202 protein-coding genes, 19 tRNA genes, 12 rRNA genes, 1 other RNA gene, 4 pseudogenes, 1 CRISPR repeat array, 1 riboswitch and 3 other annotated features (1 of these 243 running past the window's edge) are annotated in these 230686 nt (G+C 47.3%); of the genes and pseudogenes, 196 read left to right on the plus strand and 42 right to left on the minus strand.

The window, feature by feature from the left end; genetic code table 11:
- The 21 genes from ftsH to rrf (NST20_RS00385) form a co-directional block, all read left to right on the plus strand.
- Positions 1 to 1398, plus strand: the 3' portion of a protein-coding gene (ftsH, locus tag NST20_RS00285) for an ATP-dependent zinc metalloprotease FtsH (RefSeq protein WP_029141883.1). The gene continues 615 nt to the left of window position 1, outside the view; the window shows 1398 of its 2013 coding nt (coding positions 616–2013); its start codon lies off the left edge, out of view; it ends in the stop codon at positions 1396 to 1398.
- A gap of 404 nt (positions 1399 to 1802) precedes the next feature.
- Complete coding sequence (locus NST20_RS00290; RefSeq protein ID WP_019722070.1) at positions 1803 to 2573, plus strand: type III pantothenate kinase; 771 nt, start codon at positions 1803 to 1805, stop codon at positions 2571 to 2573.
- Between the two features lie 15 nt (positions 2574 to 2588).
- On the plus strand, positions 2589 to 3470 hold the full coding sequence (gene hslO / locus NST20_RS00295; RefSeq protein ID WP_260832204.1) for an Hsp33 family molecular chaperone HslO: 882 nt from the start codon (positions 2589 to 2591) through the stop codon (positions 3468 to 3470).
- Between the two features lie 336 nt (positions 3471 to 3806).
- Positions 3807 to 4733 carry a cysteine synthase A gene (gene cysK, locus NST20_RS00300; RefSeq protein WP_014096549.1) on the plus strand — a complete coding sequence of 309 codons (927 nt, stop codon included), beginning with the start codon at positions 3807 to 3809 and terminating at the stop codon, positions 4731 to 4733.
- A 228-nt stretch (positions 4734 to 4961) separates the two neighbouring features.
- The gene (gene folP / locus NST20_RS00305; protein ID WP_017554387.1) at positions 4962 to 5798 is read left to right on the plus strand and encodes a dihydropteroate synthase; all 837 of its coding nucleotides are present in this window, start codon (positions 4962 to 4964) and stop codon (positions 5796 to 5798) included.
- Complete coding sequence (gene folB, locus NST20_RS00310) at positions 5776 to 6144, plus strand: dihydroneopterin aldolase (protein WP_013858027.1); 369 nt, start codon at positions 5776 to 5778, stop codon at positions 6142 to 6144. The genes folP and folB overlap by 23 nt, the downstream gene beginning before the upstream one ends.
- On the plus strand, positions 6137 to 6655 hold the full coding sequence (gene folK, locus NST20_RS00315) for a 2-amino-4-hydroxy-6-hydroxymethyldihydropteridine diphosphokinase (protein ID WP_013858028.1): 519 nt from the start codon (positions 6137 to 6139) through the stop codon (positions 6653 to 6655). The genes folB and folK overlap by 8 nt, the downstream gene beginning before the upstream one ends.
- A 330-nt stretch (positions 6656 to 6985) precedes the next feature.
- Positions 6986 to 8473, plus strand: a complete 1488-nt coding sequence (lysS, locus tag NST20_RS00320) for a lysine--tRNA ligase (RefSeq protein WP_013858029.1) — start codon at positions 6986 to 6988, stop codon at positions 8471 to 8473.
- Positions 8474 to 8868: 395 nt separating this feature from the next.
- A 16S ribosomal RNA gene (locus NST20_RS00325) occupies positions 8869 to 10422 on the plus strand.
- A 319-nt stretch (positions 10423 to 10741) separates the two neighbouring features.
- Positions 10742 to 13673 (plus strand): 23S ribosomal RNA (locus tag NST20_RS00330).
- Positions 13674 to 14044: 371 nt separating this feature from the next.
- Positions 14045 to 14160: ribosomal RNA gene (gene rrf / locus NST20_RS00335) — 5S ribosomal RNA — on the plus strand.
- An 8-nt stretch (positions 14161 to 14168) separates the two neighbouring features.
- Positions 14169 to 14244: transfer RNA gene (locus tag NST20_RS00340), tRNA-Val, on the plus strand.
- Between the two features lie 7 nt (positions 14245 to 14251).
- Positions 14252 to 14324, plus strand: a tRNA-Lys gene (locus tag NST20_RS00345).
- A gap of 73 nt (positions 14325 to 14397) precedes the next feature.
- Positions 14398 to 14472, plus strand: a tRNA-Gly gene (locus NST20_RS00350).
- Between the two features lie 12 nt (positions 14473 to 14484).
- Positions 14485 to 14573 (plus strand) — tRNA-Leu (locus NST20_RS00355).
- A 10-nt stretch (positions 14574 to 14583) separates the two neighbouring features.
- A tRNA-Arg gene (locus NST20_RS00360) sits at positions 14584 to 14660 on the plus strand.
- A 4-nt stretch (positions 14661 to 14664) separates the two neighbouring features.
- Positions 14665 to 14741, plus strand: a tRNA-Pro gene (locus tag NST20_RS00365).
- Between the two features lie 9 nt (positions 14742 to 14750).
- A tRNA-Ala gene (locus NST20_RS00370) sits at positions 14751 to 14826 on the plus strand.
- A gap of 119 nt (positions 14827 to 14945) precedes the next feature.
- A 16S ribosomal RNA gene (locus tag NST20_RS00375) occupies positions 14946 to 16499 on the plus strand.
- A gap of 319 nt (positions 16500 to 16818) precedes the next feature.
- Positions 16819 to 19750, plus strand: a 23S ribosomal RNA gene (locus NST20_RS00380).
- A 199-nt stretch (positions 19751 to 19949) separates the two neighbouring features.
- A 5S ribosomal RNA gene (rrf, locus tag NST20_RS00385) occupies positions 19950 to 20065 on the plus strand.
- Together the 16S, 23S and 5S rRNA genes with 7 tRNA genes alongside form the textbook arrangement of a ribosomal RNA operon.
- Positions 20066 to 20322: 257 nt before the next feature.
- Here the strand turns inward: rrf (NST20_RS00385) and NST20_RS00390 are convergent.
- Positions 20323 to 21249 carry a YaaC family protein gene (locus NST20_RS00390; RefSeq protein WP_342400389.1) on the minus strand — a complete coding sequence of 309 codons (927 nt, stop codon included), beginning with the start codon at positions 21247 to 21249 and terminating at the stop codon, positions 20323 to 20325.
- 122 nt (positions 21250 to 21371) lie between these two features.
- Between NST20_RS00390 and guaB the strand changes: the two genes are divergently transcribed.
- The 6 genes from guaB (at position 21372) to NST20_RS00420 (ending at position 27897) form a co-directional block, all read left to right on the plus strand.
- A complete protein-coding gene (gene guaB, locus NST20_RS00395; protein ID WP_342399840.1) occupies positions 21372 to 22838 on the plus strand; it encodes an IMP dehydrogenase in 1467 nt (488 codons plus the stop codon).
- A 203-nt stretch (positions 22839 to 23041) separates the two neighbouring features.
- The gene (locus NST20_RS00400) at positions 23042 to 24361 is read left to right on the plus strand and encodes a serine hydrolase (protein WP_017554805.1); all 1320 of its coding nucleotides are present in this window, start codon (positions 23042 to 23044) and stop codon (positions 24359 to 24361) included.
- A 144-nt stretch (positions 24362 to 24505) separates the two neighbouring features.
- Positions 24506 to 25387: a pyridoxal 5'-phosphate synthase lyase subunit PdxS gene (gene pdxS / locus NST20_RS00405; protein ID WP_013858035.1), complete on the plus strand. Its 882-nt coding sequence runs from the start codon at positions 24506 to 24508 to the stop codon at positions 25385 to 25387.
- 11 nt (positions 25388 to 25398) lie between these two features.
- Positions 25399 to 25971, plus strand: coding sequence for a pyridoxal 5'-phosphate synthase glutaminase subunit PdxT (pdxT, locus tag NST20_RS00410; RefSeq protein WP_013858036.1), 573 nt, complete (start codon positions 25399 to 25401; stop codon positions 25969 to 25971).
- 51 nt (positions 25972 to 26022) lie between these two features.
- Positions 26023 to 26238 (plus strand) — a binding site (T-box leader).
- Positions 26239 to 26288: 50 nt separating this feature from the next.
- Positions 26289 to 27569, plus strand: coding sequence for a serine--tRNA ligase (gene serS, locus NST20_RS00415; protein WP_342399841.1), 1281 nt, complete (start codon positions 26289 to 26291; stop codon positions 27567 to 27569).
- 238 nt (positions 27570 to 27807) lie between these two features.
- Positions 27808 to 27897 (plus strand) — tRNA-Ser (locus NST20_RS00420).
- Between the two features lie 172 nt (positions 27898 to 28069).
- Here NST20_RS00420 and NST20_RS00425 read toward each other — a convergent pair.
- The 3 genes from NST20_RS00425 to NST20_RS00435 form a co-directional block, all read right to left on the minus strand.
- A complete protein-coding gene (locus NST20_RS00425; protein WP_133537564.1) occupies positions 28070 to 28738 on the minus strand; it encodes a deoxynucleoside kinase in 669 nt (222 codons plus the stop codon).
- Complete coding sequence (locus NST20_RS00430; RefSeq protein WP_061575902.1) at positions 28725 to 29363, minus strand: deoxynucleoside kinase; 639 nt, start codon at positions 29361 to 29363, stop codon at positions 28725 to 28727. The genes NST20_RS00425 and NST20_RS00430 overlap by 14 nt, the downstream gene beginning before the upstream one ends.
- A 322-nt stretch (positions 29364 to 29685) precedes the next feature.
- Positions 29686 to 30975: a glycoside hydrolase family 18 protein gene (locus tag NST20_RS00435; RefSeq protein ID WP_340702162.1), complete on the minus strand. Its 1290-nt coding sequence runs from the start codon at positions 30973 to 30975 to the stop codon at positions 29686 to 29688.
- Between the two features lie 1169 nt (positions 30976 to 32144).
- Here NST20_RS00435 and tadA point away from each other — a divergent pair.
- The 84 genes from tadA to NST20_RS00855 all read left to right on the plus strand — a co-directional run bounded on the left by tadA (position 32145) and on the right by NST20_RS00855 (position 101068).
- A complete protein-coding gene (gene tadA, locus NST20_RS00440) occupies positions 32145 to 32654 on the plus strand; it encodes a tRNA adenosine(34) deaminase TadA (protein WP_133537570.1) in 510 nt (169 codons plus the stop codon).
- An 87-nt stretch (positions 32655 to 32741) separates the two neighbouring features.
- Positions 32742 to 33006: signal recognition particle sRNA large type (gene ffs, locus NST20_RS00445), an RNA gene on the plus strand.
- Positions 33007 to 33161: 155 nt separating this feature from the next.
- Complete coding sequence (dnaX, locus tag NST20_RS00450; RefSeq protein WP_061565185.1) at positions 33162 to 34853, plus strand: DNA polymerase III subunit gamma/tau; 1692 nt, start codon at positions 33162 to 33164, stop codon at positions 34851 to 34853.
- Positions 34854 to 34869: 16 nt separating this feature from the next.
- On the plus strand, positions 34870 to 35196 hold the full coding sequence (locus NST20_RS00455; protein WP_013858044.1) for a YbaB/EbfC family nucleoid-associated protein: 327 nt from the start codon (positions 34870 to 34872) through the stop codon (positions 35194 to 35196).
- Positions 35197 to 35210: 14 nt separating this feature from the next.
- On the plus strand, positions 35211 to 35807 hold the full coding sequence (gene recR / locus NST20_RS00460; protein WP_013858045.1) for a recombination mediator RecR: 597 nt from the start codon (positions 35211 to 35213) through the stop codon (positions 35805 to 35807).
- Positions 35808 to 35827: 20 nt separating this feature from the next.
- Entirely contained in the window at positions 35828 to 36040 is a 213-nt protein-coding gene (locus tag NST20_RS00465) for a YaaL family protein (protein ID WP_342399842.1), read from the plus strand.
- Positions 36041 to 36116: 76 nt separating this feature from the next.
- Positions 36117 to 36383: a pro-sigmaK processing inhibitor BofA family protein gene (locus tag NST20_RS00470; protein WP_014096533.1), complete on the plus strand. Its 267-nt coding sequence runs from the start codon at positions 36117 to 36119 to the stop codon at positions 36381 to 36383.
- Positions 36384 to 36730: 347 nt separating this feature from the next.
- Positions 36731 to 38284 (plus strand): 16S ribosomal RNA (locus tag NST20_RS00475).
- A gap of 102 nt (positions 38285 to 38386) precedes the next feature.
- Positions 38387 to 38463 (plus strand) — tRNA-Ile (locus NST20_RS00480).
- 13 nt (positions 38464 to 38476) lie between these two features.
- Positions 38477 to 38549, plus strand: a tRNA-Ala gene (locus NST20_RS00485).
- Between the two features lie 88 nt (positions 38550 to 38637).
- Positions 38638 to 41569, plus strand: a 23S ribosomal RNA gene (locus NST20_RS00490).
- 370 nt (positions 41570 to 41939) lie between these two features.
- Positions 41940 to 42055 (plus strand): 5S ribosomal RNA (gene rrf, locus NST20_RS00495).
- 295 nt (positions 42056 to 42350) lie between these two features.
- The gene (locus tag NST20_RS00500; protein ID WP_013858048.1) at positions 42351 to 42812 is read left to right on the plus strand and encodes a CtsR family transcriptional regulator; all 462 of its coding nucleotides are present in this window, start codon (positions 42351 to 42353) and stop codon (positions 42810 to 42812) included.
- Positions 42813 to 42831: 19 nt separating this feature from the next.
- Positions 42832 to 43377, plus strand: a complete 546-nt coding sequence (locus NST20_RS00505) for a UvrB/UvrC motif-containing protein (protein WP_061574727.1) — start codon at positions 42832 to 42834, stop codon at positions 43375 to 43377.
- Positions 43377 to 44444, plus strand: coding sequence for a protein arginine kinase (locus NST20_RS00510; protein ID WP_019722062.1), 1068 nt, complete (start codon positions 43377 to 43379; stop codon positions 44442 to 44444). The genes NST20_RS00505 and NST20_RS00510 overlap by 1 nt, the downstream gene beginning before the upstream one ends.
- Positions 44445 to 44460: 16 nt before the next feature.
- Positions 44461 to 46911 (plus strand): ATP-dependent protease ATP-binding subunit ClpC, encoded by a 2451-nt coding sequence (gene clpC, locus NST20_RS00515; protein WP_013858051.1) that lies wholly within the window; start codon positions 44461 to 44463, stop codon positions 46909 to 46911.
- 139 nt (positions 46912 to 47050) lie between these two features.
- On the plus strand, positions 47051 to 48421 hold the full coding sequence (gene radA, locus NST20_RS00520) for a DNA repair protein RadA (protein ID WP_017551240.1): 1371 nt from the start codon (positions 47051 to 47053) through the stop codon (positions 48419 to 48421).
- A gap of 329 nt (positions 48422 to 48750) precedes the next feature.
- Positions 48751 to 49836 carry a PIN/TRAM domain-containing protein gene (locus NST20_RS00525; RefSeq protein WP_104851066.1) on the plus strand — a complete coding sequence of 362 codons (1086 nt, stop codon included), beginning with the start codon at positions 48751 to 48753 and terminating at the stop codon, positions 49834 to 49836.
- A 65-nt stretch (positions 49837 to 49901) separates the two neighbouring features.
- Entirely contained in the window at positions 49902 to 50582 is a 681-nt protein-coding gene (gene ispD / locus NST20_RS00530; protein WP_017551237.1) for a 2-C-methyl-D-erythritol 4-phosphate cytidylyltransferase, read from the plus strand.
- A gap of 2 nt (positions 50583 to 50584) precedes the next feature.
- Complete coding sequence (ispF, locus tag NST20_RS00535) at positions 50585 to 51061, plus strand: 2-C-methyl-D-erythritol 2,4-cyclodiphosphate synthase (RefSeq protein WP_019722060.1); 477 nt, start codon at positions 50585 to 50587, stop codon at positions 51059 to 51061.
- A gap of 402 nt (positions 51062 to 51463) precedes the next feature.
- Positions 51464 to 52924, plus strand: a complete 1461-nt coding sequence (gene gltX / locus NST20_RS00540; RefSeq protein ID WP_195850285.1) for a glutamate--tRNA ligase — start codon at positions 51464 to 51466, stop codon at positions 52922 to 52924.
- 44 nt (positions 52925 to 52968) lie between these two features.
- Positions 52969 to 53197: a binding site (T-box leader), on the plus strand.
- A gap of 143 nt (positions 53198 to 53340) precedes the next feature.
- Positions 53341 to 54009, plus strand: a complete 669-nt coding sequence (gene cysE / locus NST20_RS00545; RefSeq protein WP_342399843.1) for a serine O-acetyltransferase — start codon at positions 53341 to 53343, stop codon at positions 54007 to 54009.
- Complete coding sequence (cysS, locus tag NST20_RS00550) at positions 53990 to 55387, plus strand: cysteine--tRNA ligase (RefSeq protein WP_019722058.1); 1398 nt, start codon at positions 53990 to 53992, stop codon at positions 55385 to 55387. Before cysE ends, cysS begins: the two co-directional genes overlap by 20 nt.
- The gene (locus tag NST20_RS00555; protein WP_342400390.1) at positions 55384 to 55797 is read left to right on the plus strand and encodes a Mini-ribonuclease 3; all 414 of its coding nucleotides are present in this window, start codon (positions 55384 to 55386) and stop codon (positions 55795 to 55797) included. The genes cysS and NST20_RS00555 overlap by 4 nt, the downstream gene beginning before the upstream one ends.
- Positions 55797 to 56540, plus strand: coding sequence for a 23S rRNA (guanosine(2251)-2'-O)-methyltransferase RlmB (gene rlmB / locus NST20_RS00560; protein WP_029142780.1), 744 nt, complete (start codon positions 55797 to 55799; stop codon positions 56538 to 56540). Before NST20_RS00555 ends, rlmB begins: the two co-directional genes overlap by 1 nt.
- Position 56541: 1 nt before the next feature.
- On the plus strand, positions 56542 to 57051 hold the full coding sequence (locus NST20_RS00565) for an NYN domain-containing protein (protein WP_026104597.1): 510 nt from the start codon (positions 56542 to 56544) through the stop codon (positions 57049 to 57051).
- Between the two features lie 111 nt (positions 57052 to 57162).
- Positions 57163 to 57768 (plus strand): RNA polymerase sporulation sigma factor SigH, encoded by a 606-nt coding sequence (gene sigH / locus NST20_RS00570; protein WP_071452439.1) that lies wholly within the window; start codon positions 57163 to 57165, stop codon positions 57766 to 57768.
- Positions 57769 to 58080: 312 nt separating this feature from the next.
- The gene (gene rpmG, locus NST20_RS00575; protein WP_017551231.1) at positions 58081 to 58227 is read left to right on the plus strand and encodes a 50S ribosomal protein L33; all 147 of its coding nucleotides are present in this window, start codon (positions 58081 to 58083) and stop codon (positions 58225 to 58227) included.
- Between the two features lie 35 nt (positions 58228 to 58262).
- Positions 58263 to 58448 carry a preprotein translocase subunit SecE gene (gene secE, locus NST20_RS00580; RefSeq protein WP_017551230.1) on the plus strand — a complete coding sequence of 62 codons (186 nt, stop codon included), beginning with the start codon at positions 58263 to 58265 and terminating at the stop codon, positions 58446 to 58448.
- Between the two features lie 149 nt (positions 58449 to 58597).
- Positions 58598 to 59131: a transcription termination/antitermination protein NusG gene (nusG, locus tag NST20_RS00585; protein WP_019722057.1), complete on the plus strand. Its 534-nt coding sequence runs from the start codon at positions 58598 to 58600 to the stop codon at positions 59129 to 59131.
- A 361-nt stretch (positions 59132 to 59492) separates the two neighbouring features.
- A complete protein-coding gene (gene rplK / locus NST20_RS00590; protein WP_014096513.1) occupies positions 59493 to 59918 on the plus strand; it encodes a 50S ribosomal protein L11 in 426 nt (141 codons plus the stop codon).
- A 107-nt stretch (positions 59919 to 60025) separates the two neighbouring features.
- Positions 60026 to 60727, plus strand: coding sequence for a 50S ribosomal protein L1 (rplA, locus tag NST20_RS00595; protein WP_017551228.1), 702 nt, complete (start codon positions 60026 to 60028; stop codon positions 60725 to 60727).
- A 46-nt stretch (positions 60728 to 60773) separates the two neighbouring features.
- Positions 60774 to 60920 (plus strand) — a sequence feature (ribosomal protein L10 leader region).
- Between the two features lie 35 nt (positions 60921 to 60955).
- Complete coding sequence (gene rplJ / locus NST20_RS00600; RefSeq protein ID WP_013858067.1) at positions 60956 to 61456, plus strand: 50S ribosomal protein L10; 501 nt, start codon at positions 60956 to 60958, stop codon at positions 61454 to 61456.
- 47 nt (positions 61457 to 61503) lie between these two features.
- A complete protein-coding gene (gene rplL, locus NST20_RS00605; protein WP_017551227.1) occupies positions 61504 to 61869 on the plus strand; it encodes a 50S ribosomal protein L7/L12 in 366 nt (121 codons plus the stop codon).
- A gap of 88 nt (positions 61870 to 61957) precedes the next feature.
- The gene (locus tag NST20_RS00610) at positions 61958 to 62560 is read left to right on the plus strand and encodes a class I SAM-dependent methyltransferase (protein WP_013858069.1); all 603 of its coding nucleotides are present in this window, start codon (positions 61958 to 61960) and stop codon (positions 62558 to 62560) included.
- Positions 62561 to 62796: 236 nt separating this feature from the next.
- Positions 62797 to 66357: a DNA-directed RNA polymerase subunit beta gene (gene rpoB / locus NST20_RS00615; RefSeq protein WP_327076938.1), complete on the plus strand. Its 3561-nt coding sequence runs from the start codon at positions 62797 to 62799 to the stop codon at positions 66355 to 66357.
- Positions 66358 to 66483: 126 nt separating this feature from the next.
- Entirely contained in the window at positions 66484 to 70077 is a 3594-nt protein-coding gene (gene rpoC / locus NST20_RS00620) for a DNA-directed RNA polymerase subunit beta' (protein ID WP_071452224.1), read from the plus strand.
- 160 nt (positions 70078 to 70237) lie between these two features.
- Complete coding sequence (locus tag NST20_RS00625) at positions 70238 to 70486, plus strand: 50S ribosomal protein L7ae-like protein (protein WP_013858072.1); 249 nt, start codon at positions 70238 to 70240, stop codon at positions 70484 to 70486.
- Positions 70487 to 70582: 96 nt separating this feature from the next.
- Entirely contained in the window at positions 70583 to 71002 is a 420-nt protein-coding gene (gene rpsL, locus NST20_RS00630; RefSeq protein ID WP_014096504.1) for a 30S ribosomal protein S12, read from the plus strand.
- A gap of 36 nt (positions 71003 to 71038) precedes the next feature.
- Positions 71039 to 71509, plus strand: coding sequence for a 30S ribosomal protein S7 (gene rpsG, locus NST20_RS00635; RefSeq protein ID WP_017554003.1), 471 nt, complete (start codon positions 71039 to 71041; stop codon positions 71507 to 71509).
- Between the two features lie 49 nt (positions 71510 to 71558).
- The gene (gene fusA, locus NST20_RS00640) at positions 71559 to 73637 is read left to right on the plus strand and encodes an elongation factor G (RefSeq protein WP_017554004.1); all 2079 of its coding nucleotides are present in this window, start codon (positions 71559 to 71561) and stop codon (positions 73635 to 73637) included.
- A gap of 124 nt (positions 73638 to 73761) precedes the next feature.
- Positions 73762 to 74949: an elongation factor Tu gene (gene tuf, locus NST20_RS00645; protein WP_342399844.1), complete on the plus strand. Its 1188-nt coding sequence runs from the start codon at positions 73762 to 73764 to the stop codon at positions 74947 to 74949.
- Positions 74950 to 75269: 320 nt separating this feature from the next.
- A complete protein-coding gene (rpsJ, locus tag NST20_RS00650; RefSeq protein ID WP_013858078.1) occupies positions 75270 to 75578 on the plus strand; it encodes a 30S ribosomal protein S10 in 309 nt (102 codons plus the stop codon).
- Positions 75579 to 75620: 42 nt separating this feature from the next.
- Positions 75621 to 76250: a 50S ribosomal protein L3 gene (gene rplC / locus NST20_RS00655; RefSeq protein ID WP_013858079.1), complete on the plus strand. Its 630-nt coding sequence runs from the start codon at positions 75621 to 75623 to the stop codon at positions 76248 to 76250.
- Positions 76251 to 76274: 24 nt separating this feature from the next.
- On the plus strand, positions 76275 to 76898 hold the full coding sequence (gene rplD, locus NST20_RS00660) for a 50S ribosomal protein L4 (RefSeq protein ID WP_013858080.1): 624 nt from the start codon (positions 76275 to 76277) through the stop codon (positions 76896 to 76898).
- Complete coding sequence (gene rplW / locus NST20_RS00665) at positions 76898 to 77182, plus strand: 50S ribosomal protein L23 (RefSeq protein ID WP_017554006.1); 285 nt, start codon at positions 76898 to 76900, stop codon at positions 77180 to 77182. Before rplD ends, rplW begins: the two co-directional genes overlap by 1 nt.
- 35 nt (positions 77183 to 77217) lie before the next feature.
- Positions 77218 to 78048 carry a 50S ribosomal protein L2 gene (rplB, locus tag NST20_RS00670; RefSeq protein WP_118500452.1) on the plus strand — a complete coding sequence of 277 codons (831 nt, stop codon included), beginning with the start codon at positions 77218 to 77220 and terminating at the stop codon, positions 78046 to 78048.
- A gap of 60 nt (positions 78049 to 78108) precedes the next feature.
- Positions 78109 to 78387, plus strand: coding sequence for a 30S ribosomal protein S19 (rpsS, locus tag NST20_RS00675; protein WP_013858083.1), 279 nt, complete (start codon positions 78109 to 78111; stop codon positions 78385 to 78387).
- A 17-nt stretch (positions 78388 to 78404) separates the two neighbouring features.
- Complete coding sequence (rplV, locus tag NST20_RS00680; RefSeq protein ID WP_265114546.1) at positions 78405 to 78746, plus strand: 50S ribosomal protein L22; 342 nt, start codon at positions 78405 to 78407, stop codon at positions 78744 to 78746.
- A 3-nt stretch (positions 78747 to 78749) separates the two neighbouring features.
- On the plus strand, positions 78750 to 79406 hold the full coding sequence (gene rpsC / locus NST20_RS00685) for a 30S ribosomal protein S3 (protein ID WP_026104594.1): 657 nt from the start codon (positions 78750 to 78752) through the stop codon (positions 79404 to 79406).
- A gap of 2 nt (positions 79407 to 79408) precedes the next feature.
- On the plus strand, positions 79409 to 79843 hold the full coding sequence (rplP, locus tag NST20_RS00690; RefSeq protein ID WP_013858086.1) for a 50S ribosomal protein L16: 435 nt from the start codon (positions 79409 to 79411) through the stop codon (positions 79841 to 79843).
- Entirely contained in the window at positions 79833 to 80036 is a 204-nt protein-coding gene (gene rpmC / locus NST20_RS00695; protein ID WP_013858087.1) for a 50S ribosomal protein L29, read from the plus strand. Before rplP ends, rpmC begins: the two co-directional genes overlap by 11 nt.
- 20 nt (positions 80037 to 80056) lie before the next feature.
- Complete coding sequence (gene rpsQ, locus NST20_RS00700; RefSeq protein ID WP_017554009.1) at positions 80057 to 80320, plus strand: 30S ribosomal protein S17; 264 nt, start codon at positions 80057 to 80059, stop codon at positions 80318 to 80320.
- Between the two features lie 47 nt (positions 80321 to 80367).
- The gene (gene rplN, locus NST20_RS00705; protein ID WP_013858089.1) at positions 80368 to 80736 is read left to right on the plus strand and encodes a 50S ribosomal protein L14; all 369 of its coding nucleotides are present in this window, start codon (positions 80368 to 80370) and stop codon (positions 80734 to 80736) included.
- 38 nt (positions 80737 to 80774) lie between these two features.
- Entirely contained in the window at positions 80775 to 81086 is a 312-nt protein-coding gene (gene rplX, locus NST20_RS00710) for a 50S ribosomal protein L24 (protein WP_013858090.1), read from the plus strand.
- Positions 81087 to 81111: 25 nt separating this feature from the next.
- Positions 81112 to 81651 (plus strand): 50S ribosomal protein L5, encoded by a 540-nt coding sequence (gene rplE / locus NST20_RS00715; protein WP_013858091.1) that lies wholly within the window; start codon positions 81112 to 81114, stop codon positions 81649 to 81651.
- A gap of 28 nt (positions 81652 to 81679) precedes the next feature.
- Complete coding sequence (locus NST20_RS00720) at positions 81680 to 81865, plus strand: type Z 30S ribosomal protein S14 (RefSeq protein ID WP_014096494.1); 186 nt, start codon at positions 81680 to 81682, stop codon at positions 81863 to 81865.
- Between the two features lie 29 nt (positions 81866 to 81894).
- On the plus strand, positions 81895 to 82293 hold the full coding sequence (rpsH, locus tag NST20_RS00725) for a 30S ribosomal protein S8 (protein WP_013858092.1): 399 nt from the start codon (positions 81895 to 81897) through the stop codon (positions 82291 to 82293).
- Positions 82294 to 82322: 29 nt separating this feature from the next.
- A complete protein-coding gene (rplF, locus tag NST20_RS00730) occupies positions 82323 to 82859 on the plus strand; it encodes a 50S ribosomal protein L6 (RefSeq protein WP_017554010.1) in 537 nt (178 codons plus the stop codon).
- Positions 82860 to 82890: 31 nt separating this feature from the next.
- Complete coding sequence (gene rplR / locus NST20_RS00735; RefSeq protein WP_342400391.1) at positions 82891 to 83253, plus strand: 50S ribosomal protein L18; 363 nt, start codon at positions 82891 to 82893, stop codon at positions 83251 to 83253.
- Positions 83254 to 83276: 23 nt separating this feature from the next.
- Positions 83277 to 83777 carry a 30S ribosomal protein S5 gene (gene rpsE, locus NST20_RS00740; RefSeq protein WP_013858095.1) on the plus strand — a complete coding sequence of 167 codons (501 nt, stop codon included), beginning with the start codon at positions 83277 to 83279 and terminating at the stop codon, positions 83775 to 83777.
- Positions 83778 to 83790: 13 nt separating this feature from the next.
- A complete protein-coding gene (gene rpmD / locus NST20_RS00745; protein WP_013858096.1) occupies positions 83791 to 83970 on the plus strand; it encodes a 50S ribosomal protein L30 in 180 nt (59 codons plus the stop codon).
- A 30-nt stretch (positions 83971 to 84000) separates the two neighbouring features.
- Complete coding sequence (gene rplO, locus NST20_RS00750; protein ID WP_013858097.1) at positions 84001 to 84441, plus strand: 50S ribosomal protein L15; 441 nt, start codon at positions 84001 to 84003, stop codon at positions 84439 to 84441.
- Positions 84441 to 85733, plus strand: coding sequence for a preprotein translocase subunit SecY (gene secY, locus NST20_RS00755; RefSeq protein WP_342399845.1), 1293 nt, complete (start codon positions 84441 to 84443; stop codon positions 85731 to 85733). The genes rplO and secY overlap by 1 nt, the downstream gene beginning before the upstream one ends.
- A gap of 47 nt (positions 85734 to 85780) precedes the next feature.
- A complete protein-coding gene (locus NST20_RS00760) occupies positions 85781 to 86431 on the plus strand; it encodes an adenylate kinase (RefSeq protein ID WP_013858099.1) in 651 nt (216 codons plus the stop codon).
- A gap of 567 nt (positions 86432 to 86998) precedes the next feature.
- On the plus strand, positions 86999 to 87217 hold the full coding sequence (gene infA / locus NST20_RS00765; protein ID WP_013858101.1) for a translation initiation factor IF-1: 219 nt from the start codon (positions 86999 to 87001) through the stop codon (positions 87215 to 87217).
- Positions 87218 to 87319: 102 nt separating this feature from the next.
- Positions 87320 to 87433: a 50S ribosomal protein L36 gene (gene rpmJ / locus NST20_RS00770; protein ID WP_003156543.1), complete on the plus strand. Its 114-nt coding sequence runs from the start codon at positions 87320 to 87322 to the stop codon at positions 87431 to 87433.
- Between the two features lie 21 nt (positions 87434 to 87454).
- Positions 87455 to 87820, plus strand: coding sequence for a 30S ribosomal protein S13 (gene rpsM / locus NST20_RS00775; RefSeq protein ID WP_013858102.1), 366 nt, complete (start codon positions 87455 to 87457; stop codon positions 87818 to 87820).
- 21 nt (positions 87821 to 87841) lie between these two features.
- Positions 87842 to 88231, plus strand: a complete 390-nt coding sequence (rpsK, locus tag NST20_RS00780; RefSeq protein ID WP_017554013.1) for a 30S ribosomal protein S11 — start codon at positions 87842 to 87844, stop codon at positions 88229 to 88231.
- A gap of 180 nt (positions 88232 to 88411) precedes the next feature.
- A complete protein-coding gene (locus NST20_RS00785) occupies positions 88412 to 89356 on the plus strand; it encodes a DNA-directed RNA polymerase subunit alpha (protein WP_017554014.1) in 945 nt (314 codons plus the stop codon).
- A 48-nt stretch (positions 89357 to 89404) separates the two neighbouring features.
- A complete protein-coding gene (rplQ, locus tag NST20_RS00790; RefSeq protein WP_029141994.1) occupies positions 89405 to 89815 on the plus strand; it encodes a 50S ribosomal protein L17 in 411 nt (136 codons plus the stop codon).
- A gap of 526 nt (positions 89816 to 90341) precedes the next feature.
- Positions 90342 to 91190 carry an energy-coupling factor ABC transporter ATP-binding protein gene (locus tag NST20_RS00795; protein WP_013858106.1) on the plus strand — a complete coding sequence of 283 codons (849 nt, stop codon included), beginning with the start codon at positions 90342 to 90344 and terminating at the stop codon, positions 91188 to 91190.
- Positions 91166 to 92035 carry an energy-coupling factor ABC transporter ATP-binding protein gene (locus tag NST20_RS00800; RefSeq protein ID WP_342399846.1) on the plus strand — a complete coding sequence of 290 codons (870 nt, stop codon included), beginning with the start codon at positions 91166 to 91168 and terminating at the stop codon, positions 92033 to 92035. The genes NST20_RS00795 and NST20_RS00800 overlap by 25 nt, the downstream gene beginning before the upstream one ends.
- Positions 92032 to 92841 carry an energy-coupling factor transporter transmembrane protein EcfT gene (locus NST20_RS00805; protein ID WP_342399847.1) on the plus strand — a complete coding sequence of 270 codons (810 nt, stop codon included), beginning with the start codon at positions 92032 to 92034 and terminating at the stop codon, positions 92839 to 92841. Before NST20_RS00800 ends, NST20_RS00805 begins: the two co-directional genes overlap by 4 nt.
- Positions 92838 to 93575 carry a tRNA pseudouridine(38-40) synthase TruA gene (gene truA, locus NST20_RS00810; protein ID WP_013858109.1) on the plus strand — a complete coding sequence of 246 codons (738 nt, stop codon included), beginning with the start codon at positions 92838 to 92840 and terminating at the stop codon, positions 93573 to 93575. The genes NST20_RS00805 and truA overlap by 4 nt, the downstream gene beginning before the upstream one ends.
- Before the next feature lie 200 nt (positions 93576 to 93775).
- Entirely contained in the window at positions 93776 to 94213 is a 438-nt protein-coding gene (gene rplM / locus NST20_RS00815) for a 50S ribosomal protein L13 (protein WP_118498358.1), read from the plus strand.
- 21 nt (positions 94214 to 94234) lie between these two features.
- Complete coding sequence (rpsI, locus tag NST20_RS00820) at positions 94235 to 94627, plus strand: 30S ribosomal protein S9 (protein WP_013858111.1); 393 nt, start codon at positions 94235 to 94237, stop codon at positions 94625 to 94627.
- Between the two features lie 82 nt (positions 94628 to 94709).
- Positions 94710 to 94958, plus strand: a complete 249-nt coding sequence (locus tag NST20_RS00825) for a hypothetical protein (RefSeq protein WP_342399848.1) — start codon at positions 94710 to 94712, stop codon at positions 94956 to 94958.
- A gap of 120 nt (positions 94959 to 95078) precedes the next feature.
- Entirely contained in the window at positions 95079 to 96233 is a 1155-nt protein-coding gene (gene sat / locus NST20_RS00830) for a sulfate adenylyltransferase (protein WP_342399849.1), read from the plus strand.
- 33 nt (positions 96234 to 96266) lie between these two features.
- Positions 96267 to 96884, plus strand: coding sequence for an adenylyl-sulfate kinase (cysC, locus tag NST20_RS00835; protein WP_342399850.1), 618 nt, complete (start codon positions 96267 to 96269; stop codon positions 96882 to 96884).
- Between the two features lie 187 nt (positions 96885 to 97071).
- Complete coding sequence (locus NST20_RS00840; protein ID WP_342399851.1) at positions 97072 to 98553, plus strand: amino acid permease; 1482 nt, start codon at positions 97072 to 97074, stop codon at positions 98551 to 98553.
- 118 nt (positions 98554 to 98671) lie between these two features.
- The gene (locus NST20_RS00845; RefSeq protein WP_014096473.1) at positions 98672 to 99115 is read left to right on the plus strand and encodes a YbaK family protein; all 444 of its coding nucleotides are present in this window, start codon (positions 98672 to 98674) and stop codon (positions 99113 to 99115) included.
- Between the two features lie 91 nt (positions 99116 to 99206).
- Complete coding sequence (gene cwlD / locus NST20_RS00850) at positions 99207 to 99920, plus strand: N-acetylmuramoyl-L-alanine amidase CwlD (protein WP_017554024.1); 714 nt, start codon at positions 99207 to 99209, stop codon at positions 99918 to 99920.
- Positions 99921 to 100015: 95 nt separating this feature from the next.
- On the plus strand, positions 100016 to 101068 hold the full coding sequence (locus NST20_RS00855; RefSeq protein ID WP_013858116.1) for an Mrp/NBP35 family ATP-binding protein: 1053 nt from the start codon (positions 100016 to 100018) through the stop codon (positions 101066 to 101068).
- Between the two features lie 670 nt (positions 101069 to 101738).
- Here NST20_RS00855 and gerD read toward each other — a convergent pair.
- Complete coding sequence (gene gerD, locus NST20_RS00860; protein ID WP_061566922.1) at positions 101739 to 102293, minus strand: spore germination lipoprotein GerD; 555 nt, start codon at positions 102291 to 102293, stop codon at positions 101739 to 101741.
- 247 nt (positions 102294 to 102540) lie between these two features.
- On the opposite strand from gerD, the gene NST20_RS00865 reads away from it, so the two are divergent.
- Positions 102541 to 103179: a KinB-signaling pathway activation protein gene (locus NST20_RS00865; protein WP_342399852.1), complete on the plus strand. Its 639-nt coding sequence runs from the start codon at positions 102541 to 102543 to the stop codon at positions 103177 to 103179.
- 121 nt (positions 103180 to 103300) lie between these two features.
- Here the strand turns inward: NST20_RS00865 and NST20_RS00870 are convergent, their stop codons facing one another.
- The 4 genes from NST20_RS00870 to NST20_RS00885 all read right to left on the minus strand — a co-directional run bounded on the left by NST20_RS00870 (position 103301) and on the right by NST20_RS00885 (position 107600).
- Positions 103301 to 104689: an RNA-guided endonuclease TnpB family protein gene (locus NST20_RS00870; RefSeq protein ID WP_342399853.1), complete on the minus strand. Its 1389-nt coding sequence runs from the start codon at positions 104687 to 104689 to the stop codon at positions 103301 to 103303.
- Positions 104690 to 104700: 11 nt separating this feature from the next.
- Entirely contained in the window at positions 104701 to 105099 is a 399-nt protein-coding gene (tnpA, locus tag NST20_RS00875) for an IS200/IS605 family transposase (RefSeq protein WP_041818598.1), read from the minus strand.
- Positions 105100 to 105508: 409 nt separating this feature from the next.
- On the minus strand, positions 105509 to 106573 hold the full coding sequence (locus tag NST20_RS00880; protein ID WP_013858120.1) for a C45 family peptidase: 1065 nt from the start codon (positions 106571 to 106573) through the stop codon (positions 105509 to 105511).
- A 112-nt stretch (positions 106574 to 106685) separates the two neighbouring features.
- Positions 106686 to 107600 carry an AraC family transcriptional regulator gene (locus NST20_RS00885; protein ID WP_019722038.1) on the minus strand — a complete coding sequence of 305 codons (915 nt, stop codon included), beginning with the start codon at positions 107598 to 107600 and terminating at the stop codon, positions 106686 to 106688.
- Between the two features lie 230 nt (positions 107601 to 107830).
- Between NST20_RS00885 and NST20_RS00890 the strand changes: the two genes are divergently transcribed.
- Together NST20_RS00890 and NST20_RS00895 are read left to right on the plus strand one after the other, a co-directional pair.
- Positions 107831 to 108358, plus strand: a complete 528-nt coding sequence (locus NST20_RS00890) for a cupin domain-containing protein (RefSeq protein ID WP_230090533.1) — start codon at positions 107831 to 107833, stop codon at positions 108356 to 108358.
- A 637-nt stretch (positions 108359 to 108995) separates the two neighbouring features.
- A complete protein-coding gene (locus NST20_RS00895; RefSeq protein ID WP_029142968.1) occupies positions 108996 to 109460 on the plus strand; it encodes a hypothetical protein in 465 nt (154 codons plus the stop codon).
- Between the two features lie 416 nt (positions 109461 to 109876).
- Here NST20_RS00895 and NST20_RS00900 read toward each other — a convergent pair whose 3' ends face one another.
- Positions 109877 to 110617, minus strand: coding sequence for a polysaccharide deacetylase family protein (locus NST20_RS00900; protein WP_071452231.1), 741 nt, complete (start codon positions 110615 to 110617; stop codon positions 109877 to 109879).
- Between the two features lie 138 nt (positions 110618 to 110755).
- Here NST20_RS00900 and NST20_RS00905 point away from each other — a divergent pair, with 138 nt between their 5' ends.
- The 18 genes from NST20_RS00905 (at position 110756) to rocF (ending at position 125202) form a co-directional block, all read left to right on the plus strand.
- Positions 110756 to 110983, plus strand: a complete 228-nt coding sequence (locus NST20_RS00905; RefSeq protein WP_019722035.1) for a hypothetical protein — start codon at positions 110756 to 110758, stop codon at positions 110981 to 110983.
- A gap of 331 nt (positions 110984 to 111314) precedes the next feature.
- Positions 111315 to 112706: a cytochrome ubiquinol oxidase subunit I gene (locus NST20_RS00910; RefSeq protein WP_029142969.1), complete on the plus strand. Its 1392-nt coding sequence runs from the start codon at positions 111315 to 111317 to the stop codon at positions 112704 to 112706.
- Positions 112706 to 113716 carry a cytochrome d ubiquinol oxidase subunit II gene (gene cydB / locus NST20_RS00915; RefSeq protein ID WP_013858125.1) on the plus strand — a complete coding sequence of 337 codons (1011 nt, stop codon included), beginning with the start codon at positions 112706 to 112708 and terminating at the stop codon, positions 113714 to 113716. Before NST20_RS00910 ends, cydB begins: the two co-directional genes overlap by 1 nt.
- 242 nt (positions 113717 to 113958) lie before the next feature.
- The gene (gene cydD, locus NST20_RS00920; RefSeq protein ID WP_342399854.1) at positions 113959 to 115707 is read left to right on the plus strand and encodes a thiol reductant ABC exporter subunit CydD; all 1749 of its coding nucleotides are present in this window, start codon (positions 113959 to 113961) and stop codon (positions 115705 to 115707) included.
- Positions 115682 to 117415: a thiol reductant ABC exporter subunit CydC gene (gene cydC / locus NST20_RS00925; RefSeq protein ID WP_342399855.1), complete on the plus strand. Its 1734-nt coding sequence runs from the start codon at positions 115682 to 115684 to the stop codon at positions 117413 to 117415. Before cydD ends, cydC begins: the two co-directional genes overlap by 26 nt.
- A 549-nt stretch (positions 117416 to 117964) precedes the next feature.
- A 16S ribosomal RNA gene (locus NST20_RS00930) occupies positions 117965 to 119518 on the plus strand.
- A 319-nt stretch (positions 119519 to 119837) separates the two neighbouring features.
- Positions 119838 to 122769, plus strand: a 23S ribosomal RNA gene (locus NST20_RS00935).
- A gap of 287 nt (positions 122770 to 123056) precedes the next feature.
- A 5S ribosomal RNA gene (gene rrf, locus NST20_RS00940) occupies positions 123057 to 123172 on the plus strand.
- 7 nt (positions 123173 to 123179) lie between these two features.
- A tRNA-Asn gene (locus tag NST20_RS00945) sits at positions 123180 to 123251 on the plus strand.
- A gap of 6 nt (positions 123252 to 123257) precedes the next feature.
- Positions 123258 to 123330: transfer RNA gene (locus NST20_RS00950), tRNA-Thr, on the plus strand.
- 11 nt (positions 123331 to 123341) lie between these two features.
- Positions 123342 to 123416: transfer RNA gene (locus NST20_RS00955), tRNA-Glu, on the plus strand.
- Positions 123417 to 123427: 11 nt separating this feature from the next.
- Positions 123428 to 123500, plus strand: a tRNA-Val gene (locus NST20_RS00960).
- 7 nt (positions 123501 to 123507) lie between these two features.
- Positions 123508 to 123583: transfer RNA gene (locus NST20_RS00965), tRNA-Thr, on the plus strand.
- Positions 123584 to 123588: 5 nt separating this feature from the next.
- Positions 123589 to 123673: transfer RNA gene (locus NST20_RS00970), tRNA-Tyr, on the plus strand.
- A 64-nt stretch (positions 123674 to 123737) separates the two neighbouring features.
- Positions 123738 to 123809 (plus strand) — tRNA-Gln (locus NST20_RS00975).
- A 46-nt stretch (positions 123810 to 123855) separates the two neighbouring features.
- Positions 123856 to 123928 (plus strand) — tRNA-Lys (locus NST20_RS00980).
- Between the two features lie 40 nt (positions 123929 to 123968).
- A tRNA-Gly gene (locus NST20_RS00985) sits at positions 123969 to 124040 on the plus strand.
- 262 nt (positions 124041 to 124302) lie between these two features.
- Positions 124303 to 125202, plus strand: coding sequence for an arginase (rocF, locus tag NST20_RS00990; protein ID WP_017553450.1), 900 nt, complete (start codon positions 124303 to 124305; stop codon positions 125200 to 125202).
- Between the two features lie 106 nt (positions 125203 to 125308).
- Here rocF and NST20_RS00995 read toward each other — a convergent pair whose 3' ends face one another.
- Entirely contained in the window at positions 125309 to 125482 is a 174-nt protein-coding gene (locus NST20_RS00995) for an aspartyl-phosphate phosphatase Spo0E family protein (RefSeq protein ID WP_013858130.1), read from the minus strand.
- Between the two features lie 175 nt (positions 125483 to 125657).
- On the opposite strand from NST20_RS00995, the gene sigW reads away from it, so the two are divergent.
- From sigW to glmS, 6 genes are all read left to right on the plus strand, one after another.
- Positions 125658 to 126221: an RNA polymerase sigma factor SigW gene (sigW, locus tag NST20_RS01000; RefSeq protein WP_013858131.1), complete on the plus strand. Its 564-nt coding sequence runs from the start codon at positions 125658 to 125660 to the stop codon at positions 126219 to 126221.
- A 12-nt stretch (positions 126222 to 126233) separates the two neighbouring features.
- Positions 126234 to 126848, plus strand: a complete 615-nt coding sequence (locus tag NST20_RS01005) for a zf-HC2 domain-containing protein (RefSeq protein WP_061086858.1) — start codon at positions 126234 to 126236, stop codon at positions 126846 to 126848.
- Positions 126849 to 126994: 146 nt separating this feature from the next.
- On the plus strand, positions 126995 to 127822 hold the full coding sequence (gene cdaA, locus NST20_RS01010; protein ID WP_017553452.1) for a diadenylate cyclase CdaA: 828 nt from the start codon (positions 126995 to 126997) through the stop codon (positions 127820 to 127822).
- Positions 127815 to 129065 (plus strand): CdaR family protein, encoded by a 1251-nt coding sequence (locus NST20_RS01015; RefSeq protein WP_237348780.1) that lies wholly within the window; start codon positions 127815 to 127817, stop codon positions 129063 to 129065. Before cdaA ends, NST20_RS01015 begins: the two co-directional genes overlap by 8 nt.
- A 36-nt stretch (positions 129066 to 129101) precedes the next feature.
- The gene (glmM, locus tag NST20_RS01020; protein ID WP_013858135.1) at positions 129102 to 130454 is read left to right on the plus strand and encodes a phosphoglucosamine mutase; all 1353 of its coding nucleotides are present in this window, start codon (positions 129102 to 129104) and stop codon (positions 130452 to 130454) included.
- Between the two features lie 426 nt (positions 130455 to 130880).
- On the plus strand, positions 130881 to 132683 hold the full coding sequence (gene glmS / locus NST20_RS01025; protein ID WP_342399856.1) for a glutamine--fructose-6-phosphate transaminase (isomerizing): 1803 nt from the start codon (positions 130881 to 130883) through the stop codon (positions 132681 to 132683).
- A 1109-nt stretch (positions 132684 to 133792) separates the two neighbouring features.
- On the opposite strand, the gene NST20_RS01030 is transcribed toward glmS, so the two are convergent.
- On the minus strand, positions 133793 to 135097 hold the full coding sequence (locus NST20_RS01030) for an IS1380 family transposase (RefSeq protein WP_342399525.1): 1305 nt from the start codon (positions 135095 to 135097) through the stop codon (positions 133793 to 133795).
- A 399-nt stretch (positions 135098 to 135496) separates the two neighbouring features.
- Between NST20_RS01030 and NST20_RS01035 the strand changes: the two genes are divergently transcribed.
- From NST20_RS01035 to NST20_RS01050, 4 genes are all read left to right on the plus strand, one after another.
- The gene (locus tag NST20_RS01035; protein ID WP_014096452.1) at positions 135497 to 135922 is read left to right on the plus strand and encodes a hypothetical protein; all 426 of its coding nucleotides are present in this window, start codon (positions 135497 to 135499) and stop codon (positions 135920 to 135922) included.
- Positions 135923 to 136014: 92 nt separating this feature from the next.
- Positions 136015 to 136200: a ClbS/DfsB family four-helix bundle protein gene (locus NST20_RS01040; protein ID WP_237348782.1), complete on the plus strand. Its 186-nt coding sequence runs from the start codon at positions 136015 to 136017 to the stop codon at positions 136198 to 136200.
- A 112-nt stretch (positions 136201 to 136312) separates the two neighbouring features.
- Positions 136313 to 136738, plus strand: coding sequence for a ClbS/DfsB family four-helix bundle protein (locus NST20_RS01045; RefSeq protein ID WP_342399857.1), 426 nt, complete (start codon positions 136313 to 136315; stop codon positions 136736 to 136738).
- A 184-nt stretch (positions 136739 to 136922) separates the two neighbouring features.
- Positions 136923 to 137675, plus strand: a complete 753-nt coding sequence (locus NST20_RS01050) for an acyl-ACP thioesterase domain-containing protein (protein WP_013858139.1) — start codon at positions 136923 to 136925, stop codon at positions 137673 to 137675.
- A 262-nt stretch (positions 137676 to 137937) separates the two neighbouring features.
- Here NST20_RS01050 and NST20_RS01055 read toward each other — a convergent pair whose 3' ends face one another.
- Positions 137938 to 138606, minus strand: coding sequence for a hypothetical protein (locus tag NST20_RS01055; protein ID WP_342399858.1), 669 nt, complete (start codon positions 138604 to 138606; stop codon positions 137938 to 137940).
- Positions 138607 to 138649: 43 nt separating this feature from the next.
- Here NST20_RS01055 and NST20_RS01060 point away from each other — a divergent pair, with 43 nt between their 5' ends.
- Positions 138650 to 138955: a hypothetical protein gene (locus NST20_RS01060; protein ID WP_342399859.1), complete on the plus strand. Its 306-nt coding sequence runs from the start codon at positions 138650 to 138652 to the stop codon at positions 138953 to 138955.
- Positions 138956 to 139135: 180 nt separating this feature from the next.
- On the opposite strand, the gene NST20_RS01065 is transcribed toward NST20_RS01060, so the two are convergent.
- The 3 genes from NST20_RS01065 to NST20_RS01075 form a co-directional block, all read right to left on the minus strand.
- Complete coding sequence (locus NST20_RS01065) at positions 139136 to 140446, minus strand: transposase family protein (RefSeq protein ID WP_013858128.1); 1311 nt, start codon at positions 140444 to 140446, stop codon at positions 139136 to 139138.
- Between the two features lie 891 nt (positions 140447 to 141337).
- Positions 141338 to 142210: an MFS transporter gene (locus NST20_RS01070; protein ID WP_342399860.1), complete on the minus strand. Its 873-nt coding sequence runs from the start codon at positions 142208 to 142210 to the stop codon at positions 141338 to 141340.
- Between the two features lie 273 nt (positions 142211 to 142483).
- Positions 142484 to 143215 carry an NAD-dependent protein deacylase gene (locus NST20_RS01075; RefSeq protein ID WP_342399861.1) on the minus strand — a complete coding sequence of 244 codons (732 nt, stop codon included), beginning with the start codon at positions 143213 to 143215 and terminating at the stop codon, positions 142484 to 142486.
- A 349-nt stretch (positions 143216 to 143564) separates the two neighbouring features.
- Here NST20_RS01075 and NST20_RS01080 point away from each other — a divergent pair, with 349 nt between their 5' ends.
- The gene (locus NST20_RS01080) at positions 143565 to 145298 is read left to right on the plus strand and encodes a methyl-accepting chemotaxis protein (RefSeq protein ID WP_041818607.1); all 1734 of its coding nucleotides are present in this window, start codon (positions 143565 to 143567) and stop codon (positions 145296 to 145298) included.
- 78 nt (positions 145299 to 145376) lie between these two features.
- On the opposite strand, the gene NST20_RS01085 is transcribed toward NST20_RS01080, so the two are convergent.
- From NST20_RS01085 to NST20_RS01100, 4 genes are read right to left on the minus strand one after another with little or no spacing between them, the layout of a single operon-like run.
- Positions 145377 to 145988, minus strand: coding sequence for a DUF4097 family beta strand repeat-containing protein (locus tag NST20_RS01085; RefSeq protein WP_342399862.1), 612 nt, complete (start codon positions 145986 to 145988; stop codon positions 145377 to 145379).
- Positions 145973 to 146233: a hypothetical protein gene (locus NST20_RS01090; RefSeq protein WP_342399863.1), complete on the minus strand. Its 261-nt coding sequence runs from the start codon at positions 146231 to 146233 to the stop codon at positions 145973 to 145975. The genes NST20_RS01085 and NST20_RS01090 overlap by 16 nt, the downstream gene beginning before the upstream one ends.
- Positions 146226 to 146786, minus strand: coding sequence for a DUF1700 domain-containing protein (locus tag NST20_RS01095; RefSeq protein ID WP_340703231.1), 561 nt, complete (start codon positions 146784 to 146786; stop codon positions 146226 to 146228). Before NST20_RS01095 ends, NST20_RS01090 begins: the two co-directional genes overlap by 8 nt.
- Positions 146779 to 147102 (minus strand): PadR family transcriptional regulator, encoded by a 324-nt coding sequence (locus tag NST20_RS01100; RefSeq protein WP_133537463.1) that lies wholly within the window; start codon positions 147100 to 147102, stop codon positions 146779 to 146781. The genes NST20_RS01095 and NST20_RS01100 overlap by 8 nt, the downstream gene beginning before the upstream one ends.
- Before the next feature lie 314 nt (positions 147103 to 147416).
- Here NST20_RS01100 and NST20_RS01105 point away from each other — a divergent pair, with 314 nt between their 5' ends.
- On the plus strand, positions 147417 to 149171 hold the full coding sequence (locus NST20_RS01105) for a methyl-accepting chemotaxis protein (RefSeq protein WP_342399864.1): 1755 nt from the start codon (positions 147417 to 147419) through the stop codon (positions 149169 to 149171).
- 173 nt (positions 149172 to 149344) lie between these two features.
- Here the strand turns inward: NST20_RS01105 and NST20_RS01110 are convergent, their stop codons facing one another.
- On the minus strand, positions 149345 to 150751 hold the full coding sequence (locus NST20_RS01110; RefSeq protein WP_342399865.1) for an MFS transporter: 1407 nt from the start codon (positions 150749 to 150751) through the stop codon (positions 149345 to 149347).
- Between the two features lie 66 nt (positions 150752 to 150817).
- Positions 150818 to 151387: a cysteine hydrolase gene (locus NST20_RS01115; RefSeq protein WP_342399866.1), complete on the minus strand. Its 570-nt coding sequence runs from the start codon at positions 151385 to 151387 to the stop codon at positions 150818 to 150820.
- A gap of 102 nt (positions 151388 to 151489) precedes the next feature.
- Between NST20_RS01115 and NST20_RS01120 the strand changes: the two genes are divergently transcribed.
- Entirely contained in the window at positions 151490 to 152101 is a 612-nt protein-coding gene (locus tag NST20_RS01120) for a TetR/AcrR family transcriptional regulator (protein ID WP_342399867.1), read from the plus strand.
- Positions 152102 to 152252: 151 nt separating this feature from the next.
- Here the strand turns inward: NST20_RS01120 and NST20_RS01125 are convergent, their stop codons facing one another.
- Both NST20_RS01125 and NST20_RS01130 read right to left on the minus strand, forming a co-directional pair.
- Positions 152253 to 152711, minus strand: a complete 459-nt coding sequence (locus NST20_RS01125) for a hypothetical protein (protein WP_342399868.1) — start codon at positions 152709 to 152711, stop codon at positions 152253 to 152255.
- Positions 152712 to 152716: 5 nt separating this feature from the next.
- Positions 152717 to 153505, minus strand: coding sequence for a hypothetical protein (locus NST20_RS01130; protein WP_342400392.1), 789 nt, complete (start codon positions 153503 to 153505; stop codon positions 152717 to 152719).
- A gap of 312 nt (positions 153506 to 153817) precedes the next feature.
- On the opposite strand from NST20_RS01130, the gene NST20_RS01135 reads away from it, so the two are divergent.
- The 8 genes and pseudogenes from NST20_RS01135 to NST20_RS01170 form a co-directional block, all read left to right on the plus strand.
- Positions 153818 to 154876, plus strand: a complete 1059-nt coding sequence (locus NST20_RS01135; protein ID WP_342399869.1) for a GntG family PLP-dependent aldolase — start codon at positions 153818 to 153820, stop codon at positions 154874 to 154876.
- Positions 154869 to 156053, plus strand: a complete 1185-nt coding sequence (locus NST20_RS01140) for an MFS transporter (protein ID WP_342399870.1) — start codon at positions 154869 to 154871, stop codon at positions 156051 to 156053. The genes NST20_RS01135 and NST20_RS01140 overlap by 8 nt, the downstream gene beginning before the upstream one ends.
- Positions 156053 to 157303: an ATP-grasp domain-containing protein gene (locus NST20_RS01145; RefSeq protein ID WP_342399871.1), complete on the plus strand. Its 1251-nt coding sequence runs from the start codon at positions 156053 to 156055 to the stop codon at positions 157301 to 157303. Before NST20_RS01140 ends, NST20_RS01145 begins: the two co-directional genes overlap by 1 nt.
- Positions 157272 to 158459 carry an ATP-grasp domain-containing protein gene (locus NST20_RS01150; RefSeq protein WP_342399872.1) on the plus strand — a complete coding sequence of 396 codons (1188 nt, stop codon included), beginning with the start codon at positions 157272 to 157274 and terminating at the stop codon, positions 158457 to 158459. The genes NST20_RS01145 and NST20_RS01150 overlap by 32 nt, the downstream gene beginning before the upstream one ends.
- A 15-nt stretch (positions 158460 to 158474) precedes the next feature.
- Complete coding sequence (locus tag NST20_RS01155) at positions 158475 to 159563, plus strand: metalloregulator ArsR/SmtB family transcription factor (protein WP_342399873.1); 1089 nt, start codon at positions 158475 to 158477, stop codon at positions 159561 to 159563.
- Positions 159564 to 159742: 179 nt separating this feature from the next.
- The gene (locus tag NST20_RS01160) at positions 159743 to 160042 is read left to right on the plus strand and encodes a YkvR family protein (RefSeq protein WP_326242884.1); all 300 of its coding nucleotides are present in this window, start codon (positions 159743 to 159745) and stop codon (positions 160040 to 160042) included.
- A complete protein-coding gene (locus tag NST20_RS01165; RefSeq protein WP_342399874.1) occupies positions 160039 to 161034 on the plus strand; it encodes an LLM class flavin-dependent oxidoreductase in 996 nt (331 codons plus the stop codon). Before NST20_RS01160 ends, NST20_RS01165 begins: the two co-directional genes overlap by 4 nt.
- 836 nt (positions 161035 to 161870) lie before the next feature.
- A pseudogene (locus NST20_RS01170) lies at positions 161871 to 162056 on the plus strand (transposase); the annotation flags it as partial.
- Between the two features lie 158 nt (positions 162057 to 162214).
- Here NST20_RS01170 and NST20_RS01175 read toward each other — a convergent pair.
- Complete coding sequence (locus tag NST20_RS01175; RefSeq protein ID WP_342399875.1) at positions 162215 to 163519, minus strand: IS1380-like element ISBco2 family transposase; 1305 nt, start codon at positions 163517 to 163519, stop codon at positions 162215 to 162217.
- Between the two features lie 803 nt (positions 163520 to 164322).
- Between NST20_RS01175 and NST20_RS01180 the strand changes: the two genes are divergently transcribed.
- Complete coding sequence (locus tag NST20_RS01180; RefSeq protein WP_342399876.1) at positions 164323 to 165612, plus strand: hydroxymethylglutaryl-CoA reductase, degradative; 1290 nt, start codon at positions 164323 to 164325, stop codon at positions 165610 to 165612.
- Positions 165613 to 165914: 302 nt separating this feature from the next.
- Here the strand turns inward: NST20_RS01180 and NST20_RS01185 are convergent, their stop codons facing one another.
- A complete protein-coding gene (locus NST20_RS01185) occupies positions 165915 to 167087 on the minus strand; it encodes a hydroxymethylglutaryl-CoA synthase (protein WP_340702186.1) in 1173 nt (390 codons plus the stop codon).
- A gap of 174 nt (positions 167088 to 167261) precedes the next feature.
- On the opposite strand from NST20_RS01185, the gene NST20_RS01190 reads away from it, so the two are divergent.
- On the plus strand, positions 167262 to 168440 hold the full coding sequence (locus NST20_RS01190; protein ID WP_342399877.1) for an acetyl-CoA C-acetyltransferase: 1179 nt from the start codon (positions 167262 to 167264) through the stop codon (positions 168438 to 168440).
- A 109-nt stretch (positions 168441 to 168549) separates the two neighbouring features.
- Here NST20_RS01190 and NST20_RS01195 read toward each other — a convergent pair whose 3' ends face one another.
- Both NST20_RS01195 and NST20_RS01200 read right to left on the minus strand, forming a co-directional pair.
- The gene (locus tag NST20_RS01195; protein ID WP_013858157.1) at positions 168550 to 168888 is read right to left on the minus strand and encodes a DsrE family protein; all 339 of its coding nucleotides are present in this window, start codon (positions 168886 to 168888) and stop codon (positions 168550 to 168552) included.
- Between the two features lie 260 nt (positions 168889 to 169148).
- A complete protein-coding gene (locus NST20_RS01200) occupies positions 169149 to 169475 on the minus strand; it encodes a hypothetical protein (RefSeq protein ID WP_235601602.1) in 327 nt (108 codons plus the stop codon).
- 171 nt (positions 169476 to 169646) lie between these two features.
- On the opposite strand from NST20_RS01200, the gene NST20_RS01205 reads away from it, so the two are divergent.
- The 7 genes from NST20_RS01205 (at position 169647) to treR (ending at position 178699) form a co-directional block, all read left to right on the plus strand.
- Positions 169647 to 170624, plus strand: a complete 978-nt coding sequence (locus NST20_RS01205) for a D-glycerate dehydrogenase (RefSeq protein WP_342399878.1) — start codon at positions 169647 to 169649, stop codon at positions 170622 to 170624.
- Between the two features lie 567 nt (positions 170625 to 171191).
- Positions 171192 to 172148, plus strand: a complete 957-nt coding sequence (gene opuFA / locus NST20_RS01210; RefSeq protein WP_342399879.1) for an osmoprotectant update ABC transporter ATP-binding subunit OpuFA — start codon at positions 171192 to 171194, stop codon at positions 172146 to 172148.
- A complete protein-coding gene (gene opuFB / locus NST20_RS01215) occupies positions 172141 to 173670 on the plus strand; it encodes an osmoprotectant update ABC transporter permease/substrate-binding subunit OpuFB (RefSeq protein ID WP_342399880.1) in 1530 nt (509 codons plus the stop codon). The genes opuFA and opuFB overlap by 8 nt, the downstream gene beginning before the upstream one ends.
- A gap of 532 nt (positions 173671 to 174202) precedes the next feature.
- Positions 174203 to 174685, plus strand: coding sequence for a PTS glucose transporter subunit IIA (locus NST20_RS01220; protein ID WP_014096407.1), 483 nt, complete (start codon positions 174203 to 174205; stop codon positions 174683 to 174685).
- A 30-nt stretch (positions 174686 to 174715) separates the two neighbouring features.
- Positions 174716 to 176134 carry a PTS system trehalose-specific EIIBC component gene (gene treP / locus NST20_RS01225; protein WP_014096406.1) on the plus strand — a complete coding sequence of 473 codons (1419 nt, stop codon included), beginning with the start codon at positions 174716 to 174718 and terminating at the stop codon, positions 176132 to 176134.
- A gap of 128 nt (positions 176135 to 176262) precedes the next feature.
- The gene (treC, locus tag NST20_RS01230) at positions 176263 to 177939 is read left to right on the plus strand and encodes an alpha,alpha-phosphotrehalase (RefSeq protein ID WP_014096405.1); all 1677 of its coding nucleotides are present in this window, start codon (positions 176263 to 176265) and stop codon (positions 177937 to 177939) included.
- A gap of 40 nt (positions 177940 to 177979) precedes the next feature.
- Complete coding sequence (gene treR, locus NST20_RS01235) at positions 177980 to 178699, plus strand: trehalose operon repressor (RefSeq protein ID WP_014096404.1); 720 nt, start codon at positions 177980 to 177982, stop codon at positions 178697 to 178699.
- Between the two features lie 93 nt (positions 178700 to 178792).
- On the opposite strand, the gene NST20_RS01240 is transcribed toward treR, so the two are convergent.
- From NST20_RS01240 to gnd, 4 genes are all read right to left on the minus strand, one after another.
- Entirely contained in the window at positions 178793 to 180121 is a 1329-nt protein-coding gene (locus NST20_RS01240) for a gluconate:H+ symporter (RefSeq protein ID WP_342399881.1), read from the minus strand.
- A 324-nt stretch (positions 180122 to 180445) separates the two neighbouring features.
- Positions 180446 to 182002 (minus strand): gluconokinase, encoded by a 1557-nt coding sequence (gene gntK / locus NST20_RS01245; RefSeq protein ID WP_342399882.1) that lies wholly within the window; start codon positions 182000 to 182002, stop codon positions 180446 to 180448.
- Between the two features lie 150 nt (positions 182003 to 182152).
- Positions 182153 to 182845 carry a GntR family transcriptional regulator gene (locus tag NST20_RS01250; protein WP_026683779.1) on the minus strand — a complete coding sequence of 231 codons (693 nt, stop codon included), beginning with the start codon at positions 182843 to 182845 and terminating at the stop codon, positions 182153 to 182155.
- A 60-nt stretch (positions 182846 to 182905) separates the two neighbouring features.
- On the minus strand, positions 182906 to 183814 hold the full coding sequence (gene gnd, locus NST20_RS01255; protein WP_342399883.1) for a phosphogluconate dehydrogenase (NAD(+)-dependent, decarboxylating): 909 nt from the start codon (positions 183812 to 183814) through the stop codon (positions 182906 to 182908).
- A 743-nt stretch (positions 183815 to 184557) separates the two neighbouring features.
- On the opposite strand from gnd, the gene NST20_RS01260 reads away from it, so the two are divergent.
- The 5 genes from NST20_RS01260 to NST20_RS01280 all read left to right on the plus strand — a co-directional run bounded on the left by NST20_RS01260 (position 184558) and on the right by NST20_RS01280 (position 189500).
- Entirely contained in the window at positions 184558 to 185019 is a 462-nt protein-coding gene (locus NST20_RS01260; RefSeq protein ID WP_013858171.1) for a flavodoxin, read from the plus strand.
- On the plus strand, positions 185016 to 186101 hold the full coding sequence (gene uvrC / locus NST20_RS01265) for an excinuclease ABC subunit UvrC (protein ID WP_328192339.1): 1086 nt from the start codon (positions 185016 to 185018) through the stop codon (positions 186099 to 186101). The genes NST20_RS01260 and uvrC overlap by 4 nt, the downstream gene beginning before the upstream one ends.
- A gap of 256 nt (positions 186102 to 186357) precedes the next feature.
- Entirely contained in the window at positions 186358 to 187110 is a 753-nt protein-coding gene (locus tag NST20_RS01270) for a Crp/Fnr family transcriptional regulator (RefSeq protein WP_019721065.1), read from the plus strand.
- Between the two features lie 203 nt (positions 187111 to 187313).
- A complete protein-coding gene (locus NST20_RS01275; protein WP_342399884.1) occupies positions 187314 to 189257 on the plus strand; it encodes a cation-translocating P-type ATPase in 1944 nt (647 codons plus the stop codon).
- A 21-nt stretch (positions 189258 to 189278) separates the two neighbouring features.
- A complete protein-coding gene (locus NST20_RS01280) occupies positions 189279 to 189500 on the plus strand; it encodes a heavy-metal-associated domain-containing protein (protein ID WP_017553182.1) in 222 nt (73 codons plus the stop codon).
- Between the two features lie 416 nt (positions 189501 to 189916).
- Here NST20_RS01280 and NST20_RS01285 read toward each other — a convergent pair whose 3' ends face one another.
- Complete coding sequence (locus NST20_RS01285; protein ID WP_104851116.1) at positions 189917 to 191092, minus strand: IS256 family transposase; 1176 nt, start codon at positions 191090 to 191092, stop codon at positions 189917 to 189919.
- Between the two features lie 953 nt (positions 191093 to 192045).
- Positions 192046 to 192242, plus strand: a riboswitch (cobalamin riboswitch).
- Between the two features lie 125 nt (positions 192243 to 192367).
- Between NST20_RS01285 and NST20_RS01290 the strand changes: the two genes are divergently transcribed.
- Genes NST20_RS01290 through NST20_RS01300 form a run of 3 tightly spaced genes read left to right on the plus strand, consistent with a single transcriptional unit; the run spans position 192368 to position 196057 of the window.
- Positions 192368 to 194602 carry a ribonucleoside-diphosphate reductase subunit alpha gene (locus NST20_RS01290; RefSeq protein WP_342399885.1) on the plus strand — a complete coding sequence of 745 codons (2235 nt, stop codon included), beginning with the start codon at positions 192368 to 192370 and terminating at the stop codon, positions 194600 to 194602.
- The gene (locus NST20_RS01295; protein ID WP_342399886.1) at positions 194587 to 195069 is read left to right on the plus strand and encodes a flavodoxin; all 483 of its coding nucleotides are present in this window, start codon (positions 194587 to 194589) and stop codon (positions 195067 to 195069) included. Before NST20_RS01290 ends, NST20_RS01295 begins: the two co-directional genes overlap by 16 nt.
- Entirely contained in the window at positions 195014 to 196057 is a 1044-nt protein-coding gene (locus NST20_RS01300; RefSeq protein ID WP_342399887.1) for a ribonucleotide-diphosphate reductase subunit beta, read from the plus strand. Before NST20_RS01295 ends, NST20_RS01300 begins: the two co-directional genes overlap by 56 nt.
- 173 nt (positions 196058 to 196230) lie before the next feature.
- Here the strand turns inward: NST20_RS01300 and NST20_RS01305 are convergent, their stop codons facing one another.
- On the minus strand, positions 196231 to 196845 hold the full coding sequence (locus NST20_RS01305) for a glycerol-3-phosphate acyltransferase (RefSeq protein WP_019721073.1): 615 nt from the start codon (positions 196843 to 196845) through the stop codon (positions 196231 to 196233).
- Entirely contained in the window at positions 196842 to 197927 is a 1086-nt protein-coding gene (locus NST20_RS01310; RefSeq protein WP_342399888.1) for a glycosyltransferase family 2 protein, read from the minus strand. The genes NST20_RS01305 and NST20_RS01310 overlap by 4 nt, the downstream gene beginning before the upstream one ends.
- 268 nt (positions 197928 to 198195) lie before the next feature.
- On the opposite strand from NST20_RS01310, the gene NST20_RS01315 reads away from it, so the two are divergent.
- The 3 genes from NST20_RS01315 (at position 198196) to NST20_RS01325 (ending at position 200827) form a co-directional block, all read left to right on the plus strand.
- Complete coding sequence (locus tag NST20_RS01315) at positions 198196 to 199125, plus strand: DUF4351 domain-containing protein (protein WP_342399889.1); 930 nt, start codon at positions 198196 to 198198, stop codon at positions 199123 to 199125.
- Between the two features lie 131 nt (positions 199126 to 199256).
- Positions 199257 to 199754, plus strand: coding sequence for a PaaI family thioesterase (locus NST20_RS01320; RefSeq protein ID WP_342399890.1), 498 nt, complete (start codon positions 199257 to 199259; stop codon positions 199752 to 199754).
- 131 nt (positions 199755 to 199885) lie between these two features.
- Entirely contained in the window at positions 199886 to 200827 is a 942-nt protein-coding gene (locus tag NST20_RS01325; protein ID WP_342399891.1) for an EamA family transporter, read from the plus strand.
- Between the two features lie 13 nt (positions 200828 to 200840).
- Here NST20_RS01325 and NST20_RS01330 read toward each other — a convergent pair whose 3' ends face one another.
- From NST20_RS01330 to NST20_RS01350, 5 genes are all read right to left on the minus strand, one after another.
- Positions 200841 to 201155 carry a multidrug efflux SMR transporter gene (locus NST20_RS01330; RefSeq protein WP_342400393.1) on the minus strand — a complete coding sequence of 105 codons (315 nt, stop codon included), beginning with the start codon at positions 201153 to 201155 and terminating at the stop codon, positions 200841 to 200843.
- A complete protein-coding gene (locus NST20_RS01335) occupies positions 201155 to 201496 on the minus strand; it encodes a multidrug efflux SMR transporter (RefSeq protein ID WP_029141274.1) in 342 nt (113 codons plus the stop codon). Before NST20_RS01335 ends, NST20_RS01330 begins: the two co-directional genes overlap by 1 nt.
- Before the next feature lie 101 nt (positions 201497 to 201597).
- Positions 201598 to 202380 (minus strand): TSUP family transporter, encoded by a 783-nt coding sequence (locus tag NST20_RS01340; RefSeq protein WP_017554321.1) that lies wholly within the window; start codon positions 202378 to 202380, stop codon positions 201598 to 201600.
- A 133-nt stretch (positions 202381 to 202513) separates the two neighbouring features.
- Positions 202514 to 203536 (minus strand): iron ABC transporter permease, encoded by a 1023-nt coding sequence (locus NST20_RS01345; protein WP_340703257.1) that lies wholly within the window; start codon positions 203534 to 203536, stop codon positions 202514 to 202516.
- Positions 203536 to 204582 carry an iron ABC transporter permease gene (locus NST20_RS01350; RefSeq protein ID WP_061574565.1) on the minus strand — a complete coding sequence of 349 codons (1047 nt, stop codon included), beginning with the start codon at positions 204580 to 204582 and terminating at the stop codon, positions 203536 to 203538. The genes NST20_RS01345 and NST20_RS01350 overlap by 1 nt, the downstream gene beginning before the upstream one ends.
- A gap of 156 nt (positions 204583 to 204738) precedes the next feature.
- Here NST20_RS01350 and NST20_RS01355 point away from each other — a divergent pair, with 156 nt between their 5' ends.
- The 16 genes and pseudogenes from NST20_RS01355 to NST20_RS01430 all read left to right on the plus strand — a co-directional run.
- Entirely contained in the window at positions 204739 to 205701 is a 963-nt protein-coding gene (locus NST20_RS01355; protein ID WP_342399892.1) for an ABC transporter substrate-binding protein, read from the plus strand.
- A gap of 313 nt (positions 205702 to 206014) precedes the next feature.
- Positions 206015 to 206830 (plus strand): ABC transporter ATP-binding protein, encoded by an 816-nt coding sequence (locus tag NST20_RS01360; RefSeq protein ID WP_046721514.1) that lies wholly within the window; start codon positions 206015 to 206017, stop codon positions 206828 to 206830.
- A gap of 31 nt (positions 206831 to 206861) precedes the next feature.
- On the plus strand, positions 206862 to 207899 hold the full coding sequence (locus NST20_RS01365; protein ID WP_342399893.1) for an NAD(P)/FAD-dependent oxidoreductase: 1038 nt from the start codon (positions 206862 to 206864) through the stop codon (positions 207897 to 207899).
- A 493-nt stretch (positions 207900 to 208392) separates the two neighbouring features.
- Positions 208393 to 208959, plus strand: coding sequence for a membrane-spanning protein (locus NST20_RS01370; RefSeq protein ID WP_342399894.1), 567 nt, complete (start codon positions 208393 to 208395; stop codon positions 208957 to 208959).
- Positions 208952 to 209542 carry a hypothetical protein gene (locus tag NST20_RS01375; protein ID WP_342399895.1) on the plus strand — a complete coding sequence of 197 codons (591 nt, stop codon included), beginning with the start codon at positions 208952 to 208954 and terminating at the stop codon, positions 209540 to 209542. Before NST20_RS01370 ends, NST20_RS01375 begins: the two co-directional genes overlap by 8 nt.
- A 107-nt stretch (positions 209543 to 209649) precedes the next feature.
- Complete coding sequence (locus NST20_RS01380; RefSeq protein ID WP_041818638.1) at positions 209650 to 210369, plus strand: YebC/PmpR family DNA-binding transcriptional regulator; 720 nt, start codon at positions 209650 to 209652, stop codon at positions 210367 to 210369.
- Between the two features lie 182 nt (positions 210370 to 210551).
- Positions 210552 to 211571 carry an STAS domain-containing protein gene (locus NST20_RS01385; protein WP_041818641.1) on the plus strand — a complete coding sequence of 340 codons (1020 nt, stop codon included), beginning with the start codon at positions 210552 to 210554 and terminating at the stop codon, positions 211569 to 211571.
- Between the two features lie 313 nt (positions 211572 to 211884).
- Positions 211885 to 213129, plus strand: coding sequence for an acyl-CoA dehydrogenase (locus NST20_RS01390; RefSeq protein WP_328192348.1), 1245 nt, complete (start codon positions 211885 to 211887; stop codon positions 213127 to 213129).
- Positions 213107 to 213880 (plus strand): SDR family oxidoreductase, encoded by a 774-nt coding sequence (locus NST20_RS01395; protein ID WP_029142576.1) that lies wholly within the window; start codon positions 213107 to 213109, stop codon positions 213878 to 213880. Before NST20_RS01390 ends, NST20_RS01395 begins: the two co-directional genes overlap by 23 nt.
- 70 nt (positions 213881 to 213950) lie before the next feature.
- Complete coding sequence (locus NST20_RS01400) at positions 213951 to 215564, plus strand: long-chain fatty acid--CoA ligase (RefSeq protein ID WP_328192349.1); 1614 nt, start codon at positions 213951 to 213953, stop codon at positions 215562 to 215564.
- A gap of 68 nt (positions 215565 to 215632) precedes the next feature.
- Positions 215633 to 216196 (plus strand): TetR/AcrR family transcriptional regulator, encoded by a 564-nt coding sequence (locus tag NST20_RS01405; RefSeq protein ID WP_061577361.1) that lies wholly within the window; start codon positions 215633 to 215635, stop codon positions 216194 to 216196.
- A 215-nt stretch (positions 216197 to 216411) separates the two neighbouring features.
- The gene (locus tag NST20_RS01410; protein ID WP_029142578.1) at positions 216412 to 216816 is read left to right on the plus strand and encodes a thioesterase family protein; all 405 of its coding nucleotides are present in this window, start codon (positions 216412 to 216414) and stop codon (positions 216814 to 216816) included.
- A 42-nt stretch (positions 216817 to 216858) separates the two neighbouring features.
- A complete protein-coding gene (locus NST20_RS01415; RefSeq protein ID WP_014096364.1) occupies positions 216859 to 217917 on the plus strand; it encodes a phosphotransferase family protein in 1059 nt (352 codons plus the stop codon).
- 181 nt (positions 217918 to 218098) lie between these two features.
- Positions 218099 to 219436 (plus strand): IS1380 family transposase, encoded by a 1338-nt coding sequence (locus NST20_RS01420; RefSeq protein ID WP_081355869.1) that lies wholly within the window; start codon positions 218099 to 218101, stop codon positions 219434 to 219436.
- A 498-nt stretch (positions 219437 to 219934) separates the two neighbouring features.
- A CRISPR array of direct repeats spans positions 219935 to 221691; the repeat unit is 29 nt; unit sequence GTTAGTATTTTACCTATGAGGAATTGAAA.
- A 424-nt stretch (positions 221692 to 222115) separates the two neighbouring features.
- Positions 222116 to 222994, plus strand: a complete 879-nt coding sequence (locus tag NST20_RS01425) for an IS982 family transposase (RefSeq protein ID WP_035190233.1) — start codon at positions 222116 to 222118, stop codon at positions 222992 to 222994.
- Positions 222995 to 223039: 45 nt separating this feature from the next.
- Positions 223040 to 223123, plus strand: a pseudogene (locus tag NST20_RS01430) (transposase); the annotation flags it as partial.
- A 46-nt stretch (positions 223124 to 223169) separates the two neighbouring features.
- On the opposite strand, the pseudogene NST20_RS01435 reads toward NST20_RS01430, so the two are convergent.
- Together NST20_RS01435 and NST20_RS01440 are read right to left on the minus strand one after the other, a co-directional pair.
- A pseudogene (locus NST20_RS01435) lies at positions 223170 to 224044 on the minus strand (transposase); the annotation flags it as partial.
- A 296-nt stretch (positions 224045 to 224340) separates the two neighbouring features.
- On the minus strand, positions 224341 to 224889 hold the full coding sequence (locus tag NST20_RS01440; RefSeq protein WP_108897309.1) for a hypothetical protein: 549 nt from the start codon (positions 224887 to 224889) through the stop codon (positions 224341 to 224343).
- Positions 224890 to 225064: 175 nt separating this feature from the next.
- Here NST20_RS01440 and NST20_RS01445 point away from each other — a divergent pair, with 175 nt between their 5' ends.
- The 6 genes and pseudogenes from NST20_RS01445 (at position 225065) to NST20_RS01470 (ending at position 230619) form a co-directional block, all read left to right on the plus strand.
- Positions 225065 to 225649: a TetR/AcrR family transcriptional regulator gene (locus NST20_RS01445; protein WP_342399896.1), complete on the plus strand. Its 585-nt coding sequence runs from the start codon at positions 225065 to 225067 to the stop codon at positions 225647 to 225649.
- Positions 225650 to 226101: 452 nt separating this feature from the next.
- Entirely contained in the window at positions 226102 to 227565 is a 1464-nt protein-coding gene (locus tag NST20_RS01450) for a transposase (RefSeq protein ID WP_342399897.1), read from the plus strand.
- Between the two features lie 249 nt (positions 227566 to 227814).
- Positions 227815 to 228162 (plus strand): annotated as a pseudogene (locus tag NST20_RS01455) (transposase); the annotation flags it as partial.
- A 231-nt stretch (positions 228163 to 228393) separates the two neighbouring features.
- The gene (locus NST20_RS01460; protein ID WP_061574576.1) at positions 228394 to 229812 is read left to right on the plus strand and encodes an NAD-dependent succinate-semialdehyde dehydrogenase; all 1419 of its coding nucleotides are present in this window, start codon (positions 228394 to 228396) and stop codon (positions 229810 to 229812) included.
- Positions 229813 to 229851: 39 nt separating this feature from the next.
- Positions 229852 to 230163: a hypothetical protein gene (locus NST20_RS01465; protein ID WP_342399898.1), complete on the plus strand. Its 312-nt coding sequence runs from the start codon at positions 229852 to 229854 to the stop codon at positions 230161 to 230163.
- 147 nt (positions 230164 to 230310) lie between these two features.
- Positions 230311 to 230619 (plus strand): hypothetical protein, encoded by a 309-nt coding sequence (locus tag NST20_RS01470; protein WP_342399899.1) that lies wholly within the window; start codon positions 230311 to 230313, stop codon positions 230617 to 230619.
- Positions 230620 to 230686: the final 67 nt, after the last annotated feature.

Consider the following 230686-nt stretch of genomic DNA (forward strand, 5'->3'; position numbering starts at 1 on the left):
ACCGGTAAAACATTGCTGGCAAGGGCAGTTGCAGGTGAAGCAGGGGTTCCTTTCTTCTCCATCAGCGGTTCTGATTTTGTCGAAATGTTTGTCGGTGTCGGTGCAAGCCGGGTACGTGATTTGTTTGAAAATGCGAAGAAGAACGCGCCTTGTATTATCTTTATTGATGAAATTGACGCAGTCGGGCGCCAGCGTGGTGCAGGGCTCGGCGGCGGTCATGATGAACGCGAACAGACGTTGAACCAGCTGCTTGTTGAAATGGACGGATTCAGCGCCAATGAAGGGATCATCATTATTGCGGCAACAAACCGCCCGGATATTCTTGATCCTGCACTTCTGCGGCCGGGGCGTTTTGACCGCCAGATTACGGTTGACCGGCCGGATGTCCACGGGCGTGAAGCTGTACTGCGTGTCCATGCGCGCAATAAACCGCTTGACCCGTCCGTCGATTTAAAAGCGATTGCCCAGCGGACACCGGGTTTTTCCGGAGCCGATTTGGAAAACCTGCTCAATGAAGCAGCGTTGATTGCGGCGAGGGCTTCCAAGAAAAAAATTGACATGCAGGACATTGATGAAGCGACAGACCGCGTCATTGCCGGACCGGCGAAAAAGAGCCGGGTCATTTCAGAAAAAGAACGCAATATTGTGGCCTTCCATGAATCTGGGCATACCGTTATCGGGCTCGTGCTCGATGAAGCGGAAATTGTCCAGAAAGTGACCATTGTGCCGCGCGGACAGGCCGGCGGGTATGCGATGATGGTGCCGAAGGAAGACCGTTACTTCATGACAAAACCGGAATTGCTCGATAAGATTACGGGGCTTCTTGGCGGCCGTGTATCCGAAGAGATTACGTTCGGTGAAGTGTCAACGGGCGCATCCAACGACTTTGAACGCGCAACCGGCATTGCGAGAAGGATGGTAACTGAATTCGGGATGAGCGATAAGCTCGGTCCTCTCCAGTTCGGTTCTTCGCAAGGCCAGGTATTTTTGGGCAGAGACATTAACAATGACCAAAATTATTCCGATAAAATTGCTTACGAAATTGATACGGAAATTCAAAATATCATCAAAACCTGTTATGAACGGGCACGGCAGATCTTGCTCGAACACCGCGATAAACTGGAACTGATCGCAAAAACGCTGCTTGAAGTGGAAACATTGGATGCAAAACAAATCAAGCATCTGTTTGAACACGGCACGTTGCCAGAACCGTCTGCGAAGCCACAGGATCCGGCTGAAATCGGCGGGACCGAGCCGCGCGTGAACCTGCAGCCGAAGCAGGGCGGCATAAAAGAAGTGGATCCAGGTGCCGGAAATAATTCGGATAACGGGATGCCGGAAGAAAAGCGCCCGGGGAAACTGGGGCCGTCAAGACCGGCAGATGATGACCAGCTTTAACGTCTTTCCGAAAGAAGTCTCCCATCCTCAAGGAATGTGAAGGTGCGAATCGCACCAATGAGTAGGCGGGAGATGAATTTCGGTTGACTTTAGCCAAAGGTTTTGATATTATTAGCGTTATCATAAGTAACAAAACTTTCGGAACGAGAGGGTTAGCTCGGTCAGTTTTCGTTGGCTAGGAAAAGCAACGATAAGTCGAGAAGCCCCCACTTCAATCAAACCGTAAGGTTGATAAGTGGAGGGTAGTTCACTATTGTGTAAAACCACTTTAAAAAGCACCGTCTGAAAAAAAGGCGGTGTTTTTTTATGGCAGCGGGAACCAAATGAAAGCATTCTCTAAATCACGGAGATTATGGTATGATGGTTGCATAAAAACTAAACAGAAAAACAAAGTGGTGAGCATAATGTTATTGGTGATCGATGTTGGGAATACAAACATTGTATTAGGTGTATACGATAAAGATGAATTAAAATACCATTGGCGCATTCAAACAGTAAGGGATAAAACAGAAGACGAATACGGCATGTCCATGAAAGCCTTGTTCCGCCATGTCGGCATTCACTTTAAAGATATTACCGGCATTATTATTTCTTCTGTGGTGCCCCCGATCATGTACGCACTGGAGCGGATGTGCAGCAAATATTTCCACGTTTCGCCGCTGATCGTCGGCCCGGGGGTTAAAACAGGGCTCGACATTAAATATGATAATCCGCGTGAGGTCGGGGCAGACCGGATTGTCAATGCAGTCGCCGGCATCCACGAATACGGCAGCCCGTTAATTATTGTCGACTTCGGGACAGCAACTACTTATTGTTATATTAACGAGGAAAAGCAGTATATGGGGGGAGCCATTGCGCCGGGCATCAGCATCTCGGCGGAAGCCCTGTACTCGAGAGCGGCAAAACTGCCCCGGATAGAAATCGCGAGCCCGGATGATATTGTTGGCCGGAACACCGTCAGCGCCATGCAGGCAGGCATTGTTTTCGGCTATGTCGGGCAGGTTGAAGGTATCGTGTCCCGAATGAAAGCAAAAAGTAAAAAAGACCCGGTCGTCATTGCAACAGGCGGGCATGCGCCCCTCATTGCAAAAGAATCAAAAAGCATTGATATTGTCGACCAATTTTTGACTTTAAAAGGGTTGCACTTGATTTATAACCGAAACTTACAGCATTAAAGGAGGATTTTTCTTTTGGCGGATTATTTAATTAAAGCATTAGCGTATGACGGACAGGTCCGGGCATACGCTGCGGAAACAACGGAAACCGTTGGAGAAGCGCAACGGAGGCACTACACCTGGCCGACGGCTTCCGCCGCGCTGGGCAGAACGTTAACAGCAGGGGCGATGATGGGGGCCATGCTGAAGGGGGATGAAAAAATTACGATCAAAGTGGAAGGCGGCGGCCCGATCGGTGTCATTCTGGTAGATGCGAATGCACACGGGGAAGTCCGGGGCTATGTTACCAATCCGCAAACCCATTTTGATTTAAACAAAAAAGGAAAGCTGGATGTCCGGCGTGCAGTCGGGACAGACGGGACGCTTACCGTTGTGAAAGACCTCGGACTGCGCGAGCATTTTTCAGGCCAGGTTCCGCTTGTATCCGGCGAGCTTGGCGAAGATTTTACGTATTATTTTGCCGCTTCCGAACAAGTGCCATCTGCAGTCGGTGTCGGGGTGCTGGTCAATCCTGACAACACGATTCTGGCTGCCGGCGGGTTTATCATCCAGTTGATGCCGGGAACAGACGAGAAAGTCATCTCGGAAATTGAAAATAAAATTTCCGATACCGCGCCGATTTCCGAACTCATCCGCGAGGGGCTTTCGCCGGAAGAAATATTGGCAAATCTGCTCGGCAAAGAAAATGTGCAGATATTGGAGAAAATGGCAGTACGGTTTGAATGCACCTGCTCCAAAGAAAAATTTGCTTCTGCCATGATCGGCCTCGGCAAACAGGAGCTCCGGGACATGATCGAGGAAGACGGACAAGCTGAAGCCGTCTGCCATTTTTGCCGCCAAAAATACCATTTCAGTCGTGAAGATCTGGAACAAATGCTGGAAGAAGCAAAAGGGTAAGGTAAAAGCCGTGAGGGCAGGAGATTTTCAGCAAAACGGCCTTCCTTTTCAGATGAATGCGGGTCCCTCGAGCGCGAATAGGCAGCTTTTAACCAAGTTGGCTAACCGGGGCCGGCCTGTTCGATTGCCGGAAGCTTGCCCCGCCGTTGCAATTAAGCCGCCGTTTGATCAAGAAGACCCGGCGCCAGTGGCTAAAAAAGCGACTCTTTGCCGTTTCCGTTTTCTTAGGCACTTTGTCATAGAATAGCAAGGCGTTTTGGTTGACAATTGCGTAAAAAGATGTTAATTTTTAGATATTAAACCAATAAAAATACTCGGAATATGGGGTGGATGATTTTGGCAAAGTATGTGAACTCTGTTGCTGAATTGGTCGGCAACACACCGGTTGTAAAAGTAAACCGTCTGACAAATGAAAATGACGCAGAAGTTTATTTGAAGCTGGAATATTTCAATCCGGCCAGCAGTGTCAAAGACCGGATTGCCCTTGCAATGATTGAAGACGCTGAACAAAAAGGGCGCTTAAAACCGGGCGACACCATTGTTGAACCGACAAGCGGCAACACGGGAATCGGGCTTGCAATGATTGCGGCTGCAAAAGGATACAAAGCTGTCATTGTCATGCCGGAAACAATGAGCATGGAACGCCGCAGCCTGCTGCGTGCATACGGGGCAAAGCTCGTTTTAACCCCGGGCTCTGAAGGCATTAAAGGTGCAGTAAACAAAGCGGAACAACTTGTAAAAGAAAACGGCTATTTTATGCCGCAGCAATTCAAAAACCCGGCCAACCCGGAAATCCACCGTTTGACAACCGGTAAAGAAATTATTGAACAAATGGGAGACCAGCTCGATGCATTCGTTGCCGGTGTCGGCACCGGCGGAACGATTACAGGGGCTGGCCAGGCGCTGCGCGAAGCTTATCCGGGCATCAAAATTTATGCGGTTGAACCGGATGACTCCCCGCTGTTGTCTGAAGGCAAACCGGGCCCGCACAAAATCCAGGGGATCGGCACCAACTTTGTCCCTGAAACACTCGATAAAGAAATTTACGATGAAATTATCCGTGTCACAACGGACCAGGCTTTCAAAGCGGCAAAAGATACAGCTGCAAAAGAAGGCATTCTCGGCGGGATTTCTTCCGGTGCTGCTGTTTATGCCGCGCTTGAAGTGGCGAAAAAACTCGGCAAAGGCAAAAAAGTGCTTGCCATCATTCCGGATACCGGCGAACGCTATTTGAGTACCCCGCTTTACCAGTTTGAAGACTAAGAACGGCAAAACCCGCGGAGGAACGGCCCCCGCGGGTTTTTCTTTTCGCAAACCTATGTATGCGGGTTGAAACGCAACCCCCTTCCTGCCTGAACAGTAAAGATTGGGATTTTCAGTGCAGGACCCGGGCCCGCTGCGGGAAGCCGGCATCTTTGCATATCGTATTAATCCCCGGCTGCGGATGTGGTAGACTATAATTATTGAACTGAGGAAAGGGGAGAACAGAAGTTGAAGTGTGGTCCGTTTACGTTCGACTTTACCCGAAAAACCTATGTGATGGGCATATTAAATGTAACGCCCGACTCTTTTTCGGACGGAGGGAATTTTTTTCAGCCTGAAAAAGCGGTGGAACATGCGTATCAGATGGTACAGGACGGTGCCGATCTGCTCGATATTGGCGGAGAGTCGACAAGGCCGGGGCATCAGCCGATATCAGCGGAGGAAGAACTGGACAGAATCCTGCCGGTCATTCATTCTGTGGCAGGAAAAGTCCAGGCGCCGCTTTCTGTTGATACGTATAAAGCGAGAACTGCGGAAGAAGCAATAAAAGCGGGCGCACATATCATCAATGATGTATGGGGGGCAAAACGGGATCCGGAAATCGCCGATGTAGCCGCACAGTACGATGTTCCGATTATTTTAATGCATAACCGCGAAAACCCGCAATATGAACATTTTATGCGGGACTGTTTGAACGATCTGTATGAAAGCATTACGATTGCAAAAAAAGCAGGTGTCGAAGACCGGCAAATCATCCTCGATCCGGGTATCGGGTTTGCGAAAGGTTTTCAGGAAAACATGGAAATGATGCGGAACCTCGACAAACTTGTTGGACTCGGCTATCCCGTCCTGCTTGCTGCTTCAAGAAAGCGCATAATCGGAAGCGTGCTCGGGCTGCCGACTGGCGAAAGAATGGAAGGCACCGGGGCGGTATGCTGCTTTGGCATCATGAAAGGCTGCCATATGGTCCGTGTCCACGATGTAAAACCCGTAAGCAGAATGGTGAAAATGATGGACGCCCTCGTCGGAAAAGGGGAACAGGATGGACAAAATTTATATTCATGATATGGAATTTTACGGTTACCACGGCGTATTGCCCGAGGAAAACAAACTGGGCCAGCGCTTCCGTGTATCCATCGTGCTTGGTCTGGATTTAAAGCGGGCGGGCGAAACCGACCGGCTGGAAGAAACCGTCAGTTATGCGGATGTCTATGCATGCGTGAAAAAAATTGTTGAAGGGCAGCCTTTCAAGCTCCTTGAAGCTGTTGCAGAAAAACTGGCTGCTTCCATTCTCGCTTTATATGAAAAAGTTGCGGAAGTCACAGTCAAAGTAACCAAACCGGACCCGCCCATTCCCGGCCATTACAAGTCCGTTGCGGTAGAAATTACAAGGAGAAGAAAGAATGGATAATCTCGCTTATTTGGCACTCGGATCCAATATTGAACCGCGATTTGATTATCTTCAGCACGCCGTCCGGTTGCTTGGAAACAACCCGGGCATAAAGGTTTGCAAAGCTTCATCCATTTATGAAACCGAACCTGTCGGGTACACAGACCAGGGACAGTTTTTAAACATGGCTGTCAAAATTGAAACGGGGTTATCCCCTTTTGGCCTGCTCGCTGCCTGCCTTGAGATTGAAAAAAAGTTACGGAGAAAAAGGAAAATTCATTGGGGGCCGCGGACAATAGACCTTGACATTTTGTTGTATAATCAGGAAAATATGAAAACAGAGAATCTTACCATTCCGCACCCGCGCATGCATGAACGGGCATTTGTTTTGGTTCCCCTCACGGAATTGGACAATGCACTTTGCGACCCTGTAACCAAAATCCCGTATGCGGAGCTGCTGAAAAAATGCGCAGACAAAGAAGGTGTCCGGCTGTGGAAACAGATCACAGGGGATACTGCTTTCTTGCCATAAAGGGTACCCCCGGGCATTTTAAACAACCCGGCGGCGGCTTTATACTGAAATACGGATTGGTGTATAACCGGTACGGAAACAACGACAGGCCATGTAACGGAGTACTGCCGGAGGAATCCTGGCAGTACTTGCTTGTATACATACAAAGAAAAAACCTGGTGAAAGGATGTCTGAACGCGAAAGATTGTGTACAATAATAGAGGTATACGTCTATAATGGCTAATGTTGGGCGGCAGAACCTTTCATACTTGAAGAGGGCGGAAAATAAGGAAAGGCGTCTTTCCTTTTCTATCATATTGGCCGGCATTTTTAACGATTGGAGGAAAAAAGATGAGTGGCGAAAATATAAATGAACAGTATCTGGTCCGGAAAGAAAAAATGGAGGCGCTCCGCGAAAAAGGGGTGGACCCGTTCGGCAAGCGTTTTGAACGGACAACCGACACGGAAGAATTAAAACAAAAATACGGCGAATGCACGGAAGAACAACTGGAAGAAAAAGAGATTCCAGTTGCCATTGCCGGGCGGATCATGACAAAACGGCGGAAAGGAAGGGCCGGGTTTGCCCATATCCAGGACTTGAAAGGGCAAATCCAGTTTTATATTCGCCAGGACGCAGTCGGTGAAGAACAGTACGAGTTATTCAAAAGCACGGACCTTGGCGACATTGTCGGGCTTAAAGGCACGGTTTTCCGGACAAAAGTGGGCGAATTGTCCGTCAAAGTCAAAGAATTTATTCTGTTAACAAAAGCGCTGCGCCCGTTGCCGGATAAATTCCACGGCCTGCGGGACATCGAGCAGCGGTACCGTCAGCGTTATCTCGACCTGATTATGAGTGAAGAAAGTAAAAACACGTTCATTACAAGAAGCCGCATTATCCAGTCCATCCGCAATTATTTGGACAAGAACGGCTATTTGGAAGTCGAAACGCCAATGATGCATGCCATTGCAGGTGGGGCGGCTGCACGGCCGTTTATCACCCATCACAATGCGCTCGATATCGACCTTTATATGCGGATTGCGATTGAACTCCACCTGAAACGGTTGATTGTCGGCGGGTTGGAAAAAGTCTATGAAATCGGCCGCGTTTTCCGCAATGAAGGAATCGATACCCGCCATAACCCGGAATTCACGATGCTTGAGCTGTACGAAGCATATGCGGATTTTAACGATATTATGCAGCTGACTGAAAACATGATTGTGCACACAGCAAAAGAAGTACTCGGCACCACCGCCATCCGGTACGGTGAACATGAAGTAAATCTTGAACCGGAATGGCGCCGCCTGCATATGGTCGATGCAATTAAAGAATATACGGGCGTCGACTTCTGGAATGTGACAAGCACCGAAGAAGCAAGGGCACTTGCAAAAGAACACCATATTGAAATCACGGAACATATGGAATACGGGCATATCGTCAATGAATTTTTCGAGCAAAGGGTAGAAGAAAAACTGATCCAGCCGACTTTCGTTTACGGGCACCCGGTCGAAATCTCGCCGCTTGCTAGAAAAAATGAAAAAGACCCGCGGTTTACAGACCGGTTTGAACTGTTCATTGTCGGCCGTGAACATGCCAATGCCTTCACCGAACTGAATGACCCGATCGATCAGCGCGAACGTTTCGTGAACCAGCTGAAAGAGCGCGAGCAGGGGAATGACGAAGCGCACCAAATGGATGAAGACTTTATTGAAGCATTGGAATACGGCATGCCGCCAACAGGAGGACTCGGCATCGGCGTTGACCGGCTTGTCATGTTGCTGACCAATGCCCCGTCTATTCGGGACGTGCTGCTCTTCCCATTAATGAAAAGCAGGGATTAAGCAAAGCAAAACTTACAAAAAGCAGCGGGGCAGGAACCGCTGCTTTTTGTAAACATCATTTTAAATAATATTAACGTTCAAGCGGCTGGTTTTTTGTGAATTGTATTGGCTACGGCCAGCGGTAAGCCTTTTTCTTGTTTTGCTGAAAGAGAGCAGGCTTCAGCTTGTTTGAAAAATAAATGGCGAAAAGCTGTTGCATTCGTACCAAATACATGGTATAGTATTATTCGTTGGCTAATTAAATGCCTGCTTAAAAATACAGATTTAAAAAAGTTGTTGACAATAGTATTTGTTTGCAGTAGAATATTAAAGTCGCTTAGAAAACAACTTAGATTGTTCCTTGAAAACTGGACAAAACGAAACGTCAAATTCTTTTTGAGCTTTTATCAAACATCTTTACTGAGAGTTTGATCCTGGCTCAGGACGAACGCTGGCGGCGTGCCTAATACATGCAAGTCGTGCGGACCTTTTAAAAGCTTGCTTTTAAAAGGTTAGCGGCGGACGGGTGAGTAACACGTGGGCAACCTGCCTGTAAGACTGGGATAACGCCGGGAAACCGGGGCTAATACCGGATAGTTTTTTCCTCCGCATGGAGGAAAAAGGAAAGGCGGCTTCGGCTGCCACTTACAGATGGGCCCGCGGCGCATTAGCTAGTTGGCGGGGTAATGGCCCACCAAGGCAACGATGCGTAGCCGACCTGAGAGGGTGATCGGCCACATTGGGACTGAGACACGGCCCAAACTCCTACGGGAGGCAGCAGTAGGGAATCTTCCGCAATGGACGAAAGTCTGACGGAGCAACGCCGCGTGAGTGAAGAAGGCCTTCGGGTCGTAAAACTCTGTTGCCGGGGAAGAACAAGTGCCGTTCGAACAGGGCGGCGCCTTGACGGTACCCGGCCAGAAAGCCACGGCTAACTACGTGCCAGCAGCCGCGGTAATACGTAGGTGGCAAGCGTTGTCCGGAATTATTGGGCGTAAAGCGCGCGCAGGCGGCTTCTTAAGTCTGATGTGAAATCTTGCGGCTCAACCGCAAGCGGTCATTGGAAACTGGGAGGCTTGAGTGCAGAAGAGGAGAGTGGAATTCCACGTGTAGCGGTGAAATGCGTAGAGATGTGGAGGAACACCAGTGGCGAAGGCGGCTCTCTGGTCTGTAACTGACGCTGAGGCGCGAAAGCGTGGGGAGCAAACAGGATTAGATACCCTGGTAGTCCACGCCGTAAACGATGAGTGCTAAGTGTTAGAGGGTTTCCGCCCTTTAGTGCTGCAGCTAACGCATTAAGCACTCCGCCTGGGGAGTACGGCCGCAAGGCTGAAACTCAAAGGAATTGACGGGGGCCCGCACAAGCGGTGGAGCATGTGGTTTAATTCGAAGCAACGCGAAGAACCTTACCAGGTCTTGACATCCTCTGACCTCCCTGGAGACAGGGCCTTCCCCTTCGGGGGACAGAGTGACAGGTGGTGCATGGTTGTCGTCAGCTCGTGTCGTGAGATGTTGGGTTAAGTCCCGCAACGAGCGCAACCCTTGACCTTAGTTGCCAGCATTGAGTTGGGCACTCTAAGGTGACTGCCGGTGACAAACCGGAGGAAGGTGGGGATGACGTCAAATCATCATGCCCCTTATGACCTGGGCTACACACGTGCTACAATGGATGGTACAAAGGGCTGCGAGACCGCGAGGTTAAGCCAATCCCAGAAAACCATTCCCAGTTCGGATTGCAGGCTGCAACCCGCCTGCATGAAGCCGGAATCGCTAGTAATCGCGGATCAGCATGCCGCGGTGAATACGTTCCCGGGCCTTGTACACACCGCCCGTCACACCACGAGAGTTTGTAACACCCGAAGTCGGTGAGGTAACCTTTACGGAGCCAGCCGCCGAAGGTGGGACAGATGATTGGGGTGAAGTCGTAACAAGGTAGCCGTATCGGAAGGTGCGGCTGGATCACCTCCTTTCTAAGGGGAAAAGCGTAGGGCGCTCGTTCATCGGCGTACGGATTTCGAAGTCTTCGACTGAGATAAAGGAAACACGATGAGCCTTAAAGGCGAATCGATGCCCGCTTATCGTAGGGAGAAGACGTAGAAATACGCTAGCCGATAGCGCCCGGAGCTAGACATAAAAGGAAAACCTTCGGTTTTCCGAAATTAAGTTTGGCGTTTTCGTTTTGTTCAGTTTTGAAGGTCCAATCCTTCAGTATGTGTTCTTTGAAAACCGGATAGGAGAAATAAACCAAGTAAACCGAGAATCGCTTATTTTTGGATTTAAACCTTTTATGGTTAAGTTAGAAAGGGCGCACGGCGGATGCCTTGGCACTAGGAGCCGATGAAGGACGGTACAAACACCGATATGCTCCGGGGAGCTGTACGTAAGCTTTGATCCGGAGATTTCCGAATGGGGAAACCCCCTGTCTTTAATCGGACAGGATTCCTGCCTGAATCCATAGGGCAGGAAGGGCACACCCGGGGAACTGAAACATCTCAGTACCCGGAGGAAGAGAAAGCAATTGCGATTTCCCAAGTAGCGGCGAGCGAACAGGAAACAGCCCAAACCGGAAGGCTTGCCTTCCGGGGTTGTAGGACACTCATATGGGAGTTACAAAAGAACGGGGTAAGTGAAGCGGCCTGGAAAGGCCTGCCGGAGAAGGTAAAAGCCCTGTAACTGAAACTTCGTTCTCTCCCGAGTGGATCCTGAGTACGGCGGGACACGAGGAATCCCGCCGGAATCCGGGAGGACCATCTCCCAAGGCTAAATACTCCCTAGTGACCGATAGTGAACCAGTACCGTGAGGGAAAGGTGAAAAGCACCCCGGGAGGGGAGTGAAAGAGATCCTGAAACCGTGTGCCTACAAGTAGTCAGAGCCCGTTAACGGGTGATGGCGTGCCTTTTGTAGAATGAACCGGCGAGTTACGGTCTCATGCAAGGTTAAGCTGAAGAAGCGGAGCCGCAGCGAAAGCGAGTCTGAACAGGGCGAAAGAGTATGAGGCCGCAGACCCGAAACCAGGTGATCTACCCATGTCCAGGGTGAAGGCAAGGTAACACTTGCTGGAGGCCCGAACCCACGCACGTTGAAAAGTGCGGGGATGAGGTGTGGGTAGCGGAGAAATTCCAATCGAACTTGGAGATAGCTGGTTCTCTCCGAAATAGCTTTAGGGCTAGCCTCAAGCGGAGAGTTTTGGAGGTAGAGCACTGTTTGGACGAGGGGCCCTCATCGGGTTACCGAATTCAGACAAACTCCGAATGCCAAAAACTTATGCTTGGGAGTCAGACTGTGAGTGATAAGATCCATGGTCGAAAGGGAAACAGCCCAGACCGCCAGCTAAGGTCCCAAAGTATACGTTAAGTGGAAAAGGATGTGGCGTTGCTTAGACAACCAGGATGTTGGCTTAGAAGCAGCCATCATTCAAAGAGTGCGTAATAGCTCACTGGTCGAGTGACGCTGCGCCGAAAATGTACCGGGGCTAAACGTATCACCGAAGCTGCGGATGGACACCGTTTGGTGTCCGTGGTAGGAGAGCGTTCTAAGGGCGTTGAAGCCGGACCGGAAGGACCGGTGGAGCGCTTAGAAGTGAGAATGCCGGTATGAGTAGCGAAAGAAGGGTGAGAATCCCTTCCACCGAATGCCTAAGGTTTCCTGAGGAAGGCTCGTCCGCTCAGGGTTAGTCGGGGCCTAAGCCGAGGCCGAAAGGCGTAGGCGATGGACAACAGGTTGATATTCCTGTACCGCCTCTTCACCGTTTGAACGATGGGGGGACGCAGGAGGATAGGGCAAGCGCGACACTGGTTGATCGCGTCCAAGCAGTTAGGCCGGTGCGGAGGCAAATCCTTCGCGCCAAGGCGGAGCTGTGATGGCGAGGGAAATTAAAGTACCGAAGTTCCTGATTCCACACTGCCAAGAAAAGCCTCTAGTGAGGTGAAAGGCGCCCGTACCGCAAACCGACACAGGTAGGCGAGGAGAGAATCCTAAGGTGAGCGAGAGAACTCTCGTTAAGGAACTCGGCAAAATGACCCCGTAACTTCGGGAGAAGGGGTGCTTTTTGGGGTGTATGCCCCGGGAAGCCGCAGTGAATAGGCCCAGGCGACTGTTTAGCAAAAACACAGGTCTCTGCGAAGCCGCAAGGCGAAGTATAGGGGCTGACACCTGCCCGGTGCTGGAAGGTTAAGGAGAGGGGTTAGCCGCAAGGCGAAGCTCTGAACTGAAGCCCCAGTAAACGGCGGCCGTAACTATAACGGTCCTAAGGTAGCGAAATTCCTTGTCAGGTAAGTTCTGACCCGCACGAAAGGTGTAACGATCTGGGCACTGTCTCAACGAGAGACTCGGTGAAATTATAGTACCTGTGAAGATGCAGGTTACCCGCGACAGGACGGAAAGACCCCATGGAGCTTTACTGCAGCCTGATATTGAATTTTGGTACAGCTTGTACAGGATAGGTAGGAGCCTTGGAAACCGGAGCGCCAGCTTCGGCGGAGGCATCGGTGGGATACTACCCTGGCTGTATTGAAATTCTAACCCGCACCCCTTACCGGGGTGGGAGACAGTGTCAGGCAGGCAGTTTGACTGGGGCGGTCGCCTCCTAAAAGGTAACGGAGGCGCCCAAAGGTTCCCTCAGAATGGTTGGAAATCATTCGCAGAGTGTAAAGGCATAAGGGAGCTTGACTGCGAGACTTACAAGTCGGGCAGGGACGAAAGTCGGGCTTAGTGATCCGGTGGTTCCGCATGGAAGGGCCATCGCTCAACGGATAAAAGCTACCCTGGGGATAACAGGCTGATCTCCCCCAAGAGTCCACATCGACGGGGAGGTTTGGCACCTCGATGTCGGCTCATCGCATCCTGGGGCTGTAGTCGGTCCCAAGGGTTGGGCTGTTCGCCCATTAAAGCGGTACGCGAGCTGGGTTCAGAACGTCGTGAGACAGTTCGGTCCCTATCCGTCGCGGGCGCAGGAAATTTGAGAGGAGCTGTCCTTAGTACGAGAGGACCGGGATGGACGCACCGCTGGTGTACCAGTTGTCTTGCCAAAGGCATCGCTGGGTAGCTATGTGCGGAAGGGATAAGTGCTGAAAGCATCTAAGCATGAAGCCCCCCTCAAGATGAGATTTCCCACAGTTTAACTGGTAAGATCCCTGAAAGATGATCAGGTTGATAGGTCCGGGGTGGAAGCGCGGTGACGCGTGCAGCTGACGGATACTAATCGATCGAGGACTTAACCACGAAAAGCGGAGGTGCCTTGTTTAGCCCCGACAAGCGAATGTTCTGACCGGCATGGAGCCGTCTTTTGGCTCCGTGGCGGGCAGGTGATTCGACCTCGAGGGGCTAGGCACCGAAGCTGGACAATAGAAAAGCGGAAGCGCCTTGCCCATCGGCGTACGGATTTCGGAGCTTTCGACTGAGATAAAGGAAACACGACGAGCCCTTAAAGGCGAGTCGATGCCCGCTTATCATAGGGAGAAAGCGCAGAAATACGCTAGCCGATAGGCGCTGGAGCTAGACAATTTTCAAAGTTAGAAACCAAAGCTATTCTCCGTTTACAGTTTTTTCTCCCATCCGGTTTTCAGGGAACACATCCCAAAATAAAATACAGGTCCGGTGATGATGGCGGAAAGGTCACACCCGAACACATCCCGAACTCGGAAGTTAAGCTTTCCAGCGCCGATGGTAGTTGGGGGTTTCCCCCTGCGAGAGTAGGACGTTGCCGGGCCATAATACGGAGGATTAGCTCAGCTGGGAGAGCGTCTGCCTTACAAGCAGAGGGTCGGCGGTTCGATCCCGTCATCCTCCACCATAAATATGAGCCATTAGCTCAGTTGGTAGAGCATCTGACTTTTAATCAGAGGGTCGCAGGTTCGAATCCTGCATGGCTCATCATATTTAGCAGGAGATAAGAGTTTCAGCCTGTTCAAAGCCGCCCTGAAATTCTTTGTTATCTGCATCTTTTGCGGAAGTAGTTCAGTGGTAGAACATCACCTTGCCAAGGTGGGGGTCGCGGGTTCGAATCCCGTCTTCCGCTCCATTTTTTTCTCTTGCCGGGGTGGCGGAATTGGCAGACGCACAGGACTTAAAATCCTGCGGTAGGTGACTACCGTACCGGTTCGACTCCGGTCCTCGGCACCATTCAATGTATGCGCCCATAGCTCAATTGGATAGAGCGTTTGACTACGGATCAAAAGGTTAGGGGTTCGACTCCTCTTGGGCGCGCCATATACGGGAAGTAGCTCAGCTTGGTAGAGCACATGGTTTGGGACCATGGGGTCGCAGGTTCGAATCCTGTCTTCCCGACCATTCAAATTCGGGGCCTTAGCTCAGCTGGGAGAGCGCCTGCTTTGCACGCAGGAGGTCAGCGGTTCGATCCCGCTAGGCTCCACCAAAGAAGCATTGACTTTTAAATAAATAGGTGCTATAATTTAAAAGTTGCTGTTTGAGATTGTTCCTTGAAAACTGGACAAAACGAAACGTCAAATTCTTTTTGAGCTTTTATCAAACATCTTTACTGAGAGTTTGATCCTGGCTCAGGACGAACGCTGGCGGCGTGCCTAATACATGCAAGTCGTGCGGACCTTTTAAAAGCTTGCTTTTAAAAGGTTAGCGGCGGACGGGTGAGTAACACGTGGGCAACCTGCCTGTAAGACTGGGATAACGCCGGGAAACCGGGGCTAATACCGGATAGTTTTTTCCTCCGCATGGAGGAAAAAGGAAAGGCGGCTTCGGCTGCCACTTACAGATGGGCCCGCGGCGCATTAGCTAGTTGGCGGGGTAACAGCCCACCAAGGCAACGATGCGTAGCCGACCTGAGAGGGTGATCGGCCACATTGGGACTGAGACACGGCCCAAACTCCTACGGGAGGCAGCAGTAGGGAATCTTCCGCAATGGACGAAAGTCTGACGGAGCAACGCCGCGTGAGTGAAGAAGGCCTTCGGGTCGTAAAACTCTGTTGCCGGGGAAGAACAAGTGCCGTTCGAACAGGGCGGCGCCTTGACGGTACCCGGCCAGAAAGCCACGGCTAACTACGTGCCAGCAGCCGCGGTAATACGTAGGTGGCAAGCGTTGTCCGGAATTATTGGGCGTAAAGCGCGCGCAGGCGGCTTCTTAAGTCTGATGTGAAATCTTGCGGCTCAACCGCAAGCGGTCATTGGAAACTGGGAGGCTTGAGTGCAGAAGAGGAGAGTGGAATTCCACGTGTAGCGGTGAAATGCGTAGAGATGTGGAGGAACACCAGTGGCGAAGGCGGCTCTCTGGTCTGTAACTGACGCTGAGGCGCGAAAGCGTGGGGAGCAAACAGGATTAGATACCCTGGTAGTCCACGCCGTAAACGATGAGTGCTAAGTGTTAGAGGGTTTCCGCCCTTTAGTGCTGCAGCTAACGCATTAAGCACTCCGCCTGGGGAGTACGGCCGCAAGGCTGAAACTCAAAGGAATTGACGGGGGCCCGCACAAGCGGTGGAGCATGTGGTTTAATTCGAAGCAACGCGAAGAACCTTACCAGGTCTTGACATCCTCTGACCTCCCTGGAGACAGGGCCTTCCCCTTCGGGGGACAGAGTGACAGGTGGTGCATGGTTGTCGTCAGCTCGTGTCGTGAGATGTTGGGTTAAGTCCCGCAACGAGCGCAACCCTTGACCTTAGTTGCCAGCATTGAGTTGGGCACTCTAAGGTGACTGCCGGTGACAAACCGGAGGAAGGTGGGGATGACGTCAAATCATCATGCCCCTTATGACCTGGGCTACACACGTGCTACAATGGATGGTACAAAGGGCTGCGAGACCGCGAGGTTAAGCCAATCCCAGAAAACCATTCCCAGTTCGGATTGCAGGCTGCAACCCGCCTGCATGAAGCCGGAATCGCTAGTAATCGCGGATCAGCATGCCGCGGTGAATACGTTCCCGGGCCTTGTACACACCGCCCGTCACACCACGAGAGTTTGTAACACCCGAAGTCGGTGAGGTAACCTTTACGGAGCCAGCCGCCGAAGGTGGGACAGATGATTGGGGTGAAGTCGTAACAAGGTAGCCGTATCGGAAGGTGCGGCTGGATCACCTCCTTTCTAAGGGGAAAAGCGTAGGGCGCTCGTTCATCGGCGTACGGATTTCGAAGTCTTCGACTGAGATAAAGGAAACACGATGAGCCTTAAAGGCGAATCGATGCCCGCTTATCGTAGGGAGAAGACGTAGAAATACGCTAGCCGATAGCGCCCGGAGCTAGACATAAAAGGAAAACCTTCGGTTTTCCGAAATTAAGTTTGGCGTTTTCGTTTTGTTCAGTTTTGAAGGTCCAATCCTTCAGTATGTGTTCTTTGAAAACCGGATAGGAGAAATAAACCAAGTAAACCGAGAATCGCTTATTTTTGGATTTAAACCTTTTATGGTTAAGTTAGAAAGGGCGCACGGCGGATGCCTTGGCACTAGGAGCCGATGAAGGACGGTACAAACACCGATATGCTCCGGGGAGCTGTACGTAAGCTTTGATCCGGAGATTTCCGAATGGGGAAACCCCCTGTCTTTAATCGGACAGGATTCCTGCCTGAATCCATAGGGCAGGAAGGGCACACCCGGGGAACTGAAACATCTCAGTACCCGGAGGAAGAGAAAGCAATTGCGATTTCCCAAGTAGCGGCGAGCGAACAGGAAACAGCCCAAACCGGAAGGCTTGCCTTCCGGGGTTGTAGGACACTCATATGGGAGTTACAAAAGAACGGGGTAAGTGAAGCGGCCTGGAAAGGCCTGCCGGAGAAGGTAAAAGCCCTGTAACTGAAACTTCGTTCTCTCCCGAGTGGATCCTGAGTACGGCGGGACACGAGGAATCCCGCCGGAATCCGGGAGGACCATCTCCCAAGGCTAAATACTCCCTAGTGACCGATAGTGAACCAGTACCGTGAGGGAAAGGTGAAAAGCACCCCGGGAGGGGAGTGAAAGAGATCCTGAAACCGTGTGCCTACAAGTAGTCAGAGCCCGTTAACGGGTGATGGCGTGCCTTTTGTAGAATGAACCGGCGAGTTACGGTCTCATGCAAGGTTAAGCTGAAGAAGCGGAGCCGCAGCGAAAGCGAGTCTGAACAGGGCGAAAGAGTATGAGGCCGCAGACCCGAAACCAGGTGATCTACCCATGTCCAGGGTGAAGGCAAGGTAACACTTGCTGGAGGCCCGAACCCACGCACGTTGAAAAGTGCGGGGATGAGGTGTGGGTAGCGGAGAAATTCCAATCGAACTTGGAGATAGCTGGTTCTCTCCGAAATAGCTTTAGGGCTAGCCTCAAGCGGAGAGTTTTGGAGGTAGAGCACTGTTTGGACGAGGGGCCCTCATCGGGTTACCGAATTCAGACAAACTCCGAATGCCAAAAACTTATGCTTGGGAGTCAGACTGTGAGTGATAAGATCCATGGTCGAAAGGGAAACAGCCCAGACCGCCAGCTAAGGTCCCAAAGTATACGTTAAGTGGAAAAGGATGTGGCGTTGCTTAGACAACCAGGATGTTGGCTTAGAAGCAGCCATCATTCAAAGAGTGCGTAATAGCTCACTGGTCGAGTGACGCTGCGCCGAAAATGTACCGGGGCTAAACGTATCACCGAAGCTGCGGATGGACACCGTTTGGTGTCCGTGGTAGGAGAGCGTTCTAAGGGCGTTGAAGCCGGACCGGAAGGACCGGTGGAGCGCTTAGAAGTGAGAATGCCGGTATGAGTAGCGAAAGAAGGGTGAGAATCCCTTCCACCGAATGCCTAAGGTTTCCTGAGGAAGGCTCGTCCGCTCAGGGTTAGTCGGGGCCTAAGCCGAGGCCGAAAGGCGTAGGCGATGGACAACAGGTTGATATTCCTGTACCGCCTCTTCACCGTTTGAACGATGGGGGGACGCAGGAGGATAGGGCAAGCGCGACACTGGTTGATCGCGTCCAAGCAGTTAGGCCGGTGCGGAGGCAAATCCTTCGCGCCAAGGCGGAGCTGTGATGGCGAGGGAAATTAAAGTACCGAAGTTCCTGATTCCACACTGCCAAGAAAAGCCTCTAGTGAGGTGAAAGGCGCCCGTACCGCAAACCGACACAGGTAGGCGAGGAGAGAATCCTAAGGTGAGCGAGAGAACTCTCGTTAAGGAACTCGGCAAAATGACCCCGTAACTTCGGGAGAAGGGGTGCTTTTTGGGGTGTATGCCCCGGGAAGCCGCAGTGAATAGGCCCAGGCGACTGTTTAGCAAAAACACAGGTCTCTGCGAAGCCGCAAGGCGAAGTATAGGGGCTGACACCTGCCCGGTGCTGGAAGGTTAAGGAGAGGGGTTAGCCGCAAGGCGAAGCTCTGAACTGAAGCCCCAGTAAACGGCGGCCGTAACTATAACGGTCCTAAGGTAGCGAAATTCCTTGTCAGGTAAGTTCTGACCCGCACGAAAGGTGTAACGATCTGGGCACTGTCTCAACGAGAGACTCGGTGAAATTATAGTACCTGTGAAGATGCAGGTTACCCGCGACAGGACGGAAAGACCCCATGGAGCTTTACTGCAGCCTGATATTGAATTTTGGTACAGCTTGTACAGGATAGGTAGGAGCCTTGGAAACCGGAGCGCCAGCTTCGGCGGAGGCATCGGTGGGATACTACCCTGGCTGTATTGAAATTCTAACCCGCACCCCTTACCGGGGTGGGAGACAGTGTCAGGCAGGCAGTTTGACTGGGGCGGTCGCCTCCTAAAAGGTAACGGAGGCGCCCAAAGGTTCCCTCAGAATGGTTGGAAATCATTCGCAGAGTGTAAAGGCATAAGGGAGCTTGACTGCGAGACTTACAAGTCGGGCAGGGACGAAAGTCGGGCTTAGTGATCCGGTGGTTCCGCATGGAAGGGCCATCGCTCAACGGATAAAAGCTACCCTGGGGATAACAGGCTGATCTCCCCCAAGAGTCCACATCGACGGGGAGGTTTGGCACCTCGATGTCGGCTCATCGCATCCTGGGGCTGTAGTCGGTCCCAAGGGTTGGGCTGTTCGCCCATTAAAGCGGTACGCGAGCTGGGTTCAGAACGTCGTGAGACAGTTCGGTCCCTATCCGTCGCGGGCGCAGGAAATTTGAGAGGAGCTGTCCTTAGTACGAGAGGACCGGGATGGACGCACCGCTGGTGTACCAGTTGTCTTGCCAAAGGCATCGCTGGGTAGCTATGTGCGGAAGGGATAAGTGCTGAAAGCATCTAAGCATGAAGCCCCCCTCAAGATGAGATTTCCCACAGTTTAACTGGTAAGATCCCTGAAAGATGATCAGGTTGATAGGTCCGGGGTGGAAGCGCGGTGACGCGTGCAGCTGACGGATACTAATCGATCGAGGACTTAACCACGAAAAGCGGAGGTGCCTTGTTTAGCCCCGACAAGCGAATGTTCTGACCGGCATGGAGCCGTCTTTTGGCTCCGTGGCGGGCAGGTGATTCGACCTCGAGGGGCTAGGCACCGGAGCTGGACAATTTTCAAAGCTATTCTCCGTTTACAGTTTTTCTCCCATCCGGTTTTCAGGGAACACATCCCAAAATAAAATACAGGTCCGGTGATGATGGCGGAAAGGTCACACCCGAATACATCCCGAACTCGGAAGTTAAGCTTTCCAGCGCCGATGGTAGTTGGGGGTTTCCCCCTGCGAGAGTAGGACGTTGCCGGGCCAAATCAAAACCGCAGGCGATTTGTCTGCGGTTTTTGCATATTTTTATTGGGAAATGTACTCGGCTCCTGCTTTTTTCGGAATGCACCCCGTTTTGCTCAAAGTTATCAAATGAGGAGCCGGAAAGGGATTTTTCAACTTGCAAGGTCTTCTTGATGGTAGAAATCGGCCGAAAAGCACACACAGATAGCCGGTGAATCGTTCCATTTTGCGCTTGTCCGTAAGAATCGGTTTCCCCTTTAAGTTTGGCGAAATTGTTTAACGTATACCCTTTAGAAACTGCAGGCAGAGGAACGGGCCTTTTTCGATTGCCGTCTGGAGAAAAAGGCGGATGGCCGGAAAGTCAATCGTTTCCCGGTTCTTAAGCAGTTCTGCCCACCATTCTGTTTCGTAGCGGGAAATCATGCTCAAATTATATAAAAGCAGGTAATGGACCAATATATCGGGAAGGTCGTTCTCCGGTTGTAATTTACACGGAAAGCAAATTTGATTTGTAAAGAAATGATAACGGAATGGCGGAGGGAGACAGCCACGGGCGGAAAAGGAGAAGGCGCCATCTTCCGCTTCCATTTCCAAAAGCCTGCCCTGAAGTTTTTCGGACAAATATTGTGAAAACCTGTCCGCTGTCATATGGTAGCCATCAAGGACCGCAAAAGGAAGCTGGTACTTCCCGTTCTTTTCTTTTACCGGCACAAAATATTTCCGGCGGGGGAGGGCCGTTTCAAGTTCCGGGATTTGCCGGAGCAGGCTCTGCATGGAATATTTATTGCCTTCGAGCGGGCCGAGCCCGAACATTTTTTGGGCAAAATGGCCGCATAAACCGGTTTTTTGAATTTTAACCTCGTCTTCGCCAAACCGGTAGTTTTGTTTTTTCTTTTTTCGCGATGTCACCCCGTGGGCAAGGACGGAGGTGGTTTCAGGATACAGCGGGTCGCATGACAGCAGGCAGGCTTTTAATAAATGAATGAAGCCGTAAAAAATCAGAACAGGCTGAATTGAAACGGGCGCCTGCATAGCCTGGCGGTAATAAGCTTCACCGTGTTCGAGATAATACATAAAAGCATAGCAGTTCTCATAGCTTTTGGCGGCGCTTTGGCTAAAATCCGAAGCCTCATAGCGGGCTTTCAAATAGCGCTGCGTATATTCCGCGGATTGAAATAAAATCAAGTGATCCCATTGGTCCATAAAAGACAATATTTCGCCCTCCGAATTAACTGAATAGTATTATATGTTTTGGAGACCTTGACAGTATTATGTCCAATTGATAACCTACAAATAATATTTTTATCAATCCAGGAGGGGTTTGCATGTGGGAAACGAAGTTCGTAAAAGAAGGTCTTACGTTTGATGATGTATTACTGATTCCGGCAGAATCGGAAGTGCTGCCGAAAGATGTCGATACAAGTGTCGCGCTGACGGAAACCTTGAAGTTGAACATTCCGATCATCAGCGCCGGCATGGATACGGTAACCGAAGCGGAAATGGCGATCGCCATGGCAAGGCAGGGCGGCCTAGGGATTATCCACAAAAACATGAGCATTGAACAACAGGCGGAGCAGGTGGACCGTGTCAAACGGTCAGAAAACGGCGTGATCACCAATCCGTTTTTCTTAACTCCTGATGAGCAGGTGTTTGCGGCGGAACATTTAATGGGCAAATACCGGATTTCAGGCGTGCCGATCGTAAATAACCGTGACGAGCAGAAACTGGTCGGGATTTTGACCAACCGCGACATGCGTTTTATTGAAGATTACTCCACCCGGATTTCAGATGTGATGACGAAAGAGAATCTTGTGACTGCGCCTGTAGGCACGACGCTGAAAGAGGCGGAGCAGCTTTTGCACCGGCATAAAATTGAAAAGCTGCCGCTTGTCGATGAGAACGGCGTATTAAAAGGGCTTATTACGATTAAAGATATCGAAAAGGTTATTGAGTTCCCAAATGCAGCCAAAGATAACCAGGGCCGCCTTCTTGTTGGCGCGGCAGTCGGCGTGACAAGTGACGTAATGAAACGGGTGGAATTGCTCGTTGAAGCGGGAGTGGATGCGGTTGTCATCGATACGGCGCACGGCCACTCAAAAGGGGTGCTGGAAACCGTCGCAAACATCCGCAAATCTTACCCTTCCTTAAATATCATCGCCGGAAACGTTGCGACGGCGGAAGGTACGAAAGCGCTGATAGACGCTGGCGCGGATATTGTAAAAGTCGGCATCGGGCCGGGCTCCATCTGTACGACAAGAGTGGTTGCCGGCGTTGGTGTGCCACAAATTACGGCGGTTTATGATTGTGCGACGGAAGCAAGAAAGTACGGGAAAGCGATTATTGCGGACGGCGGCATTAAATTCTCAGGCGATATTGTAAAGGCGCTGGCTGCCGGCGGACATGCCGTAATGCTCGGCAGCCTGCTTGCAGGGACATCGGAAAGCCCGGGCGAAATGGAAATTTACCAAGGACGGCAATATAAAGTCTACCGCGGCATGGGGTCAATCAGCGCAATGGAAAGCGGATCGAGGGACCGTTACTTCCAGGAAGGCGCGAAAAAACTGGTGCCGGAAGGGATCGAGGGACGCGTGCCGTTTAAAGGGAGCCTGCAGGATGTCATCTACCAATTAATTGGCGGGCTCCGGTCCGGCATGGGTTATTGCGGCGCGAAAGATGTGATTTCCTTGCGTGAAGAAGCGCAGTTTATCCGCATGACAGGGGCAGGCCTGCGGGAGAGCCATCCGCATGATATCCAGATTACAAAAGAAGCACCGAATTATTCTTTGTCTTAACATGGATTTTGAATGGGAAACAAAATGGCAGGCAATTTTCCTGCCATTTTTTTCTACCATTTAATAGAGTTGCAGCCCTGTACCGGCTGCCCTGCATTTTCGGAAAAAGCTGACAAATACGGCAAACTCTATGCATCTACTTTTTCAACCGGAACTATGTTAAAATAGGCAAAGTGTATACATATCTTGATGGAGGGTTGAAAGTGAAAAAAAGCTTGCAAAAAATGGCATTTGCGTTTCTGGTGCTGCTGTTATCGGCAGGGGTTGTGCAGCAGGTGCCGAAAAAAGCCCATGCGCAGGACCAGTTGGATATTCATGCAAAAGCGGCTATCATTGTGGATGCGGATAACGGGCAGATTTTGTATGAAAAAAATGCCGAACAGGCGCTGGGCATTGCTTCCATGAGCAAAATGATGACGGAGTACTTGCTGCTTAAAGCCATTCATGAGAAAAAGGTTTCGTGGAACCAGAAAGTGACAATCAGCGATTATGCGTATCGCATTTCCCAAAACAGGGCACTTTCAAATGTGCCGTTAAGAAAAGGCGAAAAGTACACGGTTAAAGAGCTTTTCCAAGCGATGGCGATTTATTCGGCAAACGGCGCAACGATTGCGATTGCAGAAACGCTCGGCGGAACGGAAAAAAACTATCTGAACATGATGAACAAACAAGCGAAAGCATTCGGCCTCACCCATTATAAGTTTGTGAACGCAACCGGGCTGAACAATAAGGATTTGCAAGGCATGCAGCCGGCCGGGACAGGCAGGACGGAAGAAAACCTTGTCTCAGCAAAATCCGTTGCAAAAATCGCCTACCATTTGATCCACGACTACCCGGAGATTTTACAAACAACAAGCACGGCCAAAATGAAATTCCGGGCCGGGACAGATGATGAAATTGCGATGCAGAACTGGAACTGGATGCTTCCGTCCCTTGTTTACGGGCGGCAGGGCGTTGACGGGTTGAAAACCGGGAACACCGACAAAGCGGGATACTGCTTTACAGGCACGGCCAAGCAAAACGGCATGCGCATCATTACCGTCGTTCTTCATGCAGAGGATGCGAACGGGAACAGCACCATCAAGTCCCGATTTGATGTCACAAACAAATTAATGGATTATGCTTTTAATAATTTCACAGAAAAAACCCTTTACCCGAAAGGCTATCAGGTGAAAAAGACGGTAACGGTGAAGTCCGGCAAAGAAAAACAGGCTTCCATTGTCACGAAGGCGCCGCTTAAAGTGGCTGTGAAAAACGGGGAAGGCAAAATGTACACCCCTGTTGTGAAATTTGATTCAAAACAAATCACAGCGCCGGTGAAAAAGGGAACAAAGGTCGGTACATTGTATGCCCGGCATAAAGACGGGCAGGAACTTGGCTATTTGTACGGCCCGGGTACAGCACACACCGCTTTGGTCACCAAAACCGATATTGAAAAAGCCAACTGGTTTGTGCGTATGATGCGCGGAATTGGCGGATTTTTCGGGGGACTTTGGGATCATACAGCCGGCAAATTATTTTAAATGAAAACAGGACAAGGGCCCTTGTCCTGTTTTTCACTTTAACGTGGAAAAATTAGTGCCTTGACAAGCATTCGCTTTTGGTGTTAATTTAAATTATTATACATATAATAAGAATTTTTAATTTTATAAAGGGGCGTACAAAAGATGAAAACAGGAACAGATCTAGTGAAACGCGGGATGGCGGAAATGCAGAAAGGCGGCGTGATCATGGACGTGGTCAATGCCGAGCAGGCAAAACTTGCTGAAGAAGCAGGCGCTGTTGCCGTCATGGCATTAGAACGCGTTCCTTCCGATATCCGGAAAGCCGGAGGGGTTGCCCGTATGGCGGACCCTTCCATTGTGGAAGAAGTAATGAACGCCGTCAGCATTCCGGTAATGGCAAAAGCAAGGATCGGCCATATTGTTGAAGCGCGGGTGCTCGAAGCGATGGGCGTCGATTATATTGACGAAAGCGAAGTTTTAACGCCGGCCGATGATGAGTTCCACATCAATAAAAAAGAATTCACGGTGCCGTTTGTGTGCGGCTGCCGCGATTTGGGGGAAGCGGCACGAAGGATCGGGGAAGGCGCCTCGATGCTCAGGACAAAAGGCGAGCCGGGAACCGGGAATATCGTTGAAGCGGTCAGGCATATGCGGAAAGTGAATGCGCAGGTGCGGAAAGTGGTCAACATGAACGAAGATGAACTGATGACGGAAGCCAAACAGCTCGGTGCCCCGTACGAGGTGCTGCTGCAAATTAAAAAAGAAGGCCGGCTGCCGGTTGTAAACTTTGCTGCTGGCGGTGTTGCAACGCCGGCGGATGCGGCTTTGATGATGCAGCTCGGTGCGGACGGCGTTTTCGTCGGATCGGGGATTTTCAAATCGGAAAACCCGGCGAAATTTGCGAAAGCGATTGTCGAAGCAACGACCCACTACCAAGATTACAAACTGATTGCCGAATTGTCGAAAGACCTTGGAACAGCAATGAAAGGCTTAGAAATTTCAACATTGCCGGCTGAAGCAAGAATGCAGGAGCGCGGCTGGTAAGGAGAATCAGCATGAAAAAAATTGGCGTACTTGGCCTCCAGGGGGCTGTGGAGGAACATATCCGTGCAGTGGAAGCCTGCGGGGCGGAAGGTGTTGTCGTTAAGAAAAAAGAGCAGTTGGACGAAATCGGCGGGCTCATCCTGCCGGGCGGGGAAAGCACGGCAATGCGGCGGCTCATTGACCGCTACGGTTTTATGGCGGAACTGAAACAGTTTGCCGAAAGCAAGCCGGTCTTTGGCACATGCGCAGGGCTGATCCTGCTTGCAAAGCGTATTGAAGGCCAGGAAGATGCGCATATCGGCGCAATGGATATTACGGTGGCGCGCAATTCTTTCGGCCGCCAGCGGGAAAGTTTTGAAGAAACAATCCGTGTTAACGGCATCGCGGAAGATTTCCCGGCTGTCTTTATTCGCGCGCCCCATATCGTTTCCGTTTCCGATCATGTTGAAGTGCTGGCCGAGTGCCGCGGGCGGATTGTTGCGGTCCGCCAGGGAAATCTGCTCGGCTGCTCCTTCCATCCGGAGTTAACGGATGACCTGCGGATGACCGAATATTTTTTGAGTATGGCAAGGATTCCGGTATAGTCTGTTGCAAAACGGATAAAATTGTAGTACATTAAGATGTACGTGAAGACTGAAAAAGCAATGACAGGAACCAGTAGGAGAACGCTTTTCCTAAAGAGAGCCGGTGGGCGGTGGAAACCGGCGGAAAGCTTCTGTGAATCCATCCTTGAGCGGGTTGCTGAAAGCCGGGCGAGTAGGCATCCACGGGAAAAAACCCGTTATCCTTACAAAGCGGAAAACTCTTGTTTTCAATTTGGGTGGCAACGCGGGTTCACTCTCGTCCCTGTTTTCAGGGCGGGAGTTTTTTATTTGAATTTCGATAAAAGGAGAAGGATAGCATGTTGGACATCAAATTTTTGCGTGCGCATTTTGATGAAGTCAAAGAACGGATGCAGCACCGCGGAGAAGATTTGACCGATTTTGAAAAGTTCAGCGGGCTGGACCAAAGGCGGCGCGAACTGATCATGGAAAGCGAAGCGTTGAAAAACAGGCGGAATGAAGTCACGCAGCAAGTTGCGGCACTGAAACGCGAAAAGAAAGATGCAACAAAGCTGATCGAGGAAATGCGCGGCGTCGGCGAGAAAATTAAAGCGCTGGATGCCGAGTTGAAACAAGTCGAAGCCGAACTTGAAATGCTGATGCTTTCTATCCCGAACATTCCGCATGAAAGCGTGCCGGTGGGAGACAGCGAAGAGGACAATGTCGAAATCCGGAAATGGGGTGAAGTGCCGGCATTTGGATTTGAACCGAAACCGCACTGGGATATTGCCACTGACCTTGGCATCCTTGACTTTGAAAGGGCAGCCAAAGTGACCGGCAGCCGGTTCGTCTTTTACAAAGGGCTTGGCGCCCGCCTTGAACGTGCGCTTTATAATTTTATGCTTGATCTGCATGTCGAAGAACACGGTTATGAAGAGGTATTGCCGCCGTATATGGTGAACCGGGCCAGCATGACAGGAACGGGGCAGCTGCCGAAATTTGAAGAAGATGCTTTTCTTGTCAATGAAAAATACTATTTTCTGATCCCGACTGCCGAAGTGCCGGTGACAAATTATCACCGTGATGAAATTTTAAACGGCGGCGACCTGCCGATCAATTATGTGGCATTCAGCGCCTGTTTCCGTTCGGAAGCGGGTTCTGCCGGGCGCGATACACGCGGGCTGATCCGCCAGCACCAGTTTAACAAAGTGGAACTTGTAAAATTTGTCAAACCGGAAGATTCCTATGAGGAGCTTGAAAAACTGACGGGCCATGCGGAAAGAGTGCTGCAGCTTTTGGGCCTGCCTTATCATGTGATGAGCATGTGCACGGCGGACCTCGGGTTTACGGCAGCGAAAAAATATGATATTGAAGTGTGGATGCCAAGCCAGCACGTATACCGCGAGATCTCTTCGTGCAGCAACTTTGAAGCTTTCCAGGCAAGGCGTGCGAACATCCGCTTCCGCAGGGAACCCAATGCAAAACCGGAACATGTCCATACACTGAACGGATCCGGGCTTGCCATCGGGCGTACCGTCGCAGCCATCCTTGAAAATTATCAGCAGGCTGACGGCAGCGTGGTGGTTCCCGAAGTGCTCCGCCCGTACATGCGTACCGATATCATCAAACCAGAATCATAATAAAATCCCCGGCTTTTTTACATGAAAAGCCGGGGATTTGAAACATGTTTTCCGGAAGCTTCCGCATTTTTTAGGGCGGGATTTTACTCAAAAGGGCGGACAAGAGAAAAACGGCCATATCTAAATGTGCGTTCCGGGGCCTTCCTTTGGCTAAAATTCAGATGGCTTTCCGCAGTAGAAAATCTTGATGTGCTTGACTTGTTTTGATCGTGTAGGTTATAATCTTTTTTGTCAAAATGGAGGAATACCCAAGTCTGGCTGAAGGGATCGGTCTTGAAAACCGACAGGCGGGTTACACCGCGCGGGGGTTCGAATCCCTCTTCCTCCACTTGAAAAATGAAAAGGACTATGATTGAAAGCCTGTGGCACCCTGAAATGGCGGGAGCTGTGGGCTTTTTTCGTGGAGTAAGGACAAGACACCACATTTTTTGCATGCCCGTGATCCCTCCGTAAATCATTAAAAAGCCCGTTACGCGATGGTAACGGGTTTTTAGCCGCCATTATTTTTTTACGGCTGCTGCCTGTGCGAGCATGTAGCCGATCCGCTCGACAATCGGTTCGACGGCATCTTCATGTTTAAACAGGTCGTATTCGTCAATGTTCAGCCTGAGAACCGGGCAGGCATGGAAAGAGTCGATCCACTGCTCGTACCGTTTCTGCATTTCAATCCAGTATTCAACAGGGGTATCTTGTTCCATTGGACGGCCGCGTTTTTTGATCCGTTCCAAAATGTTTTCCAGCTTGCCTTCCAAATAAATCATCAGGTCGGGATGCGGAAAATACGGGGTCATCACCATGGCATCAAACAAGTTTGTATAGGTTTCAAAATCAATGGCAGACATATTGCCTTTTTCATAATGCATCCGGGCAAAAATGCCGGTATCCTCATAAATGGAGCGGTCCTGGATAAAACCGCCGCCGTATTCAAACATTTTTTTCTGCTCCTTGAACCTTTCCGCCAGAAAATAAATTTGAAGATGGAAACTCCACCGTTTAAAATCGCTATAAAATTTTTCCAAATACGGATTGGTGTCGACTTTTTCAAAGGACGCCCGGAAATGGAGCGCCTTCGCGAGCGCACGCGTTAAAGTCGATTTTCCGACGCCGACAGTACCTGCAATGGTGATCACAGCGTGGTTCGGAATTTGATATTTCTCACGAAGTTCCATGGGTATGTACTCCTTTTTGTAAGGTTTGCGCGATTTCTTGCAGCATGTATGTCAGGTCATGTTCATGCCGGATAAAATCAAGTGTATCACAGTCGAACTTTAATACCGGGATGTCCGGATGGCCGGCTTCGAAGCGGCTCATAAACCGGCCGTAGTCTGCGGATAGTTTTTGTAAATACGTTTCCTGCATATTTTTTTCAAATGCCCGCCCTCTTATTTCAATTCTCTTGAGGAGCGTTTCCAGGCTTGCGTGCAAATAAATGATGACGTTCGGCTGCGGCATATCGGCTGTTAAAATGCCGTAAATTTTCATAAATTTTTCAAACTCATGCGTTTTTAGCGTCCGCCGGGCAAAAATCAAGCTTTTAAAAATATGGTAATCTGCAACGACAGGCTGCCTATGCCGTTTAAGGTCTTCCAGCTGTTTGTAGCGATTGCAGAGAAAAAACATCTCGGTTTGGAAACCCCATTCTTCTTTATTGGTATAAAATTTTCCAAGAAAAGGATTTTCATCCACAATTTCTTTCAAAAGCTGAAACGAAAAGTATGATGAAATGGCTTTTGCCAATGACGTTTTGCCAACGCCGATCGGTCCCTCGATTGCAATAAACGGTATCCTTTTCATAACGCCCTCCCGCTGAAGCGATTGTTCATTGATGCACACTGTTGCTATTTTAGCACAAGTCTCCGCCGGTTGTCATACGGGAAAAAAAGCGGTCATGTGTCCCGGCGTTCTGCTTCCGGCTGTTTCCTGGGTTGGTTTTAACAAACATTTTCCAAAAAATGGAACTCAAATGTGACTGGTGCTTGCTCTGTGTATCGGATCAGGCCTGCATCCGGACCGTCCAGTTGGCGCCGGCATAAATGCGGGGAAAGGACTTCGCAATCCCGTCCGTGCGGCGCAGCGGGTTCCGGGGTAAAAGAAAAAAGCAACGGAACCCGCTGCTTCAGGAAGGGCGTTTGACTACATCAAAGCGATCGGCGATTAACAGCCAGTTTTGCGGAAAAGAGAGGCCGAGTTTCCAGTAGCTCATGCCTCTTAACCCGAGTTCAGTAAGCAAATTAAATTTTGCCTCAATGGAACGGGCATCTTCAAACCAGACGGTGTGCCGCCGGTTGTTTTCATCTGTATAGTTAAAATGAGGGGCCTGGGATGTTGTGTCATACAGGATCGGCACATTGTGCGCACCCGCGAGCCGGATGGCCTGCTGCGGGCTGACGGCTCTTGCTGTTGTGCCAGTTTGATAGGGCAATGTCCAGTCATAGCCATACAGATTTTGCCCCATCAAAATCTTATTGGGCGGCATTTCTGTGATGGCATAGCGGAGCACATCCCGGACCGGCCCGATCGGAGACACCGGCATGGGCGGGCCGCCGCTATACCCCCATTCGTAGGTCATAATGACAACAAAATCGGCAATTTCGCCATGCGCCCTGTAATCGTGTGCCTCATACCAGCGCCCGGCCTGGGTGGCGCTCGTTTTCGGAGCGAGCGCGGTGGACATGAGCCAACCTTCCCGGCTGAAGCGCGTTTTTGCTTTTCTTAAAAACCGGTTGTAAGCTTCCCTGTCCTGCGGGCGCAAATACTCAAAGTCAAAATGAATATCACGGAAACCGAGCCGGCTTGCGGTTTGAACAATTTCATTTAAAAACCGGTTCTGGACGGTTTCGTCGTTCAAAAGGATCCGCCCGAGTTCATCGCTGAACTGGCCGTTTTCCTGATTACAGATCACCATCATTAAAATGGCGTTTTGGGCATCGGCAATCGCCCGCAAATTTCCAAGCGGCGGGGCAACAAGTGTGCCGTCTCGGTTTACCCGGAATGCAAACGGGGCAAGATAGGTCAAATACGGGGCCGCTTTTCGCGCACTTGTTTCAAGAGACGCTGAAACCGTGTTCCCGAATGGTTCAACATACGCATTAAATTCTGCTCTTTTTTTCGGGGAAGGCGGCAGATAAAGGCGCAACCCGGGTCGGAGCTGCTGATGGACAGAAATGCCGTTGATGCGGGCAAGTTCCTGGTAAGATATCCCTGCTTGTTGTGCAATGGAATATAAGCTGTCCCCCGGCCGGACCCAATAAAACCTCCCGGTGATCGGGATGACAATCGCCTGTCCGATGACAAGCCGATCCGGATCCGGAAGTTCATTTGCCGAAATGATTTCTGAAGCCGGAACACTGTATCTTTGCGCAAGATTTGAGACCGTGTCATTTCTTTCGACAACATGTATTTGCAAACGAGTCCCCCCTTGTGTCAGCCATCGCTATTGTTATCTTTATGCCCCGTTTTTTTAAAACATGCCCGCTTTTTATGTGCGCATTTTTTTTGCGGAATCATTCATCAAACCATTTTTGCGGCATTTCTTAACGTAACGGCCTGCTAAATGAAGGAAGGGCATGATTTTTGTAGTATTGCTTAACGTAGAAGGGTTCTAAGCAAAGGAAGGGCATGATTTTTGTGGCGCTTCTTAACATAGAGGAGCTCTAGATTAAGGAAGCGGAAATTTTTTGTGGTGTTGCTTAACAAAAAGACCATTTTGGACCCAGTCGCGACTCCTTTTGACAGGTTCAAAAGGACATTTCGAGCCCGGATACAGCTTGTTTTGTCCTTTTGGCAGGTTCAAAAAGACATTTCGGACCCGGATGCAGCTTGTTTTGTCTTTTTGACAGGTTCAAAAAGACATTTTGGGGCCAGGTGCGGTATGTTTTGTCTTTTTGACGGCTTCAAAAGGACATTTCGAACCCGGATGCAATCGTGTTTTGTCCTTTTGACGGCTTCAAAGGGACATTTCGGGCCAGGATGCAACGTGTTTTGTCCTTTTGGCAGGTTCAAGAAGACATTTTGGGGCCAGGTGCAGTTTGATTTGTCCTTTTGGCGGTTTCAAAAGACCATTTCGAGCCCAGGTGCGTCTTGTTTTGTCCTTTTGACGGCTTCAAAAAGACATCTCGAGCCCGGATGCAACGTGTTTTGTCTTTTTGACGGCTTCAAAAAGACATTTCGAACCCACTCGCGACTCCTTAAAGGCGCTCTAGATTAAGGAAGCGGAAATTTTTTGCAGTGTTTCTTAACGTAGAAGGGTTCTAAGTAAAGGAAGGGCACCCATTTGCGCATCTTTCTTAACGTAGCCGTCCGCTAAATGAAGGAAGCAAGCATGTTTTTCAGTGTTTCTTAACATAGAGCCCCTCTAAGTGAAGGAAGCGAACGTTTTTTGTGATGTTCCTTAACATATAAGTGCTCTCAGTAACGAAAGAGCATCCAACTTTTCCGTTTCCTAACACAGGAGCCTTCTACCTGAAGAAAGCCAGCGCAAAACGGCAGGAAAATCCATACTGATGACCGAACCCAGTGTGATTTTTTTCAAGGCTGTGTTACGATAAGGCTACGATACCTTTTGGAGGAGTTTGGATGGAAAATCGCGATGAATATTATATGCGCCTTGCCATTCAGGAAGCCGTAAAAGCACAGCATCTCCGTGAAGTGCCGATCGGGGCGGTGATTGTGATCGATGAAAAAGTGATTGCTGCAGCCCACAACCTGCGTGAAACCACCCAGCGTGCTGCCGCCCATGCGGAACTTCTGGCCATCGAAAAAGCATGCGAAGTGATCGGATCATGGCGCCTTGAAAATGCCGAGTTGTATGTCACACTGGAACCATGCCCAATGTGCAGCGGTGCCGTTTTACAATCGAGGATCAAGCGGGTCGTTTACGGGGCAAAAGATCCAAAAGCGGGCTGTGCGGGAACTTTGATGAACCTGCTTGAGGACGGTCGCTTTAACCACCGGAGCGAAGTCGTAAGCGGTGTGCTTGAAACAGAATGCGGGGAGCTATTGCGGTCCTTTTTCCGGTCTTTAAGGGAGAAGAAAAAGAAGGAAAAATTTGTGGCAGAGGAAGATGGAAAAAGTCCCACCAATTAACAGGCGGGAGAGATTGCTTTTTTTAAAAAAGACATGTATACTTAGTTATGCGTTAGTTTTTAACGCTTAAAACTGGTATCAATTTTGCCGCGCTAGGTGGGGAGGCAGCGGTGCCCTGTACCCGCAATCCGCTCTAGCGGGACTGAATCCCTTTCCGAGGCCGGCTGCTTGTAGGGTCAGCCTTAAGTAAGTGGTGTTGACACCCGGGTCCTGCGCAATGGAACCCCGCGAACCATGTCAGGTCCGGAAGGAAGCAGCATTAAGCGGGTCATTCCATGTGCCGCAGGGCAGCCTGGGTCGAGCTAACTGCTTAAGTAACGCTTATGAGGGTCGGTCGAAGAAAGGTGCGCGGCAGTTTCATTACATAAAAAACAAAACTCATCCTGATCCGGGATGGGTTTTTTCCATATTTGAATGCTTTTCGATTCGGGATGTAAAATCGCTTTTCCTAAGGTATAATAAAAGAAATGTGTGAATCGGAAGCAAATCTGGCCGGGAGGATTGATCATGGCTTATCAGGCGTTATACCGCACATGGCGGCCGCAGCGGTTTGCGGATGTCGTCGGGCAGGAGCATGTGACAAAAACATTGCAGCATGCCCTCCTGCAACAGAAAACAACGCATGCTTATCTTTTCTCGGGCCCGCGGGGTACAGGAAAAACAAGTGCCGCTAAAATTTTGGCAAAGGCGGTGAACTGCGAACATGCTCCGACCGGGGAACCGTGTAACGAATGCGCTGTCTGCCGGGGGATTACAGACGGCACGATCCCAGATGTCATCGAGATTGACGCGGCGTCGAATACAGGCGTGGATGACATCCGGGATATCCGCGACAAAGTCAAATACGCGCCAAGTGTTGTTAAATATAAAGTATATATTATCGACGAAGTCCATATGCTGTCGATCGGCGCATTTAACGCACTTTTGAAAACACTTGAGGAGCCCCCGAAACATGTCATTTTTATTCTGGCAACAACCGAGCCCCATAAAATTCCGCTTACGATCGTTTCCAGATGCCAGCGGTTTGATTTTAAACGAATCACATCCCGTGATATTTTTAAACGCCTGGCTTATATTGCAGGCGAAACCGGCATTGCATATGATGAACAGGCGCTCAATATTATCGCCCATGCTGCGGAAGGCGGGATGCGGGACGCGCTCAGCCTACTTGACCAGGCCGTCTCTTTCAGCGAGGGGAAAGTGAGAGTGGAAGATGCGCTCACGGTAACGGGTTCCATTTCCCAGAATGATTTTACCCGCCTTGCGCAGGCAATTCAAAAGAAGGATGCTGCAAAATGCCTTGACCTTGTCGGTTCTCTTCTCCAGCAGGGAAAAGATCCTTCAAGGCTTGTGGAAGACTTCATCCTTTATTTCCGCGATCTGCTTTTGTATAAAACTGCCCCGCAGATGGAGGAAGCGGTTCAAAGGGTTTATTTAGATGAGGCGTTTAAAGAAATGAGCCGCTCGCTTCAAACGCAGGAAATTTACCGTTTTATTGACATCCTGAACCAAACGCAGCAGGATATGCGTTTTTCCAATATGGCCCGCGTTTATTTGGAAGTGGCTTTTATCAAACTTTGTGAAGAAAAAGCGCCGGATCCCGGGGAAAATGATCTCATCCGGAAACTTGCTGAAAAAATCGAACGGCTCGAATCAGAACTCGAGTCTCTCAAGCAAAACGGGGTGCCGGAGGCGGATGAAACAGAACATGCGCCAAAACGGCAGGCCCCGAGAAAAATTCCGCGCACTTCGAAAGGTTTTAAGGTACAAGTCGGAAGGATTCATGATATATTAAAAGAAGCGACAAAAGAGGATCTCAAACGGATTAAAAACAGTTGGAACGATATGATTGAGACGCTCAACAGCAGGCAGATGCGGTCGCAGGCGGCGCTTTTAAACGAAGCGGAACCGGTGGCGGCGTCGCCGAACGCTTTTGTCATCAAATTCAAATATGAGATCCATTGCCAGATGGCGATGGAAAACGAGAAATTTTTACAAGCGATTTCGAGCGTGCTCAGTGAATTAACCGGAACCGGGTACCAGGCTGCGGGCGTTCCGGAAAATGAATGGAATACGATCAGGGAAAATTATATCCACCACCATAAAGAAGAAGCAGAGGAAGAAAAACCGCAGGATGATCCGGTTGTAACCGAAGCAATCAAATTGTTTGGGCCTGAATTAATTGAAATAAAAGACTAAAACTGGAGGGTTTCATATGCGAGGAATGGGCAATATGGGCAATATGCAAAAAATGATGAAACAAATGCAAAAGATGCAGAAAGAAATGATGGAGGCACAGGAGCAGCTTGGCGAACAGAAAGTGGAAGGTACGGCAGGCGGCGGCATGGTAACCGTTGTCGTTTCTGGCCATAAAAAAGTGCTGGAAGTGCGCATCAATGAAGAAGCCGTCGATCCGGACGATGTCGAAATGCTGCAGGACATGATCCTTGTCGCCACCAATGACGCCCTGGATAAAGTTGAACAGCTGACGGAGCAGACGATGGGCAAGTACACGAAAGGCTTCAATATTCCGGGATTTTAAAGGTGTGATCAACAATGCAATACCCTGAACCAATCACAAAATTAATGGAAAGCTTCATGAAACTGCCAGGCATTGGGCCGAAAACCGCGGCCCGGCTGGCATTTTTTGTTCTTGATATGAAGGAAGACAGCGTCCTTGCATTTGCCAAGGCGCTTGTCGATGCGAAACGGGATCTGACGTACTGTTCCGTTTGCGGGCATATCACCGATACAGATCCGTGCTATATTTGTGCCGATCCGCGCCGCGACAGAAGCGTGATCTGCGTTGTCGAGGAGCCGAAAGACGTCATTGCCATGGAAAAAATGAAAGAATACAACGGCCTTTACCATGTCCTGCATGGTGCGATTTCGCCAATGGACGGAATCGGCCCTGAAGACATCAGTGTGCCGGATCTGCTCAAACGCCTGCGCGATGAAACCGTCCAAGAAGTGATTCTTGCAACCAATCCAAATATCGAAGGCGAAGCAACAGCCATGTATATTTCGCGGCTTTTAAAACCGTCCGGCATTAAAGTGACACGGATTGCACACGGGTTGCCAGTGGGCGGAGATCTCGAGTACGCCGACGAAGTCACCTTATCAAAAGCACTGGAAGGCCGAAGAGAAATTTAACCTGACACGGGGTGGATACAATGTTCAGCAAGAAGCAAAAACTCAGGAAAGCATACGATGCGCTTCTTCTCGATTTGGTCACAAACGTAAAAAATGAATGGGTACAGCAAAACGCCCTCCAGCATCTAAGTTTTGAATTTAACGAAGAACTTTACTACCGCACCAAAGTGGCCGAAGCGAAGTATGTGTTTCTTTTTCGGGAAGTGAAAAGAAGAAACATCCGCCTCCAGTAAGGGTAGCACGGCTCAAGTTCTTTTTTGGACAACTCCTTCATAAAAATAAAGCAGCTGGAAAAAAGGGGTGATTCACTTGAGCTCAACCATCATCATTATTGCGATTGTCGGCCTGATCCTTTTGCTGCTGTTTTCCGCAGCTTTAACCAAACCGCTGCGATGGGCGGGAAAGTTATGCATCAAAGCCATCATCGGGGCTATACTCCTTTTCTTTTTAAACCAAGTGGGCGGCCGGTACGGACTGCATGTCCCAATCAATGCAGCCACCGTATCCGTTTCCGGGCTGCTCGGCATACCCGGGGTGATCGGCCTGACTGTCATCCAGACATGGATTCTGTCTTGACAAAAGCAGCGCTCGAACCGCCATCAGCAGACAACCAGCGCCAAAGAAATGATCCATCATTTCTTTGGCGTATTTTTTATGTTCATTCGAAGAAACTAGAAGCTTAGGCTGAAAGAAGCATGGGCGCCCACGAAAAAGCAGGCATAAAAAAAAAGGATTGACTACACTTCGTTATACTAGTATAATAGTTTTCGTCGCCGCATCCGGCATCAAACTTCTTAAAAAAGTAGTTGACATGTTGGTTGCGTCGTGGTATGATATAAAAGTCGCTGAAAAACAAAGCGATTGTTCCTTGAAAACTGGACAAAACGAAACGTCAAATTCTTTTTGAGCTTTTATCAAACATCTTTACTGAGAGTTTGATCCTGGCTCAGGACGAACGCTGGCGGCGTGCCTAATACATGCAAGTCGTGCGGACCTTTTAAAAGCTTGCTTTTAAAAGGTTAGCGGCGGACGGGTGAGTAACACGTGGGCAACCTGCCTGTAAGATCGGGATAACGCCGGGAAACCGGGGCTAATACCGGATAGTTTTTTCCTCCGCATGGAGGAAAAAGGAAAGGCGGCTTCGGCTGCCACTTACAGATGGGCCCGCGGCGCATTAGCTAGTTGGCGGGGTAATGGCCCACCAAGGCAACGATGCGTAGCCGACCTGAGAGGGTGATCGGCCACATTGGGACTGAGACACGGCCCAAACTCCTACGGGAGGCAGCAGTAGGGAATCTTCCGCAATGGACGAAAGTCTGACGGAGCAACGCCGCGTGAGTGAAGAAGGCCTTCGGGTCGTAAAACTCTGTTGCCGGGGAAGAACAAGTGCCGTTCGAACAGGGCGGCGCCTTGACGGTACCCGGCCAGAAAGCCACGGCTAACTACGTGCCAGCAGCCGCGGTAATACGTAGGTGGCAAGCGTTGTCCGGAATTATTGGGCGTAAAGCGCGCGCAGGCGGCTTCTTAAGTCTGATGTGAAATCTTGCGGCTCAACCGCAAGCGGTCATTGGAAACTGGGAGGCTTGAGTGCAGAAGAGGAGAGTGGAATTCCACGTGTAGCGGTGAAATGCGTAGAGATGTGGAGGAACACCAGTGGCGAAGGCGGCTCTCTGGTCTGTAACTGACGCTGAGGCGCGAAAGCGTGGGGAGCAAACAGGATTAGATACCCTGGTAGTCCACGCCGTAAACGATGAGTGCTAAGTGTTAGAGGGTTTCCGCCCTTTAGTGCTGCAGCTAACGCATTAAGCACTCCGCCTGGGGAGTACGGCCGCAAGGCTGAAACTCAAAGGAATTGACGGGGGCCCGCACAAGCGGTGGAGCATGTGGTTTAATTCGAAGCAACGCGAAGAACCTTACCAGGTCTTGACATCCTCTGACCTCCCTGGAGACAGGGCCTTCCCCTTCGGGGGACAGAGTGACAGGTGGTGCATGGTTGTCGTCAGCTCGTGTCGTGAGATGTTGGGTTAAGTCCCGCAACGAGCGCAACCCTTGACCTTAGTTGCCAGCATTGAGTTGGGCACTCTAAGGTGACTGCCGGTGACAAACCGGAGGAAGGTGGGGATGACGTCAAATCATCATGCCCCTTATGACCTGGGCTACACACGTGCTACAATGGATGGTACAAAGGGCTGCGAGACCGCGAGGTTAAGCCAATCCCAGAAAACCATTCCCAGTTCGGATTGCAGGCTGCAACCCGCCTGCATGAAGCCGGAATCGCTAGTAATCGCGGATCAGCATGCCGCGGTGAATACGTTCCCGGGCCTTGTACACACCGCCCGTCACACCACGAGAGTTTGTAACACCCGAAGTCGGTGAGGTAACCTTTACGGAGCCAGCCGCCGAAGGTGGGACAGATGATTGGGGTGAAGTCGTAACAAGGTAGCCGTATCGGAAGGTGCGGCTGGATCACCTCCTTTCTAAGGAAATTAAGGAAAACTTCGTTTTCCAACATTAAGTTTGACGTTTCCGTTTTGTTCAGTTTTGAAGGTTCAATCCTTCCTTATATTTCCTTTCATTAAGGGCCTGTAGCTCAGCTGGTTAGAGCGCACGCCTGATAAGCGTGAGGTCGATGGTTCAAGTCCATTCAGGCCCACCATTCCTTAATGATCGGGGCCTTAGCTCAGCTGGGAGAGCGCCTGCTTTGCACGCAGGAGGTCAGCGGTTCGATCCCGCTAGGCTCCACCTTTATAAATGTGTTCTTTGAAAACCGGATAGGAGAAATAAACCAAGTAAACCGAGAATCGCTTATTTTTGGATTTAAACCTTTTATGGTTAAGTTAGAAAGGGCGCACGGCGGATGCCTTGGCACTAGGAGCCGATGAAGGACGGTACAAACACCGATATGCTCCGGGGAGCTGTACGTAAGCTTTGATCCGGAGATTTCCGAATGGGGAAACCCCCTGTCTTTAATCGGACAGGATTCCTGCCTGAATCCATAGGGCAGGAAGGGCACACCCGGGGAACTGAAACATCTCAGTACCCGGAGGAAGAGAAAGCAATTGCGATTTCCCAAGTAGCGGCGAGCGAACAGGAAACAGCCCAAACCGGAAGGCTTGCCTTCCGGGGTTGTAGGACACTCATATGGGAGTTACAAAAGAACGGGGTAAGTGAAGCGGCCTGGAAAGGCCTGCCGGAGAAGGTAAAAGCCCTGTAACTGAAACTTCGTTCTCTCCCGAGTGGATCCTGAGTACGGCGGGACACGAGGAATCCCGCCGGAATCCGGGAGGACCATCTCCCAAGGCTAAATACTCCCTAGTGACCGATAGTGAACCAGTACCGTGAGGGAAAGGTGAAAAGCACCCCGGGAGGGGAGTGAAAGAGATCCTGAAACCGTGTGCCTACAAGTAGTCAGAGCCCGTTAACGGGTGATGGCGTGCCTTTTGTAGAATGAACCGGCGAGTTACGGTCTCATGCAAGGTTAAGCTGAAGAAGCGGAGCCGCAGCGAAAGCGAGTCTGAACAGGGCGAAAGAGTATGAGGCCGCAGACCCGAAACCAGGTGATCTACCCATGTCCAGGGTGAAGGCAAGGTAACACTTGCTGGAGGCCCGAACCCACGCACGTTGAAAAGTGCGGGGATGAGGTGTGGGTAGCGGAGAAATTCCAATCGAACTTGGAGATAGCTGGTTCTCTCCGAAATAGCTTTAGGGCTAGCCTCAAGCGGAGAGTTTTGGAGGTAGAGCACTGTTTGGACGAGGGGCCCTCATCGGGTTACCGAATTCAGACAAACTCCGAATGCCAAAAACTTATGCTTGGGAGTCAGACTGTGAGTGATAAGATCCATGGTCGAAAGGGAAACAGCCCAGACCGCCAGCTAAGGTCCCAAAGTATACGTTAAGTGGAAAAGGATGTGGCGTTGCTTAGACAACCAGGATGTTGGCTTAGAAGCAGCCATCATTCAAAGAGTGCGTAATAGCTCACTGGTCGAGTGACGCTGCGCCGAAAATGTACCGGGGCTAAACGTATCACCGAAGCTGCGGATGGACACCGTTTGGTGTCCGTGGTAGGAGAGCGTTCTAAGGGCGTTGAAGCCGGACCGGAAGGACCGGTGGAGCGCTTAGAAGTGAGAATGCCGGTATGAGTAGCGAAAGAAGGGTGAGAATCCCTTCCACCGAATGCCTAAGGTTTCCTGAGGAAGGCTCGTCCGCTCAGGGTTAGTCGGGGCCTAAGCCGAGGCCGAAAGGCGTAGGCGATGGACAACAGGTTGATATTCCTGTACCGCCTCTTCACCGTTTGAACGATGGGGGGACGCAGGAGGATAGGGCAAGCGCGACACTGGTTGATCGCGTCCAAGCAGTTAGGCCGGTGCGGAGGCAAATCCTTCGCGCCAAGGCGGAGCTGTGATGGCGAGGGAAATTAAAGTACCGAAGTTCCTGATTCCACACTGCCAAGAAAAGCCTCTAGTGAGGTGAAAGGCGCCCGTACCGCAAACCGACACAGGTAGGCGAGGAGAGAATCCTAAGGTGAGCGAGAGAACTCTCGTTAAGGAACTCGGCAAAATGACCCCGTAACTTCGGGAGAAGGGGTGCTTTTTGGGGTGTATGCCCCGGGAAGCCGCAGTGAATAGGCCCAGGCGACTGTTTAGCAAAAACACAGGTCTCTGCGAAGCCGCAAGGCGAAGTATAGGGGCTGACACCTGCCCGGTGCTGGAAGGTTAAGGAGAGGGGTTAGCCGCAAGGCGAAGCTCTGAACTGAAGCCCCAGTAAACGGCGGCCGTAACTATAACGGTCCTAAGGTAGCGAAATTCCTTGTCAGGTAAGTTCTGACCCGCACGAAAGGTGTAACGATCTGGGCACTGTCTCAACGAGAGACTCGGTGAAATTATAGTACCTGTGAAGATGCAGGTTACCCGCGACAGGACGGAAAGACCCCATGGAGCTTTACTGCAGCCTGATATTGAATTTTGGTACAGCTTGTACAGGATAGGTAGGAGCCTTGGAAACCGGAGCGCCAGCTTCGGCGGAGGCATCGGTGGGATACTACCCTGGCTGTATTGAAATTCTAACCCGCACCCCTTACCGGGGTGGGAGACAGTGTCAGGCAGGCAGTTTGACTGGGGCGGTCGCCTCCTAAAAGGTAACGGAGGCGCCCAAAGGTTCCCTCAGAATGGTTGGAAATCATTCGCAGAGTGTAAAGGCATAAGGGAGCTTGACTGCGAGACTTACAAGTCGGGCAGGGACGAAAGTCGGGCTTAGTGATCCGGTGGTTCCGCATGGAAGGGCCATCGCTCAACGGATAAAAGCTACCCTGGGGATAACAGGCTGATCTCCCCCAAGAGTCCACATCGACGGGGAGGTTTGGCACCTCGATGTCGGCTCATCGCATCCTGGGGCTGTAGTCGGTCCCAAGGGTTGGGCTGTTCGCCCATTAAAGCGGTACGCGAGCTGGGTTCAGAACGTCGTGAGACAGTTCGGTCCCTATCCGTCGCGGGCGCAGGAAATTTGAGAGGAGCTGTCCTTAGTACGAGAGGACCGGGATGGACGCACCGCTGGTGTACCAGTTGTCTTGCCAAAGGCATCGCTGGGTAGCTATGTGCGGAAGGGATAAGTGCTGAAAGCATCTAAGCATGAAGCCCCCCTCAAGATGAGATTTCCCACAGTTTAACTGGTAAGATCCCTGAAAGATGATCAGGTTGATAGGTCCGGGGTGGAAGCGCGGTGACGCGTGCAGCTGACGGATACTAATCGATCGAGGACTTAACCACGAAAAGCGGAGGTGCCTTGTTTAGCCCCGACAAGCGAATGTTCTGACCGGCATGGAGCCGTCTTTTGGCTCCGTGGCGGGCAGGTGATTCGACCTCGAGGGGCTAGGCACCGAAGCTGGACAATAGAAAAGCGGAAGCGCCTTGCCCATCGGCGTACGGATTTCGGAGCTTTCGACTGAGATAAAGGAAACACGACGAGCCCTAAAGGCGAGTCGATGCCCGCTTATCGTAGGGAGAAAGCGCAGAAATACGCTAGCCGATAGGCGCTGGAGCTAGACAATTTTCAAAGTTAGAAACCAAAGCTATTCTCCGTTTACAGTTTTTTCTCCCATCCGGTTTTCAGGGAACACATCCCAAAATAAAATACAGGTCCGGTGATGATGGCGGAAAGGTCACACCCGAATACATCCCGAACTCGGAAGTTAAGCTTTCCAGCGCCGATGGTAGTTGGGGGTTTCCCCCTGCGAGAGTAGGACGTTGCCGGGCCAAATCAAAACCGCAGGCGATTTGTCTGCGGTTTTTCACATTTCAAAAATAGAGGTTTCGGTAATCCATTTTTTTCAAACCGACGCCGGCTTTGGAAGGGCGGGACAGTATCCGGCCTGGCGGGTTTTTAAAGCGCAATCAGTGAAAAGATAAAAGAAATCATCAGTTTTTTGAAAATCGGAGTAAGAAAAGTTAAAATTGGGCGGGTTGTTCTGTTGTATTTTTGCGGGGGAATCCTGTATAATTATAGTCAAATATAGTCAAAGTCAAAAGATAGTGTCAGGAGGTGGCTTTGATGAAAAATATATCTGATATCATAGAGGAATATTTAAAACGGATTCTGGAACTGAATGAAAAAGAAATTCTTGAAATAAAACGCAATGAGATTGCCGATAAGTTCCAATGTGTCCCTTCACAAATCAATTATGTCATCAATACGCGGTTTACGATTGAAAGAGGGTATATTGTTGAAAGTAAAAGGGGCGGCGGCGGTTATATCCGGATCATGAAAGTGCGGCCTGAAAGCGATGCGGAACTGATTGACCAGCTGCTCGTGCATATCGGCAATGTCATCTCCCAGTCCAATGCGGAAGCCATCATTCTCCGGCTCGTTGAAGAAGAGGTGATCTCAAGGCGGGAGGCAAAAATCATGCTCAGCGTGATGGACCGCTCCGTGCTCTACATCCAGTTGCCGGAACGGGATGAACTGCGTGCCAGAATGTTGAAATCCATGTTAACAACCTTAAAATACAAGTAACTACAGAGGTGAGTATGCTGTGATTTGTCAGGAATGCAATGAAAGGCCGGCAACCATGCATTTTACAAAAATTATAAACGGTGAGAAAACGGAATTCCATCTTTGCGAAAAGTGCGCGCAGGAGAAAGGGGAAAAGTTTTCATCGGATTGGGGAAAAAGCTTTTCCTTCGATAATTTGCTCGCGGGTCTTTTTAATTTTGACCCGGCCATCCAACTTTTCAAACAGGAAACAGCGCCTGACCCGGATGTGCTTCGCTGCAGCCATTGCGGGATGACATTGACCCGGTTTTTAAATACGAGCCGGTTAGGCTGCCCGCATTGCTATGAGACGTTTCAGCACCAGCTTGTCCCGATTTTGCAGCGCCTCCACGGCGGCAACGTTGCGCATGAAGGAAAAATACCGGCACGGATTGGTGGTGCCATTTACACAAAGAAGAAACTGCAGGAACTAAAGGCGGCGTTGCAGGAAGCCATCAGCCAGGAAGAATTTGAAAAAGCAGCAGAACTCCGCGATCAAATTCGCGCACTTGAAGGTTCTTCTCAAGCTAAAGGAGGGGAGCAGTAATGTCTTTGGAACATTTTTTGCACGAAGCGTCCAGTTCCTGGATGAACGAGCAGGGGCCTGAATCGGAAATTGTACTGACCTCACGTGTCCGTCTGGCAAGAAATTTAAAAAATTTCCGGTTCCCGTCCTTGTTTAGTACCGAGGAAGCAAGGGAAATTATGAAAATAATCCAGGATATCGCCCGGAATCATTTTCCGGCTGAACTGCAGGTTGAATTTTTAAAAATGGATGAATTAAAACCGCTCGAAAAAAGGGTGCTTGTGGAGAAACACCTGATCAGCCCGCAGCTTGCCGAAGAATCGGGTGACGGGGCAGTTATTTTGTCAAGCGGCGAAGATATTAGTATTATGATAAATGAGGAAGATCATTTACGCATACAATGTCTTTCTCCGGGGCTTCAATTGCATGAAACGCTTCAGAAAGCCAATCAGCTTGATGACCTGATTGAAAATGGGGTCGATTATGCTTTTGATGAAACGCTCGGTTACTTAACCAGCTGCCCGACGAATGTCGGAACAGGCATCCGCGCATCGGCCATGATGCATTTGCCGGGGCTTGTGCTGACACAGCAAATTAAACAAATCATTCCGGCGATTCATCAGCTTGGTTTGGTGGTAAGAGGAATATATGGCGAAGGAAGCGAAGCCATCGGAAATATTTTTCAAATTTCCAACCAGGTGACACTCGGAACATCGGAAGAAAACATTGTCTCAGATTTAACCAGTGTCATCCGGCAGATCATTACACAGGAAAGATCGGCAAGGGAAGCATTGGTGCAGACTTCAAACATACAATTAGAAGACAGGGTTTACCGTTCGCTCGGTGTCCTGCAAAACAGCAGGATCATTGAAACAAAAGAAGCGGCCCGTTGTTTGTCCGATGTCCGGCTGGGAATTGATCTGGGCTATATTCAAAACATTTCGAAACAAATATTAAATGAATTGATGATTTTAATGCAGCCTGGATTTTTACAGCTTTATGCCGGAAGAGCGCTCAGCCCGTATGAAAGGGATATCCGGAGGGCTACACTGATAAGAGAACGTTTGAGGCTTGAGGAGACCAAATGAACAGGAGGAATGACAGATGATGTTTGGAAGATTTACAGAGAGAGCCCAGAAAGTGCTGGCCCTTTCCCAGGAAGAAGCAATCCGCCTGAAACATAACAATATCGGAACGGAACATATTTTGCTCGGACTTGTCCGCGAAGGGGAAGGCATCGCAGCAAAAGCGCTGTACGGCCTGGGTTTAAGCGCCGAAAAAATCCAGGAAGAAGTGGAAACCCTGATCGGGAACGGCCAGGAAATTTCCCAAACGATCCACTACACGCCAAGGGCCAAAAAAGTGATTGAACTGTCAATGGATGAAGCGAGAAAACTCGGGCACTCCTATGTTGGAACGGAACATATTCTCCTCGGGCTGATCCGTGAAGGTGAAGGCGTTGCGGCACGTGTGCTGACAAATCTCGGCGTCAGCTTAAATAAAGCAAGGCAGCAGGTGCTCCAATTATTGGGCAACAGTGAAGCATCCGTGCAGGGCGGTTCGGCGGCCAGCGTCAGCACACCGACACTGGACAGCCTGGCCCGCGATTTGACAGCGATCGCACGGGAAGATTCCCTTGATCCGGTAATCGGGCGGAGCAAAGAAATCCAGCGTGTCATTGAAGTGCTGAGCCGGAGGACAAAAAACAACCCTGTCCTGATCGGGGAACCGGGCGTCGGGAAAACGGCCATTGCAGAAGGACTCGCCCAGCAAATTGTCCATAATGAAGTGCCGGAAACCCTGCGTGACAAACGGGTCATGACGCTCGATATGGGTACGGTTGTAGCCGGCACAAAATACCGCGGCGAATTTGAAGACCGCCTGAAAAAAGTGATGGATGAAATCCGCCAGGCCGGCAATATCATTCTTTTCATTGATGAACTGCATACTTTAATCGGGGCCGGCGGTGCGGAAGGGGCCATTGATGCCTCCAATATTTTAAAACCGTCGCTTGCCCGCGGCGAACTGCAGTGCATCGGTGCTACGACACTGGATGAATACCGGAAATATATTGAAAAAGACGCGGCACTGGAAAGAAGGTTCCAGCCGATCCAGGTCGATGAGCCGACGATTGATGAGTCGATCCAGATTTTAAAAGGGCTGCGCGACCGCTATGAAGCACACCATCGCGTCTCGATTACCGATGAGGCGATCGAAGCCGCTGTAAAACTTTCGGACCGCTATATCGCAGACCGGTTCCTGCCGGATAAAGCGATTGACTTAATTGATGAAGCCGGATCGAAAGTGCGCCTCCGTTCCTTTACAACGCCGCCGAATTTGAAAGAATTGGAATTGAAACTGGAAGAGGTGCGCAAAGAAAAAGATGCAGCCGTCCAGAGCCAGGAATTTGAAAAAGCGGCTGCGTTAAGGGATACCGAACAGAAACTGCGCGAACAGCTGGAGGAAACGAAGAAAAGCTGGAAGGCAAAACAAGGCCGGGAAAACAGCGAAGTCACAGTCGATGATATAGCGCTTGTTGTTTCGAGCTGGACGGGAGTTCCAGTGACGAAACTGGCGCAAACCGAAACGGAAAGGCTCTTGCACCTTGAAGAAATCCTTCATTCCCGTGTGATCGGGCAGGAAGAAGCGGTGCTTGCTGTGGCAAAAGCAGTCCGCCGTGCACGGGCAGGATTAAAAGATCCGAAACGCCCGATCGGTTCCTTCATTTTCCTCGGGCCGACAGGGGTCGGAAAAACAGAACTGGCGCGTGCGCTTGCGGAAGCGATGTTCGGCGATGAAGACGCTATGATCCGGATTGATATGTCCGAATACATGGAGAAACATTCGACTTCCCGCCTCGTAGGTTCGCCGCCTGGATATGTCGGTTTTGAAGAAGGCGGCCAACTGACGGAAAAGGTACGGAGAAAACCGTATTCGGTTGTGCTGCTTGATGAAATTGAAAAAGCGCATCCGGACGTTTTCAACATTTTGCTTCAGGTGCTGGATGACGGCCGCCTGACCGATTCCAAGGGCCGCACGGTTGATTTCAGCAATACGATTGTCATCATGACATCGAATGTTGGCGCAGATGCTTTAAAACGCAACAAGAGCGTCGGCTTCACCATTCAGGATACCGTCGAGGCCGATTATAAAGACATGAAGGACAAAGTGCTCGAGGAACTGAAAAAAGCGTTCCGGCCTGAGTTTTTGAACCGTGTTGATGAAACCATTGTGTTCCATTCGCTCGAGAAGAAACATTTGAACGAAATTGTCACATTGATGGCGAAAGAATTGTCGGACCGGTTAAAAGAGCATCATATCGAACTTGTGCTGACGGATGCCGCAAAGGAAAAAGTGGCGGAAAAAGGCTACGATCCTGAATACGGCGCGCGGCCGCTGCGCAGATCGATTCAGAAAAACATCGAAGACCGCCTTTCGGAAGAAATGCTGAAAGGCAATATAAAAGAAGGGCAAAAGGTATTGGTCGATGTAAAAGACGGCGAATTTACTTTTGCCAGTGTGGCGGAGTCGGAAGCTGTATCGTCCAATTCTTAATGCCGGAAGCAGGAAGGGTACAATGGTATTGGAGATTGTACCCTTTTTTTCACATAGCGGTTTCTTATACGATTTTAATTAAATTTCAAGATACTTTGTTTACACTTATACACATAGATATTAGGGAAAGGGGTTTAAGATGGCAAAAAAAACCGTGAAGTTTGTTTGCCAGAACTGCGGCTACGAGTCGCCAAAATGGATGGGAAAGTGCCCGCAATGCAACCAGTGGAACCAGATGGTGGAGGAAGCGGAGGCGCCAAAAAGGAGGGGCTTTTTTTTACATCCTGAGCCCGGAAATGAAACCAAAGCGGCGCCTATTACGTCTATAGAGTCTAAAGAAGAAAAAAGGACGAAAGTGGATTTTGGCGAGCTGAATCGTGTCCTCGGAGGCGGCATTGTTGCCGGGTCACTTGTTTTGATCGGCGGGGATCCCGGGATCGGCAAATCAACCCTGCTTTTGCAAGTGTCATCACAACTGGCAAAGCACGGGTTAAATGTACTGTATATCTCCGGGGAGGAATCGGCGAAACAGACGAAATTAAGGGCAGACCGGTTAAACATCCATACCGACCATCTTTATGTGCTGCCGGAAACGGACCTTTCCGTGATCCAGCAGGCGATAGATGAACTGAACCCCGGCTTTGTTATCATTGATTCCATCCAGACGATTTACCATCCGGAAATCCAGTCTGCGCCGGGCAGTGTGTCGCAAGTGAGGGAAACGACTGCACAGCTGATGCGGACGGCAAAAACAAAAAATGTGGCCATCTTCATTGTCGGCCACGTGACAAAAGAAGGCTCTATTGCCGGCCCGCGCGTGCTTGAACATATGGTGGATACGGTCCTGTATTTTGAAGGTGAACGCCATAATGCCTACCGGATATTAAGGGCGGTCAAAAACCGCTTTGGCTCGACCAATGAAATTGCGATTTTGGAAATGAAAGAATCCGGTTTGGAAGAAGTCCAGAACCCTTCCGAAATTTTTCTGGAAGAACGGACAAAAGGTGCAGCCGGTTCTACCGTGGTTGCTTCCATTGAGGGGACGCGCCCGGTGCTTGTCGAGATCCAGGCGCTTTTGGCTCCGACGTTTTTCAATATGCCGCGGCGGATGGCATCCGGGATTGATTATAACCGTGTCACGCTGATTATGGCGGTGCTTGAAAAACGGGCCGGCCTTTTGATTCAGAACCAGGATGCATATTTAAAAGTTGCCGGCGGCCTGAAAGTGGATGAACCGGCAGTGGATTTGGCAGTTGCCGTCAGCGTGGCATCCAGTTTCCGCGACAAGCCGACAAATGCGGATGACTGCATTATCGGAGAAGTCGGGCTGACGGGGGAAGTCAGGCGGGTGTCCCGCATTGAGCAGCGCGTCCAGGAAGCGGCAAAGCTCGGTTTCCGGCGGGCGATCATTCCGAAAAATAATATGGGTGGGTGGACGCCGCCAAAGGAGATTCAAGTGATCGGCGTCGCTACCATCCAGGAAGCTTTAAAAGCGGCACTCGGAGGATGAGACTGGGAACAAACTTCCGTGCCTTCTTGTGTTCTTTGGATCAGTGCGTGAAGGAACCGGGAAGTGAAGGCAAACGTGGGAAAAAACGGAACCCGCTGGATAAGCAAACAACTGCCGCGAATCCGCGTTTGCAGGATCCGTTATGATGTAAAGGCAGAAAAGACAACGGCTGGCAGGATACAAATTTTAAAAGAAAGCAGGGGATGTGCATGAAGCCTGAAAATGCCCGGAGAAAACCGCGGCGATTAAACGGCTCGGCAGGGAAAAATAATACGAAGGCAAACGTTTTAAACCATATTTTTTGTTTATAATGTATAAAGGAGGTGAACATGTTGTTAAGACGGCTTATACAAATTTGTTTGGTGCTGATTGGCGGCACGCTCGGTGTTTTCCTGCTGCCTGATTTTTACAAACTTGTGAATGTGGATTATGTGTTAATCAAAAACCCGTATGTTTCAGCGCTGTTGGGGGCTATTATCTTTTATCTTATTACTTTCTGGTCCATTCATTATATCGTTGATTTTGTCGATTGGTTTGAGGATTCACTGGTAAAAGTCCCGATGACGGAAATTTTTTCCGGAACCTTTGGCCTTGTGCTGGGCCTGATTATTGCTTATCTGGCAAGCATTCCGGTCCGGGGAATTCCGATTGTCAATACAATCGTGTCGATTACGCTTACGGTATTGCTCGGTTATATCGGATTCCAGGTCGGTTTTAAGAAAAGAGAAGAAATTTTCAATTTGTTTTTTAGCCGGCAGCACAGGCGGAAAGGCGGGACAGAGCAAGGAGGGCATCCGCAGCCTGGAAAACAGGTGAAGATTCTTGATACAAGCGTTGTTATCGACGGGCGGATTGCGGATATTTGCCAGACCGGTTTTCTTGACGGCCCGATTGTGATTCCGCTCTTTGTGCTTGAAGAATTGCAGCATATTGCCGATTCTTCGGATGCCTTGAAAAGAAACCGGGGCCGGCGCGGGCTTGATATCTTAAACCGGATACAGAATGAACTGCCGATCGAAGTACAAATGTACGAAGGCGATTTTGAAGATATCCAGGAAGTGGACAGCAAGCTCATTAAACTGGCAAAATTGATGAACGGGATTGTCGTGACAAATGATTACAATTTAAATAAAGTGTGTGAATTCCAGAAAGTCAAAGTGCTCAATATCAATGACCTTGCCAACGCCGTAAAACCGGTTGTGCTCCCCGGCGAAGAACTCAATGTCCAGCTCATTAAAGACGGGAAAGAGCATCACCAGGGGATTGCCTATTTGGATGACGGCACGATGATTGTTGTCGAAGAAGGCAAAAATTACATTGGCAAACGCATTGATGTGCTTGTGACAAGCGTCCTGCAGACTTCAGCGGGCCGGATGATTTTTGCCAAGCCGAAGCTGCTCGAAAAAGCGTTATAATGGAGATGGAACACCCGCGGCCCGGGCCGCGGGAGGTTTAAACGCGATGCCGGGGGAGATTGGATTTGACAGATTATGAGGTGATTATACCGGCAGCCGGATCGGGGAAACGGATGGGCGCAGGGTTCAACAAATTATTTCTTGAACTGAACAAGCGCCCGGTCATTGCTTTTACAGCAGAAGTTTTTTTGGCTGATCCGTCCTGCAAAAAGTTGATACTTCCCGTGCAGCCGCATGATTTGGAAGAGATGAAGCGTATTTTACCCCGCTCGGAAAAAATAGTATTCGCCCGCGGCGGTTCTGAACGGCAATATAGCGTGCGGAACGGGCTGGAACTTGCCGGAAGCTGCAGCGTCATTCTTGTCCATGACGGTGCAAGGCCGTTTATCAGCACCGGATTCATTGCAGCACTGGCGGCAATGGCCGGGGAGAAAGGGGCGGCGATAGCGGCTGTCCCGGTAAAAGACACGATCAAAAGAGCAAAAGACCAGATTGTAACCGAGACGATTGAGCGGAGCAGCTTGTGGCAGATCCAAACGCCACAAGCTTTTCGCACGTCTGTCTTGAAAAATGCGCATAAAGCGGCGGAACGGGACGGCTTTCTCGGAACGGATGAAGCCTCGCTGGTCGAACGGATCGGCCATGCTGTACATATTGTGCCGGGAAGTTATGATAATATTAAAATTACGACACCGGAAGACCTTTATTTTGCAGAAGCGATTTTAAAAAAGCAGGGGGGAGGATGAAGATGTTCAGGATCGGACAAGGCTTTGATGTGCACCGGTTCGGGGAGGGGCGTCCCCTGATGATCGGGGGAGTTGAAATTCCGTATGAAAAAGGTTTGCTCGGCCACTCCGACGCGGATGTGTTGCTTCATGCCGTAGCGGACGCCTGCCTCGGGGCCATTGGGGAAGGGGATATCGGCCGGCATTTTCCGGATACAGATGCGGCATTTAAAGATGCGGATTCTGCGGCGCTTTTGGCGCATGTTTTTCGGCTTGTGAAACAAAAAGGGTACAAGCTCGGCAATCTTGATTGCACGATTATTGCCCAAAAGCCGAAAATGGCGCCCTATATCGGGAAAATGCGGGAAACGATCGCGCGCATTTTGGAAGCAGAGAACGGGCAGGTCAATGTCAAGGCGACCACGACGGAAAAACTCGGCTTTGCCGGGCGTGAAGAAGGCATTGCTGCGCAGGCGGCAGTACTGCTGGAGCAGGCTTAACCAGTGTAAGCTGTAATGGTGCGATCGGGACAAGCCAGGCAGTTCAGGGCCCGCACTGCCTGCTGGACCCATATTAACCGGCGGATGGCCTGCATATGTTTCACCGAAAATGGTGTAACGGAGCCGGGCGGCTGTTTACGGGAACCCGTTTTTCGCTGGAACAAGTATAGTTGGGGTATAGCTGCAAAAGAGTGGGCGCGAGCGGGACAAGCCAGGCGGTTTAGGTCCCGTAATGCTGCTGGAACAAGCATAACAGCAGAGATTTTGCCTGCAAGATGTGTGATTAACATCACGTAAAACATCTTTCATCCGCCGGGCCGGAACGAGCCACCGGTTTACGGCTTTTTCAGACGGTGATACAATAAAATAAGACAAAAAGCGACAATTTAAAGGAGAATCGACATGGCAAACGAAATCAGAGTACGGTACGCTCCGAGCCCGACCGGTTTTTTGCATATCGGGAATGCCCGTACCGCATTATTCAATTATTTATTTGCGCGCAGCAAAGGTGGAAAGTTCATTATCCGGATTGAAGATACCGACCAGAAGCGGAATGTGGAAGGCGGCGTGGAAAGCCAGCTGAAATATTTGAAATGGCTCGGCATCGACTGGGACGAAAGCATTGATGTCGGCGGCGAATACGGGCCTTACCGCCAGTCGGAACGCCTCGATATTTATAAAAAATATTATGAAGAGCTGCTTGACCGCGGGCTGGCTTATAAATGCTATTGTACGGAAGAAGAACTGGAAGCCGAACGTGAAGCCCAGCTTGCACGCGGGGAAATGCCGCGTTATTCCGGGAAATGCCGCCATCTGACAGAAGAAGACAGGAAGCGGCTTGAAGCGGAAGGCCGGAAACCGAGCCTCCGTTTCCATGTTCCGGAAGGCAAAGTGTATACGTTCAACGATATCGTAAAAGGCGAAGTATCTTTTGAATCGGACGGAATTGGCGACTTTGTCATCGTTAAAAAAGACGGGATGCCGACTTATAATTTTGCGGTTGCGATCGATGATCATTTAATGAAAATTTCCCACGTGCTCCGGGGGGACGACCATATTTCCAACACGCCGAAACAGCTGATGATTTATGAAGCATTCGGTTTTGAACCGCCGGTATTCGGCCACATGACGCTGATTGTCAATGAGCACCGGAAAAAACTGAGCAAACGCGACGGAAGCATCATCCAGTTTATTGAGCAGTACGCGGAACTCGGTTATTTGCCGGAAGCGTTGTTTAATTTTATTGCCATGCTCGGCTGGTCACCGAAGGGCGAGGAAGAAATTTTTTCGCGGGAAGAATTGATCCAGATTTTTGACCCCGAACGGCTGTCGAAATCGCCCGCTTTGTTTGACCGCCAAAAATTGACATGGATGAACAACCAGTATATGAAAAAGCTCGATCTGGATAAAGTTGTGGAGCTTGCGTTGCCGCATCTTGTAAAAGCAGGGCTCGTCCCGGAAAACCGGACACCTGAAGAAGAACAATGGGTGCGCAAACTCATCTCCCTCTATCAGGAACAAATGAGCTACGGCGCGGAAATTGTCGAGCTGTCGAAACCGCTCTTCTTTACGGATGAAATCACATATGACGACGAAGCAAAAGCGATTTTGTCGGAAGAACACGTTCCGGAAGTGCTCCGTGCATTCCTTGAAGAACTGGACAGGATCGAACCATTTGAAGCAGGCGAAATAAAAAAAGGAATCAAAGCGGTGCAAAAAGCAACCGGGCAAAAGGGGAAAAAGCTGTTTATGCCGATCCGTGTTGCCGTTAGCGGCCAGACACACGGCCCGGAACTGCAAAGCCTGATCGAACTGCTCGGCAGAGAAAAAGTGAAGAAACGCCTTGAAAGAATCACGGGTTAACATTTTTGCGAAAATAGGATATGATATGGTTAAAATGGATGTGTGAAAAAGCGTTGAGAAGGAGAAGTAGGAAGAGGACGCTTCAAAGAGAAAACCATCGCCGGCTGAAAGTGGTTTAAGCCCCTCCTTTTCTGAAATGCACCTTCGAGCCTGTATCTGAACGCGCTCGCCAGTAGGATGCAGCGGGGCCGCCCGTTAACAGGGAAAGTTGGGCAGCGGGCAAGGCCTGCCGCCAAACAGAGTGGAACCGCGCGATCAAGAAGCGTCTCTGTCCGTTGCAGAGGCGCTTCTTTTTTAAATGGCAGGCTCCGTTAAAGAAAAGATCGGTGCCGATCTGGCTGATGGAAATGCAAAGCGGAAGAAATTTTATAACCGGACAGGGAATGGGAAAGAAACAAACGAAAGGGGAGTAGCACATGTTTAAGCGGTTGAAGGAAGACATTGAAGTGGTTTTTGATCAGGATCCGGCAGCACGGACGTATTTTGAAGTGATCTTGACTTACTCCGGTCTTCACGCCATCTGGGCACACCGGATTGCGCACTTTTTTTATAAAAAGAAAATGTTTTTTATCGCCCGGGTGATTTCGCAGCTCAGCCGCTTCTTTACCGGAATTGAAATCCATCCCGGTGCAAAAATCGGCAGGCGGTTTTTCATCGACCACGGCATGGGGGTAGTGATCGGGGAAACGTGCGAAATCGGCGATAACGTGACGGTTTACCAGGGCGTTACGCTCGGCGGCACCGGAAAGGAAAAGGGCAAGCGCCATCCGACGATTAAAGACAATGCGTTAATCGCAAGCGGGGCGAAAGTTTTAGGTTCGATTACGATTGGGGAAAATGCAAAAATAGGGGCAGGTTCTGTCGTATTAAAGGATGTCCCGCCCAATTCGACAGTGGTCGGCATTCCGGGCAGGGTCGTCGTCCAGGACGGCGTCAAAATCAAAAAAGATTTAAAACATAATGAGCTGCCTGACCCTGTTGCGGACCTCCTGAACAGCATGCAGCAGGAAATCGAGGCTTTGCGGTCGGAATTAGAACAACTGAGAAAGGAAGGAGCAAGAACGTATGAGCATTCAGATATATAATACGTTAACAAGAAAGAAGGAGCCGTTTATCCCGCTTGAAGAGGGGAAAGTGAAAATGTATGTATGCGGCCCGACTGTCTATAATTATATCCATATTGGAAATGCGCGGCCGGCGATCGTATTTGACACGGTCCGGCGCTATTTGGAGTTTCGGGGTTATGATGTCCATTATGTGTCGAATTTCACCGATGTGGATGATAGACTCATTAAAGCCGCGAAAGAACTCGGGGAAGAAGTGCCGGTGATCAGCGAGCGTTTTATTCAGGCCTATTTTGAAGATATTGATGCGCTCGGTTGCAGCCATGCGGACGTCCATCCGCGCGTGACGGAAAATATGGATACGATCATTGCTTTTATTGAAAAATTAATTGAAAAAGGCCATGCCTACGAATCAGACGGTGATGTTTACTACCGCACGAGAAGTTTTCCGGATTACGGTAAATTGTCCCATCAATCTATTGACGAATTGAAATCGGGTGCGAGAATTGAAGTAGGGGAAAAGAAAGAAGATGCCCTTGATTTTGCCCTTTGGAAAGCGGCAAAAGCGGGGGAAATCTCCTGGGACAGCCCGTGGGGGAAAGGCCGGCCGGGATGGCATATTGAATGCTCGGCCATGGCAAGAAAATATCTTGGCGATACGATTGACATCCACGCGGGCGGGCAGGACCTGACTTTTCCGCACCACGAAAATGAAATTGCCCAGTCAGAAGCTTTGACAGGCAAACCGTTTGCTCGTTACTGGCTGCATAACGGCTATATCAATATTGATAACGAAAAAATGTCGAAATCGCTCGGAAACTTTGTGCTTGTCCATGACATCATCAAACGGCATGATCCGCAAGTTTTGCGCTTTTTCATGCTGTCGGTGCATTACCGCCATCCGATCAACTATAGCGAGGAACTGCTTGCCAATGCGAAGGCAGGGCTTGAACGGATCAAGACGTCGTACCAAAATGTAAAGCACCGGCTCGAATCCAGTGCAAATCTGGCGGAAGATGGTGAAAAATGGCTGGAACAGGCCCGTTCGCTCCATCGCCAGTTTATCGGGGCGATGGACGATGACTTCAATACGGCAAACGGCATTTCTGTTTTGTTCGAACTGTCGAAGCAGGCCAATTATTACTTGCGGGGGAAAAATACGACAGAAACCGTTCTCCGGGCATTTATAAAAGAGTTCGAAACGATTGCCGGCGTGCTCGGCCTGAAACTCGAGGAAGAAGCGCTTTTGGACGAAGAAATTGAAGCGCTGATTGAAAAACGGAATGAAGCAAGAAAGGCGCGTAATTTCCAACTGGCTGATGAAATTCGCGACAAGCTGAAAAGCATGAATATCATTCTGGAAGATACGCCCCAAGGGGTGAGATGGAGACGCTTATGACGGTCACCCTTGATCCGAAACAATTGAACAGCCTTGCGCTTGCCTATATAGGGGATGCGGTATATGAAGAATATATCCGGCACCATGTCCTTTTGCAGGGAAAAACGAAGCCAAACCGCCTCCACCGGGAAGCGATCCGCTTTGTTTCAGCGAAGGCGCAGGCTCAAGTTTTAAAACAGATGATGAACGAAGATCTTTTAACAGAAGAGGAAACCGCTGTTGTCCGGCGCGGCAGAAATGCGAAGTCGGGCACGGTTCCGAAAAATACGGATGTCCAGACATACCGGCACAGCACTGCATTCGAAGCGCTGATCGGCTACCATTATTTGTCCGGCAGCCGGGAGCGGATGGAAGCGCTGATTGAAAAAGCAATTGGCATTGTCGAAGTCCAGAAAGGAGGGGTGCGCTGATGGACCAGGAGTATATTGCAGGCAAAAACCCGGTGCTGGAAGCATTAAGAGCGGGCCGGGAAATCAACAAAATCTGGATTGCGGAAGGTTCACAAAAAGGCGCCATGAAGCAGGTGATGGAGCTTGCAAGGGAAAGAAAAGTGGCCGTCCAATTTGTCCCGAAGAAAAGGATTGACCAGGTGGCGGACGGGGCGCATCAGGGCGTACTGGCACTCGTTGCCGCTTACCGGTATGCAGAAACAGGCGATATGTTCAAGCTTGCCAAAGAGCGGAATGAGCACCCGTTTATCCTGATTCTTGATGAATTGGAGGATCCACATAATCTTGGCTCGATTTTACGGACGGCCGATGCGGTCGGCGCACACGGCGTCATTATTCCGAAAAGGCGCTCGGTCGCATTAACAGCAACGGTGGCGAAAGCTTCAACCGGCGCGATTGAACATATCCCGGTGGCGCGGGTAACAAACCTTTCGCAAACGATTGCCGGCTTAAAGCAGCAAGGGTTGTGGATTGCGGGAACCGATGCTTCCGGGACGACCGATTACCGGCAAATGGATGCGGATCTGCCGCTCGGCCTTGTCATCGGCAGTGAAGGCAGGGGAATGAGCAGGATCGTAAAAGAAGCATGCGACTTTCTGATCCGCCTTCCGATGGCAGGGCATGTGACTTCGCTCAATGCGTCCGTTGCTGCCGGCTTGCTCATGTATGAGGTTTACAGGAAGCGCCATCCGCTTGGTGAATAAAATGAATATTTTGCTGGTGGACGGCTATAACATCATTGGCGCCTGGCCGGAACTGCAAAAATTGAAACAAAAAGACCTTGGCGCCGCCAGAGACCGGCTTGTTGAGATCATGGCGGAATACCAGGGCTATACGGATGACAAAGTCATCGTCGTTTTTGATGCTTACGGGGTGAAAGGCCTGGAAAAAAAGTACCGCTATCACAAAGTGGAAGTCATTTTTACAAAAGAAAATGAAACGGCAGATGAACGGATTGAAAAAATGGCCATTAAACTGAACAACATCCGCACGCAGATTTATGTGGCCACATCCGATTTTACTGAGCAGTGGCAAATATTCGGCCAGGGCGCTTTAAGAATTTCAGCACGCGAACTGTTGACCAAAGTGGAAGTGATTGAACAAAAGATTAAAAGAAATGTAAAATCAATTCAAGAGGAAAAGCCGGCAACAAGAATACCGTTAAGCCAGGAGGTCATGGAAATTTTCGAAAAATTACGCAGGGGGAAAAGATGAGCGGTTGACGATTGAAAATTCTGTACTGTATAATAGCTTTTATCGAATGCTCATGGGGGGATACAGGTGAACCTGAACATTGAGGCAGCATATGAAGAAAGATATGGCACGATGCAGGACGAAGAGTTGGTTGAACGGATACACAACGGCGAAAGCGAAGCGCTGGATTACTTGATCCAAAAATACAGAAACTTTGTCAGGGCAAAAGCGCGTTCTTACTTTATCATCGGGGCCGACCGCGAGGATATTATCCAGGAAGGCATGATCGGTCTGTATAAGGCCATACGCGACTACAGAGAGGACAAGCTCACGTCTTTCAGGGCTTTTGCTGAATTATGCATCAACCGGCAAATGATTACCGCAATTAAGACTGCCACCCGCCAAAAGCACATACCGCTTAATTCTTACATTTCCCTGGACAAGCCAATTTATGATGAAGAATCCGACCGTACGTTGATGGATGTCATCACCGGCGCGAAAATTTCCAATCCTGAAGAATTGATTTTAATCCGCGAAAAATATGTCCATATAGAAGTAAAAGTATCCGAGCTGTTAAGCGATCTGGAAAGAAAAGTGCTCGCCCTTTACCTGGACGGGCAGTCCTACCAGGAAATTTCAGAAGAATTGAACCGCCATGTAAAATCAATTGATAACGCTTTACAACGCGTCAAAAAGAAGCTGGAGCGCCTGTTGGAAAGGAGGGAGCTGACTTACTGAAAAGGTGTTGTAAGCCGTATTTCCGCCAGGCCGTTTTTCCCGGATGCAAGTGCGGCATTAAGGCGTACAAAAAGCTATCTTTCAATGCCTGGTATTCAATGCTTTCGGGAAAAACCCGGCACATCCCTTCTTCAGCTACTGATTGACACAAGCTTTCTGCCGTGTTATGTTGATTTGTAGGATTTTATGTTTTGATACGATACCGGTACGGAACCGGCGGCGCCCAAAAGACTCTCCCGGTTTTCCGGGAGAGGTTCTTTACAGCGGCAGGTTCCGTTAACGCCGTAAGACCATAAGACAGCTGGTGATGAGATGCAGAAAAAAATGGTACTTGCCTGTTCGGTTTGCGGTTCGCGCAATTACACGACCACAACGGGCAACGGAAAGGCTGAAAGAATGGAATTAAAGAAGTTTTGCAAGCACTGCAACGAACACACCATCCACCGCGGCACAAAATAACAACGAACATGAGCTTACTTGGAGGTCTTAAATACATGTCCATCACAAAATTTTTTCGTAATGTAGCTTCCGAAATGCGAAAAGTCAGCTGGCCGGGGCGCAAAGAGCTGGTCAAATACACGATTACAGTCCTTGTAACGGTTGCTTTCCTGACATTGTTCTTTATTGTCATCGATCTCGGCATTTCCGCAGTGATCCGGTGGGCTGAAAACTCATTGTAAAATGATCATTTTACACTTGAATATCCAATGATAAAACATGGTATAATGGGAGTATCATAAGCAACGACTCAAACCCGATTAGCGGGTTTTTTCATTTGCCCAAAAAATCAAAAGACCAACAGGGAGGGACGGACATCAAGTCCTATTAGATGGAAAAAAACTGGTATGTTGTCCATACGTATTCAGGCTATGAAAATAAAGTCAAAACCAATTTGGAAAAGCGCGTAGAATCGATGGGGATGCAGGATAAAATTTTCCGGGTAGTAGTGCCGGAAGAAGAAGAACTTGAAATGAAGAATGAGAAGAAAAAAGTGGTGAAACGAAAAGTTTTCCCGGGCTATGTCCTGGTGGAGATGGTGATGACGGATGATTCCTGGTATGTCGTCCGGAACACGCCGGGCGTCACCGGTTTTGTCGGGTCGTCGGGAGGCGGTTCCAAGCCGACGCCGCTTTTGCCTGAAGAAATTAATACCATCTTGAAACGGATGGGCATGGAAGAAAAACGGGCCGATGTTGACTTTGAAATCGGCGAGACGGTTACGGTAAAAGAAGGGCCGTTTGCAAACTTTGCGGGCAAGATTGTGGAAATGGACCGCGACAAAGGTAGGGCAAAAGTCATGGTCAATATGTTCGGGCGGGATACACCGGTAGAACTCGTTTTTGAACAAATTGATAAAATATAACGGGATAAAACTTGAAATCCATGTGCTGAGATGTTAATATGTTATAAGTCAGTATGTTCTTTGCGGATGGCCCGCCCTAACCGGGCACCCGCATGAACAGACACAATGCAATCACATGATTCTTATGATACACTCGTGACACGGTCATGAGATGAATTGGCTTCGGATATGGCTTGCCTTTTTGTCTTGCCAATTGTCCGGCTAACCGCAGGAACTTGCGGGGATAGCCTGCGAAGACAACGAAGCATGTTTCGGTGTCTGCAGGAAGCTCGCGGCTTCAGCCGTGGGGGGTTCAATCAAATAGATGAGTGGGAGGGCTCAGCCCCTGTTACCACATCACGGACTTAAGGAGGTGTGTCTCGTGGCTAAAAAAGTAGTAAAAATTGTTAAATTGCAGATTCCTGCCGGTAAAGCAAATCCTGCACCGCCTGTTGGTCCTGCACTGGGCCAGGCCGGCGTCAATATTATGGGATTTTGTAAAGAATTCAACGCTCGTACTGCAGATCAGGCAGGCTTGATTATACCTGTTGAAATCACGGTATTTGAAGACCGTTCATTTACATTCATCACAAAAACCCCGCCAGCTGCAGTTCTGCTGAAAAAAGCAGCCGGCATTGAATCCGGATCCGGCGAGCCGAACCGTACAAAAGTGGCAACTGTGAAGCGTGACAAAGTGCGTGAAATCGCAGAAACAAAAATGCCTGACTTAAATGCGGCAAGTGTTGAAGCGGCAATGCGCATGGTGGAAGGCACGGCGCGCAGCATGGGGATTACGATCGAAGACTGATCCATGCAGTACTGGTTATGTCCAACGGGGTTGCGATGCGATACTGGCTCGCAACCTTTTTCGTGGGAGGTTATTCCGTTAAAACCACATTCGAGGAGGAAATACAAATGGCGAAAAAAGGAAAAAAATATGTTGACGCTTTGAAACTCGTTGACCGTTCCAAAGCTTACCCGGTTCAGGAAGCCATTGAACTGGTGAAAAAAACAAGTTTTACAAAATTTGATGCAACAGTTGAAGCTGCATTCCGCCTCGGCGTTGACCCGAAAAAAGCGGACCAGCAAATCCGCGGTGCTGTCGTGCTTCCAAACGGAACAGGGAAAACCCAGCGCGTGCTTGTTTTTGCAAAAGGCGAAAAAGCAAAAGAAGCGGAAGCAGCCGGTGCGGATTATGTCGGCGATACTGACTACGTCAACAAAATCCAGCAGGGCTGGTTTGATTTTGATGTCATCGTGGCAACGCCGGATATGATGGGCGAAGTTGGTAAACTCGGGCGCATCCTTGGGCCTAGAGGATTAATGCCGAACCCGAAAACCGGCACGGTAACATTTGATGTGACAAAAGCGGTCCAGGACATTAAAGCCGGTAAAGTCGAATATCGTGTTGACAAAGCGGGCAATGTCCATGCCCCGATCGGGAAAGTCTCTTTTGAATCGGAAAAGTTGGTTGAAAACCTGTCAACCTTGTTTGACACATTGATGAAAGCAAAACCGTCAGCTGCAAAAGGCACTTACATGAAGAATGTTTCTGTCACATCGACCATGGGGCCTGGCATCAAAGTAGACCCATCTTCTTTTGTGGCAGCAAAATAATGATTTGACATGCTGCCTGCGGGCTGCTATAATTAAGAACGGTTTTAAAAAGTAAACATTTGTACCGTAGACAGCAGGTGCCGGAGGGCTTAATTTCCTGCCGAGGTAATGCGTATAAATCCGGGGGCGCCTTAAGGCCTCCGCATGCATGAAACCTCCATGTCTCGGGATATGGAGGTTTTGTTTTGGTATAAATGTTCATCAAGAATATCTGTAGGAGGTGTCAAGATGGGCAGTGCAATTGAACAAAAGAAACAACTGGTGGATGAAATCACCGATAAATTCAAATCAAGTACAGCCGTTGTGGTTGTCGATTACCGCGGTTTAAACGTGGCTGAAGTAACTGAGCTGCGTAAACAGCTGCGCGAAGCGGGCGTTGAATTTAAAGTGTACAAAAACACGATGACGCGCCGTGCTGTAGAAGCAGCTGGGATGGACGGATTGAACAGCGCGCTGACCGGCCCGAATGCGATCGCATTCAGTACGGAAGACGTGGTTGCGCCTGCGAGAATCCTTAATGATTTCGCAAAAGACCACGAAGCTTTGGAAATCAAAGCAGGTGTCATTGAAGGCAATGTTGCAACCGTTGATGAAATCAAAGCACTCGCAACGCTTCCTTCACGCGAAGGCCTGCTTTCCATGCTTCTCAGCGTACTGCAGGCGCCAATCCGCAACTTTGCTCTTGCTGCAAAAGCAGTCGCAGATCAAAAAGAAGAACAAAGCGCATAAGTTTTACGGAATATACTTTAAAAAATATCTTGTAGGAGGATATGAAAATGACGAAAGAAGAAATCATCTCTGCTGTCAAAGAAATGACAGTGCTTGAATTGAACGATCTTGTAAAAGCCATTGAAGAAGAATTCGGCGTAACCGCTGCTGCACCGGTTGCTGTTGCTGGCGGCGCTGCAGGCGGGGAAGCTGCTGCAGAAAAAACGGAATTTGATGTTGTGCTGACTGAAGCCGGCGCACAAAAAATCAAAGTCATCAAAGTTGTCCGCGAAATCACAGGTCTTGGCCTTAAAGAAGCAAAAGAACTTGTTGACAATGCTCCAAAACCGCTTAAAGAAGGCGTAGCGAAAGAAGAAGCCGAAGAAATTAAAGCGAAACTTGAAGAAGTTGGAGCCGGCGTAGAAGTGAAGTAAGGCCCTTTTTAAAGAAAAAGCCCGCATTTGGCGGGCTTTTTTCAACATCTCTTCTTCCTGAATCCTCCAAGAAAGAGTGGGACTTTTCATGGCTGAACATTACTACTCGCAAAACCCAGAAGCAAAGCATCAACCGATAGATTTCACCTTTACATTGAGAGGGCATGCCTTTCATTTTCAAACAGACCAAGGGGTTTTTTCAAAAAAAGAAGTCGACTTCGGCTCCCGCGTTTTGCTCGATCTTGTGGCCATGCCCGAAACGGAAGGGCCGGTCCTTGATATGGGTTGCGGTTACGGACCGATCGGCCTCGCGCTTGCAAAATCTTTTCCCGGCCGCCATGTGCATATGGCGGATATTAATACAAGAGCGGTCGAGCTGGCAAAGAAAAATGCTGCCCGGAACCATATTTCAAATGTTTCCATATACGAAAGCAATCTTTTTGAAAATGTGAAAAGCGGCCCGTTTGCCTTGATTGCCACAAATCCCCCGATCCGCGCCGGAAAGCAGATTGTGCACCGGATTTTTGAAGAAAGTTACCAATATCTCGCAAACAACGGCGAACTTTGGGTGGTCATCCGGAAAAAACAGGGGGCCCCTTCTGCCAGGAAAAAATTAGAAAGCATATTTGATGAGGTAAATTGTGTTGGAAAAGAAAAAGGATATTTTGTTTTTAAAGCCAAAAAAATTTGACTCCCGATTTCATATATGTTAAAATCATAAAATGCCAATAGATTAAGGTTCTTTATGCAATCTAAGCTATACTTGTCAAGTATATATTTTGGATGAATTGGAAAATACTTATAAAATCATAAGCTCGTCATGCGATATGTGGTTTTTTCATAAAAAACCCTTTTTCTTTTTGCCTTAGCTTTATTGTTGTTTGACGAAAGATGCAAACAAAACGCTTGATTTGAGGGGTGAATCAGTTGTCACATCAACTAGTTCAGTATGGACGGCACCGCCAGCGCAGAAGTTACGCGCGCATCAAAGAAATTTTAGAGCTGCCAAACCTTATCGAAATCCAAACCGCATCTTACCAATGGTTCCTTGACGAAGGTTTGCGTGAAATGTTCCAGGACATCTCTCCGATCGAGGATTTTGCCGGAAACCTGTCGCTGGAGTTTATTGACTACAGCCTCGGCGAACCGAAATATTCCATCGACGAATGCAAAGAGCGCGACGTAACGTACGCTGCTCCGCTTCGTGTAAAGGTGCGCCTTGTCAATAAGGAAACCGGTGAAGTAAAAGACCAGGACGTATTCATGGGCGATTTCCCGTTAATGACCGAAACGGGGACTTTCATCATTAATGGCGCGGAACGTGTTATTGTATCCCAGCTTGTCCGTTCCCCTAGTGTTTATTTTAACAGCAAAATGGACAAAAACGGGAAATACGGCTACACCGCAACGGTAATTCCGAACCGCGGCGCCTGGCTTGAATATGAAACAGATGCGAAAGATGTGGCTTATGTCCGCATCGACCGCACAAGAAAACTGCCGATTACCGTTCTCCTCAGGGCGCTCGGCTTCGGCTCCGACCAGGAAATTATTGATCTGATCGGCGATAATGAGTACTTAAGAAATACGCTTGAAAAAGATAATACCGAAAGCACGGAAAAAGCGCTTCTTGAAATATATGAACGCCTCCGTCCGGGCGAACCCCCGACCGTTGAAAATGCAAAAAGCCTGCTGATTTCGCGTTTCTTTGACCCGAAACGCTATGATCTGGCCAATGTCGGGCGTTACAAAATGAATAAAAAGCTTCACCTGAAATTCCGCCTGTTCGGGCAACGGCTGGCTGAATCGATCGCAGACCCTGAAACCGGCGAAATCATCGCGGAGGAAGGAACCGTTTTAGACCGGCGTACGCTTGATAAAATTGTGCCTTTTCTCGAAAAAGACCTGAAGTTTGAAACGTACAGTCAGGCTGGCGGCGTTGTTGATGATGATATCACATTGCAGTCCATCAAAATTTATGCCCCGATTGACGATAACGAAAAAGTCATCAATGTAATCGGAAATGCTTATGTTGATGAAAGCATTAAACATATTACACCTGCGGATATTGTGGCTTCCATCAGCTACTTCTTTAATTTGCTGCATGGCGTCGGCAATACGGATGATATCGACCACCTCGGCAACCGCCGTTTACGGTCTGTCGGCGAATTGCTGCAAAACCAGTTCCGCATCGGCCTTTCCCGGATGGAACGCGTTGTCCGTGAAAGAATGTCGATCCAGGACATTAACACCATTACGCCGCAGCAGCTGATCAATATCCGTCCGGTCATTGCGGCCATTAAGGAGTTTTTCGGCAGTTCACAGCTGTCCCAGTTTATGGACCAGACAAACCCGCTTGCGGAACTGACCCATAAACGCCGGTTGTCGGCGCTCGGCCCGGGCGGTTTGACCCGTGAGCGCGCCGGGATGGAAGTGCGTGACGTGCACTATTCCCACTACGGCCGCATGTGCCCGATTGAAACGCCTGAAGGCCCGAACATCGGGTTGATCAACTCTTTATCAACTTATGCAAAAGTAAACCGTTTCGGTTTTATCGAAACGCCTTACCGCAGGGTTGATCCGGATACAGGGCGTGTTACGGAGCATATTGATTATTTAACGGCTGATGAAGAAGACAATTACGTCGTCGCACAGGCGAACGCACAGCTGGATGAAAACGGCTTTTTCGTTGACGATGAAGTATATGCGCGTTTCCGCGGTGAAAACATTGTTGTAAAAACAGACCGCGTTGATTATATGGACGTTTCGCCGAAGCAGGTTGTATCGGCTGCAACGGCATGTATTCCGTTCCTTGAAAACGACGACTCGAACCGTGCGCTGATGGGTGCAAACATGCAGCGCCAGGCGGTTCCGCTTATGAAGCCGCAAGCGCCGATTGTCGGCACCGGGATGGAATATGTCAATGCGAAGGATTCCGGCGCGGCACTCATCTGCAAATATGACGGCATTGTTGAACATGTGGAAGCCCGGGAAATCTGGGTGCGCCGTGTGATCGATGTCGACGGACAGGAAGTAAAGGGCGACCTTGACAAATACCGCCTGCAAAAATTCAAACGTTCCAACAATGGCATGTGCATCAACCAGCGCCCGATTGTGAAAAAAGGCGACCGTGTGGTAAAAGGCGAAATTTTAGCGGACGGCCAGTCAATGGACCAAGGTGAACTTGCCCTTGGCCAGAACGTGCTCGTTGCCTTTATGACATGGGAAGGTTACAACTATGAAGATGCCATTATTATGAGTGAAAAACTTGTAAAAGAAGATGTGTATACTTCTATCCATATTGAAGAATACGAATCTGAAGCACGCGATACAAAACTCGGGCCGGAAGAAATGACCCGTGATATCCCGAACGTCGGGGAAGATGCTTTGAAAAACCTTGACGAACGCGGGATTATCCGGATTGGTGCCGAAGTAAAAGACGGCGATTTGCTTGTCGGAAAAGTCACCCCGAAAGGCGTTACGGAATTAACGGCGGAAGAACGTCTGCTCCATGCGATTTTCGGTGAAAAAGCGCGCGAAGTCAGGGATACATCACTCCGCGTTCCGCACGGCGGCGGCGGCATCGTGCTCGATGTCAAAGTGTTTACACGTGAAGCCGGGGATGAACTTCCGCCTGGCGTGAACCAGCTTGTCCGTGTCTATATTGTACAGAAAAGGAAAATCCACCAGGGCGACAAAATGGCCGGGCGCCACGGGAACAAAGGGGTTATCTCCCGGATTCTTCCGGAAGAAGATATGCCTTTCCTCCCGGATGGGACACCTGTCCAGATCATGTTGAATCCGCTCGGCGTGCCTTCCCGGATGAATATCGGGCAGGTGCTTGAACTCCACCTCGGCATGGCAGCCAAAAAACTCGGCCTTCACGTCGCGACGCCTGTATTCGACGGTGCACGTGAAGAAGATGTATGGGAAACGATTGAAGAAGCCGGCATGGCGCGCGATGCAAAAACGGTTCTTTATGACGGCCGCACCGGTGAACCTTTCGACAACCGTGTATCTGTCGGGATTATGTATATGATCAAGCTCGCCCACATGGTTGATGATAAACTGCATGCCCGCTCAACAGGCCCTTACTCGCTTGTCACCCAGCAGCCGCTCGGCGGTAAAGCACAGTTTGGCGGCCAAAGGTTTGGCGAAATGGAAGTATGGGCGCTTGAAGCCTACGGCGCAGCCTATACGCTCCAGGAAATTCTGACTGTTAAATCGGACGATGTTGTCGGCCGTGTGAAAACTTATGAAGCGATCGTCAAAGGGGAAAATGTCCCTGAACCGGGTGTCCCGGAATCGTTCAAAGTGCTGATCAAAGAACTTCAAAGTTTGGGACTGGACGTGAAGATTCTTTCCGGCGACGACGAGGAAATTGAAATGCGCGATCTCGAAGACGACGATGACCTGAATCAGGCCGATACGCTGAATATTGCGCCCGAGACAAAAGAAGAACCGGAAGGAATCGGGGCATCCAAAGACTAATCGTTTATGTTGCTTGGAACAAACAGAGGCTTTTGCCCGGATTGTATGCATTCGTACAATCCGGCTTCTGTTTCTTCTGCGTGTGTTTTAAGGTACGAACCTAAAGACGAAAGGGAGGCTGGCCCCTTGCTGGATGTAAATAATTTTGAGTACATGAAAATCGGTCTTGCTTCACCGGATAAAATCCGATCCTGGTCATACGGTGAAGTAAAAAAACCGGAAACAATCAACTACCGGACGTTAAAACCTGAAAAAGACGGGCTTTTTTGCGAACGGATTTTCGGGCCGACGAAAGATTGGGAATGCCATTGCGGGAAATATAAACGCGTTCGTTACAAAGGCGTGGTTTGTGACCGCTGCGGTGTGGAAGTAACAAGATCAAAAGTGCGCCGGGAAAGAATGGGGCATATTGAACTTGCCGCCCCTGTTTCGCATATTTGGTACTTCAAAGGGATTCCAAGCCGCATGGGCCTTGTGCTTGACATGTCCCCGCGCGCCCTGGAAGAAGTCATTTACTTCGCATCTTACGTTGTAACGGAAGCAGGCGACACTTCTTTGGAAAAGAAACAGCTTCTTTCCGAAAAAGAATACCGTGCCTACCGTGAAAAATACGGCAACCAATTCCAGGCAGGCATGGGCGCGGAAGCCATTAAAAAGCTGCTGCAAGATGTAGATGTCAACAAAGAATGCGAAATGCTGAAAGAAGAGCTGAAAGTTGCCCAGGGGCAGCGCCGTACACGCGCCATCAAACGCCTTGAAGTACTGGAAGCTTTCCGTAATTCCGGCAATAAACCGGAATGGATGGTGCTGGACGTTCTCCCGGTCATTCCGCCTGAACTGCGGCCAATGGTACAACTGGAAGGCGGCCGCTTTGCGACATCCGACTTAAATGATCTGTACCGCCGTGTGATCAACCGGAACAACCGCCTGAAACGCCTGCTTGATCTTGGCGCGCCAAGCATCATTGTCCAAAATGAAAAACGGATGCTGCAGGAAGCTGTTGACGCTCTGATTGACAACGGCCGCCGTGGACGTCCGGTAACCGGCCCGGGGAACCGCCCGTTAAAATCGCTTTCCCATATGCTGAAAGGGAAACAGGGCCGTTTCCGCCAAAACCTGCTCGGGAAACGGGTTGACTATTCCGGCCGTTCCGTTATTGTTGTCGGCCCAAACCTGAAAATGTACCAATGCGGCCTGCCGCGCGAAATGGCGATTGAACTGTTCAAGCCGTTCGTGATGAAAGAACTGGTTGAAAAAGGCCTCGCCCATAATATTAAAAGCGCAAAACGGAAAATTGAACGTTTGCAGCCTGAAATTTGGGATGTCCTTGAAGAAGTCATTAAAGAACACCCTGTCCTGTTGAACCGTGCGCCTACTTTGCACAGGCTCGGGATCCAGGCGTTTGAACCGACGCTTGTGGAAGGCCGTGCGATCCGTCTCCATCCGCTCGTATGTACGGCTTACAACGCGGACTTTGACGGCGACCAAATGGCGGTCCACGTTCCGTTATCCGCTGAGGCACAGGCGGAAGCGCGCATGCTGATGCTTGCCGCCCAAAATATTTTGAATCCGAAAGACGGGAAACCGGTCGTTACCCCGTCCCAGGACATGGTACTTGGCAACTACTACTTAACGCTTGAACGTGAAGATGCAGTCGGTGAAGGATCTGTCTTTAAAGATGTAAATGAAGTGTACACGGCTTATTACAACGGCTACGTGCATTTCCATACGAGAATTGCCATTTATGCCGGGTCGCTGAACAACCCGACGTTCACGGAAGAGCAAAACAAGAAGCTGCTGATTACCACAGTCGGGAAAGTGATCTTCAATGAAATTTTGCCGGAGAGCTTCCCATATATTAATGAACCGACGAAAACAAATCTTGAAGAAAAAACGCCGGATAAATACTTTGTTGATCCTTCGATTGACGTAAAAGCGCATATTAAAGAACAGCCGTTAATCCGCCCGTTTGTAAAAGGCTTCCTTGGCAGCATCATTGCCGAAGTGTTCAAACGGTTCAAGATTACGGAAACATCCAAGATGCTCGACCGCTTAAAAGATCTTGGCTTCCATTATTCGACAAAAGCCGGGATTACCGTTGGTGTTGCGGATATCGTCGTTTTAGGCGAGAAGGAAAAAATTCTTTCGGATGCCCAGAAAAAAGTCGATACGGTCATGAAACAGTTCCGCCGCGGTTTAATTACCGAAGACGAACGCTATGACCGCGTTATTTCGATCTGGAGCGGGGCTAAAGACACGATCCAGGGCAAACTGATGGAATCGCTCGATAAACGGAACCCGATTTTTATGATGAGTGACTCGGGGGCCCGGGGTAACGCGTCGAACTTTACACAGCTTGCCGGCATGCGCGGTTTGATGGCCAACCCGGCCGGCCGGATTATTGAATTGCCGATTAAGTCCAGCTTCCGTGAAGGCTTAACCGTGCAAGAGTACTTTATTTCGACGCACGGTGCCCGTAAAGGCCTTGCCGATACTGCCCTTAAGACGGCAGACTCGGGTTATCTGACACGCCGGCTTGTTGATGTGGCGCAGGATGTCATCATTCGTGAAGACGACTGCGGCACAGACCGCGGGCTTTTGATCAGTGCGTTGAAAGAAGGCAATGAAATCATTGAATCGCTTGAAGAACGGTTAACCGGCCGTTATTCAAGAAAAACGATCAAACATCCTGAAACAGGCAAAGTGATCATTGAGGAAAACGGCTTTATCACGGAAGATATCGCGAAGGAAATTGTCGATGCCGGCTATGAAAAAGTCTGGATCCGTTCGGCCTTCACTTGCAATACCCGCCATGGCGTATGTAAAAAATGCTACGGCCGCAACCTTGCCACCGGCCAGGAAGTGGAAGTCGGCGAAGCAGTCGGGATTATTGCCGCCCAATCGATCGGCGAACCTGGCACACAGCTGACGATGCGTACATTCCATACAGGCGGTGTTGCCGGGGATGACATCACACAAGGTCTTCCGCGTATTCAGGAATTGTTTGAAGCCCGGAACCCGAAAGGCCAGGCTGTCATTTCCGAAGTGGAAGGCGTTGTTACTTCCATCAGCGAAGGGCGCGACCGCCAATATGAAATTGTCGTTCAGGGCGCTGTCGAAACGCGCACCTATACGGCCCCTTATACTTCCCGCTTGAAAGTGGCGGTAGATGACCACGTCGTGCGCGGGCAGGAGCTGACGGAAGGTTCCATTGACCCGAAAGACCTGTTGCGTGTCACGGATGTCACAACCGTACAGGAATACTTGCTTCGTGAAGTACAGAAAGTTTACCGGATGCAAGGAGTGGAAATTGGCGACAAACACATTGAAGTGATGGTCCGCCAAATGCTGAGAAAAGTAAGGGTGCTCGATGCCGGCGACACGGATGTCCTGCCGGGAACATTGCTTGATATCCATCAGTTCGGTGAAGCGAATGAAAAGGCGCTCAAGGAAGGCAACCGCCCTGCAACAGGCCGCCCTGTTCTGCTCGGGATTACAAAAGCTTCCTTGGAAACCGATTCGTTCTTATCGGCAGCCTCCTTCCAGGAAACGACCCGCGTATTAACCGATGCGGCGATCAAGGGGAAACGCGATGAACTGCTCGGCTTGAAAGAAAACGTCATTATCGGGAAACTGGTTCCTGCAGGGACGGGCATGACCCGCTACCGCAAAACGGTTCCTGAACTGGTGAAAAAGGAAGAAGAAGTGCCGGCTGAATAATGCGGCGGCAGCACCGGCAAAAACCGGTGCTGCACCTTTTTCTGTTTTTTAGCAAAAAAATCATGGCCTTTTTTACACGGGCTGTTGACTTTAGATTTTCAAAGTGATAATATATTCAAGGTGCTCCTATGAATACCTGTATACTTTGGAGGATATTGCGATGTCTTATGAAAAAGTAAATCAGGCGAAAAGAATCGTTGTAGGGACAAAACAAACAGCGAAAGCGATAAAGTCCGGAAATGTGGATGAACTGCTCGTTGCCAGAGATGCTGATCCGAATATTACGGGCAAAGTCATTTCCGTTGCCGAACAATTCAATGTGCCGATTACGTATACCGAGTCGAAAAAACAACTCGGAAAGGTATGCGGCATTGAAGTCGGAGCTGCAGCTGTTGCACTTATTTATTAAACACTTTTTGCGGGAGAATCCGCAAAAATTTGTTTTTGCCATTAAATGAACCACCTGGATGTGTGGACTTAAATTGTTCGAAGGGAGGAAAAACAGATGCCTACTATTAACCAATTGGTGCGCAAACCTCGTAAATCAAAAATCGAGAAATCCAAGTCACCTGCGCTGAATAAAGGCTATAACAGTTTCAAAAAAATCAATACCGATCTTTCTTCACCCCAAAAACGCGGTGTATGTACCCGTGTGGGGACGATGACTCCGAAGAAACCGAACTCGGCGCTCCGTAAATATGCCCGTGTCCGTTTAACAAACGGTATTGAAGTAACGGCTTATATCCCTGGGATCGGCCATAATCTGCAGGAACACAGCGTTGTTTTAATCCGTGGCGGACGTGTAAAAGACCTGCCTGGTGTACGTTACCACATCGTGCGCGGTGCACTTGACACTGCCGGTGTTGACAACCGGAAACAAGGCCGTTCGAAATACGGGACGAAAAAACCGAAAGAAAAGAAATAATAAGAACGATAACCATACTTGAAAGGAGGATCATTTATGCCACGTAAAGGACCTGTCGCAAAACGCGACGTATTACCGGATCCGATTTACAATTCGAAACTGGTCACACGTTTAATCAACAAAATGATGATCGACGGCAAGAGAGGGAAAGCCCAGACTATCCTGTATTCTTCCTTCGATATTATCCGTGAACGCACTGGCAAAGATCCAATGGAAGTTTTTGACCAGGCATTGAAAAACATTATGCCTGTACTTGAAGTAAAAGCTCGCCGTGTCGGCGGCGCAAACTATCAGGTGCCGGTTGAGGTGCGCCCGGAACGCCGGACAACTTTAGGGCTTCGCTGGCTGGTCAATTATGCCCGCCTTCGCGGAGAAAAAACAATGGAAGAACGGCTGGCGAACGAAATCATGGATGCGGCCAACAATACAGGCGCTGCTGTGAAAAAACGCGAAGATACGCATAAAATGGCGGAAGCAAACAGAGCGTTTGCGCATTATCGCTGGTAATATTCCGATACTCCTACATTACACCTATTAAGGAAGGAGAAAGTACGAGATGCCAAGAGAGTTCTCCTTAGAAAAGACTCGTAACATCGGTATCATGGCGCATATCGATGCCGGTAAAACTACAACAACCGAGCGTATCCTTTATTATACCGGCCGTATTCATAAAATCGGCGAAACGCATGAAGGTGCGTCTCAAATGGACTGGATGGAGCAGGAACAGGAGCGCGGGATTACGATTACTTCCGCTGCTACAACAGCGCAATGGAAAGACCACCGTATCAACATCATTGACACCCCGGGACACGTGGACTTCACCGTTGAAGTTGAACGCTCCCTTCGTGTCCTTGACGGTGCGGTTGCTGTCCTCGATGCCCAGTCCGGCGTTGAGCCCCAGACTGAAACCGTTTGGCGCCAGGCAACGACTTACGGTGTACCGCGGATTGTATTTGTCAATAAGATGGATAAAATCGGGGCCGATTTCTTGTATTCTGTCAGCACCCTGCATGACCGCCTGCAGGCAAATGCACATCCGGTCCAATTGCCGATCGGTGCTGAAGACAACTTTGTAGGGATCATTGACCTTATTGAAATGAATGCAACTTTCTACGGCGATGATCTCGGCACGAAAATTGAAGTGCGCGAAATCCCGGATGAGTACCGTGACCAGGCGGAAGAATATCATGAAAAACTGCTTGAAGCAGTTGCTGAAGTTGATGAAGATATTATGGAAAAATATCTTGGCGGAGAAGAGATTTCAAAAGAAGAACTGAAAGCTGCCATCCGCAAAGCAACCTGTAATGTTGAATTCTTCCCGGTACTGTGCGGCTCGGCATTTAAAAACAAAGGTGTCCAATTAATGCTGGATGCGGTTGTTGACTATCTGCCTGCGCCGACGGATGTTCCTTCCATCAAGGGGACGCTTCCGGATACAGGGGAAGAAGTATTCAGGCATTCCAGCGATGATGAGCCATTCTCGGCTTTGGCCTTCAAAGTCATGACAGACCCGTTCGTTGGTAAACTGACATTCTTCCGTGTTTATTCAGGCACATTAAGCGCTGGTTCTTATGTCAAAAACTCGACAAAGAACAAACGCGAACGCATCGGGCGTATTTTGCAGATGCACGCAAACCACCGGAAAGAAATCGACATGGTTTATGCCGGCGATATTGCTGCTGCTGTCGGCTTAAAAGACACGACAACAGGCGATACGCTTTGCGACGATAATAATCCGGTCATCCTTGAATCGATGGAATTTCCGGAACCGGTTATCCAGTTGTCGGTTGAACCGAAATCGAAAGCCGACCAGGATAAAATGACGACGGCGCTGCAAAAACTGCAGGAAGAAGACCCGACTTTCCGTGCCCATACGGATCCGGAAACGGGACAAACGATCATCGAAGGTATGGGTGAGCTTCACCTCGACATTATCGTTGACCGCATGAAACGCGAATTCAAAGTTGAAGCCAATATCGGTGCGCCGCAAGTTGCGTACCGTGAAACATTCCGCAAATCCGCAAAAGTCCAAGGTAAGTTTGTACGCCAATCCGGCGGCCGCGGGCAATACGGGGATGTTTGGATTGAATTTTCACCAAACGAAGAAGGAAAAGGCTTTGAGTTTGAAAATGCGATTGTCGGCGGTGTCGTTCCGCGCGAATACATTCCGGCGATCCAGTCCGGCCTTGAAGATGCCATGCAGCGCGGTGTACTTGCCGGCTATCCGCTCGTTGACATTAAGGCAAAACTGTATGACGGTTCTTACCACGATGTTGACTCGAGTGAAATGGCATTTAAAGTGGCTGCCTCCCTTGCATTGAAGAATGCGGCATCCAAATGCGATCCGGTCCTGCTTGAACCTGTCATGAAAGTGGAAATTGTCATTCCGGAAGAATATCTCGGCGACATCATGGGACAAGTTACAGCCCGCCGCGGCCGTGTGGAAGGTATGGAAGCACGCGGAAATGCCCAGGTTGTCCGTGCCATGGTTCCGTTGTCCGAAATGTTCGGTTATGCTACAGCACTCCGATCCAGCACGCAAGGACGCGGTGTCTTCACGATGACATTTGATCATTATGAAGAAGTGCCGAAGTCCATTGCGGAAGAGATCATCAAAAAAAATAAAGGCGAATAATTGATTTATTGCCTTCAATGAAGTATAACTTTACTAGGTTGGTTCAAAGCGCTTTAAAGCTGTCCTTTCAGCTTTAAAGCATCCATATACTCACTCAATCCAAAATATTAAGGAGGATTTCCTGATGGCTAAACAAAAATTTGACCGTTCTAAAGAACACTGTAACATTGGAACAATCGGTCACGTTGACCATGGTAAAACGACTTTGACTGCTGCAATTACTGCTGTTCTTGCAAAACAAGGGAAAGCAGAAGCAAGAGCATATGACCAAATTGACGGTGCTCCGGAAGAACGCGAACGCGGTATTACCATCAACACTGCGCACGTTGAATATGAAACGGAAAAACGCCACTACGCACACGTTGACTGCCCTGGACACGCTGACTATGTGAAAAACATGATTACTGGTGCTGCCCAAATGGACGGCGCGATCCTGGTTGTATCCGCTGCTGACGGCCCAATGCCGCAAACGCGCGAACACATCCTTTTGTCCCGCCAAGTTGGTGTGCCTTACATCGTTGTGTTCCTGAACAAATGCGACATGGTGGACGACGAAGAATTGCTTGAACTTGTTGAAATGGAAGTTCGTGACCTTCTTTCCGAATACGACTTCCCTGGCGATGAAGTGCCGGTTATCAAAGGCTCTGCTTTGAAAGCTCTTGAAGGCGACCCTGAATACGAAGCAAAAATCCTTGAATTGATGGATGCTGTTGACGAATACATCCCAACTCCGCAACGTGACACGGATAAACCGTTCATGATGCCAGTTGAAGACGTATTTTCCATCACCGGCCGTGGTACAGTTGCAACCGGCCGTGTAGAACGCGGGCAATTGAAAGTCGGCGATGTTGTTGAAATCATCGGTTTGAACGACGAACCGAAACAAACAACGGTTACCGGCGTTGAAATGTTCCGTAAAATTCTTGACTATGCTGAAGCAGGCGACAACATCGGTGCGCTTCTCCGCGGTATTGCACGTGAAGAAGTCCAACGCGGCCAAGTTTTGGCGAAACCGGGTTCTATTACACCGCATACCAAATTTAAAGCACAAGTTTATGTATTAACGAAAGAAGAAGGTGGACGCCACACTCCTTTCTTCTCTAACTACCGTCCGCAATTCTACTTCCGTACAACGGACGTAACCGGCATTATTACTCTGCCAGAAGGCGTTGAAATGGTTATGCCTGGTGATAACGTTGAAATGACCGTTGAATTGATTGCCCCGATCGCGATCGAAGAAGGAACAAAATTCTCGATCCGTGAAGGCGGCCGTACAGTTGGCGCCGGTTCTGTTTCTTCCATCGAAGCTTAATCGGCTATTTAAAAAAAGCCCGGCCAGGTCATCCCGGCCGGGCTTTTTCCATGCTTACGCGCCCGGGTTGCAGCAATGTTTTCCAAAACTTGATGTTGCGCCACAGGGCCAGTATAATAAAAAAGTCACTGAAATCAGCAGCATATCAAAGTTTATGTTGCATTACACTCGGCTTTTGTGTATAATGTTTGATGTTGGTCTTTGACTGCGATGAAGTGGGAGGTTGCTGGCACACCCGGCCGCTTTGCCATGGCGCGTGTGCCAGGAAAATTTCCATGGAGAATGTCTATTAGCAAATAGGCGATAAAGGAGGGAAAATAATGGCAAAACAAAAAATTCGCATTCGTTTAAAAGCATACGATCACAGAATTCTGGATCAGTCTGCAGAAAAAATTGTAGAAACAGCAAAACGATCAGGTGCAAACGTCTCCGGTCCGATTCCGCTTCCGACTGAGAAATCCGTTTACACCATTCTGCGTGCTGTCCACAAGTACAAAGATTCTCGTGAACAATTTGAAATGCGTACACACAAACGTTTGATTGATATCGTAAATCCGACCCCGCAAACGGTTGATTCGCTGATGCGGTTGGATCTGCCATCCGGCGTTGACATTGAAATTAAACTTTAATAATAAAACAAAACATGACATATTTAACAGGAGGTGTGACTGATGACCAAAGGAATCTTAGGAAGAAAAATCGGTATGACCCAAGTTTTTGCCGAGAACGGAGATCTTATTCCTGTCACTGTAATTGAAGCAACACCAAACGTTGTGCTGCAAAAGAAAACAGTTGAAACGGACGGTTATGAAGCGATTCAGCTCGGATTTGCAGACAAACCGGAACGCCTGGCAAACAAACCGGAAAAGGGTCATGTTTCGAAAGCCAATACGGCACCTAAGCGCTTCATCCGCGAATTCAGCGGCGTAAACACAAGTGATTTTGAAGTTGGTCAAGAAGTCAAAGTAGATATTTTTGCAGAAGGTGACATTGTAGATGTTACCGGCATTACAAAAGGGAAAGGATTCCAAGGCGTCATTAAACGCCACGGACAATCCCGCGGCCCTATGGCTCACGGTTCGCGTTACCACCGCCGTCCGGGTTCAATGGGTCCGATTGCGCCAAACCGCGTCTTTAAACAAAAAGCACTCCCTGGACGCATGGGGGGAGAACGGGTTACCGTTCAAAATCTGCAAATCGTCAAAGTGGATGCAGAACGCAATCTGCTTTTGATTAAAGGTAACGTTCCTGGTCCAAGAAAAGCTTTGGTTACAGTTAAAGCAGCTGTAAAAGCAAAATAATTGCAAAGAAAGGAGGAAACAGGAATGCCAAAAGTAGCTCTATACAACCAAAACGGTTCCCAAGTCGGTGAAGTGGAATTAAACGACGCTGTATTCGGCATCGAACCGAATGAACATGTTTTATTTGAAGCGATCATCATGCAGAGGGCTTCGCTCCGCCAAGGTACCCACAAAGTAAAAGGCCGTTCTGAAGTACGCGGCGGCGGACGCAAACCATGGCGACAAAAAGGCACAGGCCGCGCACGCCAAGGATCGATCCGTTCCCCGCAATGGCGCGGAGGCGGTACGGTTTTCGGGCCTGTTCCACGCAGCTACAGCTACAAACTGCCGAAAAAAGTACGCCGTCTTGCGATTAAATCCGCTCTATCGTCAAAAGTAAAGGAAAACAATATTTTGGTTCTGGACGCATTAAGTTTTGATGCGCCAAAAACAAAAGATTTTATTGCCGTCCTGAAAAATTTGTCAGTGGATAAAAAAGCACTTGTTGTCACAGACGGATTGAACGAAAATGTGGTACTGTCCGCACGCAACATTCCGGGTGTTACGGTTGTTGAAGCAACAGGCGTAAATGTTTTGGATGTTGTAAACCATGATCAATTGATTATGACAAAATCCGCTGTTGAAAAAGTAGAGGAGGTGCTTGGTTAATGGATGCACGTGATGTTCTGAAGCGCCCCGTGATTACTGAACGTTCAATGGAATTGACGGCAGATAAGAAATATACATTTGAAGTTGATGTTAAAGCGAATAAAACAGAAATCAAAGATGCTGTGGAAGAGATTTTCGGCGTCAAAGTTGCGAAAGTGAACGTTGCGAACTATAAAGGCAAGTTCAAACGCATGGGCCGTTATACCGGCTATACAAACAAGCGCCGCAAAGCAGTTGTTACGTTAACAGCTGACAGCAAGGAAATTGAAATCTTTGAGGTTTAAATACGATCCATCAAACTTGAAGAGGAGGGAAAAAAATGGCGATCAAAAAATACAAACCAACCTCTAACGGGCGTCGCGGCATGACGGCTTTGGATTTTGCGGAGATCACGACGGATAAGCCTGAAAAAACACTGCTTGCTCCGCTTTCGAAAAAAGCAGGCCGCAACAACCAGGGGAAATTAACTGTTCGTCATCAGGGCGGCGGTCATAAGCGCCAATACCGGATTATCGACTTCAAACGCGATAAAGATGGTATACCAGGGCGCGTTGCCACAATCGAGTATGACCCGAACCGCTCATCTAATATTGCTTTGATTCACTATGCAGATGGTGAAAAACGGTACATCCTTGCACCAAAAAATTTAACTGTCGGCATGGAAGTGATGTCCGGGCCGGATGCAGACATTAAAGTCGGAAATGCACTTCCGCTTTCTGACATTCCTGTTGGTACGGTCATCCATAACATTGAATTGAAACCAGGCAAAGGCGGCCAATTGATCCGTTCTGCTGGTACTTCAGCACAAGTGCTTGGTAAAGAAGGCAAATATGTGCTTGTCCGCCTGAATTCCGGCGAAGTGCGCATGATTCTTGCAACTTGCCGCGCAACGGTCGGCCAGGTTGGCAACGAACAGCACGAACTGGTCAACATCGGTAAAGCAGGCCGCAAACGCTGGATGGGTGTACGCCCGACTGTCCGCGGATCTGTTATGAACCCGAATGATCACCCGCACGGCGGTGGTGAAGGCCGCGCTCCGATCGGCCGTAAATCGCCAATGTCACCATGGGGCAAGCCGACACTTGGTTACAAAACGCGCAAGAAGAAAAATACTTCAGATAAATTTATTGTACGGCGCCGTAAAAAATAATGCTGTTGAACTACGGTTCGTAGCTTGAACCGTAGCTCTAATCAGGAAGGAGGACTATTCATGGGTCGCAGTCTGAAAAAAGGGCCTTTCGTTGACGATCACTTAATGGTGAAAGTGGAAAAATTGAACGAATCCAACAAGAAGCAAGTGATCAAAACGTGGTCACGCCGTTCGACGATTTTCCCTGCATTTGTCGGCCACACAATCGCTGTGTATGACGGCCGTAAACATGTTCCAGTATATATCACGGAAGATATGGTCGGCCATAAGCTCGGTGAGTTTGCTCCGACACGTACATTCAAAGGTCACGCCGGTGACGATAAGAAGACAAGACGCTAACGGGAGGAGGTATTCCAATGCAAGCAAAAGCTGTCGCGAAAACAGTCCGTATTGCTCCTCGTAAGGCACGCCTGGTAATTGATTTAATTCGAGGAAAGCAAGTAGGAGAAGCGCTTTCGATTTTGAAATTTACGCCAAAGGCTGCTTCGCCGGTTATTGAAAAAGTACTCAACTCTGCGATTGCGAACGCAGAACACAACTACGATATGGACGCAAACGACCTTTTTGTGGAAAAGGCTTATGTCGATGAAGGGCCTACACTGAAACGTTTCCGGCCGCGTGCAATGGGGCGCGCAAGCCAGATCAACAAACGCACGAGCCATATTACGATCGTAGTATCAGATCAAAAGGAGGGATAATTGGTGGGTCAAAAAGTAAATCCTATTGGTTTGCGAATCGGAGTGATTCGTGACTGGGAATCGAAATGGTACGCAGAAAAAGATTATGCCGATCTATTGCACGAAGACATTAAAATTCGTGAATATATCGCAAAGCGCCTCGCGGATGCTTCTGTTTCCGGCGTGGAAATTGAACGTGCTGCAAACCGTGTCAACATTACAATCCGCACGGCAAAACCGGGCATGGTGATTGGTAAAGGCGGTTCGGAAGTAGAAGCATTGCGTAAAGCACTGAATGCTTTAACAGGAAAAAGAGTCCACATTAACATTGTCGAAGTTAAAAAGGCAGATATTGATGCAAAACTTGTTGCGGAAAACATTGCCCGCCAGCTGGAGAACCGTGTTTCTTTCCGCCGTGCGCAAAAACAGGCGATCCAACGTGCGATGCGTGCCGGTGCAAAAGGAATCCGGACGCAGGTTTCAGGACGCCTGGGTGGTGCGGATATTGCCCGTGCAGAACATTACAGCGAAGGTACAGTTCCGCTTCATACGCTTCGTGCGGATATTGACTATGCCCATGCCGAAGCAGATACGACTTACGGAAAACTGGGCGTAAAAGTTTGGATTTACCGCGGGGAAATCCTTCCTGCCAAGAAAAAAACCGAGGAAGGGGGAAACTGATCATGTTGATGCCTAAACGTGTAAAATACCGCCGTGAACACCGCGGAAAAATGCGCGGCCGTGCAAAAGGCGGCACTGAAGTTGCATTTGGCGAATATGGTTTGCAGGCTTTGGAAGCTTCCTGGATTACAAACCGCCAAATTGAAGCTGCCCGTATTGCGATGACACGTTATATGAAGCGTGGCGGTAAAGTATGGATAAAAATTTTCCCTCATAAACCATATACAGCAAAACCGCTTGAAGTCCGGATGGGTTCCGGTAAAGGTGCGCCTGAAGGCTGGGTGGCTGTTGTGAAACCGGGCAAGATTTTGTTTGAAATTGCCGGTGTTCCTGAAGAAGTCGCACGCGAAGCTTTGCGCCTTGCGTCCCACAAGCTGCCGATTAAATGCAAGTTCGTAAAACGTGAAGAAATTGGTGGTGAATCTAATGAAAGCTAAAGAAATTCGTGACTTAACCACTGCCGAAATTGAACAAAAAGTAAAGTCGCTGAAGGAAGAGCTGTTCAACCTTCGCTTCCAGCTTGCGACCGGACAATTAGAGAACACTGCCCGCATTCGTGAAGTTCGTAAATCGATTGCCCGCATGAAAACCGTCATTCGTGAAAGAGAAATTGGAATTAACAACCGATAATGGGAGGAGGTTCGCGATACATGAGTGAACGCAACCAACGCAAAGTATACACCGGCCGTGTCGTATCAGACAAAATGGATAAAACCGTTACTGTTCTTGTAGAAACTTACAAAAAACATGCTCTGTACGGCAAACGCGTAAAATACTCGAAAAAATTCAAGGCACATGATGAAAACAACGAAGCCAAAGTCGGCGATATCGTAAGAATCATGGAAACACGCCCGTTATCTGCTACAAAACGTTTCCGCCTGGTGGAAATCGTTGAAAAAGCAGTCATTATCTAATTTGTATCAGTTCGGATACGGTTGATTCCGAAGGGAGGTAAACGAGGATGATCCAACAAGAAACCCGTTTAAAAGTAGCTGACAACTCAGGTGCACGTGAAGTTTTGACGATTAAAGTATTGGGCGGATCCGGCCGGAAAACCGCGAATATCGGAGATGTCATCGTTGCTACGGTAAAACAAGCAACACCTGGAGGCGTTGTTAAAAAAGGTGATGTAGTGAAAGCTGTTGTGGTCCGTACAAAGAGCGGAGTGCGCCGCAGCGACGGTTCTTATATTCGTTTCGATGAAAATGCATGCGTCATTATCCGTGACGACAAGAGCCCTCGCGGCACGCGTATTTTCGGGCCTGTTGCACGTGAACTGCGCAACAACAATTTCATGAAAATCGTATCACTGGCTCCGGAAGTGCTTTAATCGATACAGTTTGTGACAATCAAGGAGGTGCGACTGTAATGCATGTCAAAAAAGGTGACAAGGTAATGGTGATCTCCGGCAAAGATAAAGGCAAAACCGGTACGATCCTTGCGGCATATCCGAAAAAAGACCGTGTGATTGTGGAAGGCGTGAACATTGTCAAAAAACACGCGAAACCTTCCCAGGCAAATCCACAGGGCGGTATTTTCGATATGGAAGCGCCCATTCACGTGTCCAATGTGATGCCGATTGATCCGAAAACAAATGAGCCGACACGTGTCGGATATGAAATAAGGGACGGCAAAAAAGTGCGTGTAGCAAAAAAATCCGGTGAAGTTTTAGATAAATAGTTGAACATGAAGGGAGGTACACGACATGAACCGCCTAAAAGAAAAATATGAAAAAGAAGTTATTCCTGCTTTAACAAGCAAGTTTCACTATACATCCGTTATGCAAGTGCCTAAAGTTGAAAAGATCGTGATCAACATGGGTGTTGGCGATGCTGTCCAAAACGCAAAAATGCTCGACAATGCAGTAGAAGAATTAACGTTGATTTCCGGCCAAAAACCGGTTGTGACAAGAGCGAAAAAATCGATCGCAGGTTTCCGCCTTCGTGAAGGGATGCCGATTGGCGCGAAAGTAACCCTCCGCGGCGAGCGCATGTACGAATTCCTCGATAAACTGATTTCAGTTTCGCTTCCGCGTGTGCGCGACTTCCACGGCGTATCGAAAAAATCATTTGACGGCCGCGGAAACTACACACTCGGCATTAAAGAGCAACTGATCTTCCCTGAAATTGATTACGATAAAGTCAGCAAAGTGCGCGGGATGGACATCGTCATTGTCACCACTGCGAACACGGACGAAGAATCACGTGAACTGTTAGGCCTGCTCGGAATGCCATTCCAAAAATAAAGCGGGCGCTAAAAAGGGAGGCGAAAACGTGGCTAAAAAATCAATGATTGCGAAACAAAAACGTGAACCGAAGTATAAAGTTCAGGCTTATACCCGGTGCGAACGATGCGGCCGGCCGCATTCCGTCATTCGCAAATTTAAACTTTGCCGTATTTGTTTCCGCGAACTTGCATATAAAGGTCAAATTCCTGGCGTGAAAAAAGCCAGCTGGTAAAACCCGAATTTGGGAAGGAGGTAAAAGAAATGGTCATGACTGATCCGATTGCAGATTTGCTTACGCGTATCCGTAATGCAAATACAGTGCGTCATGAAAAATTGGAAGTCCCGGCTTCCAAGATTAAGAGAGAGATCGCCGAGATTTTGAAACGTGAAGGTTTCGTGCGTGATGTTGAATATATCGAGGATAACAAACAAGGGATTATCCGGATCTTCCTGAAATACGGCGCAAACAACGAACGCGTCATTACAGGGATCAAGCGCATCAGCAAACCGGGCCTGCGCGTATACGCAAAAGCAGGTGAAGTGCCGAAAGTGCTGAACGGGCTTGGCATCGCAATTGTTTCTACTTCTCAGGGCGTTTTAACCGACAAAGAAGCACGGAAAAACAATGTCGGCGGAGAAATTTTAGCATACGTTTGGTAATCATTTGACGTTGAACGGAGGTGTAAATTATGTCACGTATAGGAAAAAAACCGGTTGAAATTCCATCCGGCGTTACGGTAACCATTAACGGAGATACAGTTACGGTTAAAGGGCCTAAAGGTGAGCTGACCCGCAGCTTCAACCCTGATATTAACATTGCCGTAGAAGACAATATCATTCACGTAACACGCCCTTCAGACAGCAAAAACCACCGCGCTTTGCACGGAACGACCCGCGCACTGCTCGCAAACATGGTGGAAGGGGTGTCGAAAGGCTTTGAAAAATCTTTGGAACTGGTTGGGGTTGGATACCGCGCCCAAAAACAAGGCAAAAAACTCGTATTGAACGTCGGCTACTCCCATCCTGTTGAATTTGAACCGGAAGAAGGCCTGGAAGTCGAAGTGCCTTCCAATACAAAAATTGTCGTAAAAGGCGTAAGCAAAGAACGCGTCGGCGCATTTGCCGCCAACATCCGCGACGTCCGCCCGCCTGAACCTTATAAAGGCAAAGGGATTCGTTACGAAGGCGAATATGTACGCAGAAAAGAAGGTAAAACCGGTAAATAATGCCGCCTAGGATGAGAAAGGAGTGAATTCGATGATCACGAAGCCGGATAAAAATCAAGTACGCAAAAAAAGGCATGCACGCGTCCGCGCAAAATTAAGCGGAACGGCTGAACGTCCGCGCCTGAATATCTATCGTTCCAACAAAAACATTTATGCCCAATTGATTGATGATGTAAAGGGCGTCACACTGGCCAGCGCTTCCACGCTCGATAAAGAGTTGAGCCTTGAGTCAACCGGAAATGTGAAAGCTGCACAAAAGGTGGGCGAATTGATTGCAAAGCGCGCAGTGGAAAAAGGTATCAAAGAAGTTGTTTTTGACCGCGGTGGATATCTCTATCATGGCCGTATCAAAGCGCTTGCCGATGCAGCCCGTGAGAACGGATTACAATTTTAATCAAAAAGGAGGGGAAATTTTACATGCTACGTATTGACCCAAACAAACTTGAGTTAGAAGAACGTGTTGTTACGATTAACCGCGTTGCCAAAGTGGTAAAAGGAGGGCGCCGTTTCCGCTTTTCCGCACTTGTCGTTGTTGGCGACCGGAACGGACATGTCGGATTTGGAACCGGAAAAGCGCAGGAAGTGCCGGATGCGATCCGCAAAGCTGTTGAAGATGCGAAGAAAAATCTTGTAGAGGTACCGATTGCGGGCACAACGATTCCGCACGAAGTTGTCGGCCACTTCGGTGCAGGCAAAATCCTGCTGAAACCGGGTTCCCCTGGTACCGGTGTTATCGCCGGCGGCCCTGTCCGTGCGATCCTTGAGCTTGCGGGTATTGCGGATATTACGTCCAAATCGCTTGGTTCAAACACACCGATTAACATGATCCGTGCCACAATGGACGGTATTAAACAATTGAAGCGTGCGGATGAAGTTGCGAAACTGCGCAATAAATCTGTCGAAGAATTATTAGGTTAAGGAGGGAACGCTCATGGCAAAATTGAAAATCACCCTCACCCGCAGTGTCATCGGCCGCCCGCAGGATCAGCGCGATACGGTAAAAGCGCTCGGCCTGCGCAAAGTCAACCAGACTGTTGAGAAAGAAGACAATGCTGCAATTCGCGGCATGATCAATAAAGTGTCCCATCTTGTTTCTGTATCGGAACAATAATTTTTGATTTTAAGATAAGGAGGTGCAACCATGAAACTTCATGAATTAAAACCTGCAGAAGGATCCCGTAAAAAACGCAACCGTGTCGGCCGCGGTATTGGTTCCGGCAACGGAAAAACAGCCGGCAAAGGGCACAAAGGCCAAAACGCCCGTTCCGGCGGCGGTGTACGCCTCGGTTTTGAAGGCGGCCAAACCCCGTTGTTCCGCCGTTTGCCAAAACGCGGTTTTACGAACATTAACCGTAAAGAGTATGCCATTGTGAACCTGGACGTTTTAAACCGTTTTGAAGACGGCACGGAAGTAACGCCTGCCCTTTTATTGGAAACAGGTGTGATCAGCAAGGAAAAATCGGGCGTAAAAGTGCTTGCAAACGGCAAACTCGAGAAAAAATTGACCGTAAAAGCACATAAATTCTCCTCTGCTGCCAAAGAAGCCATAGAAGCTGCTGGCGGTACAGCTGAGGTGATTTAATGTTCAAGACAATCGCCAATTTGATGCGTGTGGGTGAGATAAGAAATAAAATTATTTTCACCCTCCTCATGCTGGTTGTATTCCGCATAGGAGCCTTTATTCCTGTTCCTTATGTGGATGCTTCCGTATTGGAAGCCTCCACCCAAAACGGTTTAGTCGGCTTTCTAAACACTTTTGGGGGCGGTGCGCTGAAGAACTTTTCCATTTTTGCAATGGGCATTATGCCATATATCACATCTTCCATTATTGTGCAGCTCTTGCAAATGGATGTTGTGCCGAAGTTTGCCGAGTGGGCAAAACAGGGTGAAGTGGGGCGTCGTAAGCTGAGTGAGTTTACACGCTATTTTACGGTTATCCTGGCTTTAATTGAAGGCTTCGGCATGTCATATGGCTTTAATAATTTGGCGCAGGGGGCACTGATTACGAAGTCCGGTTTCTGGACGTATTTGATCATCGCACTGACGCTGACAGCCGGTACCACATTTTTGATGTGGCTCGGCGAACAAATTACGGCCAAAGGCGTAGGAAACGGGATTTCCATTTTGATTATGGCCGGCATTATTGCCGGGATTCCGACAGCCATCAACCAGATTTACGCACAGCAAATTGAAAATGCCGGTTCCCAGCTGTTTTTGAAGATTGTTTTGCTGGCTTTTCTTGCATTGATCATTCTGGCCGTTGTGGTCGGAGTCATCTATTTCCAGCAGGCATCGAGAAAGATACCGGTCCAGTATGCCCAGCACATTTCCGGCAGGGCAACAACCGGCAGGCAGTCAACGCATTTGCCTTTAAAGGTCAATGCTGCCGGGGTCATTCCGGTTATCTTTGCGATTTCGTTCATTATTGCGCCGCAGACGATTGCTTCGTTTTTCGGTTCCAGCAGTGTGGCAAGCACCATCCAGTATATTTTTGACTATACAAAACCGGTCGGAGCTTTGATTTATGTGGCGTTGATTATCGCTTTTTCGTACTTTTATGCATTCGTACAAGTCAATCCGGAGCAGCTTGCCGACAATTTAAAGAAACAAGGCGGCTATATTCCGGGGATCCGCCCGGGCAAAAACACACAGCAATATGTCACTTCGGTTTTATACCGGCTGACATTCGTCGGTTCAATCTTTCTTGCTGTGATTGCCATTCTGCCTGTCATTTTCACGAATGTCATCGGGCTCCCGACTTCCGCCAGAATCGGCGGCACAAGCCTGCTCGTTGTGATCGGGGTTGCGCTTGAAACGATGCTGCAACTGGAAGCACAGCTTGTTAAACGCCATTACAGAGGCTTTATCAAATAAAAATGGTTTTGCACTTGAAACCATGTCAGGAATAAGGGGGCTGTACGATGAATTTAGTGTTAATGGGCCTTCCCGGAGCCGGTAAAGGGACTCAAGCCGAAAAAATCATTGATAAGTATGCCATTCCTCACATTTCCACCGGAGACATGTTCCGGGCGGCGATAAAGGAAGAAACGGAGCTGGGGCTTAAAGCCAAGTCCTTTATGGACAAAGGCGAACTGGTCCCTGATGAAGTAACGATCGGGATCGTGCGCGAACGGTTAAGCAAGGATGACTGCAAAAATGGCTTCCTGCTTGACGGTTTCCCGCGGACGGTTGCCCAGGCAGAAGCTTTGGAAAATATTTTAAGCAGCCTTGGCAAACGGCTTGATTATGTTATCAACATAGAGGTGGACCGGGAGATTCTGACAGAGCGGCTGACCGGTCGGAGAATTTGTGAAAATTGCGGTGCGACTTACCATCTCGTGTTTAATCCGCCAAAAACGGAGGGCGTTTGCGACAAATGCGGCGGCCCGCTGTATCAACGGCCGGATGACAACGCAGAAACTGTCGGGAACCGGCTCGATGTCAATATGAAGCAAACCCGGCCGCTGCTGGACTTTTATGAGGAAAAAGGCTATTTGCGGAATGTAAACGGCCAGCAGGATATTCATCAAGTTTTTGCGGATATCGATCAATTGCTGGGCCAACTGGGTTAAACGTGAACGACTTGGTGAATTCATGAGAGCCGCAATCACGTTGGATGGAAACCACCTTTGGAAGTTTTATCCGGACGGCTTTTCGGCTGTGTCCTGACGGTAAAAAACTTTTCAAGTTTGATGCAATTTCCGCTTAAAAAGGTTATAATGGTTTTCGTGGCATTTTCACCGCTGGATATTTCACGGGTGAAATGACGGCTCTGTTTTATTGGCGATTTGCTTCATCAGTTAACTTATAATCAATAGATGAGGAAGGCGGCTTCCGTTGTCAGGATTGCCAGTAAGCGCCATTCGAACGTCTCTCATGCAATTCAATTCTGTGCAAATGGCTTTCGTTCGTTCACATGTATGCCGGACATGGGATTGGTCAAGACTGACATGAAAGAACCATGTAACCTTGGGAACGTTTATCAGCTCCTGCCGGTCCCCCGGATCAGCCGGTTTACGTGAATATGCAGCAGGCCGGCCGCTTCCTGAAGCGGGAGTTTTGGCGAGCCTAATCGTTTTAAGGTTTTGGAAAAGTATCATTGCCAGGTCCTAAATGTTAGGAGGAGGGAGAATAGTTCGATGGCGAAAGATGACGTTATTGAAGTTGAGGGCATTGTAAGCGAAACTTTGCCGAATGCCATGTTTAAGGTAGAATTAGAAAATGGTCACACTGTTCTTGCGCATGTGTCGGGTAAAATCCGGATGAACTTTATCCGCATTTTACCGGGCGATAAAGTAACAGTTGAACTGTCCCCATATGATTTGACCCGCGGTAGAATTACGTACCGGTTTAAATAATGTAGATACACGGCTTTTTCGGTGAAACGGAAAGTCTGCCCGGGGAATCTGTCTGGATAAAGGGTACCGGGCCTGTACTCCGTATATTAAGGAGGGTAAACCATGAAAGTTAGACCATCTGTGAAGCCGATCTGCGAAAAATGCAAGGTTATCCGCAGAAAAGGCAAAGTAATGGTAATCTGTGAAAATCCGAAACACAAACAAAAACAAGGATAAATTTGAAGGAGGTGCACCTGTATGGCTCGTATTGCCGGTGTTGACATTCCACGTGATAAACGTGTTGTTATTTCTTTAACATACATTTACGGAATCGGTAAATCAACTGCACAAAAAATTCTTGCTGAGGCCGGAATTTCTGAAGATACACGCGTCCGCGACTTAACAGAGGATGAAGTAAACAAAATCCGTGATATCGTGGACAGGCTGAAAGTAGAAGGGGATCTTCGCCGCGAAGTTTCCTTGAACATTAAACGCCTGATGGAAATCGGATCCTACAGAGGTCTCCGCCACCGCCGCGGTCTTCCTGTTCGCGGGCAAAACACGAAAAACAATGCCCGTACACGCAAAGGCCCGCGTAAAACGGTTGCCGGTAAGAAGAAATAATAAGCAAAGGAGGTTGTTCATATGGCACGCAGAACAAATACGCGCAAACGCCGCGTAAGAAAGAATATTGAATCAGGTGTCGCTCATATTCGTTCCACTTTTAACAATACAATCGTTACGATCACGGATGTGCATGGGAATGCTGTTGCATGGTCCAGTGCCGGTGCGCTCGGCTTTAAAGGTTCTCGTAAATCAACGCCGTTTGCTGCACAAATGGCTGCTGAAACAGCCGCGAAAGCATCGATGGAACATGGGATGAAGTCTTTGGAAGTAAATGTAAAAGGACCTGGCGCAGGCCGTGAAGCCGCTATCCGTGCCCTGCAGGCTGCCGGGCTCGAAGTTACAGCCATTAAAGACGTAACACCTGTGCCGCATAATGGTTGCCGCCCGCCAAAACGTCGCCGTGTCTGATTTTTTTGTATAGATTTTGTATCCTTGTCTATAATGGGATATGATGCATAATCTGCAAAAAAATGATTTGAATGATCCAGTTGTTATGCATAATAGGGAATTTTGCATGGGGAATTTCGAATAGGGCTCTTTCTGGGGTGCTATACGGGGTTTCGACGTTTTGAAGGAGGGTTAATTTGAATGATTGAAATTGAAAAGCCAAAAATTGAAACGGTTGAGGTCAGCGATGACGCTACTTATGGCAAGTTCGTCGTAGAACCGCTTGAGCGTGGATATGGTACTACTTTGGGTAACTCCTTACGTCGTATCCTATTATCCTCACTCCCGGGTGCCGCTGTCACATCCATCCAAATCGATGGCGTGATGCACGAATTCTCGACAGTCGAAGGCGTTGTTGAAGATGTGACCAGCATTATTTTGAACCTCAAAAAGCTGGCTTTGAAAATCTACTCCGATGAGGAAAAAACGCTTGAGATTGATGTACAGGGAGAAGGCGCTGTGACAGCAGCCGATATTACGCATGACAGCGATGTGGAGATTTTAAATCCGGATCTCTATATTGCGACGGTTGCCGAAAACGGGCATTTGCGTATGCGCATGACTGCCAACCAAGGCCGCGGCTATGTTCCTGCTGATCAAAATAAGCGGGAAGACCATCCAATTGGTGTCATTCCAATAGATTCTATTTATACCCCGGTTCAACGCGTGAGCTACCAGGTCGAAAATACCCGGGTAGGGCAAGTCAGCAATTATGATAAGCTCTCACTGGATGTCACGACTGACGGCAGCATCGGCCCGAAAGAAGCAATTGCTTTAGGCGCCAAAATTTTAACCGAGCATTTGAACATCTTCGTCGGACTGACGGATGAAGCACAAAATGCGGAAATTATGGTGGAAAAAGAAGAAGACCAGAAAGAAAAAGTGCTTGAAATGACAATTGAGGAACTTGATCTTTCAGTCCGTTCTTATAACTGCCTGAAACGTGCCGGCATCAATACCGTTCAGGAACTGGCCAACAAAACGGAAGAAGATATGATGAAAGTCCGGAATCTTGGCCGCAAGTCCCTTGAAGAAGTCAAAGCAAAGCTCGAAGATTTGGGCTTGGGTTTGCGCAAAGACGACTGAGCCGGTTAGAAGGCAAAGCGATTAATCCAACATAAGGGAGGGAACTTCATGCCTTACAGAAAGTTAGGACGCACAAGCGCCCAACGTAAAGCATTACTGCGCGATTTGGCAACAGACCTTATCATTAATGAACGCATCGAAACAACTGAAGCACGCGCAAAAGAATTACGCTCGGTTGTTGAAAAATTAGTTACGCTTGGAAAACGCGGTGATCTTCATGCCCGCCGCCAGGCTGCTGCATATGTACGCCATGAAACAGCTGACGCAGAAACAAAACAGGATGCTGTTCAAAAATTATTCTCGGTCATTGCAGAACGTTACGCGGATCGCCAGGGCGGTTACACCCGCATCTTGAAAGTAGGCCCGCGCCGCGGGGATGGTGCGCCGGTTGCGATTATTGAATTCGTTGAAAAGAAAGAGCAAGAGCAAGAGCAAGACCAAGAGCAAGTAAACGAATGATTTTCTCAAGGGCTGGACAGTTGAAAGAATCTTAACTGCCTCTTTGCCCTTTTTCTATCTTTTTTCGGTTCGTCATCGCAGGCTTGCAGCTAGAGGGCAGCCTGTGTTTATGAAACCTTTTCTTTTATGCGTGATGCAACAAACTGTGAGTGTTACGATGGGCGCATTTTGTGGCCCGTCTAGCTCTTGCACCCCTTTTTATTTCTGTGCGCCGGATTGTTAACGTCTACACTGAAGAGGGGTGCAGGCTTTTTTATTATGGGGATATTTTACCCGCCAAACTGCACGACAATACGGTAGAATATAAATACAAGCAAACAGGCGAAACATTGGCATCGTCGTTCGTGAGATAAACCGTTTTTAAACGGGCTGTTGCCGGCGCAGGGGCAGGCGCATGAAGGCTGCCCCTGCTGCAACTTTAAGGCGCCGCCATCAGGATGAAAATGATGCTGAAGAGGATGAAGAAGGATTGCTTGGCATGTTTGAACCGTGCAAAGAAAGCAGGTTACAGAGGAGGAATCCGGCATTGGCAGACAGCGCGAACGTGATCATTGACATCGACCAGGTTTCCTTCCGTTACCCGGAACAGGAAACATATGCACTAACAAATATTTCTTTTCAAGTTTATAAAGGCGAGTGGCTGGCCATTGTCGGGCATAACGGATCTGGAAAGTCTACGCTGGCGAGGCTCCTGAACGGCTTGCAGTTTCCCGGAAAAGGCGCGATAACGGTTTCCGGCCTCAAGTTGTCGGATGAAAATGTCTGGGAGATTAGAAGGCGCGTCGGCATGGTGTTTCAAAATCCCGATAACCAGTTTGTCGGCACAACCGTTCAGGATGATGTCGCATTTGGGCTGGAAAACCACGGTGTGCCGCGTGAGGAAATGGTGAAACGCGTTCATGATGCTTTAAAGCGGGTTCGGATGTCGGACTTTCTGGACCGCGAACCGCACCATCTATCAGGCGGGCAAAAACAACGGGTGGCGATTGCCGGGATCATCGCGCTTAAGCCGGAAGTGATCATTTTGGATGAAGCTACATCCATGCTCGATCCGGTCGGCCGCAAAGAAGTGCTGGAGACGATCCGCCAGTTGAAACAAGAAGCGGGGCTGACCGTCATCTCGATTACCCATGATCTTGAAGAAGCTGCCCAGGCGGAACGGATGATCGTGATGAACCGCGGGGAGGTCTACCGGGAAGGCACACCGCGTGACATTTTTCAAATGGATGAGACATTGACCGCGCTTGGCCTCGATATTCCGTTCCCGGTCAAAATGGCAAAAGCGCTTAAAGCAAGGGGCCTGGACTTACCGGAAATTTATTTAACAGATGAAGAATTGGTGGATGCACTATGGACATTGCATTTGAACAAGTAGAATACCGGTATCAGCCGAATACGCCGTTTGAAAGGATTGCGCTCTATGACATTTCCCTCGCCATCCCGTCCGGCCGCTATATCGCCGTGATCGGGCATACCGGTTCAGGCAAATCGACGCTGCTGCAGCATTTGAATGCCCTGCTCCAGCCGACAAAAGGAAAAGTAACGATCGGCGGCCGGGTGATTGAAGGCGGAAAAAAGGAAAAAAACTTGAAGGCGATCCGGCAAAAAGTCGGGATTGTGTTCCAGTTTCCTGAACACCAGCTGTTTGAAGAAACGGTGGAAAAAGACATCTGTTTCGGCCCGAAAAATTTCGGCGTTCCGGATGAAGAAGCGAAACAGCGGGCAAGGGAACTCATCCGGCTTGTCGGGCTTTCAGAAGAGATTCTTGCAAAATCGCCGTTTGACCTGTCAGGCGGGCAAATGCGGCGGGTTGCCATCGCCGGTGTGCTTGCGATGGAACCGGATGTGCTTGTGCTGGACGAGCCGACTGCCGGCCTTGATCCGCGCGGGCGCCACGAGATGATGGGCATGTTTTACGAATTGCACCGGAAGAAGCATTTAACGACTGTGCTTGTTACCCACAGCATGGAAGATGCCGCCCTGTATGCCGATGAACTCGTCATTTTGCACCAGGGGAAATTGATGAAAAAAGGTGCACCCCGTGACATCTTTTCCGATCCCGGGTTGCTTGAAAAATGGGGATTAAGCGTGCCGGAGATTGTCCGCTTCCAGACCATGCTCGAAAAAAAAACCGGTATGAAGTTCAAAAAGACATGCCTGACAGTAGAAGAACTTGCGGAAGCATTGCAATCGGTTTTGAAACGGGGTGGGCGCGCATGATGGAAAAAATGATTTTCGGGCGTTATATTCCGGGCGATTCCGTCATTCACCGGATGGATCCGCGTTCGAAATTGATTTTTGTATTCGTCTTTATTTGTATTGTATTTTTGGCCAATAATGCGGCCACCTACGGGATTCTCGTAATCTTTACCTTGCTTGTTATGCTGGTTTCAAAAGTCCCTGTCCGTTTTTTTATTAAAGGGTTAATGCCGATTTTATGGCTGGTCATTTTTACCTTTTTTCTGCAGCTGTTTTTCAATCGTGAGGGCAGCCTTGTTTTCCGTTATGCATTTATTCATATTTATAGTGAAGGGATCCGGCAGGGCGTGTTTATTTCGCTCAGGTTTATGCTGTTGATCTTTTTAACATCGCTTTTGACGCTGACGACAACGCCAATCTCGCTGACAGACGGGATTGAAATGCTACTTGCGCCGCTCCGGAAAGTAAAATTTCCGGTCCATGAACTGGCGTTAATGATGTCCATTTCACTGCGGTTCATTCCGGCATTAATGGACGAAACGGAAAAAATCATGAAGGCGCAGATGGCCCGGGGTGTCGATTTTTCCGGCGGAAGTATAAAAGACCGGGTGAAAGCCATTATTCCTTTATTAATTCCGCTGTTTGTCAGTTCGTTCAAACGTGCGGAAGAGCTGGCAACGGCAATGGAAGCCCGCGGCTACCAGGGCGGGGAGGGGCGGACAAAATACCGCTTGCTCATCTGGCGCACGGCTGATACGCTGTCCATTTGCGCCCTGGCCGCCGTTATCATCCTGCTCGTGCTGTTCCGTGACGGGGGGATTTTATGAAGCGCGTAAAATGTACGGTCAGTTACGACGGTTCCCGGTTCGCGGGGTACCAGGTCCAGCCGGGGCAGCGGACGGTCCAGCAGGAAATCGAAAAGGCGCTGGCCGCTCTTCATAAAGGCCGCCCCGTGAAAACGGCGGCTTCCGGAAGGACGGATGCCGGCGTGCACGCGATGGGGCAGGTGGTCCATTTCGATACGGATCTTTCTATTCCGGAAACAAGCTGGCCGGCCGCTTTAAACAGCCTGCTTCCCGGCGATATTTCAGTTTCGGCAGCGGCGTATGCGGGCCCCGGTTTTCACGCGCGCTACTCGGTAAAAGAGAAGGAATACCGCTACCGGATCTATTTTTCCCATGTCCGCAGCCCATTTAAGCACCGTTACGCGTTAAGGGTCTGGTTTCCGCTTGATACCGGGGCAATGGAAGCGGCGGCAAACGCCGTGCTTGGCACCCATGATTTTACGAGTTTTTGCTCGGCAAAAACGGAGGCGGAAGACAGGGTCCGCACGTTGAAAGAGATCCGGTTTTTGCGGCAGGACGATGAATTGGTGATCTGTTTTAAAGGAAACGGCTTTTTATACAATATGGTGCGGATCTTAACCGGCACTTTGCTTGAAATCGGCAGCGGCAAGCGCGAGCCCGGTGAAATGCGCGAAATCCTTGAAAAACGCAACCGGATCTATGCGGGCAAAACCGCGCCGCCGGAAGGATTGTATTTATGGAAAGTAACTTATTGACGGGGCATGGATCCGCATGATAAAAAGAAGATAAAAACAACCGGACCAGGCGTAACATTTGCTTGACATTCTTGCCCCAAAACGATATTATAACCTATGGTATTGTTTTTTTAACTCCACGATAAGCCCCGGAAACTTATTGTGATAATGACAATAGATCATGACTGTGTTTTTGTGAATATTTTTTAGGAGGGTAACTCATGCGTACGACTTATATGGCAAAAGCAAACGACGTTGAACGTAAATGGTACGTAGTGGATGCTGAAGGCAAGACCCTTGGGCGCCTCGCTTCTGAAGTGGCATCCATTTTACGCGGCAAACATAAACCGGTTTTCACACCGCACGTGGATACGGGCGACCATGTGATCATCCTGAATGCTTCTAAAGTAGAATTGACAGGCAAAAAACTGGAAGACAAAATTTACTACCGCCACAGCCAGTTTGCAGGCGGTTTGAAACAGCGCACAGCAGGCGAAATGCGTGCGAACTATCCGGAAAAAATGCTGGAACTTGCTATTAAAGGCATGCTTCCGAAAGGTTCCCTTGGACGCCAGATGTTTAAAAAGTTGCATGTGTATGCTGGCGCAGAGCATCCGCATGAAGCACAAAAACCGGAAGTTTACGAACTTCGCGGATAATTTTAAAAGGAGGGCATTATTTTGGCACAAGTACAATACGCCGGGACCGGACGCCGCAAAAGTTCTGTTGCACGTGTCCGCTTAGTTCCTGGAAACGGCAATATTACGGTTAACGGGCGCGATGTAAAAGATTACATTCCGTTCGAAGCTTTAGTTGAAGTGATTAAACAACCATTGAATATAACAGAAACAAACGGCAGCTACGATGTTCTCGTAAACGTAAGAGGCGGCGGTTTCACAGGCCAAGCTGGCGCAATCCGCCACGGTATTGCCCGCGCATTGCTGCAGGCTGATCCTGAATATCGTGCAGTGTTAAAACGCGCAGGCCTTCTGACACGTGACGCCCGTATGAAAGAACGGAAGAAATACGGTCTCAAAGGCGCTCGTCGTGCACCTCAGTTCTCGAAACGTTAAATTATTGGCATTTCAAAGGCTCTCTTCACTTATGTGGGGAGGGTCTTTTTTATGTCCAAAAAAAACCGCTAGCACCCTTCATTTGCTGTTGCAGGAAGACGAAACGGAGCTGAGGCAGAAAATCGAATCGTTTATTGCCCCGGCACTGCAAACGAGCCACAACCATACAAGCCTTGATGATTTTATGCAGTGTGAAGACATCGCTGAGGATGTAAAGGCATTATACTTGCTTGCCCTTGAAGGAACAACATCGCAGGAAGTCTTTCAGTCCGGAGCCTATCATGAGCGTGTCGAGAAGCGATTTGAAAGAGGACAGCGCGCTCACCCGTGATCCGTCAAAATTTGCAAAAAATAAATGCAAAAATAATCTGTTTAATGCTAAAATAAATATTACGGAAGTATTCCAATTGTTTTTATAGGAAAAATGTAAACGAGTGGAGGAAATTGGAACATGGCTTTTTCAACGAGCATCCCGCACGGCGGTATATTGGTAAACCGGGAAAACCACAGTGCGGAAGCTTTAAAACAGGCAGAACAATTACCGGCATTAACCGTTTCCGACTGGAGCATCTCCGACTTGGAGCTGATCGGCATCGGCGGATTCAGCCCGCTGACCGGGTTTATGGGGAAGCAGGATTATGAAACGGTTGTGGAAAATATGCGGCTTTCAAACGGCCTTATCTGGAGTATTCCGATCACGCTTCCCGTAACAGAAGAGGAAGCGGGAAGGTTTGAAACCGGAGAAACGCTCGCATTAAAAGGCGCAGACGGCGTGATCTACGGCACGCTCACACTGGAAGAAAAGTATACAGTGGACAAGGAACGGGAAGCAAGGCTCGTGTACGGGACAACCGACCCGGCGCACCCCGGCGTTAAACGCCTGTATGAAAACGGGGATGTGTATCTTGCAGGGCCGGTTACGCTTTTAAACCGCCCGAACCATGACGAGTTTGCCGCTTATTATAAAGATCCGAAAGAAACAAGGGCATTGTTCGCATCCCTCGGCTGGAAAACGATTGTCGGCTTCCAGACGCGCAACCCGGTGCACCGTGCCCATGAATACATTCAAAAAAGCGCGCTTGAAATCGTTGACGGGCTGCTTTTAAACCCGCTTGTCGGCGAGACAAAAAGCGATGATATTCCGGCGGATATCCGGATGGAAAGTTACGAAGTGATTTTGAAACATTATTATCCAAAAGACCGTGTGCGCCTTGTCATTTACCCTGCCGCCATGCGCTATGCAGGCCCGCGGGAAGCGATTCTGCATGCACTCGTCCGCAAAAATTACGGCTGCACCCATTTCATTGTCGGCCGTGACCATGCCGGTGTCGGCGATTATTATGGGACGTATGAAGCGCAGGAACTGATCAGCACTGTGGAGCAGGAACTGGGCATTACCATTTTAAAATTTGAGCATGCGTTTTACTGCGCGAAATGCGGCAATATGGCCACAACGAAAACTTGCCCGCACGGAAAAGAAGACCATATTCATTTGAGCGGGACAAAAGTGCGCGAAATGCTGCGCGCCGGCCAAAAACCGCCGAAAGAATTTTCCCGGCCGGAAGTGGCAGAAGTGCTGATCAAAGGGATGAAAGTGCACAATTAAACGTCCGCAAATCATAAGGAGGGAACCGGCCGCATGGCAAAAGCAACCAATATCACATGGCATGAAGCCCAAATTAAAAAAGAAGACCGCCGGAGGTTAAACGGGCACTCCAGCGCAGTCCTCTGGTTTACCGGGTTATCCGGTGCGGGGAAATCAACGCTGTCCGTCGCCGTTGAACAGGAACTCCACAGGCGGGGGATCCGCACGTATATCCTCGATGGCGATAATATCCGCCACGGGTTGAATAAAAATCTCGGGTTTTCCCCGGAAGACCGGAAAGAAAATATCCGCCGCATCGGAGAGGTGTCAAAACTGTTCGTGGATGCCGGCGTAATGGTGCTGACGGCATTCATTTCACCGTACCGTGCTGACAGGGACATGGTGCGCGAACTGGTTGAAGACAATGAATTCGTAGAGATTTACGTGAATTGCCCGCTGGAAGCATGTGAACAGCGGGACCCGAAAGGCTTATACAAAAAAGCCCGCAATGGGGAAATACAAAATTTTACCGGCATAGATGCCCCTTATGAAGCCCCGGAACATCCGGAACTTGTCGTGGAAACCCATAAACAGCCGCTGGAACAGGCTGTCGGGCAGGTAATCCGCTTTTTGGAAGAAAAAGGGTACATCGAAAAGCAGCCGGTTTTATAAACGGCAAACGTGCAGCAGGTGCAAAACCTTGCTGCACGTTTTTCTACATAGGTATGTAAGATTATGCAACAAAATGCTGGAAATATGCAAAATCCTGTTTTCATCCGGAATTTTTTGTGCTATGGTATGGACGTTGTGATTTATTTTAACCAGATGCGTATGATAGATAAATGGAGATGAACATACGATGGCAACACAAAAATCCGGCCTGAAACGGCGTTTAAAGGCACGGCATCTGACCATGATATCACTCGGCGGCTCGATCGGGACCGGGCTTTTTCTCGGAAGCGGCGCCGCAATTTACCAGGCTGGCCCGGGGGGAGCACTGCTTGCCTATTTGGTTATCGGTGTGATGGTCTATTTTATTATGACAAGCCTCGGGGAACTGGCTTCATTTATGCCGACAAGCGGGGCATTCAGTACGTATGCAACCCGCTTTATTGATCCGGCGCTCGGTTTTGCGCTCGGCTGGAATTATTGGTACAGCTGGGCCATTTGTCTTGCAGCGGAACTGTCGGCATCGACGCTGGTCATGAAATTTTGGTTTCCGCACAGCCCCAGCTGGTTGTGGAGCGGCCTGTTTTTGCTCGTGATTTTTCTTTTGAACATTTTGTCCGTGAGAGGCTATGGCGAAGGAGAGTACTGGTTTTCCTTTGTCAAAGTGGCGACCATTATCCTTTTTATTGTTACCGGCTTTTTGATGATATTTGGCATATTGGGTGGGGCACCGGCCGGCTTTAAAAACTTTACAATCGGGGATGCGCCTTTCCACGGCGGTGCGCTTGCCGTGCTTGGCGTGTTCATTACCGCCGGATTTTCATTCCAGGGGACGGAAATTGTCGGCGTTGCAGCTGGGGAAAGCGAGAATCCGCGCAAAAACGTCCCGAAAGCAATCAAAAGCATTTTCTGGCGCATTTTGTTGTTTTATGTCCTTGCAATTCTTGTCATCGGGCTGATTATCCCTTATACGACAAAAAGTTTGCAAAGTACGGATGTAATGGTGAGCCCGTTTACACTTGTCTTTAAAAAAGCGGGGCTTGCGTTTGCTGCATCCCTGATGAATGCGGTCATTTTAACGGCTGTGCTGTCGGCGGGAAACTCGAGCCTGTATGCTTCAACAAGGATTTTGTATGCAATGGCCCATGAAGGCCAGGCGCCGAAGTTTTTCGGCAAACTGAACAAACGCGGCGTGCCGGTCGCAGCCCTTGTTGCCACGACCATTGTCGGCGCGCTTGCATTTCTCGCATCCGCATTCGGGGACGGCGCCATTTATATCTGGCTGTTGAATGCAGCGGGCGTCACGGGCTTTATTTTCTGGCTCGGGATTGCCGCCAGCCATTACCGTTTCCGGAAAGCGTATCTCGCCCAGGGACGTTCACTTGACGACCTCCCTTACCATGCGAAATGGTACCCGTTCGGCCCGATTTTTGCGCTGATTGTCGGCGTGATCGTCATTCTTGCGCAGGATTATCAGGCATTCCTCGGCGGTCGTATCGACTGGATGAGCGCCATTGCCGCGTATCTCGGCATCCCGCTTTTTGCCATCATGTGGCTCGGCTACAAGCTCGTAAAGCGGACAAAAGTCATCCCGCTTGAGGCATGCCGGATTGATGACCGGGGATTTGACCAGGAGCCGGAGCATACTGAAAAAAAGGATGCGCGCTCCTGAGCGGTGTGTTGGCTTAAAGCGCGCGCCCATGTTGCGATATCGATTCCTTGTTTGGAAATCATTATAAAGTATCGACGCCTCTACACCCGCGTACAATACCGGTAAGGAGTGGGTAGAGATGAATGAAGTCATTACCACCCTGTCTGCGAAAAGACGGGAGAGGCAAATGAAAGCGGAACGCAATTTGCTCCGCGAACTGCCGGTTGAAGTGCTGAAGAAAAGCTTCCAGTCCCATTTCGGTTCGTTCCGGATCAACGGGGGAGCGTGGATGGAGCAGGGGATCGAAGAAGGGTGTTACGATGTCGCCATTGAAGCCTATTTATTGGGCGGCCATTACAGCCGGTTCGGGTATTACGGAGAGCCAGCCGAGCAGGCAAAGAAACGGTGCGAAACCGAATTAAAGCATATTACAGATACGCTGTACAATTTTTGGCTTTATTGGACATTCGGCAATGATACGATGCAGGAGTCCATTTACTATACATGCGAGCAGTTTGCCGACTACTTTTGGTCTTACGGCTTTAAAAAAGGCGAACAAAGGCGGAAACTGCGGCTTCATTAGGGGATGCCCGTTTGCGGCTCCCTTTTTTCCAGTTCTATTTTCCTCCCTTGTCCCATAACTTTTCAGTAAGGACAGGGAGAGGGAGATTGTGATGAAACGGAAAATCAAAATTGCGGGGTTTCTGCTTGGTGTCACCCTTTTATTTTTACTTGTGCAGTTTGAGTTTTTCCAAAAAGATACGTGGCGCCCGTGGAATCTGCCGCTTTCCGGGAAAATCATCTATTTGGATCCGGGGCACGGGGGGCCGGATGGCGGGGCAACGGGAGATGAAGTGCTGGAAAAAGATGTTGCCTTGAGTGTGGCGAGCAAAATCAAAGACTATCTTCAGCAGCAGGGGGCGCTTGTTATTATGACGCGCGAAACGGACACAGACCTTGCTGATAACGAGACAAAGGGCTACAGCCGCCGCAAAGTGGAGGATTTAAGAAAAAGGCTTTCCCTGATCAACGCGTCGGAAGCGGACCTTTTTATCAGCATCCATCTGAACGCTATTCCGCAATCGCAGTGGCACGGCGCCCAGACTTTTTACGCCCCGACCATGATTGAAAATAAAAGGATCGCCACGTTTATCCAGGCGGAGCTGGTCCGGAATCTTGAAAATACAAACCGGGCTTCCAAAACATTATCCAATGTGTATTTGCTGAAGCATGCGAAAAAACCGGGCTGCCTTGTGGAAATCGGGTTTTTGTCCAATCCCGGGGAGCGGGAGCAATTAAAATCCGATGCGTACCAGACAAAGGTGGCGGCTTCTATTTATGAAGGGATTATGCGCTACTTTACAAAAGAAAAGGACTTAAAGAACTGACAAGCATCCGGAGCCGTTCCAGCGCAAAACACTGCCATTGTATGGTATACTGGAATCAAGCTGGAAACGACTTCATTTTAAGGATGGTGTAGAAAATGTTGACGGAACAACAGGTTTACGACGTGTTAAAAGGGTTTGAAGATCCTTTTTTACATAAAACGCTGGAAGAAACAAAAGGGATCCTCGAAATCAAAATCAAAGAAGAGATCCAGCATGTCAGTGTCAAAGTGGCGATTGCCAAAACCGGCACAAGCGAACAGCTGCAGCTGCAGATGGCCATTGTGAAAGCATTGAAGGGGATCGGCGCGAACACAGTCGGCATCCGCTTCGGCGAACTGCCGAAAGAGACGCTCGGCCGGTTCCGCGATTTGTTGCAGGAAGACAACAAAAATCCGCTCGGCTCCGCCAAAACGGAATTCATCGCCATTGCAAGCGGCAAGGGCGGCGTTGGGAAATCGACCGTTTCCGTCAATTTGGCGGTTGCACTCGCCCGCCTCGGGAAAAAGGTCGGCCTGATTGATGCCGATATTTACGGGTTCAGCGTGCCGGACATGATGGGCATTATGCAGCGTCCAGTTGTCCGCGGCGAAAGAATTATCCCGGTGGAACGGTTCGGGGTCAAGGTCATTTCGATGGGCTTTTTTGTAGAAGACAATGCGCCGGTTATCTGGCGCGGGCCGATGCTTGGCAAAATGCTGAACAATTTCTTCCATGAAGTGGAATGGGGCGACCTCGATTATTTGCTGCTGGACTTGCCGCCGGGCACCGGGGATGTGGCGCTCGATATCCATTCGATGCTGCCGCGCTGCAATGAGATTATCGTGACGACCCCGCATCCGACTGCGGCTTTTGTTGCGGCAAGGGCCGGCGCGATGGCACTCCGGACGGAACACAATTTGCTCGGTGTCATTGAAAATATGGCTTATTTTGAAAGCAAGGTGACCGGCGAACGCGAGTATGTATTTGGCCGCGGCGGCGGGGAAAAACTTGCCGAAGAATTGCGGACCGAAGTGCTCGGCCAGCTCCCGCTCCAGCAGCCGGACTGGAATGAACATGATTTCGCGCCGTCCATTTATGCTGAAGACCACCGGCTCGGGCAGATTTACAGGGAGATTGCCCAAAAGATTGTGGACAAATTGAAAAAGTGAAGCTTTCCTTTCGCGAAAAACCCGCAGTTTTGAAGCAGCCGGAAACAGAGGAGGAATTTTCGGCGGAGCATCCACTTCGTGAAAAGCCCGCCCCTCCGCAAGGCTGCCGAAAAAAGACGGCAAGACACTTCTCTTGTGAGTGCCTTGCCGTCTTTTTCATAATGAAAGGAAAACAGGCGGCCTCTGTCCCCATAGGAATGGAAGCGGCATTTGGAAAGGTGTGTCCAATTGGGCTGGCCGTGTGTTTTGTCTCAATAGGGATCCAATGAACGCCCATGCCGCAGAACAGCGGCACCAGCAGAAGAATGAAAACCAGCCGGCGTATATTTTCAGGATAGACAAAAGATCGGTGTCGGCGGTGTGTTTTGTCCCGATAGGATGGCTAATTGGACAAAAGAGCAGGCGGGGCAGGTTGAGATGTCCGTCATAACCGGGATGAAGGACAAAAGGCAGCGAGCTGCAGGTTGAAATGTCCTTCATAAGCGGGATGAAGGACAAAAGGTTGCGAGTTGCAGGTTGAAATGTCCTTCATAAGCGGGATGAAGGACAAAAAAGCAGGCAGGGCGGGTTGAGATGTCCAATTAGGCCCTGCTAAATGGACAAACGGCCGCCACTGGTTCCAACTTTATTTTTTCCATGATAAGAAAATGCGGCGGAACCCGCCCCGCCGCTACTTTTTCTCATTCATTGCTTTGGCTGCCTTCAGTAAACTGTCTTCCATTTTCGCTTTAAAAGCCGGGTCATTAAACGTATCAATGACAACACCCTGCATGGTTTTCCGCATTTCTTTGCTTTTTAGCATCGTTTGTACTTCTTTTTCGTAAGCCGGGTCTTTTAAAATATCGATCATCATCGCCTGGTAATCCGGATCCTTCATCAAACTTTTCAACAGCGCTTTGTTTTCGGTTTTCATGCTGTCTGCAACCGCGGCGGCAAATTTCGGATCCTGCATGGCCTCTCTCCAAAAAGTCTTGCCTTTATCGGAAGTTAATGTTTGTTCGATCGCTTCTTTCATGTACGCCTTGTCAATGACCAAATTCTTTTTCATTCCATCGCTTGTGATCACGTCCTGCAGCGCTTTTTTTCCTTCATCGGTTTTCAATATGTCAATGACCATTTTTTTCGTCTGGTTATAATCCGCTTGCCCGCCTGTTGAAGCCTCGCCCGAGCAGGCTGTAAGGGCAGCGCAAAGGCTGATCAGGAGCAAAACGGTTCTTGGTTTCATGCTTTTGGCTCCCTTCTTCATTCTATCTTTAATATGTGAAGTTCTTTTCGGATTATGCGCCCGGCGGGGAGGCTTAAAAGCAGTGGAAGTTTTTCCCGCTAAGGCCGGCGTGCAGGTCTGCAAAAACCGGCTTCATCGTGCGTATTGGTAAAACGGTACATTTGGGAAAAGCCGGCGTGATGTGCTGGATTTTTCTAATTATTCTCTGTTACAATAGAGGTACTTTAATGGCAAAGGGGGATGGGGATTGACAAGCCGGAACTGGGTTCGTTTCTTTTTTGCCGCTCTTGCAATCGGAGGGGTGTCAGCCGGGATTCTCGGGTTTTTCGTACGCTGGCCGGAAATGGCACCTTATTTTGCGCGGGCGGATCTTTTATCCATCGCCGGCGCGTTTTTCTGGTTTACGGGGTTGGGCTTGATTTTCAGTCTTGTCAGCCAGGTCGGTTTCTTCGCCTGGTTAACCGTGCACCAGCTCGGGCTTGATATTTTCCGTTCGCGGCTTGTTTGGCAGGCCGTTCAGCTCGTAGCAGCCTGTTATGTACTGTTCGATTTTGTGTACTTCCGCGCGGATACCCGCCAGTCCTTGCTGTTTGCGGCACTGATCCTTGTGTCCGCGCTCGCGGCGGCAGCTGCTAAGACAAAGCAGGCGAAAAGTGCAAGGACTTTTATTCCTGCCTTCTTTTTCATGGTGGCAGTGACCATTCTCGAATGGGTGCCGGCTTTGCGTGCCAATAGCATAACCTCGCTTTATCTTATGCTTTTCCCGCTTCTCATCTGCAATGCTTATCAGCTGCTTGCGCTTCCGTATTTTTTAAAGCGCTCCCAAAGGGAAAAGGAGGAAAAGGCAGCATTGCGCAAGATCGCAGAAGAAAAGACGGCAAAGTGAACTACCCACCACTTATTGACCTTGCGGTCTAATTGAAGTGGGGGCTTCTCGACTTATCGTTGCTTTTACTAGCCAACGAAAACTGACCGAGCTAACCCTCTTGTTCCAAGAGTTTTGTTACTTATGATAACGCTAATAAGCGTATACCTTCATTTTTGATATTGATTGCTGAATTATAGTCGCGATCTGCCACATAACCGCACGAACAACGGTAGGTGCGTTCAGATAGTTTCACAGGTTTTTCTGCACCACAACAAGAACACTTCTTAGTGGAGGGAAACCACTTATCAATTTTCACAAGTTGTTTCCCTTGTTCTTTTAGCTTATACGCTAAGAAAGTAGTGAACATCCCCCAACCGTTGTCGTGAACGCTTTTCCCAAAGTGAAGGGCTTGAGACATCCCTTTCATGTTCAAGTCCTCAATCACGACAGCATCAAAGTTAGAAGCTAATTCTTTTGACTTATGATGAAGAAAATTCATGCGTTGGTTCGCCACTTTCTCATGTAACTTAGCCACTACTAGTCGTTGCTTGTTCCAACGTGCAGAACCTTTCTTTCTTCGAGAAAGAATTCGTTGTGCTTTTGCTAATTTATCTAAGGCTTGCCGATAGTAACGTGGGTAATTGGCTTTCTTACCCTGTTCACTCTCGACATATAGACCATCCATAGCAAAATCCAAACCAACAACTTTCTGTATTTTAACTGGACGAATATCTTTCTCATAATTCTCATATTCTGTCAAAATTGAAATGTAGTACTTGCCTGTCTTTGTTTTAGAAATAGTGCAAGATTTGATTTTATAATCAGCAGGTATCTCTCTATGCTGTTTCATTTTTATTGGCTTTTTGATTTTTGGCAGTTTGATATGACCATTTTCTAGCTTAATATTTCCGTTGACCATATTAGTTGTATAGGATTGTTTTGCTTTACGATTTTTGAACTTTGGAAAATCCGCATTTTTAACTGGACGAATATCTTTCTCATAATTCTCATATTCTGTCAAAATTGAAATGTAGTACTTGCCTGTCTTTGTTTTAGAAATAGTGCAAGATTTGATTTTATAATCAGCAGGTATCTCTCTATGCTGTTTCATTTTTATTGGCTTTTTGATTTTTGGCAGTTTGATATGACCATTTTCTAGCTTAATATTTCCGTTGACCATATTAGTTGTATAGGATTGTTTTGCTTTACGATTTTTGAACTTTGGAAAATCCGCATTTCCTTCAAAGAAATTCTTATAAGCAGTCTGTAAGTTCATTTGTGCATTTGCCAAAGCTAAAGAATCCACTTCTTTTAGGAATGGAAATTCACTTTTATATTTTGCAGGGGTCGGAAACTTTTGCTTTTTAAGCAATTCTTTATCATCCTTGAACTTTTCATACGTTTCTTTGCGTTCAGCTAACATCTTATTGTAGACAAAGCGAACACAACCAAATGTCTTAGCTAATAATGCGGATTGTTCTTTGTTTGGTAACAAACGAAACTTGAAAGCTTTGTTTTGCTTGGCCATATCAATTCACCTCACTTTTGACCTTGATTTTCAATATATTTTTTGATGGTATCTATTGGAGCGTCGCCTGTTGTAAGTAGGCAGAAACTTCTTGACCAAAACATTTCTTTCCATAGTTTTTTTCTTATATGTGGAAAGTCTCTTTTTATCAGTCGAGAACTTGCACTCTTATAGGCATTGATGAACTTTGATAGTTCAGAGTTAGGATTTGCTTTGAATAAGATGTGGATATGGTCTTTATCATGATTCCATTCCACTAAAGAAATATTGTATTTACTTCCAATCTCAGCGAACATATCTTTTGCAAAATCAGATATTTCACTATCGAACACTTGTCTACGGTATTTTACAACCAATACAAGGTGATAATGCAGTAAGAATACTGAATGATTATTACTATCTAATTTCATTGATATATCAACCCTCTATTCCATCTAAGACTGATTATATCAAAACCTTTGGCTAAAGCCAACCGAAATTCATCTCCCACCTACTCATTGGTGCTATTCGCACCTTCACATTCCTTGAGGATGGGAGACTTCTTTCGGAAAGCCGTTAAAACCGGAACCTGATTGGGTATCCGGTTTTTGCCGTGCTTTCTCGTTCCTATGCCAATTGGACAGTAAACGCATAAATAAAATTTTCCCAGCTGGAGTACAATATACACGATACAGTGGGAACGCTTCCAATGCTGGCGGTCCATGAAAAAAAGAGTCCATGGTTTTTGCTCCATACGACCCAGGGCGCCTGATGATTCCATTTTTGCAGCCGGAGCGATTTTTCCGGCAAGGATTCCTGTTGCCATGGCCGCTATTTTGATTATTTTCGAAACCAGTCGGCCCCTTTGTCCATATGGAGGAAGGGAATATCCGTATCCACTTCGCCGGTGATCTTTTCAATGGGCAAGTCTTCTCCTGACAGCCATTTGTCAAAGTCGATTTTCACCGGCTCGCAGTCCCCGCCTAAAGCGAACCAGGCTTCCATTTGCTTCGGCAGGTAAGCGGAAGTATGAATCGTGCCTGCCCAGCTGCTGTATAATTCTGAAAAAACGCCTTTTTCCCGGCTGTTTAATAATTGAAACGCATCCCGGGCGCTGGACAGATGCCCTTTTTCCTGTTCCAAAATGGCGGTTCTGCGCATCGAATCGTTGAGATGATGCCGGTTTTCTTTGCCGAGGGTTTCAAAATGATTGGTGCAAGTGTTTCCGTTCCGCACGGCGACCGCGCGCGGAGATGCTTCGACAATCCGGGTTTCCCCGCTTTTATCGTAAACTACATAGCTGAATGAATGGCGGTGCGGAATTTCTTTTAATAGGGCAACGGCTTCGTCAATATTTGCGCATGATTCCAATAGCAGCCTGCCAATCATGCAGCAAATAAACCCGTCGCCGGGACTTTTTCGATGGATAAACGTATAGCCGATGGCGAGCCCTTTTTCATTCATGCCGTCCATCCGCCCGGTGACGCGCTGGCTCGGCCCGGCAATCGCGTATCCCTGATCGCTTGGCTGGTACAGGACATAGCGGCCTTCATAGGTTTTTGGATGGTAATCATAGTTGCGGATAAGATAGCCATCGCCTGTTAAAATCGAGCAGCCTGATTTTGCACAGTCCACCCGGTAGCCGCCAAATTCCTGCAAAACTTTTTCCATCGGCCATTCCAGCGCTTCTTGCAATCCGCGCAACTCTTCCCAGATTCCGGGTGCAAAGCGGGTGATGGCGTCTTTCGTTTCGTTCAGGTCGATGACAAACCGCGGTTTTCTGACTTTCCATTGATTGTCGCGGTTTTGGACAGAAAGTGATTCTTTTAATGCAAGCCCCTGCATATAACCGAATTTTTCATGTGATCCGCGAAATTGGACCACCGTGCTGAAAATTTGCTTCATCTTTCAATTCACCTGCAAACCCATTGGGATCATATTCACACCATTCATTTTAACACATTCTGTTTCTTTCCTTCCCCAAGCGGGTCAGCCGCAACGATTTTCAGTTCCATTATCATATTTTCCTGCATGGCATTTGAAAATCAAGAATGACCTGTTTGGCGCCGTTTTCAAGCGGGTTGCAGAAACGGCTGACCGTGTAAAATTCCACCCAGTAGAAATGTTCATAGTCAAGTGTATAGCCGTTTTTTTGTACCATGTCGGAAATGAGGATAAATGCGTTGCTGATGATATCGTCAAGGTTCTTTGCGCCAATCTGTGCTTTTGCAATGGTTCCGCCTTTGATGATTTTCCCCGTCATGCCTTCAGGGACCGGGGTTCCTGTTTTAAAATACTTGCCGATGATATACGTTTCGCCAAGCCCGGAGTCGTTTGCAAAATCGGTCATATAACCGAGGCCGATGCAGTCTTCCATGCCTACGCTGTATTCATGAAGTTCATGAAGCTTTTTGTCAAATCCCCGTTCCCAAAAAACTTCCCACAGGTCGCTGGTGGTGACGCCAAAATCTTGATTGCTGATGCCGATCAGGAGCACGTCTTCTGCCGTCATGTATTCGATTTTTACCAGTTCTGCCATCATTCTTCTTCCTTTCATCACGTAATAGGTGTCATTGTCTTTAAAGGAAAGCGGCGGAAAAGCTTTTTCTTGATAAATGTCACCGGTAATCATGGCAGGCGGCACTGAAAATTGTTCCTTGAACGCCCTTGAAAAGGCGGAACTGCTCTCATAGCCGCACTCCATTGCTGTTTCTGTTACATTTTTCCTTTTAGAAAGCAGCATCTCAGCCGCCAGCGTGAGTTTTCGTTTGCGTACATATCCAGCCAATGAAATATTGCAGATATACGTAAAAATGCGTTGGTAAAGCCCCAAAGGAATCCCCGTAATTTTTGCGATTTTTTCATAATCTGGATGCATGATATCTGCTTCAAGCATATCAATGACCTGCTGTGTTTTATCCAGAATTTCCATTGTAACGCCCCCTTCCCCTTTCATTATGCAATACAATCGCGCAAACCCGCTTTACATTTTTTGTACAACTTTTGTTGGCTCGTATGGAACCAGATTGGCTACAATTGCTTCTAACATATCATCTTCAAAGGAATTCCAGGAAATTACTATATATTTAAATGATTCTGTGATTTAAGGAGAGAACGGCGCATCAGTAATGATAAAGGTTGAAGTGAAAAGCGGGCTTTCTAATATTCCCAATTTCACTGGAAATCTGTACATGGTGGTGTAACGACTGGAATCCCCATTATTATAACTGGAACAATAATTTGGGCGATAATGAAAATCCTTATAATAGAGGCAATATATTAAAGGATTTCGGGCCGCAGCCATTTGTAATTAATATTGAACAGGCCGCCAAGAAGAATAACAATTTCCGCATAGCTTTATGGACGGGAAATCATTTGCAGGTTACTTTAATGAATATCGGTGTTGGAGAAGATATCGGATTGGAAATCCACCCAACATTGGATCAGTTCCTCCGTATTGAAGATGGTCAAGGACTTGTTCAAATGGGGAAAAATAAAGGAATATACGATTTTCAAGCCAATGTATATGACGACTATGTAATCGTGATACCCGCAGGAACATGGCATAATCTAACGAACACAGGTAATAAACCAATAAAATTATACTCCATTTATGCACCACCTCAACATCCATATGGTACTGTTCATGAGACAAAGGCAATTGCCATGGCTTCAGAAAATCACTATTAATAATTTTTGACTGATAACCCTAATACAAATTAGTAATCCCCATATTTTATGGGGAATCACTCCTGTAACGAAGGTATTCAAACGCTGGACAAAATTCATTTTCCGTATAATAAATAGCAAAATATTATAGCCTACAATTTGTCCTGCTAGTTATATGGATTAATAACTGCGTTAAGGTTAGCTTTGCACACAAATGGGATAATCCAACAACGTATACAAACATAGGACTTTACTTGGAGAGATGGGTATGATAGGCTCGTTTGCCTGATGAAACCTTAGCTTCAGCCTTTCAAGACAAATCGTACCATTCAACTATATGCACCTTATATATAGTATCAACAACAAAACATTGATATGTTGCACCCTTTATCATTGTTTATATGTATCCACAGAATATGCGTTTAAGGACTTGACTTGGAGCCTCTGTGTAAAGGAATTTTTTTGTAACATAATTTTTTGTTCTAAACGTTGAATGATCTGCATTTTTCAACGAAAGGATGAGATTCTAACCGTTAAAAGTAAACATATTCAGCTTGTGGTGCATATACTGGATTGGTCCTTTATATAGGATAGTAAATAAGATATCTAATCCTTTATCCTTCAGAACATAAACTTTAAATTTAGGGGGAGATTAGTATTGCAAACTGCACAGCAAACAATGGTTAGTATTCCATTCCCGTCAGTATGGGGCCTCCATGCTGCTATAGATGGTAGACCAATCGTTTGGGGTTTACTAAACATTAACTCTATTACAGATAACAGGATAGTTGGTACGGTTAATTTCCGTGGCACACCTATTCCAATTAATGGATATTGGGATGAAAACACCAATCAAATAAGATTTGATTCACCTTTTGCCGCATTTTCCGGTAACTTAACTATATTTGATGATCCCTTGATTAGAATTCGACATTTTGTTTTAAATGGGAGGCTTATTATGAAACCTCCTTCTTTACAAGCAGGAGAGCATGGAACTTGGATTGCTACAACCGATAAATCTCTTACCGGATATCCCGTAATTAGTGGTACCTTGCCCCCTGTTGGAGTCTTTTTAACATCGAATATACTTAGTCAGCTACAGCAGAATAATGTAAGATTTTAGGTTTAAATGGAAGAAATGTAAAACGAACCTCCTTTTTTGTTTTTCAATACATTTCCAAGATTAAATTTGCGCTTCGTCAACAAAAAGGGCATCTACTCCAAGCTCTTCAAGATATTTTACTTGTATTCTATTAATCGATGTCTATATAAATTTTTAGAACCCAACTTTTTTACTATGCTTGACAAATTGTTGAATGATTTTTAAATAATCTCTTCCTTTATTATAATATGGATAGTCAGAAATGTATACAGCAATGAAGCTGGCTGTATACGCGGTGGAGAAGGAAAGAAATCTTTCCTTCCATCGCCATATCCCGGCAATCCGCAGTAGAAAGCATTATCAGCCATGGTACGGTGAGCAGAAACAAAGGCTCCCGATTCAGCGTTGCCATCCAACCTGTCCGGGAGCCCTGGCCTTTAAGGGATCACTTTCGTTTCTGCTTTTCCGTTTGCAATCATTTCGGAAACGGTCACAAATTTTCCTTTATCCGACAAGTGACGGATGATTTGCGGCAGGGCTTTGTTCGTCTGCTTTGCGGCATCAGAAGCGTGCAGCAGGACAATATCCCCGTTTTCGGCTGTGCTTGCTTTTTCAATAATTTTTGCGGTGCCCGGGTTTTTCCAGTCATCGGTGTTGACGCTCCAGTGAACCATTGTAAGCCCCTGTTGGTCAGCGATTTTTAATGACGTTTTGTCAAAATGGCCGGTCGGGGAACGCAAAAGTTTTACATCCTTTATTTCAAGTTTTTTAAACACTTCTTGTGCCTTCTGCATATCATGCCGCACTTTAGCCGGTTCTTCATCCGTGTAATCCACATAGGCATAACCGAGGCTTCCGATCTCATATCCGGCTTTTTCAATCCTATTCACAATATCCGGGTGCTGTTCCGCCCACGCGCCTGACAGGAAAAAGGTTGCGGACTTTACGCCGTTTTTCTGCAACGTTTTCAAGATAGGGACGGCTTTTTCATCGCCCCAGCCAATATTAAAAGTTAACGCAATGCCGTTTTCTCCTTTAAAAACGGCTTTCGGGGTGCCTTTTGCTGAAAAAGTTGCCGTCTGCGCCAGCGTTTGGGTATAGATCAATAAGGCAGTAAAAAACGAGACAATGACAATGAAAAGATACAGTTTCCAGTTTCGCGATTTCGTATGGTGCATGATTCAACCTCCCGTTAAAAACTGCACTTGTCTTATTGTATGCGCCATTTTTTCAGGATTATGCAAGGAAAAGTGCTGTGATATTTCCCTTAAATTTGGTAAAAATAGACGTACCATGAACAGAAAGGGTGCATGCGGGTGTTAGGTCTTGTCGTCCATGAAAAAGAGCTGCTGGAAATGCAGTATTTGTTGAAAAGAGAAATGGAAGAAATTTTACTTGACCTGAATGATGAGCGGATTGAGCGGGTCATCAAAAGGGCCATGAAAGAACGGTACCGAATTCTTTTTAAGCTCCTGACAAAAGTCGCGCCCCAAAGCGAATATGCCCAGTTCGCCGTGTCCTATAGGCGGGAAATGAAACAGTAAAGAGCGGAGGCAGCCGCTCTTTTTTTACGGCTTTTTGGAAAAGAAGAAGCGGAGAGCGTTCTGGAAAAAAGGAAATTACGGACCTGGACCGGAAAAAATGGACGCGATTATCCCAGCCGCCCGAATGAGCCACCCCTCTTTTGATCACGCTTTCACAAAAAGTCAATAGGCCGGGAAGAATATTTTTCCAGAAAAATGATTTGTCAAATAATATTCGACAGTTTTTAACCGAATTGTCACACAGCTCCTATCTGTACCATAAAAAGATTAAATATAATATAAGTGTAATGAAAAAGTAACGGAAATATGGAAGAGGAGGGGATTTTGGGAAATGAGTGAAGTCATATTGGCACGGACCCAGTTTGCAACTACAACCTTGTTCCACTTCATTTTCGTGCCGCTTTCAATCGGATTGGCATTTATTGTCGCTGTCATGCAAACGCTTTACCTGGTGAAAAAGAAAGAAATTTACAAGAAAATGACGAAGTTTTGGGGAACCTTTTTCCTCATCAACTTCGCAGTCGGGGTGGTGACCGGGATTATCCAGGAATTCCAATTCGGGATGAACTGGTCGGCCTACTCGAGGTTCGTCGGGGACGTATTCGGCGCACCGCTTGCGATTGAAGCGCTGCTTGCGTTCTTTATGGAGTCGACTTTCATCGGCCTGTGGATTTTCGGTTGGGACAGACTCCCGAAAAAACTGCATCTGGCCTGCATCTGGCTCGTCTCGATCGGAACCATGCTGTCGGCGCTCTGGATTATGGCCGCAAACTCATTTATGCAAAACCCGGTCGGCTATACAATTCACAATGGCCGCGCCGAAATGAACAATTTTGCCGCCGTGCTGTTGAACCAAAAATTGCAGGTGGCTTACCCGCACATTATTTTCGGCAGCCTTGCCACCGGTGCGTTTTTCATCGCCGGTGTTTCGGCCTGGAATTTGATCAGGAAAAAAGATGTGGCCTTTTTCAAACGGTCTGTTGCCATCGCACTTATCGTCGGTCTTCTCAGCGGGCTCGGCCTTGCCTTTTCCGGGCACAGCCAGGCACGTTATCTCATTAATGTCCAGCCGATGAAAATGGCTGCTGCGGAAGGAATCTGGAAAAACACCGGGGACCCTGCGCCATGGACACTGTTTAGCATCATTGATACGAAAAATAAAAAGTCGGAATACAAGGTGCAAATTCCGTACTTGCTGAGCTACTTATCCTATGGCAAGTTTTCCGGATCCGTCAAAGGGATGAACGAGCTGCAAAAAGAATACGCGCAAAAATACGGGGAAGGCAATTATATTCCGCCTGTAAAAACAACGTTCTGGAGCTTCCGGATCATGGTTGCCACTGGCGGCATTATGATCCTGATGAGTTTGATCGGCCTGTACCTTGTCTGGAAGAAAAAAATCGAAAACAGCATGCGTTACTTGAAATGGCTGTTCCCTTGCATGTTTATCCCGACGATCGGCAACTCGTTCGGCTGGGTTATGTCTGAAATGGGCCGGCAGCCATGGGTGGTAAACGGCCTGATGAAAACGAGTGCGGGCGTTTCGCCGAATGTTTCGGCCGGCGAGCTGCTGTTTTCACTGATTGCTTTCTCGATTGTGTATACGCTGCTTGCCGTGGCGATGGCTTACCTGTTTATCCGCGTCATTAAACAGGGCCCGCAGGCAAAACCGATAGAAGACATTACTGCATCGGATCCTTTCAATACAAGGAGGTTTGTATAATGCAGTTAAATGAATTGTGGTTTGTGCTTGTTTGTGTGTTATTTGTCGGATTTGTATTTCTGGAAGGTTTTGATTTCGGGGTCGGGATGAGCACAAAATTCCTTGCCAAAAATGAGACGGAAAAACGGGTGCTCATTAACACGATCGGGCCGTTCTGGGATGCCAATGAAGTATGGCTCCTGACAGCGGGCGGCGCCATGTTTGCCGCTTTCCCGAACTGGTATGCCACGCTTTTTAGCGGCTATTACCTTGCCTTTGTCGTCCTGCTGCTTGCACTCATTGCCAGAGGGGTTGCCTTTGAATTCCGCGGCAAGCTCCAGGCAAGCAAATGGAAAGGCATTTGGGACTGGGCCATTTTGCTTGGAAGCCTCCTGCCGCCGTTTTTGCTCGGCGCCCTGTTTTCCGGGATGATCAAGGGGCTTCCGATTGACCGCTCGATGACGATGCATGCCGGATTTTTCGACATCGTCAACCTTTACACGATCGTCGGCGGGCTGGCCTTTGTCGCCCTTGTCTATCTGCATGGCCTGATGTTTATCCGTTTAAAAACGGACGGCGAAATCCGTGAACGTGCCGGAAAAGCAGCGATGAAAATGTATATGGCTGCTGGCGCCGTCGTTGTCCTGTTTGCCATATTAACCGCTGTTTTTACAGATGCGTTTGTGAAACGGGGCGCCATTTTAATTCCAGTCTATGCCGTTGCCATTGTGCTTTATCTGGGACTGTATCCGCTCTTGCGGAATAAAAAAGAAGGATTGAGTTTTGCCGTAACCGGGTTGATTTTAATTCTTGTAACCGTCTCGTTTTTCGTTGCGCTTTTCCCGAACGTGCTGATCAGTTCCATGGGGGCGGCGAACAACCTGACGCTCTATAAAGCATCGTCAAGCCCGTATTCGTTAAAAGTCATGACGATTGTCGCATGCACGATGGTGCCGGTCGTGCTCGCTTACACAATTTGGAGTTACTATGTCTTCCGGAAACGGGTTACACCGCATGAATTGCATTATTAAAAAAGTTCAGGGGGCGGGGGTTAAAGATTGCCGCCCGCTGCCCACCCGGGGAGCGGATTTCGGGCAAACCGGGTGTTTTCTTTTTCATCCGGCACCGTTTGAATGGGTGCCGAGAAAACGCAGATTGTAGTATGAATCCGGCACAATCGCCCCGTGCAGGTGGAAAAAGATGCCGGTGAACGAATCAAAAAAGCCCTGCGTATGGCGGAACGGCCGGCCATACCGGAGAGGAGCTGGTGCGGATGGATAAACATCTGATGCAGTATAAAGGCAGCTTGAAAACTTTTATCATTGCCGGATGCCTGACGATGGTCCAATCGGTTGCCATTATCGTGCAGGCGGCATACCTGGCAAAAGCGATTGTCCATTTATATAAAGGGGTGCCGTGGCAGGAAACAGCGGCCGAATTTGGCATCTTTTTCGCCGCCCATCTCATCCGCCACTTTTTGCAGTGGGCAAAGTCGCGGGTTGCGTTCCGGTTTGCCAGCCGCACGTCCCTCCATTACCAAAACCTGCTCGTTGAAAAGCTGTTCCGCATCGGGCCGCGCGCCATCAGCAGGCATGGCACAGGCAATCTGGTGACGCTTTGCCTTGAGGGCATTCCAGAGTTCCGTACTTATTTGGAACTTTTTATTCCGCGCTTTATCGCGTGCCTGACGATCCCGGCTGTTCTCCTTGTGTATGTTTTTTCACAGGACGTTGAAACCGGGATTACGCTGCTCGTTGTCATGCCGATTTTAATCGGGTTTTTGATTCTGCTCGGGCTTGCCGCGCAAAAGCAGAAAGAAGCAAGGTGGGAAACGTACCAGCTGCTTTCCCGCCATTTCGTGGACTCGTTAAGGGGGCTTGTGACGCTAAAGTTTTTGGGGCGGAGCAAAAGCCATAAAGAAGCCATTTGGGAAGTCAGCAACAAGTACCGGATTGCCACAAACCGGACGCTCAGGATTGCTTTTTTATCGTCGTTCTCCCTGGATTTTTTCGCGACTTTGTCCGTGGCGGTCGTGGCCGTGGAACTTGGGCTCCGGCTGATTAACGGGCAAATCGGATTTGAACCGGCCCTTGCGCTTTTAATTCTTGCACCGGAGTACTTTATGCCCGTCCGCGATCTCGGCAGCGATTACCATGCCACAATGAACGGGAAAGAAGCGGGCGAGAAGATCCACCGCCTGCTTGCCGAAAAAGAAGACTTTGGAACCGGGCTTTCTTTTCCCGTCCCGGTTTGGAACGAACACAGCACATTAACAGTGGAAGGGCTTGAAAAACAGTCGCCGGAAGAAAACCGGGCGATTTTGCAGGATGTCACATTTACCGCCCGCGGGTTTCAAAAAATCGGCGTGATCGGAATCTCCGGTTCGGGCAAATCGACGCTTATTGACCTGTTATCCGGGTTCTCCATGCCGGATGGCGGGCGGATCAGGATTGACGGCCTGGAAGTTCCGCATTTGTCCTTTTCCGAATGGCAAAAGCAGGTGAACTACATTCCGCAGCATCCGTATATTTTCTCGGGGACCGTACGGGAAAATATTGCCTGGTATGCGCCGGATGCGCCGCTTGAAAAAATCGAGGAAGCGGTCCGGACGGCAGGGCTTTCCGTCCTCATCGCCGGCTTTCCGGGCGGGCTCGATGAAAAAATTGGCCAGGGCGGACGGGCGCTAAGCGGCGGTGAGGAACAGCGGATTGCGCTCGCGCGGGCATTGCTGGATACGCGGCCGGTTATGCTTTTGGATGAGCCGACTGCGCATCTCGATATCGAAACGGAACAAGAAATTAAACAGCTGATGCTCCCGCTTTTTGAACAGAAACTTGTCTTTTTTGCCACCCACCGCCTGCACTGGATAAAAGAAATGGACTTGATTTTGGTGATGGATGGCGGCAGGCTTAGAGAAGCGGGCACATATGAAGAACTGTACCGGAAAAAAGGCGCCTTTTACGAACTTGTCGAGGCGCAGCGGGGAGGGGCAGAACATGGCATACTTCAAGCGGTATATTAAACCGTATATCCGCCAGTACCGGTGGCTGATGGCAGCTACTGTCCTGCTTGGCATTGTTGCTTTTCTTGCTTCATCGATGCTCACCTTTACGTCCGGCTATTTGATCACAAGGGCGTCGGAAATGCCGGCGACAATTCTTTTGATTTATGTGCCGATCGTCGGCGTCCGCGCTTTCGGGATCGCGCGGCCGGTCGCCCGTTATTTTGAGCGGCTTAGCGGGCATAATACGGTGTTGAAGATTCTTGCCGATATGCGCGTCAAACTGTATGAAATGCTCGAACCGCAGGCGCTGTTTATCCGCTCCCGTTTTCAGGCGGGGGATCTGCTCGGCACGCTTGCCGATGACATCGAGCATTTGCAGGACGCTTATATCCGCACCATTTTTCCTGTTGTAACGGCGCTGTTTTTGTTTTTATATTCAGTTTGCACGCTGGCTGCATTTGACTTTCTGTTTGCGTTGTGGATTGCCATATTAATGGGGATCATCCTGTTTGTTTACCCGCTTTTATCCTTATATTTCATGAAAAAACGGCAAATCGCGCTGAAAGAAACACAGAGCCGGCTGTACCGGAGCGTCACGGATACTTTATTCGGCATCCGCGACTGGATCATCAGCGGAAAGAAAGAACGGTTCTTCCGGCAGTTTTATGAAGACAGCCGGAAGAGTCATGAAATAGAAAGAAAGATGTCTTTTTGGAACCATAACCGGAACTTTCAGCTGCAGGTCATCTCGGGCATCATTTTAATATTTGCCGGCATCTGGGCAGGGCATGCCGCAATGCACGGCGATATCGCCCCGACCTATATTGCGTCTTTTACGCTTGTAACCCTTCCGATTCTGGAAGGCATTATCCCGGCATCCGCGGCGGTGGAAAAGATTCCGGCATACAAAGAATCCCTGCAACGGATTGACACGATCCGGCAACATGTCCCGGATAAAAGCAGTCCCAGTGCAGTTCCGGGAGAGAAAGCGGAGATCCGTTTGGAACACGTCTTTTACTATTATGAAAACGAACCGGCCGCAGCTTTGAACGATGTGTCACTCACCATTCCCCACGGGCAGAAGATTGCCGTGCTTGGCAAAAGCGGGGCAGGCAAATCGACGCTTCTCCATCTGCTGATCGGGGCGCTGCAGCCTGCTTCAGGGACCGTTTCCATCGGCGGTCATGCCCCGGCAGCATACGGCGAAGGGATTCACCAGCTGGTCAGCGTTTTGAACCAGAAACCTTATTTGTTCGCGACAACAGTCGAAAATAACGTTGCCCTCGGACGCCCCGGCGCCACACCCGTAGAAATCGAGGAGGCCATCCGGCAAGTCAAACTTGACCGGTACCTCCACTCCCTTCCAAATGGGATCCATACCCAAATGGAGGAAACCGGCCAGCGTTTTTCGGGAGGCGAGCGGCAAAGAATCGCCCTCGCGCGGATCCTGCTGCAAAATACGCCTGTGGTCATTTTGGATGAACCGACTGTCGGGCTTGACCCCCTGACAGAAAAAGACCTGCTCGATACGCTCGATACGATGTTTGAAGTTTTAAAGGATAAAACGGTGATTTTCATTACCCACCATCTGGCCGGTATGGAAAAAATGGATCAGATCGTCTTTTTGGATGAAGGAAAAATCGCCATGCAGGGCACACACGCGGCATTAATGGAAAACCATGCGCGTTACCGCAAACTTTATCAAATGGACCGCGGGGGCGCTTGACCAGCCCCCGCTTTTTCCAGTGCCGCTGTTGCATCATGGGCGCCTGCAGTGAATTTGCCGATGATTTTCATTATTGCCCGTGCCGGGAAAGAAGCATCTAAGGGCCGATTGCAAAAAAATAGACACAAATTATGAAAACGTTTCCATTGATTTCTTCTTTGCGAACCATTACACTGAAAATGAACCGAATTTGGAAAGGGTGGTGCCAGTCCAAACATTTGATTTCACAGGAAAATTGGCAATCGTGACCAGCGGCGGAGGAGAAATCCGCTACGAAGCATAACGGTAACAAGCTAAATCCGGATTCCCTCCATAAGCTAAAAAATATAGAATAAAAATACACAAAGACTGTTGACATGGATTTGCTATCTTGGTATATTAGTAAATGTCGCTGCTTCACATGAGGCATGGCAGATAAAAAAGTGTTGACAACGCACTTTATAATTGATATAATGTAAAAGTCGCTGTTATGAAGAAACAGCAAAGATTGTTCCTTGAAAACTGGACAAAACGAAACGTCAAATTCTTTTTGAGCTTTTATCAAACATCTTTACTGAGAGTTTGATCCTGGCTCAGGACGAACGCTGGCGGCGTGCCTAATACATGCAAGTCGTGCGGACCTTTTAAAAGCTTGCTTTTAAAAGGTTAGCGGCGGACGGGTGAGTAACACGTGGGCAACCTGCCTGTAAGACTGGGATAACGCCGGGAAACCGGGGCTAATACCGGATAGTTTTTTCCTCCGCATGGAGGAAAAAGGAAAGGCGGCTTCGGCTGCCACTTACAGATGGGCCCGCGGCGCATTAGCTAGTTGGCGGGGTAATGGCCCACCAAGGCAACGATGCGTAGCCGACCTGAGAGGGTGATCGGCCACATTGGGACTGAGACACGGCCCAAACTCCTACGGGAGGCAGCAGTAGGGAATCTTCCGCAATGGACGAAAGTCTGACGGAGCAACGCCGCGTGAGTGAAGAAGGCCTTCGGGTCGTAAAACTCTGTTGCCGGGGAAGAACAAGTGCCGTTCGAACAGGGCGGCGCCTTGACGGTACCCGGCCAGAAAGCCACGGCTAACTACGTGCCAGCAGCCGCGGTAATACGTAGGTGGCAAGCGTTGTCCGGAATTATTGGGCGTAAAGCGCGCGCAGGCGGCTTCTTAAGTCTGATGTGAAATCTTGCGGCTCAACCGCAAGCGGTCATTGGAAACTGGGAGGCTTGAGTGCAGAAGAGGAGAGTGGAATTCCACGTGTAGCGGTGAAATGCGTAGAGATGTGGAGGAACACCAGTGGCGAAGGCGGCTCTCTGGTCTGTAACTGACGCTGAGGCGCGAAAGCGTGGGGAGCAAACAGGATTAGATACCCTGGTAGTCCACGCCGTAAACGATGAGTGCTAAGTGTTAGAGGGTTTCCGCCCTTTAGTGCTGCAGCTAACGCATTAAGCACTCCGCCTGGGGAGTACGGCCGCAAGGCTGAAACTCAAAGGAATTGACGGGGGCCCGCACAAGCGGTGGAGCATGTGGTTTAATTCGAAGCAACGCGAAGAACCTTACCAGGTCTTGACATCCTCTGACCTCCCTGGAGACAGGGCCTTCCCCTTCGGGGGACAGAGTGACAGGTGGTGCATGGTTGTCGTCAGCTCGTGTCGTGAGATGTTGGGTTAAGTCCCGCAACGAGCGCAACCCTTGACCTTAGTTGCCAGCATTGAGTTGGGCACTCTAAGGTGACTGCCGGTGACAAACCGGAGGAAGGTGGGGATGACGTCAAATCATCATGCCCCTTATGACCTGGGCTACACACGTGCTACAATGGATGGTACAAAGGGCTGCGAGACCGCGAGGTTAAGCCAATCCCAGAAAACCATTCCCAGTTCGGATTGCAGGCTGCAACCCGCCTGCATGAAGCCGGAATCGCTAGTAATCGCGGATCAGCATGCCGCGGTGAATACGTTCCCGGGCCTTGTACACACCGCCCGTCACACCACGAGAGTTTGTAACACCCGAAGTCGGTGAGGTAACCTTTACGGAGCCAGCCGCCGAAGGTGGGACAGATGATTGGGGTGAAGTCGTAACAAGGTAGCCGTATCGGAAGGTGCGGCTGGATCACCTCCTTTCTAAGGGGAAAAGCGTAGGGCGCTCGTTCATCGGCGTACGGATTTCGAAGTCTTCGACTGAGATAAAGGAAACACGATGAGCCTTAAAGGCGAATCGATGCCCGCTTATCGTAGGGAGAAGACGTAGAAATACGCTAGCCGATAGCGCCCGGAGCTAGACATAAAAGGAAAACCTTCGGTTTTCCGAAATTAAGTTTGGCGTTTCCGTTTTGTTCAGTTTTGAAGGTCCAATCCTTCAGTATGTGTTCTTTGAAAACCGGATAGGAGAAATAAACCAAGTAAACCGAGAATCGCTTATTTTTGGATTTAAACCTTTTATGGTTAAGTTAGAAAGGGCGCACGGCGGATGCCTTGGCACTAGGAGCCGATGAAGGACGGTACAAACACCGATATGCTCCGGGGAGCTGTACGTAAGCTTTGATCCGGAGATTTCCGAATGGGGAAACCCCCTGTCTTTAATCGGACAGGATTCCTGCCTGAATCCATAGGGCAGGAAGGGCACACCCGGGGAACTGAAACATCTCAGTACCCGGAGGAAGAGAAAGCAATTGCGATTTCCCAAGTAGCGGCGAGCGAACAGGAAACAGCCCAAACCGGAAGGCTTGCCTTCCGGGGTTGTAGGACACTCATATGGGAGTTACAAAAGAACGGGGTAAGTGAAGCGGCCTGGAAAGGCCTGCCGGAGAAGGTAAAAGCCCTGTAACTGAAACTTCGTTCTCTCCCGAGTGGATCCTGAGTACGGCGGGACACGAGGAATCCCGCCGGAATCCGGGAGGACCATCTCCCAAGGCTAAATACTCCCTAGTGACCGATAGTGAACCAGTACCGTGAGGGAAAGGTGAAAAGCACCCCGGGAGGGGAGTGAAAGAGATCCTGAAACCGTGTGCCTACAAGTAGTCAGAGCCCGTTAACGGGTGATGGCGTGCCTTTTGTAGAATGAACCGGCGAGTTACGGTCTCATGCAAGGTTAAGCTGAAGAAGCGGAGCCGCAGCGAAAGCGAGTCTGAACAGGGCGAAAGAGTATGAGGCCGCAGACCCGAAACCAGGTGATCTACCCATGTCCAGGGTGAAGGCAAGGTAACACTTGCTGGAGGCCCGAACCCACGCACGTTGAAAAGTGCGGGGATGAGGTGTGGGTAGCGGAGAAATTCCAATCGAACTTGGAGATAGCTGGTTCTCTCCGAAATAGCTTTAGGGCTAGCCTCAAGCGGAGAGTTTTGGAGGTAGAGCACTGTTTGGACGAGGGGCCCTCATCGGGTTACCGAATTCAGACAAACTCCGAATGCCAAAAACTTATGCTTGGGAGTCAGACTGTGAGTGATAAGATCCATGGTCGAAAGGGAAACAGCCCAGACCGCCAGCTAAGGTCCCAAAGTATACGTTAAGTGGAAAAGGATGTGGCGTTGCTTAGACAACCAGGATGTTGGCTTAGAAGCAGCCATCATTCAAAGAGTGCGTAATAGCTCACTGGTCGAGTGACGCTGCGCCGAAAATGTACCGGGGCTAAACGTATCACCGAAGCTGCGGATGGACACCGTTTGGTGTCCGTGGTAGGAGAGCGTTCTAAGGGCGTTGAAGCCGGACCGGAAGGACCGGTGGAGCGCTTAGAAGTGAGAATGCCGGTATGAGTAGCGAAAGAAGGGTGAGAATCCCTTCCACCGAATGCCTAAGGTTTCCTGAGGAAGGCTCGTCCGCTCAGGGTTAGTCGGGGCCTAAGCCGAGGCCGAAAGGCGTAGGCGATGGACAACAGGTTGATATTCCTGTACCGCCTCTTCACCGTTTGAACGATGGGGGGACGCAGGAGGATAGGGCAAGCGCGACACTGGTTGATCGCGTCCAAGCAGTTAGGCCGGTGCGGAGGCAAATCCTTCGCGCCAAGGCGGAGCTGTGATGGCGAGGGAAATTAAAGTACCGAAGTTCCTGATTCCACACTGCCAAGAAAAGCCTCTAGTGAGGTGAAAGGCGCCCGTACCGCAAACCGACACAGGTAGGCGAGGAGAGAATCCTAAGGTGAGCGAGAGAACTCTCGTTAAGGAACTCGGCAAAATGACCCCGTAACTTCGGGAGAAGGGGTGCTTTTTGGGGTGTATGCCCCGGGAAGCCGCAGTGAATAGGCCCAGGCGACTGTTTAGCAAAAACACAGGTCTCTGCGAAGCCGCAAGGCGAAGTATAGGGGCTGACACCTGCCCGGTGCTGGAAGGTTAAGGAGAGGGGTTAGCCGCAAGGCGAAGCTCTGAACTGAAGCCCCAGTAAACGGCGGCCGTAACTATAACGGTCCTAAGGTAGCGAAATTCCTTGTCAGGTAAGTTCTGACCCGCACGAAAGGTGTAACGATCTGGGCACTGTCTCAACGAGAGACTCGGTGAAATTATAGTACCTGTGAAGATGCAGGTTACCCGCGACAGGACGGAAAGACCCCATGGAGCTTTACTGCAGCCTGATATTGAATTTTGGTACAGCTTGTACAGGATAGGTAGGAGCCTTGGAAACCGGAGCGCCAGCTTCGGCGGAGGCATCGGTGGGATACTACCCTGGCTGTATTGAAATTCTAACCCGCACCCCTTACCGGGGTGGGAGACAGTGTCAGGCAGGCAGTTTGACTGGGGCGGTCGCCTCCTAAAAGGTAACGGAGGCGCCCAAAGGTTCCCTCAGAATGGTTGGAAATCATTCGCAGAGTGTAAAGGCATAAGGGAGCTTGACTGCGAGACTTACAAGTCGGGCAGGGACGAAAGTCGGGCTTAGTGATCCGGTGGTTCCGCATGGAAGGGCCATCGCTCAACGGATAAAAGCTACCCTGGGGATAACAGGCTGATCTCCCCCAAGAGTCCACATCGACGGGGAGGTTTGGCACCTCGATGTCGGCTCATCGCATCCTGGGGCTGTAGTCGGTCCCAAGGGTTGGGCTGTTCGCCCATTAAAGCGGTACGCGAGCTGGGTTCAGAACGTCGTGAGACAGTTCGGTCCCTATCCGTCGCGGGCGCAGGAAATTTGAGAGGAGCTGTCCTTAGTACGAGAGGACCGGGATGGACGCACCGCTGGTGTACCAGTTGTCTTGCCAAAGGCATCGCTGGGTAGCTATGTGCGGAAGGGATAAGTGCTGAAAGCATCTAAGCATGAAGCCCCCCTCAAGATGAGATTTCCCACAGTTTAACTGGTAAGATCCCTGAAAGATGATCAGGTTGATAGGTCCGGGGTGGAAGCGCGGTGACGCGTGCAGCTGACGGATACTAATCGATCGAGGACTTAACCAAATAGAAAAGCGAAGGTGCCTTGTTTAGCCCCGACAAGCGAATGTTCTGACCGGCATGGAGCCGTCTTTTGGCTCCGTGGCGGGCAGGTGATTCGACCTCGAGGGGCTAGGCACCGAAGCTGGACAGTAGAAAAGTGAAGGGTGCCTTGCTAAGGGCGCGTTGGAGCTGGACAATTTTCAAAGCTATTCTCCGTTTACAGTTTTTTCTCCCATCCGGTTTTTAGGGAATCACATAATTCCTGTTGATAAGCAATGGAAACTTTGTTATAATGATTTTTGTCATTGAGGTCCGGTGGCGATGGCGGAAAGGTCACACCCGAACACATCCCGAACTCGGAAGTTAAGCTTTCCAGCGCCGATGGTAGTTGGGGGTTTCCCCCTGCGAGAGTAGGACGCTGCCGGGCTCGATATTCCGCAGTAGCTCAGTGGTAGAGCAATCGGCTGTTAACCGATCGGTCGTAGGTTCGAATCCTACCTGCGGAGTCATATGCTTCCATAGCTCAGCAGGTAGAGCACTTCCATGGTAAGGAAGAGGTCATCGGTTCGAGCCCGATTGGAAGCTTATATTTTTTTGGCCCGTTGGTCAAGCGGTTAAGACACCGCCCTTTCACGGCGGTAACACGGGTTCGAATCCCGTACGGGTCACCATTTACATATTTGGAGGATTAGCTCAGCTGGGAGAGCGTCTGCCTTACAAGCAGAGGGTCGGCGGTTCGAGCCCGTCATCCTCCATTTGTATGCCGGTCTAGCTCAATTGGTAGAGCAACTGACTTGTAATCAGTAGGTTGGGGGTTCAAGTCCTCTGGCCGGCACCATTTACGGAGGGGTAGCGAAGTGGCTAAACGCGGCGGACTGTAAATCCGCTCCCTCAGGGTTCGGCGGTTCGAATCCGTCCCCCTCCACCATCTCATTTTTTGGGCATGCACTTTGGTGCATTTTTTTGGTGAGAGGGTTCATACTATAGATAATTGGGCCATAGCCAAGCGGTAAGGCAACGGACTTTGACTCCGTCATGCGTTGGTTCGAATCCAACTGGCCCAGCCTTTTCTATTGAATTGGTTACGCCAATGGATATATAGATTTTTACGAGCCATTAGCTCAGTTGGTAGAGCATCTGACTTTTAATCAGAGGGTCGCAGGTTCGAATCCTGCATGGCTCACTCTTTTCTTTTTTTAAAATATGTGGTATTCTACAAATATGCGGAAGTAGTTTAGTGGTAGAACAACACCTTCCCAAGGTGTGGGTCGCGGGTTCGAGTCCCGTCTTCCGCTTAAAGTTTAAACGCTCAAACCTCTTGATATAAAAGGGTTTGAGCGTTTTTTATTTGTCTGTAAATATTTTTCACTCTATAATACAACTCCAGTGTTGTTGGCGGATGGTTGATGGGTTTTCTGGATTGGTGAAGGAAGGCCCCTTTAAGATGAATAGTCTCACCTCCATTTTCTTGAATAATTATACAGAATTTTGTACAGTTGAGCCAATTGGAAAACAATTTTACAATGATAGATAGAGAGAAGGAAAGGGGACAGTCTGATGGAGAAACATATTGCAATAATGGGGGTTCCAATGGATCTTGGGCAGCGGTATAAAGGGGTGGATCTAGGCCCGCAGGCGATCCGGTATGCAGGTGTGAAAGAAGGACTCGAGAAACTCGGCTGCGCGGTTACCGATTTGGGCAATATTGAAATTGGCAGGGCGGAGCAGCTCCCTGATGACGAAGTCAATGCAAGAAATTTAAAAACGATTGCAAAAGCGAGCCAGTTCATTGCAGAGCATACAGATGAAATTGTAAAAAGCAACCGGTTCCCGCTTATTTTTGGCGGCGACCACAGCATTGCCATTGGGACAATTGCCGGCATCAGCAAACATTACAGAAATCTCGGCGTCATTTGGTTTGATGCGCATGCGGATATGAATATTCCTGAGACAAGCCCTTCCGGAAATGTCCACGGCATGCCGCTTGCCGCCAGCCTCGGGTACGGGCATGCTTCTTTAACGGGCGTTTACGGCTATATTCCGAAACTGAAAGCGGAGCATGTTGTCCTGATCGGGCAGCGGGATTTGGACGAAGGGGAAAAGGATTTCATCCGCAACCTGGGCATTAAAATTTACACGATGGCTGAAATCGACCGGATTGGGATGGAGAGCGTCATGGCAGCAAGCATTAACTATTTAAAAGAAAGAACGGACGGCATTCATTTGTCGCTCGATTTAGATGCGCTCGATCCGCAAGAAGCCCCGGGTGTGGGAACGCCTGTATACGGCGGGCTTCATTTCCGCGAAAGCCGGCTCGCCATGGAGATACTGCACGATGCAAATGCCGTTGTTTCAGCTGATGTTGTTGAAGTAAACCCGATTCTTGACAGCCGCAATCAAACGGCAGAAAAAGCTGTCCGCCTGATTGAAACATTGTTCGGGAAAAAACTTCTTTAAAAAAAGCCCCTATTAGCTGGTGCCCGGCACGCAAATAAAAAAACGGCAAATGATGGACGCTTTGCCGTTTTTTTATTTAAATCTATTCCATGGGTGTTCTGTCCACTTATCCCTGAAGTTTACTGCTTTTCAATTTGTTAAATTGATTGATGAGCTGGTCCAGATGCCTGCTTGCCTGTAAGACCTGATCGTCCCAATACGCAGTGGTCGAAGCGAGCTGAATCATTTCACGTCTTTTTTCCTCAATTTCCAACATTAAGGCTTGGCTTTTCTGGTTCATCCCTGACTCCCCGTTCGTATTCAAATTTGTAATAATTTTATATCCATTTTACTAAAGATTTAAACATTTTTTCCATAACTTTGCTACAATAGACTTGAATATTTTATTGCTTTTTTTGAAACCTTTTCAGGAGAAAATCGTAAAAATAACGTACCGCACAGGGCGGAGGGGGAAAATGGAAGCAATTGTAGACCGAAAAATTAAGCAGGTCATGAAGGGTGACCAAAATGCTTTTAATGATATCGTTGAATTATATAAAGATAAAGTATTCCAAATCTGTTTCCGCATGATCGGGAGCCGCACCGAAGCGGAGGATCTGGCGCAGGAAACGTTTATCCGCGCCTATATCCATATTAAAAGTTTTAAGCAGGAACGGAAATTTTCATCGTGGTTGTACCGGATTGCTACTAATTTGTGTATTGACCGGATCCGCAAGAAGAAGCCGGATTTTTATCTGGATGCGGAAATTTCCGGGACGGAAGGGCTGACCCTTTACTCAACCGTACCGGCGGAGGAAAAGCTGCCGGATATGCAGGTGGAGACACTTGAGATGCAGGAAATGATCCAGCGGGAAATTTTAAAATTGCCGGAAAAATACCGGATTATTATCGTTTTAAAGTATATTGAAGAATTATCTTTAAATGAAATCAGTGAAATGCTGGACATTCCGCTGGGAACGGTAAAAACAAGAATCCACCGCGGGCGTGAAGCGCTGCGAAAGCAATTAGGCAGGCTGTGAGGAGGGAAAAATATGGAGGCATGTTCTGAGAGAATTGTACTGTATATGCATGAATACTTAGATGAAGACATTCCGGAAGACCATAAAAAAATGCTCGAGTACCATTTGGAAACATGCCGCGCGTGCCGGCAGCATTTTTATGAGCTGCAAAAAAGCATCTTTTACGTGCAAAGCCTTCCGAATGTCCAGGCGCCTCCCGGTTTTACAGGCCGCGTTATGAAAAATCTTCCAAGGGAGAAAAAGTGGGTTGGGGCGGGCCGCTGGTTGAAAATGCATCCGTTTCTCGCCTCCGCCGGCTTGTTCTTCATTTTAATGGCAGGCGCGATGTTTTCCGAGTGGCATAATCCGGACGAGTTTTCCGTAACGAAAAACAAAGACATCATTGTCCAGGGGCATACCGCAATTGTGCCGAAGGGAAAAGTAATTAAAGAGGACATTACGGTAACAAACGGCGATCTCCGGATTGAAGGGAAAGTGGAAGGGAATGTGACGGTGGTCCGGGGAAATGAATACATGGCCTCTGCGGGGGACGTTACCGGAAATGTAGAAGAAATTAATGAAGTTTTTGAATGGATTTGGTATAAAATAAAAGATGCAGGACAGGATGCATGGAAGCATTTGAAATGAATATAAATATATTGGAGCGGGGCCGGATCCGGTTCCCGTTTCTTTTTCCAGGTATAGAAAAGCTGCTATTTCGCCGCGGGAAATGATATAATAGAACAGTTGAAGACAGAGGATATGAAGATTGATGAATTAATGGAGGCAGGGTCATGCATATTGCTGATTTCCCCATCTGGAACTATCTCTCCAAAATTGTGGATATATTGGTCGTCTGGTTTGTCATCTATAAATTATTGATGGTGATCCGCGGAACAAAAGCGGTCCAGCTTTTGAAAGGCATTTTTGTGATCATCATCGTCAGGAGCCTTAGCAGCTTGCTCGGGCTGCAGGCGCTGGCATGGATGATGGACCAGGCACTTACATACGGATTTCTGGTCGTAATTATTATCTTCCAGCCGGAGTTGCGGCGGGCCCTTGAGCAACTCGGCAGGGGAAAATTCTTTTCAAGAACGAACGGCCAGGAAGAAGATGAGCAGGCCCACCTCGTTGAAGCGATCGTCAAGGCGACCAGCTATATGGCGAAACGCAGAATCGGCGCCCTGATCTCGATTGAGCGCGGAACAGGATTAGGCGATTATATCGAAACCGGTATCCCGCTTGATTCTGTTGTATCGGCTGAACTTTTGATTAACATCTTTATTCCGAACACTCCGCTTCATGACGGCGCCGTCATAATCCAGAAGCGGAAAGTGGCGGCCGCAGCTTGCTATTTGCCGCTTTCCGAGAGCCCGTTTATTTCGAAGGAACTGGGGACAAGGCACAGGGCCGCGGTCGGGATCAGTGAGGTAACAGACTGTTTGACGGTGGTTGTATCCGAAGAGACGGGCGGGATCACGGTCACGAAAAATGGCGAGCTTCACAGGGATTTAAGCCTGGAGCAATTGCAGGAAATGCTGGAAGCCGAACTGAACTATACCCAGAAAACAAAGGAGCCTTCCTCGTCGAAATGGAACTGGAGGGTGAGAAAACATGGATAAACTAATGGACAATCGTTGGTTTATGAGGGTGCTGGCGCTTGTTTTAGCCATCCTGCTTTATATTTCAGTTGCGGTGGAAAACGGTGAAGGCAATAAAATTATCGGTTCCGCCACAAAAAACAGCAGCGGCGTGGTTGAAAATATGCCGGTCCAGCTGATTTATGACAACAAAAACCTTGTTGTATCAGGCGCACCGAAAACGGTGGACGTGACTGTAACCGGCCCGAAAGTCATCGTTCAGCAGGTGAAAGCCTCAAGGGATTTCACCGTTTACATGGATTTAAGCAATGCACAAATCGGCAGGCAAAAAGCCAAATTGAAAGTAAAAAATCTTTCCGATAAACTGAAATACAAACTCAGCCGTACGTATGCTACCGTATCGGTACAAGAAAAAGTATCCAAAATTTTCAACGTTGAGGCAGAATACGACAAAGCTTTGCTGGCAACCGGGTATGAAGCATCTGTGCCTGCTGTGGAGCCAAGTACAGTGAAAATTACCGGGGCGAAAAACGTCATTGACAGGATCAGCTATGTAAAAGCGACAGTGGAAATCAGCAAACCGATTACGGAAAGTTTTACGAGGGCCGCGACAGTGAATGTCCTCGACCGGAATTTAAATAAACTGGATGTCTCGGTCAACCCGGATAAAGTGAATGTCTCGGTGAATGTGACCAATCCGAGCAAAACCGTCCCGATTTCCATTAACCCGGTTGGCAGTAACCGCGACAATTTGACGATAAAAAGCATCACGACAAATCCGAAAAAGGTGACCATCTACGGCACCAGTGCCCGCCTTGCCGGGATTGAGGCGCTGCCGGTTAACATCGACATCAGCAAAATTACGAAAGATACGACCATTGATGTTCCAATTTCCCTTCCGGACGGCATCAATAAGGTGGATCCGGAAATGGTCACAGCGACCATCAAAGTGGAAGAAAAAAAAGATGAAGATGAGAAAACACTGAGCAATATTCCGATTAAGGAAAAAGGGCTGGCTGCCGGCTATCAAATGGATTTCCTTTCTCCGAAGAACGGAACGATTGATATCATTGCAGACGGGAAAAAGAGCGATTTGGACAAGATTTCCGCCTCTGACTTTAATGTCTCGATCAATCTGTCCGGCCTGAAGGAGGGGGACCACGAAGTAAGCTATATTGTATCGGGCCCGAAAAATATAACGTGGAGGCTTTCCGGTGAAAAGGCGAAAATACGCATAAGTGACGAAGCACAAAAGACAGAATAACAGAACTGATATGCGGAAAAGAAGGAGCGAAACCTGATGACGAAATTTTTTGGTACAGACGGAGTAAGAGGCATAGCAAATTCTGAACTCACACCTGAACTTGCTTTTAAACTGGGACGTTTCGGCGGATATGTTTTGACCAAGCATGCGAATGAGCGGCCGAAAGTTCTGATTGGCCGCGATACGCGCATTTCCGGGCAGATGCTTGAGGGGGCGCTTGTTGCCGGGCTTCTGTCCATCGGGGCGGAAGCAATGCGGCTTGGCGTGATTACCACGCCGGGGGTTGCTTATTTGACAAAAGCATTGGGGGCGCAGGCCGGCGTCATGATTTCGGCCTCGCATAACCCGGTGGAAGATAACGGCATTAAGTTTTTCGGCCCCGACGGTTTTAAACTGTCGGATGACGAGGAAGCGGAAATCGAAGAACTGCTCAATCAAGACACGGATGACCTGCCGCGGCCGGTCGGGAAAGATCTCGGCATTGTCAGCGACTACTTTGAAGGTAGCCAGAAATACTTGCAGTTCTTAAAACAGACAGTGGATGAAGAATTTACCGGTATTCATGTGGCGCTTGACTGTGCCAACGGTTCGACTTCTTCGCTGGCGACATATCTTTTTGCCGATCTTGATGCAGATGTCTCGACAATGGGGGCATCCCCGAACGGTCTGAATATCAATGACGGGGTCGGGTCCACGCATCCGGAAGCGCTTGCTGCTTTCGTCCAGGAAAAAGGCGCGAATGTCGGGCTTGCATTTGACGGCGACGGCGACCGGTTGATCGCTGTTGATGAAAAAGGCCAGATCATAGACGGGGACCAGATTATGTATATTTGTGCCAAATACTTAAAACAAGAAGGGCTTTTAAAGAAAAATACCGTCGTTTCTACTGTAATGAGCAATCTCGGCTTCCATAAGGGCCTTGAAGCGCTTGGCATCAACAGTGTTCAAACGGCTGTCGGCGACCGGTACGTTGTCGAAGAAATGAAAGCAAACGGCTTTAATTTGGGCGGCGAGCAGTCGGGCCATATTATTTTCCTTGACCATAACACGACCGGTGACGGCCTTTTAACCGGGCTGCAGCTGATCAACATCATGAAGATCGCGAACAAGCCGCTTTCCGAACTGGCTGCGGAAATGAAAAAGTACCCGCAGAAACTCGTGAATGTAAAGGTAACCGATAAATACCATGTTTTAGAAAACGAAAAAATAAAATCGGTGATTGACGAGGTAGAAAGAGAAATGGCCGGGAACGGGCGTGTCCTTGTCCGCCCTTCCGGAACAGAGCCGCTTGTGCGTGTCATGGTGGAAGCACAGACGGCGGAAGACTGCAGCCGGTTTGTTTCCCGGATTGCCGGGGCAGTGGAAGCGGAAATGGGTTTAAGAGAATAATTTCAACGATTGATTTTTTCGGTGCATAAGGGGGAACGCAACAACCCTCTTATGCATATTTTATGTTGAGAATGGTAAAATATGTTGACGCAGTATAACGCATACGCTATGATAATGATGTTGTTTTCTCTTCACTTTACAGAAAAGGAGGATCGTTTGCGATTTTTTAAAAGCGCCAGAACTGGGTCTGGGACGGATAGGTCCAGTTGACGAGGAGGAGGAGTATCGAGATTTCGGCGGATGCCTCCCGGCTGCCACACACAGCCGTATGTTTTTCCACAAATCGGCGGGGCGACCCGGCGGACAAAGGGAAAAGCATGTGGGAAGAGAAAACGGATCAGCAGGTTTACAAAAATTTCAAGAGATAAGGGGGCAGGACTGCTCCCGGTAGTTCTTGCCCCCTTGTGATCCGAGGAGGAAGAACAAATGTGTGGTATTGTTGGTTATATCGGTACTGAAGATGCGAAGGAAATTTTGTTAAAAGGCTTGGAGAAGCTGGAATATAGAGGCTACGATTCTGCAGGGATCGCTCTCCGGAATGAAGCCGGCGTGCATGTGTTTAAAGAAAAGGGACGGATTGAAGATTTGCGCCGGATCGTGGATATGCGTATTGCGGCGACGACCGGCATCGGCCATACACGCTGGGCAACCCACGGGGTTCCGAGCAGAGAAAATGCCCACCCGCACCAAAGTGCATCCGGCCGTTTTACGCTTGTGCATAACGGCGTGATCGAAAACTACACGCTTTTGCAAAAAGAGTATCTCACGGATGTTCCTTTAAAAAGTGATACAGATACGGAAATTATCGTGCAACTGGTAGAAAAATTTGCTTCAGAAGGTCTTGAAACGGCGGAAGCGTTCCGGAAAACGCTGTCGCTTTTAAGGGGTTCTTATGCGCTTGCCCTCTTAGACGAAAAAGACGGCAATACGATTTATGCGGCAAAAAATAAAAGCCCGCTTTTGGTAGGCGTCGGCAACGGTTTTAATGTGGTAGCGAGCGATGCGATGGCAATGCTGCAAGTGACCGACCAGTTTATCGAACTGGTAGATGGAGAAATGGTCATTCTTACCCGCGGGCAAGTCACAATCCAAAATCTTGCCGGTGAAACGATCAGCCGCCAACCGTATAAAGCGGAAATCGATGCAAGCGACATAGAAAAGGGTACGTACCCGCATTATATGCTGAAAGAAATCGATGAGCAGCCACTCGTGATGCGGAAAATTATCCAGGCTTACCAGGACATCAGCGGCAAATTGTCTGTTGACAGCCAGATTATCGATGCCGTAACCGGGGCTGACCGGCTCTATATCATCGCATGCGGCACGAGCTACCATGCCGGCCTTGTTGGCAAGCAGCTGATTGAAAAGCTGGCGAAAATTCCGGTTGAGGTCCATGTATCAAGTGAATTTGTTTACAATATGCCGCTTCTGTCAGAAAAACCGTTGTTCCTTTTTATTTCACAAAGCGGGGAGACAGCCGACAGCCGTGCTGTGCTTGTAAAAGTGAAAGAATTGGGTTACAAGACGCTGACGATGACCAATGTGCCGGGATCAACATTGTCCCGTGAAGCGGATTATACCCTATTGCTTCATGCAGGACCGGAAATTGCGGTTGCTTCGACAAAGGCATATACGGCGCAAATTGCCGTCCTTGCGATCCTTGCTGATGTAGCGGCAAAATCACGCGGTTTCAGCGAAGACTTCGACCTGGTACATGAACTCGGCCTTGTGGCAAATGCGATGGAAGGGCTGTGCGGATCAAAAGAAGAAATTGAACAAATGGCATATGACTACTTGACGGTCACCCGCAATTGCTTCTTCATCGGCCGTTCGATAGACTACTTTGTCTGCCTTGAAGGCGCACTGAAGCTGAAGGAGATCTCTTATATCCAAGCGGAAGGTTTTGCAGGGGGCGAACTCAAACACGGCACAATTGCCCTGATTGAGGACGGCACACCGGTTGTCGCGCTTGCTACGCAAAAAGACGTCAACTGGAGCATCCGCGGCAATGTCAAGGAAGTTGTCACCCGCGGGGCCAACCCTTGCGTGATCTCGATGAAAGGCCTGAATGAGGAAGGCGACCGTTTCGTCATTCCTCACGTACACGAATTACTGACACCTCTTATCTCTGTTGTACCATTGCAGTTGCTTGCGTATTACGCAGCACTGCACCGCGGCTGCGACGTCGACAAGCCGAGAAATTTGGCCAAATCCGTCACAGTCGAATAAACCACAAAAAGCCTGGGGAAGCCAGAATGACTGGTTTTCCTGGGTTTTTTGTTTAATCAAATGATTGATTAAAGGGATGATACAAGGTAAAACAAGGTGATTTTATTGGCCCGGCTTCTTTGGGTGAGGCCTTGTATCTCCCTGTTAAAAAGTCCGTCCCCCTGCAAAAAAGTTGGTACCCGCTGTTAAATAGTTGGTACCTGACCGGCAGGAGACCAGGCCAATTCAGCAGGCAAATATGGTTGTTTTCCGGGCCATTTTCAACCCTAATTCAATAGAAAGACAAACTCAGGCTGGATCCAAAACGGGTCCAGTTTTTCTTTTGTACAGCGGCCCAATCCTTTGTCCCGCAAGGGTTCTGGCGTTCTCTAATCCTATAGCGTTAGAAGCTCCACTGTATGGAATTGGGCGATTCTCAGTCCTTTTTCATGTGGTTCCCAGCCAGCTCAGTTCCGTCATTTCTCCAATATTTTTTCTCTAATCAGGGAAGAACTTTTTGACATTTCCAGACTATGCTGTACAACCCAGCAACCTAATTTCTGGTAAAAATCAGGCGTTTTGGGAACCAACTTTTTAACATGCCAGCGGTCATCAAAATGCGGTTGGAGCCTTGGGGGAGTAAGAGGAAAGGGGGATTTTGGCGGGGAAGGACTTTTTTACAGGGGAATAAATAGTAATATATATCTAAAATATCAAAAAATATGTACCAATAATATTATTTTATGGTAGAATTTGTTGTGGTACTTCAAGTATCTTTTCAGGATCCGCAGCATTTGCTGCTGAGAAACCGAGTGAAACCACATCTCCTGTAGTACAACAAAGTCAGGCAACTCAAGCTCAAGCTTCATCTCTTGCAGTAGATCCTGGTATTCAATCTATTAACGGTCAGATGTCTACTCAATCAGAACCAACTTACATAAACCCAAATTAAGAAAGTGCAAAACTTTACTAGATTGATGCAGGTAATTGGAATCATATGGAAAATAAATGGATAATATTATCAAAAATGGAATCACAACTGCCTATTTTTGGGTTATTAAGGCCACAGTTGCCCCCTCCCCACATTTGCGGGCGTTTCAATTTCCAGTATTCTGTTTCAGCCTTCACACTCAGTCAATCAGCCGTACACTTTGAATCATTTGCCGGAATGCCTTTTTATGGGCGTATGTTTCACAAATATTTAAAATGACACTTCGGCTGTGATAGACCAGCACGCCAGCCGCGTAGATGAATTCCCTCCGGAATCTCCTGATCGTATAAGAGCGATACGCTGGCGGACAGTGTTCTTTTTTAAAGATCTCGAATAAATTGTATGCCAGCAGTTTAATCAGCAGATCCATTTGGTTGGCGTCAAATGAATGCGTTGAAATCTTGCCCATCGAGAATCCATATTTTGACTCTTTGATGTAGTTTTCCATGCAAGCCCTTTGGTTATAGAATCTCCAAATATCAATGGGTTCCCAGTCCATGTTCGTCACAATCGCTTCATACTTCCATAAAAAATCACAAGCTTGAAGCTGACTTTCCTCATATTTGTCAGCTTTACGAATTACCGCAACTCTTCTTGGCTTCTTCCAGGAACTTGCCTGGTAATCAACGGCTTTTCCCTCTATCACGGTCAATTCGTCGTCAACATAGCGGATCCACGGTGAATCATCGTTTTCAACCCTTTTTTTAAGTCTCGAAGTCCACCTCAGTTTGCCGGTATAGCCAATCCCACCGTTTTCCCAGTAACTGTAGAAATCTTCTCCACCAAATCCTTTGTCAAAACGGGTATAACGAATAGGGTAATGGGGAGAAAGCAGCTGATAGGTCTCTTCTGCAAAACCGAGTACCCCTTGAGAAGAATGGGAATTTCCCTCCCTCAGCCTGGCGTTTAAACAAAGACGGGATTTCCCTTCAAATACAAGAAGAGGGTGATAACTTTTTCTTCCCGGCTTGTAGGGATTTACTCCGACCCCTGCTTTTTCCTGGCCCCCATAGACGGTTTCCACGGTTGAATCAAAATCCAGAATGAGCTCCTTGTCAAGCCAGGGTTCAATCAAATCCATCATGCGTTCTTTGAATTCAAGATCAGCGCCCTCCAACTTTTCAATTCTTAGCAGGTCTTTATTTAAAAGGGTATAGTGCGGGCATTTCCCGCCCATAAATGCCATGATTAAAGGATCATCCTGCAAAGTCCGGAAATGAGATAGCCGGGAACAATTGGACAGCCAGCCAATCACCAGGTATATAAAGATTTTGCTTAAAGGATATTTGGCATTGTATTTTTTCAAGCAGTCAAAATCCCGGAAGGTCTGTTCAATCTTCATTCTTTCCAGAAACTGCAAAATCGGGAGCAGCCCGCTAAAATTCGTACTCTTCTTTAAACGAAACGCATATTTGATTTTCGAGACAGAAGTGATATAATTCACCTTAAAGGTGCCCTCCTTTCTGGTTTGGTAGTTCTATACAAACCCAATTATACCAGAGATTCGGGGCACCTTTTTATTTTAAGCTTCTGCTTTACTCTCGTAATCCAGGATAAATAAGAAGGCTTTAAGATGGGCAATTGATAGTACTACTCCTATTACTAATCTAGTAGGTAAATATTTTGGTAAAACAGCTGTGAAAAAAGTAGGAAGCGTTATGCATAGTCATGTAAAACCTGCTCTACGTAAATTAGAAGCTTTAGATAAGGTAAACTAAAAGAAACTTTAATACGATGCTATGAAGGGACCACTTGGAGCTACAGCTGCAAGATTTGGTGCTAAAGCCATTGTAAAAGTGATTCAAATCTTTAGTCTCGTTTAAAAAAAGATAGGAGAATAAGTATGGATGCTAAAAATACCTCGCAAGTGATTGAAAATTTGGAGAACCAGGTAGAAAGATTAGATAAAGAAGTTTATAACTTAAATTCTAAGGTTGAACTTTTAGAAGGCCTTTTAATAAAAATTATTGAAAATCAAAAAATATCTCCTAATTTATTATTAGATATTGATTTCATTGCTGTAAAAAAAGATTTAAGTGGTGAAGAGCGAGCTGAGATTTCATTTTTCCTTCTCAAAGTTCAAAAAGAGTATATGCAAGAAGGTAAAGTTCCAAATTTAGAAGAATTTCATTCTGGATTATATAATGTACTAGGTGTTACTCAAAATGAAAAAGAAGAATATCCAATTGAAATCTCAAAACAATTGCTTCAGAAGTATGACAAAATAGGTGAATTTCCAGTTGCAAAAGAAATTTTATCTAAAAGTTGAAACACCGAAATCTATTCTCACCCCTTGTTCTACAAGGGTTTAAAGCAAAAATAAAAGCATGAACACTCAAAACTCGGTAAGGGGTGTTACGATTGCCAAAATATGAGAGTAAAAAATCCTTGATTGATGAAATTACTAAGAGTGCAAAGTTATTTATTGATGAATTCCGTTCTATTAATAATCTTAATAAAGATGTATTTGTAAACGGAGTGGATAGAACGCCATCCCAGATGATTGCTTACCAACTGGGATGGTTAAATTTAATGCCTCCTCGCTAAATCATGTGGGAAGAAGAAGTAGCTTCGGAGGTTTTACATGGAGTGGCGGGCATGATAGCCTGTTGTGCGAAAGCCAATTTTCCTTATTAATTGGCGGCTTGGCTTCGTAATCATGCCCGCAGAGGCTCCATGTCAAACCGACTATGATTTTATTTTTCCCCATACCAAAGAGCGAAGAGCCAATTTAATATTATCATGGGAACAAGATAACAAAGAGGGAAAAAATGTAATAACACCTGCGCCAGATTATAAATGGAATAACCTAGGGGGGCTTTATCAGAGCTTTTATGATAAATATGCAAATGATTCGATTGAAACGTTAATTGAACTGTTTAATCAGGATGTTCATAAAATCATTCAATTGGTTGAAAGCTATAATGACCAAGAATTATTTGAGCAAGGCGGCAGCCAGTGGGCGTCTTCAACACCATCCAATTGGCCAATTTGGAAGTGGATTCATATCAATACAGTAGCGCCATTTAAAACGTTTAGAACTAAAATTAGAAAATGGAAAAAGATAAAGGGATATAATTTTTAATGGATTTGCAGGATCAAATAAATTTAGAGACCTTTCGCAGCCGAAAGGGTACAAAAGGAGTGACTTGAAGTAGCCGGTATAACCTATCGAGAAAAATTTTCCACATACGGTAAAGCGCTGTCTCTGCTCGTTTTCGAACGAATATGGTAAAATAAGGGCAGCTTATTTTAAGGGAGTTTTCAATATGGCGAACGGATCATCTCTATATAAAGGACAGTATCATATAGAACTTAGGGATGTTGACTTTACAAAGAAGTTAAAGCTAAGTGCATTGTTCAGCTTGTTTCAAGACATTGCCAGTCTCGCTGCCGAGGATCTTGGTTATGGTATTGAAACATTGGAGAAGAAGTATAAGGTGGCATGGATTTTAACCCGCATTCGCGTGGATATCCTGCGCCATCCTACTTGGGATGAAAACATCACGATTGAAACTTGGCCGCTTCAACCAAGCAAGATTGATTTTGACCGCGACTTTCTTGTCAAAGATCACACCGGAGCGGTCATCATAAAAGCGGCATCAAAATGGGTCGTCATGGGTTTAAACGATCGGAAAATTAAACGAACAGAATCAATTAACATCCACTACCCTGAAAACCGTACGGAACGCGCTATTGAAGGGAAATTTGGGAAGTTTAAAGATTTTGGCGGATTAGAACCCGCTTATCAAAAAGTCATTGGATACAGTGATATCGATTTTAATGGCCATCTCAATAACTCCAAATATGTCGATTACATTATGGATTGCTTTCTTCCGGATTTTCACAAAAGGCACCCCATTCATACAATAGAGATCAATTTCAATCAAGAAGCCTTGCCGGGAGATTCCATTACACTATACAAAGATATTTCCAAAATGGACGAGCACGAGCTTTATGTTGAGGGGGTCAATCAAACCGATCATCATACCATTTTTAAATCGCACATCACGATTCATTAAGGGGCTCTCAATCAGGTCCAAGTTCATAAATTCCTTTAAATCATGGTGTCTGTGTTGTCTTATTTTTCAAAAGGATACCAATTGGCCATAACCAAGTTAATTAAGTCTGCCAAAACGGGTTCTACTGTTAAAGTTTGGTTTCAGAAATGACCGAACCCCATTGTGATTCGGTCATAATATCGTCATTTTGGTGTTTTCTGCCGATAACCATGTTACCGACAGCGTTTTTGGTGGTTTTCTCCAAAGAGTTTGACATATTCTCCTAAAGGTTTTTTGTTATATTCTCTATCGGGATATCTGGATTTATCTTAAATGAAGAATAAAACAAGGTAATCCGTAAGATGGCCATAATGGCGATTATCATACAAGTTATAAATATCCCAAAGGTTTCTATTAATCCCCAAGAAATGATCATAAAAGAAAGGGTGCCCAGATCTGCTGATGCCTCCATCACGCCCATTACTTTCCCTTTTTCATATGGGGGGATTGCTATAAAGGTTTCAGCGGAGAGCAAATTATTTATTACGGGGTTTCCCATTGTCATAATGGCAAATCCAACTATAAAGAATATCCAGTTTAAGGAGGCTCCCATCATAACAATGCCCCCACATACCAAAAAGACAGTTAGAAAATACAAAAATACCTTTGAAGCGAATAAAAGACTGGATCTTGATAATATCATGTTGGATAAAATCACAAAAATACCACCAACGAGCCAAAAAATCGATATTTCAAAGTCAGCTACTTTAAAATGTCCTTCCAAAATATACACTGAAAGGCTCGTCATTACGGGACCAATCATGCCACCTAGTAAATGTGAGAAAAAGTAAATCCGCAGTATTTTATCTTTTAAAGTTCTTTTCAAATATGCTAAGGAAAACCATGCAGTATCATGCGAGTGTTCGATTTGAATTTTTTCATCAAACCTCATGATTAAAAACGCGCACACGAGAAAAGAAGCAGAGTCTATGAGAATGGCGTACGAACTTAAAATACCAAAAATGAGCGGCCCGATAGTAAAACCTACAGTCTTACAAGTTGTAGTAAACGTGTTTTTCTTGCTTATTGCCCTTGCTAATCCTATGTTTGGATCTTTAATTGTCAAATCTCTAAACCATACTTCAAGACACAGATTAGCAAAATGCCCAAGTGATTGGGATAAGATCATCAAAGGGAATAAAAAAATAATAAAATGTTTAAATGATAGTAATGAAAATAATGTTATCATAACAAAGCAATTAAGAAAAAAGGAAGTAAATATCATCAGTTCTGAAGAGTAAATTCATCAATTTTTAGATGTTTTATGATAAAATGACTTATCCACATTTAGAAAATTTTTCCATCTATTTTTTCTGCTTTCAAAGTCAAAAAGAGCCGAATTTGCAAATTTCTTTTTTAAAATTGTGGATAACTTCAAAAAAACCTTTTTTTACATCACATCCTTTGCTATAATATAACCATTAAGTAAACCTTACTTGTATTGGCTTACTTAAATGGGTGAAATCCTCGTCTGTTAAAATACGTGTCCGAAACGATTCCAACAGATTTGAGGATTTTTCTTTTGCCGTTTTTTTGAGTGCTTTTAAGATTGACGAACCTTTTTCAAACAGCTGTCTAATAATATCTGTTATTTGAACTAATAAATAATGATTTTTCATGGCTGTGTAGTTTTGGCTATTGGCATGTTCTATATTGTAACGATTATTTTTTTGTTCGTTAAATCCTTGATTTTCAATCTTCCAGCGGCTTCTTCCTGCAGCGATGAGTCGTTCCACGTTCTTTTTCGTGATTTTAATATCCGTTATAAATACATACTCTTTCGATTTCCCATCCTCTGTTTTCATTGTGGCCTCCATCAGATTGACCGTTCTGTCTTTGTAGGCAATATCATTCACCCAAACTAATGAATTCTGATCCTTACTTTGTTCCAGCTCTTTTATTGCCTTAAACTCCGTCGAGATACTTTTAATTCTCCCTTCCTTAAATCTGCATATATATTTCCATTTGTGCGCCCTGCACAGATTAAATACCGTTTCACATGCATAGAGACTATCTCCCAAGATACAAATCGGTAGTCTTTTAAATATTTTTTTTATTTTCTTTGCCAGCCTGTCGAAGGCTTTTAATTCACAATCTTGCTTAGAAACATTTTCTGATTCATTTTCGATAAATTCGGAGGCAATACTGAAGACCATATCCCCCACGACAAGCTTGGCTTCAAGTACATGGTGCATATAAAGTACGTTCGTTTCTCCTGTTTCTTTATTTGTATATGCCCGTCTCAGGCAGTGTTTACAATGTTTCTCATGAAAGGTGTGTAATCCAGTTCCATCAATGATGACACCCCAGTACTTTCCTTCAATTCGATAAGACTCGAGAGACCTTTTTTTCAATAATTCTTTAATCATATACGTTCTAATTTTTTCTAATTCATTTACATCTAAGCCAGATAAAAAGTCGTTAATTGTATCATAATGTGGAAGTTCTTCAAGAGAATCTAAGCCTAACACCTTCCCTACATTTTTAATACATTCTTCTTTATTAAAACTCTCACTCATGTTTCTCATGGATTTTAGGCCGGTCATATTTTTCAACATCATCGTAAATAAAAGGACCTCTGGACCATAAGTGATATAGCTTTGATGTCGGTGGTCTGCTACCTTTTTTAGGTTATTCATCAGGTCTTTGAAAAAATGCTTCTGAATTTTAAGGAACTCGAAAAAATAATTTGCTTCTTTTTCACGATTTCTTTTTTCTTTTCTAGTAACCAAAATAAAAACCCCCTCAAAACAGCCAAGTTTAATTAGGGCTTGCTGAACGAATCAAATTTTAGCTTGTATTCGACTTGTCACTAAGCCATGCCAAAATATTCGTCCAGCAAGCTCTAATTATTTAAATTATTACATATTTAGCCGCATTTTTGGGGGGGAATAGTTAAATTATCACGAAAAATTTTTACTCCTCAGAGCTGAAATATCATCTTTTTAGAAGATACTTTGTCTATAAAATGTCCGCTTACAATGGTAGATATTATTCCCGCAATCGTTTCTGTAAGGTACAAACTTCCGGCATAAAGGAATGAGCCTGTTAGATTGAGGGCAAAAATGGGAAGACCGGTCCATGTTATTGCGGTACCTAGCGTATTAATGGTATCAACAAGTATTAATCTGTTTACTGCGTTATTTAACAAATTAGCACCCCCAAAAATGACCAAAGGCAAGCCGCCAACAGTTTTTCTTACACATTATATTCAAAAATTGCAGCCGAAATCCTTCTTTAATCTGTAACTTTTGCTTATTCAACAGGTACTAAATAGCCAGTCCCGGATTCAACAGGAAAACAGTCCGATTTGGCAGGCAAAATTCAATTGAAAACCAAATTCAAACTGGATCCAAAACGGGTTCAGTTTTTCTTTTGACCAGTGTAATTTCTATCCTCGATGCAGATTAGGAGGGGAATTGAAAAAGTTTTTTAAAACTGTCGGTGCATAACATTGCATTGGCATTCATCATAAACTGGATCCAAGAACAAGGTCATTTACGCATAAGAGGGAGATCATTTTATAAGGAAGGTTGCGCGGTTGATCCTTTCTAAAAGGGAGGAAAAAAAGACCATCCTTTTTCGTTTTCGAGATGGTCTTTTTCAATCAAAATTCAACTTTTCTATCCCTTTCTTTTTGTTGGTAAAATCACCAATTGTCCTAGTAAAGCCACTAGCACAAGACAGCCGGCTGCAAATGGAAGTTGGGAAGGTGTCAATCCAGCTACCATAACAACCCCTCCAAGCGCAGACCCTACTGAGCTCTCTAAATAATTGGCGGAACTGTTTAAAGCGACAACAGCGGGTCCGTGTTTAGGCTGTAACTCGAGTAATACATGCTGTTGAGGGGCTAGTGAAGCCCATCCCATTGCACCCCAAATAAAGAAGGGTAGAAACATTAGAATCGGAATTCCCAGACTTAACGCCAGACTGAACATGGCTAATGCTAATAGAATTAGTATACCGCCCATAATCCAGCCTGGGCGTCCTATTCGATCAATAAGAGTACCAATGAATAAGCTGCCGACAACACCACCAATGCCCCAGGCCCAAAGATATGGTGTAACAGAATGGATTCCATCCAAGTTCTGCAAGATTGGAGCGATATACGTATAAAGCCCCAAACTTGCAATGCCTGTCACAAAAGTAATGCCAACCGTTGCTGTTACTCTTCCATTGGCCAGCATTGCAAGACGTTGCCGTAATGACGGTGGGGGCGAAGCTGGAATGTTTGGAAACCAGATGACAATCCCAATCATAGCAATGAGACCAAGTATCGTAATGAGCCATAACGTCCCATCCCAACCTGCATGCGCAGCAACTATCAATCCGAGTGGAACCCCCACGACCGTCCCCATGCTCATACCGCCTAATGTCATACCTAAGGCACGTCCGCGCTTCTTATCGGAAACAAGAGATGAAGCGGCTGCCGTGGCAAGCGGAGAATAAAGACCAGCTCCGATCCCTGCAATTCTTATACGATCAATCGTTTCCAAAGGGAATTTATCTATGCGGCTGGCGTACGAATGTCATCTTGAACATTTGTGAAATATACGCTCATAAAAAGGCATTCCGGCAAATATTTCAAAGTATACGGCTGATTGACTGGGTGTCGAAGCTGAAACGGAATACTGGAAATTGAAACGCCTGCAAATGTGGGGAGGGGGGAGTATGGCCATAACAATCCGAAAACAGGCAATTACAATTCCACTTTTAGCAATACCTTCAAACATATAATTCTAATTACTAAATATTTACCTAGCAAATTTTCACACTTTTTTAATTGGGGATGATATCTTTTTATCCAGTTCTATAAGTAATTGACCGATCTTTTTATCATGAATCACTTGATCGGCATACCAATCAAATTGGGTCGGTTCCATGTTCACAATCACTAATTTTGCACCGTTCTCTTTGGCGATTAAAGGAAATTGGTTGGCAGGTGTAACGGATAAAGAGGAACCTAAGACGATAAAAAGGTCTGCTTTCTCCGCTTCCTCCAGAGCAAATTGAAAAGCTTCTTGTGGCAGCGCTTCACCAAATAATACGATATTTGGTCGTAGCACCCCGCCGCATTCACAGTAGAAATCGTTATTGACATAGTTTTCACTACTATATTCTCTTCCACACGTTTGGCAATGGACTTTTTGAAGGGTCCCATGCAATTCAGCGACCCGCTTACTGCCCGCTTCCTGATGAAAGCCGTCCACGTTTTGAGTAATAATTGAGCGAATGAACCCTTGCTGTTCCCATTTGGCTAAAATATAATGACCTTGATGCGGTCCAAATTCTTTTACACCTAATACGCGTTCCCGATAAAACTCGACAAATGCTTCGACATTTTCATTCAGGGCTTTCGTAGTGGCAATTTGACTTGGATCTTTCTTTTTCCACAGTCCATTATGTCTTGAACGAAAATCCGGTAGTCCGCTTTCGGTTGACATCCCTGCTCCGGTAAAGACGACCGTATGACGGGATGACTTTAACCAATCTTCTAACATGAAATCCGCTCTCCTTATTTATGTTAGATAAGTTTCCCTACAAATCATTGTACGCTACCTGCCAGAAAACTTCAAAAAGCGAATGCTCTCTCTACATTTTCATTTCAAAGTGTACATTTAGATGTCAGAGTGCCCTCCCATTTTTTTGCTCATCTACCCCTTCGAGTAATATACAGAGTTTCTACTTTTTTAGTGAACCTTGCGTCATATTTTTGGCATACAATAGGACTTTAAATTCATTTCTATTCGCCAAATATAGACAGAATATTGAATGGAAACGCTTGACTTGTGACTTTTTCCCTGTGAAAATAGTAATAATGTGGAAATCAATGGAAAGAGGGAGAGTGTTATGGGGATCTTTTTAAAAAAGTTAAAATCGTGGGACCAGTACATGCATTATTGCGATGATACGGATATAACGGAAATTGGAGGAAGGGCACGGGAAAAATTAAATTACCTCGGTGTGGATCAGGAAACATTACAAAATGTTCGGGAAGCGGCAGCGATTATAGAGCCTTATAAGGAAAAGATGGTTCAACTTTTTTATGAGAGGCTCACTTCAATTGAGCAATTTCATCAACTCATTATGCGATATTCCACCCTCGACAGGCTATATGAAACTTTAAAAATATATGTGGAACAGTTCTTTCAAGCAGAAGTGGATCAAACCTATTTGCTTACAAGAATTAAAATTGGCAAAGTCCATAGCAGGATTAATTTAACGGCTGATAACTTTATTGCAGCCCACCATTTTTTGATTCAATCGATGGGATCTATACTCATGGAGCATTTACATCAAACGCCTGACAAAATGACAAGGTTTGTTCTTGCTGTTCAGAAGTTAGCTGCTTTTGACCAGCAATTAATTGTGGAAGTCTATATGGAAGAAACGTTCAGAACTTTTTTGTTTGGTATGTCAGATATGCTGAATGAGACCACGAAAATTAATGAAACCAAACAATTAATTGAATCGATGAACAGGCAAATGGAAGAGACGGATAATGTTTCGGCGGCAACGGAAGAAATGAGCGCATCCATTCAGGAAGTTGCCCAATATGCAACCAAAGTTGCGGAGGGGACCGACCAGGCAGTCCAGTCTGTGTTCACAAGCAAAAAAGTAGTAGATCATGCGCTTGGAGATATTCAAATGGTCGGGCAAGTATATGAAAACGTGTTTGAAAAAGTGGAGCTGCTGGATAAAGAAATTCATCATACGAAAGATGTTATAAATGTGATCAGGGGGATAGCTGACCAAATCAATCTTCTTGCTTTAAATGCCAGCATTGAAGCTGCAAGGGCGGGAGAAAACGGGCTTGGCTTTGCCGTTGTTGCCTCAGAAATCCGGGAGCTGTCAGAACATACGAAAGTTCAAATCTCCAGTATTACATCGAACATGGAAGCGCTGCAAAAAGTGGCCCATGAGGTCATCCAAGAAATACAGCAAACAGGCAAAATTGTAAAGGAAAGTGTCGGCCATGCCGAACTTGCCGGTAAAGAAATGATGGAAATTATAGAAATGATGGAAACTATCAATGAGTCAATTACACAAATTGCCTCAATGAGTGAAGAACAATCCGCAACAATGAACGAAATTGCAAATTTAAATAGTACGATAAGAAATCACAGTCAGCAGTCCCAGGAGATTGCACGAAAAACAGCAAAATTAGTATTTGATTTAAGCAAAAAAATGGATCACTTTAGGAAAAACTTTTTTACGATTAACATTAAGTTTAGCTCAAAAGATATTGTAAGAATCACGAAAACGGATCACCTGCTTTGGAAGTGGAAAGTATATAATATGCTGCTGGGCCTGGGGAATATTGATGAAAACGAGTTGACTTCCCACGAAACTTGCCGGTTAGGCCAATGGTATTACGGAAATTTGCCGGAAGGTATCAGGAAAATAGCTGCATTTAAACAATTGGAAAAACCGCATAAAGAAGTCCATCATTCTGCAAGGCAGGCAGTGGAAAGTTTTAAAAGGGGAGAGATGAAGGCTGGAGAAAATGCGTTAAAACAGTTAGAAGAAGCTTCCAACCAGGTCTTGGAATTGCTGTCAAATATTGAATCACAACTCGGATAGCTTGCGCCAGGATTTAATAAATGCAAAAACACTATAGAAAGAGCGGGACATCACGAACGTCCCGCCACCTTTAAAAATTTATTTTGTTTTTTCAACCGCGATATTTCCATCCGCAGTGAAAAGCTGGATCAAGGGTTTTCCGCTGCCAAATACCCTATTTCCGTCAGAGCTGCCAAAAATGTCAACTCTTCCATCTTCAGCACTTGCACGAATTGTAGCATTTGCCGGCTTTTCCTCCGTTTGTATTTTGATATTGCCGTTATTTGCTCGCAGTTCAACCGGGTGATTCAAGTGACGGGTGGTAAAAAGGATACTTCCGTCACCAGCTTTACCGGAAACCCGGCTATCCAAATTTTTTAAAACTATTTTTCCGTTCTCTGATTTTACTTTGACAAGAGAGGCTTTCACATTTTCAAGGGTGCTTGATCCGTCGTTTGCCTCTGCCGTAATCGTATCTCCGCTGATATGGTTCAGTTCAATTTTTCCATTCTCCGTCTTTATACGTATATCTCTTGCCCGTAAATCCCCCGCACGGACACGACCGTCGTTATTTTTTACTTGTAACGATTCATACCACTTTTCCGGCACATACACTTTTAAAGACAAGGATGAAGGGAAGAAGCTGATGAAATTTCGTTGCTTATATTTTATTCCGATAGAAAGCACAGCATTTTTTACATCAGTAGACAAGTGATAGGTTGAACCTTTTTCGGCCCTGCCTGATACTGTGATTTTGCTGCCGAACCTGCCGCCGGTAAAATCTCAACTCTAGTATTATCGGTTGCGATCTTAATCCGGCTGAACTTTTCGTGGACCACTTTTTCTTCCGACTTGGCTTCTTGCCGGAGAACGGGCCTGAATGTAAGGAGGCTTCCAACAATCCCCACAAGTAACAGCACCAACGCCAAAAGTGACAATTTCTTTATTTTATCCATTTTTCACCCCCCCTTTGATCAGATTTACATTCCATCTTAAATAGCGGATAAAGCCCTGCATTAATGTACGGGTTGCAAAGTACATGCCGATGGCGATAAAAAGCCCGGTCCCGCAAGCGGCAATGGAAACAAATAAGTAAAAAAGCCCGAATGTTTCCGGATAGAGGACGGCGTTCATGAGAAACAGGAAAGGGGAAGCGATAAAGGCAATTCCTGTAATCCAGCCGGAAAGAATAATGCCAGCCAGCGCAATAAACGGCCCCAGCACAATGGCCAGGTTGAAAAATCCTAATCCAATCGTGGCCCATACTGCGCGCAACATATTTCCTAACGTTGCCTTTGACTCCGCTCTTTCCAGATGGTAGGCCGCAACCATGTCTTTTGCAATCTGGTGCGGGGAGCCAAGGGAAGCTGAGATTTGTTCTTCTGTTTTTCCCTCTTGCAAGCCAATGGCGAAGTGTTCTTCAAAGTCCTGCAAAATATCCTGGCGTTCATTGGCAGGGAGGCTTTTCAACGAAGATTCCAATTTGGATAAAAATTGTTTTCTATTCATGATTCACACCTTCTTTTATCAGTTGATTCACCCCATCAGAGAATGCCTTCCATTCCAGGAGCAGCTCGTGGAGAAAAGTCCTCCCGCTGTCTGTCAGTTTGTAATATTTGCGCGGCGGACCCTCCGAAGATTCTTTTAAATACGTTGTAGAGTAACCTTCTTTTGTTAACCGCCTCAGCAGGGGATAGATAGAGCCTTCGGAAATGTCAATTTGCTCCGAAATTTTTTGGACAAGTTCATATCCGTAGCGGTCCTGTTTATCTAATAAAACGAGCACACAGAGGTCCAAAACGCCTTTCTTAAACTGGACATTCAAACTTTCTTCACATCCTTCCCCTTGGACACCGGCCAGTACTGTTTAATATTCAGTACTGGTTTTAACAAGAAAAAAACACACAGTATTGATTAATGCAAGGTACCGGAGCCATTTTTTAAAAAATCCATGATAAATGATTGCGGCGGTGCCAAATCCAGTTTTTGGAAAACTCGCAACAGGCGGGTTCGGAATAGTGGTCAGAAAATTATAAAAGTAAAGGATTTCAAACTTTATCCGATAAAACAAGGTAGAAAACCGAATATTCTTGATCATACGCGAGGTCTGAGAATGATTCTGAAAAAGAGGGATAGCAAATGAAGATCGCAAATTTGAAAGACTTTCACTCCATCCGGCAAAAGCTTATGGCCATATCCATTGTTCTTTTGGTGGTGCCAATGCTTATTTTAGGTTTCTTAAGCTATAACCGCAGTGCCGCCAGTTTAAATGAACTGGGAAAAACCAATCTAAAAAATAATGTCAATGAAACCATCCGGTTGATAGGTGTAATGGATGAGGAGGTAAAAAGCGGGAAGATTTCTTTAAGTGATGCACAAGAAAAAGTAAAAATTGCCATCCTCGGCGAAAAGAAAAAGGATGGCACACGCCCGGTTAATAAAAGCATTGATTTGGGAAAAAACGGATACATGTTTATTTTGGATGATACAGGAACGGAAGTGGCGCATCCGTTTATAGAAGGAAAAAATATCTCAAATGAAAAAGATGCCGACGGGAATCATTATGCAAATAAAGTTCTTGAAGCCGGGGAAACAGGCGGATTTACCTATTTTTCGTACAGCTACCCGAATGATAAACAAAAAGTCGGCAAAAAAGTGGTGTATGCAAAAAAGGATCCTTACTGGGGATGGACGGTTTGTGCAGGCGCCTATATGTCAGATTTTAACCAGCCGGCCGAACAAATCCTTCACTCACTTTTAATCGTCATGGGCATCACACTTTTCGTCGGGCTGTTCATCATATGGCTGTTCACAAAAAGTATTGCAGCCCCGCTTGGAATAGTAACGGACCATATCAGAAAAATATCGGGCCATGATTTAACGGCCGGGCACATCAAGGTTAAGACGAAAGATGAGATCCGCAAGCTGTCGGACGGCATTAACCAGATGCAGGATGAACTGAAGAGCCTGATCCATGAGATTGCAGATTCTTCAGGGCTGTTGTCAAATTCCAGCGAGGAGCTTTCGCAAGCGGCAAATGAAGTAAAAACAGGGTCGCAGCAAATCACCGCAACGATGGAAGAACTGGCATCCGGAGCTGAAGAACAGGCAGATCAATCCGGGAAATTGTCTGAAAATATGAAGCAGTTTACATCCACTGTGCAGGAGGCGAATGCACAGGCGGATGAGGTTCATCAATCTACAAATGAAATTATGACATTGGCGCATAAAGGGAATGAACTCATGGACCGCTCTTCGGGCCAAATGGAAAAAATTGATCAGGTCATCCAATCAGTTACAGGGAAGCTGCAGTCTTTGAATGAGCATTCGGAAAAAATTTCTAAACTGGTGACGGTCATTAAGGAGATTTCCGATCAAACAAATTTACTTGCTTTAAACGCAGCAATTGAAGCAGCGCGGGCAGGAGAAAGCGGAAGAGGATTTGCCGTTGTCGCAGAAGAAGTCCGGAAGCTGGCTGAACAAGTTGCAAGTTCCATTAGTGAAATCAGCGGGATTGTTGCAGGAACCCAAAAAGATGTGAAAGAAGTAACGGATTCTTTGCATGAAAGCTATGAGGAAGTACAGCAAGGCACAGAAACCGTTCGCATAACAAAGGAAACCTTTACGCAGATCAATGAGCGGATTTCAGACATGGTTGCCCATATTCGCAAAGTGGCTGCCAATTTGTCAGGAATTTCCGGCACAACCGAAAAAATGAATGGTTCTCTACAAGAAATCGCAGCGATCACTGAACAATCAGCAGCAGGTGTAGAGGAAACGTCAGCAGCAACCGAGCAAATTGGAAGTTCCATGGAGGAAGTGGCTGAAAGCGCGCATAAACTGGTGGAAATTGCGGAGCATCTCCATTCCCTTGTTTCAAAATTTAAGTTATAAATGAACTGGTTTTTAAATAGCAAGCGGCATAGGCATTTATGCGAAGGAAAGCGGGCAACATCCCGCCCAAAGTTCACGCGGAAGGATTATACATATCCCGCTGTACATGGCCAGAAAGAAACGGCATTTGCCCGGTTTAATCAAACGTTTGATTAAACCGGGCATTTTTAACTTTACCTTTTCACTCCGGCTTTATCGTTTACGATGCTTAATGAATGATCCAGCACGGTAATCAGGATGAGGAGCAAGGTGACGCCGCCGCAAAATAAGCCGATATGATGAATTCCTGACGTATTTGCCCCGGATTTTAAAAACAGCCCGTTTGCCGCCGAAGCAAGAATGGCACCCAAGTACATAAATGTTCGGAGCAAACCGGCTGAAGCCCCGATTTGTTTTGGATTCGCCTGATAATAGACGGCATTCTGGTTGCCCAGATTCAAAAGACCCTGTGGGATCCCCAGCAGAAGGACAATAAAGGCGATCAAAACAACACTCGTTGTATGATGAGTAAAAAGCAGCAATGAGACGGCGATAAACTGAACAATACTGCCAGCTATTAATTTTAAACGGATGGCGGGGCTTTTCCCAGTCACTCGGGTTACGGCAATGGCGGTTAAAGACATCGGCAACATCAGCAGCCCGCCGCTAGATGCGGATAAACCCCTTCCGTCTTCCAGCCATTGTGGAAACCCATAAATGAAGGAATAAGCAACCAGACCTGAAAGCAACCCTCTTGCATAAGTGAGAACCAGAGGGATATTCCCGCTGAATACCCGAATATCGATAAAAGGATTTTTTATTTTTAACTCGGCCGCAGCAAAAATGGCCCCTGCAATCCCTGCTACTATCAAAAAAGCAATCTTCGACAAACTTGGATGCATGAGAAACAGCAAAAGGGAAGTTAATGTGATGCCAAATAAGGCAATGCCCGTAAAATCAATGGCAAGAAGCTTTTTCCCTTCCACCGCTTCTGGCGGGGCTTTAGGAAATCGGAAGTATCCCAATAAAATGCAAGCAAGCGATAATGGAATATTGACGATAAAAATGCTTTTCCAACCCCCGGCACCGATGAGTACACCGCCTAGGGCAGGCCCGATCACGGCAATCATTTGGCTTGCTATTCCGAGCGTTGCCAGGATGCTTCCCGGGCTTGCTTCGCCTGTTCGTTCAGCTTCACTGCGAATCAGGTACATAGATGCGGGATACCCGGCGCACGTACCCAATCCGAGCAAAATTCTTGCTGCAACAAGCCACCAGAAATCCGGGGCAAAAATGGCAATGAAACTTGAAATTCCGACCAATGAAGTCGCAGTTAAAAAAAGGGAACGGGATCCGAACAGATCAATCAGCTTCCCGACTACCGGCTGCCCAATGGCAGTAGCAAGATATAAAGCGGCAACAAGCCATGCGGTTTCTGAAGGCGGAACATGAAATGCCTGTCCGATTGGAATTAGCGCCACTGACATAATAGAAGAGTTGATAGGGTTGAGAATGGAACCCAAAATCATTGGCAATATCAGTTTTTGATTAAAGTGATTTTCAATTGCAGCTTCGTTTTTCTTTTTACCAGTGTGGAACAAGTTTCATTCCTTCCTTCGACTTGGTTGGCAGGGCCTGTTTTGCTGATTTCAAAACAGGCCCTTTTTTTAATCCAAAGTGCCGGCCCAGGTGCTGACCGTCATTACTTTTGCCTGGACAGGGAATAATTTTTCCATCAGCATGTGGTGAATGTCGGGATTGCCATCATGGCAGGCATCCCGGAGTACGATTAAGGAATAATCTTTATCAGCGGCCTCCCGCAATGTTGATAAAACGACACCGCTTGTGGTAATGCCGCTAAGAATGAGTGTGTCAATTTCCTGGGCTTTCAAGATCATTTCGAGATTGCTGCCGGAAAAGGCGCTTACCCGGTATTTTGTAACAACCGGTTCATTTTCTAAAGGTTGAACGGATGGGTGGATCTGTGTCGCTTCGTCGAAAATAGTCATGCCGCCGTATCCGGCAACCCGGGCATAAGTTGGATGGTCCTGGTTGATTTCAGGGTAACCTTTACTAAATCCAAGACGGACGAAAATAACCGGGATATGATGTGCACGGGCGCTTTCAATTGCTTTTTGATTCGGGCGCAGCATTGCTTCATTTCCGGCAAAACGGGATACCATGCCGTTTTGCATATCTAAGACCAACAATGCAGCTTTACTGGATTGATTTTGCATGAATTGTCAACTCCTGTTCATTTGGTTAATATTAAGAAGTGGAGAGCTCTCCAGTTCATATTAAACGGAGATGTCTCCGTTTGTCAACGATTTTTTCCGGGAGTGATAAAGTTGAAGGATGAAAAACCAGGCTCCGCACGGGCGGAACGGCGTGATGCAGCGGAGAATCGCCAACGTATATTGGCTACCGCAATCCGGCTGTTTGAGCAGTTCGGGGTTGAACAAGTCAGCATGAATCAAATTGCCACAGAAGCCGGGATTGGGCCGGGAACGCTGTACCGCCGTTATCGAAACAAAGGAGAATTATGTCTGGATTTGATAAAAGACAATGTGATTTCGTGTTTCAAAGACATTCAAACGTATTTGGAACACAATCGGAAAGAGCCGCCGGAACAGCGATTAAAAGGCGCTCTCCGCATATTTCTCCGCTTCAGGGAAAGCAAAATGCAATTGCTTAAAGGTGTGGAGGACGCCGGTACAACAAATCGAAAAAAGGCAGGAACACGCAGCCCTTTATATGATGAATTGCACCGGTTGTTGGTAGAACTGTATCATGAGATGAATAATGAAAAAGAAGCCGTTCGAAACAATGTCTTCAAAGCGGACATGCTGCTCGAGGCATTAAAAAGTGATGCCTACTTGTATCAACGGGAAGTGCGCGGATATTCCCCCGAGGAAATATTGGAACTGCTCTATATCACATTTGTTTCATGACGGATAAATTTATGGTCACTCGCCATGCATGTACACTTTATGTTGAGAGAATGGTAAGGGGAAGGGAAAACACTGCGGAATGTTTTTCACGATGTAAAGAGAGGCCATCCCCTTGGCAATGAGGATGGCCTGTTTGTACTTACAAAACCCATTATTTTAATTTTGCTACCCCTAATGCAAAATGGCTCCAAAGTATATTTTCAACCGATTCTGCTTGTGACAAATCACATTCAACAATTAAAATGATTTCTGCGTGTTTCCCTTTTAAAACACGCTTCTTTTTCTTTATCAACAGCTCCATTACAAGCCGGATGGCAAAACCCACAATAAACCCGGCAAATGCACTAATCAGCCCCCAGTAAATGGGCCCCCAGGCTAGTTTAAAGCCGATGCTTGCGCCGATTACAGAAAATGCAGTGGCGATCCCCATGCCGATATCAATTAGGCTTGTACCGTCCGAGCGGTGGAGCGTATCAAAAATTTTCCGTTCTTCTTTTCGGTTATCCAGCGGGACCGCAAATATTTTTTCTTTCGGAATCCCTTTCTTTTCCAGTGTTGAAATGGCCATTTCCAAAAATCCGTTACTTTCGAATGTAGAAAAAAGCTGCAAACCAATCACTTCACTTTTTGTCCTTTTCGTATCCGGAAACCGTCCGGCTGGTAATGCCGGGTTAAATATTGTCGTAATTCTTTATCGAAAAGTTTGTTGTTTTCGACTGTATTCATATACGAATCATAAGCGGCAAACCCAAAGTGTGAAGGGATGAAAAGAAGCCATTCCGGGTTTATAACCGAAGTTGCTTCTTTTATTTTGCCCAAAAATAAAAGTATAACCGCTTCCTGAAAATGGGATTGATAATAAAATACCACCAGCCATACGATGACAAAAATGGCTGTTAAAACTCTGTGTATATAGAGCTGCCCCAATCCCGGGACAAATAATGACCACATAACGGAAAGGAGGGGGTTGCGCTTATCCAGGTAGTTAATCTCCAATGCGCCCAATGAAAAAGAATTAAAACGGTGTTCCTCCCGTTCTGCTAACAGATAAATCTTATTCATATCCACGGTTGTGCGATAACTGTCCCAAATGCCAAAAAGGTAAACAGGAATATACATGAGAAGCCATCTTGTGTCCAGTACGGCTTTTGCCATGTCAATATTTCCTTGAAACGAGTAAATCATGGAAAGGTTCACATTGGCTTTCAAATTAACGACAACTTCCCAAATAAATAAAGCATATCCCCTGATATATTTGGATAACAGCAAATGCCCGAATCCGGGAAACGCGGCGGACCACCATGCAATGATATAAGGATTTCTTAAATGCAATTGCGTAGTCCCTAAAATACTAACATGTGCTTTATATCGCCTGGCTGTATTATCGTTACGATAATTGTCCATCTTATCCACCTTTAAAAAGCCCTTTAAGTTAGCTTGCCGAATATGGAAGACATTTATACGGGGGGTATTCTGACCAGGGTAATGGGATGAAACGGATTTGATTTTAACAGAACGGCTTCCCATAAATGGTTGCTGTTCTTTACTGGTAAAAAGGAAAACCCAAAAAGCGGCCGGCGCTTCATTGACAGTAATTTAACGGTTTTTGTACGTTTGATGGTTGACGTTTTATTTCAAGCTATATTATAATTAATTGTGTAATTGCGCAATTGCACAATTTAACAAATAAGATAAATAAAAGAGGTGATCCATTTTATGATTGACTTACGAAGTGATACGCTGACAATACCTTCTGAAGAAATGAGGGAAGTAATGAGATTTGCTGAAATAGGTGATGATTGTTTCGGTGAAGACGGAAGTGTTAATCGCCTTGAAACTTATTGCAGAGAGTTGTTTGGAGTGGAGGATGCACTTTTGGTTTCCAGTGGAACGATGGCCAATCAACTAGCTGTAAAGACACAAGTTGAAGAAGCAAATGAAGTGATTACTGAAGCAAATTACCATATTTCATTTTACGAAAGCGGTCAAACTGCTAGTCTAAGCAGAGTTGTTTTAAATACTGTTCAAACTGTTGATGGGGTATTAAGAGTTGAAGATATTGAGAAGGCAATAAAATCAAAGCCAAGAGGGTTTATGTATGCTCAACCTCAATTGGTGACAATTGAGAATACAATAAATTATTACCAAGGAAAGATTTTTCCTTTAGAGGAAATCAAAAAAATAAGAAGCTTTACATCAACTATGAATATTTCCTTACACTTAGATGGTGCTCGCCTATTTAATGCCCACGTTGCGACCGGAATACCATTACAAGCTTACGCAAAAGAGGTGGATACATTAAGTGTTTGTTTTGCAAAAGGGTTAGGGGCGCCTTTTGGTTCTATGCTGATGGGGAAACGAAGCATCATTACGTCAGCACGCAAGTATAGAAAGCATTTTGGGGGCGGGTTACATCAAGTAGGCATTTATGCAGCTGCAGCGTTGTATGCTTTAAACAATAATTTAGCAAGAATTCAGGAAGATCATCGACTTACTAAAAAACTTGCTATTCTCTTATCGGAGATCTCGGAATTCGGGATATGTCCAAAAAAAGTTGAAACAAATATGATTTTTTTTGATGTTGGCAATATCGGGGTTTCATCATACGAATTTATAGAATCGTGTAAGAAAAAAGGGCTCCTATTATTTCCCTGGTTACCCGACAACGTACGGATTGTTGTTCACCGAAACATATCGGAGGAGCAAGTTGAACAAGCAGCCCGCATCATAAAAGATGTTTATGCAAGTTTTAAGAGGAGCGCCTTATATGTTTAGAAAAGTGAACGAAGGGTGGATGTCCTTTTTAGTAAGATTTTTCAATTCCCTGGGGTTCTATATCTTTACCCCACTTTTGGCACTATGGCTAACCGAAACCAAGTCCTTGGATTTGTCCAAAGCCAGTATCATTGTTGCCAGTCTGACTTTGTTTTCAAAAGCCGGGGGTGCATTCATTGGCGGGTTGATCGACCGGCTGGGGGTGCGTTTGAGCCTCATCCTTGGATTATGGTCCAGCGGTGGTATACTGATGCTTATTCCAGTCGTTCCATTTTTTTCGTTATTCATTGCCCTGTCCGCATTGCTCGGTACTACCATCTCTTTATACAATGTCGCCTTAAAAACGCAAATATCGTTTATGAATGAGCATAAGCGCCTGCGCGCATTTGCGTTATTAAATATAGCCGTAAACCTCGGAGCTTCGATTGGGCCTTTGGCAGGCGGCTGGATCTTGGATATAAAATCATTGTGGGTGATGTTTTTTGCCGCTGGCAGTTACTTTATAGCGGGAGGAGTGGCTTGTCTACTGCCTGAACCACCCTTGGAAAAAGAAGAGAATCGTTTAAATCTATTTAAATACCTGTATTCAGAGAGGTATCATTTGCTGAAGAGTCCGTTTTTCCGTTTTTTATTCGGATCAGGCTTACTCTGGTTCTTTTATATTCAAATGTTTTCCACTCTGCCTGTATATGTATCGGGTGAAATCAGCGGCAAGACAACGGGGCTTGTCTTCACATTGAATGCTGTAACGGTTATTGCCTTTCAAGGAATCTTTCCTTCCGTTCAGCCAAAGTTGAAAAAGGAACAATGGTATGCGTTGTCTTTTTTGTTGTTTGGTAGCTCCTTCTTTCTTCTATGGAATGACCGAACAGTGTTTTCTATCTTTTTATCTATGTTTTTGTTCAGCCTGAGTGAAATCATTTGGACACCATTGATAGATACGGAGGTTTTACAAAAGCATGGAAATTTGAGCTCTTCATGGGCCTTTGGCATTGCCGGCGTTGTATGGGGGCTATGGGAGTCCTTTGGAAGTTATGCAGGGTTAAGTTTGTTAAAATTCTTTCCGGGGAGGCTATACTTGCTGCTGGCTGTCATGACTGTGATAATCGGTTTAAGTTTGATTTTGCGATCACTGTCCATGAGAAAAGGTGAAAAAATATTCAGGGGTGAAAGATAATGGACCACTTTCTTTTCATTGAAACCAACACAACGGGTACTGGGACAAAAGCGATGAAAATAGCGAAATCAAAAGGATACCAGATTCATTTTTGGACAAATGATCCTGATCAATATAAACAGATGGCAGCTGATCATCCTTTCCAATTGGCAGATCATGTGAAAATTGTCGATACCTATGATGTTGATGCGATGATAAATCTGGTTCAAACAGCATCCTGCCACTTTGCAGGCATTCTTGCATTCGATGACTACCATTTAATCCCTGTTAGCCGAATGGCTCATTTTCTTGGGCTTCCCGGCCATCCATTAGAAGCTTTAACCATTGCACGCGATAAAGAAAAAACCCGGCACTTCTTACAAAAAAATGATACCGGTTTCCGGCAACCTGCTTTTCATACCATTGAGGATCCTTCTGAATTAAGCAAAGATATCCCCTATCCATGTGTCCTTAAACCAGTTGATGACAGTGGCAGCTGCGGGGTGACCATTTGCCAAAATCAAGGGGAACTCATGCAGGCACTCTCAAAAGAAATGAAGCGGTTGAGGAATAAAAGAGGTTACAAATTAAAAAGAAAATGGTTGGTTGAAGAATTTATCAATGGTGAAGAATATTCCGCTGAAATGTTGTACACTGCAAATGGTTGGGAACTTATTTCCACTACCAGGAAAAAAACGATAGGCTTGCATTCGGTCGAAGTAGGTCATGTTACAGGAAGAGGAATTGAACCTGTCCCCCAGCTTGAAGAAAAAGGTAAAAGACTGTTGGACTTGATAGGGTTGCGTTTTGGGGCAGCCCACATCGAATTTATTGTTCGGGGAAACGTACCTTACCTGGTGGAAATCAATCCAAGATTAGCGGGAGATTGTATTCCCGATTTGGTTGAGTTGTCTACAGGTATTGACATGGTTGAACATGTAATGGACCAGGCAGTAGGTAAAAGGAAATCAGTAACAAAATCGTCGCGTCTTTCGGCTGCCATTCACTTTGCCACCCCAAAAATAAAAGGGACCTATGTAAAGGTGAGCGGCGTTGAGGAAGCAAAAAAATCGAACGGCGTGATAAGCGTATCGGTTGCTGCTTTACCGATGCATGCCGATCATGTATCGAGCAGCTATGACCGTTTGGGTTATGTGATTGCGACAGGAGATACCCCGGATGAAGCTTCCGGGCGGGCAGAACAAGCCATTCAGAAATTGCGATGGGGGGTTGGAAACATTGAAGCGGCTCATCTTATTGGGGGCGAGTGAGGAGGGAATTTCTGCTGCTCACGCATGTGGGTATCATGTTATCGTAATTGAGCGTCCAAAGAAAAGCATTTCTGAAAAAGTAACCGCATTAGCGGAGGCCATCTATTTTGCGGATATTTGGGATACCGATGCCGCGCATAAGGTGGTCGAAAAAATTTTCTCCCAGTATGAAGATATTAAACTCATCCTTAGTTTTACGGAATTGGGACTTGAAACAGCAGCTTACCTGAGTGAGCGTTACAATTTAAAAACCAATCCGTTTGAAACAGTAAGGCGGACAAGAAACAAAAATCTGATGAGAAATGCTTTTGCATCTCATGATGATTTGAAACTGCAAACTTTTTGTGGAAAGGCAGACAGACTCCCCGAAAAAATTTCCGGTCTGTTGCCGATGATCATCAAGCCCAATGACGGATTTGGCAGTCAAAATGTTGCTTATATAAAAAACCAATCGGATTGGGAAAAATGGCTGCGGACTCATGCCCAAAGTAAACTCGAGTGGATTTTGGAACCTTTTATTGAAGGCCCGGAGTTTAGCGTAGAAACAGTTTCATCTGAAGGGACGCATACGGTACTTGGCATTACGGAAAAGGAAACGAGTGGTATGCCAAATTTTATCGAAACCGGGCATATTGTGCCTGCGCTCCTGGAAACTGAGCAAAAACAGCAAATAGAAAAGATCGTCAAAAAAGTACTGACTGTTCTGGGCGTTCAATACGGTCCCGGACATGTTGAAGTAAAATGGGATGTTGTCAACAAACGTCCGGTTGTGATTGAAGCACATACGAGACCGGGCGGGGACTTTATTCCGTTTCTGCACTTTCTCTCTAGCGGTCTCAACCAATACGAACTTGGCATATTAAGCTTTGAAGGGAAACACAATCTTGATATGCAGCCACAGCATACAAAATTTTCACAAGTGAAGTTTTTTATGCTTGAAGAAGGGCGATTGAGTGCTTTGGAGCTGAGATCCTCTGTCCCGGAGCCTATTGTGGAATGGAAAATTGCTTATCAAGTAGGGGAGCACATCCCCGGAAGCCGTGACTCGTTTACAAGAGGCGGGTACATCATTGCTTCATCTGATTCCAAAGTACTTGCCGCTAAAGCCATCGATGATTTTTATTCTCGTATTGTATGGAAAATAGATAAAATATAAGAAAGTTGTGGTCATATGGCAGTATTAACCCCTGATTCAAATGAATTTCAAATTAAATTGGAGTTTTTAACCTCTCCCGTCTTCGAAATGATGGCATCTTTAAGAAAATGCTATCTCATGCAAGGGCGGGTGGAATGGGAAGATATAGACTTGCAAAATTTTTATACGGAAAATCAAGGATTACTCAAAAGGTACTACGGCGGTTTTGAGATGGGGGCCCAGCTTGCTGAGCTTGCGATTGGACTAAGCCAACCCCATTCTATTCAGGATTTTATCCAATGGGTTCAACAAATGGATCGTTCCCTTTTTCTTTATTACTTATTGGGCCGGTATCTGGAGGTGGAGGAAATTGAAACCATTTTTGAAAACTCGCCCGAACCGTCAAATGAAATAAAGCAAAGAATTGAAAAAAAGGGCGGATTCGTGCACCAGGAACAGTTGGCTTTTGCGAAAAATTGGCCTGTTTGGCATCAAGAGTTGGTCGATTTATGGTCTGCATACTATGAGGAATATTTTTTTAAAATAGCAAGGCATGTGGCGCCTTTTTGGGAGCAAGCGAATGACAAACTGGCAAGGGACCTGAATACGAAAGGTTTAAATGAGGTTTTGAGAAGGCTGCTGAAGGGAAAAACGATTCCTGAACAATTTCCTGAAAATAAGCAAACAGAAGTGGTTCGCTTTTTTCCTTCTTACTTTGTTTCACCAAAGTTCATTCTGATTTGGGGATGGGGCGAATTAAATCTCGTTTATGATCTTACAGCATATGTGGACCAGCCATTGCCCGCTCCTTCCCCATCCGAAAACAATGACACGCCGGCCACTTTGGATGAAATCTCCTTTTTTGGCAAAGCATTATCAGAGCCGATGCGTATACGGATTTTGTCTTTGATTGCAAGAAAGGAAGGGATCAAAGCCCAGGAGATGGCCGAAAAATTAGACCTGAACCCTGCCACGATTTCCAGGCACCTGAACATTTTGAAAAATTGCAAGCTCATCACGGAAACCAAGCAAAAAAGCCATAATATTTACTTTATCAATCATAGCGAGTTCAGGCGCTGGGCAAAACAATTGGAAGGGGAGCAATTTTTAAAGGCTTTCGATTGATGCTTGATTCGGCCGGTTTGTTTTAGAAAGCAGCCAAAGTGCATTTCAAGCGCAATGGGTTGCTTTAGTCTGGGCACGTCCCTCGAGAAACACCGGCCGCACGGGCAAGCCTCTCTCCTGTACTTGGTGCAGCCGTGCATGTAGACTAAAAGGAGACAAAGGTGAAAGCAGGTGTTGTTTTGGTATCCTATATCGTATTAAACAAACGGAAGATTGATGTGGAACGTTATCGGGAAGAGGACGTACAGGGGTTGAAGCAGATCGTGGTTGACTTCAAGGTCACAAGCGATGATTATCATGATATTGCCACCTTGCTATATCAGGAAAAATTTGATGTGGAAGTGCCTGAAAAGGGGCTTGCTTTCAGGGGCGCGATCCGGGAATATTCTACTTCCATTACGAATCTATATGAAAAAGGCCAGGTCGGCGACTACCATTTAGCATTGCTGGAAGTGAAAGAAGGAGAGAACAAAGCGTGAAACTCAGTATTTTAGACCAGGCGCCCATTTCTTCCGGCCAGACAGCGAAAGACGCCTTGAACAACGCGATGGAACTGGCCCGTGCAGGCGAGTCATTCGGATACACGCGGTACTGGATTGCGGAACATCATGATTTGCCGGGCCTTGCCAGCAGTGCGCCCGAAGTGATGCTCGGTTTTATCGGCGCGCATACGAGCACAATCCGGATCGGCTCCGGGGCCGTGCTTTTGCCGCATTATAAACCGTACAAAGTCGCGGAAGTGTTCAATTTGCTCTCCGTGTTGTTTCCAGGCCGCATTGACCTCGGCATTGGCCGGGCGCCGGGCGGTTCTGCCGAAGCAACCAGCGCATTATCCGATCAATTTTTGCAAAAAGTGTACAAGATGCCGGAACTGGTGGAAGAATTGCTTCATTTTCTCCATCACGATTTCCCGGAAGACAATATTTTTTCCCGCGTCAAGGCTGCCCCTGTCCCGGCCGATCCGCCGCATGCTTGGCTGCTTGGCACAAGTGGCAAAAGTGCCGTGCTGGCTGCCCGGTACGGCATGTCGTATGCGTTTGGCCAGTTCATGAGCGAACAGGATGGCGCGGCAATTTTAAAGCAATATGAGCAGGCTTTTACCCCCCGAAAGCCGGGGGATGCGCCGCAAACGTTGTTAACTGTTTCCGCCGTATGTGCCGAAACAGCTGAAAAAGCGGAAGAAGTGGCATGGAGTTCCCTAATATGGCAGCTGCAGGCGGAAAAAGGGGGACAAGCATCCGTGCCGTCCATTGAAGAAGCAAAATCTTATCCATTAACCGGAAAAGACAAAGAAAAATTGGCAAAAATGAAGCAAAACATGGTGATCGGAAATCCGCAGCAAGTGCGCGCGGCATTCACCAAGTTGCAGGAAAAATACAGAACGGATGAATTGATGATTTTGACCATTGCCCATTCTTTTGAGGACCGGATTGCTTCATACCGGTACATTGCCGAAGAAGTGCTGGGGTAATGGATTAGCGAATCAAAGCCTTCTTTTTCCTATTAATGGAAGAGGAGGGCTTTAATTATTGTTGTCGCGGTAGCGGGGCTTAGAATACCAGTGTTTTTTAAGATCGCCAGCGGCCGTTTTTTCAGCCGTACGGCAATGACTGCATTCATAAAAAAATTCAGCTGAAGAAAGGATTTTAGATGCTTTTGCCGAATATCAATACGGAACAACAACGAATTTTTGCAGAGGATTATTTCTTTCATTCCGTAAAACTGAAAGAAAGCCGCAGTGCTGTCTTGCCGGATTACGGTTTTATAGAGTAACTCCAATTGCCTTATGAAAAACCCGAAACCTATTATGATGGTCGAGGATTCGGGAATGCAAAAAACAAATCCGTAAAAGCGAAATACAATTCATATGAAAATAAGGGAGACAGGGCACCCGGAACCGGTAAACACGGGAAAGGTAGGATGACCAGGGGCTCACATAGAATAGAAATTCAGTTCATATTGAAGAAAGCACAATGAAATGGCGCAATTATTTTCATCTATTTGGACGGGAATAAGCCTGCAGCTTTTGTTTTTAATCCTGTATTTTGGAACTATTTTGCCAAAGTTGAATAACGTTTTTGGAGCAGCGGTTTGTATCATCATCGGGATATTCGGTTTCATTAACGGTCTATTCTCCATGAAAAACCATAATTATATTTTAACGGCTTTCCGAAAGAAGTCTCCCATCCTCAAGGAATGTGAAGGTGCGAATAGCACCAATGAGTAGGTGGGAGATGAATTTCGGTTGGCTTTAGCCAAAGGTTTTGATATAATCAGTCTTAGATGGAATAAATGGTTGATATATCAATGAAATTAGATAGTAATAATCATTCAGTATTCTTACTGCATTATCACCTTGTATTGGTTGTAAAATACCGTAGACAAGTGTTCGATAGCGAAATATCTGATTTTGCTGAGATTGGAAGTAAATACAATATTTCTTTAGTGGAATGGAATCATGATAAAGACCATATCCACATCTTATTCAAAGCAAATTACGAAAGTGCAGCGATTTGATAGCTAAAATCCACACACGTGGAAGTAAATGTAAAATATGGAATCCAAATCTATAATTTCAGGTGGTTGAAGGTATACTTTCCCCCTCCCCACCTTTGCGGGCTTTTTAATTTCCAGTATTCAGTTCCTGTCTCTCAATCAATCATGCGCACACTTTGAATCATTTTCCGGAATGCCCATTTGTGGGCATATGTCTCACAAATGTTCAATGAGACCCTCCGGCTGTGAGACGTCAGCACGCCGGCCGAATAAATAAACTCTCTTCGAAACCGCCTGATGGTATAGGACTTGAACGCAGCCGGGCAATGGTCCTTTTTAAAGATCTCGAATAAATTGTACGCCAGTAATTTAATCAGAAGATCCATATGATTTGCCCCGAAAGAATCTGTTGGAATCTTGTCCATCGAAAAACCATATTTAGACTCTTTGATATAGTTTTCCAGACAGGCTCTCTGATTGTAAAATCTCCAAATATCCATAGGTTCCCAGTCCATCGTTGTCACAATGGCTTCATAATCCCAGAGAAAATCAAACAATTGAAGCTGGTCTTCCTCATACTTGTCAGCTTTTCGGATGACCGCAACTCTTCTTGGCTTTTCCCAGGAAGCTGCTTGGTAGTAGACTGTTTTTCCCTCTATAACAATCAGCTCATCATCAACATACCGGATCCACGGAGAATTGTCGTTTTCAACATACTTTTTCAATCTTGATGTCCATTTCAGTTTGCCGGCGTAGTTAATCTTCCGCTGCTCCCAATAACTGTAAAACTTTTCTCCGCCAAATCCCTTGTCAAAACGGGCGTACCGGATAAGGTACTGAGCGGAAAGCAATCGATAGGTTTCCTCGGCAAATTCAATTCCGTTGTCAGCTGAATGGACGTTTCCCGGTCCTAGCACACCGTTTAAGCAAAGATGGGATTTTCCTTCAAAAACGAGAAGGGGGTGGTAGCTTTTTCTGCCCGGCTTATGGGGGTTCACCCCGATTTTCGCTCCCTCCTGGTTTCCATAAACCGTTTCGACACTTGAGTCAAAGTCAAGAATGAGATCGGAATCCAGCCATGGTTCGATGATGTCCATCACCCGTTCTTTGAATTCTATGGCAGCATCCTCGATTTTCTCCAACCTTAATAGATCCTTGCTTAAAAGCGTATAATGCGGGCATTTTCCTCCTAAGAAAGCACGAATCAAAGGGTCATTCTGGAGTGATTGAAAATGAAACATACGGGAGCAATCTGCCATCCAGCCCGCAATCAGATATACAAATATTTTACTTAGAGGAAATTTGGCATTGTCTTTCTTTAAGCAATCAACCCCCCGGAAAGTCTGCTGGATTTTCATCCGTTCCAGAAATTGCAGAAATGGGAGGATGCCACTAAATTTTGTACTATTCTTTAAATTGAATTCATATTTAATTCTTGAGACAGGAATGATATAATTCACCTTAAAGGTGCCCCCTTTCTTGGTTATTGTTTTTTTCTCAAAATCAATTATACCAAAGGATGGGGCACTTTTTTATTTTAAATTACTATTTTACTTTCGTAATCTGGGATTATAAAAGGCCTGGTCGAACTTTTTATTTGCCATATGATTCCCTGCGCTTAAATAATTTTACGAAATACCATACAACAACGACTGTACCGATTACGGATAAAACAGCTCCGGAAACAAGATGAAGTGTTTGATTAAATCTGTCTCCGAAATAAAGATACAATGCAACAGCTGCCCAGAAGAAAATCAACAGTATTTTTTTCATAGCGTTTGTGCGATGCTAAGATATAATTTTAGCGAGGGAGAAGACACTCCCCTCAACTTCTTTTCGGCTTCTTCCATTGTGCTTGGCGGAAGGGTTTGATACAACCGTGTAGCGTTAATCTCCGCTGGTATTTATGCATCGATGAAGTGATCCAGCATCGCTTTTCCCACTCCCTTTTTAAGATTAATTATACGAATGTATGATAAAACCGCCATAGAAAATAACAATTTTCTTATATCTTTTAACGAAAATCTCCGGCTTTTTTCGGAGATACCGAGAAAAAGGCAAAATTTTTTATAATTCAACTATGAAGCGGAGAGCACCCCGTTTCTTCTGAGTAAACTAAATTATGGAAAAATTATCTGCATGGCTGTTAAGATAAGAAATGCACGCAGGAAGATGGCAAGCTGGAAAAATGGATGGCTGGTTTTCCCCCTGAAATGCGTTAAAATAAATGTATGGCACTTTATCGCGCACAGAGGAGGGAAACATGGACAAGCAACCTTTGCATAAATTTTACGAAAAAAATCGACTTGAAAGAATCAAGGCACTGGAACAGGCGAAGGCCATTTCAGCCGAAGATGCCGCGCTGCTTGAAAAAGGGCTTGTGCTGCCGGATGAAACGGCGGACCATATGATTGAAAACCAGATTGCCAAATATGAATTGCCATATGGTACGGCATTGAACTTTCTGATTGACGGAAAAGAGTATGTCGTCCCGATGGCGATTGAGGAGCCTTCTGTTGTGGCGGCGGCAAGTTCGGCGGCAAAAATCATCAACAAGGCAGGTGGTTTCCGGACGACAGTGAGCAGCCGTATGATGATCGGGCAGGTGGCATTAATGGACGTTCCGGATCCGATCCGTGCGAAAACGGTGGTGATGGCCCATGCGGAAGATATTTTGCAAACGGCGAATGAGGCCAAGCCTTCGATTGTGAAGCGGGGCGGCGGAGCCCGGAAACTGGAAGTCCGCCTGATCCCGGCTGATGAAAAAGCCGGCACGCCTGCTTTTTTTGTTGTTCATCTCCATATTGATACGCGGGAAGCAATGGGTGCGAATATCATCGATACCATGGCGGAGGCGATCAAACCGCATTTGGAAGAGCGGACAGGGGGACGGGCATTAATGGGCATTCTCTCCAATTATGCCACTGAATGCCTGGCAACGACCGAATGCCGGATTCCCGTGTCATTGCTTGAAAAAAACGGCATGTCCGGTGAAGAAGTCCGCGACCGGATCATTGAAGCCGCCCAATTTGCATACGCGGATCCTTACCGGGCTGCAACGCATAACAAAGGCATTATGAACGGCGTCGATGCCGTTGTGATCGCAACCGGAAACGATTGGCGCGCGATTGAAGCGGGCGCCCATGCCTATGCAGCAAGGTCCGGCAAGTATCGTTCCCTTTCTACTTGGAGCAAAGCAGAAAACGGAGACCTGCTTGGCAGCCTCACCCTTCCGCTTCCGGTCGGGACAGTCGGCGGCCAGATCAGCATCCACCCTGCTGCCGGTTTCAGCAAGCGGCTGCTGGGTTACCAAAATGCAAAAGAACTGGAATCGATCATTGTCTCCGCTGGGCTTGGCCAGAACTTTTCCGCCATCAAAGCTCTTGTAACAGACGGGATTCAAAAAGGGCATATGGCACTGCACGCCAAATCGCTCGCTATCACAGCAGGTGCCTCCGGAAGCGAAATTGACCGGGTTGCAGAAAAACTAAAACAAAGCGGGACAATTGATCTTGCTACGGCAAAGGAAATTTTAAAAGAAATCAGAGGATGACAGGCGGGGGCACTGAACACAGATAGGAAGAAAAAACACGCGGGTATGAAAAACGGCGCCAAGAATACCGAGGTACTGAACAAAATATAGAAAAAAAACGGTGAGACACGATTATGGTGATGTCCCACCGTTTTCTTCTTTTGGAGCTTTTCAGCGGCTTCTGGCAGGCAGGCGGTTTTTCCTAAAGCTGGATGGAACCACTGAGGCCCGTGCTTACGGCGACATCTCCGTTTTTGAAAAGTGGCCTGCGCTTATTCTCTTTAGCAAAAACGAGAGGCACGCTTTAAGCATGCCTCTCATTTTTACATGTTTTTATTGATGTATTGCCGCTTGTGCCCTTCGATTCCGGCAAGGCAAACGGTGGCCGGATCCTCGTTCACCGGCAAGGTAACGGCCGATCCGTCGTTTGGAAGCGATGTTGTAAAAATGGCTTCGTATTCGGCAACGCTAATTTCTTTCCGCGCATCGAGCATTTGCTGATGGCGGGCCGGCTGCAAGGCTTCACGATAGCCCGGCTGCAGGATCCCGGCAAAAAATTCCCCGACTGCGCCGGACCCGTAGCTGTACAGGCCGATCCTCGCACCTGCTTCTATCTTTGTATTTTGTTCAAGCAGGGAAAGCAAGCTCAAATACAAAGCGCCGGTATAAATGTTCCCGACGATTTTGTTATAACTTTTGCTTGTTTCATAATGGGCAAGAAGCCTTTCGCGCCCGTCTTCATCCGTTTCATCCAGCACCGTTCTCAGCGCTTTTAAGCCCATTTTTGTATATGGCATATGGAAACAAATGGCTTCGAAGTCACTTAACGTAAAGCCGGTTTTTTCTCTGTACTGCTGCCAGACGGTCTGGAAGAAACCGATGTACTTTTCATTGGAAAACTTGCCGTCCACATAAGCGGAATCCGAATAGACCGGCCGCCAAAAGTCCATGATGTCTTCCGTATGGTACACGCTCGGTTCTTCGATCGCAAGGATGTTCGGATGGGCGCTTACGACCATGGCGACGGCGCCCGCCCCTTGGGTAACCTCTCCTGAAGTATTCAATCCGTATCTTGAAATATCCGACCCGAGCACGAGCGCTTTGCTTTCCGGATGCAGGGCGATATGCCCTCTTGCCATTTGCAGCCCTGCCGTAGCACCGAAGCATGCTTCTTTCACTTCAACGGCCCGCACTTCCGGTTTTAAACCGAGCAGGCGGTGCACATAAATTGCGGCTGCCTTCGAGTGGTCGACGCCGGATTCCGTGCCGAAAATAACAAAATCGATCTTTTCTTTATCTTCGTCTGTTAAAATTTCGAGCGCCGCATTGGCTGCGAGCGTCACCGCATCCTGGGTCACCGGGGCGACGGCCATTTTTTCCTGGCCGATTCCGATTAAAAATTTTCCAGGGTCCTCATTCCGGGCAAGTGCCAGTTTTTCCATGTCAACATATAAATGCGGGGTATAAAACCCGATCTTGTCTATTCCGATTTGCAACAGCTATTCACACCTTTTTTACAGGAATTGTTATTGAAATTTGAGAAACTGTACTAAATAATTTAATATAAACGGTGTCGAAATACAACTTATCACGACACACTGACACCTTCCCATTATAGTACAAGTTGCAAAGATTGTGGATGAGAAATGACAGAGAGGGAGTAAACGTATATGCATGAAGTTGCGATTATCAGCGCCGTCCGGACCCCGATCGGGAAATTCGGCGGCAGTTTAAAAGATATATCTGCTGTGGAACTGGGCGCGATTGCCGCAGAAGAAGCGATCCGGCGCGCCGGCGTTTCTGCACGGGAGGTCGATTATGCCGTTTTTGGCAATGTTCTGTCGGCGGGTCTCGGCCAAAATCCGGCCCGGCAAATGGCAGTCAGAGCCGGCATTCCGTATGAAGTGCCTGCCGTAACCGTGAATGAAGTATGCGGCTCCGGATTGAAAGCTGTGCTGCTTGCTGCCCAGATGATTCAACTTGGTGAGGCGGAAATAACAGTTGCCGGCGGGGCGGAAAACATGTCGCGTGCGCCCTTTCTTGCAGAACAGGCACGCTGGGGCCATAAGCTTGGCAATATGGCGATGGCAGACAGTATGCTGCGCGACGGCCTGACGGATGCATTTGAAGGCATCCATATGGGTTTGACGGCGGAAAATGTGGCGGCAAAATTCGGCATTTCCCGCGAAGAACAGGACCGTTTTGCGCTTCAATCCCAGCAAAAAGCCGCGCAGGCGCAAAAGGCCGGCCGTTTCAAAGACGAAATTGTGCCGGTAAAAGTAAAACAGAGAAGAAGCGAGATGCTGTTTACCGAGGATGAGCATGTCCGCCCCGAAACGACGCTTGATGGGCTCGCGAAGCTGAAACCCGCTTTTCTCGAAGATGGCACTGTCACAGCAGGGAATGCTTCGGGGATCAATGACGGCGCAGCTGCTGTAGTTTTAATGGAAAAATCACTTGCGGATGAAAAAAAGATTCCTTATCTCGGGGTCATCAAAGGGTATGCAGAAGCAGGAACGGACCCTTCTATCATGGGGTATGCCCCTTATTACGCAATTCAAAAGCTGCTTGAAAAGACCGGTGTATCCCTGGAAGAAGTGGATTTAATCGAGCTGAACGAAGCTTTTGCCTCCCAAAGCCTTGCCGTTATCAGGGATTTGGGGCTTGATCCGGAAAAAGTCAATGTTAACGGGGGCGCGATTGCACTGGGGCATCCGATCGGGGCATCCGGCGCAAGAATTCTCGTTTCACTTTTACATGAAATGGAAAAAAGAAATGTGCGCACCGGCCTCGCCTCGCTTTGTGTCGGCGGCGGCATCGGCATTTCGATGCTGGTCGGGCGCTCCTGACACCACTGGCATTTTGCCGGACCGGATGTTTAAAAAAAGAGGAAAAGCCCTGCCCGGTGCAAGGCTTTTCCTCTTTTTTTCATTTCGGATAGCATTTTTCTCCCTTGGGTCAGGATAAGGTAAGGACTTCATATTTGGATGCTAATTCTGCAAATTGTGCCATGCTGCTGATTTTTCCAGCTGCAAGTTTTTCGTTTAGCCCATAAAAGTCCACACAGGTTTTACAAGCAAGAACGTCCACGCCTTTTTCCTCCAATTCTTTCAATTGAAGGGAAACGAGCGAGTCTTCTGTTAACGTAAACACACCGCGGTTTACGCAAAACACAGCGGCCGGCAGTTCTTCCTTTTGTTTCAGGATGGTAAAGAAGGTTTCCAACAATCCTTCCCCCAATTCTTGTTCGCCTTTTCCAAGCTGATCCGATGCAAGCAAAATAACTTTGTTTTTCAATGTCTCCACCTCAATGACTTTCTTTCTATTTTAGCAAATCCTGCCAGACTTTTCCCGTGCCAGATATGGCGGCTGCCACAAGCCCGGGGCGTTCAGTGCCGCGGTTTCTTTAACCATTTATTTGGGTGCCTAGCGGTTTGGGGTATATTTGAGCAAAAGCAGGTGAACAAGCTGATAGAATAACGCTAGGATGCAAAAGAGGATAGGATACGCAATAGCAGAATACACAGGTTTCCAGCCATTGTAGTAAAACGTACCCGTCATGATGAACAAAAACTCAAAAACCATCGCCACGATCGTCCATCCTGCAATATAGAGAAACCGGGCACGGAACCGGTTTGGAAAAAGTTGATAAAGAGAATATTGATGGCCGGATAAATCCCAAACAAATAATAAAGGCTTTCCCAGTCGACGCCTTTTGTAAAATATCCAAAAAGATCATATTTGATATCCAGAAATAAATTGACGATTAATTCAAGGTACATGGCAAACAGGGTGGTACACAGCATTTCAATGCCGCTAAATTTTTTTGGCATGAGAAAAGCAAACAGATTCAGGACAATCATCAAGATGATAAGGAATACCATGCTTCAACACCCCGATTCCAGGATTGGCTTTTTCTTATCCTTTCCTATTTTGGCCGGGAGATTACAGGAAATCACACATTGCCGGAAACCGGTGAAACCGGCCAAAGGACGCCTGTCTTATTCTTTGTTATAATTTTACAAGAATAGCGTAAACAAAGGGGGATGGATCATTTGGCAAAAAAAGTATTGGTATACAGCGAACTGCCTGAGGATTTGATTGAAAAGCTGAAGGAAACATTTGAGGTACGCTACATACCAGGATGCAAGAATATTTCCGATCTTCTGCCCGGCTTAACGGAAGCGGACGGGCTGCTCGGTTCCTGGCTCCGGGCGGGAAAAGAATTGCTGGATCACGCACCGACCTTGAAAATCATCAGCAATATAACGGTCGGATATGACAATCTCGATATCCCGTTGCTGACAGAGCGGGGGGTTATGGCAACCAATACGCCGGGTGTGCTCGATGAAACAACAGCGGATACTGTCTTTGGCTTGATGCTTGCAGCGGCGCGGCGATTTACGGAACTGGACCGGCTTGTCAAAACCGGGAATTGGAAAGCGCCTGTTTCTACTGAACATTACGGTATTGATATCCACCATAAAACGCTTGGCATTATCGGTATGGGCAGAATCGGAAGCAAAATTGCGAAACGGGCCCATTTCGGTTTTGATATGGACATTTTATACCATAACCGTTCCCGCGACCCGGAAGCCGAGCAGCTGTATGATGCGGTATACTGTGAGCTTGATGAACTGCTGGAAAAATCGGATTTCATTTGTCTGATGGTGCCGCTTACCCCGGAAACGCACCGGTTAATCGGGGAACGGGAATTCAAATTGATGAAGAAAACGGCCGTTTTTGTCAATGGTTCAAGGGGCACGACAGTAGACGAAGCGGCGCTTGTCAAAGCCCTTCAGGAAAAAATAATTTATGCGGCCGGCCTTGATGTATATGAACAGGAACCCGTTTCGCCGGATAACCCGCTTTTAAAAATGGACAATGTCGTCACCCTTCCGCATATCGGCTCTGCTACCCATGAAACACGATATGCAATGGCAAAACTTGCGGTTGAAAATCTCACGAAGGGGCTGCTTGGAGAATGCCCGCCCAATTTGATTAACCGGGAAGTTTTTCGCGGCCGGGCGTAATCGCGAATGCTTGTTGAACGATTCCAATTGAGGGGAGATCCCGATTCGTCCGGTAAGCGCTGTTTTGTTTTGGTATGATGCAGGGAAAGCCTGTTGTCAAGTAATGACACGGGTGAAGGACCCTGATGGCAATGGGAACGGTTCTGACAAAAATAATTTCAATGGGCGTCCCCCGGTCGGGTTGCTTGCCGGGGAACGCCACGGTTTCACGGCGGGGCCATCCGCTTTTTTTATTTTCCAAAGGGGTATATCAATGAGTAAGCGGGGATGTAGACAAACCATCAGTCTATGTAATATAATGAGGAACAATTGTTCTTTTCGGACGGATTTATTTTGTAAAAATATCCTATGCCGGCCCGGAATGGAACCGTTCTAAGTAATGAGAGCCCACAAAATTTTGGTTAAAAATAAACACAGGCAGGCTATAAATGAAGGAGCGGGCAGGCATTTTGCCAAAAAACGCCGCCCCAGCCCACGAACCCGCTGAATGCAGAAACATTCTATTCCGAAAACCCGGTGAAGACCAAGTGCCGGATAATCAGGAATCCATGATAAAGGAGAGATAAAATGATCCGGTTTGAACATGTATCGAAACAGTTTCCGAACGGGACCCTTGCTGTAAAGTCTTTGGATTTGGAAATAGAAAAAGGGGAATTTTTCGTTCTGATCGGCCCGAGCGGCTCCGGGAAGACGACAACATTAAAAATGATCAACCGACTTATCGAATTGTCAAAAGGCTGGGTCCGAATCAACGGAAAGATAATCAGCGATTATGACATTCATGAACTTCGCTGGGATATCGGATACGTGCTCCAACAAATTGCGCTTTTCCCGCACATGACTATCGCGGAAAATATTGCAATTGTGCCCGAACTGAAAAACTGGGACAAAAAAAGAATCCATGCCCGTGTCGATGAGCTGCTGGAAATGGTGGGCCTGGATCCGGAAGAATACCGGAACCGGAAACCTCATGAACTTTCAGGGGGACAGCAGCAAAGAGTGGGCGTTCTAAGGGCTTTGGCTGCCGACCCGGAAATCATTTTGATGGATGAGCCATTCAGCGCGCTCGATCCGTTCAGCCGGGAAAAATTGCAGGATGATGTGCTTGAAATTCAACAGAGGCTGAAAAAAACAATCGTTTTTGTCACCCATGATATGCGGGAAGCATTAAAGCTCGGGGACCGGATTTGTCTCATGAAAGACGGGGAAATCGTTCAGGTTGGGACGCCGCATGAATTTTTAACCAACCCCGTGAACGATTTTGTGCGCGAATTTGTCGGGAATAAACAGGTACCGGTCCGCCTGGAGGAACTCATGGTCCCGGTTACAGATGAACAGGCAATATTGCCCCAAACGAAAACTGTTTCTTTACAGGCTCCATTGGCAGAGGTATTCGAACAGCTGGCCTCGTTTGAACAGATTGCCGTTATGGATGGCGGAAAAATGGTCGGGGTGATCAACCGCCCGCACGCCATGAAAGTCATGTCACAATACTTAAGGGATGGAGGCCGGATGCATGAGTAGTTTCATCACCACCTTTTCAAACCGGAGAGCCCAGCTTTTGGACGCCCTTTTACAACATATAGAGATTTCATTAATCGCGCTTTTTTTCTCATTATTGATCGCGATCCCGCTTGGTATTTATTTAACGCGGAAACAAACAATTGCGGAAACTATTATTGGTATAACCGGCGTGCTGCAAACCATTCCTTCTTTAGCTTTGCTCGGCCTGTTAATCCCGCTTTTTGGCATAGGGACCGTCCCGGCTGTGATTGCGCTCGTCGCATATGCGCTGCTTCCGCTTTTGCGCAACACCTATACTGGCATAAAAGAAATCGACCCTTCCTTATTGGAGGCAGCAAGGGCGATGGGAATGAACAGAAGAAAACGGCTGATCAAAGTGGAGCTCCCTCTGGCCATGCCGGTTATCATGGCGGGGATCCGGACGGCGGCTATTTTGATCATCGGAACAGCGACGATTGCGGCGCTGATCGGAGCCGGCGGATTGGGTGACATTATCCTGCTTGGCATTGACCGGAATGATTATGCCCTTGTCATTCTCGGTGCCATTCCTGCCGCCTTGTTGGCCATTCTTTTCGATGTTTTGCTCCGGCAGCTTGAAAAAGTTTCTTTTAAGAAGATGAAGGTGGCATCCGGCATTTTTATCTTGATGATCGTGTTGATCGTTGGTTCACTGGTTGCGCCAAACTTGCTTCATAAAGACGGGCAAAAAACGATTGTGATTGCCGGCAAGCTGGGGTCGGAACCGGAAATTCTGGACAATATGTACAAGTTGCTGATTGAAGAGAACACAGATTTAAAAGTGAAGTTAAAAACAGGGTTGGGCGATACAACCTTTGTTTTCAATGCGTTGCAGTCAAAGGATATCGATCTTTATCCGGAATTTTCCGGGACAGCCATCGTCAACCTGCTGAAAGAGAACCCTGTTAGCACAGACAGCAGGGAAGTGTATGCACAAGCCAAAGAAGGTATGGCCAAAAAATACAACATGGCATTGTTACGCCCAATGAAATTTAATGACACTTATGCGATTGCAGTTCCGCAAAGTTTTGCAAAGAAATACCATTTGAAAAAGATATCGGACCTTGTAAAAGTCGAACAGGACGTAAAAGCCGGATTTACCCCCGAATTTGCCGATATCAAAGACGGATATCCCGGTTTGTCAAAAAAATACGGGTTGCATTTTCATGTGGTGACAATGGATCCGTCTGTACGGTACCATGCCATCCAACAAGGCAAAGTGAATCTAATGAACGCCTACTCCACAGATGGCGAACTGCAAAGGTATCACCTGGTCGTTCTTGAAGATGACAAGCATTTCTTCCCGCCATACCAGGGTTCGCCTTTATTGCGGCAGGAAACGGTTGACAAATATCCGGAAATTGTGCCGGCATTGAACAAGCTGGCCGGGAAGATTACAAACACCCAAATGCAGAAAATGAATGATGAAGTCGGTGTCAAAGGTAAGAAAGCGGAAGATGTTGCAAGAGCCTTTTTAGTAAAAGAAGGGCTCCTGAAAAAGTGACCGGATTATGCCGGGGCGTGCCGCGGAAACGTTACGGTGCATCGTTGAATGCGTGAACCTCTTGTTGCAAAGGTAGTCCAAAGTTTTAATCTGTGCCGGGAATTTCGCCCCGTATCGGGTGGAAATTGCCCGGCACGAAATTTGTCTGCGATATAAAATGCACAAAATATTGCAGCCTGTTGCCTGCTGTAAAATGGAGTTATCATGCAAATGGGTGCTTGAGCTTATGGTAAAAACTTAAGTTTATTTTTGCCCTCGTCCATCGACATGTTAGGTTATTCCACGATCCTGCCACAATTTTTCAATTCCCTGCCCTAGCATCAGCATATCTAGTAGTCTGCCCCTTGCCTCTTCAATCAATGCCTGAATCGTATTTTCCCACCCCATGAAACACCGGCAGCATTTTATTTCTGGGAAAAAGAAAGCGCTATTGACAAACTTGTATATACAGGATATGATGAGAATGTAAGATGTATATACAAGATTACGAGTAAATGAAAACGGTTTTGTGAAATAAAGTGAGGTGGCAATCATGTTTAAATTATTTCAAAAGAAGCCAAAGGAAGAACGTATTTTTGCTCCGGTAAGAGGGCAGGTTGTTGCCATTGAAGAAGTGCCGGATCCAACTTTTTCCGAAAAAATGATGGGGGACGGCATTGCGATAAAACCAACCGAAGGCCTCCTCGTGGCGCCATTTGACGGGGAAGTGGTGCAAGTCTTTCCGACGAAGCATGCCATCGGGCTGCGCGGCGCATCCGGGCTGGAACTTTTAATTCATATTGGGTTGGAAACGGTGACATTAAACGGGGAAGGATTTGAAACCGCTGTAAAAGCAGGCGATAAGGTGAAAAAAGGCGATACGCTCATCACCTTTGATCTGGCATTGATTCAAGAAAAAGCGGCGGATACCATCACATCCATCGTGGTGACAAACGGCGAGGCAGTTCATCTTGACAAAAAAATAAATTTGGATGCTATGCCGAAAGAAACGGTGGTCATGGTTGCCCAGTTGTAAGATCGCCAACAAGACAGGAGGAATGACAACATGGCGAAAATCAGCAATGAATCTGTAAAACAAATTGTTGAAGCAGTAGGCGGAAAAGACAATATTGCCGTGGCAACGCACTGTGTGACACGGCTGCGGTTTGCATTAAAAGATGAAGGAAAAGTAGACAAAGAAAAACTGGGGAAAATCGATCTTGTCAAAGGTTCTTTTTCAGCAAACGGACAGTACCAGGTTGTGATCGGCCAAGGGACAGTGGACAAAGTATATGACAAAATGGTTGAACTGACGGGTATCGGGCACGCTTCAAAAGAAGATGTGAAAAACGAAGCCGCAAAGAAAATGAATCCGCTTCAACGATTTGTCAAAATGCTTTCCGATATTTTCATCCCGATTTTGCCGGCAATCGTGACAGCTGGTTTGTTAATGGGATTGAACAATCTTTTGACAGGCCAGGGCATTTTTTACGCCCATAAGTCTTTTATTCAAGTTCACGAAAGCTGGGCCGGTCTTGCGGACATGATTAACATCATTGCCAATACCGCCTTCACGTTCCTGCCGATCTTAATCGGGTGGTCGGCTGTGAAACGGTTTGGCGGCAATCCGCTTCTCGGGATTGTGCTCGGCGCGATGATGATCCATCCGGACTTATTGAATGCTTATTCATACGGTGAAGCACTGAAAAGCCACTCTATCCCGGTATGGAATCTGTTTGGCTGGCATGTCAATAAAATTGGCTATCAGGGGCAGGTGCTGCCGGTCCTCGTATCGTCCTTTATTCTGGCGAAACTTGAACTATGGCTGAAAAAACGGATCCCGGATGCCATTCAGTTGCTGCTTGTCGCCCCCATTGCTTTACTTGTAACCGGATTTGTGACATTCGTGGCAGTCGGGCCGCTGACTTTTGGCATCGGGAACTGGATTACAGGCCTTGTCGTATATGTATTTAACCATGTACCGGCAATCGGCGGCCTGCTTTACGGCGGCTGCTATGCGCTCCTTGTCATTACAGGGATGCACCAGGCTTTTCTTGCGGTCGACTTCCAGTTGATCTCGAGCGCTGGCGGCACGTATTTGTGGCCGATTCTCTGCATGTCCAATATTGCACAAGGTTCGGCTGCGCTTGCCATGATGTTTTTGGCAAAGAACAAAGTGGATAAAGGGATGGCCGGCACATCTTCCGTTTCTGCTTATCTCGGTATTACGGAACCGGCGATGTTCGGTGTCAATCTCCGCTTCAAATATCCGTTTGTTTGCGCACTGATCGGCTCAGCCATTGCAGGGATTGTACTGGCAACCGGACATGTGAAAGCCCCGGCCATCGGCGTCGGCGGGATCCCTGGATTCTTGTCCATCTTCCCGCATTCGTGGGGAACGTTTTTTACCGGTATGGCGATCGTCATTGTCGTGCCGTTCGTGCTGACCTTCTTGTTCGGTAAATTAAAAAGACAAAAAGCGTAAAGGACAGGAAAGCGGACTGTACAATGGCAGGCCGCTTTCCGGCTATATAAAATTGGATCGCTTTAACATCCAAATCATATTTCGAGCCTTCATGGCATTACGACGATAGCAATTTGGGAGTGGAAAAAATGGAACAACCTTGGTGGAAAAAAGCAGTTGTCTATCAAATTTACCCTAAAAGCTTTAAAGATACAAACGGGGATGGCATTGGCGACCTTGAAGGGATTATTGAGAAACTAGATTATTTGAAAAAGCTTGGCATCGATGTCATTTGGTTGACGCCGGTTTATCCGTCCCCGCAGCGCGATAACGGGTATGACATCAGCGACTACTATGCCATTGATGAGACGTACGGTACGATGGAAATATTTGAGCAACTGCTTATAGAAGCGCATGCACGAAATATAAAAATCATGATGGACATCGTTGTCAACCATACTTCAACCGCGCACAGATGGTTTATCGAAAGCGCATCATCGAAAGACAACCCGTACAGGGATTACTACATTTGGCGGGACCCGAAAGACGGGAAAGAACCGAACAACTGGGTCTCCAAGTTCGGCGGGCCGGCATGGCAATACGATGAAAAAACCGGGCAGTACTACTTGCACCTGTTTGATGTGACACAGGCGGACTTGAACTGGGAAAACGAAAAAGTCCGGGAAGCAGTCTACACCATGATGAAGTTTTGGCTTGAAAAAGGGGTTGACGGCTTCCGCCTTGATGTCATCAATTTGATTTCCAAAAACCAGGATTTCCCCGATGATGACGGATCAGTCCCGCCGGGCGACGGGCGCAAATTTTATACGGACGGCCCGCGCATCCATGAATTTTTGCATGAAATGAACGAGAAAGTGTTTTCAAAATATAATGCGATGACTGTCGGGGAAATGTCTTCAACCACGATTGAAAACAGCATCCGCTATACGAACCCGGCTTCCCGTGAGCTGGACATGGTGTTTCAGTTTCATCATTTGAAGGTCGATTACGAAAACGGCGACAAGTGGACAGCTGCCGATTTTGATTTTCTAGCACTGAAAAAGATTCTGTCCACATGGCAGACGCGCATGCATAAAGGCGGCGGCTGGAACGCCTTATTCTGGTGCAACCACGACCAGCCGAGAATCGTATCAAGATACGGAGATGACGGCAAGTACCGGGTGGAATCGGCGAAAATGCTGGCAACGGTGATCCATATGATGCAGGGAACGCCTTATATTTACCAGGGAGAAGAAATCGGCATGACCAATGCGCATTTTGACCGGATTGAACAGTACCGGGATGTCGAGTCCCTTAATATGTACAACATTTTACAGAGCCGTGGAAAAAGCCATGCGGAAATCATGGAAATATTAATGCGGAAATCAAGGGACAATTCGCGTACGCCGATGCAATGGGACAGTACGAAAAACAGCGGGTTTACCGAAGGCACGCCATGGATTGCAGTCGCTTCCAACTATCCTGATATTAACGTAGAAAAAGCGCTGAAAGATCCGAACTCCGTTTTTTACCATTATCAAAAACTCATTCAGTTAAGAAAAACGTATGACGTCATCACAGATGGGGACTTTCAGCTATTGCTTCCGGACCATCCGCGAATCTTTGCTTATTTGCGGACAAGTGAAGACGGCAAGCTGCTGGTGGTGAATAATTTTTACGGAGAACCGGTGCAGTTTGAGCTGCCGGGTACACTGGACGGGGTAGCTGAAATATTGATTTCCAATTATCCCGATTCTCCTCTGGATTTTCATTCTTTCACTCTGCGTCCGTATGAATCTGTTGTGTACTTTTTGACAGAATCGTAATGCCGGTTTTGCCATGGTACAATACAAGTGGTGATCCCAAATGAAAGAAAACAAGTATTACACGATTTACCATCAGCTTGCTGAAAAAATCGAAAACGGGGAAATGGAAGCAGGTAGCCTCCTGCCATCCGAGCATATTTTGGCGGAACAATTCGGGGCTTCAAGGGAGACGATCCGGAAAGCCCTCAATCTGTTATCCCAAAATGGCTATATTCAAAAAATCCGGGGAAAAGGTTCTGTTGTACTGGACGTGAAAAAATTTGATTTTCCGGTTTCGGGCCTTGTCAGCTTCCGTGAAATTGCGGAAAGCTCAGGGAAGGCATGGCGCACGAATGTCCATGAACTTGTCCTTATTAGACCTGACGATGCCCTGGCCCGGCAGTTGAAAATATCCGGAAAAGAAGAAGTATGGCAGGTGGTCCGGTCGCGGGAAATTGACCATGAGAACATCATTTTGGATAAGGATTACATCCGGAAAAAGTTTGTCCCGTCGATTACAAGAGATATTTGTGAAATCTCGCTTTACCAGTATTTTGAAAAAACGCTCGGCCTTGTGATCAGCTTTGCGAAAAAAGAAATCACAGTCGAAAAAGCAACAGAGGAAGACTACAAGTATCTGGACATGGGCGAGTACAATCATGTCGTCGTTGTCCGGAACCATGTTTATTTGGATGATGCAAGCCTTTTGCAATATACCGAATCGCGCCACAGGCTGGACAAATTCCGGTTTGTCGATTTCGCGAGGCGGGAGCACCGGTAAGCGGATTTGTTTAAAGCCAAGTGCAAAAAATACCCTGGCGATGTGCGCCAGGGTATTTTTGTGCATGGAGGAATCCTCCCGTGTTTTTCCTGATTATACAAACAGATTGATGATCAGGACAATAAAGAATGCTGCAAACGACAACAAGGTTTCCAATACGGTCCAGGTTTTAAACGTCTGTTTGACAGACAGCCCGAGATATTCTTTAACAAGCCAAAAACCGGCATCGTTGACATGGGAGAACATGAGCGATCCTGCGCCGGTTGCAATAACCAACAGCGGAAGATTGATCCCCGTCATATGGACAACAATTGGATCGACGATGCCTGCCGCCGTGGTCAGCGCGACCGTCGCAGAACCGGTTGCGATCCGGATCAGGCCGGCTACAACAAAGGCCATGACAAGCGGGGAAAGCTGCCATTGCGTGGCAACCTGGGCAATCGCATCACCGACACCGGAGGAAATCAGCACTTGTTTAAATGCCCCGCCTGCACCGATGATCATCATAATCGATGCAAGGGGAGCGAGGGACTCCCCGGTCAGTTTATTGATCAAATTCCGCCCGATGCCCTGTCTGGTTCCAAGCAAATAATAGGCGACAAACACTGAAATCAATAATGCAATCAGTGGGTTTCCGATAAAATTTAAAAAATGGGCCAATTGGGCAGGCATCCGGACGAACGGAACAATAACCGTCCCAATCATTAAGATAATCGGCAGTAAAATCGTAAAAAAGGAAACCCCGACAGACGGATAAGAGGTTGCCGAAACATTTGCCGCCACTACTTTCGGTTCTGTCTCCGGCTTTACCCTTTTACTGATGTAATAAGCAAATAACGGGCCGCCTATGATACCGGCCGGCAAAGCGACAATCAATGAATAAAGCAAAACTTGCCCCACATCGGCATGAAAAATGCCGATCGCTGCCATTGCTCCCGGATGGGGCGGGACAATGCCGTGTGAAATGGATAATGCAGAAATCATCGGGATCGCAATCAGCAAAAGATTTTTCTTCGTTGTTTTTTGGATTGCAATCACAAGCGGCAGCAAAATGACAAGCCCGACTTCAAAAAATACCGGAATACTGATAATCAAGCCGGCAAAGAAAGTGGCCCATGGAAGATTCCGGTCACCGAATGCCCGGGTGAAGTAATTTGAAATCTGTATACCGGCGCCTGATTCGGACATCATTTTCCCAAGAATGGTGCCCAGCGCGAGAATCCCCAGCAATGAACTGAGAATGCCCCCGACACCTTGTTCGTAGTCCGTCACAATTTTCGTGATTGGCAGGCCGGCTGTAAGGCCAAGAGCCAAACTAGCAACCGACAGACTGATGAATGCATGCCATTTTAACCATGTGACCCCGACAATGACGAGTGCAATGGCAAGGATGGTTATCGTGATGAGATAAGCACTGCTCATGAAAATCACTGCTTTCTTTTATAATTTTAAGGGCATCAGCTGCTGATGAAGCGAATGGCCTCTATCAGTTGGATGCAAAACAGGGGGCCTTTCCCCCGTCCGCAACACCGCCGATGTATAAATAGGGCTGGCTTGTTTCCGGAGCCGGCTGAAAAACATTCCCGGTTCAAACGGAGAAAATGTCCGGCTAAAGCCGGCATTCATCTGCAGCTTTAAAACGCGGCCGGCGTCGGGCAATGTATGCTTTAAAACGCGGCTACTGCTTGCCTCGCATTCGTTTTGCAAAGGCGGGGCCGGTTATTCAGTCCGCGGCTACTGCCTGGTTTATTTTTCCGCTTTTGTTCCAAATTGCGATTGTTGAAAAGCGGCAATATCGTTCCATTCATCGTTCAGTTTGCGCGAAAGGCGGATGAAGATCGGGAACAGCTGCTCATAAACCGCCACGTTTTCCGGGACCGGATGGTGGCTATGTAAAGAACCAACCATTGTGGAAACGACATCCAGGCTGTCCGCTTCCCCGGTCGCATACAAGCCAAGCACAGCCGCCCCCAGACAGGAACTTTCAAAACTTTCCGGAACATTGACCGGCTGATTGAAAATATCTGCCATCATCTGGCGCCAAAGCGGTGAACGGGCAAATCCCCCGGTTGCCTGGATCCGTGCCGGTTCTCCGGTTCTTTCCTTCATGGCCAGCATGACACTGTAAAGGTTGTAAATGATGCCCTCCAACACGGCCCGGATCATATGTTGTTTTTCATGATGCAAAGTTAAGCCAAAGAAGGCGCCCCGGGCATTCGGGTTCCACAAAGGTGCGCGTTCCCCGCTGAAATACGGCTGAAAAATTAACCCGTCCGCACCCGGTTTCACACGCGATGCCATTCTTGTCAGCACATCATAAGGGCTGATGCCGAGCCGTTTCGCCGTTTCAACCTCGGAAGCTGCAAATTCATCCCTTGCCCATCTCAAGATGCCGCCTCCGTTATTGACAGGCCCGCCTACCACCCATTTATCCTCCGTCAATTCATAGCAGAAAAGCCTGCCTTTTGGATCAGCAGCAGGATGGTCCAGTACGGTCCGGATCGCGCCGCTTGTGCCGATGGTGACCGCAACAACGCCCGGATCAATCGCGTCCACGCCGAGATTTGAAAGCACACCGTCGCTTGCGCCGAGCACAAATGGCGTATCTTTGCCCAACCCCATTTGGTCTGCATATTGGGGATCAAGCCCGCTCATGATCTGTGTGGTCGGAACAGGTTTGGATAACCGGTCCGCTGTTAATCCGGCCAGTTTTAATGCTTCTTCATCCCAGGACAAGGTGTCCATTCTCATCAGACCGGTGCAGGAGGCAATGGAATAATCAACCACGTATTGATGGAACAAACGGTAAAAAACATATTCTTTAATCGAAATAAATTTTGCTGCTTTTTGAAAGATTTCAGGCCTTTCATGCCGCAGCCACATCAGTTTTGGCAATGGGGACATCGGATGGATCGGCGTCCCCGTCCGCATATAGATTTCATGGCCACCCAATTCTTCTTTCAGTTTGCGGCACCAGCCGATGCTCCGGTTATCCGCCCAGGTGATGCAGCGCATAAGCGGTTTACCTTCCCGATCTACAGGAATGACACTGTGCATGGCGCAGCTGAAGCTGACAAACCGGATTGTTTCGGGGCTTTGGCCGCTCTTCGCTGTAACAGCCTGAATGGTATGAAGGACAGCTTGGAAAATCTGCTCCGGATCCTGTTCTGCAGTAAATGCATCCGGCGTATACAACGGGTAACCTTGATTGGCATTTGCCAAAATGGTCCCGTCAGTTCTGTAAAGCACGGCTTTGGTGCTGGTTGTACCGATATCAACCCCTATCATACAGGCGTCATGCATCATAAAAGCCTCCTTTTTAGTATGTTAAAGCGAACGTAGCAAATTCATTGAATACTTGTCGACAACTTGAATGTAATAAAAAGTGATGCCGCCGGGCCAGATTGCCGAAAAGAGATTGGAATATAAAACCCTGTGCCAGGCAGGCTGCGCCTACTCCGTTTTTCCCTCTGCCGGAAAAGATTTATCGAGTGTTCTTTTTGAGTCTTTAAAATAAGCAGAAACAGATTGTTCCACGTTTTCTTCATTTCCGGTTAAAAGGCTGTTTACGATTTTCCGGTGTTTTTCAATGACCCATGCCAGATGGTCAGGGCCGTGGGCAAAAACATCTTCCGTTGTCACGAGGAGTACGGCCATGATCAAGGACTTCATGCCATTCCAAAGATTCAAGATCCGTTTATGGCCGGCATGGCGGATGATCCTGTCATGGAAAGAAAAATCGTAATAGGCGAAATCGCTGTGGTTCTCGTATTTTGCTGCAATCTTCATTTTATCGATCGTCTCGTTCAGGAACTGGATCAACTGTTCCTGTGGAGCAGCAGACACTCTTTGCTGCGCAAAAATCTCAATCATTTCACGTACATCGTACAGTTCATGAATATCTGCCAGCCCCATTCCCAATACGCGGGCGCCCATTCTTTCCAATTGAATAAGGCCGTCGTTGGCAAGAGCTTTCAATGCATCACGGACCGGCGAACGGCTCGTTCCGTATTTCCGGGCAATCTGGTTTTCGGAAATGATGTCGCCGGGTTTGATTTCATTTGTAAGGATCAGCAGGCGCAATTCATTTGCGATCTGCTCGCCAAGAGATGCATTTTTCATCCATTGTTCAGGGAACTGCAGCATATTCAAAACTCCCGTTCGTGTAAATTTGATCCCGAAAAGCCTGTCTCCATTTCAGGTAGCTTACTGGCCGGACCGGGTCACTGCATGCCCGCCAAATTCATTCCGGAGTGCGGCAACCACTTTGCCGGTAAAAGTATCTTTTTCAAGGGAACGGTACCGGTTCATTAAGGATAAGGCAATAACCGGTATGGATGCTTGTAAATCAAGTGCGGTTTCAACCGTCCATTTGCCTTCACCGGACGATGCCATGACCCCGCTGATTTCGTCGAGATGGGCGTCCTTCGAAAATGCATCTTCCAATAGTTCAACAAGCCAGCTGCGAATGACGGATCCGTGGTTCCATACCTTTGCAACAGCCTGGTTGTCGTAGTCATACGGGCTTTTTTCAAGAATTTCAAACCCTTCAGCCAATGCTTCCATCATGCCGTATTCAATGCCGTTATGCACCATTTTGAGGAAATGGCCGCTTCCCGGTTTTCCGGTGTATAAATATCCATCTTTTTCCGAAATTTTTTCAAAAAGGGGCTCCAACTGATCAAATACCGGCTTGTCTCCCCCGATCATCAGGCAGGCGCCATTCCGGGCTCCGCTGATTCCGCCGGACGTGCCGACATCAAGAAAATGGATGCCTTTGTTTTGAAGCAAAGTATAATGCCTGCATGAATCGGTATAATGAGAGTTGCCGCCGTCAATTACAATATCGCCGGCGCTGAGCAAGTTGCTGAGCTTGTTAATGGTTTCGTTTGTCGGTTCCCCGGACGGCACCATCACCCAAATTTTTCTAGGGGCTTCAAGATTTTGGACCAGCGCTTCCAATGAAGGAAAGCATTTTGCCCGTGAATCAAGGGATGACAACTGTGCGGTTGCATCTCTGGACGTGTCATACGCCTTTACATCCACTTGGTGATCCAGCATGTTGAGTGATAAATTCATACCCATTTTTCCAAGTCCAACGATCCCGATTTCCATAAGAGATCCTCCTCTTCATAAGATTGTAAGATTAGTATACTTGTCGACAAGTATAATCGTGAGCGCTTTCTTTTTTGTGAAAAAGTAAAGTGTTTTCGTTTTCAAGCCCATGATAGTCCAATGCGCATTTGTTGTCAAGGAAGAGAATATATTCCTATTTTTTCCACTTATCTGCATAGATGTGCACGCCGATCCGGCATGGGCGGTATCTAAACCGGATCAGATATCCAAAGAGGGTATACCAGGAAGAAGCCTCAAACGGCTTAGAGGTAAAAAGGAAGGTTTTTAAGCTGTTTGAAGCTTCTATTCTTTGATTCTTTCTTATCTGTTCTCATCTTAAGTAGAAGCTTAATATGCCAATAACCCAGAGGAATAGTATTATTCCTATAATTGAAAATAAAGTAATTTTTGTGCTTCTTTTCATGGTTCAGTCCCCTTATTATGAACACTTTTTACTGATCCACACATTCGCCCGTCCATCTTTTTCATCGCATTTTCACCGGTTCATCCATATTTATTATGCAAACAATAAGAAAATCCCTTTAAAAAATGCCCTTTTTTTGCAGAAAAGTAAAATGTTTTTGCTTTCAAATCTTTCATTGTCCAAGAGAGAAGTGCCGCCGATCCGGCATGGGAATTTTTAGACTGGGCCGTAACTAAAACTTGATGCAGATCAAATGCAGATTTTCACAATTGATATAGAATAAAGGGAGGGGGAATTCAAGAGATCGGAGTGAAAAAAGATGAAGACGATCATTGTGTATTCAACCATGACAGGTACAACAGAATTTATGGCAGAACAAATTGCGGCAGCCCTGACAGAAGCGGGTTATGCCGTTGATATAGCAGAGTCAACCAATACATCGCCGCACGAGCTTGCCGGTTATGATCTGATTTTGATCGGCGCAAATACCTGGGATGAGGGTGATCTTTGGGATGAGATGATCGATTTTTATGAGGAGCTACCGGAAGTTGATTTAACCGGCAAAAAAGGGGCGGTGTTTGGCGCCGGCGACTCTTTTTACGAGCATTTCGCCACCGCGGTGGATACGATGGAGGAAGCATTGAAAAAGCAGGGGTGCGAGCTGCTGTTGGACGGGTTAAAAGTAGATGTCGTCCCGGATGAAGAAATCGAAACCGCCTGTAAAGATTTTGCCCGGAAACTTGATTTGCGCTGCCGCGAGCTGGGGCTGGTGCAGCAATGAACACCGTTATCCTGCACAAGCTTTCCCTTTTGCCGGAAGAGCCGGGATGCTATTTGATGAAAAGCCGGGAAGGGGAAATCATTTATGTTGGAAAGGCAAAAAAGCTGAAAAACCGGGTACGCTCTTATTTTACCGGTTCCCATAATGTGAAAACAACGCAGCTTGCCGGAGAGATTTCTGATCTGGAGTGGATCGTCACAGCGACCAACAAGGAGGCTTTGGTGCTGGAAATGAATCTGATTAAGCAGTACCGGCCGAAATACAACATGATGCTAAAAGATGATAAAAGCTACCCCTTTATCAAAATTACGGATGAACAGCACCCCCAGCTCATTTTAACGCGCGAGGCAGGGCGTGATAAAGGGAAATATTTCGGCCCGTTTCCGAATGCCCGGGCGGCAGCGGAGACAAAAAAAGTACTGGACAGGCTTTATCCGCTTAGGCGCTGTCCGGAATCAAGCACCCGCCCCTGCCTGTATTACCAGCTTGGGCTGTGCATTGGCACCTGTGCAAGGGAAGTGGGTGAAGAAGAATACAAGGAACAAATCCGCAAAATTGTCCGTTTTTTCCACGGCGGTTACCGGGAAGTTTTAAAAGACATGAAAAAAGAAATGAACCAGGCAGCAACTCAGCTTGATTTTGAAAAAGCGGAACAACTGAAGGAACAAATTATGCAAATTGAAGTGACCATGGAACATCAAAATATCGTGTTAAACGACCCGATAAGCCGGGATATATTCGGCTTTGCTGTGCAAGGCGGATTGATGTGCGTCCATGTTTTTTATATGCGTGATGGCAGGATTATGGAGAGGGAGGTTATGTTCAGGCCGATCGGAAGCAAGGAGCCGGGAAGGGCATTTCTTGGCTTTTTACAGCATTTTTATGGCAATGGGGGCAATGCGTTGCCAAAGGAAATGCTCCTTCCGGCAGCAGTTGGGAAGGAAGCGGCCGAAATGTGCATTTCCGCCCGTATCGTGCATCCGAAACGCGGGCAGAAAAAAGAAATGGTGCAGCTTGCAACTAAAAATGCGCGCATTGCGCTGGAAGAAAAGGTCTCGTTAATGGAACTTGAAACGGTGTAGGCTGCCGCATAATTTCATAACAATACCGGCAAAAGAATGCGTACCACAGTGCCTTTGCCAGGTTCGCTTTTGACATTGATAGAGCCCCGTGCAGTTCCACGAGCTGTTTTGTGATCGCCACACATCATCTATACCGCAGCCGGGGCAATTTGTCTGTAAAGCGTTTTCCGGGTAAAATGGCATGAGAAGCTAAGCCATCATCCAATGAACATAGCGCTTGGGCAAAATCAAATCCTTTTTTAGGGGGGCTCGTCATATGGAGTGCCGTCATCATATCCATGGTTCCCATCCCGGGCATGGTTGTAACAGCCATGCGGGATGCATACGGCTTGTGCCGATTTTCAACCATCTGGAAGAAGAACAGATGGCGAAAATCGGGGCGTCTGTTGAAACGCTGGCATTACAAAAAGGGGAAATGCTTTTCCGGGCAGGGGAAAGAGATGATACGCTGTATATTATCCATACCGGAAAAGTGAGGATTTACCGGTTGGCTGATTCGGGAAAGGAGCAGCTTGTCCGCATATTAAACCCGGGTGATTTTACCGGCGAGCTGGCTGTTTTTCAACCGGGGGAAATTCATGAAAATTATGCAGAGGCCCTGCAGGATTCGACCATCTGCAGGATGAAACAGAAGGATCTTCAAGCCTATTTGCTGGCATATCCCCAAATCGCTTTAAAAATTTTAACGGAAATCACGAAGCGTTTGGAAGAATCGGAAAAACAAACGGCCCGGGTAGCGGTCGAAAACGTGGAATCCAGAATCATCTCCTTCTTAGCCAGTTGTGTGGAACGAAGCGGCGCGGATGATACAGTGATTGCCTTGCCAATGTCTAAAAAAGATTTGGCTTCTTACCTGGGAACAACCCCCGAAACCATCAGCCGAAAGTTTACAAACCTGGAAAAACAGGGATTAATAGAACAGCTGCCAAATAAGAAAATCAAAATTCCTGATTTGGACGGGCTGTTATTGTATGCAGATGAAGCAACATCAGCCGGCGGGCACCATTAAAAAGCACTGAACAAAATAAACAAGCGGCGGGAAACCACTATAATGGCGGCCCGCCGCTTTTTGTGCGCCCGACATTTTGTTTGCAAACTTTTTCAATGGCCCGGCCTGCAGAGTATATTTAAATCCAAAATCTTGACAAAGGTCAATGATGAAAGCAAGGGGCTCTTTTAAAATAATCGTATAACAGGTGAGGGGGAGTCCTAATGTTAGAACAAATCCATCAACATAAGTATCATCTGGCATGGATCGCCGGCGTTTTGATCGTTCTTGGTTTATTGATGAAATGGTTGGGCTTTTACGCCTGGAGGGATGGTTTTTTGATGGCAGCAACCGTTGCTGCTGCCCTTCCCATCGCCATCAAAGCCTGGCAAGCGGCCAGGATGAAAACGTTCAGTATTGAGTTGCTCGTTACGGTGGCGGTTGCAGGCGCCTTCCTGATCCACGAATATATGGAATCCGCAGCTGTCACTTTCCTGTTTCTGTTCGGCGATTATTTAGAAGCCAGGACATTAAAAAAAACCCGTTCATCTTTAAAGCAATTGGCGGATATGGCCCCGCAGGAAGCGATCTTGCTTCAAGAAGACGGAACCCGCAAAAAAACGGCTGCAGATCGCGTCCGGGCAGGAAACAAGCTGGTAGTCCTCCCGGGCGGCAAAATACCGGTTGACGGGACCATTGCAAAGGGCCGGGCATTCGTGAATGAATCAGCGGTTACCGGGGAACCGGCCCCCGTCATGAAAAAAGAAAACGATCCTGTTTTTAGCGGCTCGATTTTGGATACCGGCTATATCGAAATGATCGCTGAAAAAGTCGGGGATGACACAACGTTTGCAAAGATGATTGAACTGGTGGAAGAAGCCCAGGATGCAAAATCAAAAACCGAACGTTTTCTCGACCGGTTTGCCAACTATTACACACCGGCGATTGTCATCCTTGCACTTGCTGTGTTTGTTTTTACCCGTGATTTTCACAAGGCGATTACCTTCCTGGTCATTGCCTGCCCGGGTGCGCTTGTGATTGGCGCTCCCGTGTCAAATGTAGCGGGGATTGGAAACGGCGCGAAACACGGTGCGCTGATCAAAGGCGGCGATGTGATGGAAAAACTCGCAAAAGTGGATACGCTCGTATTTGATAAAACCGGCACGCTGACAAAAGGAAAGCCGGAAGTCACGGATGTGCACCTGTTTGGCAAAAGGCGCGAAGAGGAAGTGCTCGGGCTTGTAGCCAAGGCGGAAACCGTCTCTGAACACCCGCTCGGCCAAACGATTGTGAAAGAAGCTGAAGCAAGAGGCATCCCGTTTAACCGGTACCACTTGCAGGAAGGCGAAGCGATAAAAGGGAAAGGAATTGCGGCAACCATTGACGGCATCGCCGTTACAGCGGGGAACCGCAAATGGATGGACGCACAAGGCATCGCTATTTCTCCATCAGCGGACAGTTACGCAACCGATCGTGAAAAAATGGGGAATACGGCTATTTTTATTGCAGCCAATGGAAAGTTAGAAGCCATTCTGTCCATCGCCGACCAAATCCGTGAAGATGCCCGGGCTGCCTTGGAGGATATGCGTGCTGCCGGGATCAAAAGGATCGTCATGTTAACGGGCGATAACCGCCATACCGCCCGGGCCGTCGCCAGCCAATTGGGCATTGATGCCTTTTATGCAGAGCTGCTTCCGGATGAAAAAGTGGAGTATGTGAAGAAACTGAAAGAGGGAGGAGCGGTTGTGGCGATGGCAGGAGACGGCATGAATGATGCCCCTGCGATTGCAACTGCAGATATCGGGCTTGCCATGGGGAAAGGCGGAACGGATATCTCTATCGAAACGGCTGATATCGTTTTGATGGCAGACAAGCTTTCCCAATATGCCCATGCCTTTGTCCTTTCGAAAAAAACGATGCGGAATATGAAACAGAATATAGCAGTGGCATTGGCGGTCGTCGTATTTTTGCTTGTTGGGGTTCTCCGGGGGCAGGTAGACCTTGCAGCCGGCATGTTTGTCCATGAAGGCAGCGTTTTAGCTGTTATTCTCAATGCGATGCGGTTGATCGGGTTTGCACCAAAAGGCGGACGGCAGAAGTTCAAGATCAGCAAAATGGGCGAACTTGATGGAGATCAATTACGGAAACCGGTGCGGCATGTAAAATAAAAACAAAAGGAGGGAAACGGAATGAAAAAAGCCGTGATGCAATTAGAAACGTTAACCTGTCCGTCTTGTATGAAAAAAATAGAAGGCGCGCTGGACAAAGTGGAAGGCGTGGAAAATGTGAAAGTACTTTTCAACGCCAGCAAGGCAAAAGTAGATTTCGACGAGGCAAAGGTTTCAACAGATGAGTTGAAAGAAATCGTTGAAAAAACAGGCTATCAAGTTCAAGCAGTAAAGACGAATTAAAGGTGAAAAGGTTGAGGCCGGTTGCTGGTCCCAACCTTTTCTTTTTTTGCAACCTGAAAGACGTATACGAACCAGCCCAGAAAGGTCGCGGTTGTTGGATCAACTTTTTCATTTTTTGCAACTGCTGCTTGAAAGGGGCGGGAATAACGGGCTAATCTGGAACGCCTCTATAACGTAGATGGGCTCTATGTGAAGGAAGGGCCTCATTTTTGCGTGCTTTCTTAACATAGCCGAGTCAAGTCCAGGTTATTGTGTAAATTTATGGGCAAATGTTTTCAACCACCCCTTCATTTTTTCGGCTTAACTTCCATGGATTTTTTTCTTCATCTCCGGGAAGGGATGTCAAATGCCTTTCAATTTGACATCCCTTCCCGGAGATGAAATCATCCATGATGGAAGTTAAGCTGAAAATGCTGCTAACTATTCTTTCCCATAAGTGACTTCCTCTTCGAGTATTCTGTATCTTGATACTGCATTAAAACGGCACCAACCAAACGAAAAGCAGATTGGGTATTAGGAAAAATGCGAATGACCCTTTCCCTTCTACGAACCTCTTGGTTAAGCCGCTCGAGGGAATTAGTACTCCGTATGTGCATACGGATATTCTCAGGAAAGTTCATGTATTGGATAGTATCTTCAAAACCTTCATCTAAAATGGCCAGGGCTTTTTCAAATCTTGCTTCTGTACCAAATTTGTTTATTAATTCATCTTTAAACTTGCGTATGTCCTCAATCGTAACGGCCTCAAACACGCGCTTAATCATCACCCGGATTTCTGCAGTATCTTTTTTGGGCAGTTTTTCAATGATATTGCGTTTAAAATGAACATTGCACCTTTGCCAAGCAGTGCCAATGAATTCCCGTTGTATTGCTTTCTGAAGGCCCATGTGAGCATCGGAAATAACGAGTTTTGGTGATTGGAGTCCACGTGATTTAAGTTGTTTAAAAAATGAACTCCAACTCTCCAAACTTTCTGCATGGTCAACGCTTAAACCCAGTATTTCACGTGTATTCTTCTCTGTAATGGCAGTCGCAATATAAACAGCCTTTGATACGACCTTATGGTGCTCCCGTACTTTTATATACATGGCGTCCACAAACACATAAGGGTAGTAGGTTGTATTCAACGGTCTCTCGGCCCAAGCATTCACAATGGGATCCAGTTTTTGCGTAAGGGAAGAGACAAACGACTTGGATACATTCTTACCGCAAAGCTGTTCTACGACATTTGTGACCTTACGGGTAGAGACGCCATTGATGACCATCTCCAACATAGAAAGGACGAAAGCTTGGTCACATCTGGCATACTTTTCAAATAAGGTAGTTGAGAATTCGCCATTACGTGTCCGGGGAACTTTTAATGTAACATTGCCGATGCTCATCAACAGCTCGCGTTCATAGTAACCGTTCCGGTAATCCCGGCGTTCAACAGCGCGTTCATAAGGGCTCGTTTTTAAATAGTCATCCCTTTCCTTTTCCATAAACTCGTTTAACACGAGGACAACCGCTGATTTAATTACCGCGTCAAGATCGGAAGTCATGATGGCTTCTTTTAAAACATCCAAATTTAGGTTAAACTGTAAGTGAGTCATTTTATCTCCTCTTTTCATTGTTTATTGTTGTTGAAAACAGTGTTGCCAAGAGTTGATAAAATGACTCCTTCTTTTTACACAATTATACGGACTTAATCCATAGCCGGGCTCTATGTGAAGGAAGGGCCTCATTTTTGCGTGCTTTCTTAACGTAGGCGGGTTCTACGTGAAGGAAGGCCTTCGTTATTGCGTGCTTTCTTAACGTAGCCGGGCTCTATGTGAAGGAAGGCCTTCGTTATTGCGTGCTTTCTTAACGTAGCCGGGCTCTATGTGAAGAAAGGTCCTCGTTTCTGCATGCTTTCTTAACGTAGCCGCCCTCTATGTGAAGGAAGACCTCCGTTTTTTCAAGCTTCCTTAACATAGACGCGTCCTATGTGAAGGAAGATCTTCGTTATTCCGCGCTTCCTTAACGTAGATGGGCTCTATGTAAAGGAAGCCCGTGAATTTTCCGCGCTTTCTTAACGTAGCCGGGCTCTATGTGAAGAAAGGTCCTCGTTTCTGCATGCTTTCTTAACGTAGCCGCCCTCTATGTGAGGGAAGACCTCCGCTTTTTCAAGCTTCCTTGACATAAACGCGTCCTATGTGAAGCCAGCAGCCCACATTTTCACCAGTGCTTTACGAAGAGCGCCCCTATGAGAAGAAAACGCTTAAAATTTTTGCCATTGTGCTTCTGGTTTTTTGCAATGCCATGTGTGGAGGGGAAATTTAATGGGTAAAGTCAAACCGATGTATTGTACCTGCCACCTTAATCGTCTAAAATGGATAACGGACTGTGAAAATATCGGGGGGCCATCTATTCTATGGCTCAGAAAAAAGGCGAAGAAGGCTGGCCCGTATCCGGCATCTTTTTACGGACAAACTTGGCACATATTCAACGAAACTGAGGATTGATATCTTTTGTCGAATATGGTAGGATAACAACATATAGAAATTCTTAAACAAAAAAATACTAAATATAGTATGCGAGTATTGGTGGCTTTGAAATGCCTGAAAAGGGAATCCGGTGGGAAACCGGAGCTGCCCCCGCAACTGTCAGTGTGGACGAAAGAGCGAACCACTGTACCGGCTGCTTTTTTTGGCGGCGGTATGGGAAGGGCTTCATTAGAATGAAACACAAGCCAGGAGACCTGCCAATACTTGAAGTTTCTATTCTTCGGGGTGCGGGAACGGGAAACGGCGGAACAGATGATCACGGATGCTGTTTTTCTGCCGTTTTTGCCGTTCATCCCCCTGAAATGAACGGCTTTTTTGCGTTCAAAAAAGGGAGGGGAAAACGTGATATCTATTCAACTGGAATCAAAAGAAATGATTTTGCAGCTCATTGATCAAATGTCCGCAGGCCTGGAGATTGAAACCGGCGCTTATAAGGAAAAGATTTTAAAATTATGGGACCCGGACGCCACTTTGGCGGAAAAAACAGATCTGCTTATTAAACATGCCCTTGAAAATATCGATGAAGCAGGTGCGGCATGGACATTCTTTGCAGCAAGAATTTACTTACATAAGCTTTATGCCGAAGCCGCCAAAAACCGGCATTATGATCCAGCCCTCAAGTACGGGCCTTTCTATGATTTGCTCAGGCAGCTGGCAGAAAAGGGCATTTATTCTCCAAAACTGCTTGACAAATATACAAAGCAGGAAATCGAAACGCTCGGCCGCATAATCGACCCGGAGAAGGATTTGCTTTTTACGTATCCCGGCCTCTATACGCTCGTAACCCGTTATCTGGCAAGTGATTTTGAAAAGCATGTCTATGAACTGCCGCAAGAGCGCTGGATGGTGATTGCGATGTACCTGATGCAGGATGAACAGCAGGAAACCCGGATGGAACATGTGAAGGAAGCGTACTGGGCGCTCAGCAATCTGTACATGACGGTCGCAACCCCGACGCTCGCGAATGCGGGCAAAACGCATGGCCAGCTCTCGAGTTGTTTCATTGATACAGTGGCGGACAGCCTGCAATCAATCTATGACAGTAACACCGACATCGCCCAGCTTTCGAAAAACGGCGGTGGGATCGGCGTGTATATGGGAAAAATCCGTGGACGGGGAAGCGCCATTAAAGGTTTCCCGGGCATGTCGAGCGGTGTGGTGCCGTGGATCAAACAACTGAACAACACGGCAGTGAGCGTTGACCAGCTTGGGACAAGAAAAGGCGCCATTACCGTCTACCTCGATGTGTGGCACCGCGACATTGAAGATTTTCTCGATTTGAAGTTAAATAACGGCGATGACCGGCTCCGTGCCCGCGATATTTATACGGGCGTGTGCATCCCGGATTATTTTATGGAACAGGTGGAAAAGCGCGGGGACTGGTATGTTTTTGATCCGCATGAAGTAAAAGAAGTCATGGGGTTTGCCCTTGAAGATTTTTACGATGAAGAGAAGGGAAAAGGGAGCTGGCGTGAAAAATATGAGGCGTGCATCCATGCCGATCTCCGTTCGAAAAGGAAAGTACCGGCAATCGAGATTATGAAGCGCATCATGAGATCGCAACTTGAAACCGGAGCGCCGTTTATGTTTTACCGCGATGAAGTGAACCGGCAAAACCCGAACAGCCACAAAGGGATCATTTACTGCTCCAATTTATGCACGGAAATTGCCCAGAACCAGTCCCCGACTGAGCTGATTGAAGAATGGATCGAAGAAGAAAATGTGATCGTAAAGAAATACCGTTCCGGGGATTATGTCGTTTGTAACTTGAGTTCTATCAATCTTGGGAAAGCTGTCCCGGACGGGGTGCTCGAACGGCTTATCCGCATCCAGGTCCGCATGCTCGATCATGTGATTGATGTCAATACGTTGCCCATTAAACAAGTGCAAATTACGAACAAGAAGTACCGTGCGGTCGGGCTTGGCACATTTGGTTGGCATCATTTGCTGGCACTTGAGGGAATTGAATGGGAAACAGAAGCGGCCGTCGAATATGCGGATAAACTGTATGAAAATATTGCCTACTATGCGATTAAAAGCAGCATGGAATTAGCCAGGGAAAAAGGCAGCTATCCGGCATTTCCAGGCAGCAAGTGGAGCACCGGCGCTTATTTTACCGGCAAAGGCTACACAAGTGAACGCTGGTTGGCGCTTGCTGAAGAAGTGAAAAAATACGGCTTGCGGAACGGATATTTAATGGCGGTTGCACCGAATGCGACCACTTCGATTATTGCCGGCTCGACAGCAAGCATTGACCCGGTTTTCCAGCCTTATTATATGGAAGAAAAAAAGGATTACAGATTTCCGGTTACAGCGCCTGATTTAGACCACCGGACGTACAACATTTACCGCCGTTCGGCTTATAAACTTGACCAAAGATGGTCCGTCCGGCAGAATGCGGCAAGGCAAAAACATATTGACCAGAGCATCTCTTTCAATTTTTATGTGCCGTACAATATCCGTGCGCAAGTGTTGCTTGATCTTCATCTGCAGGCTTGGAAGTCCGGCTTGAAAACGACCTATTATGTGCGCTCGACCTCCAATGAAGTGGAGGAATGCGAGTGGTGCCAAAGTTGAAAGTGCTGATTGCGTACTTATCCTATAGCGGCAATACAAAAGAAACGGCGGAACTGCTGGCATCCTGGTGCAAGGCGCGCGGGATGGCGGTGGACATGCACGAAATTGGCATTTCCCCGCCGTTTTCGCCGCGCGACTATGATTTGATCCTGGTCGGGACTTTCACATGGGAACGGGGCGCCACGCCAGAAGAAGTGAAGGATTTTGTTCTGGAAATTGGATGGAAACCTCCCAATGTCGCTGTGTTCGGAACGGGGGAAACGCAATTTGGCGGTGATGATTTATTCTGCCTGGCCGCCCGCAAACTTGCGAAGTTTTACAACAGCCCATGGGAACCGTTAAAAATTGAACAGTCTCCGAGGGGAAGCCAGGAAAAAGAAGTGGAAAAATGGATAGAAGGAGTGCTGGAAGATGTCAAACGCTTTGCTGGAAAAAGCGAAAACGTTGGATCCGGTTCACCCGAATAAAGCGACTGCCTTATTCGGAGGAAAATCAAGCGGGATTTTAAACTGGAATGATCTTGCTTATCCGCACTGGTACAAGACGTATAAAAGATTGTTGGGAAATTACTGGCAATCAGATGAAGTGAATATGTCAACAGATGTGAAACAATTCCCGTTGTTATCGGAAAAAGAGCAGGAAACGTTTTTGAAAATCATCAGCCTGCTGGCAACGCTCGATTCTTCACAAACGAGGACGATTTTGCTTGCTTCACTGTATGCGACCGATCCGTCCGTCCAATCGATTTTGGCGGTGATTGCCCAGCAGGAAGCTGTCCACAATGAGAGTTATTCTTATATTTTATCGTCCGTCGTGTCCCTTGATAAACAAAATGAAGCGTTTGAAATTGGGCGAAAAGATCCGGTGCTGCTAAAGCGGAACAAAAAGCTGATGGAGCAATACAATGCGTTTGCCCAGCAGCCGGATGTGGAAGATATTGTGAAAACACTCGTATATTCGACATTGCTGGAAGGCTTGTTCTTTTATTCCGGCTTTGCTTTCTTTTATAATCTGGCGCGGCAAAACAAAATGGTCGGCACATCGACGATGATCAGTTATATTAACCGCGATGAGCTGGAACACGGGCGCTTTATTTCGGAACTGATCCGCGCGGTGCTTTCCGAACATCCGGAATTGAACACGCCGGCCTTTTCCGATTGGGTGTATGCCCGGTTCCGCGAGTCCGTTGACTTGGAAACAGAGTGGTCGGAATACGTGCTCCGGGACGTGGAAGGGATCGATCTTGAAGAAATGGCCGGTTTTATCAAATACCGTGCCAATAAAATGCTGCGCATGATCGGATTAAGCGAGCTGTACCCGGAACATGCTGAAAATCCAATGAAATGGATCCGCGCCTATGCTGATAATTTTGATGCAACCAAAACGGATTTCTTTGAACAAAAGTCCCGTTCTTATACAAAAGTGAGCGATTTGAACGGATTTGACGAGCTGTAATCTGCCTTTAGACGCCCATGCTGCAGTGAACGCGGCACCAGAGCCGGCGTATATTTTCGGGATAGAACATCATTTGCAGCACGGTGAAAACCAATTTTGGAAAGAAAACGGCAAAAACAGACCTGATGGCCTTGGCAAAAAAGCGGGAGTAATTCCCGCTTTTTTGTATGCCATTACATGGTGAAATCCCTTTCCTTTTTCAAACGCATGAGCGCTTTTTTATTTTTCCACAGCAGGATGACAAAGTTGCCCAGCCAGATCCATAAGAGAAAAGAAGGGAATCTTCGAAAAATAAGAAAGAGGGACAGCAGCAGGAATCCGGTTGCCGTTTGCAGGCTGTCTTCACTGCTGGTTGTTTTTTTGCCTTTTTTCACCACCTTCGCCAGGACATAAAAGCATGCAAGAATAACTGCATAAGTGAGGGATATGCGAAATTTGGTCAATGCGCTCCATACACCGAAGCTTACGGCAAGGCCTTTTCCGCCGTTTCCTTTTAAAAAAGGGGAAAAGGCATGCCCGGCAATCGGCGCCAGGGCAATGGGAATCAATGCCTTATGCGATGGGGCCGCCCCGGATTTTATGATCAGCCAAACCGGAAGAAACCCTTTGCCGAAGTCACCCGCAATGCCAAGCAACCCGTATTTGTAACCGGCTTTTTTCCAAAGGTTAGCTGCACCGGGATTTCCATCTTCAGTTTCGCGAATATTGATGTTCAATAACAGGCCGATCCAGTAAGAAAACATCAGCGAACCCGAAAGAAAACAAAGTGCTGACAATAAAAAAGTCATTTGTTTTGCCCCCTTCCCACATCAATGTATCTGCCTTTCCAAAGCACTTTTTTACGAAAATGGGACTGATAAAGGGAATACAGGATGATGGTCAGGAAAAAAATCATGGATAAAAAGTGAAACAAAGGTTGCAGGATGCCAAAGTTTCCCGCATGCCGGTTAAAATAATAGATTTGGGCGGCATACAGCAAATAGCCTGCCACAAAGTAAGGGATGCCGGAAAAGCAGCCGAGCTCGGATATGAGCAGGCCAAGAATCCAGAAAACGACAGCCGCAATTGTAAAAGGATGGATGGCTGATGTGCTTAACACCGCCCCTTTTGCAAATCCTTGCAACTCCTGCCTGAAACCGCCGGGATACATGCGGAAGAAGACGAGCCCGCTTCCGGTAAAATTGGTGACCGGAATGCCGGCCTGTTGAAAACGGGCGCCTAAGTTCAGATCGTCCAGCATTTCAGCGCGGATATTCCCATGCCCGCCAATTTTGTCATAATCTTCTTTTGATACACAAATACAGGCACCGTAAAGCCCTTTTTGCCGGTTGAAGCGTTCAAACGGCGAGGTGAATGAGAAAATCCCGAGCAGGTTCAGAACCATTGCCAGTTTCTCATAAAATTTTTCGGTATGATGGTACGGAACGACAGAGATGGCGCCCCCCTGCTGTTTTTGTGCTGTAACAAGAGAGCTGATGGCGTGTTCAGCAAGGCGGATGTCGGCATCGAGAAAGATAAGCAGATCCCCGGTGGATTTCACGTAACCGTTCCAGGCGGCCCACGTTTTTCCGGTCCAGCCATCCGGAAGATCAGGCGCAGAAACGACGGTGACACCGAATTTTTCTGCTGTTTCTTTTGTTTTGTCTTCGGAATGGTCGTCCACCACAATGATTTCACCGGGTTTGGTTGTTTGCTTGTTTAAAGAATCCAACAGGGCAGGCAGGATGTTTTCTTCATTTCTTGCCGGAATAATAACGGATATCTTTTCCCGCCCGGCTGTGCCGTGTGCTTGCGGTAAAGGACGCTTGCGGAAAAGGACGAATCCCGTCAGCAGGCCGCATAAAATAAACCAGTATAAAATGGCAGGCATTTTCACCACTTCCTGTTCTGCTGTATAGAGTGAACGTAGGGTAAATTTGTATGGCAAAGCAGTTAAGATCAATTTTGTATCTCTATTTTACATCAGGGCTTCCCGGAAGGAAAAAGTTAGCATGCAAATAGAATGATGGTTTTGCGTCTGCCCCTCCTGTTCCGAGGGAATGGCAGATGAAATTTGAAAAAATGGTGTGCCCGCCACTTGAAAAACGAACGTTTGTCCTTTATAATAAAACTGAAAAATAAGAAAAGGAGTGTGGCCATTGGAACTGGTCATGGAAAAACATGCCGGTTATCACGTGCATGACCGTTTGTTTAAGGAGCTGATCCAAAACTTTTTTCAGGAGTTTATGGATGCCTTTTTCCCGGATCTTTCAGCGGATCTCGACTACCGCCGGGTGCGGTTTTTGTCGCAGGAACAGTTTACGGACTTTCCGGGCGGTGAGCAAAAACGGGTTGATATCCTTGCCGAAACGAAGGTAAAAGGGGAAGACACCGTGATTCTCATCCATGTAGAGCCGCAGTCGTATTACGAGAAGCCCTTTCCTGAACGCATGTTTCGTTATTACATGATGATCAGTCTGCGGCACCGGAAACCGGTATTGCCGATTGCCGTTTTCAGTTATGAGGAGAAAACAGAGACCCCTGATACGTACACCTTTGCGTTCCACAACATTGAAATTCTTCGTTTTCACTATTTATCCATTCATCTGATGAAACAAAATTGGAGAAATTATATCCGCAGCAACAACCCTGTTGCCGCGGCATTATTAAGCAAAATGGGGTATACAGAAACAGAACGGGTGCAGGTCAAACTGGAGTTTCTGCGGATGCTGGCCCGGATGGAACTCGACCCTGCAAAAATGAGGCTGTTACACGGTTTCTTTGATTATTATTTAAAATTGAACGAAAAAGAGGAGGCGGAAGTAATGGAAAACATTAAAATGCTGGATCCGAACGAAGCAGAGCAAGTATTGAAGCTGCCGAATTCCTATTTTGACCGCGGGTATAAGAAGGGGAAAGAGGAAGGCAGAGAAGAAGGAAGGGAAGAAGAAAGAAAAGAATTGCTACAAACGATTCCAATTGCCATCAAAATGTTGCAGGAGGGTATGGAGCTTCAATTAATTGTGGAAAAAACTGGCCTGAGCCGGACAGAAGTGGAAAAAATAAAACAGCAGCTGGAAAATTTATAAGAAAAAAAGATTTTCACCGGACATCTGGTTGCCGGTGTTTTTTATAACGCAAAACTTTCTAAAAATACAGCTGTTAAAATTTCGTGCAAAATGTATTATAATTTTAAATAGAATAAAAAAGGGGTGAGGAAATGGAGGAAAGTGTTACAAAGGCAGTTCAGGATTACTATCCCGATTCATTTGCAACTTGTTACGGCTGCGGGCGGCTGAATGAAAAAGGCCATCATTTTCGCACGGGCTGGCTGGGGGACAAAACCATCACGATTTATACGCCGCTTCCTGGATATATGGGGGGAATTCCAGGGTTTGCCTACGGAGGGATCGTAGCATCGCTGATTGACTGCCATAGCGCCGGTTCCGCATCGTTGTATGTGCTCCGGAAAAACGGCAACGAACTTGGCGACGGGACAGAGCCGCCACGGTTTGTAACCGGCACATTAAAAGTGGAATATAAACACCCTACCCCGCTTGGTGTGCCGCTTAAGGCAATAGGAACCGTTACCGAGATTCATCCGAAAAAGTACCGGATCAACACAGAAGTATTTGCGGAAGATAAAGTGGTCGTAACAGGGGAAGTTATCATGGTCATGATGCCGGAAAAATTCAGGGAGAAAGTAAAACAGCAGTAAAGCCTAGCGCGGCATTGGTCCTTGAAAGATGCGCCGGGTAAAAACAATCAAGCAGCATGGAAAGCATCTTCCGGGCAACCGGCACGGATGCGGACCGCCATTTCCACAAGACAGCCAAACAGAATAGAAAGATGGGGAATAGATTGGAAAAAGTTGTACAGCAACTTGCAACAGAAGCGCATACACTACGAGCGAAAGGAATCGCGCTTGTTTTATCAGGCGCGGTACTATGGGGTGTATCCGGTACGATTGCGCAATATTTGTTCCAGCATTTGCAAATGGATATGCAATGGCTCACGGTCATGCGGCTGCTTGTATCCGGCCTGCTCTTGCTCGGATTTTGTTACGGAAGAGAAAGAAATCGTGTCACAGGGGTATGGAAAGACCCGGCTTCACGGAGAGATCTGATTTTTTTTGCGGTTTTCGGCATGCTCGGCGTCCAATACACCTATTTTGCCGCTATCCGGTACGGCAATGCAGCAACAGCAACCATTTTGCAAAGCCTCGAGTGTGTCATTGTGCCATGTTTTCTGGCCGTCCGATTCAGGAGAATGCCTGGTCGGCGTACGTTATTTGCCGTCTTTCTTGCAGTTGCCGGAACATTTTTGCTTGTCACACACGGCAGTTTTACGACGCTGTCCATTTCGGGAAAAGCACTTTTCTGGGGTATTTTAACGGCTTTGACCGCTGCTTTTTACACGCTCCAGCCAATTAAGCTTCTCCATCAATGGGGTGCGGACGTAACTGTCGGTTGGGGGATGCTGATCGGGGGCGCGGTCTTAAGTTTCATCCATCCGCCGTGGCATGCAGCTGGGAACTTTTCTCCGGCCGCGGTGCCGGGGATTGCTTTTGTCATTTTATTTGGAACGCTGGTTGCCTTTCTTTGCTATTTGGAAGGGCTGAAATATTTAAGTGCATCAGAAACAACCGTACTTGCCACAGCAGAGCCGCTTTCCGCCGCATTTTTAACTGTGGTGTGGCTCCATGTTCCGCTCGGCTTTTTTGACTGGGCCGGTGCGCTGATGATTATCAGCACCATTTTCATTTTGGCGTTAAAAGGAAAACATGCATAACACCGCGTGGCGGTCATGATACCAGCTTCAGCCCGACCGCTGCGCCTAAAATCATCGTGATAAAAACAATTCTCCGCCAGTCTCTTGATTCTCCAAAAAATAACATGCCGACAATTGCGCCCCCTGCTGCACCGATTCCTGTCCAGACGGCGTAGGCCGTGCCCATCGGCAGTGTCCGCATCGCAAACGACATAAACAAAAAACTGCCGCCGAAAGCAAGCACCATGAGTAGCACAGACGACAGATTGCGGCGGCGGTTTACCATATTCATGGCGGCTACGCCGAGCATTTCGCATAACCCTGCAATGAGTAAAGAAGCCCAAGCCATCAAGAATCAGCCTCCCCGCTGCTTTTTTCATTTTCCACCATCCTCAAGCCAACAATGCCCGCCAGCAGAATGAGAATCAAAATGATTTTTATCAAACTAAACGGTTCGCCGAAAAATACGATTCCGAAGAAAACCGTTCCGGCTGTGCCAAGCCCGACAAAAACGGCATACACCGTTCCGACCGGCAAATTCTTGCTTGCCGCAATGAGTGCGTAAAAGCTGGCGGTAATGGCAATCAGCGTACCCATCCATTCCAGCAAGTTATCTGCATGTTTCAACCCGATGACCCAAAAGACTTCGAAAAAAGCCCCAACGAGCACAATGAGCCAGGATTTATTCATTTCAAACACCTCCCATAAAAAATCCCGGCGAGCTGCGCAAAAAGCATCCCCCGGGTTTTGATCCCTCTGTACCATGGCAAAAACGTGATCCTTCATCTTTGTCAGCCGAAAAGAAACGCATGTACATAATCATATGTATTTTTCGCCAGCAGCAAAAATGTGACGGCAATGAACAGGGCGCGCACATAGCTGCTCCCCTTTTTAATCGCAAACCGCGAGCCGATGATGGAACCGGCGATTTGCCCGAGGCCCATCGGAATCCCATAGGCATAATGGACCTGCCCTAAAAAGATAAACATAAGGAGGGCCGAAATATTGCTGCCAAAATTTAAAAACTTCGCGTTCCCGGCTGCTTTTAAAAAGTCAAACCCGATCATGAGGTAGGCAAACATTAAAAAGGAACCGGTGCCCGGGCCGAGAAATCCGTCGTAAAAACCGATCAGAAAAATGAGCGCTGTAAACAAAATCAGCCGGCTGGCGGATAACTTTTTATACGCCATGATTTTTCCCCAGTCTTTCTTCGTCACCGTATAGATGCCGACTGCGGCAAGCATGATCAGCATCAATGGTTTTAATACATCCGGATCAATCAGATGGACGGTGTACGCGCCGAGCATCGAACCGAAAAACGTGAGCGGAAACATTTTATAAATGGAAGATAGATCCAGTTTTCCGGAACGATAAAATACAAATGTGCTTGTAAATGATCCCATTGTTCCCGCAAGTTTGTTGGTGGCAACCGCTGCAGACGGCGAAAGCCCGGTAAACAGTAGGGCAGGCAGGGCAATCAGGCCGCCCCCGCCGACAACAGAATCAATAAAAGCTGCACAAAACCCAAAACCGACCAACAGTGCCAACATGGATGGATCAAGCCCGAATATCATTAAATCAGCCTTCCTTTTTTATCACTGTTGTTATCGTAGCGAAAAATTTAAAAATTGTAAATATCTTTCCACCCCGGGCATGTGCAAATTTTGCCAATGGATGGAATAAGGGGGCTTCCATGTTGCCTCACGATTATGCTGTCCGCATCAACAGAAAAATAAAATACGGTGCGCCGAGGATTGAAATGACAATCCCGACCGGCAGTTCCATTGAAGGCATCACGACTCTCCCGACTGTATCGGCCAGCAGCAAAATGTTTGCGCCAATCAGCGCCGTTAAAGGCAGGGAAAATTCATGCTTTGTCCCCATGATCCCGCGGGCAATGTGGGGCGCGATCAGGCCGAGAAACGTAATGCCGCCCCCGACCGCTACACAGCACCCGGCCAGCCCGACCGCGGTCCCGAGAAGTTTCAGCCTTTCTTTTTCAAGCGGCACCCCGAGCCCTGTGATTACCGGCTCTTCCAGGCGCATAATATTCAAGTAACGGGCTTTGTATACCGCAAATGGAAGCAGAACAACCATCCAGGCCAAAGTGACAAGGACATAATCCCAGTTTGTCGCCCAAATGCTTCCAGATATCCAGGTCAGCGTTTTTGTGAAATCCTGGGGGTCCATTTTCATTTGCAGGACTGTTGTTGCCGCATTAAAAGCCGCATTTAAACCAATCCCTGTCAGGACAAGACGAGCGGGCGCCACGCTTCCGCCTTTTTTGGCAAGCAAATAGACAAGGACCGCCGAAAAAAAGGCGCCGGTTAATGCAAAAAACGGCATGACAAAAACAGAAACTACCCCGGAAAGAAAGGCCGTGCCTTTAAAAAAGAATGTATATAATACTACGGAAAAGCTTGCCCCTGCATTCACGCCGATTATGCCGGGATCTGCAAGCGGGTTTCTGGAAATGCTCTGGAGAATGCCGCCTGAAACGGCAATTCCGGCGCCAATTAGCATCGCGAGCACGATCCGGGGCAGACGGAATTCAAACAGGGTCATCCGCTGGTTGCCAACATCACTGCCGAAAAAGGCAGACCATATTTGCGGGAACGGAATATTCATTGTGCCTGTCCGGATGCTGGCAAAAAAGAGGACGGCCAGCAAAACAAGCAGGACAGCGCAAAGCATGCTGAATTTCCGTTTGCCGGTTGAAAGGTTTCCCACTATAATCCGCCCCCTTCTTTTCGTGCCAAATAGAGAAAGAACGGGACGCCGATGATTGCAGTCACTGCGCCTACCGGTGTTTCAAAAGGGGCGTTGATCATTTTTGCGGCATCATCGGCAATGATCAACAAAAGGGCGCCGAGAATCGCCGAACAAGGGATGATCAGGCTGTAATCCGACCCGACAAGGAAGCGGGTAATGTGCGGGATGACCAATCCGACAAACCCGATCATCCCGGCAATGGATACGGCCGCCCCTGTCAGCAAAAGAACTGCCACAATGCCTGCTATATAAACAAATACCGTGTTCTGGCCGAGCCCTTTTGCGATTTCTTCCCCGAGGCTTAAAATGGTGACGGCGCGCGAGATGGCAACGGCGATGATGATGCCAGCAATGATGGCCGGAATGACATATTTGAGCTGGCTGGATTGCACACCGCTCACGCCGCCTGCATACCAGTAGCTCAAATCTTTTGATATGTTGAAACGAAGCCCGATCGCCGTAGATAAGGCGCTAAGCAGAGAAGCAACAGCCGATCCGGCAAGCGCCAGCTTCACAGTGGTGTTCCCGCCCCTGGATAAAGCTGTGATTGAAAAAACGAGGGCCGCCCCCAAACCGGCTCCGGCAAAAGATACGAAAACCAGGCTCCGGTAAGAAATGCCCGGAAAAAAAGCATAGGCAACCGCCATGAGAAAAAGGGATCCCGAAGTTACCCCCAAAATAGACGGGGATGCGAGCGGATTTCGCGTCATTCCCTGCATGACCGAACCGGAAACAGCCAGCCCGGCACCGACGCACAGAGCGGCAATGGCACGCGGCAGCCGCAATTCATGGATAATGACATGGGCCGGGTTGTTTGCATCATAAAAAAACAAACTTTTCCATACCGTTGTATAGTTGATATTCGATGCACCCAATTGAATGGAACCTGCGACGGCAAGAATGATAAAAATCCACCCGAAGCCGAGGATAAAATAAGCCAGTCGTTTTTTATACGGTTGATCCTGCCCGCGGTGTGCCGCTTTACTTGTGTGCGGTTTTGCCATCCCAGACTTCCTTCCTTCTCTTTCGATACGGTTAAAAAAATTTTTTTCAAAAAGAAAAAAGATTGACAGAATGAAAAATTTTCGCTTTAATTGATGTTGATAATCATTATCATTTATCTGTCTACAATATTTTATCATAATGCCAGGGGGATGAAAATGTCTTACAATCTAAAATTAAAAAAGATTTTCCAAATATGCGGGATTGTCTTTCTGTCCGTTGCCCTCGCTGCCTGCGGGAACAGCCAGTCCGGAAGTGGAAACGGAAACAAACCTGCCGGCGATTCAAAAACCCGGACGGTAACAGACGCGATGGGACATAAAGTAAAAGTGCCGGCTCATCCGAAACGCGTCATTGCGACTTATTTGGAAGACCATCTTGTTGCACTCGGGGTGAAGCCTGTCGCACAATGGAGTGTCAGCAATGGCATTCAGGAATATTTGCAGGACGATTTACTGAAAGGGGTACCGGCTATTTCTTACGACTTGCCTTATGAACAAGTGCAAAAATTCAAGCCGGATTTAATCCTGATTGATGATGCCAGCATGGTGGAAGGCGGGAAGTATGAACAATACAGCAAAATCGCTCCGACCTTTGTCGTAAGCAAAAAGCAAAACAGTGACTGGAGAAAAGAACTGCTTACTGTTGGGAAAGTGTTGAACAAAGAAGCAAAGGCAAAACAAGTGCTCGCAGATTATGAAAAAACAGCCAAGAAAGCAAAAGCACAACTAGCGAAAAACGGCAAAGCGCCTTCTGCCGCTGCAATCTGGCTTGTGAACAATAAATTCTTTATCGTATCGAAAAATGTATCAAGCGGAGACGTCCTATACAATGATTTGGGCTTGAAGGTGCCGGCTGTTGTAAATGAAATTTCTGCAAAAGCAACCAGCAACTGGAATGCCATCTCGCTTGAAAAATTAACCGAGCTGGATGCAGACTATATTTTTCTAATTAACAGCGATAAAACCCACGCAACAGAGCTGGACAATGCATTATGGAAAAGCATTCCTGCCGTCAAGAAACACCATGTAGCTGAATTTTCTGCTAATACCGGCTGGCTTTACTCTGGCGCGATTGCAAACAAAGAGATGATCCGGGATGTGTTAAAAACGATCAAATAATCCTTTTCGCGGCCTGCCGTCCATGTTGCATGAACGGCTTTGGCCGCTGGAAGAATATATTGGTTTGGGATCGGTGCGGACATGAGGGAAGAAAACCTTCATTCAAACTGGAAAGGCCCAAAAAAGGAGAGCCTTTCCTTCGGAGGAAAATTTTAAAAAATTAGAAAAGTGGGCAGCGGGAATGCTTAAATTGTGGAAAAACCTGGAGATTACCGGCGAAAAGTCGATTTGACACCCATTTAAAAACCTTATAGAATAAAAATGATATTAAGAATCATTTTCATTTAATGATAGATTCATAGGAGGAACTGAGATGCCAAAGCTTTGTGCAGAAAATTTAAAAGTTGCCTATGGAGATCATGAAATTATTAAAAACTTAAATTTAAATATACCAGCCGGAAAAATGACGGCGATCATCGGCCCGAACGGATGCGGCAAATCCACTTTGTTAAAGGCATTGGCACGTATCCTCTTTCCGAAAAACGGGGCCGTTTATTTGGATGGAAAAGAGCTAGCGAAAGAATCAACAAAGAAAATTGCGCAAAAGCTTGCGATTTTGCCCCAGTCTCCGAGTGTGCCGGAAGGACTGACAGTGTCAGAACTTGTATCTTATGGCAGGTATCCGCACCAAAAAAGGTTTGGAAAACTGAATCGTGAAGACTGGAAAGCAATTTACAGGGCCCTTGAAATGACGGGAACGGAAGAATTGAAAGACCGCCCTGTGGATGCGCTTTCGGGCGGACAACGGCAGCGGGTCTGGATTGCGCTTGCACTTGCGCAGGATACCGAAATGATTTTACTGGATGAACCGACAACCTATCTGGACTTGTCACATCAGCTGGAAGTGCTCGAACTTTTGCAGGAACTGAACAGAATGGAGCACCGCACGATCGTGATGGTGCTGCACGATTTAAACCAGGCCGCCCGTTTTGCGGACCATATCGTTGCCATGAAAGATGGCGAAATCCTTTACGAGGGGAGCCCCGAAGCTGTGGTGACAGCGGAAATGATGCGGGAATGTTTCGGATTGGATGCCCAAATTGCGCTTGATCCGAGGTGCAAAAAACCGGTTTGCCTTTCCTATGACTTGATTAAACCGTATAAAGAAGTACATGCACAAATGGCATAGCCACTTTCTTTATGAGCGGGATTGGAGGATCTTGGCATTGGACCATGAAATTTACGATGTAACCATTATTGGCGGCGGGCCGATTGGCTTGTTTACGGCGTTTTACAGCGGCATGCGGAAATTAAAGACGAAAGTGCTGGAGTCTAGCGGCCAGCTGGGCGGAAAAATCTCGATGTTTTATCCGGAAAAAACATTGCGGGATATTGGCGGGATCCGGAAAATAACAGGCGGGGATCTTGTGAAGGAACTGATCCGGCAGGCGGAAACTTTTTCGCCAACGATCCTTTTTCATCAGCATGTATCCGGTTTAAAGCGGCGCCCGGACGGCATCTTGATGTTAAGCACGGAAAACGGCGGCCTTCACCTGACCAAAACGGTTATCCTTACCGTCGGGGCGGGCATTTTTAAACCGATTAAGCTGGATATTCCGGGGGCAGAGCGCTATGAATCCGGCAATCTCCATTATGCCGTCGATGACTTGGATCGTTTCCGCAACAAGCGGGTGCTGATTTCTGGCGGCGGGAATGCGGCAGTCGACTGGGCAAACGAACTGGCCGAAATTGCCGAAAGCATTACGATCGTACACAGGCGGGAAGCATTCAGCGGACATGAATCCGATGTGTCCGAAATGGTGAAAAATGCACGCCTTTTTACCCCTTACTGCATCTCAGCCCTGCACGGAACAGGCAATAGGATCGAACGCGTTGCGGTGAAACAGGTCGGGACGGGCGAAGAAATATGGCTTGAAGCCGATGAAGTTGTCGTGAACCACGGCATTCAGGGCGATTATGGCGGCATTTTAAACTGGGGTCTTAAAATGAAAGACGAGCGGATCGAGGTCAATGGCGCGATGGAAACGAATATACCCGGGATCTTCGCGGCAGGGGATGCGGCAATTTACCCGCACAAATTAAAATTGATTGCCGGGGGGTTTGCGGAAGGCCCGGTTGCTTTAAACAGCGCCGTCCGCTATATGTGCCCGGATGCAGAGCCGATGGCCATGTATTCTACGCACCACGAAGATTTTGTAGATGAAAACGGCCGCGAAAAAGAACCACAGGCACGCTGAAAAAGGCCAAACAAATCATAAGGACGTTGGGTTGTGCTTCAACGTCTTTTTTGTATGCACTGAAAAGCAAAATGTGCATGCGCTTAAAACCCGTGCCCACCTTTTCTGTCCGCACATGGCGGTAACTGGACTGGAAAGGCGGATATATGGCCCGCCATCTATTTTTTAAATTGCACTGCACGACTAAAAGGGTTGCGTAAGATTGTATCTCTTTTTTGTGTTTTTTCAGGTCTTCAAAAACAGGCAGCGAAGGGGTCGCGGCAGATTCATCTTTTGTTAAACCAATGGCACCCAAAAACTTTTTGCTGTTTATTGATTCTTCGCCGGCAACGCCGCTAAAGGAAAACAGGTTGATGTTTTTATCCCCTGCCGCCCTTTCCCCTGCCCCCATGTTTTGATGGACGAATTTCTGCACGTCTTTATTGATTTCAGGATGAAATGGAAAAAGAAAGGGTATCCTATTTTTGGAAAAGAAACAGAACGGGGTGGAAAGGTGAAACGCATCATCATTATCCTGCTCAGTACCGGCATGATGTTGCTTTTGGCCGGGCTTATGGTCTATTTTATTATAAAGCATGATACATTGCGGTGGGGAATTGCGGCCGGCGGGATTGTGTTAAGTGCGTTGCCGCTCGGCTTATTATTTTTAAAACATAACCGGATCAATACGCCCTCGATTATTGGCTGGTATATTTTCGTGATTTGCTCCATCTGCCTCGGTTCGATCTCCGGATTTTACGGGCGTTTTTCGTGGTGGGACACGTCCGTTCACTTTTATAAGGGCATTTTTACAGCTTGTATCGGCGTTACGCTGTATAAAATACTGGTTCCGGAGGCGGCAAGGCGGGGCATGTCGCGCTTGATTCCCGCATTGTTTGCCCTCGGACTTGCGATAACAGGGAGCGTTCTTTGGGAGATGTATGAATTTTTGGGGGATGTAATTGCCTCCCATACGATGCAGCGTGGCGGCAATACCGATACGATGGTGGACTTGCTGGCCGGATTTTTTGGCGGGGTGCTGATCGCGGTATATACTGGATTCAGGAAACAAAATGTATAAGAAGAAGGAAAGTGTGAATATGGACCGGAAAATTGTGTTTGGAATTAGCCTGGTTTATGTACTGTGGATGGCCGTTTTGTGCGCCATGCAATATACGGCCGGCGCGTCTTGGAAGGCTGCGGTCGCGCTTGGCGGGGTGATCTGCGGCGCAATTCCGCTTATCCTTTCGTGGATTCCGCGCCTCCGGTTCCACCTGCCCCTTGTTATTTCTTATTTTCTTTTTTTAACCGGCTCCCAATATTTCGGATCGATCCGCGGCTGGTACGGCTTAGGCTGGTGGGACACCTTTCTGCATTTCGTGAGCGGCGCCCTTCTTGGATTTGCCGCTATCGCACTTTATGAACGGCTGGTGCACCGGGATGCGGGCAAGGCGATCTCCGCATGGTTTGTATTTTTGTTTGTGCTTGGGTTTGCCGCGCTTGGCGGTGTAATGTGGGAGATCTATGAATTTTCAGGTGACCAATTTTTTGGCACTACTTTGCAGGGCGGCGGAAACAAGGATACCATGACTGATTTGATTGCAGATGTGCTCGGCGGCCTGGTTGTGGCAACGGGTTCCGGGATACGGACGAAACGGAAGTAAGAAACAAAAACCAAAAAATTTTACCCCACCGGAAGGCTTTTGGTGTATAATTCAACAATGGGCGAGTACGGAAGCATTCGAATCTTTGTTGAAAGTGAGTGATCCCAGTGGGACGCAAATGGAATAATATAAAAGATAAAAAAGCAGCAAGGGATGCCAATACGAGCCGCATTTATGCGAAATTCGGCCGCGAAATCTATGTTGCTGCGAAACAGGGTGTGCCGGATCCGGTGGCAAACAGCGCATTAAAAATGGTGCTCGAGCGCGCCAAAACATACAGCGTGCCGAAAGCGATCATTGACCGCGCGATTGAAAAAGCAAAAGGCGGCGCCGATGAAAACTATGACGAGCTGCGTTACGAAGGCTTCGGACCGGGCGGCTCGATGATCATTGTCGATACGTTGACGAACAATGTCAACCGGACCGCATCCGAAGTGCGCGCCGCTTTCGGGAAAAACGGCGGCAATATGGGGGTGAGCGGTTCAGTAGCGTATATGTTTGATAAAACGGCAGTTTTTGGCATTGAAGGGAAAACAGCAGATGAAGTGCTGGAGCTTTTGCTTGAGGCTGATATTGATGTCCGCGATGTCTTTGAAGAAGACGGCGCCGTCATTGTCTACGCGGAGCCGGACCAGTTTCACGCGGTTCAGGAAGCTTTTGAAAATGCCGGCATTACGGAATTTACCGTTGCTGAATTGACAATGTTGCCGCAAAACGAAGTCACATTGCCGGATGAGGACCGGGAGAAATTCGAAAAACTGATTGAAGTGCTGGAAGATTTGGAAGATGTCCAGCAAGTTTACCATAATGTCAATTTTGGCGATTAAGATGGACGGCGGGACAATCCCGCCTTTTTCGTATAAGCCAATTTCTTTGAAAGCAAGGCTGAGCACATTTTCCGGCAAACACGTGAATTTTGTCACATACAGAACCCGTATCAATAGACGCAAGAAAACTGAACCGGTATAATAATAATACAATTCATTGTACATAATAGAGGGGATATTCTGTGAGCGAACATCCGAATATACATGTGGGCGGTCTTCAATTTGAATGGGAATTGGACAAAGGCAGATTCATTTTTGAAGGGGAAGATGCAGTCCTTTTCTGGATTCCGACTGTGATGCGCGATCTGTTTACTACAATTGAAGAAATATCCGGGGAAGAAGCATCCAATGTTGTCTTTGAGACAGCGGGTTTCCGCCAAGGATTGCTCGTTGCCGATTATTTTAATAAAATCAAAGATTTCGATGTGAAAAAGGCATCTGAACTCATTACCACTACTTACGCATCAGCGGGCTGGGGACGAGCCGTGATGAAAGACATGGACTTTGATCAGAAGACATTGACGATTGAGCTGAAAGACAGCTGGGAGCATAAAATCAATGCGGCCCAGGGGAAGAAAACGGGCAGCAATTTTCTGCCTGCCCACTATGCTGGTGTTTTTACCGGGTTGCTCCATACAAATATATGGTATAAAGTCGTCCGGTATCAGATCGAAGGCCATGACTCCACGATCATTGAGTATTTCCCATCGGATATCACGGTGTCACATAATATTCACCAGCTGGCGCGGAAAAAGGAAGCCGAGCAGATCATTCAGCTGGAGGCGCTCGTCGAAGATAAGACGCGGGAACTGAAAGAGCTCGTCAAGCAGCTGTCATCACCGATTATTCCGATTTTGGACGGCATTGTCGTCGTGCCGTTAATCGGGAAATATGACGATGAACGTGCCGAAGAACTGATAGAAAAAACGTTGAAAAATTTGCCGCAGTACAAAGCAAAGTATTTGGTGCTTGATTTAACGGCGCTCGATGTGGAAGACGATCCGCACAGCATCCAGTTTATTGAAAATATCGGAAAGGCATCTTCCTTAATTGGCACGCAGACGATCCTTGTCGGTATATCGCCGTCCATGAGCATGACAATTTCTTCTTCCGGGCTTGATTTCAGCCAGTTTGACTGCTTCCAGACGTTGCAGCACAGCATCCACTATGCGCTCGGACAATTGGGGAGGAAAATACTCTGATTGGCAAGGCCCGCCAATCATCTGTTTCAAAAAGCGGGGAAATGGTTCCCCGCTTTTTGTATTTTCGGGCTTGTTGAACAATTTTGGTTTACATTTGGCTTCTGTTTCTTTGCACGTTTTATAAAGTTCGGCGAGTGATCAGCGTCCTTTTTGTTATTCAGCAACCCTCTTTCATACCGGAAAAAGGGCAACTCCCGTTATTTCTACATATACTGGCGAAATTCGGATTATTTTTTTCTTGAAATTTTCAAATGATTGTTTATACTTAAATCAACATACTAACCGGTTAGTTAACGGGAAGGGGATGGATCATATGGATTTTGATTACTCACCAAAAGTGAAGGCACTGATTTCAAAGCTTGAGCGTTTTATGGAAGAAAACGTATATCCGGGTGAAAAGCTCTTTGAGGAACAACTGAATGCACAGGAAACACGGTGGGCTGCCGTTCCGCCGATTATGGAAGAATTGAAGGCAAAAGCAAAGCAGGAAGGGCTTTGGAATTTGTTTTTGCCGGACAGGGAATACGGGGCAGGGCTTTCAAACCTTGAGTATGCGCCGCTTTGCGAAATCATGGGAAGGTCCATTATTGCCCCCGAAGTATTCAACTGCAACGCGCCCGATACCGGGAATATGGAAGTGCTTGCCCGGTACGGGAGTGATGAGCAGAAGGAAAAATGGCTGAAACCGCTTTTAAATGGCGATATCCGCTCGTGTTTTTCCATGACGGAGCCGGATACTGCTTCGAGTGATGCAACCAATATTTCATGCAGCATTGTACGCGACGGCGATGAATACATTGTGAACGGGCGGAAATGGTGGTCATCAGGCGCCGGCGATCCGAGGTGCAAAATTGCGATTGTCATGGGAAAAACCAATCCGGATGCACCGCGGCACGAACAGCAGTCTATGATTCTCGTACCGCTCGATACACCCGGTGTGAAGATTGAGCGGATGCTCCCGGTTTTCGGTTATGATGATGCCCCGCACGGCCATGCGGAAATTACGTACGAAAACGTGCGGGTGCCGGCTGAAAATATGATTTGGGGGGAAGGAAAAGGGTTTGCGATTGCGCAAGGGCGGCTCGGGCCGGGCAGAATCCATCACTGTATGCGGCTGATTGGGGCTGCGGAGCGTGCGCTTGAACTTTTATGCAATCGCATACAAAACCGTGTGCCGTTTGGAAAGCCGCTCGCAGAACAGGGCGTCATCCGCCAGTGGGTGGCTGAGTCGCGCATTGAAATCGAGCAGGCGCGGCTTCTGACATTGAAAGCAGCGTTTATGATGGACACGGTTGGCAATAAAGTGGCGAGAAAGGAAATTGCGATGATTAAAGCAGTGGCCCCGCGGATGGCGCTCAATGTGATCGACCGCGCCATCCAAGCGTTCGGTGCAGCCGGCGTTTCGGACGATTTTCCGCTCGCCCGGCTGTGGGCCAATGCGCGCACATTGCGGCTTGCAGACGGCCCAGATGAAGTCCATCTCGACCAGATTGCAAGGCTTGAGATGAAACCGTACCAGGAAAGGGGATTAGCCGATGAACGTGTTAGAACTGTTTAGTTTAAAAGGAAAAACCGCCATCGTGACAGGCGGCGGCAGGGGGCTCGGTGAACAAATTGCGCGGGCTTTTGCAGAAGCGGGGGCGGATGTCGTGCTCTGCTCCAGAAAAAAAGCGGCATGCGAAGAAGCGGCTGCACGCATCGAATCGCTCGGCGTGAAAGCGCTCGCATTGGAGTGTGACATTACAAACCGCGCCCGGGTTGATGAAGTGGTTGCGGAAACCGTAAAACAGTTTGGCAAAATCGACATCCTCGTCAATAATTCCGGCGCGACCTGGGGGGCGCCTGCCGAGGATATGCCGGTTGAGGCGTGGGAAAAAGTGATCAGCACGAATGTGACCGGCACTTTCCATATGAGCCAGGCAGCCGGAAAAGCCATGATCAAGCAGGGGCACGGCAAGATTATCAATATTGCTTCCATTGCCGGGCTTGGCGGCGTCGATCCGCGCATCATGGATACGATCGGTTACAACACAAGCAAAGGGGCGGTCATCACGTTTACAAAAGATCTCGCTGCCAAATGGGGCAGATACGGCATCCATGTGAACGCGATTGCGCCGGGCTTTTTCCCGACAAAAATGGCCAAAGTGATCATCGAACGCGGCAAAAACCCAATATTGGAAGCAACGCCGCTCGGCCGGTTCGGCAATGACCAGGATTTAAAAGGTGCAGCTGTTTTTTTGGCATCGGCAGCCTCGGACTACGTGACGGGGGATGTGCTGCTCGTTGATGGCGGCATGCACGTGCTTTAAAACCGGCAAGCCGGGCGGGTGGATGATGGTTAAGCAGTCCATTTGGCAATAAAAACAAGGGGGATTTGGAATGGAAAACAAAGTGTGGCATGCTGTCTATACCGATGAGATTCCCAAAGAAATTGAAGTGCTGGATATTCCGCTGTATCAAATACTTGCAACTGCAGCCGAAAAGTACCCGGACCGGACTGCCCTCTCTTTTTACGGCAGAAAGACGGCCTATGCGGAACTTTACAAAGCATCGCTTGCCTTTGCCTCCTCCCTTCAGAAAAGAGGCGTGCAAAAAGGCAGCAGGGTGGCGGTCATGCTGCCGAACTGCCCGCAGTATGTCGTGTGCTATTACGGTGCGCTTATGGCAGGTGCGGTGGTTGTCCAGATCAATCCGATGCTCGTTGAACCGGAAATCAGGCATATATTAAATGACTCGGGCGCCGAAACGATCATTGTCCTGGATGATTTGTACCCGAAAGTGCAGGCCGTCCGCCCGGAAACATCGCTGAAAAATGTAGTCATAGCCGGTTTTAAACCGGCGGCCGGCCCCTTGGATGAGGCCGAACCCTTTGATGCCTTGTTACAGGCAGGAACGGATTACAACCCTCTTGCGCTCGACCCCCGGGAGGATATTGCCGTGCTCCAGTACACGGGCGGTACCACCGGCCGGTCAAAAGGGGCGATGCTGACCCACCGGAACCTTCTTGCCAATCTGGTGCAAACATATGAATTTTTCAAACCGGTCATGGGGCCGGGAAAAGAACGGATTTTGACCGTTATCCCGCTTTTTCACGTATTTGGCATGACATGCGCCATGAATTATGCGATCTACACCGGTTCGGAATCGGTCATGGTGCCGCGTTTTGATCTTGAAGAAGTACTCAAGACCATCAAGGAAACGCAGCCGACCTATTTTCCGGGTGTGCCGACGATGTATGTCGCCATCACGAACCACCCGAAAGCGATGGAGTACGGGCTGGATTCCATTAAGACCTGCAACAGCGGGAGTGCACCGATGCCGCTCGGGCTTTTGCGCCAGTTTGAAGAAAAAACGGGGAGCGTCATTGTCGAGGGGTACGGCCTTTCGGAAGCTTCCCCGGTGACACACTGCAATCCGGTTTTCGGTAAACGCAAGCCGGGCAGCATCGGGATCGCGATTCCATCAACAGATTATAAAATCGTCGATGTTGCAACCGGCACGGAAGAACTGAAGCCGGGCGAGACGGGGGAGCTGATTGTAAAAGGTCCGCAAGTAATGAAGGGGTACTGGAACATGCCGGAAGAAACGGCGGAAGCACTCCGGGACGGCTGGCTGTACACCGGCGATATCGCGACGATGGATGAGGAAGGGTACGCTTATATTGTTGACCGCAAAAAAGATATGATCATTGCAAGCGGCTATAACGTATATCCGCGCGATGTCGAGGAGGTGCTGTATGCGCATCCCGCCGTCCAGGAAGCAGTGGTAATCGGTGTGCCGGATCCATACCGGGGTGAGACGGTCAAGGCATTTGTCGTGTTAAAAGAAGGGCAGAAAATGACGGAAGAAGCACTGATCGAATATGCAAGCGCCCATCTCGCCCCGTATAAACGCCCGAAGATCATAGAGTTCCGTGATGCGTTGCCGAAGACAAATGTCGGGAAAATTTTGCGCCGCAAGCTGCGCGATGAAGAAAGGAAAGTGCGCGAGTAAAAGCAGGAACGTGAAGCCGGGTATGTGATATAATTTTCTTAATATAGTAATAGATGGAGAGGACCGGCATGAAAGCGAAGATTACGGAACACAGCATACGCTTGTTTGAACAAAAAGGCTTCACGGAAACATCCATTCAGGATATCGTTGACAGCATCGGCGCGACAAAAGGCACGTTTTACTATTATTTTTCCAGCAAAGAACAACTTTTGATGGACATTCATATGGACTATATTACGAAACTTTTGGAAAAGCAGAAGGCCATCCTTTCGGAAAACGGATCGTGCAAGGCAAAACTGCATGCGCTTGTCCTGATGCTACTTGAAAGCATCAAAACGGAAAAAGCAAAAGCCCTTATCTTTTTCCGTGAGATCAAAAATTTAAGCGGTGAAAAGCTCGAACTGATTTTACAAAAACGCGAAGCTTTCCGCCTCGGGGTTGAAAAGCTGATCCGGGAAGGCATTGAGATCGGCGAGTTTGCGGGGCATCTGGACGCGAATCTTACTTCCTTTGCCATTCTCGGCATGGTGAACTGGAGCTACCAGTGGTTTAAACCGGAAGGCCGGAAATCAGCGGCAGAAGTGGCAGAACTGTTCATGGACATCGTCCTGCACGGGATTGAAAAAGCGTAGAGCCATATGGCTGCCGAAATGGGGATGTTTTGAGATCAAGCCGGGTGGGTGGCAGCAGGGCTGCATGAAAAGTGCATACGTTACGGCGGCTGCGTCAGGAAATAGCCTTGTGAAAAGAAGGGGTGGCAGCAGCGGATCATTCATGGTCAGGGCCTTGCAAGGTGCAAAACCATACAGCTGCGGTAATGGTGTTCAAGCGAAAGGGAGGGATTTGTTTGCATGAATTGAAATTGCGGACACGCTTTTGCGAAACAGATGCAATCGGCCATATTAACAACACCAGTTACTTCATCTACCTGGAAGACGCCCGGTTGAAATTTTTTGAAAGCATCGGTGCAAGCGTGGAAATAAAAGATTTCAATATTATTCTAGCTTCAGTAAAGTGCGATTTTATCAGCCAGGCGTTCTATAATGAAGAACTCACGATCCGGACCGGCGTGGCAAAGCTCGGCAATACGAGCTGTGAACTGGCCCATGAAATGCTGGATGCAGAAACCGGCCGTTTGATCGCAAAGGGGAAAGCAGTTGTCGTCTTTTTTGACTTTGATAAGCAGCAATCACGCCCGATTCCGGATGATATAAGGGGCATCCTGGAAAAGCATTTGCAGCCGGTGATGTGAAAAAACGGCCTGCCTATTACGGGACACAAGGGGGAGAGGAAAATGAATTCAGACACTATTCCGGTCCGCAAAGGGGAAGAACTGGACTTAACCAGACTGCAGCAATATTTGCGCGAGAAGCTTCCGCAAATGCCGGATGCACCGCTTGAAGTTGCACAATTTTCAGCAGGCCGTTCGAATTTGACCTATCAATTAAAAGCAAGTTCGTGGGAAGCGGTGCTTCGGCGCCCGCCGCTTGGCCCGGTTGCCCCGAAAGCGCATGACATGGGGCGTGAATTCCGTGTGCTGAAGGCGCTCCGGCCGTTTTTCGCACCGGCTCCGGAAGTGTTGCTTTTCGAAGAGGACCCGTTTGTGATCGGCGCTCCGTTTTTTCTTATGGAAAGAAAGCATGGCATTGTGCTCGATACCGCTTTTCCGCCGGGAGTGGAGCCGAAAAAGGAAACGTGCCGGCGGATTTCCAGTATCATGGTTGACAGGCTTGTGGAGCTGCATGCGATCCCGTATGAAGAGACAGAGCTCCTTTCCATGTCAAAGCCGGCCGGTTTTCTCGAACGCCAGGTGAACGGCTGGATTGAGCGCTATCTGCGTGCGAAGACGGATGAAATTCCGGAAGCGGAGCCGCTCATCCATTATTTGCGTGACCATATTCCGCCGCAACAAGGTGCAGCCGTGATTCATTATGATTATAAGCTGAATAACGCGATGTTTAATGAAGATTTTTCGGAAATGACCGGCCTGTTCGACTGGGAAATGGCAACCATCGGCGACCCGCTCGCAGATCTCGGCGCTGCTCTCAGCTACTGGACGGAAAAAGATGACCCGGATTTGATCAAAAATGGGCTCGGCGAACCGTCCGTCACGACGCTGGACGGCTTCATGACGCGCCGCGAGTTTGTCGAAGCTTATGCGAAAAAAAGCGGGCGCGACGTCTCGAACATCGATTACTACTTGATTTTCGGTTACTTTAAGCTTGCCGGCATTTGCCAGCAAATCTACTACCGTTACAAGCGCGGCCAGACACAAGACCGGCGTTTCGCCCATTTCGGCAACGTCGTCCGCAGCCTGATCCGGCACGCGGTGGAAGTGGCGGAGAGGGTTTAACGCAAGCGCTCCATAGCTGATTTAACGTAAAAGAAGGCGAATCTAGCATTTTCGCAGATGGATTCTTCTATAATACCTGAATCCGTGACGAAATTTCCGCTTAAAGGCAAACAAATCGCATAAAATTTAGTATAATTGGTATATCAGACAAATTAAATTCATTCCACATTCAGGTGATCTCATGAAAAAGTTTGTGATAGAACCCACAAAAGAACGAATTGTTGCCCAAGCTGGCTTAGCGATAGTAGGAAATTTACTAAATCAAACGAATTTAGTTTCCAGGTTGAATGCCTATAAACTCCCTGATATCTCCCGGTATCCGGCTTGTTCCAATGGCGATGTGGCTAAATCTTATATCGGCTTGCTTTGCCAGGGAAAAAGTGATTATGACAATATTGAAACCTTCCGTGATGATGCTTTTTTTGCACTGGCTTTGGATATCCAGAGGGTTCCTTCCAGCCCGACTCTCAGGCAACGATTGGACCAGGCCGCCTTGGTGGAAAAATGGAAAACGATCTTGCACGAAGAATCGCTGGATCTGATTCGCCATACAAATGCGGAAATCAGCCCGGTTTACGCCAAAGACAAGCCGTATATCCCGGTTGATCTGGATGTCTCCCCTTTCGATAACTCCAAGACAAAAAAGGAAGGGGTAGAAAGAACCTATAAAGGCTGTGACGGTTATGCCCCTATGTTCGCTTACATGGGACAGGAAGGTTACTGCCTGCATGTTGAGATGCGAAAGGGAAGTGTCCACTGCCAAAAAGGTACACCAAATTTCATCCAGGAAACCATTCAATCTGCCCGGAAACTAACAGATCAGCCATTGCTTTTCAGGCTTGATTCCGGAAATGACAGCCGGGATAATCTCATTATTCTCCTAGAAAACCATGCAAGCTTTATTATCAAACGCAATCCCCGTAAGGAAAAAGCTGAGGACTGGCTGTATATTGCCCGAAAATATGGGATCTGTTGTGAAGAACGGGAAGGAAAGAAGGTTTACCTTGGATCCATCCCCGAAACCATTCAAATTAAGGACCAGGAGCGAAGCATCCGAAAAGTTTTTAAAGTGACCGAAAGAACCATCTCAAGAGACGGACAAATTTTTTTAATTCCCGAGTATGAATTTGAAACCTACTGGACGGACCTTGAAGTGCCGCCTCATGTGGTGATCTCTCTTTATCATAACCATGGCACTTGCGAACAGTTCCATAGTGAAATTAAATCAGAACTGGATCTCGAACGGCTGCCGTCAGGCAAATATGAAACGAATGGCCTTGTGCTCCATTTCGGTGTATTTGCGTATAACCTGCTTCGCTTGATTGGGCAAGAAAGCTTGAAAAAACAAGATACGCCATTGAAAAAGAAAACAACAAGAAGAAGAATCCGAACCGTCATCCAGAATATGATCACACTGGCCTCAAAACTGGTTTTCCGTGGCCGGCAATGGAAATTAAAAGTCGCGGAGACCAACAAATGGTTACCGGTCTTTACTCGTTTGTATCAAGCCTTTTACTAAACATCCCGATCAATAGACTACTAGGAAAAAAGAAATAAAAAAACGAAAACTTGCAAAAAATGGAAATTTGCAGGTTTATTTAGCTTGCACAAAAACGAATGAAACAGGGGAATTTTTACATACTGAATCACTAAAAGTGCATTTATCGAATAGTCGGACACCACTATATCCTTACTCTTGGGAAATCTACCTATTAACGGCGTTTGTTATATTTTCGTCACGGATTCAGGTAATATTGAAACAGCATTTACTGGCAAATCGGATACAAGCCAAAATCTGATTCGTTCAGTAAGCCTTAAATAAGATGCTCGTCAAAAATGTCGTCGACCTCCATTAGCGTAGAAAACCCGGGGGATCGACGACAAATTGTTAAAACGGGCAAGTCTTTGACACTATTGGTATTGCCTGGATTCCATTAGATGTTGAAGAGATTTTTTTGCGCAAGCAGGAAATTCCAGCGGTCATGGAGAAATGCTATAATATCAGTGAGTTTTTGGAGTTAGTATTTTACCTATGAGGAATTGAAACACAATAGTTAAAGCCTGATCCAAAGTTAAACTCTCAATGTTAGTATTTTACCTATGAGGAATTGAAACCGAGCTTTTTCGCCAGTTCCTCGATACCGTGAACCGCGTTAGTATTTTACCTATGAGGAATTGAAACCCCGGAATGCAAGGAGAAAGAACGAGAAAGGGAAACCGGTTAGTATTTTACCTATGAGGAATTGAAACCGGATTTCTCCGCCCAAACATTCCACCCATATTTCCGTTAGTATTTTACCTATGAGGAATTGAAACTCGGAAAATTCGCGATCACCCAACGTTTACCGCCCCGTTAGTATTTTACCTATGAGGAATTGAAACGTTCAAAAGTTGTCAGCACTTTTAAATCTTTGCCAGTTAGTATTTTACCTATGAGGAATTGAAACTCGAGATCTTTCGCGAGCACTACAAACGCGGTAAGCGTTAGTATTTTACCTATGAGGAATTGAAACTCAAATCTTGGATCCCATCACTTTTGCCAAAGTCAAAGTTAGTATTTTACCTATGAGGAATTGAAACAAATAAGCCTGATTGCGATAAGCGTTAACTTGACACGTTAGTATTTTACCTATGAGGAATTGAAACTTTGGCATAACCCATTGGTCTGTCTTCACTTGCCTAGTTAGTATTTTACCTATGAGGAATTGAAACATTTTTACCCATGCACCGTTGCAAGGAACATTTAGGTTAGTATTTTACCTATGAGGAATTGAAACCATGGACAGGCGTTCAGAAAGCTCTGTCCGGTATTAGTTAGTATTTTACCTATGAGGAATTGAAACAGGGTGTAAACTGGGTTTTAAAACGGGTAGGTGCTAAGTTAGTATTTTACCTATGAGGAATTGAAACCTGCTACAGCGATGTATTGGCGTGGCGCAATCTGGCGGTTAGTATTTTACCTATGAGGAATTGAAACCGCTTGTCCTCGTCGACTTCCGTGAAATATCGTTTTAGGTTAGTATTTTACCTATGAGGAATTGAAACTACCTATAGCTTTTTATACCAAATCAAAAATGTGCACCGTTAGTATTTTACCTATGAGGAATTGAAACCTTTTTTTGCCACAGTATGGGCAAATTACCGTTTGCGTTAGTATTTTACCTATGAGGAATTGAAACATATCCGGCCGCGATCAGATCCTTTGCCTCCTCGCCGTTAGTATTTTACCTATGAGGAATTGAAACCCCAGATACTGTACATTTAGTTGTAAAACGGTATAAAGTTAGTATTTTACCTATGAGGAATTGAAACAGGAGTGGTAGCCACGTACCAGTCAAACTGCATTTGTGTTAGTATTTTACCTATGAGGAATTGAAACAAAAATGACCAGTTATTAATTTTTTTGTGCTGTACCGTTAGTATTTTACCTATGAGGAATTGAAACCTCGCTGTGACATAGTAAGGCGTTGTTTTTGCCGTGTTAGTATTTTACCTATGAGGAATTGAAACTTCGTTTGAGTCTACTAGCTGGACGCGATATTTTTGTTAGTATTTTACCTATGAGGAATTGAAACGCGACTGTAAAACTAGAGTTGATACGATATAAACCGAAGTTAGTATTTTACCTATGAGGAATTGAAACGCAGTATTCCAGTCAGTAAACACGTTGGAAAATACCGTTAGTATTTTACCTATGAGGAATTGAAACAGACAAAGAGGGAGGCACAAATTGCCGCCGCCGAAGTTAGTATTTTACCTATGAGGAATTGAAAAACACTCAATATAGCCAGTGGGAAGTTAATTTCTATTCTGAAAATATGTGCCGACTTGATTTTCATTCACCCGCTGGTGTCGCGTTCACTGCGGCACGGACTCCTAATTGAATAAGAAATAAGTCACTTTCACAGTCTATCCCGCTGAATCAAATTTAACGGCTTTCCGAAAGAAGTCTCCCATCCTCAAGGAATGTGAAGGTGCGAATCGCACCAATGAGTAGGTGGGAGATGAATTTCGGTTGGCTTTAGCCAAAGTTTTGATATAAACAGTCTTAGATGGAATAAAGGGTTGATATATCAATGAAATTAGATAGTAATAACCCGTGGTGCTAGATAAACTTGATCAAGCATAAAAATAGCCCTTGCCTGGCGGATCTCCTGTAGAATGAAAGTGCAACCTACCATTCGAAAGGAGAATCCCCATGCAAGAGCACTTTCATTTTACTACAGATCGGACCAAGATTCAAAAGCAATATGCCGCCATTTTCTTTTTTGTCTCTGCCCAACTGTCATCGATTCAGATGTACCTGCAGCGCCGCAACCGCCATTTGGTCAAACAGGAAGACGCCGTGGTCATCGCGATTCATATTTTAGGAAAGTTGCTCGGTTTTACATCCGAACGGGCATGGCATCGCTTTGTCACTGGAAATTTGTTCACAAACGGCTCGTTTCTCGAACGTTCCCGGTACAACCGCCGTTGTCGAGCGCTGCGCTTCGCCATCAAATGGATCCGCCATAAGCTGGCGAAACGCGGCCAACATCATGCCTATGCCGTCGTCGATAGCTTGCCGTTAGAGTTGTGCCATGCTGCGAGAATGCATCGCGTCAAACGGTTTCAAGAGATCGCAGACATCGGGTATTGCGCTTCAAAAAAGCAATGGTACTATGGGTTGAAGCTGCACCTTCAAGTGACCGATCAAGGGTTGCCCATGGGCTATGTGGTGACGGAAGCATCCTGCCATGATCGTATCGCCGCTGAAAGCGTGATGACTCAAATTCCTCATCCCTATAACTTCGGGGACAAAGGATTCATTAGCCGTGAGTTGCAAAAAAGGCTGTACGAAGAATACCAAATGGCGCTTTGGACTCCGTCTCGAAAAAACCAGAAACATTGCTCGTCCGAGGCATGGGAGAAATGGATCCAACAAAAACGCAAAGTGATCGAGACGGTGTTCTCGGTTCTGGTTGACCAATACCGGATCACAGAGATTCGAGCGAATTCCATGATCGGATTTGAAGTAGCGCTCGACGGCATATTGTTAGCCTATTCGCTGGTCACACTAGGGCTAGTTGAGTTCTAACGCTCAACTAGCACCACGGGTAGTAATAATCATTCAGTATTCTTACTGCATTATCACCTTGTATTGGTTGTAAAATACCGTAGACAAGTATTCGATAGCGAAATATCTGATTTTGCAAAAGATATGTTCGCTGAGATTGGAAGTAAATAGGGCTTGCTGAACGAATCAAATTTGGTCAGATGCAAGCCAAATTCCGATTATCAAAATATAAAATAGTGTTGTGTAAAAATTTCAAAAAAAGAACCCTGAGCTTGCGCTCCAGATTCAGTATGAGGAATTGAAGGGCTACTACTGTTTCGCTGGTCTCCTGAAGGCGTGCTCGAATAAGGCCCAGCCCATACTTGCGCTTGCCTTCGCCAAATTTGCCTTCAACGGCATTACGTTCAGAGGCATCCTGCCTTGCGACGCGTTCCAAGGTTTTGTCTTCCGTTCTGGATGGGCGTCCTAACCTTGGCCCACTCAGACGAATGCCAAGAGATTTGCAGTATGCCAGATTATTACGGTTTCGGTAAATTTTATCTGCCAAGATCGCTTCCGGATAAAATCCGAACCGGTTGTAGTAGTTTTCAACAGATTCCTTGAGAGTGGTCCCTTCATTGTAATTTTCCCAGTCGAGGTGCTCAATCAAGGCATAACCATCTACGACACTGATGGCGACTTTTGAACCGAACTCCACGTTCGCTTTTGCCTTGCCGCGCACAATTGGACGGACATGTGGCTGAGATATGCTAATAATCCGGTGTGTCTTTGTCCGGTACATTTTTTTGTTTCCGGTAAAGTTCATGAATAGCCAAAAGTTGTCTGTATTCATATTTCCTCAATAAGGATAATCTGTTTCCGCTGTCGTAACTTTGCGATCGATAGGTATTTTTTTCTTGCTCGTTATCAATAAGTCCGTGGCTTTTTTATAGTTCCTTTTAATGGTTCATGTAAGACATCAATGATATGATCTAGTTTTTCACTTGTTTCGTTCAATAGTTTAAAATCGGTGGGGTAGGAAATATCAGCCAGTGCACAAGTTGCATCTAGAATCAGTTCTCCTCAATTTTCTTTTGTATCGGAAACATTGTTATCTGTTTGGGCCTTATTAACAGAATAGTCGTTACCATCATTATTGTCTTGATTGTTATTTTGATTCTGCTCCCTCTATTCTCTATACGTGTAGTATATAATATTCATGATAAATACCCAATGTAATAAATATTTATAACTACAAGATATAGTCGTAAATTATAAAAAAAAGACGGTAATTCATCTCCCCATTAAATTACGGAGGATAATGACCGCTTTACCTAAATGCCCTTGAGAACCTTTTCCTTGTTTTTTTAAATGTCACAGAACTAGTTTTATATTGTTGGTTTTCCTGGTTGTCTTGGGAATACAAAATAGGAAAGGGAAATAAGTAAATCAATGATTAAAACAAGCGACCAAATCCCCAGTACTTGAATAAGCGCCTTTGTCCGTTCATAGTCATTAATAAAATAGTAAATAATTCCAATTAAACTTGCCCCAATTAAGTACGAAAGAAGATGACGCCCCCAGCTTTTCAAATTCTGTTTGGCAAATTGTAATCCATATAATTTAACCGGTTTTGGTCCGGTTTTTGTGATATAGTACTGAAAATGCTCATCAGCCCAACGAATCATGCTTTTTCCAAATCCAACAGAAATACCAATATAGATAGCTGCGAGTGCATGAGCTTTTGTTGCCGGCGTCCCGCTATAAAGGTCGAAAGTTGCAGCAATTATCAAGATCAGGTCTACAACAGGTGTTAGTGCCAAAAAGATGAAACCCAGCTTCTCCTTCTTCAATAAATAACGGAAACTCAACCCAAGTAAAATAAAAACCCAAAAGCCGATTTCACAAGCAATTATTAACCAAATTATCCAATTCATTTCCATCACCTTTTTTTACAAAATAAGAATCAAAATACAGGGAAAAATTTTGATAACGATTTTTCCCAAACACCAGGCATCACCGTTTTTTAATACAAATGTGCTAAATAAATCATAACAAACATTTTTATTTAATACAAGTGTATTACTTAAATTTTTATGGTAAACTGATAGTATGCCAAAAATTGTTGATCATGATAATAGAAAAAAAGCAATTGCTGAAGCGACTTGGCAAGTTATTTTAGAGCAAGGAATGAAAGGGGCGACAGTACGAAATATTGCTAGGAAAGCGGGGCTATCATTAGGCGCTCTTAGACACTATTTCTCCACCCAAGAAGAATTGTTAATTTACGCGATGGATATGGTGAAAGAGAGAGTGGCTGAACGGGTTGAAAAAAATGCTTTAAAAAACTTGCCGCCAAAGGAAATGATTTTACAGATGCTTTTGGAAATTGTTCCGACAAATGAAACGACAAGAGCTGAAATGGAGGTTTGGCTTGAATTTGTATTATATTTCCGCAATAAAGGAAACAGGGAAAGCCAAAATGATGGGATTTTGGAGGGGATTCAAAAGCTGTTGGATTCACTGGATCGGGCGCAATTTCTAAAAAAAGAGATCGACAAAGATTTGGAAACGGAGAGATTGTGTGCATTAATTGACGGATTGGCTATTCACGCCATCTTGAACCCAACAAGACTGACAAAAGAGCGGATTATCTCGATATTGGCTCATCATATCGACGAAATTTGTCATTTTTAATTTTCGGTACATTTAAGGGGTTAGAAAACACACCCCTTTTCATTCGCGGTGTCTCTCTTCTATATTTTGATTCATTTTCAAGTATAATGTTTAAGAAGTTTTATGTTTCAGAGCCCTTGCCAAAATGCTATATCCCCTGAAACTGTAAGCAGTCAGACAATTAAAGGTCGTTGATTTATTCCACTAAAGAAAAAAGACGTTTGTAGGAACATTATGACAAATGTAAAAAGAAAATGTGAGTTTTTGATTTTAATGGGGTAAATTTATTTGTTATAAGTGTCTAAATTTTTCCACTTTTGTCGGTTTTGGGCGGGTTTCAATAGATTAGGCTACTCATTCCTGTGGTAAATATTGTAAAACGGAAAAGGATGATTTTTTTTGAAAAAAAAGAGCCATGAAAGCCACTCCTTTGCTAAGATATAAGTACGATCAAATATCCAGGGAGTGATTTCATGACTATTTCTATTCTAACACAAACCAGAGACTTTTCAATACAACAAAATTTGATTCCCCACAATTGGCAAGACTATGCCGATATACCATTTGTCATTCCAGCCATGTGTTTCCCATGGGAGATTTTTAAGCCGATTGAACGAGAATACTACACCCTTTTATATTTGCACCTAAAAAATGAAAGAGCACATGATCCTTCTAATGAAATACAACCGGCACTATTTTCAATAACGGAGGAAGAAGACAAGTCTGCGTCTTCATTATTTCATCTCCCTTCCACTGGGAGAAAACCGCATCCTTTCATGCCCTTTTTTCGTGCTTTTGAACTGGCCTCTTTACAGTATATTGAAGTGATGGTGGAGAGTGTCTATTTGCAAGTGAAATCAAACCCGCTATTTGCCACCATGTGTGGATTTACGGAGAAAATTCCGAGCTACCGTTCCTTTGCTCGTTTTGATCAAATCATGACAACAAATGGTCTTTGGGAAAAAGCCCGGCTATTGGTTGTTGAATATAATAAAGGGGAAGGCGTGGTTGAAACGAATGAGGAAGCAGCCGCCGTGGATACATCGCATATAGAGGCAGAAGCAACCTTGAATAAAACAAGGAAGACGTGTTCTTGTGAGGGTAATTGCGATTGCCCCAGAGTCCTTACGGACGACAATGTAGGGGTAATGCGTAAAAGTAATGCAGTCTCCTATATTGCGCATAAATTATCAATGGTATGCGGGGTGAGATCCGGTTTGCCTTTGACGCGGGAAGTATTTAAAGGAAATACACCCGATGGGAAAACATTAGAACCGACATTGGAAACGTTTAAGACAGAGCACCCCGAGATGGCTGAGCAGTTGAGCTTTATCCTGGCAGATGGAATCTACCAAACGCCGGAAAATCAAAAAGTGACAAAGGATGTATTACAGGCGAAATTGGTGGCACCGATCAATCCACGGAACCGTAAAGATAAACCAACTACCGCCCGGGGGATTGAAAAAATCAACCGGTACGGCACTCCCATCTGTATCAGTGGACATAAAATGGAACTTAGAGGATCTGATCGGGAAAAGGGGCAATATATTTACACTTGTCCTGTATTTCATCCAAATGCCAAGCAAGAAGGTCTCACCTGCCCGCTAGCGAATCACGCGGAATGTTGTAATGGGGCAGCACAAGGAAGAGTATTTAGGATAGACTTTGATCAAACGCCTCAAGTAGATGTCGAGTTGCCGCAACATGGGCGCACATTTGAAGTGTTATATAGTGCCAGGACGATCATCGAAAGAATCTTTGGCATTCTAAAAGACGGATACAGTCTCCGTCGTGTTCACAAGCGTGGGAAACAGGCAGTTGAAGCTCATGTAGATCGATGCATGATATCTATGCATATCATGGCAAATATGGCGTACCATCAGACTGGAAAGGCCAATTGTGGATGGACACGCAATCGGCTGCAAAGAGCAAATTAAGTTATTCACAGGTGGATATGTGAATAACTCAAATGAACGTTTTCTTTCCACAAAGGGTAGTGAAAAAAACCATTTTGTGAAGGCGGGATACGTATGCCCTTTTTTTGAAGAAAAATGACCGTTTTACTTCTATTGAATTGAAAATCTGGATGTAAATTGAAAATCTGGATGAAAAGGCAAAAAAAAATCGGGATAATTAATTTTCCAGAGCCTCGCTCAAGGGTATATTTTTATTTTGGCAGAGGCTCTCATCATAAGTCAAAAGAATTAGCTTCTAACTTTGATGCTGTCGTGATTGAGGACTTGAACATGAAAGGGATGTCTCAAGCCCTTCACTTTGGGAAAAGCGTTCACGACAACGGTTGGGGGATGTTCACTACTTTCTTAGCGTATAAGCTAAAAGAACAAGGGAAACAACTTGTGAAAATTGATAAGTGGTTTCCCTCCACTAAGAAGTGTTCTTGTTGTGGTGCAGAAAAACCTGTGAAACTATCTGAACGCACCTACCGTTGTTCGTGCGGTTATGTGGCAGATCGCGACTATAATTCAGCAATCAATATCAAAAATGAAGGTATACGCTTATTAGCGTTATCATAAGTAACAAAACTCTTGGAACAAGAGGGTTAGCTCGGTCAGTTTTCGTTGGCTAGTAAAAGCAACGATAAGTCGAGAAGCCCCCACTTCAATTAGACCGCAAGGTCAATAAGTGGTGGGTAGTTCACTTCTGAAATCACGAACACACCTGCCATGCGAAACAAATTTTGCAATCATAAAACAGGAAAAATCATCTGAAAAATCGTAAACTATTACTCGAAGGGAGATGGAGCTATGGAAGACTATTTGATGTACTTGAATGGTGAATGGACGGGGGAAGGACTGCCAAAAATCAAAGTGGACAACCCTGCGTCCGGCGAAGTGATTGCGACGATTCCAAAAGGCGGGGAAAAGGAAGCTAAGCTCGCTGTTGACGTGGCGCATGCGGCTTTTCCGGCGTGGGCGGCGCTTTCTGCCTATGAACGAAGTGCCTACCTCCGCACGTGGTTTGAACTGATCCGTCAACATGAAAACGAGCTTGCCAGGACGATGACCATTGAACAGGGCAAGCCGCTCAAGGAAGCACTCGGGGAAATGCGTTACGCAAATGGCTTTATCGAGTGGTTTGCCGAAGAAGGAAAGCGTGTGTATGGCGAAACGATTCCGGCATCCGCTACCAATAAACGCCTGTTTGTCCATAAACAGCCGGTCGGCGTTGTCGCGGCAATTACCCCGTGGAATTTCCCGGCTGCCATGATTACCCGCAAAGTTGCACCTGCGCTTGCTGCCGGCTGCACCGTTGTCATCAAACCGGCAAAGCAGACACCGCTTACTGCCTTGAAGCTTGCTGAGCTTGCTGCAAAAGCCGGCATTCCGAAAGGCGTCATGAATGTGATAACCGGGAGTGCGAAGGAAATCGGGGACACGTGGCTTGCCGATGAGCGTGTCCGCAAACTTACTTTTACCGGATCGACCGAAATCGGGAAAGAGCTGATGCGCGGTTCAGCTGACACGGTGAAAAAAGTGTCGCTGGAACTTGGCGGGCATGCACCGGTTATCATCACGAAACATGCGGATCTCGATAAAGCTGCTGAGGGCACGGTCGCTGCAAAATTCCGCAACGCCGGCCAGACTTGTGTATGCTCGAACCGCATATATGTACAGGAAGAAGTGTATGAAGCTTTTACCAAGAAATTCACAGAAAAAGTGAAAGCGCTCCGTGTCGGGGACGGACTTGCAGAAGGCACGGATATCGGGCCGCTGATTGACCGGAATGCGGTTGAAAAAGTAGAACATCACGTCAAAGACGCGGTGGAAAAGGGAGCTACCGTGGAAACAGGCGGCAGCGCGAAAGATGGGCTTTTCTTTGAACCAACTGTCATTTCCAATGTTACCGATGAGATGATATGCATGAAAGAAGAAACATTCGGGCCGCTTGCACCGGTAACGAAATTTACGGATATTGATGAAGCGATCCGGCGTGCCAATGATTCCATTTACGGTCTTGCTGCGTATGTATTTACGGAAAATATTTCGGAAGGCATTCAAATTGCAGAGGGGCTGGAGTATGGCATTGTCGGGCTGAACGACGGGCTTCCGTCCACGCCGCAGGCTCCATTCGGCGGTTTCAAGCAGAGCGGCCTCGGCAGGGAAGGCGGCCGTTACGGTATAGAAGAATTTTTGGAAGTCAAATATATTTCCCTCGGTTTATAAGTGCCTGGCCCGGCACACCGAAATAGGCGGGATCCCTAAATGGGGGTTCCGCTTTTTTGGTTCCAAACCGATTACGGGAAGAGGACGAAATATTTCGGCAAAAAAGAATTAAACTTGGTTTCCAATGCCGGGAAGCCCACTAAGATCCGGGTAGTGCCCGTTAGTCTTTTAGAGTTCTTCGACAAGACAAAGGCCATCCCAACCCCGGTTCAAGAAAACTTTAAAAAAAGATTCAGGCCTAGGTCCCAATGCCCCAGCCTCAGGACAAAGGGCATCCGGGCAGTGGCCGGTAAAAAGACAAAATGCAGCAAATTTCCCGGGAAAGCGTCCTTTATGGTAAAAAGAAGATAAAACAAACACGATGAGAGACAACTTGCAACAAAATTTTCGACACGTGGGCAATGAAAGACATATCGCAACAAACTCCCGCGCATTGGCTCCGCGGAAGATCAAATGTCCTGTTGGAGCGTCTTTCACTTGCAGGATGAAGCAAAGCCGGTGAAAATTTTGTATAGAAATGTTTTTCGACGCCATCATCATGACAAAAGACACCAAGTTTCCCCGGGAAATGATTTTTATAGAGGATTAAAAATGACAAATATTCGGAAATCATCATCCGAAAAAAACGCCTCTGCCGCAAGAGGGATAAAACAGCCGGCACGTATTTTCAGGACACCCATCCATGCTGCGGCGGGCGCGGCGACACCAGAGAACGAAAATGGGCAAACGCATATTTTCAAAATAGAAGCCTGCCGCATTGGATACGGAATGGGCAAAAGAATGAAAATAGGCCGGCACAATTTTTAGGGTAGGCCAAAGAACATTTCTTCACCAAACAAGCACTACAGCTACTCTCCAGGATTCAGACTGGGAT

This window comes from Weizmannia sp. FSL W8-0676, from assembly GCF_038593015.1.
Classification (GTDB): Bacteria; Bacillota; Bacilli; order Bacillales; family Bacillaceae_C; genus Weizmannia; species Weizmannia coagulans.

What these genes read in the sequence shown, in the direction of transcription:
- NST20_RS01075 (WP_342399861.1), bottom strand. Translation starts at nt 143,215, where the DNA reads ATGTTAGAAGATTGGTTAAAGTCATCCCGTCATACGGTCGTCTTTACC.
- NST20_RS00465 (WP_342399842.1), top strand. Translation starts at nt 35,828, where the DNA reads ATGTTCAGCAAGAAGCAAAAACTCAGGAAAGCATACGATGCGCTTCTT.
- NST20_RS00840 (WP_342399851.1), top strand. Translation starts at nt 97,072, where the DNA reads ATGGCAACACAAAAATCCGGCCTGAAACGGCGTTTAAAGGCACGGCAT.
- NST20_RS00995 (WP_013858130.1), bottom strand. Translation starts at nt 125,482, where the DNA reads ATGAACCAGAAAAGCCAAGCCTTAATGTTGGAAATTGAGGAAAAAAGA.
- rpsK (WP_017554013.1), top strand. Translation starts at nt 87,842, where the DNA reads ATGGCACGCAGAACAAATACGCGCAAACGCCGCGTAAGAAAGAATATT.
- NST20_RS00800 (WP_342399846.1), top strand. Translation starts at nt 91,166, where the DNA reads ATGGACATTGCATTTGAACAAGTAGAATACCGGTATCAGCCGAATACG.
- rlmB (WP_029142780.1), top strand. Translation starts at nt 55,797, where the DNA reads ATGGACCAGGAGTATATTGCAGGCAAAAACCCGGTGCTGGAAGCATTA.
- treR (WP_014096404.1), top strand. Translation starts at nt 177,980, where the DNA reads ATGAAAGAAAACAAGTATTACACGATTTACCATCAGCTTGCTGAAAAA.
- NST20_RS01390 (WP_328192348.1), top strand. Translation starts at nt 211,885, where the DNA reads ATGGATTTTGATTACTCACCAAAAGTGAAGGCACTGATTTCAAAGCTT.
- glmM (WP_013858135.1), top strand. Translation starts at nt 129,102, where the DNA reads ATGACGAAATTTTTTGGTACAGACGGAGTAAGAGGCATAGCAAATTCT.
- NST20_RS01005 (WP_061086858.1), top strand. Translation starts at nt 126,234, where the DNA reads ATGGAGGCATGTTCTGAGAGAATTGTACTGTATATGCATGAATACTTA.
- cydD (WP_342399854.1), top strand. Translation starts at nt 113,959, where the DNA reads ATGGATAAACATCTGATGCAGTATAAAGGCAGCTTGAAAACTTTTATC.
- NST20_RS00610 (WP_013858069.1), top strand. Translation starts at nt 61,958, where the DNA reads ATGGCTGAACATTACTACTCGCAAAACCCAGAAGCAAAGCATCAACCG.
- rplB (WP_118500452.1), top strand. Translation starts at nt 77,218, where the DNA reads ATGGCGATCAAAAAATACAAACCAACCTCTAACGGGCGTCGCGGCATG.
- NST20_RS01330 (WP_342400393.1), bottom strand. Translation starts at nt 201,155, where the DNA reads ATGGCTTGGGCTTCTTTACTCATTGCAGGGTTATGCGAAATGCTCGGC.
- recR (WP_013858045.1), top strand. Translation starts at nt 35,211, where the DNA reads ATGCAATACCCTGAACCAATCACAAAATTAATGGAAAGCTTCATGAAA.
- NST20_RS01340 (WP_017554321.1), bottom strand. Translation starts at nt 202,380, where the DNA reads ATGATATTCGGGCTTGATCCATCCATGTTGGCACTGTTGGTCGGTTTT.
- folK (WP_013858028.1), top strand. Translation starts at nt 6,137, where the DNA reads ATGGATAATCTCGCTTATTTGGCACTCGGATCCAATATTGAACCGCGA.
- NST20_RS01335 (WP_029141274.1), bottom strand. Translation starts at nt 201,496, where the DNA reads ATGAATAAATCCTGGCTCATTGTGCTCGTTGGGGCTTTTTTCGAAGTC.
- NST20_RS00880 (WP_013858120.1), bottom strand. Translation starts at nt 106,573, where the DNA reads ATGAAGCAAATTTTCAGCACGGTGGTCCAATTTCGCGGATCACATGAA.
- secY (WP_342399845.1), top strand. Translation starts at nt 84,441, where the DNA reads ATGTTCAAGACAATCGCCAATTTGATGCGTGTGGGTGAGATAAGAAAT.
- treC (WP_014096405.1), top strand. Translation starts at nt 176,263, where the DNA reads ATGGAACAACCTTGGTGGAAAAAAGCAGTTGTCTATCAAATTTACCCT.
- NST20_RS01415 (WP_014096364.1), top strand. Translation starts at nt 216,859, where the DNA reads ATGAATTCAGACACTATTCCGGTCCGCAAAGGGGAAGAACTGGACTTA.
- rplN (WP_013858089.1), top strand. Translation starts at nt 80,368, where the DNA reads ATGATCCAACAAGAAACCCGTTTAAAAGTAGCTGACAACTCAGGTGCA.
- ispF (WP_019722060.1), top strand. Translation starts at nt 50,585, where the DNA reads ATGTTCAGGATCGGACAAGGCTTTGATGTGCACCGGTTCGGGGAGGGG.
- nusG (WP_019722057.1), top strand. Translation starts at nt 58,598, where the DNA reads ATGGAAAAAAACTGGTATGTTGTCCATACGTATTCAGGCTATGAAAAT.
- rpsL (WP_014096504.1), top strand. Translation starts at nt 70,583, where the DNA reads ATGCCTACTATTAACCAATTGGTGCGCAAACCTCGTAAATCAAAAATC.
- NST20_RS01450 (WP_342399897.1), top strand. Translation starts at nt 226,102, where the DNA reads ATGACTATTTCTATTCTAACACAAACCAGAGACTTTTCAATACAACAA.
- NST20_RS01055 (WP_342399858.1), bottom strand. Translation starts at nt 138,606, where the DNA reads ATGAGGTTTGATGAAAAAATTCAAATCGAACACTCGCATGATACTGCA.
- NST20_RS01350 (WP_061574565.1), bottom strand. Translation starts at nt 204,582, where the DNA reads ATGGCAAAACCGCACACAAGTAAAGCGGCACACCGCGGGCAGGATCAA.
- NST20_RS01305 (WP_019721073.1), bottom strand. Translation starts at nt 196,845, where the DNA reads ATGACTTTTTTATTGTCAGCACTTTGTTTTCTTTCGGGTTCGCTGATG.
- rpsG (WP_017554003.1), top strand. Translation starts at nt 71,039, where the DNA reads ATGCCACGTAAAGGACCTGTCGCAAAACGCGACGTATTACCGGATCCG.
- NST20_RS01155 (WP_342399873.1), top strand. Translation starts at nt 158,475, where the DNA reads ATGGCAGTATTAACCCCTGATTCAAATGAATTTCAAATTAAATTGGAG.
- NST20_RS01325 (WP_342399891.1), top strand. Translation starts at nt 199,886, where the DNA reads ATGGGGAATAGATTGGAAAAAGTTGTACAGCAACTTGCAACAGAAGCG.
- folB (WP_013858027.1), top strand. Translation starts at nt 5,776, where the DNA reads ATGGACAAAATTTATATTCATGATATGGAATTTTACGGTTACCACGGC.
- cydB (WP_013858125.1), top strand. Translation starts at nt 112,706, where the DNA reads ATGCAGTTAAATGAATTGTGGTTTGTGCTTGTTTGTGTGTTATTTGTC.
- rplC (WP_013858079.1), top strand. Translation starts at nt 75,621, where the DNA reads ATGACCAAAGGAATCTTAGGAAGAAAAATCGGTATGACCCAAGTTTTT.
- NST20_RS01140 (WP_342399870.1), top strand. Translation starts at nt 154,869, where the DNA reads ATGTTTAGAAAAGTGAACGAAGGGTGGATGTCCTTTTTAGTAAGATTT.
- pdxS (WP_013858035.1), top strand. Translation starts at nt 24,506, where the DNA reads ATGAAAACAGGAACAGATCTAGTGAAACGCGGGATGGCGGAAATGCAG.
- NST20_RS01375 (WP_342399895.1), top strand. Translation starts at nt 208,952, where the DNA reads ATGTATAAGAAGAAGGAAAGTGTGAATATGGACCGGAAAATTGTGTTT.
- NST20_RS01015 (WP_237348780.1), top strand. Translation starts at nt 127,815, where the DNA reads ATGGATAAACTAATGGACAATCGTTGGTTTATGAGGGTGCTGGCGCTT.
- cdaA (WP_017553452.1), top strand. Translation starts at nt 126,995, where the DNA reads ATGCATATTGCTGATTTCCCCATCTGGAACTATCTCTCCAAAATTGTG.
- fusA (WP_017554004.1), top strand. Translation starts at nt 71,559, where the DNA reads ATGCCAAGAGAGTTCTCCTTAGAAAAGACTCGTAACATCGGTATCATG.
- rpmG (WP_017551231.1), top strand. Translation starts at nt 58,081, where the DNA reads ATGCAGAAAAAAATGGTACTTGCCTGTTCGGTTTGCGGTTCGCGCAAT.
- NST20_RS01090 (WP_342399863.1), bottom strand. Translation starts at nt 146,233, where the DNA reads ATGGATAAAATAAAGAAATTGTCACTTTTGGCGTTGGTGCTGTTACTT.
- NST20_RS01300 (WP_342399887.1), top strand. Translation starts at nt 195,014, where the DNA reads ATGTCAAACGCTTTGCTGGAAAAAGCGAAAACGTTGGATCCGGTTCAC.
- cysS (WP_019722058.1), top strand. Translation starts at nt 53,990, where the DNA reads ATGAGCATTCAGATATATAATACGTTAACAAGAAAGAAGGAGCCGTTT.
- NST20_RS01310 (WP_342399888.1), bottom strand. Translation starts at nt 197,927, where the DNA reads ATGCCTGCCATTTTATACTGGTTTATTTTATGCGGCCTGCTGACGGGA.
- rpsS (WP_013858083.1), top strand. Translation starts at nt 78,109, where the DNA reads ATGGGTCGCAGTCTGAAAAAAGGGCCTTTCGTTGACGATCACTTAATG.
- NST20_RS01400 (WP_328192349.1), top strand. Translation starts at nt 213,951, where the DNA reads ATGGAAAACAAAGTGTGGCATGCTGTCTATACCGATGAGATTCCCAAA.
- rpsE (WP_013858095.1), top strand. Translation starts at nt 83,277, where the DNA reads ATGCTACGTATTGACCCAAACAAACTTGAGTTAGAAGAACGTGTTGTT.
- gnd (WP_342399883.1), bottom strand. Translation starts at nt 183,814, where the DNA reads ATGGAAATCGGGATCGTTGGACTTGGAAAAATGGGTATGAATTTATCA.
- tadA (WP_133537570.1), top strand. Translation starts at nt 32,145, where the DNA reads ATGGAAAATCGCGATGAATATTATATGCGCCTTGCCATTCAGGAAGCC.
- lysS (WP_013858029.1), top strand. Translation starts at nt 6,986, where the DNA reads ATGAGTGGCGAAAATATAAATGAACAGTATCTGGTCCGGAAAGAAAAA.
- gltX (WP_195850285.1), top strand. Translation starts at nt 51,464, where the DNA reads ATGGCAAACGAAATCAGAGTACGGTACGCTCCGAGCCCGACCGGTTTT.
- sigH (WP_071452439.1), top strand. Translation starts at nt 57,163, where the DNA reads ATGCAGGACGAAGAGTTGGTTGAACGGATACACAACGGCGAAAGCGAA.
- NST20_RS00625 (WP_013858072.1), top strand. Translation starts at nt 70,238, where the DNA reads ATGTCTTATGAAAAAGTAAATCAGGCGAAAAGAATCGTTGTAGGGACA.
- NST20_RS00885 (WP_019722038.1), bottom strand. Translation starts at nt 107,600, where the DNA reads ATGGAAATTCTGGATAAAACACAGCAGGTCATTGATATGCTTGAAGCA.
- NST20_RS01130 (WP_342400392.1), bottom strand. Translation starts at nt 153,505, where the DNA reads ATGGACAATTATCGTAACGATAATACAGCCAGGCGATATAAAGCACAT.
- rpsJ (WP_013858078.1), top strand. Translation starts at nt 75,270, where the DNA reads ATGGCAAAACAAAAAATTCGCATTCGTTTAAAAGCATACGATCACAGA.
- rplV (WP_265114546.1), top strand. Translation starts at nt 78,405, where the DNA reads ATGCAAGCAAAAGCTGTCGCGAAAACAGTCCGTATTGCTCCTCGTAAG.
- NST20_RS01420 (WP_081355869.1), top strand. Translation starts at nt 218,099, where the DNA reads ATGAAAAAGTTTGTGATAGAACCCACAAAAGAACGAATTGTTGCCCAA.
- secE (WP_017551230.1), top strand. Translation starts at nt 58,263, where the DNA reads ATGTCCATCACAAAATTTTTTCGTAATGTAGCTTCCGAAATGCGAAAA.
- NST20_RS01190 (WP_342399877.1), top strand. Translation starts at nt 167,262, where the DNA reads ATGCATGAAGTTGCGATTATCAGCGCCGTCCGGACCCCGATCGGGAAA.
- NST20_RS00855 (WP_013858116.1), top strand. Translation starts at nt 100,016, where the DNA reads ATGTTGACGGAACAACAGGTTTACGACGTGTTAAAAGGGTTTGAAGAT.
- rplM (WP_118498358.1), top strand. Translation starts at nt 93,776, where the DNA reads ATGCGTACGACTTATATGGCAAAAGCAAACGACGTTGAACGTAAATGG.
- rpmJ (WP_003156543.1), top strand. Translation starts at nt 87,320, where the DNA reads ATGAAAGTTAGACCATCTGTGAAGCCGATCTGCGAAAAATGCAAGGTT.
- NST20_RS01105 (WP_342399864.1), top strand. Translation starts at nt 147,417, where the DNA reads ATGAAGATCGCAAATTTGAAAGACTTTCACTCCATCCGGCAAAAGCTT.
- gntK (WP_342399882.1), bottom strand. Translation starts at nt 182,002, where the DNA reads ATGCATGACGCCTGTATGATAGGGGTTGATATCGGTACAACCAGCACC.
- pdxT (WP_013858036.1), top strand. Translation starts at nt 25,399, where the DNA reads ATGAAAAAAATTGGCGTACTTGGCCTCCAGGGGGCTGTGGAGGAACAT.
- NST20_RS00390 (WP_342400389.1), bottom strand. Translation starts at nt 21,249, where the DNA reads ATGGACCAATGGGATCACTTGATTTTATTTCAATCCGCGGAATATACG.
- rplE (WP_013858091.1), top strand. Translation starts at nt 81,112, where the DNA reads ATGAACCGCCTAAAAGAAAAATATGAAAAAGAAGTTATTCCTGCTTTA.
- NST20_RS01045 (WP_342399857.1), top strand. Translation starts at nt 136,313, where the DNA reads ATGCCCGCAGAGGCTCCATGTCAAACCGACTATGATTTTATTTTTCCC.
- rplW (WP_017554006.1), top strand. Translation starts at nt 76,898, where the DNA reads ATGGATGCACGTGATGTTCTGAAGCGCCCCGTGATTACTGAACGTTCA.
- opuFB (WP_342399880.1), top strand. Translation starts at nt 172,141, where the DNA reads ATGAGTAGTTTCATCACCACCTTTTCAAACCGGAGAGCCCAGCTTTTG.
- rpmC (WP_013858087.1), top strand. Translation starts at nt 79,833, where the DNA reads ATGAAAGCTAAAGAAATTCGTGACTTAACCACTGCCGAAATTGAACAA.
- cydC (WP_342399855.1), top strand. Translation starts at nt 115,682, where the DNA reads ATGGCATACTTCAAGCGGTATATTAAACCGTATATCCGCCAGTACCGG.
- treP (WP_014096406.1), top strand. Translation starts at nt 174,716, where the DNA reads ATGGCGAAAATCAGCAATGAATCTGTAAAACAAATTGTTGAAGCAGTA.
- NST20_RS01440 (WP_108897309.1), bottom strand. Translation starts at nt 224,889, where the DNA reads ATGAATTGGATAATTTGGTTAATAATTGCTTGTGAAATCGGCTTTTGG.
- rplA (WP_017551228.1), top strand. Translation starts at nt 60,026, where the DNA reads ATGGCGAAAAAAGGAAAAAAATATGTTGACGCTTTGAAACTCGTTGAC.
- serS (WP_342399841.1), top strand. Translation starts at nt 26,289, where the DNA reads ATGTTGGACATCAAATTTTTGCGTGCGCATTTTGATGAAGTCAAAGAA.
- NST20_RS00760 (WP_013858099.1), top strand. Translation starts at nt 85,781, where the DNA reads ATGAATTTAGTGTTAATGGGCCTTCCCGGAGCCGGTAAAGGGACTCAA.
- NST20_RS00845 (WP_014096473.1), top strand. Translation starts at nt 98,672, where the DNA reads ATGAATGAAGTCATTACCACCCTGTCTGCGAAAAGACGGGAGAGGCAA.
- NST20_RS01395 (WP_029142576.1), top strand. Translation starts at nt 213,107, where the DNA reads ATGAACGTGTTAGAACTGTTTAGTTTAAAAGGAAAAACCGCCATCGTG.
- NST20_RS00510 (WP_019722062.1), top strand. Translation starts at nt 43,377, where the DNA reads ATGTCTTTGGAACATTTTTTGCACGAAGCGTCCAGTTCCTGGATGAAC.
- NST20_RS00430 (WP_061575902.1), bottom strand. Translation starts at nt 29,363, where the DNA reads ATGAAAAGGATACCGTTTATTGCAATCGAGGGACCGATCGGCGTTGGC.
- NST20_RS00910 (WP_029142969.1), top strand. Translation starts at nt 111,315, where the DNA reads ATGAGTGAAGTCATATTGGCACGGACCCAGTTTGCAACTACAACCTTG.
- dnaX (WP_061565185.1), top strand. Translation starts at nt 33,162, where the DNA reads ATGGCTTATCAGGCGTTATACCGCACATGGCGGCCGCAGCGGTTTGCG.
- rplL (WP_017551227.1), top strand. Translation starts at nt 61,504, where the DNA reads ATGACGAAAGAAGAAATCATCTCTGCTGTCAAAGAAATGACAGTGCTT.
- rplO (WP_013858097.1), top strand. Translation starts at nt 84,001, where the DNA reads ATGAAACTTCATGAATTAAAACCTGCAGAAGGATCCCGTAAAAAACGC.
- NST20_RS01050 (WP_013858139.1), top strand. Translation starts at nt 136,923, where the DNA reads ATGGCGAACGGATCATCTCTATATAAAGGACAGTATCATATAGAACTT.
- NST20_RS00455 (WP_013858044.1), top strand. Translation starts at nt 34,870, where the DNA reads ATGCGAGGAATGGGCAATATGGGCAATATGCAAAAAATGATGAAACAA.
- NST20_RS01240 (WP_342399881.1), bottom strand. Translation starts at nt 180,121, where the DNA reads ATGAGCAGTGCTTATCTCATCACGATAACCATCCTTGCCATTGCACTC.
- gerD (WP_061566922.1), bottom strand. Translation starts at nt 102,293, where the DNA reads ATGAAACCAAGAACCGTTTTGCTCCTGATCAGCCTTTGCGCTGCCCTT.
- NST20_RS01275 (WP_342399884.1), top strand. Translation starts at nt 187,314, where the DNA reads ATGTTAGAACAAATCCATCAACATAAGTATCATCTGGCATGGATCGCC.
- NST20_RS01145 (WP_342399871.1), top strand. Translation starts at nt 156,053, where the DNA reads ATGGACCACTTTCTTTTCATTGAAACCAACACAACGGGTACTGGGACA.
- NST20_RS01095 (WP_340703231.1), bottom strand. Translation starts at nt 146,786, where the DNA reads ATGAATAGAAAACAATTTTTATCCAAATTGGAATCTTCGTTGAAAAGC.
- rpmD (WP_013858096.1), top strand. Translation starts at nt 83,791, where the DNA reads ATGGCAAAATTGAAAATCACCCTCACCCGCAGTGTCATCGGCCGCCCG.
- NST20_RS01320 (WP_342399890.1), top strand. Translation starts at nt 199,257, where the DNA reads ATGGAGGAAAGTGTTACAAAGGCAGTTCAGGATTACTATCCCGATTCA.
- cysE (WP_342399843.1), top strand. Translation starts at nt 53,341, where the DNA reads ATGTTTAAGCGGTTGAAGGAAGACATTGAAGTGGTTTTTGATCAGGAT.
- NST20_RS00290 (WP_019722070.1), top strand. Translation starts at nt 1,803, where the DNA reads ATGTTATTGGTGATCGATGTTGGGAATACAAACATTGTATTAGGTGTA.
- radA (WP_017551240.1), top strand. Translation starts at nt 47,051, where the DNA reads ATGGCAAAAAAAACCGTGAAGTTTGTTTGCCAGAACTGCGGCTACGAG.
- NST20_RS01405 (WP_061577361.1), top strand. Translation starts at nt 215,633, where the DNA reads ATGAAAGCGAAGATTACGGAACACAGCATACGCTTGTTTGAACAAAAA.
- rpsQ (WP_017554009.1), top strand. Translation starts at nt 80,057, where the DNA reads ATGAGTGAACGCAACCAACGCAAAGTATACACCGGCCGTGTCGTATCA.
- opuFA (WP_342399879.1), top strand. Translation starts at nt 171,192, where the DNA reads ATGATCCGGTTTGAACATGTATCGAAACAGTTTCCGAACGGGACCCTT.
- sat (WP_342399849.1), top strand. Translation starts at nt 95,079, where the DNA reads ATGGCTTTTTCAACGAGCATCCCGCACGGCGGTATATTGGTAAACCGG.
- infA (WP_013858101.1), top strand. Translation starts at nt 86,999, where the DNA reads ATGGCGAAAGATGACGTTATTGAAGTTGAGGGCATTGTAAGCGAAACT.
- NST20_RS00870 (WP_342399853.1), bottom strand. Translation starts at nt 104,689, where the DNA reads ATGGCCAAGCAAAACAAAGCTTTCAAGTTTCGTTTGTTACCAAACAAA.
- rplQ (WP_029141994.1), top strand. Translation starts at nt 89,405, where the DNA reads ATGCCTTACAGAAAGTTAGGACGCACAAGCGCCCAACGTAAAGCATTA.
- guaB (WP_342399840.1), top strand. Translation starts at nt 21,372, where the DNA reads ATGTGGGAAACGAAGTTCGTAAAAGAAGGTCTTACGTTTGATGATGTA.
- cysC (WP_342399850.1), top strand. Translation starts at nt 96,267, where the DNA reads ATGGCAAAAGCAACCAATATCACATGGCATGAAGCCCAAATTAAAAAA.
- NST20_RS01035 (WP_014096452.1), top strand. Translation starts at nt 135,497, where the DNA reads ATGGATGCTAAAAATACCTCGCAAGTGATTGAAAATTTGGAGAACCAG.
- sigW (WP_013858131.1), top strand. Translation starts at nt 125,658, where the DNA reads ATGGAAGCAATTGTAGACCGAAAAATTAAGCAGGTCATGAAGGGTGAC.
- NST20_RS01280 (WP_017553182.1), top strand. Translation starts at nt 189,279, where the DNA reads ATGAAAAAAGCCGTGATGCAATTAGAAACGTTAACCTGTCCGTCTTGT.
- NST20_RS01355 (WP_342399892.1), top strand. Translation starts at nt 204,739, where the DNA reads ATGTCTTACAATCTAAAATTAAAAAAGATTTTCCAAATATGCGGGATT.
- NST20_RS01445 (WP_342399896.1), top strand. Translation starts at nt 225,065, where the DNA reads ATGCCAAAAATTGTTGATCATGATAATAGAAAAAAAGCAATTGCTGAA.
- rpsH (WP_013858092.1), top strand. Translation starts at nt 81,895, where the DNA reads ATGGTCATGACTGATCCGATTGCAGATTTGCTTACGCGTATCCGTAAT.
- NST20_RS01425 (WP_035190233.1), top strand. Translation starts at nt 222,116, where the DNA reads ATGCAAGAGCACTTTCATTTTACTACAGATCGGACCAAGATTCAAAAG.
- NST20_RS01080 (WP_041818607.1), top strand. Translation starts at nt 143,565, where the DNA reads ATGGGGATCTTTTTAAAAAAGTTAAAATCGTGGGACCAGTACATGCAT.
- NST20_RS01260 (WP_013858171.1), top strand. Translation starts at nt 184,558, where the DNA reads ATGAAGACGATCATTGTGTATTCAACCATGACAGGTACAACAGAATTT.
- NST20_RS00900 (WP_071452231.1), bottom strand. Translation starts at nt 110,617, where the DNA reads ATGCACCATACGAAATCGCGAAACTGGAAACTGTATCTTTTCATTGTC.
- rpsM (WP_013858102.1), top strand. Translation starts at nt 87,455, where the DNA reads ATGGCTCGTATTGCCGGTGTTGACATTCCACGTGATAAACGTGTTGTT.
- NST20_RS00785 (WP_017554014.1), top strand. Translation starts at nt 88,412, where the DNA reads ATGATTGAAATTGAAAAGCCAAAAATTGAAACGGTTGAGGTCAGCGAT.
- rplD (WP_013858080.1), top strand. Translation starts at nt 76,275, where the DNA reads ATGCCAAAAGTAGCTCTATACAACCAAAACGGTTCCCAAGTCGGTGAA.
- NST20_RS01220 (WP_014096407.1), top strand. Translation starts at nt 174,203, where the DNA reads ATGTTTAAATTATTTCAAAAGAAGCCAAAGGAAGAACGTATTTTTGCT.
- NST20_RS01465 (WP_342399898.1), top strand. Translation starts at nt 229,852, where the DNA reads ATGGGGGTTCCGCTTTTTTGGTTCCAAACCGATTACGGGAAGAGGACG.
- glmS (WP_342399856.1), top strand. Translation starts at nt 130,881, where the DNA reads ATGTGTGGTATTGTTGGTTATATCGGTACTGAAGATGCGAAGGAAATT.
- NST20_RS01460 (WP_061574576.1), top strand. Translation starts at nt 228,394, where the DNA reads ATGGAAGACTATTTGATGTACTTGAATGGTGAATGGACGGGGGAAGGA.
- NST20_RS01180 (WP_342399876.1), top strand. Translation starts at nt 164,323, where the DNA reads ATGGACAAGCAACCTTTGCATAAATTTTACGAAAAAAATCGACTTGAA.
- rocF (WP_017553450.1), top strand. Translation starts at nt 124,303, where the DNA reads ATGGAGAAACATATTGCAATAATGGGGGTTCCAATGGATCTTGGGCAG.
- clpC (WP_013858051.1), top strand. Translation starts at nt 44,461, where the DNA reads ATGATGTTTGGAAGATTTACAGAGAGAGCCCAGAAAGTGCTGGCCCTT.
- NST20_RS00555 (WP_342400390.1), top strand. Translation starts at nt 55,384, where the DNA reads ATGACGGTCACCCTTGATCCGAAACAATTGAACAGCCTTGCGCTTGCC.
- NST20_RS01270 (WP_019721065.1), top strand. Translation starts at nt 186,358, where the DNA reads ATGGAGTGCCGTCATCATATCCATGGTTCCCATCCCGGGCATGGTTGT.
- NST20_RS01135 (WP_342399869.1), top strand. Translation starts at nt 153,818, where the DNA reads ATGATTGACTTACGAAGTGATACGCTGACAATACCTTCTGAAGAAATG.
- NST20_RS00425 (WP_133537564.1), bottom strand. Translation starts at nt 28,738, where the DNA reads ATGGAACTTCGTGAGAAATATCAAATTCCGAACCACGCTGTGATCACC.
- NST20_RS01115 (WP_342399866.1), bottom strand. Translation starts at nt 151,387, where the DNA reads ATGCAAAATCAATCCAGTAAAGCTGCATTGTTGGTCTTAGATATGCAA.
- rplR (WP_342400391.1), top strand. Translation starts at nt 82,891, where the DNA reads ATGATCACGAAGCCGGATAAAAATCAAGTACGCAAAAAAAGGCATGCA.
- rplP (WP_013858086.1), top strand. Translation starts at nt 79,409, where the DNA reads ATGTTGATGCCTAAACGTGTAAAATACCGCCGTGAACACCGCGGAAAA.
- rplX (WP_013858090.1), top strand. Translation starts at nt 80,775, where the DNA reads ATGCATGTCAAAAAAGGTGACAAGGTAATGGTGATCTCCGGCAAAGAT.
- tnpA (WP_041818598.1), bottom strand. Translation starts at nt 105,099, where the DNA reads ATGAAATTAGATAGTAATAATCATTCAGTATTCTTACTGCATTATCAC.
- truA (WP_013858109.1), top strand. Translation starts at nt 92,838, where the DNA reads ATGAAGCGCGTAAAATGTACGGTCAGTTACGACGGTTCCCGGTTCGCG.
- NST20_RS01285 (WP_104851116.1), bottom strand. Translation starts at nt 191,092, where the DNA reads ATGACTCACTTACAGTTTAACCTAAATTTGGATGTTTTAAAAGAAGCC.
- NST20_RS00565 (WP_026104597.1), top strand. Translation starts at nt 56,542, where the DNA reads ATGAATATTTTGCTGGTGGACGGCTATAACATCATTGGCGCCTGGCCG.
- NST20_RS01060 (WP_342399859.1), top strand. Translation starts at nt 138,650, where the DNA reads ATGGCGTACGAACTTAAAATACCAAAAATGAGCGGCCCGATAGTAAAA.
- NST20_RS00805 (WP_342399847.1), top strand. Translation starts at nt 92,032, where the DNA reads ATGATGGAAAAAATGATTTTCGGGCGTTATATTCCGGGCGATTCCGTC.
- rplF (WP_017554010.1), top strand. Translation starts at nt 82,323, where the DNA reads ATGTCACGTATAGGAAAAAAACCGGTTGAAATTCCATCCGGCGTTACG.
- NST20_RS01360 (WP_046721514.1), top strand. Translation starts at nt 206,015, where the DNA reads ATGCCAAAGCTTTGTGCAGAAAATTTAAAAGTTGCCTATGGAGATCAT.
- NST20_RS01200 (WP_235601602.1), bottom strand. Translation starts at nt 169,475, where the DNA reads ATGGTATTCCTTATCATCTTGATGATTGTCCTGAATCTGTTTGCTTTT.
- rplJ (WP_013858067.1), top strand. Translation starts at nt 60,956, where the DNA reads ATGGGCAGTGCAATTGAACAAAAGAAACAACTGGTGGATGAAATCACC.
- tuf (WP_342399844.1), top strand. Translation starts at nt 73,762, where the DNA reads ATGGCTAAACAAAAATTTGACCGTTCTAAAGAACACTGTAACATTGGA.
- NST20_RS00525 (WP_104851066.1), top strand. Translation starts at nt 48,751, where the DNA reads ATGTTGTTAAGACGGCTTATACAAATTTGTTTGGTGCTGATTGGCGGC.
- uvrC (WP_328192339.1), top strand. Translation starts at nt 185,016, where the DNA reads ATGAACACCGTTATCCTGCACAAGCTTTCCCTTTTGCCGGAAGAGCCG.
- NST20_RS00500 (WP_013858048.1), top strand. Translation starts at nt 42,351, where the DNA reads ATGAAAAATATATCTGATATCATAGAGGAATATTTAAAACGGATTCTG.
- NST20_RS01250 (WP_026683779.1), bottom strand. Translation starts at nt 182,845, where the DNA reads ATGCTGCAGTTCCCTGAACAATGGATGAAAAATGCATCTCTTGGCGAG.
- cwlD (WP_017554024.1), top strand. Translation starts at nt 99,207, where the DNA reads ATGAAACGGAAAATCAAAATTGCGGGGTTTCTGCTTGGTGTCACCCTT.